Annotated in this window: 220 protein-coding genes, 4 tRNA genes and 1 riboswitch (1 of these 225 only partly in view); of the genes, 109 read left to right on the top strand and 115 right to left on the bottom strand. The window is 60.4% G+C overall.

Annotated elements, in window-relative coordinates:
* The 4 genes in view from MWU54_RS07525 to MWU54_RS07510 are tightly spaced (at most 53 nt apart) and all read left to right on the top strand, a layout consistent with a single transcriptional unit that may run on beyond the window.
* Window positions 1–1,115, top strand: the 3' portion of a protein-coding gene (locus MWU54_RS07525) for a toxic anion resistance protein (protein WP_247081843.1). The gene continues 85 nt to the left of window position 1, outside the view; 1,115 of the gene's 1,200 nt are visible here — the last part of the coding sequence; its start codon lies beyond the left edge, outside the window; the stop codon is at window positions 1,113–1,115.
* Between the two features lie 3 nt (window positions 1,116–1,118).
* Window positions 1,119–2,090, top strand: a complete 972-nt coding sequence (locus tag MWU54_RS07520; RefSeq protein WP_247081841.1) for a DUF2927 domain-containing protein — start codon at window positions 1,119–1,121, stop codon at window positions 2,088–2,090.
* Between the two features lie 17 nt (window positions 2,091–2,107).
* The gene (locus MWU54_RS07515; RefSeq protein WP_247081839.1) at window positions 2,108–3,235 is read left to right on the top strand and encodes an SPFH domain-containing protein; all 1,128 of its coding nucleotides are present in this window, start codon (window positions 2,108–2,110) and stop codon (window positions 3,233–3,235) included.
* Window positions 3,236–3,288: 53 nt separating this feature from the next.
* On the top strand, window positions 3,289–4,401 hold the full coding sequence (locus MWU54_RS07510) for a TFIIB-type zinc finger domain-containing protein (protein WP_247081837.1): 1,113 nt from the start codon (window positions 3,289–3,291) through the stop codon (window positions 4,399–4,401).
* 1 nt (window position 4,402) lies between these two features.
* Here the strand turns inward: MWU54_RS07510 and MWU54_RS07505 are convergent, their stop codons facing one another.
* Window positions 4,403–5,149: a transcriptional regulator FnrL gene (locus tag MWU54_RS07505; protein ID WP_247081835.1), complete on the bottom strand. Its 747-nt coding sequence runs from the start codon at window positions 5,147–5,149 to the stop codon at window positions 4,403–4,405.
* 60 nt (window positions 5,150–5,209) lie between these two features.
* Between MWU54_RS07505 and hemN the strand changes: the two genes are divergently transcribed.
* Window positions 5,210–6,565, top strand: coding sequence for an oxygen-independent coproporphyrinogen III oxidase (gene hemN / locus MWU54_RS07500; RefSeq protein WP_247081833.1), 1,356 nt, complete (start codon window positions 5,210–5,212; stop codon window positions 6,563–6,565).
* Here the strand turns inward: hemN and MWU54_RS07495 are convergent.
* From MWU54_RS07495 to MWU54_RS07475, 5 genes are all read right to left on the bottom strand, one after another.
* On the bottom strand, window positions 6,562–8,154 hold the full coding sequence (locus MWU54_RS07495; protein WP_247081831.1) for an ABC transporter ATP-binding protein: 1,593 nt from the start codon (window positions 8,152–8,154) through the stop codon (window positions 6,562–6,564). The two genes, hemN and MWU54_RS07495, sit on opposite strands and share 4 nt — an antisense overlap.
* Window positions 8,151–9,332 carry an ABC transporter permease gene (locus MWU54_RS07490; protein WP_247081830.1) on the bottom strand — a complete coding sequence of 394 codons (1,182 nt, stop codon included), beginning with the start codon at window positions 9,330–9,332 and terminating at the stop codon, window positions 8,151–8,153. The genes MWU54_RS07495 and MWU54_RS07490 overlap by 4 nt, the downstream gene beginning before the upstream one ends.
* A gap of 1 nt (window position 9,333) precedes the next feature.
* A complete protein-coding gene (locus MWU54_RS07485; protein WP_247081829.1) occupies window positions 9,334–10,494 on the bottom strand; it encodes an ABC transporter permease subunit in 1,161 nt (386 codons plus the stop codon).
* Between the two features lie 7 nt (window positions 10,495–10,501).
* Window positions 10,502–12,457: an extracellular solute-binding protein gene (locus tag MWU54_RS07480; RefSeq protein WP_247081828.1), complete on the bottom strand. Its 1,956-nt coding sequence runs from the start codon at window positions 12,455–12,457 to the stop codon at window positions 10,502–10,504.
* 193 nt (window positions 12,458–12,650) lie between these two features.
* A complete protein-coding gene (locus tag MWU54_RS07475; protein WP_247081827.1) occupies window positions 12,651–13,166 on the bottom strand; it encodes a cytochrome c family protein in 516 nt (171 codons plus the stop codon).
* Between the two features lie 124 nt (window positions 13,167–13,290).
* Here MWU54_RS07475 and MWU54_RS07470 point away from each other — a divergent pair, with 124 nt between their 5' ends.
* The gene (locus MWU54_RS07470) at window positions 13,291–14,124 is read left to right on the top strand and encodes a prephenate dehydratase (protein ID WP_247081826.1); all 834 of its coding nucleotides are present in this window, start codon (window positions 13,291–13,293) and stop codon (window positions 14,122–14,124) included.
* Between the two features lie 89 nt (window positions 14,125–14,213).
* On the opposite strand, the gene glyA is transcribed toward MWU54_RS07470, so the two are convergent.
* From glyA to MWU54_RS07440, 6 genes are read right to left on the bottom strand one after another with little or no spacing between them, the layout of a single operon-like run.
* Complete coding sequence (gene glyA, locus MWU54_RS07465) at window positions 14,214–15,500, bottom strand: serine hydroxymethyltransferase (protein WP_247082207.1); 1,287 nt, start codon at window positions 15,498–15,500, stop codon at window positions 14,214–14,216.
* A 26-nt stretch (window positions 15,501–15,526) separates the two neighbouring features.
* Window positions 15,527–18,166 (bottom strand): phosphoenolpyruvate carboxylase, encoded by a 2,640-nt coding sequence (locus MWU54_RS07460; RefSeq protein WP_247081825.1) that lies wholly within the window; start codon window positions 18,164–18,166, stop codon window positions 15,527–15,529.
* Window positions 18,166–19,137, bottom strand: a complete 972-nt coding sequence (locus MWU54_RS07455; RefSeq protein ID WP_247081823.1) for a D-glycerate dehydrogenase — start codon at window positions 19,135–19,137, stop codon at window positions 18,166–18,168. Before MWU54_RS07455 ends, MWU54_RS07460 begins: the two co-directional genes overlap by 1 nt.
* 10 nt (window positions 19,138–19,147) lie before the next feature.
* Entirely contained in the window at window positions 19,148–20,026 is an 879-nt protein-coding gene (gene sucD / locus MWU54_RS07450; RefSeq protein ID WP_247081821.1) for a succinate--CoA ligase subunit alpha, read from the bottom strand.
* The gene (locus MWU54_RS07445; RefSeq protein WP_247081819.1) at window positions 20,023–21,219 is read right to left on the bottom strand and encodes a malate--CoA ligase subunit beta; all 1,197 of its coding nucleotides are present in this window, start codon (window positions 21,217–21,219) and stop codon (window positions 20,023–20,025) included. Before MWU54_RS07445 ends, sucD begins: the two co-directional genes overlap by 4 nt.
* Window positions 21,220–21,228: 9 nt before the next feature.
* Window positions 21,229–22,473, bottom strand: coding sequence for an aminotransferase class V-fold PLP-dependent enzyme (locus MWU54_RS07440; protein ID WP_247081818.1), 1,245 nt, complete (start codon window positions 22,471–22,473; stop codon window positions 21,229–21,231).
* 195 nt (window positions 22,474–22,668) lie between these two features.
* Between MWU54_RS07440 and MWU54_RS07435 the strand changes: the two genes are divergently transcribed.
* A complete protein-coding gene (locus tag MWU54_RS07435; protein ID WP_247081817.1) occupies window positions 22,669–23,319 on the top strand; it encodes a response regulator transcription factor in 651 nt (216 codons plus the stop codon).
* Between the two features lie 105 nt (window positions 23,320–23,424).
* Window positions 23,425–24,402 carry a CoA ester lyase gene (locus tag MWU54_RS07430; RefSeq protein ID WP_247081816.1) on the top strand — a complete coding sequence of 326 codons (978 nt, stop codon included), beginning with the start codon at window positions 23,425–23,427 and terminating at the stop codon, window positions 24,400–24,402.
* A 338-nt stretch (window positions 24,403–24,740) separates the two neighbouring features.
* On the opposite strand, the gene MWU54_RS07425 is transcribed toward MWU54_RS07430, so the two are convergent.
* From MWU54_RS07425 to ileS, 3 genes are read right to left on the bottom strand one after another with little or no spacing between them, the layout of a single operon-like run.
* Window positions 24,741–25,151, bottom strand: coding sequence for a methylated-DNA--[protein]-cysteine S-methyltransferase (locus MWU54_RS07425; protein WP_247082204.1), 411 nt, complete (start codon window positions 25,149–25,151; stop codon window positions 24,741–24,743).
* 44 nt (window positions 25,152–25,195) lie between these two features.
* Window positions 25,196–25,432 (bottom strand): DUF3253 domain-containing protein, encoded by a 237-nt coding sequence (locus tag MWU54_RS07420; protein ID WP_247081815.1) that lies wholly within the window; start codon window positions 25,430–25,432, stop codon window positions 25,196–25,198.
* Window positions 25,416–28,322 carry an isoleucine--tRNA ligase gene (gene ileS / locus MWU54_RS07415; protein ID WP_247081814.1) on the bottom strand — a complete coding sequence of 969 codons (2,907 nt, stop codon included), beginning with the start codon at window positions 28,320–28,322 and terminating at the stop codon, window positions 25,416–25,418. The genes MWU54_RS07420 and ileS overlap by 17 nt, the downstream gene beginning before the upstream one ends.
* 410 nt (window positions 28,323–28,732) lie before the next feature.
* On the opposite strand from ileS, the gene MWU54_RS07410 reads away from it, so the two are divergent.
* Entirely contained in the window at window positions 28,733–29,020 is a 288-nt protein-coding gene (locus MWU54_RS07410) for a hypothetical protein (RefSeq protein ID WP_247081813.1), read from the top strand.
* 71 nt (window positions 29,021–29,091) lie between these two features.
* Here the strand turns inward: MWU54_RS07410 and MWU54_RS07405 are convergent, their stop codons facing one another.
* The 4 genes from MWU54_RS07405 to MWU54_RS07390 form a co-directional block, all read right to left on the bottom strand.
* Entirely contained in the window at window positions 29,092–29,814 is a 723-nt protein-coding gene (locus MWU54_RS07405) for a VIT1/CCC1 transporter family protein (RefSeq protein WP_247081811.1), read from the bottom strand.
* A gap of 75 nt (window positions 29,815–29,889) precedes the next feature.
* Window positions 29,890–30,894, bottom strand: a complete 1,005-nt coding sequence (locus MWU54_RS07400; RefSeq protein ID WP_247081808.1) for a TIGR01620 family protein — start codon at window positions 30,892–30,894, stop codon at window positions 29,890–29,892.
* Entirely contained in the window at window positions 30,891–31,328 is a 438-nt protein-coding gene (locus MWU54_RS07395) for a GNAT family N-acetyltransferase (protein ID WP_247081806.1), read from the bottom strand. The genes MWU54_RS07400 and MWU54_RS07395 overlap by 4 nt, the downstream gene beginning before the upstream one ends.
* Complete coding sequence (locus tag MWU54_RS07390; RefSeq protein ID WP_247081804.1) at window positions 31,325–32,740, bottom strand: YcjX family protein; 1,416 nt, start codon at window positions 32,738–32,740, stop codon at window positions 31,325–31,327. The genes MWU54_RS07395 and MWU54_RS07390 overlap by 4 nt, the downstream gene beginning before the upstream one ends.
* Window positions 32,741–32,853: 113 nt before the next feature.
* Between MWU54_RS07390 and truA the strand changes: the two genes are divergently transcribed.
* The 3 genes from truA (at window position 32,854) to argF (ending at window position 36,006) form a co-directional block, all read left to right on the top strand.
* Window positions 32,854–33,621, top strand: coding sequence for a tRNA pseudouridine(38-40) synthase TruA (gene truA / locus MWU54_RS07385; protein ID WP_247081803.1), 768 nt, complete (start codon window positions 32,854–32,856; stop codon window positions 33,619–33,621).
* Between the two features lie 266 nt (window positions 33,622–33,887).
* The gene (locus tag MWU54_RS07380; protein ID WP_247081802.1) at window positions 33,888–35,069 is read left to right on the top strand and encodes an aspartate aminotransferase family protein; all 1,182 of its coding nucleotides are present in this window, start codon (window positions 33,888–33,890) and stop codon (window positions 35,067–35,069) included.
* A 10-nt stretch (window positions 35,070–35,079) separates the two neighbouring features.
* Window positions 35,080–36,006, top strand: a complete 927-nt coding sequence (gene argF / locus MWU54_RS07375) for an ornithine carbamoyltransferase (protein ID WP_247081801.1) — start codon at window positions 35,080–35,082, stop codon at window positions 36,004–36,006.
* On the opposite strand, the gene MWU54_RS07370 is transcribed toward argF, so the two are convergent.
* The 5 genes from MWU54_RS07370 to rpmH all read right to left on the bottom strand — a co-directional run bounded on the left by MWU54_RS07370 (window position 36,003) and on the right by rpmH (window position 38,039).
* Entirely contained in the window at window positions 36,003–36,635 is a 633-nt protein-coding gene (locus tag MWU54_RS07370) for a ferric reductase-like transmembrane domain-containing protein (RefSeq protein WP_247081800.1), read from the bottom strand. The genes argF and MWU54_RS07370 overlap by 4 nt on opposite strands.
* A 5-nt stretch (window positions 36,636–36,640) precedes the next feature.
* Window positions 36,641–37,129 (bottom strand): twin-arginine translocation pathway signal, encoded by a 489-nt coding sequence (locus MWU54_RS07365; protein WP_247081799.1) that lies wholly within the window; start codon window positions 37,127–37,129, stop codon window positions 36,641–36,643.
* Between the two features lie 128 nt (window positions 37,130–37,257).
* Window positions 37,258–37,476 (bottom strand): membrane protein insertion efficiency factor YidD, encoded by a 219-nt coding sequence (yidD, locus tag MWU54_RS07360; RefSeq protein ID WP_247081798.1) that lies wholly within the window; start codon window positions 37,474–37,476, stop codon window positions 37,258–37,260.
* Window positions 37,473–37,877: a ribonuclease P protein component gene (rnpA, locus tag MWU54_RS07355; protein WP_247081797.1), complete on the bottom strand. Its 405-nt coding sequence runs from the start codon at window positions 37,875–37,877 to the stop codon at window positions 37,473–37,475. The genes yidD and rnpA overlap by 4 nt, the downstream gene beginning before the upstream one ends.
* Window positions 37,878–37,904: 27 nt before the next feature.
* The gene (gene rpmH / locus MWU54_RS07350; RefSeq protein ID WP_072775959.1) at window positions 37,905–38,039 is read right to left on the bottom strand and encodes a 50S ribosomal protein L34; all 135 of its coding nucleotides are present in this window, start codon (window positions 38,037–38,039) and stop codon (window positions 37,905–37,907) included.
* A 467-nt stretch (window positions 38,040–38,506) separates the two neighbouring features.
* On the opposite strand from rpmH, the gene MWU54_RS07345 reads away from it, so the two are divergent.
* The 4 genes from MWU54_RS07345 to MWU54_RS07330 all read left to right on the top strand — a co-directional run bounded on the left by MWU54_RS07345 (window position 38,507) and on the right by MWU54_RS07330 (window position 42,223).
* Window positions 38,507–39,241, top strand: a complete 735-nt coding sequence (locus MWU54_RS07345) for a TVP38/TMEM64 family protein (RefSeq protein WP_247081795.1) — start codon at window positions 38,507–38,509, stop codon at window positions 39,239–39,241.
* Window positions 39,242–39,243: 2 nt separating this feature from the next.
* Window positions 39,244–40,662 carry an FAD-dependent oxidoreductase gene (locus MWU54_RS07340; protein ID WP_247081793.1) on the top strand — a complete coding sequence of 473 codons (1,419 nt, stop codon included), beginning with the start codon at window positions 39,244–39,246 and terminating at the stop codon, window positions 40,660–40,662.
* A gap of 24 nt (window positions 40,663–40,686) precedes the next feature.
* The gene (locus MWU54_RS07335; RefSeq protein WP_247081791.1) at window positions 40,687–42,069 is read left to right on the top strand and encodes a HAMP domain-containing sensor histidine kinase; all 1,383 of its coding nucleotides are present in this window, start codon (window positions 40,687–40,689) and stop codon (window positions 42,067–42,069) included.
* Between the two features lie 77 nt (window positions 42,070–42,146).
* Window positions 42,147–42,223, top strand: a tRNA-Arg gene (locus MWU54_RS07330).
* Window positions 42,224–42,327: 104 nt separating this feature from the next.
* Here the strand turns inward: MWU54_RS07330 and MWU54_RS07325 are convergent.
* The 4 genes from MWU54_RS07325 to MWU54_RS07310 all read right to left on the bottom strand — a co-directional run bounded on the left by MWU54_RS07325 (window position 42,328) and on the right by MWU54_RS07310 (window position 47,478).
* Window positions 42,328–43,476, bottom strand: a complete 1,149-nt coding sequence (locus MWU54_RS07325) for a CaiB/BaiF CoA-transferase family protein (protein ID WP_247081789.1) — start codon at window positions 43,474–43,476, stop codon at window positions 42,328–42,330.
* Window positions 43,476–44,690, bottom strand: coding sequence for an acyl-CoA dehydrogenase (locus MWU54_RS07320; protein ID WP_247081787.1), 1,215 nt, complete (start codon window positions 44,688–44,690; stop codon window positions 43,476–43,478). Before MWU54_RS07320 ends, MWU54_RS07325 begins: the two co-directional genes overlap by 1 nt.
* A gap of 181 nt (window positions 44,691–44,871) precedes the next feature.
* Entirely contained in the window at window positions 44,872–46,521 is a 1,650-nt protein-coding gene (locus tag MWU54_RS07315; protein ID WP_247081785.1) for a thiamine pyrophosphate-dependent enzyme, read from the bottom strand.
* Between the two features lie 75 nt (window positions 46,522–46,596).
* The gene (locus tag MWU54_RS07310; protein ID WP_247081783.1) at window positions 46,597–47,478 is read right to left on the bottom strand and encodes a LysR family transcriptional regulator; all 882 of its coding nucleotides are present in this window, start codon (window positions 47,476–47,478) and stop codon (window positions 46,597–46,599) included.
* Between the two features lie 102 nt (window positions 47,479–47,580).
* Here MWU54_RS07310 and MWU54_RS07305 point away from each other — a divergent pair, with 102 nt between their 5' ends.
* The 7 genes from MWU54_RS07305 (at window position 47,581) to MWU54_RS07275 (ending at window position 54,877) form a co-directional block, all read left to right on the top strand.
* Window positions 47,581–48,180: an amino acid synthesis family protein gene (locus tag MWU54_RS07305; protein WP_247081781.1), complete on the top strand. Its 600-nt coding sequence runs from the start codon at window positions 47,581–47,583 to the stop codon at window positions 48,178–48,180.
* A complete protein-coding gene (locus MWU54_RS07300; protein ID WP_247081779.1) occupies window positions 48,152–48,949 on the top strand; it encodes an alpha/beta fold hydrolase in 798 nt (265 codons plus the stop codon). Before MWU54_RS07305 ends, MWU54_RS07300 begins: the two co-directional genes overlap by 29 nt.
* Before the next feature lie 30 nt (window positions 48,950–48,979).
* Window positions 48,980–50,014 carry an LLM class flavin-dependent oxidoreductase gene (locus tag MWU54_RS07295; protein ID WP_247081777.1) on the top strand — a complete coding sequence of 345 codons (1,035 nt, stop codon included), beginning with the start codon at window positions 48,980–48,982 and terminating at the stop codon, window positions 50,012–50,014.
* Between the two features lie 10 nt (window positions 50,015–50,024).
* Window positions 50,025–51,503, top strand: a complete 1,479-nt coding sequence (locus MWU54_RS07290; protein ID WP_247081775.1) for an aldehyde dehydrogenase — start codon at window positions 50,025–50,027, stop codon at window positions 51,501–51,503.
* A gap of 109 nt (window positions 51,504–51,612) precedes the next feature.
* Window positions 51,613–52,587 carry a membrane dipeptidase gene (locus MWU54_RS07285; protein ID WP_247082202.1) on the top strand — a complete coding sequence of 325 codons (975 nt, stop codon included), beginning with the start codon at window positions 51,613–51,615 and terminating at the stop codon, window positions 52,585–52,587.
* The gene (locus MWU54_RS07280) at window positions 52,584–54,269 is read left to right on the top strand and encodes a hypothetical protein (RefSeq protein ID WP_247081773.1); all 1,686 of its coding nucleotides are present in this window, start codon (window positions 52,584–52,586) and stop codon (window positions 54,267–54,269) included. Before MWU54_RS07285 ends, MWU54_RS07280 begins: the two co-directional genes overlap by 4 nt.
* Window positions 54,266–54,877 (top strand): DUF3726 domain-containing protein, encoded by a 612-nt coding sequence (locus tag MWU54_RS07275; RefSeq protein WP_247081771.1) that lies wholly within the window; start codon window positions 54,266–54,268, stop codon window positions 54,875–54,877. The genes MWU54_RS07280 and MWU54_RS07275 overlap by 4 nt, the downstream gene beginning before the upstream one ends.
* Window positions 54,878–54,879: 2 nt before the next feature.
* On the opposite strand, the gene iolG is transcribed toward MWU54_RS07275, so the two are convergent.
* From iolG to iolD, 5 genes are read right to left on the bottom strand one after another with little or no spacing between them, the layout of a single operon-like run.
* Window positions 54,880–55,866 (bottom strand): inositol 2-dehydrogenase, encoded by a 987-nt coding sequence (gene iolG, locus MWU54_RS07270; RefSeq protein ID WP_247081768.1) that lies wholly within the window; start codon window positions 55,864–55,866, stop codon window positions 54,880–54,882.
* Complete coding sequence (locus MWU54_RS07265) at window positions 55,859–56,698, bottom strand: class II fructose-bisphosphate aldolase (protein WP_247081766.1); 840 nt, start codon at window positions 56,696–56,698, stop codon at window positions 55,859–55,861. The genes iolG and MWU54_RS07265 overlap by 8 nt, the downstream gene beginning before the upstream one ends.
* A complete protein-coding gene (locus tag MWU54_RS07260) occupies window positions 56,695–57,537 on the bottom strand; it encodes a 5-deoxy-glucuronate isomerase (protein WP_247081764.1) in 843 nt (280 codons plus the stop codon). The genes MWU54_RS07265 and MWU54_RS07260 overlap by 4 nt, the downstream gene beginning before the upstream one ends.
* A 13-nt stretch (window positions 57,538–57,550) precedes the next feature.
* Entirely contained in the window at window positions 57,551–58,528 is a 978-nt protein-coding gene (gene iolC, locus MWU54_RS07255) for a 5-dehydro-2-deoxygluconokinase (RefSeq protein WP_247081762.1), read from the bottom strand.
* Window positions 58,528–60,396 carry a 3D-(3,5/4)-trihydroxycyclohexane-1,2-dione acylhydrolase (decyclizing) gene (gene iolD, locus MWU54_RS07250; RefSeq protein WP_247081760.1) on the bottom strand — a complete coding sequence of 623 codons (1,869 nt, stop codon included), beginning with the start codon at window positions 60,394–60,396 and terminating at the stop codon, window positions 58,528–58,530. The genes iolC and iolD overlap by 1 nt, the downstream gene beginning before the upstream one ends.
* A 127-nt stretch (window positions 60,397–60,523) precedes the next feature.
* On the opposite strand from iolD, the gene MWU54_RS07245 reads away from it, so the two are divergent.
* From MWU54_RS07245 to MWU54_RS07235, 3 genes are read left to right on the top strand one after another with little or no spacing between them, the layout of a single operon-like run.
* Entirely contained in the window at window positions 60,524–61,627 is a 1,104-nt protein-coding gene (locus tag MWU54_RS07245; RefSeq protein WP_247081757.1) for a Gfo/Idh/MocA family oxidoreductase, read from the top strand.
* A 17-nt stretch (window positions 61,628–61,644) separates the two neighbouring features.
* Window positions 61,645–62,538 (top strand): TIM barrel protein, encoded by an 894-nt coding sequence (locus tag MWU54_RS07240; RefSeq protein WP_247081755.1) that lies wholly within the window; start codon window positions 61,645–61,647, stop codon window positions 62,536–62,538.
* 13 nt (window positions 62,539–62,551) lie between these two features.
* Entirely contained in the window at window positions 62,552–63,685 is a 1,134-nt protein-coding gene (locus MWU54_RS07235) for a Gfo/Idh/MocA family oxidoreductase (RefSeq protein WP_247081754.1), read from the top strand.
* On the opposite strand, the gene MWU54_RS07230 is transcribed toward MWU54_RS07235, so the two are convergent.
* A complete protein-coding gene (locus tag MWU54_RS07230) occupies window positions 63,686–64,684 on the bottom strand; it encodes a LacI family DNA-binding transcriptional regulator (protein WP_247081752.1) in 999 nt (332 codons plus the stop codon). It lies immediately after the preceding gene.
* A 186-nt stretch (window positions 64,685–64,870) separates the two neighbouring features.
* Between MWU54_RS07230 and MWU54_RS07225 the strand changes: the two genes are divergently transcribed.
* From MWU54_RS07225 to MWU54_RS07200, 6 genes are all read left to right on the top strand, one after another.
* A complete protein-coding gene (locus tag MWU54_RS07225) occupies window positions 64,871–65,821 on the top strand; it encodes a sugar ABC transporter substrate-binding protein (RefSeq protein ID WP_247081750.1) in 951 nt (316 codons plus the stop codon).
* A 99-nt stretch (window positions 65,822–65,920) separates the two neighbouring features.
* A complete protein-coding gene (locus tag MWU54_RS07220) occupies window positions 65,921–67,030 on the top strand; it encodes an ABC transporter permease (protein ID WP_247081748.1) in 1,110 nt (369 codons plus the stop codon).
* A 1-nt stretch (window position 67,031) separates the two neighbouring features.
* A complete protein-coding gene (locus tag MWU54_RS07215; protein WP_247081746.1) occupies window positions 67,032–67,811 on the top strand; it encodes an ATP-binding cassette domain-containing protein in 780 nt (259 codons plus the stop codon).
* Window positions 67,812–67,929: 118 nt separating this feature from the next.
* Window positions 67,930–69,651, top strand: coding sequence for an AMP-binding protein (locus MWU54_RS07210; protein ID WP_247081744.1), 1,722 nt, complete (start codon window positions 67,930–67,932; stop codon window positions 69,649–69,651).
* A gap of 271 nt (window positions 69,652–69,922) precedes the next feature.
* The gene (locus MWU54_RS07205; protein WP_247081742.1) at window positions 69,923–70,804 is read left to right on the top strand and encodes a bile acid:sodium symporter; all 882 of its coding nucleotides are present in this window, start codon (window positions 69,923–69,925) and stop codon (window positions 70,802–70,804) included.
* A gap of 174 nt (window positions 70,805–70,978) precedes the next feature.
* Window positions 70,979–71,932 carry a carbohydrate kinase gene (locus MWU54_RS07200; RefSeq protein WP_247081740.1) on the top strand — a complete coding sequence of 318 codons (954 nt, stop codon included), beginning with the start codon at window positions 70,979–70,981 and terminating at the stop codon, window positions 71,930–71,932.
* Here the strand turns inward: MWU54_RS07200 and MWU54_RS07195 are convergent.
* From MWU54_RS07195 to MWU54_RS07180, 4 genes are all read right to left on the bottom strand, one after another.
* On the bottom strand, window positions 71,929–72,231 hold the full coding sequence (locus MWU54_RS07195; RefSeq protein WP_247081738.1) for a hypothetical protein: 303 nt from the start codon (window positions 72,229–72,231) through the stop codon (window positions 71,929–71,931). The two genes, MWU54_RS07200 and MWU54_RS07195, sit on opposite strands and share 4 nt — an antisense overlap.
* Window positions 72,232–72,327: 96 nt before the next feature.
* A riboswitch (cobalamin riboswitch) is annotated at window positions 72,328–72,522 on the bottom strand.
* A gap of 244 nt (window positions 72,523–72,766) precedes the next feature.
* Complete coding sequence (locus tag MWU54_RS07190; protein WP_247081736.1) at window positions 72,767–76,411, bottom strand: DUF4214 domain-containing protein; 3,645 nt, start codon at window positions 76,409–76,411, stop codon at window positions 72,767–72,769.
* A 242-nt stretch (window positions 76,412–76,653) separates the two neighbouring features.
* The gene (locus MWU54_RS07185; RefSeq protein WP_247081734.1) at window positions 76,654–76,890 is read right to left on the bottom strand and encodes an EamA family transporter; all 237 of its coding nucleotides are present in this window, start codon (window positions 76,888–76,890) and stop codon (window positions 76,654–76,656) included.
* Window positions 76,891–77,018: 128 nt separating this feature from the next.
* Window positions 77,019–78,500, bottom strand: coding sequence for a UbiA family prenyltransferase (locus MWU54_RS07180; RefSeq protein WP_247081732.1), 1,482 nt, complete (start codon window positions 78,498–78,500; stop codon window positions 77,019–77,021).
* Between the two features lie 197 nt (window positions 78,501–78,697).
* Between MWU54_RS07180 and MWU54_RS07175 the strand changes: the two genes are divergently transcribed.
* Window positions 78,698–80,365 (top strand): glycosyltransferase family 39 protein, encoded by a 1,668-nt coding sequence (locus tag MWU54_RS07175; RefSeq protein ID WP_247081730.1) that lies wholly within the window; start codon window positions 78,698–78,700, stop codon window positions 80,363–80,365.
* 14 nt (window positions 80,366–80,379) lie between these two features.
* Here the strand turns inward: MWU54_RS07175 and irrA are convergent, their stop codons facing one another.
* Window positions 80,380–80,796 (bottom strand): iron response transcriptional regulator IrrA, encoded by a 417-nt coding sequence (irrA, locus tag MWU54_RS07170; protein WP_247081728.1) that lies wholly within the window; start codon window positions 80,794–80,796, stop codon window positions 80,380–80,382.
* 182 nt (window positions 80,797–80,978) lie between these two features.
* Between irrA and fabA the strand changes: the two genes are divergently transcribed.
* On the top strand, window positions 80,979–81,488 hold the full coding sequence (gene fabA, locus MWU54_RS07165; RefSeq protein WP_247081726.1) for a bifunctional 3-hydroxydecanoyl-ACP dehydratase/trans-2-decenoyl-ACP isomerase: 510 nt from the start codon (window positions 80,979–80,981) through the stop codon (window positions 81,486–81,488).
* Between the two features lie 164 nt (window positions 81,489–81,652).
* Complete coding sequence (locus MWU54_RS07160; protein ID WP_247081725.1) at window positions 81,653–83,251, top strand: choline dehydrogenase; 1,599 nt, start codon at window positions 81,653–81,655, stop codon at window positions 83,249–83,251.
* A gap of 16 nt (window positions 83,252–83,267) precedes the next feature.
* On the opposite strand, the gene MWU54_RS07155 is transcribed toward MWU54_RS07160, so the two are convergent.
* From MWU54_RS07155 to MWU54_RS07145, 3 genes are all read right to left on the bottom strand, one after another.
* A complete protein-coding gene (locus MWU54_RS07155; RefSeq protein ID WP_247081723.1) occupies window positions 83,268–84,146 on the bottom strand; it encodes an inositol monophosphatase in 879 nt (292 codons plus the stop codon).
* Window positions 84,147–84,210: 64 nt separating this feature from the next.
* Window positions 84,211–86,739 carry an FtsX-like permease family protein gene (locus tag MWU54_RS07150; RefSeq protein ID WP_247081721.1) on the bottom strand — a complete coding sequence of 843 codons (2,529 nt, stop codon included), beginning with the start codon at window positions 86,737–86,739 and terminating at the stop codon, window positions 84,211–84,213.
* Window positions 86,736–87,431, bottom strand: coding sequence for an ABC transporter ATP-binding protein (locus tag MWU54_RS07145; RefSeq protein WP_247081719.1), 696 nt, complete (start codon window positions 87,429–87,431; stop codon window positions 86,736–86,738). The genes MWU54_RS07150 and MWU54_RS07145 overlap by 4 nt, the downstream gene beginning before the upstream one ends.
* 29 nt (window positions 87,432–87,460) lie before the next feature.
* Between MWU54_RS07145 and MWU54_RS07140 the strand changes: the two genes are divergently transcribed.
* Window positions 87,461–88,123: an arylesterase gene (locus tag MWU54_RS07140; RefSeq protein WP_247081717.1), complete on the top strand. Its 663-nt coding sequence runs from the start codon at window positions 87,461–87,463 to the stop codon at window positions 88,121–88,123.
* A complete protein-coding gene (locus MWU54_RS07135) occupies window positions 88,123–88,734 on the top strand; it encodes an SOS response-associated peptidase (protein ID WP_247081715.1) in 612 nt (203 codons plus the stop codon). Before MWU54_RS07140 ends, MWU54_RS07135 begins: the two co-directional genes overlap by 1 nt.
* Window positions 88,735–88,739: 5 nt before the next feature.
* Here MWU54_RS07135 and MWU54_RS07130 read toward each other — a convergent pair whose 3' ends face one another.
* Window positions 88,740–88,946, bottom strand: coding sequence for a cold-shock protein (locus tag MWU54_RS07130; RefSeq protein WP_247081713.1), 207 nt, complete (start codon window positions 88,944–88,946; stop codon window positions 88,740–88,742).
* 249 nt (window positions 88,947–89,195) lie between these two features.
* Here MWU54_RS07130 and MWU54_RS07125 point away from each other — a divergent pair, with 249 nt between their 5' ends.
* On the top strand, window positions 89,196–89,459 hold the full coding sequence (locus MWU54_RS07125; protein ID WP_247081711.1) for a hypothetical protein: 264 nt from the start codon (window positions 89,196–89,198) through the stop codon (window positions 89,457–89,459).
* 57 nt (window positions 89,460–89,516) lie between these two features.
* On the opposite strand, the gene MWU54_RS07120 is transcribed toward MWU54_RS07125, so the two are convergent.
* Both MWU54_RS07120 and MWU54_RS07115 read right to left on the bottom strand, forming a co-directional pair.
* Window positions 89,517–89,690, bottom strand: a complete 174-nt coding sequence (locus tag MWU54_RS07120; protein ID WP_247081709.1) for a hypothetical protein — start codon at window positions 89,688–89,690, stop codon at window positions 89,517–89,519.
* Between the two features lie 130 nt (window positions 89,691–89,820).
* Complete coding sequence (locus MWU54_RS07115) at window positions 89,821–90,381, bottom strand: L,D-transpeptidase (RefSeq protein WP_247081707.1); 561 nt, start codon at window positions 90,379–90,381, stop codon at window positions 89,821–89,823.
* A gap of 237 nt (window positions 90,382–90,618) precedes the next feature.
* Between MWU54_RS07115 and MWU54_RS07110 the strand changes: the two genes are divergently transcribed.
* Window positions 90,619–90,822 (top strand): dodecin family protein, encoded by a 204-nt coding sequence (locus MWU54_RS07110; protein WP_247081705.1) that lies wholly within the window; start codon window positions 90,619–90,621, stop codon window positions 90,820–90,822.
* 62 nt (window positions 90,823–90,884) lie between these two features.
* On the opposite strand, the gene MWU54_RS07105 is transcribed toward MWU54_RS07110, so the two are convergent.
* The gene (locus MWU54_RS07105) at window positions 90,885–91,091 is read right to left on the bottom strand and encodes a cold-shock protein (protein WP_247081703.1); all 207 of its coding nucleotides are present in this window, start codon (window positions 91,089–91,091) and stop codon (window positions 90,885–90,887) included.
* A gap of 250 nt (window positions 91,092–91,341) precedes the next feature.
* Here MWU54_RS07105 and trxC point away from each other — a divergent pair, with 250 nt between their 5' ends.
* Together trxC and MWU54_RS07095 are read left to right on the top strand one after the other, a co-directional pair.
* On the top strand, window positions 91,342–91,764 hold the full coding sequence (gene trxC, locus MWU54_RS07100) for a thioredoxin TrxC (RefSeq protein ID WP_247081702.1): 423 nt from the start codon (window positions 91,342–91,344) through the stop codon (window positions 91,762–91,764).
* A gap of 216 nt (window positions 91,765–91,980) precedes the next feature.
* Complete coding sequence (locus MWU54_RS07095) at window positions 91,981–92,424, top strand: hypothetical protein (RefSeq protein WP_348647617.1); 444 nt, start codon at window positions 91,981–91,983, stop codon at window positions 92,422–92,424.
* Between the two features lie 53 nt (window positions 92,425–92,477).
* Here the strand turns inward: MWU54_RS07095 and ettA are convergent, their stop codons facing one another.
* Window positions 92,478–94,133, bottom strand: coding sequence for an energy-dependent translational throttle protein EttA (gene ettA, locus MWU54_RS07090; protein WP_247081700.1), 1,656 nt, complete (start codon window positions 94,131–94,133; stop codon window positions 92,478–92,480).
* 241 nt (window positions 94,134–94,374) lie between these two features.
* Here ettA and MWU54_RS07085 point away from each other — a divergent pair, with 241 nt between their 5' ends.
* Window positions 94,375–95,910, top strand: a complete 1,536-nt coding sequence (locus MWU54_RS07085; protein ID WP_247081699.1) for an ankyrin repeat domain-containing protein — start codon at window positions 94,375–94,377, stop codon at window positions 95,908–95,910.
* 28 nt (window positions 95,911–95,938) lie between these two features.
* Here MWU54_RS07085 and MWU54_RS07080 read toward each other — a convergent pair whose 3' ends face one another.
* Genes MWU54_RS07080 through putA form a run of 3 tightly spaced genes read right to left on the bottom strand, consistent with a single transcriptional unit; the run spans window position 95,939 to window position 100,501 of the window.
* Window positions 95,939–96,307 carry a GFA family protein gene (locus MWU54_RS07080; RefSeq protein ID WP_247081698.1) on the bottom strand — a complete coding sequence of 123 codons (369 nt, stop codon included), beginning with the start codon at window positions 96,305–96,307 and terminating at the stop codon, window positions 95,939–95,941.
* Window positions 96,304–97,047, bottom strand: a complete 744-nt coding sequence (locus tag MWU54_RS07075) for a rhomboid family intramembrane serine protease (protein WP_247081697.1) — start codon at window positions 97,045–97,047, stop codon at window positions 96,304–96,306. Before MWU54_RS07075 ends, MWU54_RS07080 begins: the two co-directional genes overlap by 4 nt.
* A gap of 31 nt (window positions 97,048–97,078) precedes the next feature.
* Entirely contained in the window at window positions 97,079–100,501 is a 3,423-nt protein-coding gene (gene putA, locus MWU54_RS07070) for a bifunctional proline dehydrogenase/L-glutamate gamma-semialdehyde dehydrogenase PutA (RefSeq protein ID WP_247081696.1), read from the bottom strand.
* Between the two features lie 112 nt (window positions 100,502–100,613).
* Here putA and MWU54_RS07065 point away from each other — a divergent pair, with 112 nt between their 5' ends.
* The 3 genes from MWU54_RS07065 to MWU54_RS07055 all read left to right on the top strand — a co-directional run bounded on the left by MWU54_RS07065 (window position 100,614) and on the right by MWU54_RS07055 (window position 101,842).
* Window positions 100,614–101,084 carry an Lrp/AsnC ligand binding domain-containing protein gene (locus MWU54_RS07065; RefSeq protein WP_247081695.1) on the top strand — a complete coding sequence of 157 codons (471 nt, stop codon included), beginning with the start codon at window positions 100,614–100,616 and terminating at the stop codon, window positions 101,082–101,084.
* 31 nt (window positions 101,085–101,115) lie between these two features.
* Window positions 101,116–101,661, top strand: a complete 546-nt coding sequence (locus MWU54_RS07060) for a tetratricopeptide repeat protein (protein ID WP_247081693.1) — start codon at window positions 101,116–101,118, stop codon at window positions 101,659–101,661.
* Window positions 101,662–101,756: 95 nt separating this feature from the next.
* Window positions 101,757–101,842: transfer RNA gene (locus tag MWU54_RS07055), tRNA-Leu, on the top strand.
* A gap of 128 nt (window positions 101,843–101,970) precedes the next feature.
* Here the strand turns inward: MWU54_RS07055 and MWU54_RS07050 are convergent.
* Window positions 101,971–103,227: a hypothetical protein gene (locus MWU54_RS07050; RefSeq protein ID WP_247081691.1), complete on the bottom strand. Its 1,257-nt coding sequence runs from the start codon at window positions 103,225–103,227 to the stop codon at window positions 101,971–101,973.
* Window positions 103,228–103,569: 342 nt separating this feature from the next.
* Window positions 103,570–104,346: a transporter substrate-binding domain-containing protein gene (locus tag MWU54_RS07045; RefSeq protein ID WP_247081689.1), complete on the bottom strand. Its 777-nt coding sequence runs from the start codon at window positions 104,344–104,346 to the stop codon at window positions 103,570–103,572.
* 128 nt (window positions 104,347–104,474) lie between these two features.
* Between MWU54_RS07045 and MWU54_RS07040 the strand changes: the two genes are divergently transcribed.
* The 3 genes from MWU54_RS07040 to MWU54_RS07030 are packed head-to-tail and all read left to right on the top strand — an operon-like array spanning window position 104,475 to window position 106,376.
* A complete protein-coding gene (locus MWU54_RS07040; protein ID WP_247081687.1) occupies window positions 104,475–105,215 on the top strand; it encodes an amino acid ABC transporter ATP-binding protein in 741 nt (246 codons plus the stop codon).
* 9 nt (window positions 105,216–105,224) lie between these two features.
* The gene (locus MWU54_RS07035) at window positions 105,225–105,998 is read left to right on the top strand and encodes an amino acid ABC transporter permease (RefSeq protein ID WP_247081685.1); all 774 of its coding nucleotides are present in this window, start codon (window positions 105,225–105,227) and stop codon (window positions 105,996–105,998) included.
* Window positions 105,999–106,019: 21 nt separating this feature from the next.
* Complete coding sequence (locus MWU54_RS07030; protein WP_247081683.1) at window positions 106,020–106,376, top strand: carboxymuconolactone decarboxylase family protein; 357 nt, start codon at window positions 106,020–106,022, stop codon at window positions 106,374–106,376.
* Window positions 106,377–106,392: 16 nt separating this feature from the next.
* On the opposite strand, the gene MWU54_RS07025 is transcribed toward MWU54_RS07030, so the two are convergent.
* On the bottom strand, window positions 106,393–106,977 hold the full coding sequence (locus MWU54_RS07025; RefSeq protein ID WP_247081682.1) for a TetR/AcrR family transcriptional regulator: 585 nt from the start codon (window positions 106,975–106,977) through the stop codon (window positions 106,393–106,395).
* A gap of 66 nt (window positions 106,978–107,043) precedes the next feature.
* Between MWU54_RS07025 and MWU54_RS07020 the strand changes: the two genes are divergently transcribed.
* From MWU54_RS07020 to MWU54_RS06950, 15 genes are all read left to right on the top strand, one after another.
* Window positions 107,044–107,355 carry a hypothetical protein gene (locus MWU54_RS07020; RefSeq protein ID WP_247081681.1) on the top strand — a complete coding sequence of 104 codons (312 nt, stop codon included), beginning with the start codon at window positions 107,044–107,046 and terminating at the stop codon, window positions 107,353–107,355.
* 77 nt (window positions 107,356–107,432) lie between these two features.
* On the top strand, window positions 107,433–108,719 hold the full coding sequence (locus MWU54_RS07015; protein WP_247081680.1) for a homoserine dehydrogenase: 1,287 nt from the start codon (window positions 107,433–107,435) through the stop codon (window positions 108,717–108,719).
* A gap of 85 nt (window positions 108,720–108,804) precedes the next feature.
* Complete coding sequence (glpX, locus tag MWU54_RS07010; RefSeq protein ID WP_247081679.1) at window positions 108,805–109,773, top strand: class II fructose-bisphosphatase; 969 nt, start codon at window positions 108,805–108,807, stop codon at window positions 109,771–109,773.
* Between the two features lie 7 nt (window positions 109,774–109,780).
* Complete coding sequence (gene recJ, locus MWU54_RS07005) at window positions 109,781–111,532, top strand: single-stranded-DNA-specific exonuclease RecJ (protein ID WP_247081678.1); 1,752 nt, start codon at window positions 109,781–109,783, stop codon at window positions 111,530–111,532.
* A gap of 139 nt (window positions 111,533–111,671) precedes the next feature.
* A tRNA-Glu gene (locus MWU54_RS07000) sits at window positions 111,672–111,746 on the top strand.
* Between the two features lie 57 nt (window positions 111,747–111,803).
* A complete protein-coding gene (locus MWU54_RS06995; RefSeq protein WP_247081677.1) occupies window positions 111,804–113,198 on the top strand; it encodes a trypsin-like peptidase domain-containing protein in 1,395 nt (464 codons plus the stop codon).
* Between the two features lie 2 nt (window positions 113,199–113,200).
* On the top strand, window positions 113,201–114,505 hold the full coding sequence (locus tag MWU54_RS06990) for a replication-associated recombination protein A (protein ID WP_247081676.1): 1,305 nt from the start codon (window positions 113,201–113,203) through the stop codon (window positions 114,503–114,505).
* A 31-nt stretch (window positions 114,506–114,536) separates the two neighbouring features.
* Window positions 114,537–114,917 (top strand): fluoride efflux transporter CrcB, encoded by a 381-nt coding sequence (gene crcB / locus MWU54_RS06985; protein ID WP_247081675.1) that lies wholly within the window; start codon window positions 114,537–114,539, stop codon window positions 114,915–114,917.
* Window positions 114,914–115,957, top strand: coding sequence for an RluA family pseudouridine synthase (locus MWU54_RS06980; RefSeq protein ID WP_247081674.1), 1,044 nt, complete (start codon window positions 114,914–114,916; stop codon window positions 115,955–115,957). The genes crcB and MWU54_RS06980 overlap by 4 nt, the downstream gene beginning before the upstream one ends.
* Complete coding sequence (locus tag MWU54_RS06975; RefSeq protein ID WP_247081673.1) at window positions 115,954–116,637, top strand: HAD-IA family hydrolase; 684 nt, start codon at window positions 115,954–115,956, stop codon at window positions 116,635–116,637. Before MWU54_RS06980 ends, MWU54_RS06975 begins: the two co-directional genes overlap by 4 nt.
* Window positions 116,634–117,344 (top strand): ATP12 family protein, encoded by a 711-nt coding sequence (locus MWU54_RS06970; RefSeq protein WP_247081672.1) that lies wholly within the window; start codon window positions 116,634–116,636, stop codon window positions 117,342–117,344. Before MWU54_RS06975 ends, MWU54_RS06970 begins: the two co-directional genes overlap by 4 nt.
* Window positions 117,345–117,535: 191 nt before the next feature.
* The gene (locus tag MWU54_RS06965) at window positions 117,536–118,555 is read left to right on the top strand and encodes an amino acid ABC transporter substrate-binding protein (protein ID WP_247081671.1); all 1,020 of its coding nucleotides are present in this window, start codon (window positions 117,536–117,538) and stop codon (window positions 118,553–118,555) included.
* A gap of 127 nt (window positions 118,556–118,682) precedes the next feature.
* Window positions 118,683–119,897, top strand: coding sequence for an ABC transporter permease subunit (locus tag MWU54_RS06960; RefSeq protein WP_247081670.1), 1,215 nt, complete (start codon window positions 118,683–118,685; stop codon window positions 119,895–119,897).
* Between the two features lies 1 nt (window position 119,898).
* Window positions 119,899–121,197 carry an amino acid ABC transporter permease gene (locus tag MWU54_RS06955; RefSeq protein ID WP_247081669.1) on the top strand — a complete coding sequence of 433 codons (1,299 nt, stop codon included), beginning with the start codon at window positions 119,899–119,901 and terminating at the stop codon, window positions 121,195–121,197.
* Between the two features lie 13 nt (window positions 121,198–121,210).
* The gene (locus tag MWU54_RS06950; protein WP_247081668.1) at window positions 121,211–121,981 is read left to right on the top strand and encodes an amino acid ABC transporter ATP-binding protein; all 771 of its coding nucleotides are present in this window, start codon (window positions 121,211–121,213) and stop codon (window positions 121,979–121,981) included.
* A 75-nt stretch (window positions 121,982–122,056) separates the two neighbouring features.
* Here the strand turns inward: MWU54_RS06950 and MWU54_RS06945 are convergent, their stop codons facing one another.
* The 11 genes from MWU54_RS06945 to MWU54_RS06895 form a co-directional block, all read right to left on the bottom strand.
* On the bottom strand, window positions 122,057–122,551 hold the full coding sequence (locus tag MWU54_RS06945; RefSeq protein WP_247081667.1) for a histidine phosphatase family protein: 495 nt from the start codon (window positions 122,549–122,551) through the stop codon (window positions 122,057–122,059).
* 27 nt (window positions 122,552–122,578) lie between these two features.
* Window positions 122,579–123,232 (bottom strand): ferredoxin, encoded by a 654-nt coding sequence (locus MWU54_RS06940; protein WP_247081666.1) that lies wholly within the window; start codon window positions 123,230–123,232, stop codon window positions 122,579–122,581.
* A complete protein-coding gene (gene argB, locus MWU54_RS06935) occupies window positions 123,229–124,098 on the bottom strand; it encodes an acetylglutamate kinase (protein WP_247081665.1) in 870 nt (289 codons plus the stop codon). Before argB ends, MWU54_RS06940 begins: the two co-directional genes overlap by 4 nt.
* 91 nt (window positions 124,099–124,189) lie before the next feature.
* A complete protein-coding gene (yihA, locus tag MWU54_RS06930; protein WP_247082200.1) occupies window positions 124,190–124,840 on the bottom strand; it encodes a ribosome biogenesis GTP-binding protein YihA/YsxC in 651 nt (216 codons plus the stop codon).
* Between the two features lies 1 nt (window position 124,841).
* Window positions 124,842–125,588, bottom strand: a complete 747-nt coding sequence (locus MWU54_RS06925; protein ID WP_247081664.1) for an MOSC N-terminal beta barrel domain-containing protein — start codon at window positions 125,586–125,588, stop codon at window positions 124,842–124,844.
* Window positions 125,585–127,399: a membrane protein insertase YidC gene (yidC, locus tag MWU54_RS06920; RefSeq protein WP_247081663.1), complete on the bottom strand. Its 1,815-nt coding sequence runs from the start codon at window positions 127,397–127,399 to the stop codon at window positions 125,585–125,587. The genes MWU54_RS06925 and yidC overlap by 4 nt, the downstream gene beginning before the upstream one ends.
* 139 nt (window positions 127,400–127,538) lie before the next feature.
* Window positions 127,539–129,068, bottom strand: coding sequence for a GGDEF domain-containing phosphodiesterase (locus tag MWU54_RS06915; protein ID WP_247081662.1), 1,530 nt, complete (start codon window positions 129,066–129,068; stop codon window positions 127,539–127,541).
* A 59-nt stretch (window positions 129,069–129,127) separates the two neighbouring features.
* Complete coding sequence (ttcA, locus tag MWU54_RS06910; RefSeq protein WP_247081661.1) at window positions 129,128–130,009, bottom strand: tRNA 2-thiocytidine(32) synthetase TtcA; 882 nt, start codon at window positions 130,007–130,009, stop codon at window positions 129,128–129,130.
* Window positions 130,010–130,070: 61 nt separating this feature from the next.
* On the bottom strand, window positions 130,071–132,521 hold the full coding sequence (gene hrpB, locus MWU54_RS06905; protein WP_247081660.1) for an ATP-dependent helicase HrpB: 2,451 nt from the start codon (window positions 132,519–132,521) through the stop codon (window positions 130,071–130,073).
* 45 nt (window positions 132,522–132,566) lie between these two features.
* Entirely contained in the window at window positions 132,567–132,944 is a 378-nt protein-coding gene (locus tag MWU54_RS06900) for an excinuclease ABC subunit B (RefSeq protein WP_247081659.1), read from the bottom strand.
* A gap of 86 nt (window positions 132,945–133,030) precedes the next feature.
* Window positions 133,031–133,477, bottom strand: a complete 447-nt coding sequence (locus tag MWU54_RS06895; protein WP_247081658.1) for an excinuclease ABC subunit B — start codon at window positions 133,475–133,477, stop codon at window positions 133,031–133,033.
* A gap of 134 nt (window positions 133,478–133,611) precedes the next feature.
* On the opposite strand from MWU54_RS06895, the gene MWU54_RS06890 reads away from it, so the two are divergent.
* Window positions 133,612–133,878 carry a zf-TFIIB domain-containing protein gene (locus MWU54_RS06890; protein WP_247081657.1) on the top strand — a complete coding sequence of 89 codons (267 nt, stop codon included), beginning with the start codon at window positions 133,612–133,614 and terminating at the stop codon, window positions 133,876–133,878.
* A 173-nt stretch (window positions 133,879–134,051) separates the two neighbouring features.
* Here MWU54_RS06890 and uvrB read toward each other — a convergent pair whose 3' ends face one another.
* Window positions 134,052–136,235, bottom strand: a complete 2,184-nt coding sequence (gene uvrB / locus MWU54_RS06885) for an excinuclease ABC subunit UvrB (RefSeq protein WP_281496000.1) — start codon at window positions 136,233–136,235, stop codon at window positions 134,052–134,054.
* A 419-nt stretch (window positions 136,236–136,654) separates the two neighbouring features.
* Between uvrB and MWU54_RS06880 the strand changes: the two genes are divergently transcribed.
* The 3 genes from MWU54_RS06880 to MWU54_RS06870 all read left to right on the top strand — a co-directional run bounded on the left by MWU54_RS06880 (window position 136,655) and on the right by MWU54_RS06870 (window position 137,551).
* Complete coding sequence (locus tag MWU54_RS06880; protein ID WP_247081656.1) at window positions 136,655–136,966, top strand: ETC complex I subunit; 312 nt, start codon at window positions 136,655–136,657, stop codon at window positions 136,964–136,966.
* Window positions 136,967–137,041: 75 nt separating this feature from the next.
* Window positions 137,042–137,428, top strand: coding sequence for a GNAT family N-acetyltransferase (locus tag MWU54_RS06875; protein WP_247081655.1), 387 nt, complete (start codon window positions 137,042–137,044; stop codon window positions 137,426–137,428).
* Between the two features lie 46 nt (window positions 137,429–137,474).
* A tRNA-Arg gene (locus tag MWU54_RS06870) sits at window positions 137,475–137,551 on the top strand.
* A 29-nt stretch (window positions 137,552–137,580) separates the two neighbouring features.
* Here the strand turns inward: MWU54_RS06870 and MWU54_RS06865 are convergent.
* The gene (locus MWU54_RS06865; protein ID WP_247081654.1) at window positions 137,581–138,279 is read right to left on the bottom strand and encodes an aspartate/glutamate racemase family protein; all 699 of its coding nucleotides are present in this window, start codon (window positions 138,277–138,279) and stop codon (window positions 137,581–137,583) included.
* 120 nt (window positions 138,280–138,399) lie between these two features.
* Between MWU54_RS06865 and MWU54_RS06860 the strand changes: the two genes are divergently transcribed.
* From MWU54_RS06860 to MWU54_RS06845, 4 genes are all read left to right on the top strand, one after another.
* Window positions 138,400–139,683, top strand: coding sequence for an FAD-binding oxidoreductase (locus MWU54_RS06860; RefSeq protein WP_348647616.1), 1,284 nt, complete (start codon window positions 138,400–138,402; stop codon window positions 139,681–139,683).
* A gap of 44 nt (window positions 139,684–139,727) precedes the next feature.
* On the top strand, window positions 139,728–140,714 hold the full coding sequence (locus MWU54_RS06855) for a TRAP transporter substrate-binding protein (protein ID WP_247081652.1): 987 nt from the start codon (window positions 139,728–139,730) through the stop codon (window positions 140,712–140,714).
* A gap of 66 nt (window positions 140,715–140,780) precedes the next feature.
* The gene (locus tag MWU54_RS06850) at window positions 140,781–141,302 is read left to right on the top strand and encodes a TRAP transporter small permease subunit (protein WP_247081651.1); all 522 of its coding nucleotides are present in this window, start codon (window positions 140,781–140,783) and stop codon (window positions 141,300–141,302) included.
* Between the two features lie 4 nt (window positions 141,303–141,306).
* Complete coding sequence (locus MWU54_RS06845; RefSeq protein ID WP_247081650.1) at window positions 141,307–142,614, top strand: TRAP transporter large permease subunit; 1,308 nt, start codon at window positions 141,307–141,309, stop codon at window positions 142,612–142,614.
* 18 nt (window positions 142,615–142,632) lie between these two features.
* On the opposite strand, the gene MWU54_RS06840 is transcribed toward MWU54_RS06845, so the two are convergent.
* Window positions 142,633–143,046, bottom strand: a complete 414-nt coding sequence (locus MWU54_RS06840) for a MarR family transcriptional regulator (protein WP_247081649.1) — start codon at window positions 143,044–143,046, stop codon at window positions 142,633–142,635.
* A gap of 112 nt (window positions 143,047–143,158) precedes the next feature.
* Here MWU54_RS06840 and MWU54_RS18725 point away from each other — a divergent pair, with 112 nt between their 5' ends.
* From MWU54_RS18725 to MWU54_RS06815, 6 genes are all read left to right on the top strand, one after another.
* Window positions 143,159–143,293 (top strand): hypothetical protein, encoded by a 135-nt coding sequence (locus MWU54_RS18725; RefSeq protein ID WP_281495999.1) that lies wholly within the window; start codon window positions 143,159–143,161, stop codon window positions 143,291–143,293.
* Between the two features lie 111 nt (window positions 143,294–143,404).
* Window positions 143,405–144,355, top strand: coding sequence for an MBL fold metallo-hydrolase (locus tag MWU54_RS06835; RefSeq protein WP_247081648.1), 951 nt, complete (start codon window positions 143,405–143,407; stop codon window positions 144,353–144,355).
* A 6-nt stretch (window positions 144,356–144,361) separates the two neighbouring features.
* Window positions 144,362–145,981 (top strand): FAD-dependent oxidoreductase, encoded by a 1,620-nt coding sequence (locus tag MWU54_RS06830; RefSeq protein ID WP_247081647.1) that lies wholly within the window; start codon window positions 144,362–144,364, stop codon window positions 145,979–145,981.
* Complete coding sequence (locus MWU54_RS06825; RefSeq protein ID WP_247081646.1) at window positions 145,981–146,175, top strand: DUF2783 domain-containing protein; 195 nt, start codon at window positions 145,981–145,983, stop codon at window positions 146,173–146,175. The genes MWU54_RS06830 and MWU54_RS06825 overlap by 1 nt, the downstream gene beginning before the upstream one ends.
* Before the next feature lie 115 nt (window positions 146,176–146,290).
* Window positions 146,291–147,496 (top strand): pyridoxal phosphate-dependent aminotransferase, encoded by a 1,206-nt coding sequence (locus MWU54_RS06820; protein ID WP_247081645.1) that lies wholly within the window; start codon window positions 146,291–146,293, stop codon window positions 147,494–147,496.
* Window positions 147,493–148,296, top strand: a complete 804-nt coding sequence (locus MWU54_RS06815; protein WP_247081644.1) for an aspartate dehydrogenase — start codon at window positions 147,493–147,495, stop codon at window positions 148,294–148,296. Before MWU54_RS06820 ends, MWU54_RS06815 begins: the two co-directional genes overlap by 4 nt.
* Before the next feature lie 128 nt (window positions 148,297–148,424).
* On the opposite strand, the gene MWU54_RS06810 is transcribed toward MWU54_RS06815, so the two are convergent.
* A complete protein-coding gene (locus MWU54_RS06810) occupies window positions 148,425–149,729 on the bottom strand; it encodes a c-type cytochrome (protein ID WP_247081643.1) in 1,305 nt (434 codons plus the stop codon).
* A gap of 1 nt (window position 149,730) precedes the next feature.
* Entirely contained in the window at window positions 149,731–150,921 is a 1,191-nt protein-coding gene (locus MWU54_RS06805; RefSeq protein ID WP_247081642.1) for a formate dehydrogenase subunit gamma, read from the bottom strand.
* 287 nt (window positions 150,922–151,208) lie between these two features.
* On the opposite strand from MWU54_RS06805, the gene MWU54_RS06800 reads away from it, so the two are divergent.
* Complete coding sequence (locus MWU54_RS06800; protein ID WP_247081641.1) at window positions 151,209–151,898, top strand: endonuclease/exonuclease/phosphatase family protein; 690 nt, start codon at window positions 151,209–151,211, stop codon at window positions 151,896–151,898.
* Window positions 151,899–151,962: 64 nt separating this feature from the next.
* Here the strand turns inward: MWU54_RS06800 and fdh3B are convergent, their stop codons facing one another.
* The 6 genes from fdh3B to MWU54_RS06770 form a co-directional block, all read right to left on the bottom strand.
* Window positions 151,963–152,556 (bottom strand): formate dehydrogenase FDH3 subunit beta, encoded by a 594-nt coding sequence (gene fdh3B, locus MWU54_RS06795; protein ID WP_247081640.1) that lies wholly within the window; start codon window positions 152,554–152,556, stop codon window positions 151,963–151,965.
* Between the two features lie 14 nt (window positions 152,557–152,570).
* Complete coding sequence (locus MWU54_RS06790) at window positions 152,571–155,543, bottom strand: formate dehydrogenase subunit alpha (RefSeq protein WP_247081639.1); 2,973 nt, start codon at window positions 155,541–155,543, stop codon at window positions 152,571–152,573.
* Window positions 155,544–155,645: 102 nt separating this feature from the next.
* Window positions 155,646–155,837 carry a twin-arginine translocation signal domain-containing protein gene (locus MWU54_RS06785; protein WP_247081638.1) on the bottom strand — a complete coding sequence of 64 codons (192 nt, stop codon included), beginning with the start codon at window positions 155,835–155,837 and terminating at the stop codon, window positions 155,646–155,648.
* 76 nt (window positions 155,838–155,913) lie between these two features.
* On the bottom strand, window positions 155,914–156,528 hold the full coding sequence (locus MWU54_RS06780) for a molecular chaperone TorD family protein (protein WP_247081637.1): 615 nt from the start codon (window positions 156,526–156,528) through the stop codon (window positions 155,914–155,916).
* Window positions 156,525–157,199 (bottom strand): DUF3306 domain-containing protein, encoded by a 675-nt coding sequence (locus MWU54_RS06775; protein ID WP_247081636.1) that lies wholly within the window; start codon window positions 157,197–157,199, stop codon window positions 156,525–156,527. Before MWU54_RS06775 ends, MWU54_RS06780 begins: the two co-directional genes overlap by 4 nt.
* Window positions 157,196–157,762: a DUF3305 domain-containing protein gene (locus MWU54_RS06770; RefSeq protein WP_247081635.1), complete on the bottom strand. Its 567-nt coding sequence runs from the start codon at window positions 157,760–157,762 to the stop codon at window positions 157,196–157,198. Before MWU54_RS06770 ends, MWU54_RS06775 begins: the two co-directional genes overlap by 4 nt.
* 125 nt (window positions 157,763–157,887) lie before the next feature.
* Between MWU54_RS06770 and MWU54_RS06765 the strand changes: the two genes are divergently transcribed.
* Window positions 157,888–159,870 (top strand): 4Fe-4S binding protein, encoded by a 1,983-nt coding sequence (locus tag MWU54_RS06765; RefSeq protein WP_247081634.1) that lies wholly within the window; start codon window positions 157,888–157,890, stop codon window positions 159,868–159,870.
* A gap of 8 nt (window positions 159,871–159,878) precedes the next feature.
* Here the strand turns inward: MWU54_RS06765 and MWU54_RS06760 are convergent, their stop codons facing one another.
* Complete coding sequence (locus MWU54_RS06760; RefSeq protein WP_247081633.1) at window positions 159,879–160,634, bottom strand: hypothetical protein; 756 nt, start codon at window positions 160,632–160,634, stop codon at window positions 159,879–159,881.
* A 98-nt stretch (window positions 160,635–160,732) separates the two neighbouring features.
* On the opposite strand from MWU54_RS06760, the gene MWU54_RS06755 reads away from it, so the two are divergent.
* The 8 genes from MWU54_RS06755 to MWU54_RS06720 all read left to right on the top strand — a co-directional run bounded on the left by MWU54_RS06755 (window position 160,733) and on the right by MWU54_RS06720 (window position 165,445).
* Window positions 160,733–160,924 (top strand): DUF6494 family protein, encoded by a 192-nt coding sequence (locus tag MWU54_RS06755; RefSeq protein ID WP_247081632.1) that lies wholly within the window; start codon window positions 160,733–160,735, stop codon window positions 160,922–160,924.
* A gap of 1 nt (window position 160,925) precedes the next feature.
* Window positions 160,926–161,990, top strand: coding sequence for an Mrp/NBP35 family ATP-binding protein (locus MWU54_RS06750; protein WP_247081631.1), 1,065 nt, complete (start codon window positions 160,926–160,928; stop codon window positions 161,988–161,990).
* Complete coding sequence (locus MWU54_RS06745; protein ID WP_247081630.1) at window positions 161,987–162,694, top strand: biotin/lipoate--protein ligase family protein; 708 nt, start codon at window positions 161,987–161,989, stop codon at window positions 162,692–162,694. The genes MWU54_RS06750 and MWU54_RS06745 overlap by 4 nt, the downstream gene beginning before the upstream one ends.
* Entirely contained in the window at window positions 162,691–163,170 is a 480-nt protein-coding gene (locus MWU54_RS06740; RefSeq protein ID WP_247081629.1) for a DUF6505 family protein, read from the top strand. The genes MWU54_RS06745 and MWU54_RS06740 overlap by 4 nt, the downstream gene beginning before the upstream one ends.
* A gap of 105 nt (window positions 163,171–163,275) precedes the next feature.
* The gene (locus MWU54_RS06735) at window positions 163,276–164,280 is read left to right on the top strand and encodes an agmatine deiminase family protein (protein WP_247081628.1); all 1,005 of its coding nucleotides are present in this window, start codon (window positions 163,276–163,278) and stop codon (window positions 164,278–164,280) included.
* Window positions 164,277–164,726, top strand: a complete 450-nt coding sequence (locus MWU54_RS06730; protein ID WP_247081627.1) for a hypothetical protein — start codon at window positions 164,277–164,279, stop codon at window positions 164,724–164,726. The genes MWU54_RS06735 and MWU54_RS06730 overlap by 4 nt, the downstream gene beginning before the upstream one ends.
* 86 nt (window positions 164,727–164,812) lie before the next feature.
* Window positions 164,813–165,220 (top strand): cytochrome c, encoded by a 408-nt coding sequence (locus MWU54_RS06725; RefSeq protein ID WP_247081626.1) that lies wholly within the window; start codon window positions 164,813–164,815, stop codon window positions 165,218–165,220.
* Between the two features lie 75 nt (window positions 165,221–165,295).
* Window positions 165,296–165,445 (top strand): hypothetical protein, encoded by a 150-nt coding sequence (locus MWU54_RS06720; protein ID WP_247081625.1) that lies wholly within the window; start codon window positions 165,296–165,298, stop codon window positions 165,443–165,445.
* Window positions 165,446–165,549: 104 nt separating this feature from the next.
* On the opposite strand, the gene MWU54_RS06715 is transcribed toward MWU54_RS06720, so the two are convergent.
* The 13 genes from MWU54_RS06715 to MWU54_RS06655 form a co-directional block, all read right to left on the bottom strand.
* Window positions 165,550–166,650: a BMP family ABC transporter substrate-binding protein gene (locus MWU54_RS06715; protein WP_247081624.1), complete on the bottom strand. Its 1,101-nt coding sequence runs from the start codon at window positions 166,648–166,650 to the stop codon at window positions 165,550–165,552.
* A gap of 63 nt (window positions 166,651–166,713) precedes the next feature.
* Window positions 166,714–167,646: an ABC transporter permease gene (locus MWU54_RS06710; RefSeq protein WP_247081623.1), complete on the bottom strand. Its 933-nt coding sequence runs from the start codon at window positions 167,644–167,646 to the stop codon at window positions 166,714–166,716.
* A complete protein-coding gene (locus tag MWU54_RS06705) occupies window positions 167,637–167,942 on the bottom strand; it encodes a hypothetical protein (RefSeq protein ID WP_247081622.1) in 306 nt (101 codons plus the stop codon). The genes MWU54_RS06710 and MWU54_RS06705 overlap by 10 nt, the downstream gene beginning before the upstream one ends.
* Window positions 167,939–169,027, bottom strand: coding sequence for an ABC transporter permease (locus MWU54_RS06700; RefSeq protein ID WP_247081621.1), 1,089 nt, complete (start codon window positions 169,025–169,027; stop codon window positions 167,939–167,941). The genes MWU54_RS06705 and MWU54_RS06700 overlap by 4 nt, the downstream gene beginning before the upstream one ends.
* 93 nt (window positions 169,028–169,120) lie before the next feature.
* On the bottom strand, window positions 169,121–170,644 hold the full coding sequence (locus MWU54_RS06695; RefSeq protein WP_247081620.1) for an ABC transporter ATP-binding protein: 1,524 nt from the start codon (window positions 170,642–170,644) through the stop codon (window positions 169,121–169,123).
* Entirely contained in the window at window positions 170,611–171,552 is a 942-nt protein-coding gene (gene xdhC / locus MWU54_RS06690) for a xanthine dehydrogenase accessory protein XdhC (protein ID WP_247081619.1), read from the bottom strand. Before xdhC ends, MWU54_RS06695 begins: the two co-directional genes overlap by 34 nt.
* Window positions 171,542–173,956 carry a xanthine dehydrogenase molybdopterin binding subunit gene (gene xdhB, locus MWU54_RS06685; protein ID WP_247081618.1) on the bottom strand — a complete coding sequence of 805 codons (2,415 nt, stop codon included), beginning with the start codon at window positions 173,954–173,956 and terminating at the stop codon, window positions 171,542–171,544. The genes xdhC and xdhB overlap by 11 nt, the downstream gene beginning before the upstream one ends.
* Window positions 173,953–175,299 carry an FAD binding domain-containing protein gene (locus tag MWU54_RS06680; RefSeq protein ID WP_247081617.1) on the bottom strand — a complete coding sequence of 449 codons (1,347 nt, stop codon included), beginning with the start codon at window positions 175,297–175,299 and terminating at the stop codon, window positions 173,953–173,955. Before MWU54_RS06680 ends, xdhB begins: the two co-directional genes overlap by 4 nt.
* Before the next feature lie 178 nt (window positions 175,300–175,477).
* Window positions 175,478–175,795 carry a hypothetical protein gene (locus MWU54_RS06675; RefSeq protein ID WP_247081616.1) on the bottom strand — a complete coding sequence of 106 codons (318 nt, stop codon included), beginning with the start codon at window positions 175,793–175,795 and terminating at the stop codon, window positions 175,478–175,480.
* Between the two features lie 95 nt (window positions 175,796–175,890).
* Window positions 175,891–176,358, bottom strand: a complete 468-nt coding sequence (locus MWU54_RS06670) for an SRPBCC domain-containing protein (RefSeq protein ID WP_247081615.1) — start codon at window positions 176,356–176,358, stop codon at window positions 175,891–175,893.
* Window positions 176,355–176,816, bottom strand: coding sequence for an SRPBCC domain-containing protein (locus MWU54_RS06665; protein ID WP_247081614.1), 462 nt, complete (start codon window positions 176,814–176,816; stop codon window positions 176,355–176,357). Before MWU54_RS06665 ends, MWU54_RS06670 begins: the two co-directional genes overlap by 4 nt.
* Window positions 176,813–177,142 carry a metalloregulator ArsR/SmtB family transcription factor gene (locus MWU54_RS06660; RefSeq protein ID WP_281495998.1) on the bottom strand — a complete coding sequence of 110 codons (330 nt, stop codon included), beginning with the start codon at window positions 177,140–177,142 and terminating at the stop codon, window positions 176,813–176,815. Before MWU54_RS06660 ends, MWU54_RS06665 begins: the two co-directional genes overlap by 4 nt.
* A 101-nt stretch (window positions 177,143–177,243) precedes the next feature.
* On the bottom strand, window positions 177,244–178,167 hold the full coding sequence (locus MWU54_RS06655; protein WP_247081612.1) for a glutaminase: 924 nt from the start codon (window positions 178,165–178,167) through the stop codon (window positions 177,244–177,246).
* A gap of 48 nt (window positions 178,168–178,215) precedes the next feature.
* On the opposite strand from MWU54_RS06655, the gene dnaE reads away from it, so the two are divergent.
* Window positions 178,216–181,740: a DNA polymerase III subunit alpha gene (gene dnaE / locus MWU54_RS06650; RefSeq protein ID WP_247081611.1), complete on the top strand. Its 3,525-nt coding sequence runs from the start codon at window positions 178,216–178,218 to the stop codon at window positions 181,738–181,740.
* A gap of 86 nt (window positions 181,741–181,826) precedes the next feature.
* On the top strand, window positions 181,827–182,792 hold the full coding sequence (locus MWU54_RS06645) for a hypothetical protein (RefSeq protein ID WP_247081610.1): 966 nt from the start codon (window positions 181,827–181,829) through the stop codon (window positions 182,790–182,792).
* Window positions 182,793–182,804: 12 nt separating this feature from the next.
* Here the strand turns inward: MWU54_RS06645 and MWU54_RS06640 are convergent, their stop codons facing one another.
* The gene (locus tag MWU54_RS06640; RefSeq protein WP_247082196.1) at window positions 182,805–182,999 is read right to left on the bottom strand and encodes a SlyX family protein; all 195 of its coding nucleotides are present in this window, start codon (window positions 182,997–182,999) and stop codon (window positions 182,805–182,807) included.
* 209 nt (window positions 183,000–183,208) lie between these two features.
* Here MWU54_RS06640 and hisS point away from each other — a divergent pair, with 209 nt between their 5' ends.
* The 3 genes from hisS to hisG are packed head-to-tail and all read left to right on the top strand — an operon-like array spanning window position 183,209 to window position 186,464.
* Window positions 183,209–184,681, top strand: a complete 1,473-nt coding sequence (gene hisS / locus MWU54_RS06635) for a histidine--tRNA ligase (RefSeq protein WP_247081609.1) — start codon at window positions 183,209–183,211, stop codon at window positions 184,679–184,681.
* Window positions 184,681–185,775, top strand: coding sequence for an ATP phosphoribosyltransferase regulatory subunit (locus MWU54_RS06630; protein WP_247081608.1), 1,095 nt, complete (start codon window positions 184,681–184,683; stop codon window positions 185,773–185,775). Before hisS ends, MWU54_RS06630 begins: the two co-directional genes overlap by 1 nt.
* Entirely contained in the window at window positions 185,772–186,464 is a 693-nt protein-coding gene (gene hisG, locus MWU54_RS06625) for an ATP phosphoribosyltransferase (protein WP_247081607.1), read from the top strand. The genes MWU54_RS06630 and hisG overlap by 4 nt, the downstream gene beginning before the upstream one ends.
* A gap of 22 nt (window positions 186,465–186,486) precedes the next feature.
* On the opposite strand, the gene MWU54_RS06620 is transcribed toward hisG, so the two are convergent.
* The 3 genes from MWU54_RS06620 to MWU54_RS06610 all read right to left on the bottom strand — a co-directional run bounded on the left by MWU54_RS06620 (window position 186,487) and on the right by MWU54_RS06610 (window position 189,316).
* Window positions 186,487–187,797 carry an AarF/ABC1/UbiB kinase family protein gene (locus tag MWU54_RS06620; RefSeq protein WP_348647615.1) on the bottom strand — a complete coding sequence of 437 codons (1,311 nt, stop codon included), beginning with the start codon at window positions 187,795–187,797 and terminating at the stop codon, window positions 186,487–186,489.
* A gap of 117 nt (window positions 187,798–187,914) precedes the next feature.
* Entirely contained in the window at window positions 187,915–188,781 is an 867-nt protein-coding gene (gene yghU, locus MWU54_RS06615; protein ID WP_247081605.1) for a glutathione-dependent disulfide-bond oxidoreductase, read from the bottom strand.
* Window positions 188,782–188,884: 103 nt separating this feature from the next.
* Window positions 188,885–189,316, bottom strand: coding sequence for a DUF1489 domain-containing protein (locus tag MWU54_RS06610; RefSeq protein ID WP_247081604.1), 432 nt, complete (start codon window positions 189,314–189,316; stop codon window positions 188,885–188,887).
* A 204-nt stretch (window positions 189,317–189,520) separates the two neighbouring features.
* Between MWU54_RS06610 and MWU54_RS06605 the strand changes: the two genes are divergently transcribed.
* From MWU54_RS06605 to MWU54_RS06560, 11 genes are all read left to right on the top strand, one after another.
* Entirely contained in the window at window positions 189,521–191,812 is a 2,292-nt protein-coding gene (locus MWU54_RS06605; RefSeq protein WP_247081603.1) for an adenosylcobalamin-dependent ribonucleoside-diphosphate reductase, read from the top strand.
* A gap of 201 nt (window positions 191,813–192,013) precedes the next feature.
* Entirely contained in the window at window positions 192,014–192,139 is a 126-nt protein-coding gene (locus MWU54_RS18720; protein ID WP_281495994.1) for a hypothetical protein, read from the top strand.
* Between the two features lie 47 nt (window positions 192,140–192,186).
* The gene (locus tag MWU54_RS06600; protein WP_247081602.1) at window positions 192,187–192,969 is read left to right on the top strand and encodes an ABC transporter substrate-binding protein; all 783 of its coding nucleotides are present in this window, start codon (window positions 192,187–192,189) and stop codon (window positions 192,967–192,969) included.
* Window positions 192,970–193,002: 33 nt separating this feature from the next.
* Window positions 193,003–193,713 (top strand): ABC transporter permease, encoded by a 711-nt coding sequence (locus MWU54_RS06595; protein ID WP_247081601.1) that lies wholly within the window; start codon window positions 193,003–193,005, stop codon window positions 193,711–193,713.
* Window positions 193,713–194,447 carry an ABC transporter permease gene (locus MWU54_RS06590; RefSeq protein WP_247081600.1) on the top strand — a complete coding sequence of 245 codons (735 nt, stop codon included), beginning with the start codon at window positions 193,713–193,715 and terminating at the stop codon, window positions 194,445–194,447. The genes MWU54_RS06595 and MWU54_RS06590 overlap by 1 nt, the downstream gene beginning before the upstream one ends.
* Window positions 194,444–195,202 (top strand): ATP-binding cassette domain-containing protein, encoded by a 759-nt coding sequence (locus MWU54_RS06585; protein ID WP_247081599.1) that lies wholly within the window; start codon window positions 194,444–194,446, stop codon window positions 195,200–195,202. The genes MWU54_RS06590 and MWU54_RS06585 overlap by 4 nt, the downstream gene beginning before the upstream one ends.
* 24 nt (window positions 195,203–195,226) lie before the next feature.
* On the top strand, window positions 195,227–196,363 hold the full coding sequence (menC, locus tag MWU54_RS06580) for an o-succinylbenzoate synthase (RefSeq protein ID WP_247081598.1): 1,137 nt from the start codon (window positions 195,227–195,229) through the stop codon (window positions 196,361–196,363).
* Complete coding sequence (locus MWU54_RS06575) at window positions 196,360–197,091, top strand: GNAT family N-acetyltransferase (RefSeq protein WP_247081597.1); 732 nt, start codon at window positions 196,360–196,362, stop codon at window positions 197,089–197,091. The genes menC and MWU54_RS06575 overlap by 4 nt, the downstream gene beginning before the upstream one ends.
* 275 nt (window positions 197,092–197,366) lie before the next feature.
* On the top strand, window positions 197,367–197,648 hold the full coding sequence (gene ihfB, locus MWU54_RS06570) for an integration host factor subunit beta (RefSeq protein ID WP_247081596.1): 282 nt from the start codon (window positions 197,367–197,369) through the stop codon (window positions 197,646–197,648).
* Window positions 197,649–197,655: 7 nt separating this feature from the next.
* Window positions 197,656–198,006 carry a LapA family protein gene (locus MWU54_RS06565; RefSeq protein WP_247081595.1) on the top strand — a complete coding sequence of 117 codons (351 nt, stop codon included), beginning with the start codon at window positions 197,656–197,658 and terminating at the stop codon, window positions 198,004–198,006.
* Between the two features lie 9 nt (window positions 198,007–198,015).
* The gene (locus MWU54_RS06560; RefSeq protein ID WP_247081594.1) at window positions 198,016–198,672 is read left to right on the top strand and encodes a phosphoribosylanthranilate isomerase; all 657 of its coding nucleotides are present in this window, start codon (window positions 198,016–198,018) and stop codon (window positions 198,670–198,672) included.
* Window positions 198,673–198,768: 96 nt separating this feature from the next.
* Here the strand turns inward: MWU54_RS06560 and MWU54_RS06555 are convergent, their stop codons facing one another.
* Together MWU54_RS06555 and MWU54_RS06550 are read right to left on the bottom strand one after the other, a co-directional pair.
* Window positions 198,769–199,815 (bottom strand): quinone-dependent dihydroorotate dehydrogenase, encoded by a 1,047-nt coding sequence (locus MWU54_RS06555; protein ID WP_247081593.1) that lies wholly within the window; start codon window positions 199,813–199,815, stop codon window positions 198,769–198,771.
* Window positions 199,812–200,150: a DUF952 domain-containing protein gene (locus tag MWU54_RS06550; protein ID WP_247081592.1), complete on the bottom strand. Its 339-nt coding sequence runs from the start codon at window positions 200,148–200,150 to the stop codon at window positions 199,812–199,814. The genes MWU54_RS06555 and MWU54_RS06550 overlap by 4 nt, the downstream gene beginning before the upstream one ends.
* A gap of 177 nt (window positions 200,151–200,327) precedes the next feature.
* Between MWU54_RS06550 and MWU54_RS06545 the strand changes: the two genes are divergently transcribed.
* Genes MWU54_RS06545 through MWU54_RS06535 form a run of 3 tightly spaced genes read left to right on the top strand, consistent with a single transcriptional unit; the run spans window position 200,328 to window position 204,043 of the window.
* Complete coding sequence (locus MWU54_RS06545) at window positions 200,328–201,887, top strand: bifunctional metallophosphatase/5'-nucleotidase (protein WP_247081591.1); 1,560 nt, start codon at window positions 200,328–200,330, stop codon at window positions 201,885–201,887.
* Window positions 201,888–201,931: 44 nt separating this feature from the next.
* Window positions 201,932–202,597 (top strand): SOS response-associated peptidase, encoded by a 666-nt coding sequence (locus MWU54_RS06540; RefSeq protein WP_247081590.1) that lies wholly within the window; start codon window positions 201,932–201,934, stop codon window positions 202,595–202,597.
* A 60-nt stretch (window positions 202,598–202,657) separates the two neighbouring features.
* Window positions 202,658–204,043, top strand: coding sequence for an FAD-linked oxidase C-terminal domain-containing protein (locus tag MWU54_RS06535; RefSeq protein WP_247081589.1), 1,386 nt, complete (start codon window positions 202,658–202,660; stop codon window positions 204,041–204,043).
* Window positions 204,044–204,111: 68 nt separating this feature from the next.
* Here the strand turns inward: MWU54_RS06535 and MWU54_RS06530 are convergent, their stop codons facing one another.
* From MWU54_RS06530 to ugpC, 6 genes are all read right to left on the bottom strand, one after another.
* A complete protein-coding gene (locus MWU54_RS06530; RefSeq protein ID WP_247081588.1) occupies window positions 204,112–205,095 on the bottom strand; it encodes an ester cyclase in 984 nt (327 codons plus the stop codon).
* Window positions 205,082–206,098, bottom strand: a complete 1,017-nt coding sequence (locus MWU54_RS06525; RefSeq protein ID WP_247081587.1) for an ester cyclase — start codon at window positions 206,096–206,098, stop codon at window positions 205,082–205,084. The genes MWU54_RS06530 and MWU54_RS06525 overlap by 14 nt, the downstream gene beginning before the upstream one ends.
* A 171-nt stretch (window positions 206,099–206,269) precedes the next feature.
* Window positions 206,270–207,151, bottom strand: coding sequence for a carbohydrate ABC transporter permease (locus MWU54_RS06520; RefSeq protein ID WP_247081586.1), 882 nt, complete (start codon window positions 207,149–207,151; stop codon window positions 206,270–206,272).
* A 13-nt stretch (window positions 207,152–207,164) separates the two neighbouring features.
* Window positions 207,165–208,187, bottom strand: coding sequence for a sugar ABC transporter permease (locus MWU54_RS06515; protein ID WP_247081585.1), 1,023 nt, complete (start codon window positions 208,185–208,187; stop codon window positions 207,165–207,167).
* Between the two features lie 75 nt (window positions 208,188–208,262).
* Window positions 208,263–209,504 (bottom strand): extracellular solute-binding protein, encoded by a 1,242-nt coding sequence (locus tag MWU54_RS06510; RefSeq protein WP_247081584.1) that lies wholly within the window; start codon window positions 209,502–209,504, stop codon window positions 208,263–208,265.
* A gap of 81 nt (window positions 209,505–209,585) precedes the next feature.
* The gene (ugpC, locus tag MWU54_RS06505) at window positions 209,586–210,638 is read right to left on the bottom strand and encodes a sn-glycerol-3-phosphate ABC transporter ATP-binding protein UgpC (RefSeq protein WP_247081583.1); all 1,053 of its coding nucleotides are present in this window, start codon (window positions 210,636–210,638) and stop codon (window positions 209,586–209,588) included.
* A 301-nt stretch (window positions 210,639–210,939) separates the two neighbouring features.
* Here ugpC and MWU54_RS06500 point away from each other — a divergent pair, with 301 nt between their 5' ends.
* Entirely contained in the window at window positions 210,940–212,820 is a 1,881-nt protein-coding gene (locus MWU54_RS06500; protein ID WP_247081582.1) for an acyl-CoA synthetase, read from the top strand.
* A gap of 68 nt (window positions 212,821–212,888) precedes the next feature.
* Complete coding sequence (locus MWU54_RS06495; protein ID WP_247081581.1) at window positions 212,889–213,332, top strand: DUF1801 domain-containing protein; 444 nt, start codon at window positions 212,889–212,891, stop codon at window positions 213,330–213,332.
* Here the strand turns inward: MWU54_RS06495 and MWU54_RS06490 are convergent.
* The 13 genes from MWU54_RS06490 to MWU54_RS06430 form a co-directional block, all read right to left on the bottom strand.
* Window positions 213,307–214,725, bottom strand: a complete 1,419-nt coding sequence (locus MWU54_RS06490) for an amidase family protein (RefSeq protein ID WP_247081580.1) — start codon at window positions 214,723–214,725, stop codon at window positions 213,307–213,309. The two genes, MWU54_RS06495 and MWU54_RS06490, sit on opposite strands and share 26 nt — an antisense overlap.
* 70 nt (window positions 214,726–214,795) lie before the next feature.
* Window positions 214,796–215,116, bottom strand: coding sequence for a metalloregulator ArsR/SmtB family transcription factor (locus tag MWU54_RS06485; protein ID WP_247081579.1), 321 nt, complete (start codon window positions 215,114–215,116; stop codon window positions 214,796–214,798).
* Between the two features lie 75 nt (window positions 215,117–215,191).
* Window positions 215,192–216,424 (bottom strand): mandelate racemase/muconate lactonizing enzyme family protein, encoded by a 1,233-nt coding sequence (locus tag MWU54_RS06480; protein WP_247081578.1) that lies wholly within the window; start codon window positions 216,422–216,424, stop codon window positions 215,192–215,194.
* Window positions 216,425–216,481: 57 nt separating this feature from the next.
* Window positions 216,482–217,561, bottom strand: a complete 1,080-nt coding sequence (locus MWU54_RS06475) for an alcohol dehydrogenase catalytic domain-containing protein (protein ID WP_247081577.1) — start codon at window positions 217,559–217,561, stop codon at window positions 216,482–216,484.
* 73 nt (window positions 217,562–217,634) lie between these two features.
* Window positions 217,635–218,840 carry a TCR/Tet family MFS transporter gene (locus MWU54_RS06470; protein WP_247081576.1) on the bottom strand — a complete coding sequence of 402 codons (1,206 nt, stop codon included), beginning with the start codon at window positions 218,838–218,840 and terminating at the stop codon, window positions 217,635–217,637.
* Between the two features lie 65 nt (window positions 218,841–218,905).
* Window positions 218,906–219,694, bottom strand: a complete 789-nt coding sequence (gene pcaD, locus MWU54_RS06465; protein WP_247081575.1) for a 3-oxoadipate enol-lactonase — start codon at window positions 219,692–219,694, stop codon at window positions 218,906–218,908.
* 31 nt (window positions 219,695–219,725) lie between these two features.
* Window positions 219,726–220,925: an endonuclease/exonuclease/phosphatase family protein gene (locus tag MWU54_RS06460; RefSeq protein ID WP_247081574.1), complete on the bottom strand. Its 1,200-nt coding sequence runs from the start codon at window positions 220,923–220,925 to the stop codon at window positions 219,726–219,728.
* On the bottom strand, window positions 220,926–221,903 hold the full coding sequence (locus MWU54_RS06455) for a threonine/serine dehydratase (RefSeq protein WP_247081573.1): 978 nt from the start codon (window positions 221,901–221,903) through the stop codon (window positions 220,926–220,928).
* Entirely contained in the window at window positions 221,903–222,727 is an 825-nt protein-coding gene (locus tag MWU54_RS06450; RefSeq protein ID WP_247081572.1) for an alpha/beta hydrolase, read from the bottom strand. Before MWU54_RS06450 ends, MWU54_RS06455 begins: the two co-directional genes overlap by 1 nt.
* The gene (locus MWU54_RS06445; protein ID WP_247081571.1) at window positions 222,727–223,401 is read right to left on the bottom strand and encodes a haloacid dehalogenase type II; all 675 of its coding nucleotides are present in this window, start codon (window positions 223,399–223,401) and stop codon (window positions 222,727–222,729) included. The genes MWU54_RS06450 and MWU54_RS06445 overlap by 1 nt, the downstream gene beginning before the upstream one ends.
* Before the next feature lie 82 nt (window positions 223,402–223,483).
* On the bottom strand, window positions 223,484–224,062 hold the full coding sequence (locus MWU54_RS06440; RefSeq protein ID WP_247081570.1) for a hypothetical protein: 579 nt from the start codon (window positions 224,060–224,062) through the stop codon (window positions 223,484–223,486).
* A 231-nt stretch (window positions 224,063–224,293) separates the two neighbouring features.
* Complete coding sequence (gene rpsU, locus MWU54_RS06435; RefSeq protein WP_036556662.1) at window positions 224,294–224,500, bottom strand: 30S ribosomal protein S21; 207 nt, start codon at window positions 224,498–224,500, stop codon at window positions 224,294–224,296.
* A gap of 118 nt (window positions 224,501–224,618) precedes the next feature.
* Window positions 224,619–225,278, bottom strand: coding sequence for a hypothetical protein (locus tag MWU54_RS06430; RefSeq protein WP_247081569.1), 660 nt, complete (start codon window positions 225,276–225,278; stop codon window positions 224,619–224,621).
* 245 nt (window positions 225,279–225,523) lie between these two features.
* On the opposite strand from MWU54_RS06430, the gene MWU54_RS06425 reads away from it, so the two are divergent.
* Entirely contained in the window at window positions 225,524–226,216 is a 693-nt protein-coding gene (locus MWU54_RS06425; protein WP_247081568.1) for a COQ9 family protein, read from the top strand.
* 18 nt (window positions 226,217–226,234) lie between these two features.
* On the opposite strand, the gene MWU54_RS06420 is transcribed toward MWU54_RS06425, so the two are convergent.
* Window positions 226,235–226,873 carry a ribonuclease T2 gene (locus MWU54_RS06420; protein WP_247081567.1) on the bottom strand — a complete coding sequence of 213 codons (639 nt, stop codon included), beginning with the start codon at window positions 226,871–226,873 and terminating at the stop codon, window positions 226,235–226,237.
* Between the last annotated feature and the right edge of the window lie 41 nt (window positions 226,874–226,914).

The following is a 226,914-nucleotide window of genomic DNA, read 5'->3' as shown; positions in this document are numbered from 1 at the left end:
CAGCCGAAGAGGTTGTTCCCCTGGCCAACGCCGATCCGGCACTGAGCGAGGAAATCCGGTCCCGCATGGCCGAGATTGACATGGAAGACACCCAGTCCATCGTGTCCTTCGGGTCCAATGCGCAGGCCGAATTGCAGGAAATCTCGCAATCCATGCTGGCCGATGTGCGCAACAAGGATGTTGGTCCCGCAGGCGATAGCCTGCGCGGCATTGTCAGCACCATCCGCGGGTTCTCTGTGTCAGAACTCGATGTGCGCCGCGAACGGTCATGGTGGGAAAAACTGCTTGGCCGAGCGGCACCGTTTGCCAAGTTCACCGCGAAATTCGAACAGGTGCAGGGCCAGATCGACCGGATCACCGATGATCTTCTCAAGCACGAGCATACGCTGCTCAAGGACATCAAGTCGCTCGACTTGCTTTATGACAAGACGCTGCAGTTCTACGATGAACTGGCGCTTTATATTGCTGCGGGCGAAGAAAAGCTGCGCGTGCTGGACGACGTCGACATCCCCGCGAAAGAGGCCGAGGTGCAGGCCGCGCCCGAAAACGATCAGGTGATGAAAGCCCAGGAACTGCGTGACCTGCGCGCGGCGCGCGATGATCTGGAACGCCGGGTTCATGACCTGAAACTGACCCGTCAGGTGACGATGCAGTCGCTGCCGTCCATCCGACTGGTGCAGGAAAACGACAAGTCGCTGGTCACAAAGATCAATTCGACATTGGTGAACACCGTGCCGCTTTGGGAAACGCAACTGGCGCAGGCCGTCACCATTCAACGCTCGGCCGAAGCGGCCGCTGCGGTGCGCGATGCCAATGACCTGACCAATGAACTCCTGACATCGAACGCCAAGAACCTGCGCGACAGCAACAAGCTGATCCGCGAGGAAATGGAGCGGGGTGTGTTCGATATCGAAGCGGTCAAGCAAGCCAATGCCGACCTGATCGGCACCATTCAGGAAAGCCTGCAGATCGCAGACGAAGGCAAAGCCAAGCGCGCGGCAGCCGAAGCGGAGCTGAAGAAAATGGAAGCCGAACTGCGGGACACTCTGGCCTCGGCCAAGGCGCGCCGGGACGGTGTGGGCGATACAACTTCCGCCTCCATGCCCGACGAATAACCGGTGACGCGGCGCTGGTCTCATATCCTTTGGTCCTGCGCCGCTGTTGCGGCCCTGTCGGCATGCGATCCGTTGGGGCAAGACGGACCGCCCGACACCAAACCGCAGGCCCGCCCTGACCGTCCAACGGCAGCGGCTGCGCCACCACCGGCGGACACACCGTCCGATGCCACGTTGGAATTGCAGCGCTATTATGCGCGGGTGCAGCAGGATTTGCTGACCCGTGGCCTGTTGCGCGACGACGGTGGCGGCGTGGATACGCCGTTTACGGACGTGATGCTGGCGCGCAATTTCGAACGGATCGCCTTGGCCGAGGAATACGCGCGGGGTGCCGGATTGCAGCCGTCCAGCGGTGCCTTGGGGGCCATCAAGAAATGGACAAGCCCGGTGCGCATCGGCGTCACCTTCGGTGCAACTGTACCCGATGATGCGCGCAGCACGGATCTGCAGGTTCTGACCTCTTACACCCGCCGCCTTGCCCGCGTGACCGGGCATCCGATCTCATTCGTGTCCGGGCAGCCCAATTTCCACGTGCTGGTGATGGGCGAAGACGACAAAGATCAGCTGCGGCAGGTTCTGGATCGGATTGCCCCGGGAATGGAGCCGTCCAGCCGCGCGATTTTAACCAATCTGCCGCGCTCGATCCACTGTCTTGTGGTGGCATTTGCGGATACCGCGTCCGACAATGCCTACAGGCAGGCCATCGCGCTTGTGCGCAGTGAACACCCCGATTTCACCCGCCGCGCCTGTTTCCATGAAGAACTTGCGCAGGGGCTTGGCCTTGCCAATGACGATCAAAACGCGCGCCCGTCGATCTTTAACGATGACGAGGAATTCGCGCTTCTGACAACGCATGACGAAATGCTGCTCAGAATCCTTTACAACCCGCGCCTGACCCCCGGGATGACGGCGTCACAGGCACGTCCCATCGTGCGATCCATTGCTCAGGAGCTGATGGGCGGCGGCCCCAGCTGAATTAACGGAGACCAACCATGCCCATTTTCGATTTTCTGAGTGGCCAGTTCATTGATGTCATCCACTGGACCGACAACACCCGCGACACGATGGTGTGGCGGTTCGAACGCGAAGGCCACGAGATCAAATATGGGGCCAAGCTGACCGTGCGCGAAGGGCAGGCGGCGGTGTTTGTCCACGAAGGCCAACTGGCCGATGTGTTCACGCCGGGGCTGTACATGCTCGAAACCAACAACATGCCCATTATGACCACGCTGCAGCATTGGGACCATGGCTTCCGGTCGCCGTTCAAATCGGAAATCTATTTCGTCAACACAACCCGGTTCCAGAACCTGAAATGGGGCACGAAGAACCCGATCATGTGCCGTGACCCGGAATTCGGGCCCGTTAGGTTGCGCGCCTTCGGCACGTATTCGGTGCGCATCACGGATCCGGCGCGGTTCCTTGTTGAAATCGTTGGCACCGATGGCGAATTCACGATGGACGAGATCAGCTACCAGATTCGCAACATCATCGTGCAGGAGTTTTCCCGCACGATTGCCCGTGCGTCGATCCCGGTGCTGGACATGGCGGCCAACACCCGCGAACTGGGCCAGTTGCTGGCCAAGGAGATCGCACCGAGCCTTGCAGAATACGGGCTGGAACTGCCCGAGCTTTATATCGAAAACATCTCGCTACCGCCTGCCGTGGAAGCGGTGATGGACAAGCGGTCGTCGATGGGCGTGATCGGCGATCTGAACCACTACATGCAATTCCAGGCGGCCGAAGCGCTGGGCAAAGACGGGGCCGGGGCTGCGGCCATCCAGACCGGTCTTGGCGCGGGCCTCGGCATGCAAATGGGGCAGGCGGCTGCGGCACAATCCGGCCCATGGGGTGCCGCGCCCCAGGTCCAGGGTGCCGCCCCGGTCGCCCGGCAGGTCGCCCCCCCGCCACCGCCGGTCGAACATGTCTGGCATGTGGCCGAGAACGGCGAAACCAAGGGTCCGTATTCCAAGGCGGCTTTGGGGCGTATGGCGGTCGACGGTGCGTTGACCCGCGAAAGCTATGTCTGGACCCCGGGCCAGGACGGTTGGATGCGCGCCGAGGACGTCACGGAACTTGCGCAGCTCTTTACCGTTCTTCCTCCACCCCCACCGGGGGCCTGACACACGTGTCAGCCAAGTGCGACGGGGTTACAGAATAGCAGGGGACGGGGTCTTTGTCTGAGGACACGCTGACGGTACCAGCCGAGGAATATCGGTTCCCGTGCGACAATTGCGGCGCGGATTTTCGGTACGACCCGGCCGCGGGTGTACTGACCTGCGACCATTGCGGGAACACCAGCGGGATCACCGGGGCCGGCCCGTGGGGCGGTGACGCGATCCGCGAGATTGATTTCCAGACCGCCATTGCGGACCGTCTCCCGGCGCAGGAAATGGAAGAAACCCGCGTGTCGCAATGCCCGAATTGTGCGGCGCAGGTGGAATTCGATCCCGGCATACATGCGGCGGAATGCCCGTTTTGCGCAACACCCGTTGTCGCGGATACGGGGCGCAACCGGCATATCAAGCCAAAGGGGCTTTTGCCGTTCGCGTTTGATGAGAAACGCGCACGCGCAGCCATGACCGATTGGCTGGGGGGGCTTTGGTTCGCGCCCAACGGTTTGCAGGATTATGCCCGCAAGGGCCGCAAGATGACCGGGATCTACGTGCCGTACTGGACCTTCGATGCCGACACGGCATCGTCCTACCGTGGTGAACATGGCACCGTGTATTATGAAACGCGTCGCGTGCAGCGCAATGGCAAGACCGAAACCGTCCGCGTCGCCAAAGTCCGCTGGAGGCCCGCGTCGGGCCGGGTTGCGCGGTTCTTTGACGATGTCCTGGTGCTGGCATCACGATCCTTGCCGAAACGGTACACCGACGCGTTGGAGCCGTGGGATCTGTCGGCGATGGAGCCGTATCGTCCCGAGTATCTCGCCGGGTTCCGTGCCGAGGCGTATTCTGTTGAATTGACAGACGGGTTTGTCGAGGCGCGTGCCTATATGGACCGGGTGATCACGCGCGACGTCAAGTTTGACATCGGCGGTGACCGTCAGCGTATCCACAACATCGACACGCGCATTTCGGACGTGACTTTCAAACACGTTTTGCTGCCGGTCTGGCTTGCCGCTTACAAGTATCGCGGCAAAAGCTATCGTTTTGTGGTGAACGGACGCACCGGCGCGGTTCAAGGCGAACGCCCGTGGTCCGCCTGGAAAATCGCGTTTGCCGTCGTGATCGGGCTTCTTCTGGCCGCCGGAGTTGGCTACGTCGCGGCGCTGAACCAGTAAGCTAGACCAGCAACCCGCCGTCGGTATCGTCGCCCGCTTCCTCCAGAAGCACGCTCATATCCGGCACCGTGATATGGCGCTTGCCCTCAAGCGTGATCACACCATCCTTGCGCAGCGCCGACACCTGCCGCGACACGGTTTCCAGCGTCAGGCCCAGATAGTCTGCCATCGCTTCGCGGGTCAGGGGCAGATCAAAGGTCACCGGACCATCAAGCACACCCATGTTCAGCGTGGCGTCACGACGGGCGATGATCGACAGCAGCGACGCGATCTTTTCCCGTGCCGTCTTGCGGCCCAGAACCAGCATCCATTCGCGCGCCGCATCCAGTTCGTCCAGCGTCATCTCAAGCAAACGCTGTGCGATATGCGGCGTTTTCTGCAACAGGTCCTCGAACGGGGCTTTGCGGAAACAACACATCACCATATCGGTCGTTGCAACCACATCATAGGCAGCGGAATTGCGGCCCGGACGCCCGACGAAATCGCTTGGCAGCAAGAGACCCACCATCTGCGTGCGACCGTCTTCCATCGTCTGTGTCAGGGTCGCGATGCCCGATACCACAGAGCCGACAAAATCCATGCGGTCGCCAGACCAGATCACTGTCTGACCGGCTTCGAACCGGCGATAGTACTTGATGTCTTCAAGCCGATCCAATTCATCGCCTTCACACCGCGCACATACCGCGCGGTGGCGGATCGGGCAGTCTTGGCATTCCTGAGTGACGGCTAGGCTGTTCTGGTTCAACATGAGTTCCGGTCTTGATCTGTGTCAATGTTGCTCCCCAACATCGTGTCTAATGCTATGCGCATGGCAACGCGAACACAACTTTCCCGGTTGGGACTATTCGACGCGAAAGTACCTCGTTACACGAGTTACCCGACGTCTCCGCATTTCTCGGACTCTGTACAGCCGGGGCATTTTACCCATTGGATCGAATCGATCCCCGAAGGCTCACAGATTTCGCTGTATTTGCATGTTCCGTTCTGTCGCCGACTGTGCTGGTTCTGCGCCTGCCGCACCCAGGGCACCGCCAGCGGTGGTCCTGTTACGGCCTATGTTGAAACGCTCAAGGACGAATTGACGCTGCTCAAGCGGCATTTGCCCAAAGGTGTCACCTTGTCCCGCCTGCACTGGGGCGGCGGCACACCGACGCTGTTGTCACCCGATCACATGCGCGATCTGTCTGCCGCGATTCGTGAAGTTGCCGACTTTGCGCAAGGCTATGAATTCTCGGTCGAAATCGACCCGAACGAAATTGATGCACCGCGACTTGAAGCGTTGTTCGAGGCGGGGATGAACCGTGCCTCTATCGGGGTGCAGGATTTCGATCCGCATATCCAGAAAACGATTGGGCGCGAACAAAGCTTTGAAACCACCAAGCGCGCGGTCGACATGATCCGCGAACGCGGCATCCAAAGCCTGAACGCCGATATCCTGTACGGCTTGCCCGACCAGACACGCGCGCGCATCGTGGATTCGGTGCAGAAACTGCTGTCGCTGTCCCCGGATCGCGTCGCGCTTTACGGATATGCGCATGTGCCGTGGATGGCCAAGCGCCAGCAGATGATCCCGTCGGACGCCCTGCCGCGTCCGGATGAACGCCTCGATCTGTTTGAAACCGCTGGCAAGCTGTTCGTCTGGGACAACTATGACGAGATCGGCATTGACCACTTTGCGACGAAAGAGGACGGCCTGTCGGTTGCCGCGCGCAACGGCACCCTGCGCCGGAACTTCCAAGGCTACACCGACGACACGTCCGACGTCCTGGTCGGATTGGGTGCGTCGTCCATTTCCAAGTTCCCGCAGGGCTATGCCCAGAACGCGCCGGCAACATCAAGCTATACCAAGGCCATCCGGGCCAACACATTTTCCACCGTCAAGGGGCACAGCTTTTCCGAGCAGGACAAGCTGCGCGCGCGGATGATCGAAATGCTGATGTGCGACTTCCGCGTCAGAACCGATGAGCTGGTCCAGAACTTCGACACCACCAAAGCCGAGGTGCAGGCGATCTTGAACCAAACAAACGCGGAGTTTGAAAACCTGCTCAAAGTAGATGACACAGGAATGTTCGTGCCGAAAGACGCCCGTCCTCTGACCCGCATGGTGGCACGCAGTTTCGACGCGTATGACCTGTCGTCAGCCGGGCACAGTTCGGCGATTTAACTGGCGAGATCGAACGCCGCGGCCATCAGCGTTTTTGTGTACTCCGATTGCGGATTGTCAAAGATGTCCGCGGCGCTGCCATATTCAACGACATCGCCGGTCCGCATGACAATCACCTTATGCGACATGGCCCGCACGACTTTCAGGTCGTGACTGATGAAGAGATACGCCAGATCGTATTTCTTCTGCAGGTCACGCAGCAAATTTACGATCTGGACCTGCACGGTCATGTCCAAAGCAGACGTCGGCTCGTCGAGCACCACCAGCTTGGGCCGCAGCACCATCGCCCGCGCAATCGCAATTCGCTGCCGTTGACCCCCTGAAAACTCGTGGGGGTAGCGATGCATCGTCATCGGGTCGAGCCCGACTTCGATCATCACTTCGGTTACCATCTCCCGATGGGACCGCCCCTTCGGCGCGCCATGTACACCCAGACCTTCGGCGATGATCTGTTCGCAGGTCATGCGCGGGCTGAGCGACCCGTACGGGTCCTGAAACACGATCTGCATCTCGCTCCGCAACCTGCGCAATTCGCGTGTCGACCAATCCCGCACGTTCTGACCGCGATAGGTGATGCCGCCTTCGGACTGGATCAACCGCATGATGGCCAGCGCCAGCGTGGTTTTGCCCGAGCCGGATTCACCAACGATCCCAACCGTCTCACCGGCGCGCACCGCGATGGACGCGTCATTGACCGCTTTCACATAGCCAACCGTCCGCTTCAGGAACCCGCGTTGGATGGGAAACCAGATCTTGAGGTTGTCCGTCCGGGCGATCTCTTCTGCATCTGGTTTCACAGGGTCCGGCGATCCTGTCGACTCGGCACTCAGCAACATCTGTGTGTAGGGGTGCCGGGGGTTGGAAAAAATCTCGGCCGTTGGTCCGGTTTCAACGATTTCCCCGTTCTGCATCACGCAAACCCGGTCGGCGATCTTGCGCACGATCCCAAGGTCATGGGTGATGAACAACAGGCTCATGTCTTCGGCCTGTTTCAGGTCGGCCAGCAGTTCAAGGATCTGCGCCTGAATGGTCACGTCCAGCGCCGTTGTCGGTTCATCCGCGATCAAAAGCTCCGGCCCGTTTGCCAGCGCCATCGCGATCATCACGCGTTGCCGCTGCCCGCCGGACAGCTGGTGCGGATAGGCCCCAAGCCGCGTTTCCGGATCGCGGATCCCGACCTTGACCAGCAGCTCCAGAACCCGCGCTCGCGCGGCATCTCCGGTCAGGCCCTGGTGCAACTCAAGCGACTCGATCAATTGCCGCTCCAGCGTGTGCAGCGGATTGAGCGAGGTCATGGGCTCCTGAAAGATAAAGCTGATGTCATTGCCGCGCACTTTGCGCAGCAGCGTATCCGACGCGCCGACCATCTCTTCGTTATTGTAGGTCACCGACCCTTCAACGATCGCCGAGTCGCCCAGCAACGACACCGTGCTAAGCGCGGTCACCGATTTGCCGGAGCCGGATTCCCCGACAAGAGCGACTGTCTCCCCCTTGGCGATTGAGAAGGACACGCCCTTGACCGCCGGGAAGACCTGACCGTCCTGCCGGAAACTGACCCGCAGATCGTTCACCTCAAGGATATTGCTCATGAGAACGTCTTTCGTGGATCGAACGCGTCGCGCACGCCTTCAAAGATAAAGACCAGCAGCGACAGCATCAGCGCGAAGACAAAGAACGCGGTAAAGCCCAGCCACGGCGCCTGCAGGTTCTGTTTGGCCTGCAGCGTCAATTCCCCCAGCGACGGGGCAGAGGACGGAAGACCGAACCCAAGAAAATCCAGACCCGCCAACGTGGAAATCGTGCCGGTCACGATAAACGGCAGCATGGTCAGCGTCGCCACCATCGCGTTGGGCAGCATGTGCCGGAACATGATCGTCGCGTTTGACACACCCAGGGCTTTTGCTGCCCGCACGTATTCTAGGTTCCGGGCGCGCAGGAATTCAGCACGCACCACACCTACCAGCGCGGTCCAGCCGAACAGCACTGTGAGAAACACAAGGAGCCAGAAACTGCGCCCCAATATCGCGAATAGGATGATGATGATGTAAAGCGACGGCGTCGAGGACCATATCTCGATGATCCGCTGGAAAATCAGGTCCAGCCAGCCGCCGAAGTACCCCTGCAACGCGCCCGCCACGATCCCGACAACGCTGGCCAAAACCGTGACAATCAAAGTGAACAGGATCGACAATCGGAACCCGTAAATCACCCGCGCCATCACATCGCGTTTGGTGTCATCGGTTCCCAGCCAGTTCTGATCGCTGGGGGGCAGGGGGGCCGCACCGGGGCGGTCAACGGGGGTCTGGTAGTCATAGGGGATCACGGGCCAGACGGCCCAACCCTTGTGGAAATCCCCATCCAGAATGACGCCCTGATCCACCTGTTCGATCAAGCCTTCGGGATCGTCAAAACACTCTTCCAGCCCGCCGGTGCGGATTAGGCATTGGACCTCTGGATCGCGATAGGCGGCTTCGGTGCGGAAATCGCCTCCGAATTCGGTCTCGGCGTAGAAGTTGAAGATCGGCGTGTAATACTCACCGCGATACTGCACGAGGATGGGTTTGTCGTTTGCGATGAATTCCGCAAAAAGCGACAGACCGAACAGCACGCAAAAGATGATCAAGGACCAGAACGCACGGCGATTGCGTTTGAAGTTGTTCCAGCGTCGCTGGTTCAGCGGCGACAAGGTGAACAAACCCGTCTTGGGCTCTGGTGGAACCACCCGCTGGGGATCCGTGATCGGGGTGGGTTCGGGGTGCGCAACCATGCTAGCCCTCCCGCCGCTCAAAGTCGATCCGTGGATCCACCAGCACGTACATCAGATCCGACAGGATCCCGACGATCAACCCGATCAGACCGAACACAAAGAGCGTGCCAAAGATCACCGGGTAATCCCGCGCGACCGCCGCTTCAAACCCCAGACGCCCCAAACCATCGAGTGAGAAGATCGTCTCGATGATCAACGATCCCGAGAAGAAAACCCCGATGAACACCGCCGGAAAACCGGCAATCACGATCAGCATCGCGTTGCGGAACACGTGCCCGTACAGCACCTTGCGCTCCGGCAGGCCCTTGGCCCGCGCGGTGATCACGTATTGCTTCTTGATCTCGTCAAGAAAGCTGTTCTTGGTCAGCAAGGTCAGCGTTGCAAAGGCCGAAATCGTCGATGCCAGCACCGGCAGGAAGATATGCCAGGCGTAATCCGCGATTTTCGCAAAGAACGAAAGATCATCGAAATTGTCAGAGGTCAGCCCGCGTAACGGGAAGATCTGCAAATACGACCCGCCCGCAAACAGAACCAACAGCAAGATCGCAAACAGAAACCCCGGGATCGCATAGGCCACGATAATCGCGCCCGAGGTCCAGGTATCAAACGGCGTGCCGTCCCTGACCGCTTTGCGGATGCCCAACGGGATCGACACGATATAGGCAATCAGCGTCGACCAAAGCCCAAGGGAAATCGACACTGGCATCTTTTCCAGCACCAGTTCCATCACCCCGATAGAGCGGAAATAGCTTTCCCCGAAATCCAGCCGGATATAGTTCCACATCATGATGCCGAACCGTTCGACCGCGCCGATTTCTTCCTTGCTACAGGCCGGATCATCGAGATCAGGTTCGCCGGTAAAGCCTTCGTCACACACGATCCGGGCAAAGCCGAATTCGACCTCCAGCGTTTCGATGAATTCCTTGGGCAGCCCGCGCGCGCCGATATAGTCGCTGTCTGACCCAAAGGTCTCCTCGACCGGCTGATTGCCGCCGCCATCCCCGGAAAAACTGCTGAAGACATCGCCTTCGCCCTGAATACGCGCCAGCGTCTGCTCAATCGGTCCGCCCGGAACGAATTGAGTCAGGAAAAAGTTGATCAGCATGATCCCGAGAAGTGTCGGAATGATCAGCAACAATCGTCTTAGGATGTAGGCTCCCAAGGGTCAGTTACCTCAGCGCGCCAGAGGCTTTGAGCGCCTCGTATTTGTCCTGATTGAACCACCAGAAATCCAGCACACCCATTGCAAGCTGTGGCAATTGCTCTGGCCGTTCGAACATGTCGTAATAGGCGACCCAGTAATCGGGCACATACCCGGCATGAACAATAATGCGTTCATAGCGCAACGCGCGGTCAAGCGCGGTCAGCGCCGTGATTTCTTCTTCGCGGGATTGCGCCGCCAGGGCACGTTCGATGATGGCATCCACAATCGGGCTGCGCAGCGCCCCGGGATTCCAGGACGACACCTCTGCCGTCTCGGAGCCGAAAAGCTGGCGCAGTCCGGTGCCCGGGACGGAGAAGCTCTGGTAGCGCATCCAGATTAGGTCATAGTCCTTGTCCAGAAAGCGTCGCTGGCCCTGCGCGCTGTCGACCGCATCCGCGTTGACCTCGATGCCCCAACTCCGCAGCGTTTGGGTATAGATTTCGATGGTCGCTTTGCGCGTGTCGTCCCAACTGGTCAACACAAGGAAATCCAGGCTCATCTGTTCGCCCGCTTCGTTCACCATCTGGCCCTGATCGTTGACCGTCCAGCCAACACTTGCCAGCAACCGCATCGCGCGCCGCTGGTTGCGGCGGTCGGCGTCTCTGGAGGGGTCCGACGTATGCGGCAAGACCACCTCTTCGGTCAGCAGCTCTTCGGGCACAACGTCCCCAAGGGATTCCAGAAACGCCAGTTCCGCGCCCTCTGGCACACCCTTGGCTTCCCATTCCTGACCTTCGGCAAAGGATTTGCGCTGTGTCGTCAGACCCGATTCCAGCGAATCCCGCGTCCATTCATAGTTGAACGCCAGCGACAACGCGTGCCGCACGGTCCGGTCATCGACCGGAGAGCGCAGCGTGTTGAAGATAATCCCCTGATTGACCGGGGCATTCTGGTTCTCAATCTCTTCGGTGATGACATCGCCGCGCTGCACGGCCGGGAAATCATATCCTGTCGACCAGCGCTTGCTCGATCCTTCAGACCGGAAGGTGTAGACACCCGCCTTGAACGCTTCGAATTCCGCCGTGGCATCCGCAAAATACTCGATACGGATACGATCAAAGTTGTACCGGCCAACATTCGCCGGATGATCCCAGCCCCAGTAATTCGGGTTCCGTTCGTAAATGACGTACCGGTTCAGCTCGTAATCGCCAACCTGGTAGGGGCCAGACCCCATCGGCGACACAACCGACCCTTCGTCAAGCCGTTCCCCGGTTTCCTTGTACCAGTCTTCGGACAAGATCGGCGTCCCGCCCACCTGGCTCACCAGCGACCGGCGCGAAATGTCGTCGGCAAAGGTATAGCGCAGCGTCAGATCGTCGATCACCTCGACACCGGTTACACGCTCGCTGACCGCCCGGGCATAGGACCGGATGCCCTGCTCAAGCCAAAGGTTATGCGAAAATGCTGCATCTTTCGCGCGCAAGGGGGCACCGTTCCGGAACACCACATCATCGCGCATGTGGAACACGCACCATGTCTTGTTCTTGGGGTATTCGACCTCTCTTGCGATAAAGCAGTATTGATCTGTCAAGCTGTCGGCAGGCACTGGCGTGCCCCACGCACCCGACGCAAACATGCTTTCGCCCACCAAACTGGAATAGCTTTCGGGATTGCCCGATTTCCAGGCCCAGCGATTGAACCCGTCAAATGTGCCGCGCGCGCTGAGAACAATCTCACCACCTTTCGGCGCATCCGGGTTCACGTAGTCGAAATGCGTGAAGCCTGCCGGGTATTTCAGATCCCCGAAAAAGGAGTAGCCATGCGACCGGATGATCTCGTCGCCGTCTGCGCTGTGGCTTTCCGCGAAACCCGGCAGACCGGCAAACCCTGCGGCTGTGCCAATCGCGGTCCCCCCAAGCAGGTTCAACGTGTCGCGTCGGCTCAGGCCCTCAGCATTTGGTCTGATGAGTTTCTTGGACATTGACGGTCTCTCCCTTTACCGCGGTCACGGTGATCATCTTGTGATGAATGTAAGGTAATGGGCGGGTTTGCCCACATTCAAGTTGAGAATGCGTGAAGTGACTGCAATTGAACGTTTGCCAACGAAATTGTGACAAAAGAAAAAGCCGCTGCCCGGGTGGGCAACGGCCTGGAATTTCTAAGGTTTCTTCAACTTATTCGCTGAAGGTCGCCAGGTACGCAATCAGGTTTGCGCGATCTTCCGATTTGTTCAGCCCGGCAAAGCCCATCGATGTGCCCGGTGCCCAGCCACGCGGGTCCTCAAGGAAGTAGTACAGGTTCTCAACGGTCCAGACATCAGCCACTTCGTTCAAAGCACCCGAATAGTTGAACCCGTCCGCCACGCCGACATCCCGGCCAACAACGTTATAAAGGTATGGTCCGGCTGCGTTTTCACCCGCTTCCAGCTTGTGACAAGCGCGGCACTTGCCATAGACGCGCTCGCCTTTTCCGGCGTCTGCGGTTTCCAGCAGCGTGTCGAAATTCACTTCCGCGACCACTTCTTCCTCGGCCTCGCCGCCTTCCACTTCGATCACGTACACCGCGACTTCTTCGCCGTGCTTGCCGCCGACATGGTAAAGTGTCTCTGCTGCCCACTTGCCAAGAAGAAAGATCAAAAGCGCGCCGCACAAGCTGCCAACGATCTTTGTGAATGTCATTGTGTCGAACATTATCTGGGTACCCGTCGCTAGAGTTTCCTGCGTATCGCGCGGGTATCTATTGCTTCCCCTTGATCAAGGCAAGGTGTAGAAGCCGCGACCAAACGCCCGTTGGGCAGATTTCTCGGAGTCCCGCATGTCACAGAAGATCGCATTCCAAGGAGAGCTTGGGGCGTATTCCCACGAAGCGTGCCGCGATGCGCGCCCGGATATGGAGGCTTTCCCCTGCCGGACCTTCGAAGACGTGATCGAAGCGGTGCAATCCGGTCAGGCCGATCTGGCGATGTTACCGGTAGAAAACACCATTTACGGCCGGGTCGCGGACATTCACCGCCTTCTGCCCAAAAGTGGTCTCAAGATCATCGACGAGGCCTTTGTGCGCGTTCACATCAACCTCCTGGGGGTTCCGGGCGCGCAACTCGAAGACGTCACCGAGGCGCATTCGCATGTTGTCCTGCTTCCGCAATGCGCGCAATTCCTGGCCGACCATGGCATCCGGGGGCGCGTCAATGCGGACAACGCCCGTGCCGCGCGGGAAATTTCCGAACGGGGTGACAAGCACGCGGCGGCTCTGGCCAGCGAACTGGCGGGCGAAATCTATGGCCTGAACGTCTTGGCCCGTCACATCGAAGACACCGACAGCAACACCACCCGCTTCCTTCTGATGTCGCGGGATGGCGATCAGACCCGCCGCGGCGAACACGGCATGATGACCACCTTCGTCTTTCAGGTGCGCAACATCCCGGCGGCCCTTTATAAGGCCATGGGCGGCTTCGCGACCAACGGCGTGAACATGACCAAGCTCGAATCCTACATGTTCGATGGCTCATTCACGGCAACGCAGTTCTATGCGGATATCGAAGGCCATCCAGATGACGCCGATGTTGCCCGCGCATTGGAAGAACTCGATTACTTCACCGACATGCTTGATATCCTTGGCACCTATCCACGGGATCCAAGACGGGATTAAGCGCCGGACGCACCTGAAAACAGTGACCAAAAACGCGAACAGGTCACAGCGTTTGCTGTGACCTGCCTCGCATCATCTGGAACCGGGGTTTACGAATAGATCGGGAATTTCTTGCAAAGCGCGACAACCTCTTTCGCGACCTTTGCTTCCACTTCGGAATTTCCCTCGGTTCCGTTGGCCGCAAGCCCGTCGACCACTTCGACAATCCAATCTGCGATCTGGCGGAACTCGGTCTCGGTGAACCCGCGCGTGGTGCCTGCGGGCGTTCCCAGCCGAACGCCGGATGTCACGGTGGGCTTTTCCGGATCAAACGGGATTCCGTTCTTGTTTGTTGTGATATGCGCCCGACCCAGCGCCGCGTCGGTGATGTTGCCGGTGACGCCTTTGGGGCGCAGGTCGACCAGCATCACATGGGTGTCTGTGCCACCGGTCACGATGTCCAGCCCGCCCTTGATCAACTGATCCGCCAGCGCATCGGCATTGGCGCGCACGGCGCGCATATAGGTTTTGAACTCCGGCCGCAGCGCTTCGCCAAACGCCACCGCCTTGGCGGCGATTACATGCATCAACGGACCGCCCTGAATGCCGGGGAAGATGGCAGAGTTGAACTTCTTCGCCAGTGCTTCGTCATTGGTCAGGATCAAGCCACCGCGCGGGCCACGCAAAGTCTTGTGCGTGGTGGTGGTGGCCACATGAGCGTGCGGGAAAGGTGACGGGTGTTCGCCCGCCGCAACCAGACCCGCGAAATGCGCCATGTCGACATGCAGATAGGCACCCACGCTGTCGGCAATCTCGCGCATCTTGGCAAAATCAATGACGCGCGGGATCGCCGATCCACCGGCAATGATCATCTTGGGCTGATGTTCCGTGGCCAGCGCCTGCACCGCGTCATAGTCGATCAGATTGTCTTCCTTGCGCACACCATATTGTACCGCATTGAACCATTTGCCGGACTGGTTCGGTGCCGCCCCGTGGGTCAAATGCCCCCCTGAGGCGAGGTTCATGCCAAGAATGGTGTCGCCGGGCTGAAGCAGGGCCTGAAACACGCCTTGGTTTGCCTGCGAGCCGGAATTGGGCTGCACATTGGCAAAGTCACATCCGAACAATTGCTTGGCGCGGTCGATGGCAAGGTTTTCGGCCACATCCACATACTGGCAACCGCCATAGTAGCGCCGGCCCGGATAGCCTTCGGCATATTTGTTGGTCATGACCGAGCCTTGCGCTTCCATCACCGCGCGCGACACGATGTTTTCAGACGCAATCAATTCGATCTCGTCACGCTGGCGGCCAAGTTCGCTTTGGATCGCGCCAAAGATCTCGGGATCGCGGCTTTCCAGCGGTTCTCCGAAAAACGAGGTGATGGGATTGGGTGTCATAAGCATAGGATTGTCCTTGTCGTCGGTTAACCGGTCCAGCCAAGACCTGCAGAGATACAATTCATGGATTGCAGCAGGGGGCCGGTATCGGTGTGTTCAGATGTGTCGCGCAGCGCGCGAAGCTGTGTGATCTGGATGGAATGGATGGTCGCCAGATATGCGCGGTTTTCTTCGAACCGTTCGGCGAAAACCGGAAAGCGGGCGGCAAGGGAAGGTTGCCGCGTGATCGTGCGGATCGCCTCGACCGAGGCGTCGTATTCCGCCTGGACCTTGTCAAAGATCGCAGGGCCGTTCTCGGGATCGGTCGACAAGTCCGCGTATCTGGCCGCGATGGCCATATCTGCCTGGAACAATGTCTTCTCGACCTCATCGACCATGAGTTGAAACAGCTGCGATGTGGCGAACATGTCGCGCAGCATCTTCCACCCCACGGCCCCGCGCACCTTGGCAAAAGACTGACAGGCGGTGCCGAACCCGTACCATCCGGTCAGCAAATGCCGGTTCTGCGACCAGGCAAAGACCCAAGGGATAGCGCGCAGATCGGCAAGGCTCGACGCCCCGAACCGTCGCGCGGGGCGGGACCCGATCTTGAGCATGGCAAGCTCTTCGACGGGGCTTGCCTCTTGGAAGTACTGCACAAATCCGGGCGTGTTCAGCAGATCGCAATAGGCGGCCTGCGACATGCCGGACAAGGCCTGCAACGCGTCGTCGTATTCCGGGTTGTTCGGCGGCGCGCTGTGCGACAAGGCCGTGTGCAGCAACGCCGACGACGCCAGTTGTTCCAGTTCTTTCAACGCCGTGCCGCGATTGGCATATTTGGCCGAAACAACTTCGCCCTGTTCGGTCAGGCGCATCGCGCCATTCAGCGTTCCGGTTGGCTGGGCCGCAATCGCGCGTCCGGTTGGCGCGCCGCCCCGGCTGACCGACCCGCCGCGCCCATGAAAAAACGCCGGCACAAAGCCATGCGCCGCCAGCGCCCGCGTGATCTTGCGCTGTGCCTGATCCAGTTCCCAGGTCGAACAGATAAACCCGCCATCCTTGTTGCTGTCGGAATACCCCAACATGATTTCGACCCGGTCCCCTTGCCGTTTCAGGCTGCGCCGGGCGGTTGGCACCTTGATCAGATCGGTTAGAATGCCGGGTGCATTGCGCAAGTCGTCGATGGTTTCGAACAGCGGGATCACTGGCACATCCAGCGCTTCGCCCGATGCACCCGCGTACCGGGCCAACAGATACACCCCAAGCAGATCGTCGGTCGAGCGCGTCATTGACAGGACAAACCCGCCAACCGCATCAGGATCATCGCTTTCGCGGACCTTAATAATGGTGTGCAACAGGCTCAAAAGCTCCCGCGCCTGATCACTCATGTCCGTGAGGTCAATCTTTGGCAGGCTGTCAGCCGCAAGTTCGCGGTGCAGCCGGTCGGTCCACACGGCGCTGCCATAAGTGTCATCGCTGCCCCAGATCTCGGCCAGAACCGCCGTGGTCACGGTTGAGTTCTGCCGGATATCCAACGCGGTTGTGCGAAAGCCAAACACCTCGACACGCCAGCGGACCGGACGGATATACTTGTGGGCCAGATGCTCTGTCCCGATGGACGCCAGCGCGTCTTCGATCCCCTGCAGATCCGCGATCAACGCATCCACATGTTCATAGCGCGGACGTTCCGACAGACGTTCGATCACCGCGCTGATGGCCTGACGGAACACTTCACCGGGATTGCGCTGCGCGATGGCGTCGGCTGCATCGGCACGCGCAATGATGGTCTCCAGCGCCTCAAGATGCGGGCTCTGCAAATGCGCGATATCGCGGCTGACGCTGATCTCGCGCGCCGCACGGGTCAGGTCGGCGATGTGTTTGTCAATCGCCGCACGACGTCCGCGCGCCATGGCAGATTTGGTCGCTGCGACGGTGACGTTCGGATTGCCGTCACGGTCGCCCCCGATCCAGGAATGAAACTTCAGACAAGGGCGCACTACCGTGTCTTGCTCGGGAAATGCCGTTTCCTTGGCGGCGATAAACTGTTCGAATAGCTGCGGCGTTGCATCGAACAGGCTGTCACGAAAAAACTGCAACCCCCACTCGATCTCGTCAGACAGGCTGGGCCGTTCCAGCCGAAGCTCGCCCGACAGCCACAACAGGTCGATCTCACCGCGCAGTTCGTCGATCTTGGCGGCCCGCTCGCGCGGCGTCCAGCGCTGCGTTTCCAGGCTCACCAGCAGCCGGTAGATGCGGCGGTGGATCTCAAGAATGGTCACCCGCTTTGCTTCGGTGGGATGCGCGGTCAGCGTCGGGCCAACCGACAGACTGTCCACCGCGCTTTCAAACGCCTCGGGCGCAGTTTCGGCGATTTGGCCCATTGCCTGGGCAAAACTGCCGTCGACACAAGCCGCCCCGTCGGTGGCCTCAATCTGACGTCGCTCACGGACAGCAGCATTTTCGTCGGCGATTTTCCGAAGCTGAAACCAGATGTTGATCGCCTGCAGGAAATCGGTGGTGTGTTCCGGCCCAAGCGGGGCCACCTGCGTTGGCGTCTTCATCAACTCCGCAACGGCGGGCGCGCGGTGGGAGACCGTCTGGTACAGCTGATCCCACAACAGTTTCCGCAGCGACCGGGCGTAGGTGTCGCCGTCCAATTCGGGCGTAAGCTCGACAACCGCAGCCATCAGTTCACGCGATCCGGCGGCGTTTGCCCGTCAAAAAATGCCCGCAGGTTCTGCATCGCGCGGAACCCCATTTCCTCGCGGGCCTCGGCGGTGGCACTGCCCAGATGGGGCAGCATCACCAGGCGATCGCTGTCGAGCAGGGTCTGCGCGATATTGGGTTCACCGTCGAACACGTCCAGCGCCGCACCGCCAATGGTTTCAAAGGTCAGCGCCTGCACAAGGTCATGTTCATTGATGACCTCGCCACGCGCCGTGTTGATCAGGAACGCGCCGGGGCGCATCAGGTCCAACCTGCGGGAATTGATCAGGTGCCGGTTCTCGGCCCCGCCCGGGCAATGCAATGACACGAAATCACAGCGCGGCAGCAGATCGTCCAGATCCTCCGCCTGAACCGCGTTATACTGTGCCAGAATTTCGGGGGCGACCCGGCTGCGGTTGTGCACGATGATATCCATGCCAAAGCCATGATGCGCGCGCCGGGCCATTTCCTGACCGATGCGGCCAAACCCGACGATGCCCAGTGTCTTGCCGGAGACCTTGGTGCCAACAAGATGTGTCGGCCGCCAGCCGGTCCACCGGCCTTCGCGCACCTCGCGCTCACCTTCCCCGGCACGCCGCGCGGCCATCAGCATCAGCGTCATGGCCAGATCAGCGGTACATTCGGACAGGACGTCCGGCGTGTTGGTGACGATCATCCCATGCGCATTGGCGCTGGGCAGGTCGATATGGGTGAAGCCAACACCGTAATTGGCCAGCAACTTGGTCCGAGGCTTAGACAGCTCCATCGCCTCCGCGCCGATCTTGTCGGTGACGGTGGGCAGCACCGCGTCAAACTCCTTGAACGCTTGCCGAAACTCACAGGGCTTCATCGCCACGTCTCGTTTGGACAGCACAACATCGAATTCATCGGCAAGCCGCGCTTCGACAGCGGCGGGCCAACGACGGGTAACAAGGACTTTGGGCTTCACCATGGCTTTTCCCTCACATCACGCTTGCGATCGTTTCACCGATGACCGCCGGGTTTTCGGCCACGGTCACACCGGCGGCAGACAGGATTTCCACCTTTTCCGAGGCGCTTTCGCCAAAGGCCGAAATGATCGCACCGGCATGGCCCATGGTCCGGCCTTTCGGCGCTGTCAGGCCGGCGACATAGGCCACTACCGGTTTGGTCACATGATCCTGAATATAGGCCGCGGCCTCGGCCTCCTGTGGGCCGCCGATCTCGCCGATCATCGCGATCACATGGGTGTCGTCATCCTCTTCAAACCGCTCAAGAATATCGCGGAACGACGATCCGTTGATAGGATCACCACCGATCCCGACGCTGGTCGACACGCCGATCCCGCGTTCCTTCAGCTGTGCCGCCGCTTCATAGCCAAGGGTGCCCGAACGCCCCACGATCCCGACATTGCCGGGCAGGAAGATGTGCCCCGGCATGATCCCCAGCATCGCTTTGCCCGGTGAAATCGTGCCCGCACAGTTCGGCCCGGTCAGCACCATGCGCCGTTCCTTGGGATAGCGCATCATGTAGCGCTTCACCTGAATCATGTCCTGCGCCGGGATCCCGTCGGTGATGCACACGCAATAGCGGATGCCAGCGTCTGCGGCCTCCATAATACTGTCGGCGGCAAAGGGCGGCGGGACAAAAACAAGGCTTGCGTCAGCGTGGGTCGCCTCGACCGCTTCCTTGACGGTGTCAAACACCGGCACGCCGTGCACCGTTTCACCACCTTTGCCGGGAACCACGCCCCCCACAACATTGGTGCCATAGTCCAACATGTCCTTGGTGTGGAATTGCGCCATCCGCCCGGTGATGCCCTGAACGATGACCCGGGTGTCGCGATCTAGATAAATGCTCATGACGATACCGCCTTCAGGTTGGGAGAGGTGTCACTTTTCCACGCCGCCACGGACCTTTCCGCAGCCTCCATCAATGTGGTCGCGCGAATGATGGGCAGGCCGCTTTTGGCAAGGATCTTCTGACCCTCTTCCACGTTGGTGCCCGCAAGCCGTACGATCACGGGTACATCGACCTGCACTTCCCTGAGGGCCTGCACAACGCCCTCTGCCACCCAGTCACAGCGGTTGATGCCCGCAAAGATGTTGACCAGAACGGCCTGTACATTCTTGTCCGACATCACCAGCCGGAACGCCTTGGCCACCCGTTCGGGCGTGGCACCGCCGCCGATATCCAGGAAATTCGCAGGCTCGCCACCGGCCAGCTTGATCGTGTCCATCGTCGCCATGGCAAGTCCCGCGCCGTTGACGATGCAGCCGATATTGCCGTCGAGACCGACATAGGACAGACCCCGGTCCGCCGCACGGCTTTCGCGGGGGTCTTCCTGGCTCTTGTCGCGCAATTCGCTGATCTGCGGATGGCGGAACAGGGCGTTGTCGTCAAAGGTCATCTTTGCGTCCAGCGCCAGCACACGATTGTCGCTGGTAATGACCAGCGGATTTATCTCGACCATCGTCGCGTCCAGTTCGCGGAACGCGCTGTAGCATCCCTGCAATGTGCGCACCATTGCCTGCGTCAGGCTCGGCTCGATCCCCAGCTTGAACGCGATCTCCCGCGCCTGAAAATCGCGCAGTCCTACCGCAGGTTCCACGGTCGACCGCACAATGCTCTCGGGTTTGCTTTCCGAGATCTCCTCGATCTCCATGCCACCCTCGGCAGATGCCACGATCATCACCCGCTGCGATGTGCGGTCGAGCACAAAGCCAAGATAGATCTCGCGGTCGATCGGTACGGCCGCTTCGACATAGACCCGGTAGATCCCCTTGCCCATCGGACCGGTTTGATGCGTGACAAGCTTCTTGCCGAACATGTCCTCGCAGGCCGCCTGAATCTCGTGATCCGTATCGCAAAGCTTTACGCCGCCCGCCTTGCCGCGCCCCCCGGCATGGACCTGCGCTTTGACGATCCATTTCTCGCCGCCCATCTCGCGGGCGCGATACGCCGCTTGTTCCGGGCTGTAGGCCAGCGCTCCGGTGGGAATTTCCACGCCGAAATTGCTCAGGATTTCTTTGGCTTGGTACTCGTGGATGTCCATCGGACCCTCCTATGCCGCGATGCGCGACTGGTAATGTGTGTCCAGCTGGTCTGCGATTGCGTCGATGTCGACATCAGCCCCAAGCGCGTTCAGCGCCTGTGCAAACTTCGTCACGATCTCTGTAATCGCCGCTTGTGACAGCAGGTTCAGGATGCCGATGCGCACCTGCACCGGGGCAGACAATGTCGGCCAGATGCCAAAGCCCTCGGCACGGCAGTTCTGCACCAGCTCCATCTCGCGGCCCGCAAAGTCAGGGGGCAGGTTCAGCACAACGAGGCTCGTCATGTTCGACGTGACCTCACAGCCCATCGTCGTCACCGCATCGCGCAGCGCCTGTTCGTGGAAGGCATAATCCTGTGCGCGCTGCGCCAGACCGTCGGCCAGGTTGATCCGCAGCGCCTCGTGAAAGGCACAGACCGCATAGGCAGAATGCGTCCGGTGATAGACACCTTTCTCAACGTCCTTGCCGTCAATGATCCCCCAGTGCCGCGCTTCCATGATCGGATGGTTGGCATAGGTATAGGCCCCGTTCGCACGCAGCGTCTCGATATAGCGATCCGAAAAGCTCACCGGCGCGTAGGTCAGGGGCAGGCACAGCAGGCCCTTCTGCGGGCAGGACGCCCATCCGACAACACCGGGGTAATCATCAATCGCGAAATTCGCGACGCCGAGGGAGGACACGGCGTCAACGAGGCCCATCGCATCATGCTTTACACATGCGTCCGAAAAGCCCTTGATATCATTGATCCGGCCAGAGCCGGTTTCCCAATGGGCCATGAACGCCCATTTCGGTTTGTGTTCGGCCAGCGCGGCCTCGACAATCTCTGCCGTGACAGACTGGCCATGCGGCACTTCGATCACGGTCACGCTGGCGGGCTGCGGGTCAAGGCTGTTCGCGGCCAGCTCTTCGCGTGTCGCGGCCTTCATCCGAAGCGTCAGCGCGTCGATCCCCGAAAATGTCCCGTTCGAAAACGCGACAACCGTGTCGCCGGGCATCACGGCGGACATCATGCAGTCCAGACCGCTCCAGCCGGTGCCGGCCACGCCAAAAGTGTAGACGTTGGTCGTTCCCATGAAGCTGCGCAGCATGTGCTTGCACTCGATCATCCCACGCAGAACGTCCGGGTGCATGTGATCGGCAATGCCAGAACCGGCATACGCGGCCAGAACACGCGCATCGGTATTGCCGGGGCCGGGGCCAGCGGCCAGAGTGTTCGGGATCACAAGTTGCGGGAACGAAGAAACGTTGGTCATGCGATTGCCTATCTCGTTGGTGTCTGAAGCTGGCAGCGATCAAACCGTTGATTGCGAAATGCCGCAACGTCAGTTACTCCTGCTTTTGGGTATCTATTTGGGTAGGTATTAAACTACCCGAAAAGGTGGAGATACGATGGTATACCGAAATCCGACCTACCAAGACGGGTAGGTTTTTGGCAGAAAGGTTTAATCTTGCAAGGCGTTAAGGACAGTTCAGCCCCGATCACCGTGGCCTTGGCCGATCGCAATATGCTGGTTTTGTCGGCCATGTCCGAGATCTTTGACCGCGACCCGCGATTCTCGCTCGTGGCCACGGCCTCCACGGCCGAGGATTTCCTCGGAACCGTGATGCGGGTGCCGGTGCAGATCGGGATCATCGACTGGAATTTGCCTGCGCTGGGAGGGCAAAAGTTGATCGAGGTGCTGCGCGATCAGGCCAATGCGCCGCGCGTCGTGGTCTACGGCGAAGACACCGGCGATCTGCCCCGCCAGGCGCTTGCGGCTGGTGCAGCGGGGTTCGCGCCGCGCAACGGCCCGGTGGAAGGCTTGCTCGACACCGGGGCCTCGGTTGCGACCGGGCAAATGGTGTTTCCCTTCCTCGACGTTCGGGAGCTTCAGAACGATCCGATCCACCAGCTCACCAAGCGCGAAAAAGCCCTGCTTGAAGCGCTGTCGCGGGGGCTGTCAAACCGGCAGCTTGCGGCCGAGTTCGAGATCTCCGCAAACACGGTCAAATTCCACCTCTCGAACCTCTACGAAAAGCTCTCCGTGACCAGCCGAACGCAGGCCGTCGCATTTTTCTTTGCGGCCAAGATCGGCCCCTCGGATTCCGGGAGGTCGTGACTTGAGCGCGCAGGAATCTTTCAAAAAATAGCCCCTTGACATAATAAAATTTTTCAAACTTGTGTTGCGCCCACTTTCGTTTTGCAACCACAAGGACCAATCGCCATGAGTTTCCATCCCATCGAACAGGCCCCCGCGCGCCTCAATCGATCCGAGCTTGCCGTTCCCGGAAGCCAGCCGCAAATGTTTGAAAAGGCAGCAAAATCTGATGTCGATGTCATCTTCCTCGATCTTGAGGATGCGGTCGCGCCCGACGAGAAAGAACAGGCCCGCAAGAACATCATTCAAGGTCTGAACGACATCGACTGGGGCACCAAATCAATGTCGGTCCGGATCAACGGATTGGACACGCATTACATGTATCGCGACGTTGTTGACGTCGTCGAACAGGCTGGCGAGCGGCTCGATCTGATCATGATTCCGAAGGTTGGAACGGCGGCGGATGTCTACGCGGTCGACATGATGGTGACGCAAATCGAAGACGCCATGGGCTACAAAAAACGCATCGGTTTCGAGCACATCATCGAGACCGCTTTGGGCATGCAAAACGTCAACGAAATTGCCGCGGCATCCAAGCGAAATGAAAGCCTCCATTTCGGGGTGGCAGACTACGCCGCCAGCATGCGCGCGCGGACCACGGTGATCGGGGGGGTGAACCCGCATTATTCGGTCCTGACGGACCCGGATGACGACGGCGGTCGGCAGGTCCATTGGGGCGATATGTGGCATTCCGCCATCGCCAATATGGTGGTCGCCGCCCGCGCCAATGGCCTGCGTCCGGTGGATGGTCCGTTCGGTGATTTCTCGGATCCCGACGGCTACAAGGCCGCCGCCTACCGCGCCGCGGTTTTGGGATGCGAAGGCAAATGGGCGATCCATCCCAGCCAGATCGCCCTGGCCAACGAGGTCATGAGCCCGTCCGAAGCCGAGATCACCAAGGCAAACCGCATTCTCGAAGCCATGGCCGAAGCCGAAGCCGCCGGCAAAGGCGCGGTGTCCCTTGACGGTCGGCTAATCGACTACGCATCGATCCGACAAGCCGAGGTATTGGTGCAGAAGGCCAAGCAAATCGCCGGGGGCTAAACCTTAAGTCCTTGAAATTGCTGGTCCGGACCCTGTTTTGCACGCGGTTCGGGCCGCTTTCCTAAGCTGACTTCAGACCCGCAATAGCGGCGCATCCGCACGCTCCGATTGTCCTGCATGCAACGCGGCTGCACGCGGGCATTTACCATTCCGAAAGGGTTTGCAAAGCCTAACGCGCTATTAACCGGGTTTGCAAAGTTAGGTCCGCTTCGGCCCTAATGTTTCGCACGCGAAACAGTTCGAACCGGTTTCGCCTGAGGCGAACAAACTGTCCGGCGGACAGTTTGAGGTGAGAACGGGCGGAGCCCTTGTCCGTAGGGTGTGCTTGCACGCACCGCTCAAATCAGCAACCCCGCCGCCCCCTCATGCCGCAAGAGCCAAACCTTGGTCTCGATCCCACCATCGCCGGAATAGCCACCCAGCCCATTGGTCCCCAACACCCGGTGGCAGGGGATGATGATCGGCACCGGATTGCCCCCGCACGCCTGCCCAATCGCCTGCGCCGGGACGCCCAGCTGATCCGCCAGATCACCGTAGCTGCGCGTCTCGCCAAACGGGATCGCGGTCATCGCGGCGCACACGGTTTGCTGAAACTCGGAACAGCGCAATCGGATCGGCACGGTGAAATCCCGAAGGTCCCCGGCAAAATACGCCTCAAGCTGCGCGATCGCGCGGCGCAGGATCGGTGTGTCATCCATCCGCCCGGTGCGCCATTCCAGCGCGGTGATCCCACTTGTACCCGCCAGCACGGTCAGGTCCCCAACAGGCGACGGCAGGGATCGTTCGAACGCGCTCACTCGGGCAATCCCAACCGGATTGGTCCCTTGGCGGTCAGGGGATCAACCGTCTTCCCCTTCTGCGTCGCCCGCAGCGCAACATCCGCCGCCACACGCCGCACAGCGGGCATCAAAGGCCGCCAGTTGTCGGACAACCGCCGTGCCGCTTCGGAGGGGCAAAAGGTTTTCCCGACCCCGCGCTGGTGCGCGAGGTCAAGCAGAACATCCGCGATCTCTTTATCCGAGGGCGTCATTGCAGCGCCCGCAGACGCCCGCGTGCTTATGCTGGCCCACATCCGGCAGGATCTTCCAGCAGCGCTGGCATTTCTCGCCCTCAGCTTTTTCGAATACCACGCCGACACCGTCCACTTCTGGCAAGCGGAACGCTTCGGCAGGGGCGGGATCGCCCGTCAGGCTGATGGAAGATGTGATGCAGATATCGTCGAAATTGACCGATTTCAGTGCCTCCAGCACCTCGTCATCGTCGATATGCACCACGGGCGCGGCTTCAAGCGACGCACCGATCACCTTGTCGGTCCGCTGCACTTCCAGGGCGGCGGTCACAGCCCGACGGGCGCGGCGCACCTTGGCCCATTTCGCAGCGAGCGCATCGTCGCGCCATGCGGCAGGCGTTTCCGGGATGTCCTGCAAATGCACCGACGACTCCTCACCGGGGAAGCGGTCAAGCCAGACGTCTTCCATCGTGAACACCAGCACCGGAGCCAGCCATGTGGTGAGACGGTGGAACAGGATGTCCATCACCGTCCGCGCGGCACGGCGGCGCTCTGTGTCGCCGTCGCAGTAGAGCGCGTCTTTGCGGATGTCGAAATAGAAGGCGCTGAGTTCCACGGTGCAGAAGTTGAACAACTGCTGGAACACGCCCTGGAAGTCGTAGGCGTCGTAGCCGTTGCGCACGACCTCGTCCAATTCCGCCAGACGGTGCAGGACATAGCGTTCCAGTTCCGGCATGTCGGCTGGGTCTACCCGATCCGCCTCGCTGAAATGGCTCAACGCCCCCAGCATATAGCGCATCGTGTTGCGCAGGCGGCGGTAGCTGTCAGCGACGCCTTTGAGGATCTCCGGCCCAATGCGCAGGTCGGCGGTGTAGTCGGCCTGAGCGACCCAGAGGCGCAGGATGTCCGCACCGTATTGCTTGGTCACGTCCTCGGGGGCGACGGTGTTGCCCAGCGACTTGGACATCTTGTTGCCCTTCTCGTCGAGCGTGAACCCGTGGGTCAGCACCCCGCGATAGGGCGCGCGGCCTTGGGTGCCGCAGGATTGCAGCATCGAGGAATGGAACCACCCTCGGTGCTGGTCGGTGCCTTCGAGATAGAGGTCGGCCAGGCCGTCTTCGGACCCATCCTCCCGGTCGCGCAGGACGAAGGCGTGGGTGGAGCCGGAGTCGAACCAGACGTCGAGAATGTCGAACACCTGTTCCCAGTCGTCCGGGTTGTAGTCATTGCCGAGGAACCGCTCTTTCGCGTCGGGCTTGTACCACGCATCCGCGCCTTCGGCTTCGAATGCCTCTAGCACGCGGGCGTTGACTGTTTCGTCGCGCAACAGGAAATCGTCGTCGGTCGGCAACGCGCCTTTCTTGACGAAACACGTCAAAGGCACCCCCCACGCGCGCTGGCGCGACAGCACCCAGTCGGGGCGCGCTTCGATCATCGAATAAAGACGGTTGCGCCCGGTCTGTGGCGTCCATTTGACCAGCTGGTCGATGGAGGTCAGCGCCCGGTCGCGGATGGTTTTGCCGTAGGTGTCCTGACCGTCGCCCACTTCCTTGTCGATCGCAGCGAACCATTGCGGCGTGTTGCGGTAGATCACCGGGGCCTTGGAGCGCCACGAATGCGGGTAGCTGTGCGTCATGCGTCCGCGCGCGAGCAAACCGCCCACTTCGACCAGCTTGTCGATCACGGCGGTGTTGGCTTTGCCTTCCTTGCCCTTGTGGTCAAGCACCTTGAGGCCCGCGAAGAAAGGGACATGCGGCAGGAATTCGGATTCTTCGCCTACGTTGTGCGTCATCCGGTCCATCCAGTTGCGCGCAACGAAGGCGTCGTAGTCTTCCTGACCGTGGCTTGGCGCGGTGTGCACAAACCCAGTGCCCGCGTCGTCGGTCACATGGTCGCCGTCGATCATCGGCACGTCGTAGTCCCAGAAGCCGTCCGCGCCGTCCATCCCGCGCAGGGGGTGTGCCAGGGTCAGCGCGCCCAATTCATCGGGAGACACGTCGCGCAAACGACGCCACATGGTTGGCTCAAGCCGGGCCTTGGTCAGCACCTCTTCTGCCAGAGTGTCGGCCAGCAAGTACCTGTCGCCGATGCGCGCCCAACATTCTTCGGGGCGGCCTGTGACTTCGTACAAACCGTACGCTATTCCCGTACCGTAGGCGACGGCCTTGTTGGACGGGATCGTCCAAGGCGTGGTTGTCCAGATGACGACCTTGACGCCCTGCAAATCACCCGTTCCGTTGGTCGCCTTGAACGGCACCCAGATCGTATGGCTTTTGTGGTCGTGGTACTCAATCTCGGCCTCGGCCAGCGCGGTTTTTTCCACGGGCGACCACATCACAGGCTTGGACCCCTGATAGAGCGTCCCGTTCATCAGGAACTTCTGGAATTCCTCCGCAATGATGCGCTCGGCGCGGTAATCCATTGTTAAGTAGGGTTTGTCCCACGTGCCGGTGATGCCAAGGCGCTTGAACTCATCACGTTGGATGTCGATCCAGCCTTCGGCGAATTCGCGGCATTCCTGGCGGAACTCGACAACGTCCACGTCATCCTTGTTCTTGCCTTTGGAGCGATACTTTTCCTCGATCTTCCATTCGATGGGCAGGCCGTGACAGTCCCAACCGGGGATGTAGCGCGCGTCGCGGCCCATCATCTGTTGGGAGCGGACCACCATATCCTTGAGGATCTTGTTCAGCGCGTGGCCGATATGCAAGTGGCCGTTGGCGTAGGGAGGGCCATCGTGCAGGGTGAACGGCGTGCGACCATTGGCTTTCTCGCGCAGGCGGTCATAGACGCCGATCTTGGCCCATTTCTCCAACCATTCGGGTTCGCGCTTGGGCAGGCCCGCGCGCATCGGGAAATCGGTTTTCGGCAGGTTCAGCGTGTCTTTGTAGTCAGGTGTTTCGGCGCACATTTGGGGCGTCCTCGGGTGTTCGTATCAGGGGAATGTGAGAGGATCGGCGCGGGTGTCCATACGCCTTGTCCCGGCGGCTCGAAGGGTCAGAGCGCCGGGCACGTAATTCGAATAATGATCGCATGTGCGTACATCATGGCCGGGCTTATACGGTTGCGCGCGGCGTACGTCCAGAGGGCGGTTCCCGGCCAATTCCCGCCGAAATTGCCGCATGCCCATGCGTGGATTTCTGCCACCTGCAGGCGGGACCGTGAAAGCCGCCAAAACATGCCGAAGCGGATGGGCCATTCCAGCCGGAATTGGCCGGAATCGGAGGGCGGTTTTCTTGGCAGTCGCTCTGTTTCGGATGCTGGTTCTAGGCTGGGCCCTGCGGCGCGCTGCGCCATCGTAACCCAGAGAAAGGACATGTCATGTCATATGAGACGGACTACCAGTATCGCCAGCAGGCCGACAAACGCGCGGGGCAGACGGGGCGACAGCATCCGATGGATCTTCCCCAGGATGGGGGCGCGTCAAAGGGGCTGTTGATCTTTGCGGCCGTGATCGTGGGGTTCATTGTGTTTGTCGTGATCGTCTCGCTTGGGTCGTCGCCCGAGTCCACGGCACCTGCGGTTGAAAACAGCATGATCCAGACGGCGCCAGAGGCAGGGGCCGGAGCAGAGAGCGCGCCCACAGTGGCCCCGGCCCAAGGGGAGTGACCTTGCGACGAAAAGGACGGTCCCGCCGCCCGGTTGCTTGTGGCCGGGCGGGCCTTGCCGCGTGATCGGGGTCAGACGTCGAACAGAGTTCCGACGAAATACGCGATCAGCGCGGCTGTGCCGCCGATGGCCAGAGTTTCCAGACCTGACCGCCACCACGGGCTAAGCGACCATTTGGCCTTGTACGCGCCGATGCCGAAAAAGGTGAGCAAGGTTGCGATGGTCGACAGTTGGAACGCGTTGGGCAGCGACAACAAGAAGGGCAGGAGCGGGATCATGCCCGCGACAAGGAAAGCCAGAAACGTGGCCCAGGCCGCTTTGACCGGGTGCGGGTCAACACCGGCAAGGCCATATTCGCCCTCGAGCATGAGCTGAACCCATTGGTCGTGATTCTGGCTGATCTGGTCGACCGCGCTTTCAAGCGGCTCTCCGGACAGCCCTTTGAGGCGCAGGATTTCGCGCAGCTCGCGGCGTTCGCCTTCGGGATTGACCTTGATGTGGCGCTCCTCCACCCGGCGGAGGCGTTTGGCATCGTCCAGTTCGGCCTTGGTGCCGGAATAGTTGCCAGCGGCCATGGAGAACCCGTCGGCCAGCACGTTGGCAATGCCCAAGGCAATGATGACCCATGTGGACAGGCCTGCGCCCGCAACACCCGCCACGATGGCAAAGGTGGTCACGGACCCGTCGATCCCGCCATAGACGATATCGCGCAGATAGCCGCGCCCTGCGGGCTGGTTAATGCGGGCTTCGACTTCGGCTTGCGAATGACCGTGTTCGCTGGCTGGGGTGTTCATGGCCTCACCCTGCCCGAGAATCGGACGGGCGACCTTGGCCTGGATCAAATGGTCACCGGTTTGTGCGTGCGTGGCTTAGCCTTTTGATCCGACCAGCCCGGTCAGGGCGGATTTGATCACCGACCGGACCGACGGGCGCGCACCCTTGGCAAAGGGCAGGGGGCGGCAGACCTCCATCGCGGCGACGCCGACACGGGCGGTCAGGGCACCGTTGACCAGACCTTCGCCAAAGCGGCGCGACAGTTTGCCGAGAATCGAGCCGCCAAGGATTGGTTCCAGAAGATCATCGCCAACGGCAACCGCGCCCGTGGCGACAAGGTGGGACAGCACAGCGCGGGTCAGACGCCAGCTGCCCAGAGTGCCGGAGCGCCCGCCATAGATTTCCGCGATCCGGCGAATCATGCGGATATTGGAGCCAAGGGCGGCCACCACATCGGCAAGCGCCAGCGGCACAAGCGCCGTGACCGTGGCCACCTGACGCGCGGCGGCCTCAACCTCGCGCTGGGCGGCGGTGTCGAGCGGGGCCAACACTTCGCGGTCAGCCAGCGCGATCAGGGCAGAGGCGTCGAACATATCGGCCTCCCGGTCCTTGAGCCGGTCGCGGCCCCATTTGGTGTCATCGCGGCTGCGGTAGAGGGTGGTCAGATCCCGGATCACCGCGCGGGCGGCGGTCAGGTCTTCAGCGGCGAGCGCGGTTTCGGCGTCGTGCTGGATCTTGTCGATGCGTGCGAGGCGGGCAAAGGCGGACAGTTCCTTGACCACGATCATCAGGACCACGGCGATGAACAGCGCAAAGAGCGCTGCGACGCCATAGCCCAGATAGATGTTCTGGCTGACCAGACCCGTCACGAAGTTCCACGCGGCAACGGACGCAACAGTGGTGATCAGCAGCACCAGCAAAGACCAGAACCACCGCGCAAGCCGCGAAGTCGGGCGTGCGGCAAGGGCCGCCACCGTGGTCATCGCCTGGCCCTGGGGGGCAGGGCTGGCCATGTCGGGCACGGGCGGGGCCTCAGCCGGGGTGGGCGCGGGTGCGTCATCGTCAAGATCGAACAGGACGGGGCCTTTGGCGTTGGTCATGCGGGTGTCCTTTGCCAGTGGTAGCGAATGTCGGGCAGGCCTTCGTCATTGCCTGCGCCATCTGTATGTTCCACGGGTTCAAAGCCGTGTCGTTCGTAAAAGGTCTGCGCGCGGGTGTTGGCTTGAAATGTCCATAGCGTCAGGCGGTCTTCGTGCTGCATGGCGTCGGTCAGCAGGCGCGCGCCGTGGCCCTTCCCGCGGACAGAGGCGTCGATATAGAGCGCGTGGATGTCATCGCCATCGCGGGCGATGAACCCGGTGATGTCCGGTGCCGCCGCCACCGTGACCCACCCCCGGTCGACCATCATTGCGGCATGCGCGATGTCTTCGGCCCGGGTGTGAATGCGCGGCATCCATGGGGTTTCGTCGATCCATCCCGATAGAATGGCCCCCACGCGGCCTGCATCCAAAGGGGTTGCCGGGCGCAGGATCACAGGCGGTCGCCAATCAGGAATTGCGCCGCGCGGTCCAGCCGGATGTGAGGCGGGCCTTCGCCGGGTTTCAGCGTCAGTTTCGCCGGGGCAAAGCGCATGATCTGGTAATCCTGATCAAGCCATTTTTCCGCGCCTTCGCGGGCCGGACCCAGCAGATGCGTCGGGTCCTCGGGCAGGTCACCGGGGTAGAACGCCGCCTGCTTGCCACTGTCGAGCAGGGTGCCGCGCACGCAGTCCAGCGCGGTGCCGTTGTGCTGGCGGGTTTCCTCGACCGTGGCGCGCAGGCTGGCGATGGACATGGCATTGGTCTCAGCGCCGGCAAACTGCGCCCGGTCGCGGGCATCACGGGTCAGCGCCTGCATGATGCCCGTCAGGCGCGGGTGTTGCGTGTGATGCAGGTGGTCGGCCTTGGTGGCGGCGAACAGGATCTTTTCGACGCGTTTGCCCATGAGAAGCTGGCTAAGAAAGGCATTGCGACCCGGACGGAACGATCCAAGGATGTCGGTCATGGCCTGCCGCATGTCTTCGACCGCTTGCGGGCCGGAATGGATCGCGCCAAGCGCATCAACCAGAACGACCTGTCGGTCGATCCTGGCGAAATGATCGCGGAAGAAGGGTTTGACGACCTGCGCCTTGTAGGCCTCGTAGCGCCGCTCCATTTCGCGCCAGAGCGATTTTCGCGGCGGGCTGGCCTGCGCAGGCAAGGGGGCAAAGGTCAGGACCGGACTGCCGGCCAGATCGCCGGGCAGAAGAAAGCGGCCCGGGGTGCAGTCGGAAAAGCCCGCGATCCGCGCCTGTTTGAGATAGTCGGTGAAACTGGCGGCAAGGGCCTGCGCCGTGGGTTCATCGAGCGGTTGGGTGCTGTCGGCGGCCGCAATGCGGGTCAGATAGGCCTGTGCGCTGTCCCGATCCGCGATGCGTTTAAGCGTTTCTTCAGACCATTGGGTGTAGGATTTGTCGAGAAGACCCAAATCCAGAAGCCACTCACCGGGATAATCCACAATGTCGAGATGTATGGTCCGCGGACCCTGAAGGCCGGACAACAGCCCGGCGGGGCGCACCTTGAGGGACAGGCGCAACTCGCTGACGGTGCGCGTGCTGTCGGGCCATGTGGGCGTTTGCGAGGTCAGCGCGCCAAGATGGGTTTCGTAGTCAAACCGTGGCAGCGTGTCGTCCGGCTGCGGCTGAAGATAGGCGGACAGGATGCGCCCTTCGCTATGGGCCAGTAACCCGGGCATGCGCCCGCGATCCATCAGGTTGGCCACCAGCGAGGTGATGAACACGGTTTTGCCAGACCGCGCAAGACCGGTGACGCCCAATCGGATCACAGGTTCGAAAAACGTTTCGGACACGGTGCCCGTGACGTTTTCGATGCCTCGGGTCAGGGTGTCGGCAATGGCGGAAATGACCAAGTCTGCGGCCTCGTTTGTCTGCGGTGACCTCACAGATAGAGATCACAGGCGTCACATACCAGTGGGCAGAGAGGGGGATTGTTTGCCGTAAATCGTCAGGCTATGCGGGGACCATGCCCAGATATGCCTTGAAAGTCGAATATAATGGCGCGCCGTTTGCCGGATGGCAGCGGCAGGCGGACCAGCCGTCTGTCCAGGGCGCGATCGAGGCTGCGCTGGCGAAATTAGAACCAGCCGAGCACACCATTGCCGCCGCAGGTCGCACAGATGCGGGTGTGCATGCGCGCGGGCAGGTGTGCCATTGCGATCTGACCCGAGACTGGACCCCGTTTCGGCTGTCCGAGGCGCTGAACCATCATCTGAAGCCGCTGCCGGTTGCCATCGTCGATGCGGCGGTTGTGGCCGAGGATTGGCACGCCCGGTTTTCCGCGCTGGAGCGGCGGTACTTGTTTCGGTTGGTGACCCGCCGCGCGCCGATGTCGCTGGAAGCGGGGCAGGTGTGGCAGGTCAAGCACGATCTGGACCTTGCGCCCATGCAGACCGCCGCCCGGTATCTGATCGGCAAGCATGATTTCACGACGTTTCGGTCAACGATGTGTCAGGCGGCGTCGCCGGTGAAAACGCTGGATGCGTTGGAGATCGCGCAGATCGACACCGACTGGGGGGTGGAGTTCCGGTTCCAGTTGCGGGCGCGGTCGTTCCTGCACAACCAGGTGCGCAGTTTCGTCGGAACGCTTGAACGCGTCGGGGCCGGGGCGTGGGACCCTAAGGATGTGCGCGATGCCTTGGCGGCCTGTGACCGCGCCGCCTGCGGGCCGGTGTCGCCGCCGCACGGGCTGTACCTGATGGGCGTCGAATATCCTGACGATCCGTTTGAATGACGTGCGCAGATGCGAGCACGCATCTGTTGTTTTCCGTTGACGGAAAACCGCCCGGTTCACAACTTTTTGCTTGAACGGACGATGTTTTTGACCGATGAGCAGCGCCATGACAAAGCTGACCGATATCCGACGAGACACCTGATCTTTGAATCCGCGCCCCGTTCTGTGGGCGTTCCGTCACCTTTTGTCTGAATTCACCATCCTTTTCGTTGACTTGGCCCGCGCCGCTTGGCACGGCTTGGGCTTCCTGAAATGAGGTTTGACCCATGATCCCCTCTGTTTTGCCGACATATTCCCGCGCGCCTTTGCATTTTGTGAAAGGCGACGGCACCTGGCTGATCGAGGCGGACGGGCGACGTTTTCTTGATCTTGGGGCCGGGATCGCCGTGAATGCCCTGGGGCATGCGCATCCGGCGCTTGTCAAAGCACTGACCGATCAGGCGCAGGCGCTGTGGCATGTCTCCAATCTGTATGAAATCCCGCAGCAACAGGCGCTTGCCGACAGGCTGGTGGCTGCCACCTTTGCCGATACGGTGTTTTTCACCAATTCGGGCACGGAATCCTGTGAGCTGGCCGTCAAGATGGCGCGCAAGTACTGGTATGACAAAGGCCATCCGGACAAGACCACGATAATCACGTTCAGCGGGTCGTTCCATGGACGGTCCTCGGCCGGTATCGCCGCCGCGGGGTCCGAGAAGATGGTCAAGGGCTTTGGTCCGCTGCTGCCCGGCTTCAAACATCTGCAATGGGGCGACCACGATGCGCTGACCGCAGCGATTGATGACACGGTTGGGGCGATTTTGGTGGAGCCGGTTCAGGGCGAGGGCGGCATTCGCCCGCTGCCTGATCAATGTCTCAAGGGGTTGCGCCAACTGTGTGACGACAAGGGGCTGCTTTTGATCCTGGACGAGGTGCAGTGCGGCGTTGGTCGGACCGGGCGGTTGTTTGCGCATGAATGGGCGGGGATTGCCCCCGACATCATGATGGTCGCCAAGGGCATTGGCGGAGGTTTTCCGTTGGGGGCGGTTCTGGCCACCGAAGAGGCGGCGTCGGGTATGACGGCGGGCACGCATGGATCGACCTATGGTGGCAATCCGCTGGCCTGTGCCGTGGGCTGCGCGGTGATGGATATCGTGGCCGACCCGGCATTTCTTGAGAAGGTCAATGCGCGCGCCGGGTTTCTTCGGCAGAAGCTGGAGGCCTTGGTGGCGGCGCATCCGAATGTGTTTGAATCCGTGCGCGGGTCGGGTCTGATGATTGGCCTGAAATGCAAGGTCACGCCGATCGACGTGGTCACGGCGGGGTATGAATGCGGTGTGATCACCGTGCCTGCGGCCGACAACGTGGTCCGGCTGTTGCCGCCGCTGACCATTTCCGAAGACGAGATATCCGAAGCGGTCAACCGGTTGGATTTTGCAGCGGATGCTGTCAGCGAAACATTGGCCTGAGGATCACGACATGAAGCATTTCCTGGATATTCACAAAACCGATGCCTCGGACCTGAGATCGGTGATCGACAGTGCCATCGCGATGAAGGGCAAGCGCAAGGGGCGCCCAAAGGGGGCACCGGATGATGAGCTTCCGCTGGCCGGACACATGGTGGCGTTGATCTTTGAAAAGCCGTCGACCCGGACGCGGGTGTCGTTTGATGTCGGTGTGCGGCAGATGGGGGGCGAGACGATGGTGCTGTCCGGTTCTGACATGCAGTTGGGGCATGGAGAGACCATCGCAGATACCGCCCGGGTGATGAGCCGCTACGTGGACCTGATCATGATCCGCACCTTCGACGAGGCGGTGCTGGAAGAAATGGCGGAATATGCTGACGTGCCGGTGATCAACGGCCTGACCGACCGCACCCATCCGTGCCAGATCATGGCGGATGTGATGACGTTCGAGGAACATCGCGGCCCGATCAAAGGCAAGAAAGTGGTGTGGTGTGGCGACGGCAACAATGTGTGCGCGTCCTTCCTGCATGCTGCTGCGCAGTTCCAGTTTGATTTTACCTTCACCGGGCCGGTGCAGCTTGATCCCGAGATGGAGTTTGTCGGTCTCGCGCGCAATGCCGGTGTGTCGGTCACGATCGAGCGCGATCCGGCCAAGGCGGTGCAGAATGCCGATCTGGTGGTGGCGGACACATGGGTGTCCATGCACGACGCGCAATCGGCAAAAGAGCGGCGTCACAACATGCTGCGCCCTTACCAGGTGAATGACGAATTGATGCGTCATGCCAATGCGGACGCGTTGTTCATGCATTGCCTGCCCGCGCATCGCGGTGAGGAAGTCACGTCCGAAGTGATGGACGGCCCGCAATCGGTGATCTTTGACGAGGCCGAGAATCGTCTGCATGCCCAGAAGGCGATCATGCGGCATTGCCTGGGGGTCTAGGCAGACCTTTTTGAGGAACGGCTGCGCTTCCAGACACGGAGGCGCAGCAGCGCATAGGCCAGCGCTGCCAGTGCCATGGCGGACAGAACTGTGCGTGACAGTGTTTCCATCGTGCCTTCGATCAGCGCCGCATGGACCACCGTTCCGATGACGATCACGCAGGCGAGCATCGAATGCGCCATGCGCCACGCACGCAGGTTCTGACGAAAGCGCGTTCGGGTGGCCGCCAAGGCGGCGGTGGCGAACAGGGCCCACATGCCAAACACACCCCAGGCGGAGAATGGGGTCGGAGACCGAAAGAGAAGCGCGTCCAGCACATCAGGTGGGCTGGTGATCCAGAGACCTATCACATGGGTCAGGACGCTTAGGACGAGCCCGGCTCCGATCCATCGATGGATCTGGCGGCTGTGGATTTGTGAAAGTCCGGGCAACCCGCCCAGAGCCAGAAGCGGTTGGAACAGGATCAGCGCAAAGCCGATGATCCCCGCGAAGCCCGCGACGATGTAGATCGGGTCGCGCCACGCGAGGTACGGGCTTGTCGCGGCCAGCGCGATGGGGGCCACAGCGACGCCCAACAACCCCGCCCAAACCGCAAGCGCGCGGGTCCGGGAGCCTGTGTTCGTCGCCAAGACGGTCAGGCCGGTTGCAGGACGAAATGGGCCTCAAGCGTTGTGTCTTTGGGGCTTTTCATCAAGGGGCGCAGAAAGACCGTTTCGAAGTCATCGCTGTCATAGGCAAGGTGGCCGTGGGCCTGCCCGAAGGCCGGAACAATCTGCGGCATTTCGAGCCGGAACACACCGTTTGCGTCTGTCAGGGTTGCGCCGTGGCTCTGCGGATCCCGTTCATGGCCTTCGGTCGTGTGCGCCCAGATCTGGATGCGTTGACCCGCAAGCGGAGCGCCATCACCCGCGCGCCGCACGGTTCCGGTCATCCAAAAGCCGCCGCCGCCGATCCGATCAACGATAGGGGCACCCGGGCGGTAGTTGTTGGCACCGCCGCGCATGGTGGGTGTCGGGGCAATGCCTTTGGCGCGGGCCGGGCTGAGCGTGCCTGCCGCGCCCGTTGCCAGAAGCGCGCCGCTTGCCGCGATCAGGGTCCGGCGCGTGATCAAGGGTTTGCTCATGTCTCGTCTCCTGTGTTGCGCGGGGCTTTAATGGTCATGTCAGAATGTAGGGCATCTGAGGCCCGGTCCAAAAACACTGCTTTGTGACTGGGCAAACGACCGCTGGTCGGCGTGCGAGGGCCTCCGGGTCAGGGGACGTTGTCGATCCCGGATTTGCCCCACGGGTGGCAACGCGCGATGCGTTTGGCGGCCAGCCAGCCGCCTTTGAGCCCGCCATGTTTTTGCAGGGCTTCCAGCGCATAGGCAGAGCAGGTGGGGTGATAGCGGCAGTTGGCCCCGACCCAGGGGCTGAGGATCAGGCGATAGGCTTTGACCGGCAGCGACAAGATCCAGGCAAGGGGGGTCATGGTGACGGGTGAATCTTGCGCAAGGCGTAGCGCAGATCGTCTTTGAGTGCGTCGAAGGGGCGGCCGATGGTTACGCCGGGGCGGCCCACGAGAACATAATCCCAGCCGGGTTTGGCCTTGGTCGACAAAACCGCATCGGCCACGGCGCGCAGACGGCGCTTGGCGCGGTTGCGGGCGACCGCATTGCCGATCTTCTTGGAGCAGGTAAAGCCGATACGGATGGTGGGATCGTCATCGCGCCGGTCGCGGGCCTGTACCAGCATGCCCTCCGTGCCGCGCCGCAGGGCACGGGCGGCGCGCAAAAAATCAGCGCGGTGGCGCAGGGTGGTGACGTCAGCACATGACAACACCGCCAGGGGCGTGGTTCCCCTTGTGTCCAAGGAGGCCTCCGGCGGTGTCATGTCAGTCTTGCGATGTCGCGGGACGCTTTACGCGCTCAGCGACTTGCGACCGCGTGCGCGGCGTGCGTTCAGGATCTTGCGCCCGGCTTTGGTGGCCATGCGCGAACGGAACCCATGACGCCGCTTGCGTACGAGGTTCGAAGGTTGAAAGGTGCGTTTCATCGCGTCCTACTCCGTCTTGTCGGTCCGGGGGCGCGGATTCGTCCGCCGGGGGTGTTCGAAGCCCGTGCTATAGGCAGGTGGCTTTGGCTTGTCAAACGGTCTGGGGGGTGTTTTTTCAGGTTTTGCGCCGCGCTGCGCGGCGTCGCCACAGGGGGGCTCTGCCCCCCGTCGCTGCGCTCCTCCCCCCGAGGTATTTGTGAAACAGAGATATCATCAGTGTCTGAAGAGGCAGCGTTTTGAAATATTCCCGCACGCGGCCGTGTTCGGGTGACATATACTGCAACAATGCTGCGGGGTCATCTGGTGGTTTGTTTCAGTCCCGGCGCAGAATGGCGGGATTCTCACGGGTTTTGTCACCGGTTTTCAAGCGGGCGTGAGGCGACTGTTGCTGAGGCGGCGCAGGGGTCATGTTTTGGGCAACCGAAACACGAATTTCACAAAGGTGGCCCGCCCCGGCCTGTAATGACATGACTGATATGACAGACACCCCTACTCCCCCGGCCTGGAAACGATACGCCCCGATTGCCGGAATCGGTGTGATTGCCCTGATTGGTGCCTTTACCCTGAAGGATTACCTGAGCTTTGAGGCGCTGGCCGCCAACCGCGAGGCGCTGACGGCCTTTCGGGATGCCAATTACGCGCTGACGGCGGGGTTGTTCATTCTGGCCTACGTGATCATCGTCGGGTTCTCTCTGCCGGGGGCGACCATCGCGACGCTGACGGGTGGGTTCCTTTTTGCCACGTTCCCGGGGGCATTGTTCAACGTGTTGGGCGCGACGATCGGTGCCACGGTGATCTTCCTTGCTGCGCGTTACGGGCTTGGGGAAAAGCTGGCGGCGAAGATGGATGCGGGTGACGGTGCGGTGAAAAAGATCAAGGATGGGATTGATGAGAATCAATGGTCGATGTTGTTCCTGATCCGCCTTGTGCCAGCTGTGCCGTTCTTTGTGGCCAACCTTGTGCCTGCGCTTGTGGGGGTACCGCTTCATCGGTTCTTCGTGTCGACCTTCCTGGGCATCATTCCGGGTGCGGTTGTCTACACCTCTGTAGGTGCGGGTCTTGGTGAAGTGTTCGAACGCGGTGAGACGCCGAACCTTGGTATAATCTTTGAACCGCACATCCTTCTTCCGATCCTTGGCCTGTGTGTCCTTGCCGCCCTTCCCATCGCTTTGAAAGCCCTGCGCGGCAAGAAAGGTCTGTGACCATGGAAAATATTAAAACAGATGTATTGGTCATCGGCGCAGGCTCTGGTGGTTTGTCGGTGGCAGCGGGGGCTTCGCAAATGGGGGCCTCGGTGGTCTTGCTCGAAGCGCACAAGATGGGCGGTGATTGCCTGAACTACGGGTGTGTGCCCTCGAAGGCGATCCTTGCCTCGGGCAAAGTGGCCCACAGCATGCGCCACGCGTCCAAGTACGGGATCGCGGATGTGACACCTTCGGTGGACTACGCAGCCGCAAAGGATCACGTTGCCGATGTCATCGCGCAAATTGAACCCATGGATAGTGTTGAGCGCTTCGAAGGCTTCGGCGTGCGGGTCATTCAGGAAAAGGGCGCATTCATCTCTCCGACCGAAGTGCAGGCAGGCGATCACGTGATCACCGCGCGGCGGATTGTGATTGCCACAGGCTCGTCCCCCTTTGTGCCACCCATCCCCGGCCTGGACACGGTGCCTTACATCACCAACGAGTCGCTGTGGGAGTTGCGCGAACAACCCGAGCATTTGCTGATCGTCGGCGGTGGCCCCATTGGCATGGAAATGGCGCAGGCGCATCGGCGGTTGGGATCAAAGGTGACCGTGATCGAAGGCATGAAGGCGCTGGGCAAGGACGACCCGGAAATGGCCGAGATCGTGCTGGAGAACCTGCGCGAAGAAGGCATCGAAATCGCCGAAGACGCGCTCGCCAAAGAGGTGCGCGGCACAGCCGGCGCGATTGAGATCGAAGCCGAGGATGGGCGCATTTTCAAAGGCACGCATCTGCTGATGGCCGTGGGTCGCAAAGCCAATATGGACGGGCTGGGCCTCGAAACCGCCGGGATCAAGACGCACCGCATGGGGATCGAGGTGGATGACAGCCTGCGTACGACCAACAAAAAGGTCTACGCGATTGGCGACGTCGCGGGTGGCCTGCAATTCACCCATGTCGCGGGCTACCATGCGGGCGTGATCATCCGGTCGATGCTGTTCGGTTTACCCTCCAAAGCCACGACGCGGCACATCCCCTGGGCGACCTACACGCAGCCCGAACTGGCGCAGGTCGGCCGGACCGAAGCGCAGGCCAAGAAAGAGCACGGTAGCAACCTTGAAGTCGTACGATTTCACTTCAACCACAACGACCGCGCTATTGCCGAACGCAAGACACGTGGACTGATCAAGGTCATGGTTGTCAAAGGCCGCCCTGTTGGTGCGTCGATTGCCGGTGAACAGGCGGGTGAGTTGATCAACCTCTGGGCGCTCGTCATCGCCAACAAGATGAAGATGTCGCAGGTCGCCGCGATGGTTGCGCCATACCCGACGATTGGAGAGCTTAACAAACGGGCGGCGGGGGCTTACTTCTCACCCCGACTGTTTGAGAGTGACATGGTGAAGAAAGTGGTCGGATTTGTTCAGAAGTGGCTTCCCTAAGGTGATCGGTCTGGGAGCACAGGCATGATCAATTCGCTGTCCGGTCGGTTTCTGATTCTCACGGTCATCTTCGTGATGATTGCCGAGGTTTTGATCTTTGTTCCGTCGGTTGCGCGCTACCGCGAAGATTTTCTGCTGAACCGGCTTGAGCGGGCGCAGATCGCGTCGCTGACCTTGTTGGCTGACGATATGATCGACAGCGCACTGGAACAGGAACTGCTGCAAAGCGCCGGGGTTTTCAACGTGGTGCTGCGGCGCGATGAGTTGCGCCAGCTTGTGCTGTCATCGCCGATGCCGGGTGAGGTTGTCGCGACATTTGATTTGCGGGATGCCACAGCGGTCACCCTGATCCGCGACGCGATGATGCGGTTGCTGACCCCCGAACCGCAGATGATCCGGGTGATTGGCAATCCGTTTCAGGATGGCGGGCTGCTGATCGAAATCACGATTGAATCGACGGAATTGCGCGCCGCGATCATTGATTACGGGATCCGCATCCTGATCCTGTCGGCGGTGATCTCCATTGTGACGGCGGGGTTGTTGTTCCTTGCCGTGCGGGTGCTGCTGGTCAAACCGATCAAGGGCGTGGTCGGGCATATGCAAAGCTACGCAAAGGCCCCAGAAGATGCCCGTCGGGTGATCCAGCCCTCTGCAAGCGTCACCGAATTGCGCGAAGCCGAAGAGGCGTTGCAGTCGCTGCAAACCCAACTGACGCAGGCGTTGAAGCAAAAGGAACGTCTGGCCCAATTGGGCGGTGCCGTGGCCCGGGTCAGCCATGATTTGCGCAATATCCTGACCTCGGCACAGCTTTTCACCGACCGGATCGAGATGAGCGAAGATCCCACCGTTAAACGCATGGCCCCGAAGCTGGTCAATTCCATCACGCGGGCGGTGTCGCTGTGCGAAAGCACGCTGGCATTTGGCCGCGCCGAAGAACCGGCCCCGACGCTCACCTTGTTCAACCTGGCGGAACTGGTCAGCGATGTGATCGACAGTGAACGGCTGGCCATCGGTGAATTTGATCTGAGCTTTGCCGAAGATGTGCCCGGAAACCTCATGATCCGGGCGGATCCCGAACAGATGTACCGCGTGATCTCGAACCTTGTGCGCAACGCGCGGCAGGCCATCATCGGCACGGGCCACCCCGGAGAGATCAGCGTATCCGCGCGAACCAGCGACGAGTCGTGGTGCATCGATGTGACCGACACCGGACCGGGTCTGCCCAAGAAGGCGCTGGAGCATCTGTTCCAGCCGTTCCAAGGCGGCGCGCGCAAGGGCGGCTCAGGCCTTGGACTGGCAATTGCCGAAGAACTGGTGCGCGGTCACGGCGGGACCTTACGCCTGTTAAAATCGGACGAAACCGGCACCGCATTCCGCATCGACCTGCCGATGGGAGACGTTGGATAAATGAACCGACGCAAGTTACGGATTTCTTGGAATTTGCGCTTGCATCGGTCCGGCACTGCGTCTATCTCACGCCCCGTGGACCGATAGCTCAGCTGGATAGAGTACTTGACTACGAATCAAGGGGTCGGGGGTTCGAATCCTCCTCGGTCCGCCACATTCCTACCCTAAGATACAAACGGGCATCATCGCGACTTGGACGCGACGTTAGCAGGTATCGTGCGACGTGGCGGTTGCGGGCATCGCCTAACGAGAAGCCGTTCAGACGGGCCAACCTGATTTGCGGACCTGATCCGTGTGTTGCCCAAGACGGGGTGCGGTTTTTTCAGTGGCGAGTTGCAGCTCACTGAAGGTGATCGGTGTGCGCACGCCGGGGATGGCGTCGGGACCGATTTCCATGCCGCGATGGCGGATTTGGGGGTCTTCGAAGACCTCTTGCACCGTGTTGATCGGAGAGGCGGGGACTTTTTGCTGTTTGAGCGCGTCCAGGAGGTCTGACTTGCGCCAATTGGCGGTTGCGGCCTTCAGGGCCGGGGCCAGCACACTGCGGTGTTCGACGCGGCCGGAATTTGTCTGGTAGCGGGGATCCTCGGCGATCTCTGGCAGGGTCAGGACCGCACAAAGGCGTTGGAACTGGCCGTCATTGCCTGCCGCGATGATGATGTCGCCGTCGGCCACGGGGAAGACCTCGTAGGGGACGATGTTGGGATGCTGGTTGCCCATCCGTTTCGGAGAGGTGCCGGTGGACAGGTAGTTCATCGATTGGTTGGCCAGCGCGGCCGTGCCCGCGTCGAGCAGGCTCATGTCGATATGCTGACCCTTGCCCGTCTTGCTGCGTGCCGCGAGCGCGGCCTGGATCGCGATGACAGAATAGAGCCCGGTGTAGATGTCAGTGACGGCCACGCCGACCTTCTGTGGCTCTCCTTCGGGGTCGCCGGTGATCGACATCAGGCCGGACATGCCCTGGATCAGGTAGTCATAGCCTGCGCGTTCGGCATAGGGGCCGGTCTGGCCGAAGCCGGTGATCGAACAATACACAAGTGCCGGGTTGATGGTGGACAGCGCGTCGTAGTCCAGCCCGTATTTGGTCAGGCCACCCACTTTGAAGTTTTCAATCACGACATCTGCGTCGCGGGCGAGCTCCTGCACAAAGGCGCGGCCTTCGTCCGTGGCCAGATCGGCTGTGACCGAATATTTCCCGCGATTGCAGCTGTAAAAATAGGCGGCGGACGGTGTGTCTTCGTCCGGGCGTTCAATGAACGGCGGGCCCCAAGTGCGGGTGTCGTCGCCATTCGGGCTTTCGACCTTGACCACAGTTGCGCCAAGGTCGGCCAGAGTTTGACCGACCAACGGGCCCGCAAGAATGCGGGCCAGTTCAAGGACCTTCAGGCCGTCCAGTGGTGCTGTCATCAGAAGAACGCCTGAAGCCCTGTCTGTGCCCGGCCAAGGATCAGCGCATGGACGTCATGCGTGCCTTCATAGGTGTTCACGGTCTCAAGGTTCTGCGAATGCCGGATCACATGGTATTCCGCCATGATGCCGTTGCCGCCATGCATGTCCCGTGCGTGCCGCGCGATGTCGAGCGCCTTGCCGCAATTGTTGCGCTTGATCAGGCTGATCGCTTCGGGGGCGGCGGTGCCGGCATCCAGCATGCGACCGACCTGCAAGGCGGCGTGCAGGCCCAGGGTGATCTCTGTCTGCATATCGGCGAGCTTTTTCTGGAACAGCTGTGTCTGCGCCAGCGGGCGTCCGAATTGCGTGCGGTCCAGACCGTATTGACGTGCGCGGTGCCAGCAATCCTCGGCCGCGCCCATCACACCCCAGGCGATGCCATAGCGGGCGCGATTCAGACAGCCAAACGGCCCTTTGAGTCCTTCAACACCCGGCAGCAGCGCGTCTTCACCGACTTCGACATTGTCGAGCACGATTTCACCGGTGATCGAAGCGCGCAGCGACAGCTTACCTTCAATCTTTGGAGCGGACAGGCCTTTCATGCCTTTCTCAAGCACGAAGCCCCGGATCTTGCCGCCATGGGCTTCGGATTTGGCCCAGATCACGAAGACATCGGCAATCGGGCTGTTGGAAATCCACATCTTCGCGCCGTTGAGCACGTAGCCGCCCTCGGTTTTCTTGGCCACGGTTTTCATTCCGGCGGGATCGGACCCCGCGTCGGGTTCGGTCAGGCCAAAACAGCCGATCAACGTGCCTGCCGCCAGACCGGGCAGGTATTTCTGGCGCTGTTCGTCGGTGCCGTAGGCGTGGATCGGGTACATCACCAAAGAGCTTTGCACGCTCATCATCGACCGATAGCCGCTGTCGACGCGTTCAACCTCGCGCGCAACAAGGCCGTAGCTGACATAGCCCGCGCCCAAGCCGCCGTATTCTTCCGGGATGGTGATGCCCAACAGCCCCATTTCGCCCATCTCGGCGAAAATCTCGGGCGCAACGCCCTCATTGAGGTACATGTCCGAGACCCGTGGCATCAGCTTGTCCGACGCATAGGCGGCGGCACTGTCGGCCACCATACGCTCGTCCTCGGTCAGCGCGCCGCGCAGTCCAAGAGGGTCTTCCCAGTCGAATTTAGAAAGAGAGGGTCCGTGACCCGCGTTCGACGCATCAAGCATGTCCAAGTTCCTCGTTTATCTCGCGTACCGCACACCGCCCTGCGATACCTTCAAGCGCGGTTGCGGACAAGTGTCTGTCACCCGACAAATAGCCGATATCGCCCGGTGCCGAAACCCCAACAGGCGCTGCGCCTGCGACAGACGGACATCGCGTCCCGTCCCCCCTACCGCGCAGGATGCGCTATTCCAGCGTCTTGCCGGGCGCGAGGTAATTGGGGTCGGCTTTGACCTCGATCAGGCTGACCCCTTGTGTGGATCGGGCCTCGGCCAGCGCGGTGACAAAAGACGTGCAATCCGTCGCCTGCACCGCATGTGCGCCAAAGGATCGCGCAAAGGCGCAGAAGTCGGGGTTGCCCAAATCGGTTCCCGACACCCGGCCGGGGTATTCGCGCTCCTGATGCACACGAATGGTGCCATAGCGCCCGTTGTCGATGATGATCACGGTCAGGTTCAGGTCGTAATGCACGGCAGTGGCCATTTCCTGACAGGTCATCATGAAACAGCCGTCCCCGGCGATGGCCACAACCTGGCGGTCCGGTGCGCAGATCGCGGCACCGATGGCGGCAGGGAAGCCATAGCCCATGGAGCCCGAGGTTGGCGCAAGCTGCGATCCGGGGCTGCGATAGCGGTAGAACCGGTGCAGCCACCCGGCATAGTTCCCCGCGCCGTTACAGACGATCGCCGTTTCGGGCAGTACTTCGGCAAGGTGGGCAAAACACGGGGCCAGCGGATCCCCTTGCACTGATGCGGGTGTGTTGAAGTCTTCGAACTGCGCCCGCAGGGTTGCGGTGCGCTGCGCAACGCCTTCGGCTGCGATGGGGGACCAGCTGGCCGCCTCCACGCAGAAACTTTCGGTGTCAGACACCAGCGCGATGTCGGGCTCGAACACCCGGCCCAACTCTTCCGGCTCGGGAAACACATGGATCAGCGCATGCTGCGGTACGGGGGCGGTCAACAGGGAATAGCCCTTGGTTGTCATCTCCCCCAGCCGTGGACCGATGGCGAGCAGAAGATCGGTTTCGGCCATCAACGCTTCAAGATAGGGCGGGGTGCCAACACTGTAATGGCCGACATAGTTGGGATGATCATTGTTGATCAGCCCCTGACAGCGAAGTGAGACCGCGACCGGCAGCCCTTGCGTTTCGGCAAACCGTTCAAGCGCGGCAATGCCCTTGGGTGTCCAGCCACCGCCGCCTGCCATGATCAGCGGCGCCTTGGCCGCGGCCAGCCGCGTTTTCACCGCTTCCATCGTGTCGCGCACCGGCGCGTAGCGCGGCGCCTCAATTCGTGCAGGCGGCGTCGGCACGGCAATTTCGTCGTAAAGCATGTCCTCGGGCAGGGCGAGCACCACCGGGCCGGGGCGTCCGGACATGGCCGTCCGGAACGCGCGGCTGATATATTCCTGCAGCCGCGATGCATCGTCGATCTGGGCCACCCATTTGGCCATCTGGCCGAACATCCGGCGGTAATCGATTTCCTGAAACGCTTCACGATCCACCATGTCGCGCGCGACCTGCCCCAGAAACAGGATCATCGGTGTCGAATCCTGATAGGCGACATGCACACCCGCGCTGGCATTGGTTGCGCCCGGACCGCGTGTGGCAAAACAGATCCCCGGTCTGCCGGTCAGCTTGCCATAGGCCTCGGCTGCCATCGCCGCGCCGCCTTCCTGTCGGCAGGTGACAAACCGGATGTCGGCCTCGCGCCCGTAGAACGCGTCCAGAACCGGAAGATAGCTTTCACCGGGCACACCAAAGACAGCCCGGACGCCTTGCGCCTGCAACTGGTCGACAAGGTGGTCCGCTGCTCGGAGTGTGTTCTTGAGGGTCATGGGAGGTCTCGGCAATTGCGATGGTTTGCCAGACGCTAATCGCGTTCGCGGGGCAGGGCAATTCGGTTCCCGGTGTCAGCGCGCAAGAAGCAGTGTCAGCCAGTTCATGAACTGCGCCTGATGGTCGGGCAGGGCCGTGGACTTCCGCGCGATGTAATAGCCCTCTTTCGCTTCGAACGGTCGAAAGGGCAATTCGGCGATTTTGCCTTGCAGGATAGCCTCTTTCGAAATCAACCCATGGCACAGCGCGATCCCTGCACCACCGATGGCCAGGTCCACCGCCATGCCGTGCGTGTCGACCAGAAGGCTGTGATCCAGCGGCTGTCTGGATTTGAGCCGTGTGCCGATATCGGACCACCCCAACGACAGCCCAACCGGCTGGATCAGCGGATACTCCGCCAGACGCGGGACAGCGTCGGGGCCTTCAAAGCGCGCTGCAATGTCAGGCACAGCCACCGCGTGCAGGAATGACGGCTCCAACCGTTTGGCATCGCGCCCGACAACGCTGGGTGGGCCAAAACGGATTTCGATATCGGCGTTTGTGGATACGAAATCATCCGGCCAGATGGTTGTGACCAACTGGATCGCGATCTCGGGGTGGCGAAGGTGAAACGCCGCAAGATGCGGGGCCAGCACCCAATGCGCGATGCTGGCCGAGGTGGCGATGGTGAGCGTCGGTTTGGCCTGATCCGGCAGGAACCGCTGCGTGGCGCTTGTCAGCGTGGCCATCGCCGCCGCCACGTCCGGCAGCAGCAACCTCCCCGCATCGGTCAGGGCAAGGCTCCGGTTGCCCCGCACAAAGAGCTGCGTGCCCAACCGGTCTTCCAACGCGCGCACATGCTGGCTGATCGCGGATTGCGTAAAGCCAAGCTCGTCTGCGGCGAGGGTGAAGCTCAGGTGACGGGCGGCGGCATCGAATGCGCGGAACCAGGTGAGAGGGGGGAGGGATTTCGCCATATAATGACATAAGCATATCTAATGCACTCATGTCATTTTCTTTTGTTTGTTCGGCCCGCGCGCGGTGGCGTAACCTGCGCCGATCCTAGGGGGGAGCCAAATATGCAGCCGGACATCCGCAAAATCGTCAACTTTCAGGAAGACGTGCTTGTCGAAGGCTTCAAACCTGCCGACCCGCCGTGGTCGATGTTTGCCGTCGCGGCGGTCATCACGAACCCCTGGGCGGGTCGCTATGTCGATGACCTGAAGCCCGTGATCCAATCCTTCGGGCCCGTTCTCGGCGCGCTGCTCACCGAACGCATCACCGCGATGACCGGTGGGGGCGACAAGATCGAAGCGTTTGGCAAGGCGGCGATTGTGGGCCTTGATGGCGAAATCGAACATGCCTCCGGCCTGATCCATACGCTGCGGTTCGGCAATTTCTTCCGTGAGGCCGTTGGCGCCAAATCCTACCTCGCCTTCACCAACATTCGCGGCGCGGCCAATGCGCCGCTGCAGATCCCGCTGATGGACAAGAACGATGTTGGCCGTCGGTCGCACTACCTGACGGTGCATTTCGCCATTCCAGACGCACCGCGCGCGGATGAACTGGTGATCGCGCTGGGCGCGGCCACCTCGGGCCGTCCGCACCACCGAATCGGCGACCGCTATCAGGACCTCAAGGATTTGGGACATGACGTGGACAACCCGGCCGCGGTCTGAGGGCGCGGGGAAGATCAGCTTTTGGCGCGCGGGGCAGGGGGCACCGCTTGTCCTGATCCATGGTGTAGGCCTTCGCGCCGAAGCCTGGGCGGCCATTGGTCCAATGCTGGATAAGGACTTTACGGTCTATGCGGTCGACATGCCGGGCCACGGTGGATCGCCCTTGAACAACGCCGTTACGTTGCAGGAATACGTCACGCGGATCTGCGATTTCGTGCAAGCGCTTGATGCACCTGTCTGCATCGCGGGTCATTCCATGGGGGCGATGATCGCGCTGGAACTGGCGGGGCAAATGCCGGATCGTGTCTTGGGCGTCGCCGCCCTCAACGCCATCTACCGCCGCACACCAGACGCGGCGCGGGCGGTGCAAGCCCGTGCAAACGCGTTGAACCCGGCGGACCCGTCCTCCCCCGATGCAACCCTCGAACGGTGGTTCGGCGCGCACCCGCAAGGGGCATTGGCCGATTCCGCTGAAGCCTGCCGCGACTGGCTGACGCGTGTCGATCCGCAAGGCTATGCCGCCGCCTACCGGGTGTTCGCGCATCATGACGGGCCGGACAATGCGGTGCTGCGGGGCCTTCCCATGCCGGCACTGTTCCAGACCGGTCCGGGTGATCTGAACTCTACACCGGACATGTCCCGCAGCATGGCCGCTCTTGTACCGCAAGGGCGCGCAGAGATCGTGCCGGATGCGGCGCATATGATGCCGATGACCCATCCCGATGCGGTGGCACAGGCGCTCTTGCAGACCTTTGGCCAAACCAAATGACCCAACCCCAGCAATCAGAAAGGTGATCCCATGGAGTTTTCGCTCTTTGCCCATATGGAGCGCCTGACCGCCGATCAGGACCACCAGACGCTTTATGACGAATTCATCGGTCTGTGCCAGATGGCCGATAACGGCGGCATGCGCGCGATCTGGACGGGGGAACATCACGGGATGGAGTTCACCATCGCGCCCAACCCGTTCACCACGCTGGTTGACCTGAGCCACCGGACCAAGAATGTCCGTCTGGGCACTGGTACGGTTATCGTCCCGTTCTGGCACCCGATCAAACTTGCCGGAGAGGCCGCGATGGCAGATGTGATCACCGGCGGGCGCATCGAAATCGGGGCCGCGCGCGGGGCTTATTCCTATGAATATGAGCGCATGTCGCCGGGTTTGGACGCTTGGGAAGCCGGGCAACGCATGCGGGAAACCCTGCCCCTGATGCGCCCGTTGTGGGAGGGCGATTGTGCGCATGACGGCACCTATCACAGCTTCCCTGCAACCACCTCGGCCCCGAAACCCGTGCAGGAAAACGGCCCGCCCATCTGGGTCGCGGCGCGGGATCCCAACAGCCATGAATTTGCGGTTCACAATGGGTTCAACGTTCAGGTGACGCCGCTTTGGCAAGGCGATGAAGAGATCGACAGTTTGATGGACCGGTTCAACGCCGCCTGTGAAACCCATGACGGCCCCCGCCCCAAGATCATGCTCCTGCACCACACGTATGTTGCGTCAGACGCTGATGATGCGCAACTCGGTGCGCAGGAACTCAGCCGGTTCTACAACTATTTCGGTGCGTGGTTTCAGAACAAGCGCCCGGTGCAGCAAGGCCTGATCGAACGCATCAGCGACGAAGACATGGCGGGCAACAGGATGATGGCCCCGGACATCATGCGCCGGGACCTGACCATCGGCACAGCGCAAGAAGTGATTGACCGCATCAAGCGATACGAAGACCTTGGCTATGATGAATTTTCGTTCTGGATCGACAGCGGGATGAGCACCGAGCGCAAGCGCGCCTCGCTTGCGCGGTTCATCGACGATGTGATGCCCGCCTTTACCTGAAGGACCTCAAATGGCCGACACACAGCACTTCCCGCTCTACATCGCGGGCGCATTTAAGGCCGGGTCCTTAGGTCAGGTGATGGAGAGCATCAACCCCGCCACCGGCCACGTCTGGGCGACATTCGACTGCGCCTCGCCTGATGACGTGAACACCGCCATCGCCGCCGCCCGCGCCGCGTTGGACCTGCCGGACTGGCGCGACATGACGCAGACTGCGCGTGGCAAACTGCTCTATCGTCTTGCCGATCTGGTCGCCGAAAACGCCGAAGCGCTTGGTCGGATCGAGACGACCGACAGCGGCAAGCTTGCGTCCGAGACGATGGCGCAGACGGGCTATGTGGCCGACTACTATCGCTACTATGCGGGCCTTGCCGACAAGATCGAAGGCGCGGTTCTTCCCATCGACAAACCCGACATGCACGTCTTTACCCAAAGAATGCCCATCGGAGTTGTTGTTGGCATCGTGCCGTGGAACGCGCAGATGTTTCTGGCCGCAACCAAACTTGCCCCGGCCTTGGCGGCAGGCTGTACCGTGGTGCTCAAGGCGTCGGAAATCGCCCCTGCGCCGATGCTTGAGTTTGCAAAGCTGATTGATCAGGCAGGCTTTCCGCCCGGTGTTGTGTCGATTCTCACGGGGGACGCGAAAAACTGTGCGGTCCCGCTCACGCGCCACCCCGATGTGGATCGCATCGCTTTTACAGGCGGGCCGGAAACAGCGCGCCATGTGGTGCGCAATTCGGCTGAAAACTTCGCGGTGACAACGCTCGAACTTGGCGGCAAATCCCCGATCCTCGTGTTCGACGATGCCGATCTGGATGCCGCCGCAAACGGCCTGATTGCGGGCAATTTCGGCGCGTCCGGTCAATCCTGCGTCGCGGGAACACGCGGGTTGATCCACAGGCCTGTGCTGGAGGCGCTGATCGCCAAAATCACCGAGAAATGCCGCGACTTGAAAGTCGGCGATCCGCATGATCCCGCGACCCATCTTGGCCCGCTTTGCACCGTCGCGCAGGTGGAAAAGATCGAAGCGACGCTGTCCAAAGCGACGTCCCAGGGCGCAACCATCGCGTTTGGCGGCAAACGCGCCGACGCGGGTGCGCATTACGTCCAACCGACGCTTGTTCTGGCCAACAGCCCCGACACCGAGACCCTCAAGGTCGAGATGTTCGGCCCTGTGATGACTCTCCTCCCGTTCGACACCGAAGACGAGGCCATCGCACTGGCCAATGACAGCGATTTCGGCCTCGGCTCGGGTGTCTTCACCCAGAACGTCGCCCGCGCGCATCGCGTGTCGAAACGCATCCGGTCCGGCATCACATGGGTCAACACCTACCGCGCGATTTCCCCCATCGCGCCGTTTGGAGGTCTCAACCAGTCGGGGTATGGCCGCGAGGCGGGACAGGAGGCGATTCTGGATTACACCCGTGTCAAAACCACGTGGATCAACACCTCGGATCAGCCGATGGCAAACCCGTTTGTGATGCGATGATCCGTCCTGTCAAAGCGCCTGTGGCGCCGTCGTTTGATCGTCTGTTTGGGTCGTCAACGGATTGCCTCATCGGAAACAACTCTGCCAGATTGGAAACATGACACAACAAATGCGCATCGACGGTCTGCAATACGCCAACTGGTCCGAAACCATCTTTCGCCAAATGCGCGAAGGCGGCGTGGACGCGGTGCATGTGACCATCGCCTACCACGAGACGTTCCGCGAGACGGTGCTGAATTTTGAACGCTGGAACCGCTGGTTTGAACAGTATCCCGACCTGATCCTGAAAGGCCTGACCGCTGCCGATATCGACGTCGCGCGCGAGACGGGGCGGACGGCGATCTTCTTTGGTTTTCAGAATCCCAGCCCCATCGAAGACGATATCGGGCTGGTCGAAATCCTTCACACGCTGGGCGCGCGGTTCATGCAGTTGACCTACAACAACCAATCGCTTCTGGCGACGGGCTGTTACGAGGACGAAGACACCGGCATCACCCGCATGGGGCGGCAGGTCATCAAGGAAATGAACCGGGTTGGTCTGGTGGTTGACATGAGCCATTCGGCGGATCGGTCAACCATTGAGGCCGCCGATATCTCGGAGCGGCCGATTGCGATCACCCATGCCAACCCACATGCGTGGCAACCCGCGCTGCGCAACAAGACCGACGAGGTGATCCGCGCGGTGACGCAAAACGGCGGGATGTTCGGGTTTTCGTTGTATCCGCACCACCTGAAAAACAAATCCGACTGCACGCTGCAGGACTTCTGCGAGATGATCGCGCGGACAGCGGATCAGTTCGGGGTTGATCATCTTGGGATCGGATCAGACCTGTGTCAGGACCAGCCCGACAGCATCGTTGAATGGATGCGCACCGGGCGCTGGACGAAAGAGATCGATTACGGCGAAGGCTCGGCCGCAGCCCCCGGTTTCCCGGCCATGCCCACGTGGTTTCAGGACAACCGCGATTTCGGGAATATCGAACAGGGCTTGCTGGATGTCGGGATGTCTGCTGACGAAGTGGCTGGCGTCATGGGCGGGAACTGGTACCGTTTCTTTGCAGAGAATTTTGGGGGACAGGAATGACACCCGAACCGGCACCCATTCATCGACGTGACCCGGCCCACGTGATGCGGCTGAAGCGGCTGGGATCGTTTCATCAATGTCGGTTGAGCTTTATGCGCGTGCTGACCCGGCGCATGGCGGCGGACAACTGGAGCTTTACGCGCAGGACGTTCGATGTGGATGACCGGGGTGTGGGCCATGCGGTCTATACCGCGCAAGGCCCCGATCGCAGCTATTCGCTGGTGGCGTTTGCCCATGATCTGCCGCCGGAAAAGCGGTCAGACCGGGTGATTGCCGACGCATGGGATGCGACCTTTGCGTTGTTTGATGGCGATCCGACCCCCGACGACATTCAGCGGTTGTCCCGGAATGTTCCGGTGCAGGAGGCTGGTCGCATCTCATCGTCCGAACTGACCCTGTCACGGGCCAACCGGTCGGTGCGGTTGTGGAGCCATGTCGTGGAGGCGCTGGCCTCTGGGCAGCAGCCCGACACCGACCAGATTGATGCGGTGGGATACCTCATGCGCACCACGGCGGTCTACGGGTCTGGCAAGTTTGGTGCCGCTGACCGGGAAACCATCGCGGATCGTGAAGAGCTCGCCGTGCCGTTTCAGGCCGAAATGCTGACCGTCTACCTGATCCGCACATTTGTTCGCGATCTGGTGGAACATATGGCGCGAGTGCAGGGGGGCGCGGATGCGGTTGCGCTGGACCCAAAGATCGCGCGGAGCCTTGGCATCGGCAATTCCACGGGGCTGGGTATGGCCCCGTTTCTGGTCAATCATCCGGTGTTGTTCAACAACTGGATCATGGCGCGCGAAGAGGCAGTTGCGCGGGTGCGCGCGGTTGAGACCGCAACAGCGGAAGACCGGGACATCTTCGCAGATGTTCTGGCACGCAGCAAAAGGTCGGTTGATCTTTGGACGTCGGAACATCCGGCACAAATCCGCAAACTGGACGCGCTGCGTGCGGATATGGACGCGCTTTGCAGGTATGTTGATCAACAGGATCCGGGTGCCCTGTTCCCGTGGGACCGGATCATAACCTGGAGCGAAAGCGCGCTGAGCGAGGAAGGGCAGGAACTGGTCGCGTCGCTGATCCTTGAACCCTATCCCGATCTGGTGGACGGTTTGTCCTGCTGCATGTCAGACACCAACAGCGATGCGTTTCGGATTGACGGGAAGATGCCTGTCGAAGAGGTGAAATCCCTGTTGCAGGCCGCATTTGGCTGGGCGTTTGATCTGGAATGGGACGCGCCCCGGAACTGTGCGCGGGCGTGGTACGTGTCCGAGGAAAAGCTGGAACCACGGTTGGGCGAACGCTTTGAAGAGCCGATTTCGGAGTATGAGCAACCGCTGGCCCCGGCGCGGGACGCGACGCTGGCGTATCAGTCGTTGACGGAATGGCAGGACGACGAGCGGATTGCGGAGTTCCTGTTAAAGCACCCCGAACACCGGCACACGGTGCGTCGCGCGCAGATGTCGTTGGTCGCGCCCTATGGCGAAATCCGCGACAACACCATTTGTCAGACTGTACTGCCCATCGACATGCTGCGCGCCAAACTGTCGTTTTTCGGGGCCACGCATTTTGACCCGCGCTCGGATCGGTGGGTGCGCATCTGCATGTATGCAGGCGCGCCCTATCCCGAGGAATTGACCGGCGATAATGCCGACCGCTGGGTGTATCCGGACATCCCCGGGTGACCTATTCGCTGAACGAAATTGATGCCACAGCCAAGAAGGCGGCGCGTGGAGCGGGGTATTCCTGGGGTGTGGCCGAAGACACGGGCAAAGCGCTGCGGTTTCTGTGCCAGAACGGATTGGACGGATGCGGCGCGCTTGCCGCCTTTCTGGTCGCAACCGATGGCATCGACAAAAGCCAGCTTGCGCCAGAGCGCGACGGAGATATGTGGCGCGCGCAGGGGTCGCGCCTGTGCCCGATCACATTGGGGATCACCGCTGCAGACCGCGCGTATCAGATCGACGATACGCCTTTTCAGGCGGCCGACACGCGGTATCCAGTGCTGATCCTGCCGTTTGCCGCCCTTGTGGCCCGGTCGCTTGGACGCTGTGTTGTGGTGGATTGCGATACGTCACGCATGGCGACAGATGGACGATTGGTCTCGGTTTCGCGGTCCGTTCCAGAAACAGCGGCCAGCGTCACGCTGTCTTGCGGGGACAGGTTGGGACAGCCCAACCCGCAGTTTTCCCGCGCTGTGCCAAAGGACACAGACTGGGCCACGCTCAATGCATTTGCGCACCGCACCTATGCCCCGGCGACCGAAGAAAGCCGCCTGAAAGGCGCGGGTTAAGGTCAGAGCGTGACCGGCTGCCCGGTTTTGCACGACAGGGTTGCTGCATCCGCCAGTTGCTGTGCTTTTAGACCGTCGGTGATGGACGGCGTCATTGGGGTGCTGGAGGTCAGGCAGTCCACGAAATGGGCCAGTTCGGCACGGTAGGCGCTTTCATAGCGTTCCAGAAAGAAATGCATCACGGGTGCTGTCTTGAAACCGCTTTGCGTTGCCGCCTCGACCGTATTTTCATGCACATTCGCCGCGCGCAGCATCCCCTTGGATCCGTGCACTTCGATCCGTTGATCGTACCCATAGGCCGCGCGCCGCGAATTGCTGATCTGGCAGATCTTGCCGCTGGCGGTCGTCAGCGTCACCGCCGCCGTATCCACGTCACCCGCCGCGCCGATGTCGGGATCGACAAGCGCGCTTCCAACGGCAAACACGCTGACCGGGTCTTCGCCCAGCAGGAACCGCGCCATATCAAGATCATGGATCATCATGTCCCGGAAAATACCGCCAGAGCTTTTGATATAGCTGATCGGGGGCGGGGCAGGGTCGCGGGACAGGATTGTGACCAGTTCGGTATCGCCGATCTCGCCGCCGCCCAGCCGCTTTTGCAGGTTGGCAAAACTGGGGTCAAAGCGCCGGTTGAAGGCGGTCATGAACGGCACGCCAGCACCCTCGACCGCTTTGATACAGTCGCGGATGCGATCCGCCGACATATCAATGGGCTTTTCGCAAAAGATTGCCTTGCCTGCCGCAGCGGCTGCATGGATCAAATCGTAATGCGTGTCGGTGGGGGTGCCGATGACAACCGCGTCCACGTCCTTGCTGTTGATGAGCGCGTCGCTGTCCAGCACCTGCGCGCCGGTTTTGGCGGCCAAAGCGTTGGCCGGATCGTCAAACGCGTCGGACACGGCGGTCACGCGCGCGGTGTCGATCTGGCTGGCGGACCGTGCGTGCACAACGCCAATCCGCCCGCATCCCAACAATCCCAGATTAAGCATGTGATGCCCCCTTGAACCCTGTCAGCACGCGCCGTGCGGCGGCGACCATTGGATCATGTGTGTCTTTCAAAATCGCGACGCGGTCAAACCGGGCAGGATCGCTGTTTACAGCAGCGCGCATCGCGTCGCCAAAGGCCATCCGCAATTCCGTTCCGATATTGAATTTGCAGATCGCAGAGCCCTGCGCCAAGCGTCTGCGCTGCTCGACCGGAACGCCCGATCCGCCGTGGATCACCAGTGGCACGGTTGTGACCGCCTCAATCGCACGAATGCGGGGTTCGTCCAGCCCGCCGTCCTTGTCTTCCTGCAGGTGCACGTTGCCCACCGAAATCGCCATCGCATCGACATTGGTTTCAACAGCGAATTGTGCGGCTTCCTTCGGGTCCGTTCCGGCAGATTGTTCGCCGCCGGAATAGCCGACAAACCCGATCTCGCCTTCGCACGAGATGCCAGCCGCATGCGCCATTTCGGCAATGGTGGCGGTTTCGGCGATGTTCTGCGCCAACGGCTTGCGCGACCCGTCAAACATCAGCGATGTGAACCCGCTGTCCAGCGCCTCTTTGCATTCGTCCATCGTATAGCCGTGATCCAGATGCGCCACGACCGGGACAGACGCGTGTTCGGCCAGATGGCGGAACATCTTGCCCAGAATCGGCAGGGGCGTGTGCGCCCGGCAGGACGGTCCGGCCTGCAGGATCACAGGCACGTTTTCCGCCTCGGCTGCCGCCACATAGGCGCGCATGTCTTCCCATCCCAGCGTGACCAACCCGGCCACGGCGTGTCCCTGCTTCAGCGCGGGCTGAAGCACCTCTGCCAGTGTCGCCAGCGTCATTTGAACTTGGCAATCATGTCTTTGATGCCCGGGATCGTTTCGATCTGATAGGCATGTGTCGGTTGGAAATACTGCACAAGGCTGCGCTGGCTCAGGCCGCCAAGAATAGTGAAATAGTACATTTCATAACCCGGCAGAACGGCGCAGGGGTGATACCCCTTGTCGATGCAGATCGTGGAGCCATCCATGATGTGATAGGCATCGCCGGGTTCATTGTCGGCGCGCTGCAGCATCTGAAGGCCGGAGCCGTGTTTCGGACGGAACCGGAAGTTATAGGTCTCGTCGTGCCGCGACTCGTCCGGCAGGCGGTCCGTGTCATGCTTGTGTGACGGGAACCCGGACCAGCCACCTTGCCCAACGGTATAAAGTTCAGACACCAGCAAACGGCCGACCTTGTTGTGCTGTTTCTGCCCTAGGATGTGTTTGATCTTGCGATGCGTTTTGGTGTCGTCCGACCCGTATTGCACAAGGTCCAATTCGGCCACGCGCACATCGAAAGGATCAAGTACCTTGTCGTATTTCGCGCCAGCCACAAACACCTCGGTGTCGTCCGACGTGCAGACCATGCTGACCTTGGCCCCAACCGGCACATAAACGCCCTCGGGCTCCCCATCCCACACGTCTTCGCCCCGGTTTCCCAGCGAGGCAAAGCTCACGCCTTCGACATCGACATCCACGGTTCCGGTCGCGGGAACGACACAGGTCTCATAGCCCGGCACCTGATAGTCAAAGCTTTGCCCCTTCGTCAGCTTGACAATGTTGAAATAGTTCAGCGGAACGGTGGGATCATCTGTATCGACGATGGGCACGTTCTTGTTGTCGTGAGGTGCGATATGCATGGGGTCGTCCTCTTTAGGCCTCGGTCGGGCCGGGATGCGTCTTCAGGAATTCTTCAAGCTGCGCGGCATTCGGCATCGCCGGGGCGCAACCCGGTTTGGACACCACAATCGACGCGCAGGCCGATCCGCGCAGGATGGCGTCTTTGAGCGGGCGGCCTTCGGACAGGCCTGCCAGAAATCCCGCCATGAAACTGTCGCCCGCGCCGGTGGGTTTGACGGCCTCAACCGGGTAAATCCCGGTCTTGATTTCAGCGCCGTCCGCAAAGGTGATCGCACCGAGAGGACCCATCTTGTAGACAACGATCTGCGCGCTGTTCTGGGCAAGGTCGCGGGCTTTGCCCAACCCCTTGTCGGCGTCACCTGCCATAAAGCCAAACTCTTCGTCATTGCCGACAATGATATCCGACATCGCGCCGGCGCGGCTCAGGACATCTGCGGCCACGTCGGGCGACGGCCAGCTATAGGGGCGATAATCCACGTCAAAGATAATTGGCAGTCCCGCCGCCTTGGCCAGTTCAAACGCGCGGAACGTGGCGCTGCGCGACGGTTCGGCGGCAAACACCGTGCCCGCGGTGATCAATGCGCCGAAAGCGCTGTAATCCACCGCTTCGACATCTTCGAGTGACATCTGAAAATCGGCCGCGTTGTTGCGGTAGATGACGGATTGATGGTCGTCGACGCGGGTTTCGTAGACGGCCAAAGAGGTGCGGTATTCGCCCCGCACCCGTTTCACGTAACGCCGGTCAACGCCGTATTGGTCAAGTTGCGTTTCGCAATACCAGCCAATGGCGTCGTCAGACACGCAGGTCACAAGCGACGCGTCACATCCGAACTTGTACAGCCCCGCCGCAATGTTCGCGGATGACCCGCCCATCGCCACCATCATCGTCTCCGCATCGCGGGTGCGGGTGTTGGCAGGGTCGGGCGACAGGTCCATCCCAACGCGACCGATCACCAGGAATTTCCGTTTGGCCAGCGCCTCTTGCAGCATCAGACGCCCTTCCTTTGGCGGGAGCGGCTGCTTTCCCAATCCAGATGGGCATCGCGCACCTTTTGGGACGTGGTGACATGCGGTGTGCCGACCTCCCACCAGGCGTGGCCTTCGGTTGTCCAGCCGTCATAGGCGTCAACGTTCATGACAATCACGGATGTCTTGTCCGCCGCCTGAGCCCGTTTGAACGCCTCGGCCAGCTCTGCCGGGTTTGACACCGTTTCGGCATTGGCCCCCATCGATGCGGCGTGGGCCTCGAAATCGACGGTAAAGGGGGCGGGAACTGTGGGGCAATCGGCGATCAGGTTGTTGAAGCTTTCATTGCCGGTGTTGTTCTGCAGCTTGTTGATCACTGCAAACCCGCCATTGTCCAACACAAGGATGATCAGCTTTTTGCCCGTCAGTACCGACGAATAGATGTCGGAGTTGAGCATCAGGTAAGACCCGTCGCCGCAGAACGAAATGGTGTCGCGATCCGGTTCGCGTTCGGATTGCGCAATCCGCGCGCCCCAGGCCCCGGCGATTTCGTAGCCCATGCAGGAAAAGCCGAATTCCACGTCCACCGTGCCAGTGTCCAGGGTGCGCCAGTTGGCGGTGACTTCGGCAGGCAAGCCGCCCGCCGCCGCAACAATGCGGTCGCGTTTGTCGCAAAGCGCGTTCACCACCCCGATGGCCTGCGCATAGGAATTGGGGCGATTGTCCGCGTAAGCCACGTTGTCAGCGACATAGGCCACCCATTTTTTGCGCTCGTCCTGTGCTGTCGCCACCCAAGCGTCGGGCGCGCGGTAGTCTTTCAGTGCGGACGTCATCTCGATCAGGCTCAGCTTGGCATCCCCAACCACCGGCAAGGACCGATGCTTGGCCGCATCATGACGCGCGGCATTGATCGAAATGAACTGCGCGTCCTGGGCAAAGGCTGTCCATGACCCGGTTGTGAAATCCTGCAGGCGCGTGCCGACTGCAACGATCACGTCGGCCTGTTCGGCAATGGCATTGGCGCTGTCGGATCCTGTCACACCAATCGGCCCGATGTTCAGCGGATGAGTGTCCAGCAGATTGGCGCGGCCCGCGATGGTTTCGACCACCGGGATCTGGTGTGCCTCGGCGAACGTGGTCAGTTCGGCCACCGCGCGCGAATACTGAACACCGCCGCCCGCGATGATCATCGGGCGTTTTGCGGCTTTCAGGCAGGCCACAGCGTCTGCGATCTCGCCTGCATCCGGGGATTGCCGACGAATGCGATGCACCGTCTTTTCAAAGAACACGGCCGGATAATCATAGGTCCAGCCCTGCACATCCTGCGGCAGACCCAGAAAAGCTGGCCCGCAATCGGCCGGGTCCAGCATGGTTGCCAACGCGGCGGGCAGGGATTGGATCACCTGCGCCGGATGGGTGATCCGATCCCAGTAGCGCGTCGCCGGTTTGAAGGCGTCGTTCACGCCAAAGGTGGGGTCGTTGAAATTCTCCATCTGCTGCAAGACCGGGTCGGGCAGTCGGGTCAGGAAGGTATCCCCACACAGCAGCAACATCGGCAGACGGTTCGCATGGGCCAGCGCAGCAGCTGTCAAAAGGTTCGACGTGCCGGGACCCGCAGATGCGGTGCAGAACATGAAGCGCTGACGCAACCATTGCTTGGCATATCCGGCAGCGGCAAAGCCCATGCTTTGTTCATTCTGACCCCGATACAACGGCAGCGCGTCGCGCGTATCATACAGCGCTTCGCCAAGGCACGTCACGTTGCCGTGGCCGAAAATGCCAAATCCACCCCCGCAAACGCGCAGCACCTCGCCGTCCACGTCAATATACTGGTTTTCCAGCCACTTTATGATGGCTTGGGCTGTTGTGAGGGTCAGAGTTTCGGTGGTCATTGGCAGTCACGTCCCTTTACGATTCTTGTCCGGCGGTCATTTCCCGTCTTGAACAGAATGGAATCGCACGATACTAATTTTGCAACCGGTTGCAAACGGAATTTCAAAAAAGACGGGGGCACGCCGCATGGCGGAATTGGGCGTCGGAATAGTGGGCGGTGGATACATGGGCAAGGCGCACGCCGTTGCCATGTCGGCTGTTGGGGCGGTCTTCAACACCACGCTGCGCCCGCGGCTTGAGATGATCTGCGCGTCCAGTGCAGACAGCGCAGAACGGTATCGTGCCGCCTACGGGTTCAGCCGCTGTACCGCGGATTGGCAGGAGCTGGTGAATGACCCCAGGGTTGACGCCGTTGTCATCGCCAGCCCGCAGGAATTTCACCGCGCGATTGCCGAAGCGGCCTTTGCGCTGGGCAAGCCGGTGTTTTGCGAAAAACCCTTGGGCGCGTCGATAGAGGACAGCCGCGCGATGGTGGCGGCTGCAGAGGCGTCGGGTGTGGCAAACATGGTCGGGTTCAACTACATTCGCACCCCCGCCAGCCAATACGCCCGGCGGCTGATTTCCGAGGGTGTGATCGGAGACATCACCTGGTTTCGCGGCGAACATACCGAGGATTTCCTGAGCGACCCGCAGACGCCCGCCAACTGGCGCACCAGCGGCGATGCCAACGGCACGATGGGGGATCTGGCCCCGCATATGATCAATGCCGCGCTGGCGCTGCTGGGGCCGATAGACCGGCTGATCGCGGAGGTCGAAACCGTACATTCCAACCGTCCAAATGGGACGGTGACCAACGACGATCACGGCCAGATGATGTGCCGGTTTGCCCGTGGCGCGATGGGGCAGTTGTACTTCTCGCGCATCGCGACGGGCCGCAAGATGGGCTATGCCTACGAGGTCACGGGCACCAAGGGGGCGATCCGGTTTGATCAGGAAGACCAGAACGCGCTGTGGCTCTATATCGCGGACGGGCCAGAGGCGACCCGGGGCTTCACCAAGATCCTCACCGGCCCGGCGCATCCCGATTACCTGCCGTTCTGCCAGGGGCCGGGACATGGCACGGGCTATCAGGATCAGATCATCATAGAAGCCCGCGATTTTTTGCAGGCCATTGAAACCGGTCAGCCGATTTGGCCCACATTCCATGACGGGATGCTGGTCAACCAGGTGATCGCGGCGGCGATGGCGTCGTCACGTGACAAAACATGGAAAGACGTCAGCGCTTTCTGATTTGGGAAAGGACCCCGATGACACTTCGTATTGGCAATGCGCCCTGTTCCTGGGGCGTGGAATTTGCGGATGATGCCCGCAACCCGAAATGGCAAACCGTGCTGCAAGAATGCGCAGATGCCGGGTATACCGGGATCGAGCTTGGCCCCGTCGGATATATGCCCGAAGACCCGGCTATTCTGGCAGATGCTTTGGCGCAGCATGATCTGGACCTGATTGGCGGCGTGGTGTTCCGTCCCTTCCACGATCCCGCCGCGTGGGACGACGTGATGGACGGCGCGGTGCGGACCTGCAAAGCGCTGGTGGCGCATGGCGCGCAGCACCTGGTGTTGATCGACTCCATTTCAGAACGCCGCGCCCCGACCGCCGGGCGCGCCTCTGAGGCCGAGCAAATGGTCGACGCGGAATGGGGCGCGTTTCGGGATCGGATTGCAACGGTCGCCAAGATGGGGGCCGAAGAGTACGGCCTGACCGTTGGCATTCACGCGCACGCCGCAGGCTTTATGGATTTTGAGCCTGAACTGGAGCGTTTGCTGGATGAAGTGGATGAAAGCATCCTCAAGATCTGTTTTGACACCGGGCACCATTCCTATGCCGGGTTCGATCCTGTTGCGTTCATGAAGCGGCACATGGACCGCATTTCCTACATGCATTTCAAGGACATTGATCCGGTGGTCAAAGCCGATGTGATCGCAAAGCGGACCGGTTTCTACGATGCCTGCGGACAGGGCATTTTCTGCAACCTTGGGCAAGGGGATGTGGACTTCCCCGCAGTGCGGCAACTGTTGCTGGATCATGGATTCGAAGGCTGGTGTACGGTCGAACAGGATTGCGATCCGCTGCTGAACCCCGACACGTTGGGGGATGCGCGGGTGAACCGCGAATACCTTGAATCCATTGGGTTTAACTAAGGGGGGCGGGATCATGGCGAAACTGAATTGGGGCATGATCGGCGGCGGCGAAGGCAGCCAGATCGGACCAGCCCACCGCCTTGGCGCGCAAGCCGATGGCAATTTCGTTCTGGCGGCCGGGGCGCTGGATGTGGATGCGGAAAAGGGCCGCGCCTACGCGCAGTCCCTAGGGGTCGCAGCGGATCGGGCCTATGCCAACTGGCAAGAGATGTTGGACGGCGAAACGGGGCGGGCGGACAGAGTTGATCTTGTCACCGTGGCCACGCCGAACTCCACACATTTCGAGATCACCAAGGCCTTCCTGGAAGCCGGGTTCAACGTGCTGTGCGAAAAGCCGATGACGATGACCGTGGAAGAGGGCGAGGAGATTGTGCGCGTGGCCAAGGCCAGCGGCAAAATCTGCGCGGTCAACTACTGCTATTCGGCCTATCCGATGGTGCGGGAAATGCGGCACATGGTACGGACGGGGCAGATCGGCAAGGTGCGGTTGATCGTTGCGAATTTCAGCCATGGCCATCATGGCGACGCCACCGATGCCGACAATCCACGCGTCCGCTGGCGCTATGACCCGGCAATGGCCGGGGTGTCCGGGCAGTTTGCGGATTGCGGAATCCACGCGATGCATATGGCGAGCTTTATTGCCGATGATCAGGTGCGCAGCCTGTCGGCAGATTTCGCCTCGACGATCCCAAGCCGGGAGCTGGAAGACGACGCGATGGTGAATTTCCGGATGGAGGGCGGCACGGTCGGGCGGCTTTGGACATCGTCCGTCGCCATCGGGCGTCAACACGGGTTCGACATTCAGGTGTTTGGCGAAACCGGCGGCATGCGTTGGGCGTCCGAGCAACCCAATCAAGTGTTCTACACACCTGTGGGCGGGCGCACGCAGATCATGGAAAAAGGCGAAGGCGGGCTGTCCGATGAGGCCACACGTCTGTCGCGCGTGGCGATTGCGCATCCCGAAGGGTTTCCGCTTGCGGTGGCCAATATCTATGTCGATCTGGCCGCCGCAATCAAAGGCGAACGCCGCGATGGGTTGCCGACGGCCGAGGATGGATTGCGGTCGATGGCGGCCGTGTATGCGTCGGTTGGGTCTGCCAAGGACAACGGCGCGTGGGTGGATGCTCGCCCACCCATGTTCCAGTGATCAGGGCAGGGGGCGCAACGTGCCCCTTTCCACGACCGAACAGGCAAAGATACGCGACTCGGGTTGGCGATCCGGGTCATCCAGCAGCGTGACCATGGATTCGATCGAAGACTGCACGATCTGCTGGATTGGTTGGTGAATCGTGGTCAGATCAATGTTCTGCCAACGCGCCATTTCCATATCGTTCAGACCAATGATTCCAATGTCGTCCGGAACCGACAGGCCCGAGTCCTTGATCGCCGACAGCGCGCCAATCGACAGCACGTCATCGCCGCAGAAATAGGCTTCGGCGGGTGGCGCTTGCAGCAACCGCAACATCTCGGCGCGGCCGGCGTCGAATGAATAGGCGTCGGCAAAGGAATGGGTCACTGTAATGTCGGGAACACCGGACAGTTGCTGCATGAAACCCGCGAACCGGTCTTGCGTTGAGGTCGCGCTTTCCGGCCCCCCCAGGAATGCGATGGTCTTGTATCCGCGCGCCAGAAGCGTCCGCGCTGCCATGCGACCGCACTCGACATTGTCGATCCCGATGACATGCACCTGGGGCGAGCTGGAAAAGCGCCCGAAACTGTGGACCACTGGCACGCCCGCATCCCGAAACGCCTTGGCAAAGTTTGGTGGCAGCGTTGATGATGCAACCACCGCGCCGTCCACCGAATACTGCCGCAACATCCGCACCGAGGCGGCGGCGTCGGTTTCGTTTGTCAAGTTGACCAAAAGCGGTCTGAGCCCGCGATCCTGCAATCCGCGCGTGAAAAGGTCAAAGACTTCCAGGAAGATCGGGTTGTGAAAGTTGTTCGACACCAGCCCGATCAGCTTGGTCCGGCCCGTGGTCAGCGACGAGGCCAGCGCATTTGGGCTGTAGCCAAGCTCTGACGCAGCCTTTTCCACCTTGCGGCGCATCTTGCTGGAAACAGATGCACCATCGGTGAACGTTCGTGAAACTGCCGAACGGGAGACACCCGCGCGTTCTGCAACCTCTTTTAACGTAATGGCCATCCTTGATCTGTCCGCATTTTTCCCAACGCGACGCTTCTAACTGATCTGCGTCACCGGAAACAGTGAAATAGAAATTCGAATATTGCAACCGGTTGCAAAAATATTGACCCTGTGCTTTAGTTGAGTCGGAGAAGCGGTGAATGCCGCTCTTACGCCGAGAGAACGGTGAATCCTTGGGAGGAAAGAATGAACTCAGTGATCAAGAAACTGGCGCTTGCGACGGCGATTGTTGCGGCACCGTTTATGGCGGCGCAGCCCGCGGCCGCAGAGGGCGAAACCTATATTCTGGTGAGCCACGCACCCGATAGCGACAGTTGGTGGAACACCATCAAGAACGGTATCGCGCTTGCCGGTGAGCAGATGAATGTCAGCGTTGAATACCGCAACCCGCCCACCGGTGACCTTGCCGATATGGCGCGCATCATTGAACAGGCGGCAGCCTCTGGTCCAAACGGCATCATCACCACACTGTCCGATTATGACGTGCTCAAGGGACCGATCATGGATGCGGTTGCAAGCGGTATCGACGTGATCATCATGAATTCGGGCACACCCGAACAGGCCCGCGAAGTTGGCGCCCTGATGTATGTCGGTCAGCCTGAATATGACGCAGGCTACGCCGCAGGTCTGCGCGCCAAAGGCGATGGCGTCGGATCCTTCCTGTGTGTGAACCACTACATTTCCTCACCATCCTCAACAGAGCGGTGCCAGGGTTTCGCAGATGGGCTTGGCATTGATCTGGGCAACCAGATGATCGATTCCGGTCAGGACCCGGCCGAAATCAAGAACCGCGTATTGGCCTATCTTTCGGCCAACCCGGACACGGACGCCGTTCTGACGCTTGGCCCAACCTCTGCTGACCCGACGCTGCTGGCGCTGGACGAAAACGGTATGGCCGGTGACATCTATTTTGGTACGTTCGACCTTGGCGAAAACATCGTTCAGGGCATCAAGGACGGCATCATCAACTGGGGCATCGACCAGCAGCCCTTCCTTCAGGCGTACCTGCCGGTTGTCGTGATGACCAACTACCACCGCTACGGCGTTCTGCCGGGCAACAACATCAACTCTGGTCCGGGCTTTGTGACAGCTGACGGTCTTGAGAAAGTCGAAGAGTTCGCGGGCGAATTCCGCTGATTTCCAAAACGACACGACAGGGCGACCGGCCACGCGCGTGGTCGCCCTGAACCCCCGGGGTTGTCCCAGTTTCCCAAAATCATAGCGAGGAGTGTCCGGATGTCTGATGCGTCTGGTGATGAGAGAGTCAAGGAACTCTCTGCCTTCCGCAAAGCCCTGATCCGCCCTGAACTGGGTGGCATGGTCGGCACCGTTGCGGTTTTTACCTTTTTTCTTTTGTTCGCATTCGACAGTGGCATGTTCAACGCCCAGGGCGTGCTGAACTGGAGCGTTGTGTCCGCGCAATTCATGATCATCGCGGTGGGGGCGTGCCTGCTTATGATCTCGGGAGAGTTTGACTTGTCTGTTGGCTCCATGATCGGCTTTGCCGGCATGATGATCGCCATTTTTGGTGTCACCCTCGGTTGGCCGATGTGGATGGCGATCCTCGTCACCTTTGTGATCTGTGTCGCGTTCGGGGCGTTGAATGGCTACATCGTGGTGCGCACGGGTCTGCCCAGCTTTATCGTGACGTTGGCTACCCTGTTTATCCTGCGCGGGTTCACGATTTTTATTCCTCAGACAGTCGAGCGGAAAACCATCATTGGTGGAATTCGCGAAGCGGCAGAAGGGGATTGGCTGGCCGTTCTCTTTGGCGGCAAGATCCTAACCGGTTTTTTCCAGTGGATGGGCGACGCGGGGATCATCGCTGTGTTTGAGCGCGGCAGCCGCGCGGGGCAGCCGGTTGTGGACGGCATTCCCATGCTGATCATCTGGGCGCTTGTCCTGATTGTCTTTGCGCATATCCTTCTGACGCGCACACGCTTTGGCAACTGGATCTTTGCCGCGGGCGGGGATGCTGATGCCGCGCGCAATTCGGGTGTTCCGGTCAATCAGGTCAAGATCCTGATGTTCATGTTCACCGCCTTCTGCGCAACCGTGTTTGCCACCTGCCAGGTGATGGAGTTCGGCTCTGCCGGGGCGGATCGTGGATTGCTCAAGGAATTTGAGGCGATCATTGCCGTGGTCATCGGCGGTGCGTTGCTGACCGGTGGCTACGGGTCGGTGATTGGTGCCGCACTGGGCGCGTTGATCTTCGGTGTGGTGCAGCAGGGGCTGTTCTTTGCCGGGGTCGAAAGCTCTTTGTTCCGGGTGTTCCTGGGGGTGATCCTGCTCTTTGCGGTGATCCTGAACACCTATATCCGCCGCATCATCACAGGAGAGCGTTGATATGACCGATCCCATCATCCGTATGCAGAATATCGAAAAGCACTTTGGGTCGGTCATCGCGTTGGCGGGCGTGTCTGTCGACGTCTTCGGCGGTGAATGCCACTGCCTGCTGGGCGACAACGGTGCGGGCAAATCGACCTTTATCAAAACGATGTCTGGCGTGCACAAGCCAACCAGCGGCGAGATTATCTTTGAAGGCAAACCGCTTGATTTCGCCGATCCGCGCGATGCGATTGCCGCCGGGATCGCCACGGTGCACCAGCACCTTGCGATGATCCCGTTGATGTCGGTCAGCCGGAATTTCTTTATGGGCAACGAGCCGATCAAGAAGGTCGCGGGTATCCCGTTCTTTGATCATGACTATGCCAACAGGGTCACGATGGAGGAGATGCGCAAGATGGGCATCAACCTGCGCGGCCCGGATCAGGCGGTCGGCACGCTGTCAGGCGGGGAACGCCAAACCGTTGCGATTGCGCGTGCGGTGCATTTTGGCGCAAAAGTTCTGATCCTGGATGAACCCACATCGGCGCTGGGCGTGCGGCAAACGTCAAACGTGCTGGCCACCATCGACAAGGTCCGCAAGCAGGGCATTGCGGTTGTGTTCATCACCCACAACGTCCGTCACGCGATGGCCGTGGGCGACCGGTTCACAGTACTCAATCGCGGCAAGACGCTGGGCACCGCAGAACGCGGTGAAATCACACCGGAAGAACTGCAGGACCTTATGGCGGGCGGGCAGGAGCTTGCCACGCTCGAAGGCAGTCTGGGCGGCACGGTGTAACGCCATAGACAACCCGTGAAGTCAGGCGGAGAGGGTTTTCCCAAACGTCACAATCGACAAGCCCTTGAATATGCGTAGTGTCACAGGTCACACGTGCACGCGATCTTGGGAGGGATTGATGACACTTGAGGACCGGCCCTGGACGGCCTTTTACGGCCCTGATGTGCGGCCCGAGATCGAAACGGCGTCATATCGCACAATCGGCGATCTGATCCGGTCCGTTGCCGACACGTTCGGATCCGCTCCGGCCTTCACCACCTGCCTGCCCAATGGCATGAACGGCACGTTGAGTTTTGATCAGGTCAACGAGATGTCGGATGCCTTTGCGGTCTATCTGCGCGAAGTGGCGGGGCTGACCCAAGGCGACCGCGTGGCGCTTCAGATGCCCAATTGCCTGAGCTTTCCGGTCGCGGCGTTTGGTATCCTCAAGGCAGGCTGTGTGCTGGTCAACGTGAACCCGCTGTATACCGCCGACGAGATGGCAAAACAGTTTTCCGATGCCGAACCGCATGCGTTGGTGATCGTCGATATGTTTGCCGACAAGATCCCCGAAGCGACACGCGGCCATCCGATCCCGAATATCATCGTGACGCGGGTGGCGGAATTCCTGCCGGTTCTGCCGCGCGGGATTGTCGGATTGGTGCAAAAATACTGGGACAAGTCGATCAAACCCATCGGTGTTGCCCATATCCGCCTGCCGGATGCGCTTGAGGCCGGGCGCGCGAAGAAAGCGTCGCGCAAGGTCGAGGTGGATGCCTATCATCAGTCGGTTGAACCAGATGACGTGGCCTGCCTGCAGTATACGGGCGGCACCACCGGGGTGGCCAAGGGCGCGATGCTGACCCATGCCAATCTGATCCTGAACATGGAACAGACGATGGAGTTGATCGCGGGGGTGAAGAAGGGGGAAGAGGTCGCCCTGACCGCTTTGCCGATGTACCACATCTTTGCGTTTACGGTGAACCTGCTGGGCTTTTACTGGCTGGGCGCGCGCAACATCCTGATCCCGAACCCGCGCCCTTTGTCGAACCTCAAACGCGCGTTCGAGAACTACAAGATCACCTGGATGAGCGGTGTGAACACGCTCTTCAACGGGTTGTGCAACGAGATTTGGTTCAACGACAGCCCGCCCAAACATCTGAAATTTGCGAGTGCCGGGGGTATGGCGTTGCAGGCGGCGGTGGCTGAAAAGTGGGAGACGGTGACAGGCAAGCCTGTGTTGCAGGGCTATGGTCTGACGGAAACCTCGCCCGTGCTGACCTTCAACCCGCTGGGCAAGACGCGGGATGGGTCGATTGGCGTGCCTGTGCCGTCTACGCTTGTCACCTGTCTGGACGATGACGGCACCCCCGTGCAGATCGGCCAAAGCGGCGAGATTGCCGCCAAAGGCCCGCAGATCATGGCAGGCTATTGGAACAAGCCCGAGGAAACCGCGAATGTCATGAAAGACGGCTGGTTCCTGACCGGAGACATCGGCGTGATGGACCCGGACGGCTATTTCCGCATCGTGGACCGCAAGAAGGACATGGTTGTTGTGTCCGGGTTCAACGTCTACCCGAACGAGGTTGAGGATTGTCTGGCGACCCATCCCGGCATCCTTGAAGCGGCCGTGATCGGCGTGCCGGATGATGCGACGGGTGAGGCGGTCAAGGCGTTCATCGTGAAGCGTGACGAGAGCCTGACGGAACAGGACATCCGCGCGCACTGCAAGGCGCATTTGACGGCCTACAAAGTGCCAAAGCGGGTTGAGTTCCGCGACGATCTGCCGAAATCGAATGTCGGCAAAATCCTTAGAAAAGACCTGCGCGCCGAAGAGCTTGCGCAAGTGGCGGCGGAGTAGAAGGGCCTCCATATGGTTGGGACACGCTCTCGGTTTCAGTCCAAAATCCGGCTGCGCAAGGCACGGCCGTGTAGACAGGTTGGGCACCTTTTAAGCGGACGTAACGCAGCGAAGCCGGATTTTGGCGAAATCGCATGCGACGCGGCGGATTTTGTTTCTGCCCGCGTCACTTCGCGCTTCCGATCACCCAGATCGCTTCGCACGAAGTTTCTAGCCAGTAACAAAATCCGACACGCGCCGAGTGTGTGTCCCAACCATATCGAGGCCCTCAATGGTCACTGAGTTTACACAGACCCTTCTGGGGATCATGGTTGCTGTCATCATGCTGGGCATGGGCGCGTCCCTGACGCCGCGCGATTTCTATCTGGCGCTGCGGCGGCCCTACGGGTTGGCGATTGGTGTGATCAGCCAGTACGGGATCATGCCGCTTCTGGGCTTTGCCTTTGCGCTGTTTCTGGCGGTGCCGGAAACGATTGCCATCGGTATCCTGATCATGGCCTGTATGCCGGGCGGGACGACATCAAACATTTTTACCTATTTTTCCAAGGGCAATCTGGCGCTGTCTGTTCTGATGACGGTGACATCCACTGTCACAGGCGTGATCCTGATCCCGCTGATCCTGCTACTCTACGCCTCTGCGCTTGATCTTGAGATCCCGCGCGAAGACATCATCGCGGTGCTTCTGGTGCTGCTGGTTCCGGTCGCTATCGGCATGACCCTGCGCAAGCTAAGCGCCAATGTCGGTGCGGTGCTGGAATTTGGCGGGTCGATCCTCGCGCTGTTCTTTATCGTGTTCATCATGGTGACGTGGATTCCGCAGAATTGGCAGTTCCTGCTGAATACAACGGCGGCGACTTATACGGCGTCGATTGGTCTGGGGCTGGTGGGTATCACCGTGGGCTATTTCTTTGCCAAAACGCTCAAACTGCACCCGCGCAATGCGCGCACGGTGGCGCTTGAGACGGGCATCCAGAACGGGCCGCTGGCGATTGCGATTATCGTATTCACCTTCCCGCCCGATCAGCAGCAGGCGGTGATGGCGGTGCCGGTGCTCTATTCTCTGTTCATCGTGATCGTGTCGACCTTCGTGACGCTGTTCTTCCGTCGCGCGAACACGGCTGCGGAACAGAAGATGCCCGACAGCCTCCTTTAGTGGTCGCGGTGCCGTCAGAGAATGGCGTCCCGGCAATAGCCGCTTTGGACGGGGCTGCACGCGGTCCCGCGCCGCGAATGGATTGATTGGCCTCTGCTCGGAAACTGACCCTTGATACCATATGTGATATCGGCTTAGTCACCACGGGACTTTATCCAGACGGGACCGCACAGCATGGCACAGTCTTCTATTATCGGCGTCGGCGGGGAGAACCTGATAGATCATGTGACCCGAGACGGCACCGTCTCGACGCTGGCAGGCGGATCACCGTTCAACGTGGCAATGGCGCTGGGCCGTCAGTCTGCAAACGTCCATTACCTGACGCCGATTTCCAACGACGACTGGGGCACACTTCTGGCCGATACGCTGACCGCGTCACACGTGGTGCTGAGTGGCGGACGCGTGGACGCGCCAACCACCATCGCACGGGTGACGGTGACGGATGGCATCCCGTCTTACACATTCGAACGCGACGGAACAGCCGAACGGCAGGTGACGGCAACGTCCCTGCAAGACGTCATACCAGACGGTCTGGCGGCGCTGCATACCGGATCCATGGCCGTGACCGAAGGTGCGGATGCGGATGCGTGGGAAGCCACCTGTGACTCGGCCTTTACATCCGGCCAGTTGGTGTCGCTTGATCCCAATGTTCGGTTGTCCGTGATCACCGACCCCGACCAGTACCGTGCGCGCATCTTTCGCATGATGGGCAAGACCAATTTGCTGAAGCTCAGCGATGAAGACCTCGAAGGGCTATGCCCGGCGCAATCCTTGGCCGATGCGCTGCGCGTCGTGCGGGACAAAGCATCCGCCCCCCTCCTGGTGATGACCAAGGGCCCTGACGGTGCAACCGCGTTGATTGGGGACGCACAGGTCGACATCCCGGCCCCTCCGGTTCCGGGGCTGGTCGATACAGTGGGTGCCGGGGACACCTTTATGGCGACCTTGCTGGCGGGGTTGGACCGCATCGACGCGCTGTCGCCGGACGCGTTGTCCAAGCTGTCGCGCGATGATGTTGAGGCCTTGCTGCGCCGCGCGGGTATGGCTGCGGCCATCAATTGCAGCCGGGCAGGGTGCAACCCGCCGTCACTGGACGAACTTGAAGCGGCGTTGCGCGCGGCTGGCTAAAGCGACAAGCGCCGCTCTTTTGCGCCGCCGCGCCGCTTTGGTTTGGGCAGGGCAAGGTCAAGCGGTTGCAGCGGGGTCTTCAGGGACGCCCGCAGCAATCCGCAAAAGACTTCAACTGCCGGATCGGTCTCTTTGAACGGCATCGCGGCGATATAGGCGCAGGCCGCCTCTGTCTGATAACAGGCCCCGGCGGGCAGGCCGCCCAACCATTGCATATATCCCAATTGTCCCATTTCTTTTGCCCGCTCCGGCGAAGCAGGTTTGACCTGAAGCTGTGTCAGGGTCCGAGCAATCAACATAAAGCGCCCTCCGCGCTATGGCGACGTGCAAGAGGTCCAAAACTGATCAAGGCAGGCTGCCAATATCGCGTTCGACCTCCGGTGCACCCCGCCCGGGTTCAGTTTTCGTGCAATGGCAGGTCTCCTGACTTGCGGGTCACGATGCGCTGAACACCTTCCCAGGCGGGTCGCCCAGTGGCTTTCGTACAGTACACTCGCCGCTTACAGTTGCGGGGGCAGTCACGGAATTTCACCGTATTCCCTATTAGACCGCTGTTTTTGGCAGCGGTCACCATCGTGGGCAAAGTGTTCCAGAAGCGTTCGCTGAAATCAAGAGGAACGCGGAAAACTCTTCCGGATCGCTGCGCGGCTAAGGTGTTCTTAACGGATCAGCGCGTAAATAGGGCGCAAATCGGGCCAAGGCTGGCCGTATCAAGCAGGGAACACGCGCTCCGACATGTCAGACTTTCTCAGTATCCTGCAGCTTTACTGGTTCCTGCTCAGACGGGTCAGCGCGGCCATACGTTCGTGGGCCGCGCCAGTGTCATGGATGCTGCTACAGGGTGAACGGATCGTCACTCAGCCCGACAAGTTGCATCAGGAAACCATCCGTCGTCCCATCCAGAATGTCGGAATACAGCGCATCGGTCGCCGCAATACCTTGCTGCACAGCCGTGCTGGTTCCGTCGAAACCCAGCATCACTGCGCTCGCGTCCTCCACATCGGACATGCCGCGCGTGACCGCGTAATGCGTGCCAACCAGAACTTTGTTGGCCAGGTAGGCTGCGTCCTGCGGCGCACCTGTGTCAGCCTTGGCACCCGCAATAATCGCCTGAATGAACGTCGCTGGCGTGGTTCCAGAGCCGCTCTCCAGAACATCCATCCAAAATGCCATACCACCGCTGTCCGGGCTACGCCCCAGCACATTCTGGTACACGGCGGTGACAAACGCGTCTGTATCGGTCAGATCCCCGTACACCGCGCGCGTTTCCGGCTGATCGAAGAACTGTTCCGCGATGTTGGTCAAAGATCGACCGTTCGCAAGCTGATTGCCCCAGAAAAACAGTCCAACCGCGTCGGGAGCACGATTGAAATACGCGATGTAAAGCTCGGTCAGGGCCGCAACGGCAGCGGCGTCAAGGCTGGCCATCCCGTCGAACAAGTCCAAATCCACCCCGCGCGCGTCGAAGGGCGCAGTCTCTTGCCCGAAATCCAGCCATTCCATGTTCTGCAACGCGACCGGCAGCTCGTCTGGATCGGATCGGTTTTCAACGACAATCGTATCGTCCAGGAAGCGGACGGAATAGTTCGCCTGGTTTCCAGCCAGAACAAGAGTGTCTTCGCCCCCCCGGCCATCGACCGCGGTGTTGCCGGTTTGCAGAACAATCCGGTCGTCCCCGTTCTGCCCAATGATCCCGTCAGAGCTTGTGGTGATGACAGGTGTTTCGATCGCGTTGGAACCCACGTCTGACTCCCCGGCACTCAAATCCTCTGACCGGTCGCTGAAGGGTGCGACCAGAGGTTCTGGCAAGCCAGTGCCCCCTGCCTCGGCCAGCCAATTGACAATGTCGTTGAAATTGTCGCGCACAGCAGGGTGAACGGTGTTGGGCACCGCGAAATTGCTCGGCGGTGCAGAGCCATAAATCGCGGAGTAGTGGACAAGCGACGCCAGGAAATAAAGCGTCGGTGTCCCGTGTGGCGCGTCATCCTGATAAAGATCTTGCACCGTCATCCCCGTGAGACCCAGCGATGGATCGTCCAGCATTGCCGCGATCTGCGGACCGACGCTGATCAATCGCACGTCGAGGTCCGGTCTTTGCCGGTTGATGGTTTCCGACAGCGAAACCCACCAGTCGTGCCAGTCTCCCAACATGTAGTTCTGCCATGCGGCGAACTCCGCCTCTGTCGGTGGAAAACTTGCGGCGAAACCTTCCATTTCGGGCCACGTCTCGAAGATGTTGATCGTCGCGCCGGGCGCACGGTCCGACGCCCAGTTGATCACGCGCATCGCGGCCTCGGCAGGCGAGGTGTCGGACGATCCCCAATACGGCTCGTCCGGTGCCTGATATTGCACGAAATTCGATGCAGAGATGGTGATCTGGGTGAAACCGACATCCGCAAAGCTTTGGTCACCGTCCGGGTCCAAGGCCTCGGTGACCGTGCTCATGTTGATATGAGGCCGCGCGGGCAGATCGTCGTGATCGCTCAACATGCCGGTTTGCATCGCCGCCGCATAGCTCGATCCTGCCGAAGCCGCCATTTGTGCCGTCCAATGCGTGACGGACAGTTCCGGGTCTCCCACGGCCCAGGCAATGAGACTGTTGCCAAAAATGTATTCGCGCACGTCCGCCACCGGATCGGTTGGGGCCACAGGCGGTGTCGGATCGGGATCGGGATCAGGAAACGGTTCCGGATCTGGTGTTGGCTCTGGCGTGGGGGTCGGATCGGGCTCGGGGTCCGGCTGCGGGTCCGGATCAGGGCTCGGAACCGGGGCGAAATCCTGCGGGACCGAATTCCAGAGTCCATCTTTCATGTGATCAGGTGCGGGGTGCCGGTCGATGAAATCGTCGATTGCTCTGTGCCGACCGGTATCGTCCTCAAGGTGTCGCAGGGATCCCCAACTGCCCCATTGCGACGGCCGCGCCACATCGACAAAGGCGTTGAACAACGTCCCGCCAGCCGCTTCCCATCCGGCCAGCAGTTCCTCGTAGAGATGGCCCATCTCATCCGAGTAATTCAAATGCAGGAAGAAATCGGTCAGCGTGTCATTGTCCACCCACGGGCCAACGCCGACGATATGTGTCCCGCCTTCGTACATCACCAGATCAAGTCCGTGCGCATCTGCCACGGATTTGTGATAGCGGAACAGTTCGAACAGACCCTGTAGCGAATCCTCGGCATCGCCGGTCACGGACCCGTCCCGCAGTTCCCGGATCGCAAGGTCAACCGCCGCATCGTAGCGGTGGTCGGCGACATATGCATCGGCCGCCGCACCGCTAAGGCCCTGCGCCGCGGCGTCCTGTCGGGCTTGGCTTTCGCTTTGTGCCACCCATTGCAACACCGCGTTTGCCTTGGCGTCGGTGCCAAAGCTGTTCCCGAAATACCCGGTGATCGCATAGGTGTCGAACGACAAAAACGGCGCATCATTGCCAGCGTTTTGGGCCTGCCAAGCCGGGGCTTCAAGGATCGCCGTTTCCAGGCCGGGCCAGAAGGTATGGGTTGCAATCGCTTTGACCAGAAGGTGTTCCTGACCCGCGTAAACCTGATCCAGGATCGCGGCCATTTCCGCTGACCGCGCTCCGTATTCCTGAACCCAACCGTCGCCGAGTTCCTGCCCGAACCGTTGCTGTGCGGCTTGCGACGCATCCTGCGCCTGTTCGAACATCCAGTTCCAGACCTCGTTGGACATCTCGAAATGAGCGCGCAGGTCAGGGTCGAGATTGTCGCGGACGTAAGTTGAAAACTCCCGAATGAAGGTTTCGTCCGCATGCCAGGGGATGTTGAACCAGGGTTCGGTGCCGGTTGCATTGGCCAGATCGACCATCACCTCGACCGGGACACCGCCGAAATACGTGTATTTCGCTTCGTGCGGACGCTCGGACCAGCTTTGCAGGGTGGAGTCGTTGGTCTCCATCCAGTCCATGAACCGCAGCGAATGCGCATTATCGATCACGTCCAACCACAGCGGATTGAAGACCTGACCTGCTTCGAAGGCGGGGATGTGCTCCTGTTTGACGACGGAGATATTGCGAAGATAGTTGGCTGGGTCGGTGGCGTCGACGGTGATCCAGACCATGCCAGAGCCGGTTGGTTGGTAGTCGAACCAGATTTCGCCGTCGGTTTGCGAGACAATCTCTGCCCCGGAGACCGAAATCGAGCCGTTTCCGTCATAACTCAAACGGTAAAGACCCGCTGTATAGGTCGCGTCTTGCGGCAATTCCGTGAGGATCACTGTCTGGATACGATCCACATCGGACGGTATATCCATGATCCAGCCATCGGCGTCGAGCGCGCCCATGGAGGCGAGCTGTTCCGGAGAATAGGCCCCCCATTGGTCCTCGGTATGGATCATCCACGGACGCGCTGTTTTGAACACATCCAGAAACGGCTGTTGAACACTCCAATCGGTGACGCCGTTCAAGCCAAATCCCATTGCAGCCGCAGACGTCTGCGTTCCGAACACATCGGTTACGGGTTCCATGCCCCACTCCACTCATTAAAACCCCCGCTCGGAGGGTTAGGGGGTGGAATATGAAGAGGGCCTTAAAGCACGGATTTGAATGAAATTGCCGGCGTCCGGAAGGGGGATGAATCGCGACGGCGAAATGTTGGCTGAACCAATCAAAGCCATTGATATTTCAAGTGAGTGCACGGTGTCGTGTGTCCAACGCGCGCGCGGGCACCGTGTCGGATCGCGTCTGCAAAGAATGCTTTGAGTTTTAGCTACCCGCCACGCGCCATGACCAGTAGGCCAAGAATGATGAGCCCGATTCCAATCAGACGGGATGTCTGAACCGGTTCGCCCAGAAACAGCATGCCGGACCCGGCGACCATGACAAAGCTCATCGCGACAAATGGATACGCCAGCGACAGATCCAGTTGCTTGAGCGCAAACAGCCAAAACACGGTGCCGATCCCGTAAAGCGCGAGCCCGAGCAACACCATGGGGGAAAAAAGCATGCCCATGATTTTCAGGACCAATCCGGCATCCGCAGCAGCGTTGGTTTGCCCGACCCCTACCTTGAATGCCGTCTGCCCAAGTGCCGATAGGCTCACACTTGCAAAAATCAGTGCAAATGCGCCCCAGGTCACAGCAGTCCCCCGGGCTGCGGCAAGACTCGGGCGGCAATGATGATCAGCAAAACAATCCCCACGCAGATCCGGCTTATCCGGTCTTTTAGCGCAAAGACCACAGGGTCATCGCCAATCTTGCCGCGGCTGGCCCAGGTCCAGGTGCGGTAGATCCAGAACATCATGACCGGAACGATCAGCCATAGCAGGAAGGGCATGCTGTAGAATTGTTCCACCGATGTCGAATTGACGTATTGCGCGAGGGTCAGCACCGACAGCGCCCCGTTGGCGATGCCGAAGGTCAGAACCAGTTGCACCTCGGACGCGTAGTAGTTCCGCGACGGTAGTTTTTCATCTTCGTCCGCCGTCTTCATGGCGTCGATTTCGATGTAACGCTTCATGTAGGCGAGGCTGAGGAAGAAAAAGAGCGAATAGCTGAGCAACCACGGGCTTGGCGCCAATGCGGTTGCAGCTGATCCTGCAAGGATGCGCCATGTGTAAAGCAGCGAAAGCGCGACCACGTCCACCGTCGAATAGCGCTTCAGGCAGAAGGTATAGGCGGTTGTCAGCACCGCATAGCTGGCAAGGACCAGCCCGAAGAGGACGTTCACAAAGGCAAACGCGGCCAGCACAGAGCCGCCCAGCAACGCGCCTGCGGCGAGCAATCCGCGCCGGATCGACAGGTGACCCGCCGCAAACGGGCGTTTGTGTTTGGTCGCGTGTTTGCGATCGGCTTCGATATCAATGATATCGTTCACCAGGTAGACACCAGAGGCGCAGAGGCTGAAGCACACAAACGCCATCAGCCCGGCCAACAACACGCCGGGATCGACATATTCGTGGGCAAAGAGGATTGGCACAAAGACCAGGACGTTCTTCGCCCATTGGTGCGGGCGCATCGCTTTCATCAAGGCTTTGCCTTGCGAAATCGAGGGTTCGATATGCAGCGACACTGACCCGGGATCGCGCTTCATTTCATGACGGGCTTGTGCGCTTGGCGCGACGAAACCGGATCGTTCGGCCGCTTGCCAGATCGGAACGTCGGCCGCGCTGTCGCCAAGATACTCGAAAGGGCCCGCCGCCATGTCCTGAATCGCGTGCAGTTTCGCCTCACCCTTCATGTTGCGTCCGGGCTCCGACGCAATCACGGCGTCAAACAGCCCAAGGTGATCCGCGACCGCAACAGCGATCTGCTTGTCCGCCGCCGTTGCCAGAACCACGCGCCGCCCGGCAGCCCGCGCACCGCGGATGTAGTCCAGCACATCTTCACGAAACGGCAGGTTTGTCACATCCGGCGGCATTGACGTCGCCAGAGAGCGTTTCAGTCCAGACAGGCCCCCGGCGGAATAGGATTGCGCCGCCGCAACAAAGGCCCGCCAGTTGCGTGCCGTGCGGGCAAGCGATTCTTCTGCAATATCCCCGGCGATCAACGTTCCGTCGAGATCGACAAACAGATCAAGGCCCGTCGAGAGCGTGGATTTGGAAACGATCGGAGGCATGGCGTTCATTTAAACTGGCTTTCGCAACAAATCGTCAAAAAATGTTGAAAAAGAACGGGATTCCCCGTCTCTTTCACGGAAATTCGGATTTTGTGGGTACTCATCAAGGTCGGGTCACTGGTTTTGTACGTTGGATAGGTTAGGCGGTAATGGTTAATTTCGGCCAAAAAGCGGCGCAGGTAGGACTATGCTGCCTTTTGTTTGCAATTGCGTTGTTCCTGCGCACCTACGGGGCGGATTACGGGTTCTTTCACGGGGATGAGCGGATCAACGACGCCGCCCGCGTTCTGACCGGGCAATTGGTGCCGGGTCAGCATTTTTACCCGCCCTTTTTCAACTACCTGAACGCGGTGGCGATTGGCGGGTTGTTCGGATTTGGCCTATTGACGGATATGTGGTCCGGTACGGCTGAGTTCCGGCAGGCCTATTTCACCGATCCGACGCCGTTCTACCTTGCTGCCCGGTACCTGACGGGCTTTCTTGGTGCGCTTGCCGCACCACTCTTCTACATGTCCGCGCGTCGCGTTGGCCTTGGCGTGATGCATGCCGGGATTGTTGGTGCGTTTGCCGTCGTCTTTCCGCTGGGTGTCTTTATGGCCCATACAGCCAAGGGCGATACCGCGCTTGCCGTGGCTTGCTTTGCGGTGATCTGGGCGTTTTTGATGCGTCTAGATACTGACCACAAACAGCGTTGGAACGTGATCATCGGGATCATGGTCGCGCTTGCGTTCGGGTTTAAACAATCCGCGCTATTGCTTCTTGGTCCGGTGGCGTTGGCGATGATCTTTGTATTGGCCCGTCGGGAAGGAATGTCATCTGCGCTGAAATCCTTTGGCGTGTCGCTGATTGTCCTGTTGGTTCTGTGGCCAATCATGAACATTGGCATTTTGCTGGACATTGATGGCTTCCTTGCCTTCCAGAAAATCCAAACCGTGATGTCGGTGCGCGAGGAAGACGGGTTTGGCGCGGGTCTTCCGGTGACCGTTCGACTGTTCGGTGACACGTTGTTGGGGCTGAACCCGGTGTTGCTTGCAATCGGCTTGGTCAGCCCAATCTGGTTTCTATCGAAATCCTGCGGCCTTGCCATGCGCGATGCGTTGGTTGCGATCTGGCTCGCCAATGGCGTGTCGACCATCGCGATTTCATTGCTGGTGGGCACGCGTCAGCCCGAACATCTCTTCCTGCCCAATCTGCTGCTGTTTGTGTTTCTGGCGGCGGTTGTCTTGATGGATATTCTGCGCAGTTACGCCGGATGGCCAAAAATCGTGGTGGCCATCACGTCCTGCTTCGGCTTCGGGTTGATGGTCGGGGCCACTGCAATGGTGGTCAAACAGGCAACCGCTACACCGATCGCTGTCGATTTGGCGGACTACCTCGCCGAAACCTACCCGAATAGCAGGATCCAGTCCGGTTTGGCTTTGCCGGTGCCACATACGATGGAGGCCCAGCAGCACGAGTTTGACAGACTGGATGGTGTGGCGGCGCGCTACGGGATCGAAATGCCCGTTGTCGCGCCCGAACGGATCATCACCGAAAACACCGAGGATGCGCTTTTCTGGGTCGACACCCCGTTCCCGATGTCCGGACTAGACGGGGATGACGCGCTGACAGCCGACTTCCCTGTTCAGCCCCACGCGTGGCCTGCACAAGAGGATGAATGGCAGCTCGACTATTGGCTTGAAGACGGGTTCGATATCTTCATCGTCAACCATCTGGACTATCTGAAAAACAAGAGCCGTTCGACCCTTGTGCGCAACTTCCATGCAGAACTGGTGGAGCGGTGTGTGCTCGACCGCGTTTACGACGCGCGCAAACCCTTGTTCCTTGAATGGGAAATCACTGTATTTGACTGCCGGTCCGCCTGATCCGAGCGTCGGGGTCAGGTCTTGCGCAGTTTGATCACGACATTGACACTGGAAATCTCGGCCCCGTCCGGGGGCGACGGGATACGCGCGATCTCAAGCTGATCGGCAGGCGCGTCTGTCAGGCGTCCCTCATCTTCCCAAAAGAAATGCGGATGGTCATGGGTGTTGGTGTCGAAATAGCTCCGGGCCCCATCAACCGTGACCTCTTGCATCAGGCCCGCGTCGCAGAACGTGCGCAATGTGTTATAGACCGTCGCCAAGGACACTTGTTCGCCGGTGTCTTTCACAGCCGCAAACAGGCTTTCCGCGGTCACGTGGCGGTTTTTACCATCGCCAACCAGAAGTGAGGCAAGCGCAACACGCTGCCGCGTCGGGCGGACACCGCCTGACGACAACCAACTGGTCCCGCGTTCTATCTCAATTGAAGGCATAGCTTTCCCGCATGTTTCCTTAGGGTACAATATAGGGTGCGAATGCTTCGCAATTCAAATAAAAACCTTGCAACAACTTGTCTCACTCAGACGACACCGATCTGCACGGTCCCTTGCAGCTTGATCCGGCGCGGTGTTAGACATTTCGGGATTTCGCCTATCAGCTTTGGAGCCGAGCAAATATGTCTGACTTTCCGCGCAGCTTTGACCGAGACGACCTACTGAAATGCGCGCGGGGAGAGCTGTTTGGCCCGGGCAATGCGCAGCTTCCGGAACCGCCGATGCTGATGATGGACCGGATCACGGACATTTCGGGTGACGAAGGCGAACATGGCAAAGGCCATGTTGTGGCAGAGTTCGACATCAAACCCGATCTTTGGTTCTTCGACTGTCATTTCCCCGGCAACCCGATCATGCCCGGCTGTCTTGGTCTGGACGGCCTGTGGCAGTTGACCGGTTTCAACCTGGGCTGGCGCGGCTGGCAAGGGCGCGGATATGCGTTGGGCGTGGGAGAGGTCAAGCTGACGGGCATGGTGCGCCCGGATCGTAAAAAGCTGACCTATTTCGTCGATTTCACAAAGGCGATCCAGACACGTCGTTTGACAATGGGCGTGGCCGATGGCCGGGTCGAGGCGGATGGCGAGACCATTTACCAGGTCAAGGATATGAAGGTCGCCCTGTCGGAAAACTGATCTCGCGTCAGGGATCGCGCATGGGTCGCCTTCGAATGGCAGTGATGCGTACTTCGCGGGATGCGGTGCAGAAAACCGGACCATTGATGGCAAGACAGGCTGCGCTTTTGACAGTGGCATCGCCTGTGCGTTTTCCGTAGGCTCCACGCCGGGGGGCAGCTCAGGTGCGCGCAGACTATATCATTATCGGTGCGGGCTCTGCCGGATGTGTTCTGGCCAACCGGCTCAGTGCCGACCCCAAGAACACCGTTGTTGTTCTGGAGGCGGGGGGTAAAGACAGCAACCCGTGGATTCATATCCCGGTTGGCTATTTCAAAACCATCCACAATCCCAAGGTGGATTGGTGTTACAAAACCGATCCTGATCCGGGATTGAACAGACGTTCTATCGAATGGCCGCGTGGCAAGGTGCTGGGCGGATCGTCCTCGCTCAACGGGTTGCTCTATGTCCGTGGGCAACCACAGGATTACGACCGCTGGCGGCAGATGGGCAACCAAGGTTGGGGGTGGGACGATGTCCTGCCACTGTTCAAACGCTCTGAAAACAACGAACGCGGGGCCGATGCGTTTCACGGGGATGCTGGTCCTTTGTCGGTGTCGGACATGCGCATTCAGCGGCCGATCACCGATGCCTGGGTCGAAGCGGCGCAGGCGGCAGGGTATCCGTTCAACCCGGACTATAATGGTGCTCAGCAAGAGGGCGTCGGGTTCTTTCAGTTGACCGCCCGCAACGGGCGGCGCTGTTCTGCGGCGGTGGCCTATCTGAACCCGGTAAAATCCCGCAAAAACCTGCGGATCGTCACGCATGCACAGGTCGACAGGATCGTGACAACTGGCACACGCGCAACAGCCGTCACCTACACGGATCGCGCTGGCCAACGCGTCTCAATCACAGCCAACCGCGAAATCATCTTGTGTGGCGGGGCCATCAACTCCCCGCAGCTTTTGATGCTTTCAGGGATCGGAGAGGCCGCACATCTCGCGGCGCACGGGATCGATGTTGTGAAAGACCTGCCCGGCGTCGGAAAGAACCTGCAGGACCACCTTCAGGCGCGCCTTGTCTACAAATGCACCGAACCCACGCTGAATGATGAGGTGGGCACCTTGTTGGGGCAGGCCAGGATCGGCCTGAAATACCTGGTCTCCCGCTCCGGGCCGATGGCAATGGCGGCAAGCCTTGCAACGGGATTTCTGAAAACCCGCCCCGACGTGGCGACCCCGGATATTCAGTTTCACGTCCAACCTCTATCGGCTGAAAATCCCGGCAAGGGTGCTGACAGGTTTTCGGCGTTTACGATGTCGGTCTGTCAGTTGCGTCCTGAATCCAGAGGCGAGATCCAGCTTGCCAGTCGCGACGGACGCTCCCATCCCAGGATCATCCCGCGATACCTGTCAACCGAAACCGATTGCCGCACCATCGTCGCGGGCGTCAACATCGCGCGCAGAATTGCGCGCCATGCGCCATTGACGTCAATGATTTCGGAAGAGTATCGCCCAAAAGCCGATTTGCCGATGGAAAATTACGAGGCCACTTTGGGCTGGGTCCGCAACAACACCGCCTCGATCTATCACCCGGTTGGCACCTGCAAGATGGGGCAGGACCCCCGGGCGGTGGTGGATGACCGCCTGCGGGTACACGGGATTGCCGGGCTGCGTGTGGCCGATTGTTCGATCATGCCCGAAATCGTCAGCGGCAACACCAATGCACCGGCCATAATGATCGGCGAAAAGGCCAGCGATATGATACTGGCCGACACCTTATAACGCCGCGCCGAAACACTTATGCTGGCGCGTCTGAAGCTGGCTCCAGAAGAAAGGCAAAGCTGTCGCGCACTCGGCCCCACGTCGCCGCGTCCGACGCACAAAGCAGATAGCCCGACCGCATGTCCGCGCGATACTCTGAGCCATCCAGACAGGCCACGTGCCCCCCGGCGCGTTTGACCAGAAGCGCGCCAGCGGCGTGGTCCCACGGTGTCAGGTTTGCACACAGCACAAAATCGGTATGGCCCTGCGCCACCATGCGGAACTCATGCGCCGCACAGCGCAGCATGTAGAGATAGCGGAACCGCGTCATCAGCGCCGCCATGGTCGCACGTTTGTCTTCGGGCAGGCTGTACAGCGAGACAAACCCGCTTAGCGCCTCAATCGGCCCGCCCTTGGACACGTGGACGACGCGGGCAGGGCGACGCGGTGCCAGGACCTGCGCAGGGTCGGTTTCATCGGCAACCAGAACCTCGTCGGTGATGGGATCGTAAATCAACCCGAACACCGGTGTCCCAAACCGCGTCATCGACAGGATCACGCCAAACGTTGCAAGCCCGTGGGCAAAGTTCCAGGTGCCATCCACCGGGTCGATGGTGAAACCCATCTCGGCATCCGCCAGACCGGCGATCTTTTCTTCGGTGGCGGTTTCTTCGCCGACGATGTGGGCATTCGGGAAAAGCTGCAGCAACCCGCGGACGATCATCTTTTCGGCCTCGCGGTCGGCGGCTGTCACCACGTCCATCGGTCCGGTTTTCTGATCAATGTCGGCCTGTCCCAAAGTGCGGAACCGGGGCAGGATTTCCGCACGGGCGGTGCGACGGATCAGGTTGATGATCTGCGTGCGCTGCGCCGGGGTCAGCTGTGCGGGAATGGGCATGGGCAGGCTATCGGACATGAGGCGACTCTCCTTGCAGGGACTGCCCGTGGTTTGGCAACCCGCGCGACCTAACGCAAGGCGACTATTCGCGCGCCCGCAACACCTGCGCAGGCCGCGCTGCCAAGGGACGCCATGCAAAGACCAACCCGGCCAGCAGTGTGGCCAGAACGCCCCCGATCACGATGCCAAGCGCGGATGGCCAGACGATGGCAAAGCTGCTGTCCATCACAAAGGTCATCACGGCCCAACTGCCCAAAATCCCGGCGGCAAGCGCCACCAGTCCCGCGCTGCCGCCCAGAAGCGCAGATCGCAGCGCAAAGCTTTGCAGGATCCGCGCGCGACTTGCGCCAAGCGTTTTCAGAACGGCGGCCTCGTAGGTGCGTGCGCCTTCGCCGGCGGCGGCTGCCCCGATCAGGACCAGAAACCCGGTCAGCAAGGTCGCGGCCGCGCCCCAGCGGATGGCCGCGCCGATACCTTCCAGCAAAACGCTCACGCGGTCGATTGCATCGCGCACGCTGATCGCCGTGATGTTGGGAAAGGCGGATGCCAGCTCTCGCAGGATGCGGGCCTCGTCTTTCTGATCTGCATAGACAGTCGAAATAAACGTATGCGGCGCGCCTTGCAGGGCATTGGGCGTCAGGGTCATGACAAACCCCATCCCGGCGGTGGAAAAGTCGACATCCCGAAAGCTGGTGATCGTGGCGGTGATGTCCCGGCCCAGGATATTCACGGTCAGTTCATCCCCAAGGGACAGCCCCATTTCCTCGGCTTCCTCGATGGCAAAGCTGACCTCGGGTGGTCCATCGTGATCCGGCTCCCACCATTCGCCAGCCACAACGCGGGTGTTTTCATCCGGCGCGGCGGCATAGGTCAGACCGCGATCCCCTGTGACGACCCAATGGTCACCCGCCACTTCAGAGGCCGGAACACCATTGATCCGGCTCAGCACGCCTCGCAGCATCGGCGCGCTGTCGATCCGCGCGACCGCGTCGTCGTTTTCCAGCATTTCAAGGTATCGCGGCATTTGATCCGGCTGAATGTCGACAAAGAAATAAGCCGGGGCGACCTCGGGCAAATCGCGGTCAATTGCGGTGCGCAAATTGCCGTCGATCTGCCCAATGGCAGCAAGCACAGACAGGCCAAGACCCAGCGACAGCACCACCGGGGCCGCTGCATCACGCGGCCCCCCGATTGAAGCCAGCGCCCACCGCCAGACGGGCTTGCCACGCACCGCCTTGGTGCTGCGTTTGGCCAGCCAGCGGATACCGATAGAGGCAAAGACCAGCACGATCAGCGCGCCAATCAACCCTCCGGCGGTCCACAGGGTCAGAAACGGGCTGCCCGAGAAAAACGACGCAACCGCCACCAGCAGCGCCAGCAAAGCAACCGTGCCAAACACGTAGCGCCATGCGGGTAGCGCATCCGCCCCGTCCAGCGCGTCCCGGAACAGCATGGCCGGGCGGATATCTTCGGTACGGGCAAGCGGCCAAAGCGTGAAGACAAGCGCGGTCAGGATCCCGTACAGCGCCGCCTCGGCCAGCGGGGCAGGGTGCACAGTAAAGATCGCAGGCACAGGCAGGGAGGCGCTGATCAGCGGTCCAAACAGGATTGGCACCAGCGCACCCAGCATCAGCCCCATGGCAATCCCCAGCAGGCTCAATGCGCCGATTTGCAGGAAATAGGTCTGAAAGATCGTCGCGCGTGTGGCACCCAGGGTGCGCAACGTCGCAATCACAGAGGTCTTGCGCGCGAGATACGCGCGCACGGCGGCGGAAACGCCGATCCCGCCAACGGCAAGCCCCGACAACCCGACCAGAACCAGAAACGCGCCCAGCCGGTCGACAAACTCTGCCACCCCCGGCGCGCCATTGCGGGCATCGCGCCAGCGCAGACCACTATTTGGAAACTGGTCCCGTGCCTGCGTTTCCAGCGCGTCGAGATCGGCATCCGGCGGCAACAGCAGGCGGTATTCGGTTTCATACAGCGTGCCGGGCTGCAGCAGCCCCGCCGCGCGCAGATCTTCGGTGCGCACCAAGGTGCGCGGACCCAGCGAAAACCCGGCCGCTGCGCTGTCCGGCTCATTGGTCAAAATCGCGGTCAAAGCGAAATCGGATGTTCCCAGTCGGAAACTGTCACCGGGTGCCAGCCCAAGCCGGTCGGCCAGCAGCGGAGCCATCACCGCGCCGGGCAGCCCGTCCAGTCCATCCAGAGCGTCTGACAGAGGCATCTCTGGATCCAGCGTGACCTCACCGGTCAAAGGGTAGGCCGCGTCGACGGATTTCACTTGGGTCAGCGCGCGTTCCGCGTCGCCGGTGGGATCTTTCGTGACCATGGATCGGAAATCGGTGATCTCGGACACCTCAAGCGCGATGCCGTCCAGCCACGCGCGCTCGGACTCTTCGGCGAACCGGTAGGTGAACCGCACGGACGCATCGCCGCCCAACAGGACAGCGCCCTGTTCAGACAAACCGGACTGGATCGCGGATCGCACCGATCCGACACCGGCAATCGCCGCCACGCCAAGCGCCAGGCAAGCCAGGAAAATCCGGAACCCCTTTAAACCGCCCCGCAGTTCGCGGCGGGCAAAACGTGCTGCTGTGCGGAAACTCATTCTGCGGCTTTCAACGATGAATCATTTGCAATCTTGCCATCGGTCAACCGAATGACGCGGTCGCACTTGGAGGCCAGTTCGCGGCTATGCGTCACCAGAACCAGTGTTGCCCCGTGCCGATCGCGCAATCCGAACAACATGTCGATGATGGCCTGGCCATTGGCCCCGTCCAGGTTTCCGGTCGGCTCATCCGCCAGCAGAATCTCGGGCCGTGTGACCGACGCGCGGGCCAAGGCGACGCGTTGTTGTTCCCCCCCGGACATCTGCGCCGGGTAGTGGTCGGCGCGGTGGCCCAGTCCAACAGCCTCCAGTTCCGCTTCGGCGCGGGAATAGGCGTCTTTTTCCCCGGCCAGTTCCAAAGGAGTGGCGACGTTTTCAAGCGCCGTCATGGTCGGGATCAGGTGGAAGGACTGAAACACCACCCCCATGTGATCCCGCCGAAACCGCGCCATCGCGTCTTCGTCCATCGCGGTCAGGTCCTGGCCCAAGGCCTTGACCGATCCCGAAGTTGCCGTCTCAAGCCCGCCCATCACCATCAAGAGCGAAGATTTCCCCGACCCGGACGGCCCGATCAGGCCCAAGGTCTCGCCCTTGTGAACAGAAAGGTCGATCCCGTGCAGGATCTCAACCATTCCGGCATTGCCCTTGAGGCTGAGCGTGACATCTTTGAGGTCGAGAACTGGCTGGGACATGTATACGGAGCTTTATGATGTTGCGTTGGATGAGATATGGGGCTGCGCGGTATATGAACAAGGCGGCATTGGCCGGGATTGTGATGTGTAGTGCTGTCGCTGCCAAGGCCGAACCGGTGGAAGTGCTGGCTTTGGGGGACAGTCTGACCGCCGGATACGGGTTGATGGACGCGGATGGTTTTGTGCCCAAAATGCAGGCCTGGCTGGACGATCAGGGGCTTGATGTGCGCCTCGTCAATGCCGGTGTGTCGGGGGATACCACGGCAGGCGGGCTGTCGCGGGTTGCCTGGTCTCTGAATCCCGGCACCGATGCGATTATGGTTGCACTTGGCGGAAACGACCTGCTGCGCGGGCTGGACCCGTCGGTCTCTCGGGCGAACCTGGACGGCATCTTGCAGATCGCGCAGGAGAACGATCTTGAGGTTCTTGTGGTCGGCATGGAAGCGCCGGGCAATTACGGCCCCGAATACAAGGCCGAATTTGACGCCATGTATTCCGAACTGGCCGCAGAGTACGACGCGCTCTATTTCCCGCGTTTCTTCGAAGGGCTCATGAGCGTCGGCGAAACACCGGCGGAATTGCGCAGCGTCATGCAGATGGACGGCATTCACCCCAACACGGAAGGCGTTGAGCTTATTGTCGAGGCCCTGGGGCCGGCCCTTGCCGAACTGGTCGCGCGCGCCTCGGACTGATGCCGGGGCGGCTTTTTCTGACGCGGCCGGTTGAAGAGCTGGCACAGAAGATCGGCGTCGCCGCCCCACCGAACGAGCCGCCGCGGCGCAATATTCAGCCGGGCCAGACCGTTTTGTGCCTGACCCCCAGCGGGTTTGACCACATGCGCTGGGGCATGATCCCGTCCGGGCGCAAAAACGCCCGTGGGCGTCCGGTGATGGACACCATCGTCAACGCGCGGTCGGAAACTCTTTTCGACAAATCCGCCTTTTCCAACATGCAGCGCGCCATTGTGCCGGCGGATGGCTGGTACGAATGGACCGGTGAGGCGCGGCGCAAGACCGCCTGGGAAATCCGGTCAAAGACAGATGACCTTCTGTGGTTTGCCGCGATCTATGACACGTGGCATGGGCCGAACGATGTCACGCTGTCCCAACTCGCAACAGTGACAGGCCCACCGAACCAAGACCTGCGGGACATCCATGACCGCATGGGGGTTCTGCTGGAAATCGACGATATCCCGAAATGGATGACGGGCGACGAAACAGCCGCCCGGTCGGTGTTTCGGCCCTGGCCTGACGGTCGTCTGACCGTCATACAGGCCAAGGATGTGGATTGGTCGCAGCCGTAGCGCTGTTATTGCAGCGACAGATTGACCGCCGCTTCGCGCCCGTCGCGGCCCGCTTCCAGATCGAACGACACTTTCTGATTGTCAGCCAATCCGGTCAGGCCCGAGCGTTCGACCGCAGAGATGTGAACAAAAACGTCCTTGCCACCGCCATCGGGGGCAATGAATCCATAGCCTTTTGTTGTGTTGAACCATTTAACGGTGCCTGTGGCCATCCGTCTGTCTCCTGTCTGTCTTGAGTTCCGCCGGGCAAGAGGGCCCAACGGGCGCGGTCAGTCATATTCGCGTAACTGAGCCGGGTCGGAGCAGTGTGGTCGAAAATGGTAACTTTGCGATATAAGTTTTCGACGAAATCCCATCTCAGGCAAGAAAAAAGCTATCCGTTCGCAGGGATGTGAGAAAAGCTTGCCTTGTGCCGCACGCGGCCCATGTTGTTATCCTGATAAGACGTAGGGAGTGTGGCCATGTCAGGTGTCGAAGCGCGGATCGCAGCAAAGGCTGAACAAGACCAGCTGGATGCAAGATACGCGAAAGCGCGTGCCGAAATTGAACGCAACCGTCTGATTGAAAACGGACAATCCGGTGCGCTGATGTTTGCCGCCCTGGCGTATGGAGATACGCTGGAGAACAATTCGTTGTTTCGGACGGCGTCCCATGCGGCCAAGCTGTTCTGCATTGCCGCCGCGTTTGTCATTCCCAACCTGCTGGTGATCAGCGTCCTGCTGTAATCCAAGCCCCCATCGGCGGATATCTGCGCGCCGTGCTGCGCGGAATGATCGCGCGACTTACGTGTTTGTCTGAATGCGCAGGCTGGCGACATAAAGCGTTGTTGCCGCAAACCCGAGGCTGGTTGTCAGAAAGACGATCAGGGCGGTCGACGCAAGTGCGCCGGTCAGCAAAGCTGCGGCGGCACAAAGCCATCCCAGAACGCTTCCTGCAATGAGTGAAATTGCTGCCACGACAGAGCCCCTTTTTTCCAGTCTGCGCAAATTCCGTTAACGACCCATTAAGGGCAGGAAAGTTTGAAAGGGTTATGGCAGCAGATTGACCAGACAAAGGCCGCGCAGAAGCGGCCTTTGTCCGAAGGAATTAAAGAACGGTGACCTTCGTGCCGATTGGCACGCGATCGTACAGATCCTCGACATGCGCGTTCAGCATCCGGATACACCCGTTGGACACCGACTGCCCGATCGTGCGCGGGGCGGTTGTGCCGTGGATACGGAAGAACGTGTCGCGCCCGTTCTGGAACAGGTAAAGCGCGCGCGCGCCCAGCGGGTTCCCCGGCCCGCCCGGCTGCACGTAGTCATTGTCGATGAACTTTTTATACAGATGCGGCTCGCGTTCGATCATCTCGTTGGTTGGACGCCATGTCGGCCATTCCTTCTTCACTGCGATCTCGGCGGTTCCGGTGAATTCCAGACCGGCGCGTCCGACACCAACGCCGTACCGACGGGCGACGCCGGGTTCGGTGACGTAGTACACAAAATGCGCCCGTGGCAGCACAAGGATCTGTCCCGGCGCGATGTCGGGCTTCATCCGGACGTTCTGCGGACGGAACACCGGATCAATCTGGAACGCCTGCGCGGTGACGACGCTGGGCGCGGCGAGGCCCGCAGCGGCGGTTGCAATGAAATGGCGTCGGGAAATCATGGGCAGCACTCTTTCTGTGAACACGTGGTCTTTGGATTGAAGTGGTCGGAATTTGCCATCGCTTTGGGCGGAATCAAACACACTTGCCCGCCCATCGCTGCAGCGGATCGAAAAACTGCGGCCCAAAGGACACGGTTCATGCCATGTCTGGCGCAAATGTGAACGGTGGCCACCGCGATTGGCAAGCCGCCCTCTCGTCGCTAGGCTGTGATGGTATGTCGTCAGGGAGGACACATCATGTCAGTCGCACGCGTTACGGAAATCATCTCGTCATCAAAAAAGAGCTTCGAAGATGCCATCGAAAACGGCGTCGATCGTGCCTGCAAAACGCTCAAGAACGTGCAGGGCGCTTGGGTGCAGGATCAAAAGGTTGTCGTCGAAGACGGCAAAATCACCGAATACCGCGCGGTGCTCAAGGTCACCTTCATATTGGAAGACTGACGATCAGGCACAAAAAAAAGCGGGCTGAACGGCCCGCTTCCTTCAATCTCGTAAAAGTTGGCTTACGCCAGAGCGAGGTTGATCGCGCTCTCACGGCCGTCACGACCGTTTTCGATGTCGAAAGTCACTTTCTGATCATCGCTGAGGCCTGTGAGGCCGGACCGCTCAACAGCGGAGATGTGGACGAAGACGTCCTTGGAGCCGCCATCAGGTGCGATAAAGCCGTAGCCTTTGGTGGTGTTGAACCATTTCACTGTGCCAGAAGCCATGTGAATATTCCTTCAAATTGTCCGTTGCCCGCATGAGTGCGGCAACCCGGCGAAGTCACATCGTTGTCGAGACTGCGTGCCGAGGTCGGAAAACAGAAGGTCGAGTAGAAGATCGTTAGCAAGGGTCGTATCGCAGGGTGGTGCGTGTTTGGCAAGGGAAATCGCGGGTCGCGCGCATGTTCGGCGGAGGCTTGCCCAAAGGGCGGTCGATACATATCTCGAAGATCGAATGTGAATAAAGGAACGTATGATGTCTGGCAAGAAACTCAGCTGCCTTGAATGTGGTCAAACCAACCGCGTGCCCGGTGACCGGCTCGACTCCGCTCCAAAATGCGGCACCTGTGGCGCGGCGTTGATGCCCGGAAAGGCGATAGATGTGGATTGGAACACGCTGCAAAAGGCGGCGCGCACCGACGACGTGCCGCTGGTGGTCGATTTCTGGGCGCCGTGGTGTGGGCCGTGCAAGATGATGGGGCCAGAGTTCTCCAAGGCGGCAGGCACGCTCAAAGGACGTGCGCGGCTGGTCAAACTCAATACCGAAGATTTTCCACAATCCGGCCAACGCTTTGGCATTCGCGGTATCCCAACGATGATCAAGTTTGAAAAAGGCCGCGAAGCCGCCCGCCAGTCCGGCGCGATGCGGGCAGATCAGATTGTGGGGTGGGTGGGGTAACTTAACACGTCGTTTACTTTGGGTCGGCATATGTGGGCTATGTCCGTCTATCTGCGCCCCAAACGTCCCGGCGTGCCAGTCTTCTTTACCGTATGTCTGGCCCATCGCGGGTCGCATATGCTTGTTGAAGAAATTGATATTCTTCGCGAAGCCGTCCGCGTTACGCGTGCAAGACGCCCTTTTGCCGTCGATGCCTGGGTTGTTCTTCCTGATCATATGCATGCGATCTGGACGTTGCCCGAAGACGATCCCAACTATTCTGATCGCTGGGGGGCCATCAAGGCGCGGTTTTCCAAACACGTCAGATTGAAATCTGCCGCCGGAGCCGGGCGTAGGCCGGGCTTCAGCCCGGCACCCGCTTTGCCAAACGAACTCCCCGTGGTCCAATCCGGGCGCTACGCCGGGCTGAAGCCCGGCCTACGCAAAGACAAACGCGAATGCGCGATTTGGCAACGACGGTTCTGGGAACACCACATCCGCGACGAAGCGGACTATGCGGCACATATGCGGTACTGCTGGACCAATCCGGTGAAGCATGGATTGGTGTCTCAGCCGATGGATTGGCCGTATTCGTCGATCCATCGCGATGTTCGGCTTGGCCATGTGGATGCAGCGTTTTCTGCGAATTCATTCGAAGGCCAGTTCGGCGAAATCGCATAGGACTGGGTGAGCATCTAAAAAGCCGGGCCGAGGCCCGGCCTACGAGATATGCTTCACCGCACAAACTTCTTGAACTTCACCCGCTTCGGCTCCAACGCATCCGCGCCCAAACGGCGCTTCTTATCTTCTTCGTAATCTTCGAAGTTGCCCTCGAACCATTCCACATGCGCGTCACCCTCGAAGGCGAGGATGTGCGTACACAAGCGGTCAAGGAAGAAGCGGTCGTGGCTGATCACCACGGCGCAGCCCGCGAACGTCTCAATGGCGTCTTCCAGCGCACGCAGGGTTTCGACGTCCAAATCGTTGGTCGGTTCGTCGAGCAGCAGCACGTTACCGCCTTCTTTCAACAGCCGCGCCATGTGGACGCGATTGCGTTCACCGCCCGACAGAAGCCCGACCTTTTTCTGCTGGTCGCCCCCTTTGAAGTTGAAGGCCGAGCAATAGGCGCGGGAGTTCATCTGAGCGTCACCCAGTTCGATGATCTCGGCCCCGCCGGAGATGCTTTCCCAGACGGTTGCGTCTTTTTCCAGATCGTCGCGCGACTGGTCGACATAGGCGAGCTGTACGGTATCACCGTACGAAACGGACCCTTCGTCCGGTTGTTCCTGCCCGGTCAGCATCTTGAACAGCGTCGATTTACCCGCACCGTTGGGGCCGATCACGCCCACAATCCCACCCGGAGGCAGGCTGAACGACAGATCCTCGATAAGGAGTTTATCCCCCATCGCCTTCTTAAGTCCTTCAACCTCAATGACTTTCGACCCAAGCCGTGGCCCGTTCGGGATAATGATCTGCGCACGCCCGATCTGTTCCCGCTCGGACTGTCCCGCCATTTCTTCATAGGCCTGAATACGCGCCTTGGACTTCGCCTGCCGCGCCTTCTGGCCCTGCCGCATCCAGTCCAGTTCGCGCTGCAGCGTTTTCTGCTTGGCCTTGTCTTCCTTGGCCTCGTGTTCCAGCCGTTTGGCCTTCTGTTCCAGCCAGCTTGAGTAGTTGCCTTCGTAGGGAATGCCGCGTCCGCGATCCAGCTCAAGGATCCACCCGGTGATATCATCAAGGAAGTACCGGTCGTGGGTTACAACCAGAATTGTGCCTTTGTATTCAATGAGATGGTTCTGAAGCCACGCGATGGTCTCGGCGTCCAGATGGTTGGTCGGTTCGTCCAGAAGCAGCATATCCGGCGCTTCAAGCAGCAGCTTGCACAGCGCGACCCGGCGTTTTTCGCCGCCCGACAAGGTGCTGACATCCGCCTCGTCCGGCGGACAGCGCAGAGCCTCCATCGCAACATCAATCTGGCTGTCCAGATCCCACAGGTTATTGGCGTCGATATCATCCTGCAGTGCTGCCATCTCATCGGCGGTTTCGTCGCTGTAGTTCATCGCCAGTTCGTTAAAGCGGTCCAGCTTGGCCTTTTTCTCGGCCACGCCCAGCATCACGTTTTCGCGCACGTTGAGCGTCTCGTCGAGTTGTGGCTCCTGTGGCAGGTAGCCGACCTTCGCACCTTCCGCGGCCCAGGCTTCGCCGGAAAAATCCGTATCGATCCCGGCCATGATCTTCATCAGCGTCGATTTACCGGCACCGTTGACCCCGACAACACCGATTTTCACCCCCGGCAAGAAGCTGAGGCGGATGTTTTCAAAGCATTTTTTGCCACCGGGATACGTCTTGGAGACCCCGTCCATGTGGTAAACATATTGATAGGCAGCCATTAAGTTCTTCCTCGGGACAAACGCAGTTTGGCGGGTTGGATACACGGCGCGCGCGGGGCGTGCAATGCAGGGTGGTTGCCATGATCCCGTCTGTTTGGCATGCTTGGTCCAAGGCCAGTGCAGGTGGCCTCCCGTCCGCGGAAAGCGCGAGCCCCTGTGACAGACGACCCCGACTTCATATCGCGGTTTTCTTCCAGCCCTGAGGCAGCGGACATCTGGGTGCTTTGACGGAGGGACCGGGATGTCGATGGACACGATTCCCAATGATCTAGACGCGCTGCGGCGCGAAGCGAAACGCTTGCAAAAGGCGTATGACACCGGCGACAGCGCGGCGCGCGAACGTCTGCGCCAGTTGGCCCCGCGCCGGGATGGCGCAAACCCCAAACGGGCGGATTTTCTGCATCTGCTGGCGCGCGAGCAGGGCTATGCAAGCTGGCCACGATTAAAGGCGGCGGCAGAGGCGGTTGGGCTGGATGTGGCGATCTTGCGCCACCGGTTGGGAAATGCCCTGTTCCACGGTGCGTTTGGCCGGGCGGATGAGATCCTGACAATGCGACCGGACGTTATCGATGGCTCCATCGGGTTAAATTCTGCCCTTTACCGGTGGGACGCTGTGGCCGAGATGCTGTCGGGTGATCCGCAACTGGCCACCGCCGAAAGCGGGGCGCGACGACCGATTGTGCATTTGGCGTTTTCGCGCTGGATCAAACATCACCCCGACCTGACGGACGACATGCTGCGCGTGGCAGAGCTGTTGTTGGAGCACGGCGCCGATGTGAATGATGGTCTGGCACATGGGGCGGATCACAGTTTGTCGGTGCTCTACGGCGCCATCGGGCACGGCAACAACATGGCCTTGGGGCAGTGGTTGCTGGATCATGGGGCCAACCCGAATGACGGGGAATCGCTCTACCACGCAACCGAACTTGGGCATCACAACGGGTTGCGCATGTTGTTGGCGGCCGGGGCCAATCCCGAAGGCACGAACGCGCTGTTGCGTGCGATGGACTTTCACGATCTGGAGGCGGTGACCCTGTTGCTGGCGCACGGCGCGCGGGCGGATGATTTCAATCCCGACGAGGTTGGGGGAGAAGAGCCGTGGACCGCACCTGCACTGCATCAGGCGGCGCGTCGGGGATCAAACGAGGCGATGGTTCAAGTCCTGCTCGACCATGGCGCGCGGGCGGATGTGGTCTACAAGGGGGCCAACGCCTATGCCTACGCGCGTGTCTTTGGCAATTCGGTTGTGGCGCATGCCATAGAAGAGCGGGGTCCGGTTCCGCCACTGACAGACATGGAACAGGTCCTGGCGCAAATCGCAGACGGGAAAACGCCGAAAGACGTTTGGATTGATCCCGACAAGCTGCCGGCCGCATATCGCGGGATGATCCGAGACATCCTGCATCTGCCGAGCAAGCTTGACCATGTCAAACGTCTGGTTGCCGTCGGATTGGAATATGACCGACCTGACAGCGAAGGGCTGACACCGGTGCAGGTTGCCGGGTGGGAGGGTCTGCCCGAGGTGTTGGACTACTTCGTTCGGTTGAAGCCTGACTTGGGCCACGTCAATAGCTATGGCGGCACGTTGCTCAGCACGATTTTGCACGGTGCCGAGAACAATCCAAACCGCGAAGGGCGGGATTATATTGCCTGTCTGGACATTGCGCTGACAGAAGGTGTCGCACTGCCGCGTCAGGCGATAAATGTCATCGGGCGGCCCGAAATTGCACGGTTCCTGACGGACTGGGCTGCGGCGCATCCCGGGCAGGTGGTTTGAACCAACCGGGTGTCCTTGTGCCCAGGCCCTATTGATCCGAAGGGTGATTGACCCCGTCGTGCCAGCCAATCGGTTCGTGCTCGGCGGGGTTCACCCCTTCGATGCCACCCATGTTGACGCCGTATTCATCGGGGTTCGACCGCCGTTGATGGTGCGTGTAGATCCCACAGGTCTTGCAGAAATAGTGTTTCGCGGTGTTCGTGCCCCACGCGTACAGCGTCAGGTTGTCCGCGCCCTTGATGATCCGCAGACCGGACCGTGGAACCGAAACTGCCGGGCTGCCGCGGCGTCGGCAGAACGAACAATCACAGCGCCGGGCGGTGGCAAGCCCGTCGCTCAGATACGCTTCGAGCTCAACCGCGCCGCAATGGCAGGTCACTGTCACAGGCGCGTTCATTTGCGCTTCACCGCAGGGATGCGGGACCGGGTCAGATTGTACTTGGCTTCCGGATGTGGCGGATGCCCGTCTGTTCTGTCCCAAAAGTCCGTTGCGCCAAGCCGCATCCACAGGGGAAGGGTTAACCCCAAACCGATCACAAAGCCCCCAACATGCGCCCAATATGCAACGCCGCCTTCATCGGCGGCAGACCCGAAACCGCCAAAGACCTGCATCGCAAACCACAGGCCAAGCATGATCCAGGCGGGGATTGGAAAGATCTTAAAGAAAATCACGATGATGATCAGGATATCGACCTTGGCCTTCGGGAAGAGCAGCAGATAACCGCCCATCACGCCCGCAATGGCACCCGATGCGCCAACCGTCGGCACCGGCGACCAAGGGGCCGCGATATAATGGATCAGCCCCGCCCCGACACCGGCGGCCAGATAGAACAGTGCAAATCCAAAATGGCCCATTTCGTCTTCCATGTTGTCGCCAAAAATGAACAGGAACAACATGTTGCCCAACAGATGCATCCATCCGCCATGCAAAAACATCGACGTAAAAAACCCACCCCAGCCACGGCCCTCGCTGACAAGGGCCGGGACCAGCGCCCAGTCGAAATAGAAGCGCATGATCGCCTGATCATCCTGCATCAGCGTCCAGTAGCTGAGGAAAATGCCGACATTTGCGGCAATCAGGATGTAGGTCACATAGGGCGTACGGCCGGACGGATTGTGATCGCGAATTGGAAACATGCAGCGACAGTTGTTCCGTTTGAGGGGCGCGTCAAGCCGCGCCACCCAGAAGCTGTGCGTTTCCGCCCGATGCCGTGGTATCGACGCAGACATGACGTTCCCGGCAAACATGCCCTTTGTCCGGGCGCGTGGTGATCAACGGCAGGATCGGCCCCGACCGCTGCGCCAGCGCGCGTCGGTAAGACCGCGCTCTGTCGGCGTCGCCCCACCAGAGCGCCCCGTCAATGGGCAGATCGACCAACCACTCCGCCGCAACCTGTCCGTCGGCACAAACTGCCACGCCACCCATTGCCTGAACCGCCGCCGCCTGCGCCTCGGCAACCGGTTTGCCCGGCCCAAGACACAAGATCGGGCCACGTGGCAGGGTTTCCAGAACGTTGGATTCCCCCGTGGGTCCCGGCAAACTCTGCGTGTGTGCCTTTGGAGCAGTAGGCAGCTTCGTCACAGCCGCAACCAACCGTTTCAGGCTGTCGTCGCCAGACCAGACCTGCGCGTCGAGGGACGCGGGGATTTTCCGGAAGCGGTGCAGATACAGCGGCCCACCCGCCTTGGGGCCGGTGCCCGAAAGCCCTTCGCCGCCAAAGGGCTGGCTGCCGACAATCGCCCCGATCTGGTTGCGATTGACATAAACGTTGCCCGCCTCGATCCGGTCCGAGATGTGCTGGACACGGTCATCAATGCGGGTTTGCAGGCCAAAGGTCAGGCCGTACCCGGTGGCGTTGATGTCGTCGATCACCGTGTCGATGTCGCGCGATGCGAAAGTTGCGATGTGCAGCACGGGGCCAAAAATCTCGCGCGTCATCTCCGCTATGCCGTTCACCTTGATCAAGGTTGGCGGGACAAAGGTGCCGCCCGCCGGGAGGGACCGACGATGCACCACGCGGCCTTCGGCCTCGGCGGCATCAACGTAAGCCATGATCGCGTCGCGCGCGTCCGTATCGATCACCGGCCCGACATCGGTGCCATAGATCCAGGGGTCGCCGATCACCAAGGCGTCCATCGCACCTGTCAGCATCTCGACAAACCCGTCGACGATATCGTCCTGCACATACAGGCACCGAAGCGCCGAGCATCTTTGCCCGGCGGATTGGAATGCGGATTCCACGATGGCCTGAACGGCCTGTTCAGGCAGGGCGGTGCTGTCCACGATCATCGCGTTCAACCCACCGGTTTCGGCAATAAACGGCGTTCCGGGATCCAGATTGTCGGCAATGCTGCGATGAATGATCTGCGCAGTTTCGGTCGAGCCGGTAAACGCCACCCCTTTCACAGCCGGGTTGGCGGTCAATGCCGCACCAACGTCGCCCGCGCCGGGAAGCAGTTGCAGCCCGGAGGCCGGAACGCCCGCCTCGTGCAGCAATTGCACGGCGCGATGCGCGATCAGGGGCGTTTGCTCTGCCGGTTTGGCCAGAACAGCATTGCCGGCGGCAAGCGCTGCGGAAATCTGGCCGGTGAAGATCGCCAACGGAAAGTTCCACGGGCTGATGCAGGCAAAGACCCCATGTGGGGCTGTGTCGTTTGTCCGCGCCGCGTAGTAGCGTAGGAAATCCACGGCTTCCCGAAGCTCTGCAATGGCGTCCAGAAGGGTTTTGCCCGCTTCCCGTGCAAGCAGGGCAAACAGTTCGCCGTAGTGCTGCTCGTATAAGTCTGCAGCGCGGTTCAGCACCGCCGTCCGGTCTTGCGGCGATGCGCTCCACGGCGCAGCGGCAGAGCAGGCGGCATCGACAACCTGCGCATCGGCCAAGACCACCTCACCAACCGTGTCACCGGGTCGGGCCGGGTTGATCACCGGGTGATGCGCTCCCGGCGCAAGGTCGACAGCGACAATCGGCTGTGCGGTCCAGCGGTGCTGTGCAAAGGGCTTGCGCGCGGCCTCAATCGCGGTACGGGTTGGGCGATCCGCCAGATCCCACCCCTTCGAGTTCGGTCGCTCTGGGCGGAACAGCTCGGGGCCGGTTGGCAAGGCCTGCGCGGGCTGGGCGTCGAACGGATCAGACGCAACATCTTCGGCTGGGACGTCGGTATCGACTATCTGGTTCACAAAAGAACTGTTTGCCCCGTTTTCCAGAAGGCGGCGCACAAGATAGGCAAGCAGGTCACGATGCGCGCCGACCGGGGCGTAGATCCGGCATCGCGTGCTTTCCCCGGACGTCACGATATCGTGCAAGGCTTCGCCCATCCCGTGCAGACGCTGAAATTCGAACGCGCTGCGATCCTCGGCCATGTGCAGGATCGCGGCGACCGTGTGGGCGTTATGCGTAGCGAATTGTGGATAAATCCGGTCGGTCATGCCAAGCAGTTTGCGGGCATTCGCGATGTAGCTGATATCGGTATGGTGTTTCGCGGTGAACACGGGGAACCCGGGAAGCCCGGCAACCTGCGCCCGTTTAATCTCCGTATCCCAATAGGCCCCTTTGACCAGACGCACCATGATTTTGCGATCCAGCCGTTCCGACAGATCATAGAGCCAGTCAATGACATGCCCGGCGCGCTGTCCGTAAGCCTGCACAACCACGCCGAACCCGTCCCATCCCTTGAGCGACGGTTCCGACAACACCGCTTCGATCACATCCAGCGAGATCGACAGACGGTCTGCTTCTTCGGCGTCCACATTCAGACCGATCCCGGCAGAGCGCGCCAGCTGCGCCAAGGTGCGCAAGCGTGGCACCACCTCTTCCATGACGGTGTGGTGCTGCATGTCTTCATAGCGGGGGTGCAAGGCCGACAGCTTGACAGAGATACCGGGGTTTTCCCGGATGTCCTTCGAGGTGGCGGCTTCGGCAATGGCACTGATCGCGCGGGAATAGGACAGGTGATACCGCCGCGCATCGGCCTCGGTGCGTGCCGCTTCGCCCAGCATGTCATAGGAATAGGTGTAGCCCTTGGCTTCCATATCCGATGCGCGCCGCATCGCCGACGAGATCGTCTCGCCCAGAACGAACTGCGCGCCCATTTCCTTCATCGCACGCCCGACCGCCGTTCGGATCACCGGCTCTCCCAACCGCTTGATCGCGCCCCGCAGGTGGCCCACGGGTCCGGGCGTGTCCTCCTGCAACACCTTTCCGGTCAGCATCAGCGCCCAGGTCGAGGCATTGACCAGCGGCGAGGTGCTTTCGCCAAGGTGCTTGGCCCAATTAGACGGCGCGATCTTGTCTTCGATCAACGCATCAATCGTGGCGGCATCCGGCACGCGCAGCAGCGCTTCGGCCAGGCACATCAAGGCAATGCCCTCGTCGGTGGACAGCCCATATTCGCTTAAGAACACTTCCATCAAACCGGGCCGTGCGTCATCGCGAATGGTCTTCACCAACTGCGTGGCCTGTGCCTTGATCGCGGTGCGATCCGCATCCGAAAGGGCCGCAGCGCGCGACAGCTGCGCAATCGTTTCGCCTTCATCGGCATAGGTTGCGGCATCGATACGCGCGCGCAGATCGTGTGACGTGTCCCGTGGCATGACATCCTCCAGTCAGATACCCCTCATTATATCCAAATTTGCAGGACATGTGACGGATTATCGGCTATTGGTTATGCAAATGACCTGAATACTACGAGGCTTGGCGGGCAAAATGGACATCTCAGAGCTCGACGCGTTTGACCGCGCGATTCTACAGGTGATGGGGCAGGATGGCCGCATCTCGATCACCGAGCTGTCCAAGCGGATTGGATTGTCAAAATCCCCTACGCAGGCGCGGCTAAGGCGCTTGGAACAGCTTGGTGCGATCCAGGGCTATCGCGCATTACTAGACCCGATCAAACTGGGCCTTGATCACATCGCCTTTGTCGAGGTGAAGCTGACCCAAACGCGCGAAGCCGCGCTGGCCGCGTTCAACGGCGCCGTCGCCAAAATCCCCGAAATCGAGCAGGCGCATCTGATAGCGGGCAATTTCGATTACTTGCTCAAGGTGCGGACCGCCAATATGCGCGATTACCGCCGGGTGTTGGCCGAAAAGATATCGACCCTTCCGCATGTCGCGGCCACCTCCACCTATGTCGCCATGCAAGCCGTGAAAGAGAACGCTTTCGGGACTGTGACTTGACCCTGCGGTATTGCCGTGTCCGAATGCACGGATGAGATATGCAGTTTTGATCCCCGCCGTCTTCAGCGCGCAGTTGGCCGCTGCCGACGGATGCCCGGTCGCGCCAGATCACACAGACGCCATGGACAGGCTTTACGAGCAAACCCAGGCGGCGCCAGACGCCATGGTCGCGCGGGGCTACTCGAACCAGATGTGGGAATTGTGGCTGCAAGCCCCGGATGAGCCGTCACAGATGATGCTGGATGAAGGATTGCGGGCGCTGCGGATCGGGGATTTCCTGCGCGCGCAGGATCGTTTGAATGCCCTAGTGTCCTACTGTCCGCTTTTTGCCGAAGGCTACAACCAGCGTGCCTTTCTCAACTACCTGCGCAATGACTATGACGCCGCCTTGCCCGATCTGAACCAGGCGCTGGACCTGAACCCGCGCCATATGGGTGCGCTGACCGGCAAGGCCCTGACGCTGATCGCGCTGCAACGCAACGATGAGGCGCAAGAGGTGCTCAAATCCGCCGTTGCCCTCAACCCCTGGATTTCCGAGCGCGCATTGATCACCGAACCGGAAGGCGACGATCTTTGAGCTTTTGTACCTCTATCGCTTCCGGAGCGTTACAGGAAAAAAGCCGCATCACGTGGATTGTTTTCAGATTTATCGCCCGCTAGGGATAGGCCCGTGCGGGCGTGATGGAATGGTAGACATATCGGACTTAAAATCCGAAGGCCTTAGCGCCGTGTGGGTTCGAGTCCCACCGCCCGCACCATATAGTCCTAAATAATCTTTTATATTGAGGCTTTTAACTGATAACCCTTCCGCTGGGGCCACCCTCTGGGCCACCCACTAAGCCGTTCTTCTGCCCTTGGCGACCAGACGGCGGGGTTTAGTCGCAAGTCACTGCAGACCCAAGTTCACGACCTCTATGTAATTGGTCCCGGTCGAACAGTAGCTGTCTTGGGGAATTCTGCCGTTCGCTTTCCAGTTTGAAAGAACTGGGTCTACCTCATCAGGCTTAAGTGTTCCCACAGAAATCGCAATCCAGCCATTCCTACCGAGAAAGGCATTGAGGAAACGACGGTCGCGTATGTTGGTGAGGACGTATTCTCTTGCCTCTTCAACCGTCCGCCTTGAAGCAACAATCAAAGCACATTGACCGGGCGGAATGCGCTGCGCAACGCTTGCAGCCAAATTCACTTGTGGAGAAATCGCAGTGAAACTGGTCTCGTCAACACTTAACACAACGGACTGATAACTGCCGTCCTCATCGTACCATCGGACGCCGCTTTGAGTGACCAGAGGCCTTCGACACGCGTAGTTCTGGTTTGGTGCAAGCTGAAAACAAACTTCGGTCTCAGTTAGGTAATAGCGGCCCTCGGAGCGCTGACCGCTCGAAAACTGAAAAGTCGTGCTCCCGTCAGCATTAAGAGATGCGTACCACTTTTTACCGCTCGAAACTAAAGCTCCAGTGATGACCTTGCCACGCCATGTTTTTGGATTGCTCAGGTCCACCTCGGACGAAGGTTCATTTGAATTGGTAGCAGCAGTTTGAGGCTCGTTGAGAAAGCCGTATCGACGATTTTCCAGCGGGCTAAAAACATACATGTCGCCGGGCGGTGTTCTCAACATCAATCCGATGACTTCCGATGAAACATCATACTCGTTTAGCGCGTCAATTACGTCAGCCAACGCGAATTGCCCACCGACCATATTTCCTTGATTATCGGGGGAACTTATTTGATGCACTCCCAACTCTCCCCATGCCAGACGTTCGGCCCCAGCAAAGAAAATCAACGCACATGCGGACATGCACTCGTGTTCTTCGAAGATAACGGTAGTCATTCCAAGGTTACGCACACGAGCAGCTATAGATAGAGCGCTATGTACGGCACCACCTGGGCTGTTTAGCATCAACATGGAAGCATTGGGAACTTCCGACAGAGTTCTTTCAAATGCCAGTGGCGTTCGGAAGTCGATTTCATCCACAATCGCGATTATACCTTCTGCCTTGTCCAGTGCCAAAACCGGATAGTTCGGATACTCCGCTGTTTGCGCGGTAGCTGAAACGGGGAAAATGCATGCATGCGCCACGCCCACAGCGAGCAAAACAAACGTACCAACTTTGCTTATGAAGGCCCTGAGCGAGCTATGCATTTGGAACTACCTCAGTGCGACCCAAGTCATCTTATGGAAAGCTAGCGTGTCACCGTTCTTAGGTCCATCGGCTGAAATGACTTCGCCAAGGCTTCAGGCATGAGTATGGTTCGAACAAGCGATTGCGAGGGCGGAAAATTGTTCAGTCCCCGAGTCGCTGAAGCGGCGAAACGAACTGTCTTATTTGGTGTCGTTCACATGACCTCAGACCTTGAGTCCTAGAAGGGTGTCGTTTACCCGCATGATGCCGACCGCCCGCACCACCAAGGTGACTACCAATTGAAACGAAAAAACCGGCCGAATGGCCGGTTTTTTGAGTGTTTCGAGAGCAACTGATCCGGCTCACAGGCCCCATTTCGCGGCGGTGTCTTCGAAAAAGCCCTGGGCTTTCTTGAGTTCGATCCAGCTGTTCACGTAGTTGATCCAGACCTGATCGTTTTGCGGAAGCAGCATCGCGATGGGCGTTGGCGCCCGGGGGCCGTCGGTTTCGATCTGGCGCAGGTTCGGGAACTTTGTCAGCAATGTCGACCCTTCGATGTTCGATGTCACAAAGACATCGGACCGGCCCGAGAGCACTTCCTGAAAGCCGCGGGCGGGGGCTTCGACCACGTTGATTTCGGAGTCGGGGAACCAGTCGCGCACCATTTTTTCAAAGCTGGTACCGAGGGTGGTGGCCACTTTGACGTCGCCCTGGTTGATCGAGTCCCAGCCCGAGAAGCGGTCGATCTTGTCGTCGGTGGTGAACGGAAAGATCTCAACGGCGATGTAGCTGTCTGAATACCCGGCTGCCTTGAGGCGGGCAGGGCTGATCGATGCAGAGCCGGTCATGTGATAGTTTCCGGCAACCACACCGTTCACCAGTGTTTTCCAGTCGGTGGCGACAAATTCCAGCTCAACCCCTAGATCTGTTGCCAATTGGGTCATGACGTCAATGTCGTACCCCTTGTAGCTGTTGGTAGCAGGGTCGCGGACCGACATCGGGTTCCAATCGCCCGTCGTCCCGACCTTGAGCACGCCGCCGCTGAGAATATCTTGCAATGCGGATTGCGCCGAGGCAGGAGCGCCGAGAAACGAGACGGCAACCGCGGCTGCCAGTCCGAGTGATTTCAGAAAACGCATGGTATTTTCCTTTTCGTAAGTGTCATGTCTGGTTTACATAGGCGGAATGCCCTGGCGCATGTCGCGGCGCAGATCCTTGGATGTGCGCGGGTGGCCATGGCGGGCAAGTCGAAGGATCGGAGATCTGTATGAGCGCGGAACGCGTCATAGAAATAAGCTCATTGAACAAATCCTTCGGTGATTTCCAGGTTCTGACTGACGTCAATCTGACGGTCAGCCTGGGCGAGCGTATCGTCGTTTGTGGGCCGTCGGGATCGGGCAAGTCAACCTTAATCCGGTGTGTCAATGGGTTGGAACAGTTCGATTCGGGGCGGATCGTGGTTGACGGGATTTCGTTGGCCGAGCCCGGTGGCGTGGACCGGGTGCGGGCCGAGGTTGGGATGGTATTCCAGCAATTCAATCTCTTTCCGCATCTGACCGTTCTTGAAAACCTGACGCTTGGCCCGATGAAATCCCGTGGTCTTTCCCGGACTGACGCCAACGCATTGGCGATGATGTATCTCGAACGGGTCCGTATTCCAGAGCAGGCCGAAAAACGACCCAGAGAACTTTCCGGCGGGCAGCAGCAGCGCGTTGCGATTGCGCGGTCCTTGTGCATGAAGCCCAAGATCATGTTGTTCGATGAACCGACCTCGGCGCTTGATCCGGAGATGATTTCCGAGGTGCTTGATGTGATGGTTGAGCTTGCAGAAGAGGGCATGACGATGCTGGTTGTGACCCACGAGATGGGCTTTGCGCGCAAGGTGGCGGATCGGATGGTGTTCATGGACGGCGGCGAGATTGTTGAGACAGGCACGCCCGCGACCGTGTTCGAGGCCCCGAAATCCGAACGGTTCCGTGCGTTCCTTGATAAAATTCTTCAGCATTAAGGCGGCGGTATGACTCGATCCATTTCACCCTGGATGCTCTTGTGTTGCCTGCTGTTGTTGGCCGGGTGCGGTTCGTCAGCTGGCACCTGGGGGTGGTATGTCATCAACCCGTCCACCGCGCAGGGACAGTCGAATATTCGGTTCCTGATCGGTGGGTTCGGCGCAACGATCCTGCTGTCGTTGATTGCGGCAGGATTATCCATGCTGATCGGATTGCTGGTGGCGCTTCCGGGCATGTCGTCGAACAAATGGATCCGCTTGCCGTCGCGCATCTATATCGAATTTGTCCGCGCGATTCCGCTGCTTCCGATGCTGTTTTGGGTTTTCTACGGTTTGCCGGTTGTGATGCGGTCGTTTGGCATGCCGGTCACAATTGACGCGTTCTGGGGGGCGATCATCACGCTAGCCATTTCGGATTCGGCCTTCACCGCCGAGATCTACCGCGCGGGCATTCAATCCATTCCGAAGGGGCAAACCGAAGCGGCGCGGACGGTCGGGCTCAGCTATACCCAGACGATGCGCTACGTGGTTTTGCCGCAAGCGATCCGTCGCATCCTGCCGCCGCTGGCCAACCAATTTATCTATATCGTGAAGATGTCGGCCTTTGCTTCGGTGATTGGCATGCAGGAACTGACCCGCCGGGCCAATGAACTGGTGGTGACGGAATACCGGCCGCTGGAAATCTACACGCTCTTGATCCTCGAATACCTTGTTCTGGTCCTCATCATCAGTTTCTTCGTCCGGTGGCTGGAGCGAAAAATGGATGCGGATGAAAGCCGCTGACCCCACACGCAGGAGATATCTATGAGCTGGTCTGAATTCATGAACGACACCGTGTCCCGAATTGGCGCGTTGCAGAAGGAAGCGCCCGACACGATGGCCGGGTTCAATACGATGGGCAAAGCCGCCAAGACCAATGGCGCGTTGCCCGAAAAGACCAAGGAACTGATCGCACTGGGCATTGCGATTTCGACGCGCTGCGACAGTTGCATCGCGTTTCATGTCAAATCGCTGGTGCGGCTCAAGACGACGCGCGAGGAATTCTGCGAAGCGTTGTCGATGATTGCTTACATGGGTGGTGGTCCATCCGTTGCCTTCAGCGCAAAGGCGCTTGAGGCTTATGACGAATTTACCGGCGGAGCGACCGGGAAGGCCGTTTAGCCCGACGCGTGCCGCGTCACGTGACGGCCTTGCGTACCATGTCCCAGTAAATCGTCTCGACCTCGTGCTGAGACAGTCGCCCGCCGCTGCGGTACCAGGTGTTGACACCTGTCAACATTGCGATGATCGCAAGAGTTGTGATCTTCGTGTCCGGCACCTGAAACACACCTGTGTCGCGCCCGGTTTGCAGGATCGCTTCCAGCGCGCTTTCGTAGCGGCGGCGCAGGTCTTCGATGACAGCAAAATTGTCCGGCGTGAGATTGCGCAGTTCCATGTACGAGATGAACACCGCCTCGGGGCGTTCCAGGTGAAACGCAATGTGAAACCGGGTGAAATGCTCCAGTTGCGCTTCGGGATCGGGTGGCCATGACACGGCCTGCCGGGCGGTCAGGAGGTCATCCATATGGCCCTTGAGAAGATCAAACAAAAGCGACTGTTTGTCGGGCGTATAGTTGTATAGCGCCCCGGCCTGAACACCGACTTCCTTGGCAATCTGGCGCATCGACACGGCGGCAAAGCCATGTTGCGCAAACAGGCGTAGCGCCGCCTCGCGGACCCGTGGGCCGGTGATGCCGGAATGAGACCCTGCTGTACGTGCCATGGATCGAGCGTAACTGAACACCTGTTCAAATCAAGCCCAAGGTTGCACGTCGCAGGTTGCTGCGGCATGACGGGGGTGTCGGTGGGAGCAGTGTCGATGTGGCGTCTCGGGATCATTGTAGGACTAGGGCTGAGCGCATGCGCACAGTTCCCCGAGGTGGACGCGGCCCTGAACGCCGATAATCCCAATCCGGACTATCCCAAACTTGTCCCTTTCGAAGAGCTGCTGACGGCCGACGATCCGCGAATTTCCGAGACCGATGACGACGCGTTGCGCGCGCGCGCCGAGGACTTGCGGCGACGGGCAAACGGTTTGCGACCACCGGTGATTGATCGTGACACGCGCGACCGAATGGACGCCGGGGTCACACAACCCTGACGCGCCCCGTTGCAGGTGCTCCTGCAAGACGTTATTGCCACCCGAACAACGCCTGAATTCAAGAAGGAACGCCACCGATGACTAAACCTTTGCGTCTTGGAATTGCGGGTCTGGGCACTGTTGGCGCGGGTGTCGTCAAGATCGTCCGTCAAAAGGCTGCGCTGCTGGAAGCGCGCGGCGGTCGCCCGATCGAAATCTCGGCCGTCTGCGCCCGCAGTCGCGGCAAGGACCGGGGTGTGCCGCTTGACAGCTATGGCTGGGAAGATGACCCGGTGGCACTGGCGACGCGTGATGATGTTGACGTCTTTGTGGAATTGATGGGCGGCAGCGATGGCCCGGCCAAGGCGGCAACTGAAGCCGCGTTGAAAGCGGGCAAAGACGTTGTGTCGGCCAACAAGGCGCTGTTGGCGTATCACGGTCAGGCGCTTGCCGAAGCGGCAGAGGCGTCGGATGCCGTCTTGCGGTTCGAAGCGGCGGTTGCGGGCGGGATCCCTGTTGTCAAGGCCTTGACCGAAGGGCTTGCCGGCAATGACATCGAGCGCGTGATGGGCGTCATGAACGGCACCTGCAACTATATCCTGACGCGCATGGAATCCGCAGGGCTAACATATGACGAAGCCTTCGCCGAAGCCGATGGTCTTGGTTATCTCGAAGCCGATCCCAACTTGGATGTTGGCGGTATTGATGCCGGTCACAAGCTGGCGCTGCTGGCATCCATCGCTTTTGGCACGCAGGTGGCGTTCGATGCGGTCGAACTTGAAGGCATCGGTCGGGTGTCCATCGAAGATATCCGTCAGGCCGCCGATATGGGCTACAAGGTCAAGCTTCTGGGCGTGTGCCAAATGACCGGTCGCGGGCTTGAACAGCGCATGTCGCCATGCCTTGTGCCCGCGACATCGCCGCTGGGACAGCTTGAAGGTGGCACGAACATGGTCGTCATCGAAGGCGATCAGGTGGGTCAGATCGTCCTGCGCGGTGCCGGGGCCGGTGAAGGGCCAACCGCCAGTGCTGTCATGGGCGATGTGCTTGATATTGCCCGTGGTACGCGCGTGTCGACGTTTGGCCAGCCCTCCGGCCATCTGGTCAAGGCAGAAGCTGCGACAACATCGACCCCGGCCCCTTATTACCTGCGTCTGGTTCTTCTGGACAAACCCGGCGCGCTGGCCAAGGTGGCCGCCGTTTTGGGGGAAGCGGGTGTGTCGATCAACAGGATGCGCCAGCGCAGCCATGATCAGGACACGGCACCGGTGCTGATCGTAACCCATAAAACGACCCGCGCGGCGCTGGATGCGGCCTTGCAAGCCATGGTTGGCACCAGCGTTGTTGAAGGCGAACCTGTGGCCCTGCGGATCGAGCAGCTCTGAGCACGGTAGCGCAACCATCCTTGTCAGCCTGTGGCCTCGCGCTTAACAGGCTAACGAGATGACCAAATACTGACTGGAGACGTCTATGACCTCGCGCTCTGATTTTAACGACCGGATGCTGTCACTCGGTCTGGCGCGAGTCGCCGAACAGGCCGCTATCGCGACCGTCGACCTGATCGGTCGCGGTGACGAAAAAGCCGCTGACCAGGCCGCCGTGAACGCCATGCGCGAGCAGCTTAACCTGCTTGATATCTCGGGTGTCGTGGTGATTGGCGAAGGCGAACGCGACGAAGCGCCAATGCTGTATATCGGCGAAGAAGTCGGCAGCGGCAACGGACCGGGTGTGGACATCGCCCTGGACCCGCTGGAAGGCACGACCCTGACGGCAAAAGACATGCCAAACGCGCTGACCGTGATTGCGATGGGGCCGCGCGGGTCAATGCTGCACGCCCCTGACGTCTATATGGAAAAGCTGGCGATCGGGCCGGGCTTTCCGGCCGGACTCGTCACGCTTGATATGCCGGTCACGACACGGATTTCCGCACTGGCAACGGAAAAAGGCTGCGCGCCGCGTGACATCACCGTTTGCGTTCTCGAACGTCCGCGCCACGAAGACATGATTGCCGAAATCCGGTCAACCGGTGCTGCGATCCGTCTGATCACAGACGGCGATGTGGCCGGTGTCATGCATTGCGCCGAACCGTCGCAAACTGGCATCGACATGTATATGGGCATCGGTGGCGCGCCCGAAGGCGTTTTGGCCGCCGCTGCGCTCAAATGTATGGGCGGACAGATCCAGGGTCGGTTGTTGTTCCGCAATGACGACGAAAAAGGCCGGGCTGCCAAAGCGGGGATCACCGATCTGGACCGCATCTATTCGCGGGATGACATGGTCACCGAAGATGTGATCTTTGCCGCAACCGGCGTGACCAGCGGATCGCTGTTGTCGGGCATTAAGCGCGAGATCGGGTTCAACACCACGGAAACGCTGCTGATGCGCTCCAAAACCGGTTCGGTCCGGCGCATGACCTATCGCAATCCAACCCAGGGATGAGGTGCGCATGACGGGATATCTGGGCGTCGACCGGTCTGTGACGGGTCGGCGGTGGATCGGACCGTCAGACGAGGTGTCCCGGCAGGCAGAGGCGCTTGTTCAGAACACCGGCCTGCCGCAAGCGCTGTGCCAGACCCTTGCGCGACTTGGGGTTCCGACCGAGGACGCGCAGTCCTATCTTGAGCCGACATTGCGCGACCTGTTGCCGGACCCGCGTGGCCTGCGTGACATGCAGAAAGCGGCGACGCGTCTTCTGGATGCGGTGGCCAAACGCGAACGCATTGCAATCTTCGCCGATTACGATGTGGATGGCGGATCGTCGGCCGCGTTGCTGATCGACTGGCTGCGGTCTATGGGGCGACAAGCCACGCTCTATGTTCCGGACCGGATTGACGAAGGTTACGGGCCGAACATCCCTGCGATGCAGGCCCTGGCCCAGGACCATGATCTGGTGATCTGCGTTGATTGCGGAACCTTGTCGCATGATCCGATTGCCGCTGCGGTGGGGGCGGATGTGATCGTTCTTGATCACCATTTGGGGGGCGAAACGCTTCCTGCTGCTTTTGCCGTGGTGAACCCCAACCGTCAGGATGAAAGCGGCGATCTCAGCCATCTGTGCGCAGCCGGGGTGGTCTTTCTGACACTGGTCGAAGCCGGGCGGCAACTGCGCGAGGCCGGGACACAAGGCCCGGACCTGATGCAGATGCTCGACCTTGTGGCGCTGGCAACCGTGGCGGATGTGGCCCCGCTTCGGGGGGTGAACCGTGCGCTGGTGCGGCAGGGGCTGAAAGTCATGGCGCGCCGCGCACGGCCGGGGCTGGTTGCCTTGTCAGATGTCGGCAGGCTCGAATCCGCACCGAAATCGTATCACCTTGGATTTGTCCTTGGCCCGCGCGTGAATGCGGGGGGGCGGATTGGCAAGGCGGATCTGGGCGCGCGGCTGCTGTCCTGCACCGATCCGCATGAAGCCAGATCCATTGCCGAACGGTTGGACGCGCTCAACACGGAGCGGCGCGAGATCGAAGAGGCGGTCCGCGCGCAAGCGCTGGAACAGGCCGAGGCGCGCGGTCTGGATGCGCCTTTGGTCTGGGCGGCGGGTGACGGTTGGCATCCTGGCGTTGTCGGCATTGTTGCGTCGCGCCTGAAAGAGCTGTCCAACCGACCGTCCATTGTGATCGGGTTTGACGGTGAGGATGGCAAAGGGTCGGGCCGGTCGGTCAGCGGAATCGATCTGGGCGCGTCAATCCAGAAACTGGCGGCCGAAGGGCATCTTCAAAAAGGTGGTGGGCATAAGATGGCTGCGGGGCTGTCGCTGTCGCGGGATCAATTGGAACCGGCGATGGCGCGGTTGTCCGAATTATTGGTTAAACAGGGGGCGGATAGCCTTGGTGCATCCGACCTGCGCCTTGATGGGCCGTTGATGCCCGGTGCAGCAACGCCGGAACTGATCGAACAACTGGAAGCGGCCGGACCATTCGGGGCAGGGGCGGCGGCACCGCGATTTGTGTTCCCGGATGTCCAGATCGCGTTCGCCAAGCGGGTCGGGCAATCCCATCTGAAAGTCAGTTTCGGCGATGGCATCGGCGCACGGCTGGATGCGATCTGCTTTGGCGCCTTCGATGGACCGATTGGCCCCGCCCTTGAGAACCATGGCGGCGCGCGATTCCATCTGGCCGGGCGACTTGAGATCAACGAGTGGGGCGGGCGGCGATCTGTGCAATTGCGGCTGGAAGACGCGGCGCAGGCCGCCACTGGCTGAAAGGGCAAGTCCCTGATTAGTGGGCTATTTTCAATGAAATCCGCCGCGATTTGGCCGGTTGAAAAAAACCGCACATTCGGGTGAATTTCCGCTTGCAAGGTCACGCCGGTTTGCCTAGATACACCCCACGCCAGCGCATGGCCCGTTCGTCTATCGGTTAGGACGCCAGGTTTTCAACCTGGAAAGAGGGGTTCGATTCCCCTACGGGCTGCCACTTCCTCCCCATCATCAACCACTTGCAAATGCCCATGTCGCTCGACATATCCGAGGCATGAAGACTGTGCAGATGATTTTTTCCGTTGTGGTGGCGGTTGGTCTGTGGACCCAGGCCGCTTCGGCGCAAACCCAGCCGCGCGTTCCGACATCGCAGGCCGAGATCAGCTTGTCTTTTGCGCCGCTGGTCAAGGAGGCGGCACCGGCTGTTGTGAATATCTATGCCCGCCAGATCGTGCAATCGCGAAGCCCGTTCGAGGGCGATCCGTTCTTTGGCAACCTGTTCCGCGATTTCGGCGCGTCGCGTCCGCGTGTGCAGAATTCGCTTGGGTCCGGGGTCATCGTCTCTGCGGATGGGTTCGTGGTGTCGAACTATCACGTCATCGGGCAGGCGGATCAAATCCGAGTGGTTCTGAATGATCGCCGCGAATACGAAGCGCGGGTGTTGATCGGGGACGAGGAAAGCGATCTGGTCATTCTGAAGATTGATGCCGAAGACATGCCGCACCTGTCCCTGCGCGACAGCGATACCGTTGAGGTTGGTGAGCTTGCCCTGGCGATTGGCAACCCGTTTGGTGTTGGGCAAACCGTGTCCTCCGGGATCGTCTCGGGGCTGGCGCGGTCGGGTGCAGTCACGGGTAATGCGCGGGGCTATTTCCTGCAGACGGATGCGCCGATCAATCCCGGCAATTCCGGCGGTGCCCTGATCGACGTGTCGGGGCAGCTGATCGGGATCAACACGTCGATCCTGACACGCTCGGGCGGGTCAAACGGCATCGGCTTTGCTATTCCGACGGCCCTCGTGGAGCAGTTCCTGGAACAGGCGCGGGCTGGCAAAACCACCTTTGAACGGCCCTGGGCCGGGGCCACCGGGCAACCGGTGGATGCGGGGCTGTCGGATGGGTTGGGCTTGTCCCGGCCCGAAGGTGTTGTGTTGACAGCGCTGCATCGCGCCAGCCCCTTGGCGGCAGCAGGCCTGCGCGTTGGTGACGTGGTTGTGTCCGTCGCCGGGCACCCGGTGCACTCGCCTGCCGAGATGCTGTTCCGCATGTCGGTGCAAGGGATTGGTCGGGATGTCGACATGACGTTTCTGCGGGATGGCGCGCTGCGCGATGTGCGGGTGTCTTTGATGCGCCCACCGGACGACCCGCCGCGCGACACGTATGTGTTGTCCGAGCGCGAGGTTCTGGCGGGGCTGGAAGTGGCGCGGGCGAACCCGGCGGTTCTTGACGAATTGGGGCTTCCTTTGACGGTGGACGGGATCGTGGTTGTTGATCCCGGCCCGCTTGGTCGGCGGGTTGGCTTGCGAACCGGCGATGTGCTGCGCCGGATTGATCGCGCGCTGATCACCGCGCCGCGTGACGTTGGCCCGGCGCTGCGCCGCGCTGCGCCGGGAATTGCCATTGAAGCGGAACGCGGTGGGCAACGCCTGCTTCTGCGGTTTCGGACATAGCTGTGGCAGACCTGTTTGACACTGACGCCGCTGCGGATACCGCGCACCGCCCGTTGGCTGATCGGCTGCGCCCCAAGGCGCTGTCGGACGTGATTGGCCAAAGCCAGGTGATTGGCCCGGATGCGCCACTGACCGTGATGCTTGAAGCGGGAAGCCTGGGCTCTGTCATTTTCTGGGGGCCGCCGGGGGTTGGCAAAACCACGCTTGCGCGGTTGCTGGCGGACGAAACTGATCTGCATTTTGTTCAGATCAGCGCGATTTTCTCGGGTGTGCCGGAACTTCGGAAAGTCTTCGACGCGGCCAAGCTGCGGCGCAAGACCGGGCAGGGGACATTGCTGTTTGTTGACGAAATCCATCGCTTCAACAAAGCCCAGCAGGATGGGTTTCTGCCGCATATGGAGGACGGTACGATCCTTCTGGTCGGCGCTACAACTGAAAACCCGTCGTTTGAATTGAATGCCGCCTTGCTCAGCCGTGCGCAGGTGCTGGTGCTGGAACGGCTTGCGCTGAGTGATCTGGAACGGTTGGCCCAAAGGGCGGAAGTGGAGCTGGATCGCACCTTGCCGCTGGACGGGTATGCCCGCGAAACCCTTTTGGAGATGGCCGATGGGGATGGGCGGGCGCTGCTGAACCTGATCGAACAGGTGATGGCGTGGAAAGTGGACGGAACGCTGGACAGTGCCGCGCTTGGCCAGCGGCTGATGAAGCGCGCGGCGCAATACGACAAGTCCGGAGACGCGCATTACAACCTGATTTCCGCCCTGCACAAATCGGTGCGCGGGTCTGATCCGGATGCTGCGCTGTACTGGTTTGCGCGCATGCTGGATGCCGGGGAAGACCCGCGTTACCTGGCGCGGCGGATCACCCGGATGGCGGTTGAGGACATTGGTCTGGCGGACCCGCAGGCGCAGGCGGTGTGTTTGCAAAGCTGGGAAACCTTCGAGCGGCTGGGCAGCCCGGAAGGCGAATTGGCGATTGCCCAAGCGCTGGTTTATCTTGCCCTCGCACCCAAATCGAACGCGGTGTACGTGGCCTACAAGGCCGCCCGCAAATCGGCGAAACGGACCGGGTCGCTGGCCCCACCCAAGCATATCCTGAACGCCCCGACGCAATTGATGAAGGATCAGGGCTACGGGTCGGATTATGCCTATGACCACGACGCGGAAGACGGGTTTTCCGGTCAGGATTATTTCCCCGACGGCATCGACCGGGATGCATTTTACACCCCGGTGGAGCGCGGGTTCGAGCGCGATCTGAAGAAGCGTGTCGAGTATTTCGCAAAGCTGCGGGCGAAGCGTCAAACTTGACTCTTTATGCTGTGCGCGCGACAGACCGCGCATGTTGACAACCCTCTCTCTTGTTGCGCTTGGCGGTGCGATCGGTGCCAGCCTTCGGTTTCTGACCGGGGTCGGGATCCTGCGCATTTTCGGGCACGGAGATTTCCCGATAGCGATCATGACGGTGAACATTCTTGGATCGTTTCTGATGGGGGTGTTTGTCGTGGCTGCCGCGCAGCGGGGGCTGACCCACATGTCGCCGTTTGTGATGACCGGACTTCTGGGGGGCTTCACGACCTTTTCGGCATTTTCCCTTGAAACAATGACGCTGATCGAACGCGGGCAACTTGGGTCGGCATCGCTTTACGTGGTGCTGTCGGTTGCACTTTCGGTCGGAGGACTGGCGCTGGGCCTGTTGGCAGCGCGGAGTATTTTTGCATGAGTCGCGTTCAAAACATCACCGTCGGACCCGGCGACGCGGACCAAAGGCTGGACCGCTGGCTGAAACGGTTGTTCCCGCATCTGGGGCAGGGGCGGATCGAAAAGATGTGCCGCAAAGGCGAGCTGCGCGTGGATGGCGGCCGGGTGAAGGCCAATACCCGTTTGGTGACCGGGCAGGATGTGCGCATTCCGCCGCTGCCGGAACCCGGAGAGGTGCAATCGCGTCCCAAGCCCGGGGTGTCTGACAAAGATGCAGAGATGATGAAGGCGTTGGTTCTGTACCGCGACGATCACATCATTGCGCTGAACAAGCCACCCGGATTACCGACGCAGGGCGGCAGCAAACAGACACGCCATGTGGACGGATTGGCCGAATCGCTGACATTTGGGTATGATGAGAAACCGCGTCTGGTACACCGGTTGGACAAGGACACCTCTGGCGTTCTGCTGCTGGCCCGCACTCGCAAGATCGCCGGGGCGCTGACCGAGGCGTTCCGCGCACGTGAGACCCGCAAGATCTATTGGGCGGCGGTGGCCGGTGTGCCGCATCCACGGATGGGGACAATCAAGTTTGGCCTGGTCAAAGCGCCGGGTCATGGGGCGAGTGGGGAAAACGAAAAGATGCGCGCGGTGCATCCGCGTGATGTGGCCCATACCGAAGGCGCAAAACACGCGACCACGGATTATGCGGTGCTAAGCGCATTGGGCCAGCGAACGGCATGGGTGGCCATGGTTCCGATCACGGGACGCACACACCAGTTGCGCGCCCATATGGCCGAGCTTGGACATCCGATCATCGGGGATGGCAAATATGGCGGGTCGGGTCAGGAAAACCTGGGCGACGGCTGGGGCGCCATGCTGGGTGGGGCGGTCAGCCGGAAACTGCACCTGCACGCGCGGTCGATCTCGATCACGCATCCTGTGACGGGGGCAAAACTCACCATCACGGCCCCGCTTCCGGAACACATGGAGCGGACCTGGGAGTTCGTGCAGTGGGATCCGCGCGATGTGCCGGCCGATCCGTTCGAGGATGTCGAATGAGCGAACCGCTTCGGTTGGTTGTGTTTGATGTCGACGGCACCCTGGTGGACAGTCGCACGCATATTCTGGCCTCCATGCGCCAGAGCTTTCAGGATCTTGGTCTCGCCGTGCCCTCCGAGGATGCTATCCTGCATGGGGTCGGATTGTCCCTGCCGGAACTCATGGCGCAGCTTGTGCCGGACGCGCCGCCCGAGACGCATGACCGGCTTGCCGCGCGCTACAAGGACCTGTCGTTGTTGCGCCATGTGACGGCCGGGCAGGATGCCGAGTCGCCCTTTTTCCCGGGAATGCGCGACGTGTTGGACAGCCTTCGCGCACAGGATTTCACGTTGCTTGCAACCGCAACCGGAAAGTCCCGCCGCGGGCTGGATCGGATGATCGCGCATCACGGCTTGCAGGGCTATTTCCAAACCACGCAGGTGGCTGACAACCACCCTTCGAAACCGCATCCGTCCATGGTGGTCACGGCGTTGTCGGAAACCGGCGTAGAACCGCAAAACGCGGTGATGATCGGGGACACGAGTTATGACATCGCGATGGGTCGCGCCGCCGGAGTGGCAACGATCGGGGTCAGCTGGGGCTATCAGGCAAAAATAGCCTTGTCCGAGGCGGATGGTATTGTAGACACCGCCTCTGATCTGTTTGACAGTTTGAATTCTTGGATGGAACGCCTGACATGAGTGAATGGGCCCCGAAACGGTTTTGGACCACTGCCGACACCACTGAGACGGATGAGGGTTTTGGCGTGCTGCTGGATGGCAGGCCGGTGCGCACCCCGGCCAAGGCGCTCCTTGAGGTGCCAAGCAAGGCGCTGGCTGACCGCATCGCGTCCGAGTTTGACGCGCAGGTCGGAAAGATCGATCCGACCACCATGCCATTTACGCGCACCGCGAATGCTGCGGTCGACAAGGTCAGGAGTCAGAAATCCGAAGTGGCCGATATGTTGGCCGACTACGGCGACAGTGATCTGCTGTGCTATCGCGCGGCAGAACCTGCAGGACTGGTCGCCCGGCAGGCCGAGCAGTGGGATCCGTACCTGAATTGGGCAGCTGATGCGCTGGGTGCGCGGCTGGAGCCCCGGACCGGCGTGATCCACGCTCCGCAATGCCCCGAGGCGCTGGGCACGCTGCGCAAACGAGTACATACCATGAACGTTTTCGAACTCGCAGCGTTTCACGATCTTGTGTCGATCAGCGGATCGCTGATCCTTGGGTTTGCGGCTCAATTGGGCCATCGTCCGCCCGAAGAGATCTGGAGCGTTTCCAGACTCGACGAGATTTGGCAACAAGAACAATGGGGCGTGGATGACGAAGCGCAGGAAATGGCCGACCACAAGAAAGCCGCGTTTCTGCACGCAAACGCGTTCATGCGATTGATCCAGCCGTAATCGGGGGCGTGACGTTAAGGCAACCGCGGTTTTTTGGTTGGAAATTAGGCCATTCGGCTTGACCTCTGGAATTGAATCCCCACAAAATCGCGATCACTGATTGTAGGGGTTTCCCTACTTAAGTCGTATGGGCGTGAATACGCTTGTTAGAAACCGTGCCTGATGGTGCGGACCAACAGGAAGAGGTAAAAATGAAAAAAATTGCAATTCTTGGCGCGATGACCGTGGCTGGCCTTTCGGCTGGTGCCGTGTCCGCCTCCACACTTGAAGATGTGAAGGCGCGTGGCAAGCTGAACTGCGGTGTGACCACTGGTCTCGTCGGGTTTGCGGCGCCAAACGCGAATGGCGAATGGGAAGGCTTCGATGTCGGCGTCTGCCGCGCCGTTGCAGCTGCCGTTCTGGGCGATCCAACCGCCGTCGAATTCGTGCCGACAACTGGTAAGACACGCTTTACCGCGCTGGCTTCTGGTGAGATCGACCTTCTGGCACGGAACACCACCTGGACGTTCTCTCGTGACGTCGACCTGAAGTTCGAATTCGTCGGTATCAACTACTATGACGGTCAGGGCTTCATGGTTCCCAAGGAACTGGGTGTTTCCTCGGCCAAGGAACTTGATGGCGCAACCGTCTGCATCCAGACCGGCACCACAACCGAGCTGAACCTCGCGGATTTCTTCCGTGCCAACAACATCAGCTACGAGCCGGTTCCGATCGAAACAAACGCTGAAGCGCAGCCGCTGTACCTGGAAGGCGCATGTGACGTCTATACAACAGACGCCTCCGGCCTTGCCGCGACACGTGCCGCGTTTGAAAACCCGGGCGACCACGTTGTTCTGCCAGAGATTATTTCCAAAGAGCCACTCGGTCCGCTTGTTCGCCACGGCGACAACGACTGGGCTGACATCAACCGTTGGGTTCTCAACGCGCTGATCGCAGCAGAAGAACTGGGTGTCACATCTGCAAACGTTGCAGAGATGTCCGCATCTGCAGGAAACAACCCTGAAATCAACCGCCTGCTGGGAACAGAAGGCACGTTGGGCGAAATGCTTGGGTTGGAAGCTGACTGGGCCAAGAACGCCATCATGGCGGGTGGCAACTACGGTGAGCTGTTCGAAAAGAACATTGGTGAAAACACACCAATCGGTCTGGCGCGCGGCCTGAACGCGCAGTGGACCGAGGGTGGGCTGCTCTACTCGCCGCCCTTCCGCTAAATCCTGACGAACGGAAAAGGGCGCAGTGCAAACTGCGCCCTTTTTCGATATACAGACAATGCCTTAGGTCAGGCACCAGAGCGAGACAATCGCCGCCAATAGGGCCAGGGAACACAGGGATAAACACATGTCGACGCTATCCGATCCACCGTCAGGATCGTTTCAGCTCTCTATGCTGATCAACGATACACGGTATCGATCCTACACATTTCAATTTGTCGCTTTGGTTCTGCTGGTCGCGGCGATGGCCTATTTGGGCTGGAACCTTGTCCAGAACCTGACTGCGGCTGGTCTCAACATCTCGTACCAGTTTCTTGGTGAACCTGCCGGGTATGACATCAACCAGACACTGATTTCATACACCAGCCAATCCACGCATTGGCGGGCATCGCTTGTCGGGGTTCTCAATACGCTGCTGGTTGCGTTTCTTGGCTGCATCATGGCCACGATCATCGGGGTCGTTGTCGGCGTGCTGCGCCTGAGCAACAACTGGATCGTGCGCAAGCTGACCTCGTTCTACGTCGAAATTTTCCGCAATGTGCCTGTGCTGATCTGGATTCTGATCATCATGGCCGTGTTCGTGGCCGTATTGCCGCAACCGCGCGACTTCCGGGGGGACAACCCAGAGGCCAGCATGGTTCTTGACGCGTTTGCGTTTACCGGACGAGGTTTTTATTCGCCTGCGCCGATCTTCGGACCGGGGTCTGGCGTTGTCATTGCGGTGTTCCTGGCGTCGATCGTCGGAATTTTTGCGTTTCGCAAACATGCGCGCAAAGCCCTGTTCGAACGCGGACAACTGATCCCGACCTTCTGGCCGTCCGTTGCCCTGTTCTTCATTCCGGCAATTCTGGCGTTCTTTATCATGGGGCGTCCGATTGGATTGGATTATCCCGAATTGAAGGGCTTCAACTTCCAGGGCGGCATCTTCATGCGGAACTCGCTGATTGCCCTGTGGTTCGCGCTGTCGATCTACACCGCTGCGTTTATCGCGGAAAACGTCCGCGCCGGGATCCTTGCTGTCAGCAAGGGACAGACCGAGGCCGCCGCGTCTTTGGGTCTGCGTCCGAACCGGATCATGAACCTCGTAGTGCTTCCGCAGGCGCTGCGTGTGATCATTCCGCCGTTGATTTCGCACTACCTGAACCTGACCAAGAACTCGTCGCTTGCGATTGCGGTGGGCTACATGGATCTGACGGGGACCCTTGGGGGCATCACGCTGAACCAGACAGGCCGCGCGATTGAATGCGTTGTGCTGTTGATGTTGTTCTACCTGACGATTTCCTTGAGCATTTCGGCCCTGATGAACGTCTACAACAATTCCGTTAAGCTGCAGGAGCGCTGAGATGTCAGATACACATGCTCAAACCGTTGCCTTCGTGCGTCAGGAAATGTTGCCAGAACAGCCGCCCCCCGCGTCCGAGCAAGGGGTGATCAAATGGATGCGACAGAACCTGTTTGACGGCTGGTTGAACACGCTCCTGACGGTGCTGTCGCTCTATTTCATCTATAAGATCGTCGCGGGTGCATGGCCGTGGTTTGCCAACGGCATCTGGACCACCTCTTCGCTTGCGGAATGTCGCGAGCTTCTGGAAGGTGGCGTCGGCGCGTGTTTCTCGGTTCTGACCGAGCGCTGGAACCAGCTTCTGTTCGGGTTCAAATATCCGCCCGATCAGTACTGGCGCCCAACACTGGCGTTTGTGCTGTTGCTGATCGCCATGGCACCGGTTCTGTTTTCCAAGAAGTTCCCGCGCCAGATGTTCATCTTCACCGGGCTGTTTCCGTTCATAGCGTTCTGGCTGATCTGGGGCGGATCGCTGCTGACGCCGCTGGTTGCGCTCTTGGGGTTCGTTGCGGGCTATGTCGCCTTCAAGAAGTTCGAATACCAGAGCTTCGCCATGGGGATGATTGCCGGGCTGCTTGCCACGGTGATCGTATGGTGGCTCGGTGGATTTATCACCGGTGCAGCCCCGGGCTTTATGGCGCTGGAGGCTGTTCCATCGCGGGACCTGGGTGGGTTCATGCTGAACATCATCTTGGGCACCGTCTGTGTGTCGCTGTCGCTGCCCATCGGGATCCTGCTGGCGCTGGGCCGTCAGTCGGACATGATCATCATCAAATGGATTTGCGTGGTCTTCATCGAATTCATTCGGGGTGTGCCGCTGATCACGTTGCTGTTCGTTGCCAACGTGGTGCTGGCGTATTTCCTGCCACCGGGCACGAATTTTGACCTTGTCCTGCGCGTGATCATCATGATCACCATGTTCTCGTCGGCCTATATTGCCGAGGTGATCCGGGGCGGTCTGGCAGCGTTGCCACGGGGCCAGTACGAGGCGGCCGACAGCCTTGGCCTTGACTATGCGCAATCCACACGCCTGATCATCATGCCGCAAGCGCTCAAAATCTCTATTCCGGGGATCGTGAACGTGGCGGTTGGCTTGTTCAAAGATACAGTGCTGGTGTCGGTGATCTCGATGTTTGACCTCGTGGGCATGATCCGCGGGCCGATCCTCGCGTCGACCGAATGGAATGGCGTCTACTGGGAACTGTGGGGCTTTGCCGTCCTTCTGTTCTTCGTCGTCTGCTACGGCATTTCACAATATTCGCAGTGGCTTGAGCGTGAGCTTGCCACCGATCATCGATAAGGAGGCCAACGATATGGCTGAAACTCAAACACAGATGTCCATCTCGGATGAGGTGGCGATCCAGATCGAAAACATGAACAAGTGGTACGGGACGTTCCACGTTCTGCGCGACATTGATCTGACCGTGTATCGTGGCGAACGGATCGTGATTGCGGGGCCGTCAGGCTCTGGCAAATCCACATTGATCCGCTGCATCAATGCGTTGGAAGAGCACCAGAAAGGGTCGATCACCGTGGACGGCACGTTGCTGTCCTCGGATCTCAAGAATATCGACCGGATCCGATCCGAAGTCGGGATGGTGTTCCAGCACTTCAACCTGTTCCCGCATCTGACGATCCTTGAGAACTGCACGCTGGCTCCGATCTGGGTGCGCAAGACGCCCAAGAAAGAAGCCGAAGAAACCGCGATGCATTTCCTGGAGAAGGTGAAAATCCCGGAACAGGCTGACAAATACCCCGGTCAGCTTTCGGGTGGTCAGCAGCAGCGTGTGGCGATTGCCCGGTCGCTGTGCATGCGTCCGCGCATCATGCTGTTCGATGAACCCACATCGGCGCTCGATCCCGAGATGATCAAAGAGGTGCTCGACACCATGGTCAGCCTTGCCGAAGAGGGTATGACGATGCTGTGTGTGACCCACGAAATGGGGTTTGCCCGACAGGTCGCCAACCGCGTGATCTTTATGGATGCGGGACAGATCGTCGAACAGAATGAGCCCGAAGAGTTCTTTAACAATCCGCAGAACGAACGGACCAAGCTGTTCCTGAGCCAGATCCTCGGCCACTGACGCAGGTGAAAACCAGATTGAAAAGCCCGCGTCAGACCCGGGCTTTTTTCGTTAGCAGTGGCGGTTTCCCAGTGCTTAACCGGTCATGAGTTCGCGTGGAATTGCGAAGTCTGCACAGGTCCCCAGACCCGGAGCAATGTCGCCCCAGCTGTCGACCGCGAACGTGATCAAGGCTGTTGCGCAGGTAGGATAATCCATGAATCGCGGATTGGCAGGCCAGTCGGCGACCAGTTGATGTGCGCAGTCCGCGATGCCGTGATTGTGCCCCACCATCAAGACCGTGTCGGCGCTCGCGGTTTGCAAACATGCGATCATGTCGCGGGCGTCGGCCAGGTACAACCCTCGTTCAAAGCGTGTGGGCAAGCCGTCGAATCCCAACAGATCGAGCGTTTGCCGCGTTCGTGTTGCCGTTGAGCACAACGCTTCCTGCGGTATCCAGCCCTGCGCTCTGAGCCATTCCCCCATAGCGGGCGCGCTCTGGGTGCCGCGTTTGTTCAGGGGGCGGCCGTGATCGTCCTCACCGGCGGACCAATCCGATTTCGCATGCCGCATGAGGATCAACCGTTTCACAAGCTTGCACCTTTGTGTTGCGTGCGGTCAGTCTCCCAAAAACGCGCGCATGTGGAAAGCTGATTGTTCCTCGACGCGTCCGAACCGTTGAGACACAGGGCAGGCGCGCCGCACCAGGCAGCCATTTCTGCACGCTGCGCCCGCTGGGCTGTGGACATGCGCCACGCAGGCAGGCACGTCATAGGCCTGCCCGGGGGCCAAAGCGCCAACCGGGCAGGCGAATGCGCAGGGTTGATCGGCGCAGGTCAGGCACGGTGACGTGCCCGGTTCAGGAAGGTCCAATCGGTCCGGCAAGGCCAGAACTGACCGGAAACTTATAAAGAGCCCGGCGGTTTCGTGGACCAGTAATCCCACCGGCGACGGCCAGTTCGCCCCGCTTTTTTCAGCCCATCTGAGAAAGGGCGCGTAGGGCGGACCGTCATAAGGAAAAATGGCCGTGGCCTGACGCTCCTGCGCCAGCATATGCGTGATGCGTTTGGACCACCGATCCAGCGGGTGTGGGGCACCGTCGGCAAACTCGGGTGACGCTTTGAAGATGGTCCAGAACTGCGGCTCATTTGGACCCAACAGGACCAGCGTCCGAGTGCCGTCCGGGGACAGATCATCAGCCGCTGGATGAAACGCCCCGCGCACGGCCAGACCCAGTTGGCGCGCCTCGGCATCCAGTTGATCCAGCGTCACCGTTCAGGCCGGATCAGCGAACCTGCGCCATGTTCCGTGAACAATTCCAGAAGGCATGCGTTTGGCACACGCCCATCCAGAATGACGACGGCGCGCACGCCGTCTTCGATGGCTTTCAACGCGGTTTCTGTCTTGGGGATCATGCCTCCCGCGATGGTGCCGTCCGCAATCATGGCGGTAACGTCTTCCGGCGTCATCGCTGTGACAACCGTGCCGCTGGTGTCTTTGACGCCGCTGACATCGGTCAACAACAGCAACCGATCCGCCCGCAACGCGCCGGCGATTGCACCGGCCGCGGTATCCCCGTTGACGTTGAACGTCTCGTTGGGCTGCGTACCCGTCGCAACCGGGGCGACCACCGGGATGATCCCGGCATCAAACAGATCGCGCAACACCTGCGCGTTCATGCGGACCGGACGCCCGACAAAGCCAAGCTCCGGATCGTCCGGCTCGCAGACCATCAGATCGTCGTCTTTTCCCGAAAGGCCCACGGCGCGGCCGCCCTGATCCATGATCGCCTGAACGATACGCTTGTTCACCAGCCCGGTGAGCACCATTTCGACAACTTCGATTGTCGCCTTGTCGGTCACGCGTTTGCCACGCACGAACTCTGACACGATCCCAAGCCGGTTCAGCATGTCGTTGATCATCGGACCGCCGCCATGGACCACAACCGGATTAATCCCGACCTGTCGCATCAGGACGATGTCGCGGGCGAACTCCGCCATCGCGTCATCGTCGCCCATGGCATTGCCACCAAATTTGACCACGACCACCGCGCCCGCATAGCGTTGCATATAGGGAAGCGCCTCGGACAGGGTGCGGGCAGTTGCGATCCAATCGTGGTTCATATCTCGGGATTTCATCTGTCTTGGTATCCTTGCCAGAACGCGGCCTGACGTTGACCCTGTGTGCGACATGCCCGGACCCGTGGCAAGCCGTTTTGCGTTCCCGGCTTCAGGCGATCCCGGCGATAATGCTGCGCAAGGTTGCGATCCCGTCACCCTTTTCGCTGCTGGTCAGCACCAATTCCGGATAGGCGGCGGGATGCTTGGCCAGTCGGCTGCGCACCTGCTCCAACAGCGTGTCATGCTGGGACGGTTTGATCTTGTCCGCCTTGGTCAGCACCACCTGAAAGGTCACCGCGCTTTTGTCGAGCAGGGTCATGATCTCTTCGTCGACGGGTTTGATGCCGTGACGGCTGTCGACCAGCACGAAGGCCCGTCTGAGGCTGGCGCGCCCCGACAGGTATTGCTTGAGCAAGGCTTGCCATTTTGCAACCACCTGGACCGGTGCATTGGCAAAGCCATAACCCGGCAGGTCGACAAGATACCGTTGGTCGCCCACCGTGAAATAGTTGATTTCCTGTGTGCGCCCCGGCGTGTTCGATGCGCGGGCCAGCGCCTTGCGCCCGGTGACCGCGTTGATCAAAGACGATTTCCCGACATTCGAACGTCCGGCAAAACAAACCTCAATCCGATCATCGGGCGGAAGCCCGTCCATGGCGACAACGCCTTTGAGGAACTCCACCTCTCCAGCAAACAGTTTGCGGCCGACCTCACGCATTGCTGCATCAGGGTCTTCGGCCAGGGGGAAGGGCATACGCATTTCAGACACGGGCCACCTCGTCGCCTATTGCAATTGATCCGCCTTCGATCACTTCGGCCCGGACCGAGAAATCGCGGTGCCCCCATGTGTCGAGCGCGGGCAGAACCTCGGCATCGCGGCGGCCAGTGTCGGGATTGGTATGGGTCGACATGCATCTGTCCGTTCGTTCTTTGACCCTCAGAAGCGCGTCACCGATGCGGATGTCGCGTCCATCCCAGTCAAACTCTTCCCACGGGGCCAGCCCATCAATCCAGATATTTCCGCGCCAGCGCTGGCGGGACAGCGGCTGTCCGACCCGTTGTTCCACGGCGCGATGCGAAGACAGGTTGCACAAAGTGATGCTTGGGAAATCGCTGTCGGTAAAGGCGTCGGTGGCGGCTTTGACGATGCGCGTGGGCTGCAATGCCGCATCATCTGAGAACCCGTGCACCCAGGCAAAGAAGGTATCGGCCTCGGTATCGGGGTTGAAACACACGTCTTGCGCGCGGTCGGGATGGCGCAATGTGATCTGGCCCGTCGCTTCATCGAACGATGAACTGATCGCCATCAGGGCCGGAATTTTCGCCACCCGACAGAAATGGCCGCAGCTCACCCATTTGGACCCATCTGCATCTGACCGTTCGTGGGCAATCGCCCAATGGCGGTCAAACGGAAGCGCCTTGCCCGGGGTCAGCGAGACGGCGTCAAGCGGCTCCCGGCCATGGCTCTTGATCGGATGACGCCAGATTTCGGCGATGCGCCCGGTCATTTCTGATCGGGCTTCGGGCCGCGCTTTATGCCGGATTTGATATTGCCAAACACGTCAGGCTTATACCCCTGTGACCGCATGATCAGGTACTGCTGCGTGAAGGTGATCGTGTTGTTCGCGATCCAGTACACCACCAGGCCACTGGCAAAACCGCCGAGCATGAACATGAACACCCATGGCAGCCAGGCAAAGATCATCGCCTGCGTCGGGTCCGTGGGGGCCGGGTTCAGCTTTTGCTGCAGCCACATGGAAATGCCCAGAAGCATCGGCAGAATGCCGATAAACACCAGAGCCAGCAAGGAGCCAGGCGTCGGCGCCGCCCATGGGAACAGGCCGAAGAAGTTGAAAATCGAGGTCGGGTCGGGTGCCGACAGATCCTGAAACGGGCCAAGCCAGGGGGCGTGACGCAGTTCAAGCGTGACAAAAATCACCTTGTAGAGCGAGAAGAAGATCGGGATCTGCAGCAGGATCGGCAAACATCCAGAGGCGGGGTTCACCTTTTCCTTCTTGTACATCTCCATCATTTCCTGCTGGAGCTTTTGACGGTCATCGCCGGCGCGTTCTTTGATCTTTTCCATCTCGGGCTGAAGCTCTTTCATCTTCGCCATCGAGACGTAGGATTTATACGCCAGCGGGAAGAGCAACGCCTTGATCGTCAGTGTCAGGCCGATGATCGCCCAACCCATGTTGCCGATCAGCAGGTTCAAGTGGTGCAGCAGCCAGAAAATCGGCTTGGTCAGGAAAAAGAACCAACCCCAGTCGATCGAGTCGATGAAACGGTCGACGCCTGCGTCCTGATAGTCACGAATGGTTTCCCATTCCTTTGCGCCGGCAAACAGCTGTGTGGTCACGCTCTGTGACTGACCCGGAGCAATTGTAACGGTCGGCTGAACGGCCTCCGTCTGGTAGATGTTGCTGGCTTCATTGTACTTGGCAACCTGGCGGAAAGGCGTGCCGTTTTCGGGGATGACCGTGGTCATCCAGTAGTGGTCGGTGAACCCGATCCAGCCGCTTTCCGTGACCTGCACCACTTCGGCGCGCGCGCCTTGCGAGGGCATCATGGCGAAATCTGGCATTTCATCGTAGTCGATTTCCGCGAGCGTGCCGTCCGCCATGGCAACAACACCTTCATGCAGGATGAAGAAGTTCTTGAGATCGGTCGGTTCCCCGTGCCGCGCAATCAGGCCATAGGGCGCGATCGTCATGGCTTGCGATCCGGAGTTTTCGACCGACTGGGTCACGCTGAACATGTAGTCTTCGTCGACTTCGATGGTGCGCCGGAAAATGGCACCTGTGGGGCTATCCCAGCGCAGGACAATCGGCGCATCTGAGGTCAGGGTGTCGCCGGATTCAAGCGACCATTCGGTGACGATGCTTGGCACGTCGTCGAGTGTCAAACCACCCCCGGGGGCCCAACCGAAGACCGCGTAATGCGGGCTTTCCGATCCTACCGGGTTCAACAGGTGGACAACATCTGCGCCGTCTTCCAAAGACACGCGATAGTCCTTCAAAGACAGGTCGTCGATCCGGCCACCGGCAAGCGAGATTGACCCGACAAGACGTTCGGTTTCAATTGGAACGCGCGGCGCATCCGCGACCGTCGGGGCAGCCGATTGCGTCGCGCCTGTTGCGGCACCTGGGGCCGCTTCTGGCGTGGCTGCAATTGCCGGTGCGGCTGAATCGGCAGCAGGCGGCAGGGCCGTTTCCGGGTCCACTGTGGGTTCCGGGGGCGGAAACAAAACAAACCATCCCAGAATGACCGCAAAGCTGAGTGCTGTTGCAATAAGAAGGTTCTTATTCTGATCGTCCATCGGGGACCGCCACCTGTACTTTTGGATTACCGCAGCGTTCAACAGGCCCTGTGGCTGAAGGTCAAGCGGAATCACCGGAAACACAGGTCAGTGCGGCATTTGATCAAGCGGTTTTGAACGCGCACGTGTGGCAGCCATATTACATGATCAGACGGATATTGCCGTCCTTGCCCTGTTCCTGACCTGCGTGATGATGTTGCAGCCATGCCGCTATGTCGGTGGGTGACTGCGGTTCGGCATAAAGAAACCCCTGCGCGTACGGGATTTCCAGGTCTTGCAACACGCCATGTTCGCCATGCGTTTCGACCCCTTCGGCCAAGGTGGCGATATTTAGGTGGTCTGCCATGCTCTGGATTGCACAGAGCAACTGTTTCTTGTCCGCTTTGGTATCTGCGTCGCGCAGAAACGCTTGGTCGATCTTGAGACGATCAATGGGAAATTGACGAAGCGTCGTGATCGAGGCATGGCCGGTTCCGTAGTCATCCAGATCAATCGCGCATCCCATATCTGCCAGGCTGTGGAGGTTGCGGCGCAGAATATCGTCGGTTTCGTTTGAAACCGTGGTTTCCAGAACCTCGATCACAAGTCTTTGCGGCGTCAGGCCAAATTTGCGCAACTCGCTTGAAATGTGTTCCGGCAGATTGGGATTGCGCAGCTCGATCTCAGAGAAATTCACGCTCACACTGGGAACATCAAGGTTGGCCTTGTCCCATTGAAACAGGTTCTGCAGCGCTTGGGACAGGATTACCTTGCCCAAACGGTCCATGCAGCCACTGTCCTTCAAGGCCTGCAAAAACGATGCCGGGGCCAAGATGCCGTGTACGGGATGATCCCAACGTGCCAGTGCCTCCATCCCGGACACGAGACCGGTTCTTACGCTGACCTGTGGTTGGAAATAGGCTTGGATCTGTCCTTTCTCAAACGCGATTGCCAGGTCTTCCCGCATCACGGTTCGGGTTTGGCATTGCCGGGACAGCTTGTCGGACCAGACGCGTGTTGCAGACGGGCCGCTCAGGCAGGCTTCGTTCAAGGCTTGCGTGGCGGATGCCAACCAGTTTTCACCGGTGGCGTTCCGTCCGAAATTGAGCGAGGACGCCACCCCGATCGCGGCAGATAAGTGCCGCGCAGTCCCGCCGAGTGACAGCGGGTCTTCTACCGATGCGCGCATACGCTTTGCCACGTCCAAAAGGCTGTCCAATTTCAACCGATACCCGGGTGAGATCAAAACGGTGAAGCGCGCGTCGCCTGTTGGGAAGACGTGATCCGTGTCGCGCAGCGACGACTTGAAGCGGGCGATCAATTGCTGGCGGGCATCGTCTGCGGCCGCATCGTCAAGCGTGCGTGCTATTTCAGAAAGATCTGATATTTCCACCTGAAAACAGGCGGTTGTCTGCCCTGTATGCTGCGCGGTTTCCAGAAACTGCTGTGCCACCTCGACCGGATCTGGTTGTTGGTGCCCGCCGGAAACATCGGCATCCGCCATGCGACCAAACCCACCGGTCAAGGCATATGCCAACGGTGTGAGCAAGGCGCAAAGCACAAGAAGGATTTCGCCACCGCCCCAATATGCCGCAAGACACAGCGCCGGAAGAAAGGCCAGCATCTGCGGGCCCTGCAACCCACGTCGCAGTCCTAGTTTCACGCTATCGATGTCTGGTTTCAGGGTCATCCTGCCGCCGCCGCATACTTCGTTTGCGCGACAGTCGCCCCGAACCGGTAAGGATAGGTTTAATCCAGCTTGGGAATATCCATCGGATTAGAGCTAAACTCGGCGGACTTAATCTCTAACCCTTTGAAATCGAACAATGCACTGTCCAATAGATGCGATGGTCGTGCGTTTGTCAGGGCGCGAAACATGACCTGTCGGCGTCCGGGACTGTTCTTTTCCCAACCGTCCAGAATCGCTTTGACCTGCTGACGTTGCAATCCGTCCTGGCTGCCACAGAGGTCGCACGGGATGATCGGGTATTGCATCGCGGTGGCAAATTTTTCGCAATCGGCTTCGGCAACATGGGCGAGGGGACGATACAGGAACAGGTCGCCTTCCTCGTTGACCAGTTTTGGCGGCATGGTCGCAAGGCGTCCGCCGTGAAACAGGTTCATAAAGAAAGTCTCAAGAATGTCGTCGCGGTGATGACCAAGCACCACGGCAGAGCACCCTTCCTCGCGTGCAATGCGGTAGAGGTTCCCCCGGCGCAGGCGTGAACACAGCGCGCAATATGTGCGCCCCTGGGGTACCTTGTCGACGACGATAGAGTAGGTGTCCTGATACTCGATCCGATGCGGCACGCCCATCTTTTCAAGAAACGCTGGCAATACGGTGGCAGGAAAACCCGGCTGCCCCTGATCAAGGTTACAGGCCAAAAGATCCACCGGAAGCAGCCCGCGCCATTTCAATTCGTACAAGACGGCTAGCAGGGTGTAGCTGTCCTTGCCGCCGGACAAGCACACAAGCCATTTCGGCGTCTCGGACGCCTCGCGGTCCACCATCCCGTATTGTTCCACCGCTTCGCGTACATTTTGAATGATACGCTTGCGCAGTTTCTTGAATTCGGTGGTCTTGGGCGCGCCGTAGAACAGCGGGTGAATATCGTCGGCATCATCAAGCATGCCGTGCGATGTACGGTTTTCTGAACACACCAGCAAGACCCGTCACATAACCGGCGTTCAATCAGCGTTTGCGTTGCTTGGCGCGCAGGGTTGGATCGGCTTCGGTTGGGTCTTCGGGCCAGGGGTGTTTGGGGTAGGCGGCGCGCATGTCCTTGCGCACATCGGCGTAGGAACCGGCCCAGAACCCGGGCAAATCCATGGTGGTTTGTACCGGGCGTTGCGCAGGCGACAGCAGAGTCACCTTGAGTGGCGTCTTGCCCACCGTCGGGTGTGTTTTCTGTCCAAACATCTCTTGCAAGCGAAGCGAGATTTCGGGGTGATCGCCAGAGTAATCAATCGGTATGCTGCGCCCCAACGGGGTCGTGAAACTGCCCGGCACCGCACGGTCCAGCGCCTGCATCTGCGACCAGTCCAACATGGCCCGCAAGGCTGGCAGCAGATCAAAGCGTTTCCACATCTCGGCGGTGCGCACATCACCCAGATGTGGCAGTAACCACGTCTCAAGATCACTCAGCAAGGCCTCCTCGGACATGTCTGGCATGTCATGCCCCGCTGTACGGGCGATTGACACACGGGCGATGAACCGCCGCGCGGTATCCGTCATGGCAAGCTGCAGGCCAAGGTCACGCACACCGTCCAACATGGCGGTCGCGCTTCTGTCTGCCGGGGCGTCTTTCCAAACCCTGTCGTCCAGCGCAATCGCCCCCAGTTTTTCCTGCTGGCGTGATACAACCCGGCGGTCGCGTTTGGACCAGGCACATAGGCTTTCCCATGTGATCTGATCGTGAAACAGGGCACGGACGGCGCTTTCCGGGATTTGGATCGCTTGGCGAATCCGGGCCTCGCGCGGGTTGCCATCCAGGTCCGTTGCCACGATCAGGCGCGCCCCGGCCAATGGATCGCTGTCCTCCATGACGGCCCCTTTCCCACCTGATAACTGGAACCGGGCCGCATCTCCCTTGCGGCGCAATCCGATACGATCAGGGTAGGCCAGGGCGGCCATCTCGGCAGTAGTCAATCGTTCCGACCGTCCTTTAGTCACAAGTTTCTTTAGCCGTGCCGCGTCGGTCCGGATGCGGTCTATGCCGTTTCGGTTCACAGTGGCCCGTCGGGTGTTCAGAAACGTCTTGGGGTCGCGCAACGCGTCCATCCGCAGGTGCAGATCGACCCCGCATCCCTGAACCGGATCCCTGTCGGCCAGCAAAGCAGCCAACGACGCGGCATCGGGTCCGGCGATGCTCAGCATATGAGCAAGTCGCGGATGTAAGGGCAGTCGGGCCAGTTGGCGACCGTGATCAGTGATCCGGTGATCCCTGTCCAGCGCGCCCAGCATCACCAGCAAAGCGTGCGCTTCGGATAAGGCCCGATCTGGCGGCGGCGTCAGAAACGGCAATTCGCTTGACCGTGCACCCCAGAGCGCAAGTTCCAAAGCCAATCCCGCAAGGTCGGCGGCCTCGATCTCGGCTGGCGGAAAAGCGGAAAGCGCGCCGTCTTCGCCTTTGCTCCACAACTTGTAGGCAACGCCCTCTGCGACACGGCCCGCGCGCCCGGCCCGTTGCGTTGCTTCTGCCTTGGTCACCTTCTCGGTCACCAGACGCGACATTCCGGAGCCCGGATCAAACCGGGCGCGGCGGGCGCGTCCGCCATCGACGACAACGCGGATGTCTTCGATGGTCAGGGATGTCTCCGCGATCGAGGTGGCCAGAACGATCTTGCGTCCTTGGCTTGCGGGTTTGATCGCGTCCTGCTGGGCTTTGAAGGGCATGGCCCCGAACAGCGGGCGTATCTGCACCCCGTTCGGAACCCGGCCCTCCAAGGCGGCTTGAACCCGCCGGATTTCGCCTTCTCCGGGCAAGAATGCCAGGATTCCGCCTTCGGTGTCCCGTGCTGCGTTGAGGACGAGATCCGCCATCGCCATCTCAAAGCGCACACCTTTGGCCAAAGGTCTGTCCAGCCAGCGGGTCTCGACCGGGAAACTACGTCCTTCCGAGGTGACGATCGGGGCGGACATGAGGTCGGCGACCGGGCCGGCGTCCAGCGTGGCGGACATGGCCAGCAAGATCAGGTCATCGCGCAGCGCGTCGGCTATTTCCAAAGTCAGGGCAAGCCCCAGATCGGCATTCAGCGAGCGTTCGTGAAATTCGTCAAAGATCACCGCGCCGATCCCGGTCAATTCGGGATCACTTTGGATCATCCGGGTCAGGATGCCTTCGGTCACCACCTCGATCCGCGTGTCGCGGGACACTTTGCTGTCGCCGCGCACCCGGTATCCCACCTGCCGCCCGACAGAGTCGCCCAATGTCTGTGCCATCCGGTCTGCCGCGGCCCGGGCCGCCAAGCGGCGCGGTTCCAGCATGACGATCTTCTGGTTCGTCAGGCCCGCGTCAAGCATCGCAAGCGGTACACGTGTGGTTTTGCCCGCGCCCGGAGGGGCTTGCAGCACGGCGCGGCCCGTGCGGCGCAGATGTGCCACAAGGTCGGGAAGAACGTCATCAATCGGGAGTCTGTGCATGCCGCCCTTAAAGCGCGATGCGGGTTTGCGAACAAGACGGCGTGGTCAGGGCGCGGTTTTGGCAAACGCCTGAGCGCACGCATAAGCACCGCGTTCGGCCGCTCGTTGCAGGTTGGGCAGATCCCGCGCCAGTTGCGCATCCCGCGCGCGCAGAGCATCGGCATCAACCGCGATCCGCTTTGTGACCGGAACCGTTTCGCGGTCCCAGCAGGGCACAAACGTATCGGGTCCGATGCGGGAGCGGCTGAAGACCCGACGCGTTTCATATTCGGTTTTGTACGTGAATCCCCGCGCCAGTGTCTCTGCGATTTTGGCCCGTTCCTTGAGCGCCGACCGGTAGGGCGCAGCGGCGTCATTGATGCAGCGCTCTTGCGGGGTGGCACACGCGACGAGGAGAAGCATCAAGGGAATGTAGCGGAGCATGCGATCAGACTATGCGGCACCACCGCGTACCGCAACTGCGCTGCATTTTCGTCGACCTTCCGCAGTCCCTTGTGGTGTCGAGGCCTTCAGCTTGGCAGTGCGATATTTGCCGAAGGCCGTGGCCCGACTGCCATCTGGTCCGTCGGGCAAGTACGGAACGCGTCAACCGCCGGGGCCGCGCCGTCGAGCGAGACCGGTACTTCGACGTCACCCAAGACCGCCACCGCCCGCGCGTTGAACTTGATCCCGTTCAACACGTTTCCAAATCCGCGATCCGTCACCGTCAGCGTTCGGGTGTCCGCTTGGTTAATTACATGTCGGTTGGTCGAAATCGTTAATCGGCGTGCGCCTTCGAACCGGATCTGGAACACGTCGGCATCCGGCCACCCTGCCTCGCGCGACAGGTTGATCGCGTATTCCGAATTGCTGGGATCAAAGGTCACGGAGACCGACATCTCTTCGCCCTGATGGAACAGGGTGCAAATTGGCGATGGCGTGAAATCCCACGCCTGCGCCGCGCTGGCGCTGAACAACAAAGGTAATAGAAAAGCTCTCATAGAATAAAAGTAGGGGGTTCCGGTGCGAAGACCAACGATCATTTCACGTTAGGGGGGTGTAAACGCACATTTCGAACTTATCTTTGACGGGATCAATCGAGGAGACCCCCATGAAATGCCCCATTGACGGAACTGCGCTTGTGATTGCCGAACGCTCTGGCGTCGAAATTGACTACTGCCCGCAATGCCGTGGCGTGTGGCTTGACCGGGGTGAGTTAGACAAGATCATCGAACGCAGTGGGGCCTATACACCGCCCCCGCCGCCGCCCCAGCCCGAACCGTCCCGCGGCTATGAGGAGGGGCGGTACCGGTCTGACAGCAGTTACCACAAAAAGAAAAAGCGCGGCGGGTTTCTGGAAGACCTGTTCGACTTCTGATCGGGCGTCAGATAGGTCCGGGAAAAGACCGGACCCAAGGATATCACTATGCGCGTGTGGATTTCACTTTTCGCCCTGCTCACCCTAAGCGCATGCGGCGTGCCGTTTGTGCCGTTCATCTAAGGCCGTGTCCGCAGGGCAAACTTTCCTGCGGACCTTTCTCCCCGCACAATTTACCGTTTTTTACGCCGCTTCACATTCCCGCCGCGTTGCCCTGGACGTCCTGCCGTAGACCGGCCGGATGATTTGACTGCCGCGTCGGCTGCGGCGTCTACTGCTGACTGACGGGCAAGTGGATCATCCGCGATAGCCAGATCCACCGCCTCCAGCCGTTTGACTTCGTCTCGCAGGCGTGCGGCCTCTTCAAATTCAAGATTTTCTGCGGCCTTGCGCATGTCAGCGCGCAACCCGTCCAGAACCGCTTGCAGGTTCGATCCCTGCAATTTGTCATCGACCTTGGCTGTGACGCGGTTCATGTCCACGTCGCCTTTATACAGCCCCGCCAGAATATCCTCGACGTTTTTCTTCACCGTCTCGGGGGTGATGCCGTGTTCTTCGTTATAGGCAATCTGCTTGGCGCGACGCCGGTTCGTTTCGTTCAAAGCGCGTTCCATCGATCCGGTGATGCGATCCGCGTACATGATCACGCGGCCATCCGCATTTCGCGCGGCGCGGCCGATGGTTTGCACAAGTGACGTTTCGGACCGCAGAAAGCCCTCCTTGTCCGCGTCCAGAATAGCAACAAGCCCGCATTCCGGGATATCGAGACCCTCGCGCAGCAGGTTGATCCCGATCAGCACATCAAACGCGCCCAATCGCAGATCCCGCAGGATTTCGATCCGCTCGATCGTGTCGATGTCCGAATGCATGTAGCGCACCTTGATGCCCTGCTCGTGCATGTATTCGGTCAGGTCTTCGGCCATGCGTTTGGTCAAGGTGGTGACCAATGTCCGGTAACCGTCCGCCGTGACGCGCCGGACTTCGTCCAAAAGGTCATCGACCTGCATCTCGACAGGGCGGATTTCGACTTCGGGGTCCAACAAACCCGTCGGGCGGATCACCTGTTCGACAAACACACCGCCCGTCTGTTCGATTTCCCACTTTGCCGGGGTTGCCGAGACAAACACCGATTGCGGGCGCATCGCGTCCCATTCCTCGAACTTCAAGGGGCGGTTGTCCATGCAGGACGGCAGGCGGAACCCATGTTCAGCCAACGTCATCTTGCGGCGGAAGTCGCCCTTGTACATGCCGCCGATTTGCGGGACCGACACGTGGCTTTCATCGGCGAAGACAATCGCGTGGTCTGGGATGAATTCGAACAGGGTGGGGGGCGGTTCCCCCGGCGCGCGGCCCGTGAGGTAACGCGAATAGTTCTCGATCCCGTTGCAGACGCCAGTGGCCTCAAGCATCTCCAGATCGAAATTCGTCCGCTGCTCCAACCGCTGCGCTTCCAGCAGTTTGCCCTCGCCAACCAATTGGTCGAGCCTGTGTCGCAGCTCTTTCTTGATGCCGATCATGGCTTGCTGCATCGTCGGTTTCGGCGTGACGTAATGCGAATTGGCGTAGACGCGAATGCGCTCGAATGTGTCGGTCTTCTCTCCGGTGAGCGGGTCGAACTCCGTGATGCTTTCCAGTTCCTCGCCGAAGAACGACAGTTTCCACGCACGATCTTCCAGGTGAGCCGGGAAGATCTCAAGGCTGTCGCCGCGCACCCGGAACGATCCGCGTTGGAAGGCCTGGTCATTGCGGCGGTATTGCTGGGCCACCAGATCGGCCATGACCTTGCGCTGGTCGTACTCCTTGCCGACATGCAAATCCTGCGTCATCGCGCCGTAGGTTTCGACAGACCCGATACCGTAGATGCACGACACCGAGGCGACGATGATCACGTCGTCGCGTTCCAGCAGGGCGCGTGTCGCCGAGTGGCGCATACGGTCGATCTGTTCGTTAATCTGCGATTCTTTTTCGATATAGGTGTCGGACCGCGGCACGTAGGCTTCGGGCTGGTAGTAATCGTAGTAGCTCACGAAGTATTCGACCGCGTTGTCCGGGAAGAATCCCTTGAATTCTCCGTAAAGCTGGGCTGCCAAGGTCTTGTTCGGCGCAAGGATAATGGCAGGCCGCTGCGTTTCCTCGATCACCTTGGCCATGGTGAAGGTCTTGCCGGTTCCGGTCGCACCCAGCAGAACCTGGTCGCGCTCACCGTCTATCACCCCGGCTGAAAGCTCTTTGATTGCAGTCGGTTGATCCCCAGCCGGTTCAAAATCGGTCGCCATCCGAAAGCGAATGCCCCCTTCGAGCTTTTCGCGGCCGCGCACATCCGGCGCCGGGGAATGGAGGATTTGGATATCGGACATACATCACCGCACAGAATCGAGAGGGGAACAACGGATTACACACACAGGAAGGAGGCCAAAAATGATGTGTATTGGCGGTAATTGCAACCGCTTGTCTGATCCAAGAAACCCGGCGGGAAACGCGCATTGAAACAGCAGGTTACGCCCCGAAAGGTGCGACCAATCTGCCATGAGCCGGGCAAGGCCCGTTTTTTCATTTCCAAAGCTGCATTTACCGGGTACCTTTAATTTGCAAGCAGTTGGTGCCAGGGATTTTCGGGTCGCACACACCCACCCCTCGCTCCCCGCGACTCGTAGGGACGTGGCACCCTGCTTGTACGAATTCCTTTCGATGCTGCGACAATTCAAAGCCGTTGTAACGCTTGCGCAGCCGGGTGTTTTTCCGCATATCTGCGGCAACTGATTTACGGGTGAAGATCATGCGCGCACGAATTTACCAACCGTCGAAAACCGCCATGTCGTCTGGTACGGCAAAGACGAAACACTGGGTGCTTGAATTTGCGCCGAAATCCGCGCGCGAAATTGATCCGCTGATGGGCTGGACGTCGTCGTCGGACACGCAAAGCCAGGTCCGGTTGAAATTCGACACGCTGGACGCGGCCAAAGCTTATGCCAAGGAACACGGCATCGAGGTGGTTCAGTTTGCGCCAAACAAGCGCAAGCCCAATATCCGGGCGCGCGGTTATGCGGAAAACTTTGCGGTCGACCGCAAGGGTGCCTGGACGCATTAAATGTCGTTTCAGATTGAGCGGGTTAACACGCCGGGACCAGATGTACTGGATTTGGTCACGCGTCATTTGCAGGCCATGAGTTCCCAGTCACCGGCGGAAAGCTGTCACGCGATGGGGGCAGACGATCTGTTTGCGGCCGGCGCAGCCGTGTTCGTGCTGAAAGAGGGGGCGGACACCTTGGGTATGGGGGCCATCAAGCCGCTTGATGACACCCACGGTGAATTGAAATCCATGCACACCAAGTCAGAAATGCGCGGAAAAGGCATCGGCTCTGCACTGGTGCTGAAGTTGCTCGACGAAGCCCGCACGCTGGGCTTGCGGCAGGTCAGCCTTGAAACCGGGTCCGAAGATGTCTTTGCCCCGGCTCGGCGCTTGTACGAACGGCATGGCTTTTCCTACTGCCCGCCGTTCGGGGACTACGTCGAAGACCCGTACAGCGTTTTTATGACAAGATCGCTTTGAGGGTACCTTGCCCTGCGGTGCGAAAGTCTGCAAAACCAAGGACAGCGGTCCCTTAGCTCAACTGGATAGAGCAGCTGACTTCTAATCAGCAGGTTGAGGGTTCGAGTCCTTCAGGGATCGCCATTCCAATTTTTAAGGCCGAAAATGCAACATTACTCTGACCCGGCGTATCGCGCGGGCTGCAGGCCGTTGTGGAACCAGTTGAGGTAGCTCAGGATCGAATACACCGGGCGGCCAGTGGCGCGCGCGATGTCGGCGGCGTAAGGCGGCATGTTGGTACATTCCAGAACAATGGCCGCCACGTACGGGTGATCGTGGCACAGGCGTTTCGCGGCGGTGATCATCTCGTCTCGGGCGCGTGCGATATCAAGGTCGGGGGCGTTGCGCAGGATCGTTGTGGCGAAATGGCTGCCGTCCATTCCCTCGATCGGCACCCCTTGGGGGACTTGCGCGGCCGCCAGATGCGCGCCCGTTAGCGACGCGCGCGAGATCGTGAGGATGCCGACCGTGCGATCCTGCGGCAAGAGCGTGGCAAGCAAGGGGATCTGTTCCAGCGAGGACGAGGCCACCGGGACACCGCAGGCGGTTGCAATATCGGACCGGACAAGGGTCAGGAACCCGCAGGTTGTGGCCAGACCCGTACATCCCGATTGCACCAACGCGGTGCCTTCGCGAATAAACGCGTCAATCCAGCGCCGGCTGTCGCCTTCCACAACGGCTTCAGGCGTTGCGCCGGGCACGCGGCGATAGGTCACCGGAAAGTCAAAGCTGTCCGGGTTTCCGACATCACCGGGGATACGCGGAAACGAAGTATCAAGCATCAGAATGCCAAGGCGCGGATGATCCGTCATGGGTTCAGCTAGACCTGAAACCCCATTGCATTCAAGTGGTCATGGCAGGGACGACGCATTGCGATTCCCTGTTGCACACCGCACCTCTTCCCGTGCAACGTGCCGCCGTGCGTGGGTGCGATGACGCCCTGCGTCAACAGGACAACAGGTTTCAGGAGGCAGGCATTGCCGCAACATGTGGTTGTGATCGGTGGTGGGATCGTGGGTGTCAGCACCGGCATCTGGCTGCGCCGACAGGGGATCGCTGTTACGGTGATTGATCGTCTGGGATGGGGCAAGGGCACGTCGCATGGCAATGGCGGTGTGCTTGCAGCCTGCGCGATGGTGCCGGTGACCGGACCGGGATTGCTGACCAAGGCACCGGGAATGTTGCTGAACCTGGACTATCCGCTGTTCCTGAAATGGGGGTACTTGCCTAAGCTGACACCGTGGCTGTTGAAATACCTCGGAAATGCCAATGATGCAGACATGCAGCGCATTGCGGATGGGGTGGCCCCGATTGTGACCGATGCCGTGGACCAGCATCTAAGCCTTTCAAAGAACACACGCGCCACATCATGGGTGGTCGAAAGCCTGTACAGCTATGCATACGCGTCACGTGCCGCGTTCGATGCAGATGCCTATAGCTGGGCCATTCGCGTGCGGCACGGGTTTGAACCCACCTTGCGCGAAGGGGACGAGGCCCGGGCGTTTGAGCCGAATTTCGGACCGGAGGTGGGGTTCTTTGCCACGATGGGCAATCATGGGTACATCACGGATCCTGGCGGTTACGTCGCCGCCCTTGGCGCGGAGTTCGAGGCGCTGGGCGGCACAACTGTCGTCGCTGACGTCAAGGATGTCGTGCTGACCGACGGCGCGGTCAGCGCTGTTGATACGGATCAGGGGCGGTTTGCGTGCACGGAACTGGTGTTGGCCACCGGGGCATGGTCGAAACCGCTGATGAAAAAGCTGGGTATCGACGTGCCGCTTGAAACAGAGCGTGGCTATCACATCGTCTTCAAAAATGCGCAGGGCGGGCCGTCTCATCCGGTGATGATCGCGTCGGGCAAGTTTGTCGCGACACCGATGGCCGAAGGGCTACGCTGTGCCGGGATCGTAGAGTTCGGGGGGCTGGACGCCGCGCCGTCCAAAGCGCCGTTCGACCTGTTGCGCAGACAGACCAAAGCAGCATTTCCAAACCTGACATGGGACGATGAAATCGAATGGCAGGGCCACCGTCCTGCGCCGTCCGACAGTTTGCCACTAATCGGGCAAATCAGAAACACGGGCGTCTATGCCGGGTTCGGTCATCATCACATCGGCCTGACCGGAGGACCCAAGACGGGACGCATACTGGCGCAGCTTATTTCGGGACAAAGGCCAAACCTTGACTTGACTCCATATGCCCCAACGCGTTTCGCTTGAGCCACAAAAAAACCAAAAAAGTCCAACATCTAAGGGAGACACTCATGACATCATTGAAAAACACGGTCGCCACCGGCGTCATTGCCGGGGCCGTCGCGCTGACCGCCCTGCCTGCGGTTGCTGCGGAAAAGTGGGATATGCCGATGGCGTATTCCGGGTCCAATTTCCATTCGGTCACCGGTGCAGAATTTGCTCAATGCGTGACCACCGGCACTGGCGGCGAGATCGAGATCACGACCCATCCCGGCGGGTCCCTGTTTGCGGGTGCCGATATCAAGCGCGCCATTCAGACGGGGCAAGTCCCGATTGGTGAGCGTCTGCTGTCTGGTCACCAGAATGAAAGCGCGATTTTCGGGTGGGATTCCGTCCCTTTCCTCGTGTCGTCCTTTGACGAGCATGACAAGCTGTATGAAGCGGCAAAACCTGCAGTGGAAGAGGTGCTGGCCGAACAGAACCTGACGCTGCTTTATTCCGTACCGTGGCCGCCGCAGGGGCTGTACTTCCGGGACGAGGTTAACTCGGTCGCCGATATGGAAGGGCTCAAATTCCGCGCCTATAACAACGCCACGTCGCGCATGGCTGAACTGACGGGCATGTTGCCGGTCACGATCGAGGCCGCCGAGATCAGTCAGGCCTTTGCCACCGGTGTCGCGGATTCGATGATTTCGTCAGGGGCCACCGGATATGACCGCAAGGTCTGGGAAAGCCTGAACTATTTCTACGAAGTCGATGCCTGGCTGCCGCGCAACTATATCATGGTCAATTCGGACACATGGGCAGGCGTGTCGGACGCCAACAAGAACGTCATCAACGCCTGCGCGCGGATGGCGGAATATGCGGGCACATGGCGGGCCAAGGAATACACAGGCTTTACCATGGCCGGGCTGGCCGCTGGCGGTATGAGCGTTGGCCGCGCATCGGATCAGTTGATGGACGAGCTTAAGGCTGTTGGCGAGACGATGAGCGCCGAATGGCTTGAAGCCGCGGGGGATGCCGGTCAGGCCATCCTCGACGCGTATAACGCGGAGTAAGGTCAAGCGGGGCGGTCCACTCGGGTGGGCTGCCCTTTTTGCATGTCTATACAAAAGGCGAATCCCATGAGCGCCCTGCGCAAGACACTCGACTTTCTTTACGCGCTGAGCGGGGTTCTGGCAGCGCTGTGCCTCATTTCCATCCTGTCGCTGATCGTGCTGCAGATGTTGGCCCGCTGGACCGGCGAGGTCTTTCCCGGAGCGCCCAATTATGCCGGATACGCGATGGCTGCGGCGTCGTTCTTTGCGTTTGCCAATGCGCTGGGGCGGGGCGCGCATATTCGTGTGTCGATCCTGCTCAATGCGGTTCCCAAACGGGCGAAATGGGTGCTTGAGGTCTGGTGTTTCGGGCTTGCGGCCGCGATTGCGGCGTATTTCACCTATTACGCTTATTATTTTGTCTATTGGTCCTGGAAATTTAACGATGTGAGCCAGGGGCAGGACGCAGCCCCGCTCTGGATTCCGCAATCCGTGATGGTGGCCGGCGGGGCGTTGCTGACGATCGCACTCCTCGACAACCTTGTGCACCTGTTCCTGCGCGGGGAGCACCGCATCGTGCGCGATACCGTCGAAAGCCACGGGGAGTGATCCGGTGACAGAACTCTATGCCATCATCATCTTCCTGTTCGTTCTGTTTCTCCTGCTTGGCACGGGGGTCTGGGTCGGCCTTGCGCTGATGGGGGTTGCGTGGGTCGGGATGGAATTGTTCACCACCCGTCCCGTGGGCGACGCGATGATCACGACGATCTGGGCGTCGTCCTCAAGCTGGACGCTGACCGCGCTGCCGATGTTCATCTGGATGGGAGAGATCCTGTACCGCACGCGGCTGTCCGAAGACATGTTCAAAGGCCTGTCGCCATGGCTGGCCCGTCTGCCCGGTGGGCTGGTGCACACCAATATCGTGGCCTGTACGGTGTTCGCGGCTGTGTCCGGGTCTTCGGCGGCCACGCTGACCACCGTTGGCAAGATGTCGATCCCGGAACTGCGCGCGCGCAAATACCCCGAGAAGATGGTGATTGGCACCCTGGCGGGGGCGGCTACGCTGGGCCTGATGATCCCTCCATCGCTTGCGCTGATCGTCTATGGCGTCACCGTCAACGAAAGCATCACCAAGCTGTTCTTTGCAGGGGTGTTCCCGGGCCTGATCCTTGCGGGAATGTTCATGGCCTATGTGGCGATCACATCCGTCACGTCAAAGGATTGGAACCCGGACATGGAACGCGGGATGAGCTTTGCCGACAAGGTGCGCAATTCGCGATTCCTGATCCCGGTCTTCTGCCTGATCTTCGTTGTGATCGGATCCATGTATCTGGGCTATGCCACGGCAACCGAGGCGTCCGCCATCGGTGTCATCGGGGCGCTGCTGTTGGCGGCGTCTCAGGGCAGCCTGTCCTGGGACAGTTTCCGCACCTCTTTGATGGGGGCGGTGCGCACATCGGCGATGATTGCGTTGATCTTGGCAGGGGCCGCCTTCCTCAAGCTGTCGATGGGCTTCACCGGCTTGCCGCGCGCTTTGGCGGACGGGATCGCGGCGTGGGAGCTGTCACGGTTCGAACTGCTGATGGCGCTACTGGTGTTCTACATTGTGCTTGGCATGTTTCTTGATGGCATTTCCTCGGTCGTGCTGACCATGGCGGTGGTCGAACCGATGGTCCGCGACGCCGGGATCGACCTGATCTGGTTTGGTATCTTCGTCGTTGTCGTGGTCGAGATGGCGCAGATCACGCCGCCCATCGGGTTCAACCTGTTTGTGTTGCAAGGCATGACCCATCACGAAATGGGCTACATCACCAAGGCCGCCTTGCCGATGTTCCTGATCATGGTCCTGATGGTGTTTGTGCTGATCTGGTTCCCCGAAATTGCCACGTGGCTTCCGGACAATATCCGACAATCGGGATAGCGGAGTGGGACCTTCGCACTACGGCTGCACAGTCTCCATCGCGGTGATCTGCAACAGGATCCGACGCACAGTTTCGGCATCTTCAGCGCTGAAATTCTGCATCAGGCGTGTGTTGTAACGCGCAGCCTCGGCGACAAGATCGTCAAACGCGTTTTCCCCCGCGCGGGTTAGTGTCAGCACTTCCTGACGTCGATCCTGTTCCATCCGATTGCGCTGGATGAACCGCCGGGTTTCCAGCGCGGCCACCGCACGACTGACCTTGGTTTTGTGAAGCCCGGCGCGGTCGCAAATTGCTTTGGCGGTCAGCGCGCCATAGCGCCCCAGATGAAACAGCACGCGCCATTCGGTGCGCAGCATGCCGTATTTGAGACGGTAATATTTCTGGAACTCCAGGCTGGTTTTTTCGGCCGCCTGATTCAACAGATACGGCATGAAGTCTTCAAGTTCGAAGGGTGATTTTTCTTTCATGTCTCCAAAATAAACCATTGATAGTTACAAACACAACTAATACCCAGCGCCTACGCGACCTCGGGGGAGAGATGCAATGAACAAAATCACGCAATCAGGCGCGTTGATCCGCGCAGTCAGCCCGGCACGGTCTGGGGCAACCGGGTACATTGCCACCAACCGGGACTGGCGGCAGAAAACCCTGAATTCTGAACGGATGAGAACCATTTAAGCCCCGCAGGATGCAAGACCCGTGGGTTCTTTCCCGAGGGCACGCTGTATGCGAAACTCGATCCGGGCAATGAACGATCCTCGGGACCAATTCAAAGAAAGACGAACTGACATGAGCAAGGCCTTCGCGTCCCAAGGGGACATGACCGAAAAGACCATCACCTTTGACGAAATCGGCGACGGGCTCTGGGCCTTTACCGCCGAAGGCGACCCCAATTCTGGTGTCATCATCGGCGATGACAGCGTGATGATTGTCGAAGCGCAGGCCACGCCACGCCTTGCCAACAAGGTGATCGAAAAAGTGCGCGAAGTGACCGACAAGCCGATTTCGCACGTGGTTCTGACGCATTATCACGCGGTGCGGGTTCTGGGTGCGTCGGCCTTTGGGGCCAGCCAGATCATCATGTCTGACACTGCCCGCGCGATGGTGGCAGAGCGCGGTCAGGAGGATTGGGACAGCGAATTCCAACGCTTCCCGCGCCTGTTCGAAGGCCACGAAAGCATCCCCGGTCTGACATGGCCGACCACGACCTTCTCGGACAGCATGACGGTGTATCTGGGCAATCGGCGCGTTGACATCAAACAGATCGGTCGTGCGCATACTGCGGGTGATGCGGTGATCCATGTGCCGGACCAAAACGTGATGTTCACCGGCGATATCGTGGAAGACCATTCCGCCTGTTATTGCGGTGACGGGTATTTTGGCGATTGGGGCACCACGCTCGACGCGATCAAGGCGTATGATGTGGACGCCATCGCTCCGGGTCGTGGCGCAGCACTGGTCGGCAAGGATGCGGTTGAACGCGCGATTGAAAGCACCCGCGATTTCGTCAACAGCACGTACCAGCCCGCGGCCAAGGTCGCCGTAAAGGGCGGGTCGCTCAAAGACGCCTGGGATGCGGTGCGCGAGGTCTGCGATCCGAAGTTTAAGGATTTTGCGATCTACGAACACTGCCTACCGTTCAACGTGTCCCGCGCCTATGACGAAGCGCGCGGCATCTGGCACCCCCGCATCTGGACCGACAAGCGCGATCTTGAAATGTGGGAACAGTTGCAGGGGTAAGAAACGATGGTTGCTGTCAGATACCAAACGGCCTTCCGGCTTTATCCGTACGAAAAGGTCGCCGAACAGGACGCTTCGGTCCCGGTGCGTCATCCGGTTGTCATCGTCGGCGGGGGACCGATTGGCATGGCGCTGGCGCTTGATCTCGGGCAGCGCGGGATTTCCTGCGTTGTTCTGGATGACCATGACGGTGTTGGCATGGGCAGCCGGGCCATCTGCTTTGCCAAGCGAACGCTGGAAATCTGCGACAGGCTGGGCTGCGCCGATCCGATGGTCGACAAGGGTGTGGTGTGGAATCTTGGTCGCGTCTTCCGGGACGAGGACGAGGTCTATTCCTTCAACCTGCTGCCCGAGGACGGCCACAAGCAACCCGCCTTCATCAACCTGCAACAGCCCTATTTCGAACAGTTCATTGTCGAGGAAATCCGCCGCCAACAGGCCAAGGGCGCGCCGATCGACATTCGCGGGCAGAACTGCGTAACCGCGCTTGAACGGCATGACGACCATGTTGTTCTGGACGTCGATACGCCAGACGGCCCGTATCAGATCGAAGCCGAATACCTTGTTGCCTGCGATGGTGCGAATTCCCCGATCCGGGGCATGATGGGGCTCGATTTCGAAGGCCGCGTGTTCGAGGACAACTTCCTGATCGCTGACATCAAGATGGAAGCCGAATTTCCCGTCGAACGCCGGTTCTGGTTTGATCCTCCCTTCAACCGGGGCGAAACGGCCTTGATGCACAAACAGCCGGATGATGTCTGGCGGCTGGATTTCCAGCTAGGCTGGGACATCGACCGCAAGGCGGAACTTGATCCCGACAAGATCAAAACCCGTGTGCGGGCGATGATTGGCGAAGACATTGATTTCGAACTGGTCTGGACCTCGATCTACACATTTCGCTGCTGCACGATGAAAGACTACCGCCATGGGCGTGTTTTCTTTGCAGGCGACGCCGCGCATCAGGTCAGCCCGTTTGGCGCGCGCGGTGCCAATGGCGGAATTCAGGATGTCGATAACCTAGGCTGGAAACTGGCAGCGGTGTTGGACGGGCAGGCGACCGATGCGTTGCTCGATACGTATCATACCGAACGCAAACATGGCGCGCTTGAGAACATCAAGAACTCCAGCCGGTCGGCCGATTTCCTGACGCCGCGCAATCCGGCACATGCGCTGTTCCGTGATGCGGTGCTGGATCTGGTCAAGGACCATGCATTTGCGCGTCCGATGGTCAATTCGGGTCGTTTGTCGCTGCCCTGCACATATGATCAGTCCGCCCTGAACGGCGAAGATGCGTTGCCCAACGGTCCGTCCCGAACGCAACCGGGAAGCCCGTGTTGCGATGCGCCGGTAGATGGCGGGTTCCTGTTGCAGCACCTGACCGGCAAGTTTGCGCTGTTGGTGATCAATGCCACGGCCCCGGACACGGTGGTGGTGGACGGGATGTCTGTCCCCGTTGTCTCGGTCACCGCACAGCCGGACGGGGCTTTGGCCGAGCGATATCTGGGGGCGAACCCGTCTGCCGTTTACCTGATCCGACCGGACCAACATGTCGCCGCCCGCTGGCCGTCGTTTGATCCGGGTGCAATCGAAGCCGCGTATCGTCGCGCACTGGCAAAGGACACGTGATGTCTGGTTTGAACCTCGACCCGAATTTCGACAATGCCGACGACTTTTATGCGGCGCTGCTGGCGGCGCATGATGGGTTGGACGAATCCGACATGCATGCGTTGAACGCGCGTCTTATCCTGATCCTCGCCAACCACATTGGGGACAATGCCATTCTGGAAGACGCATTGCGCGCAGCCCGAGGCACGTCGTAAGCCAGTTGCATTGTTTGCCCCGACAGGGCGTCCGATTTCCCTTTGATGCTGGCCATGTCTGGCGCAGCGTGCTGTCGCGGCGTAGAAACGTGCCAGCACAAAGGGGACGTGGATCATGAGCAAGCTTGATGCGAAATTTGCCGAACTTGGCGCGGACAATGCCCCGGGGCAGGAGGTGCGCCAGAATGCCGACAGCCTGGCATCGGTCATGCGCGGCGATCCTCTGTCCGGCACGCCGGTTGATTTTTCCCATGGCGATGTTGATGCCTTTGAACCCACACCCGGTGCGCGCGCGGCGTGGGAAGAGGGGTTCGAAACCGGTGGGGCGCAGGCCTATACCGAATACCGCGGCGCGGCCTCGATCCGTGATGACGTCGCGGCAAGTCTGGCCACCTTCACCGGCGCGCCGGTGGACCCGGTTGATGAGCTGATCATCACACCCGGCACGCAGGGCGCGCTGTTCCTTGCCTTGGGGGCGGTGGTCGAACAGGGAACGAAAGTTGTGGTTATGGAGCCGGACTACTTTGCCAACCGCAAGCTGGTCACCTTTTTCGGGGGCACCATATTGCCCGTCACGCTGCATTACCTCGACGCGGCCGGGCCGGACCTGACGGCCCTTGAAGCCGCGTTTGCGGCCGGTGCCGAGGTTCTGGTGTTTTCGACACCGAACAATCCGACCGGTCAGGTTTATTCCGAAGACGCGATCACGCAGATCGCGGCTTTGGCCAAGGCGCATAATGTCACCGTGATCGTGGATCAGCTCTATTCCCGCCTGCGCTACAGCGGGGAGACCTACACCCATCTGCGGGCCTGCGCCGAACGACCGGAAAACCTTGTCACGATCATGGGGCCGTCGAAGACTGAATCCCTCAGTGGCTTCCGCTTGGGTGTCGCCTTTGGCACCGCGTCTCTGATCGACCGGATGGAGAAGTTGCAGGCCATCGTATCGCTGCGGGCAGCCGGGTATTCGCAGGCGGCGCTTCGGACGTGGTTTCGGGAACCTGACGGGTGGTTGCGCGACCGCATCGCGCAGCACGAAGCCATCCGCGACGACCTGCTGGCCGTGTTCCGCGCCGCTGGGTTCCCGACTGCGGCACCGCAGGCAGGAAGTTACCTCTTCCCGCAATTGCCCGAACTTGTCGTCTCACCGGAAGATTTCGTGCGGTTGTTGCGCGTTCAAGCGGGGGTGACCGTGACACCGGGGTCCGAATTCGCGCCACACACCGCGTCGAGCATTCGGTTGAATTTCTCGCAGGATCACGCGGCATCGGTGGCGGCGGCGCACCGGATTGTCGAAATGGTCGAAAGGTACCGCGCATGAAAATCGGTATCGCCGGAATGGGGGCCATCGGCACGCGCGTTGCGCAGGAATTGGACCGCGGCGGCATTCCGGGGTGTACGCTGGCCGGGATCGCGGTGCGCAACGCAGAGCGGGCTGCGGATGCCAATGCGCGCCTGACGCAGCCGGTCCCGAACCATTCCCTACAAGAGATCGCGCAGCAATGCGATGTGATCGTCGAATGCCTGCCGCCACAGCTGTTCCTCGATCTGGCACGCCCGGTTGTTCAGGCCGGGAAGACACTAATTGTCCTGTCCGCCAGCCAGCTTTTGGGACAGCAGGCCTTGCTGGATGAAGCCGCGCAAACCGGCGCACGGATCGTGATCCCGTCCGGTGCGATGTTGGGTCTTGATGCAATCAAGGCGGTGGCGGTTGGTGACATTCAGTCCGTCGTGATCGAAACGCGCAAGCCGGTCGCCGGATTGATCAACGCGCCCTATGTGAAAGATCAGAACCTGAAGCTGGATGGATTGACCGAACCCTATCAAATCATCGAAGGCGCGGTCAGCGATATTGCCAAGGTCTTTCCCGCAAACGTCAACGTGGCCGCCGCCGTCAGCCTTGCCGGCATCGGTCCGGACAGAACCCGCATGGAAGTCTGGGCGGACCCATCGTTGGAGCGCAACCTGCACACCGTGCGGGTGATCTCGGACAGTTCCGACTTTACGATGTCGATCCAGAACCGCCCCAGCATGGAAAACCCGGCGACCGGCAAAATCACCGCGCTGAGCGTGATTGCCCTGCTACGTCAGTACAGCGCTGTTTTGCAGGTCGGCACCTGAAGGTCAGTCAAGACGGACATTGCTGGAGGAGGACCCCTGTTCTTCGGCGCTCCATCCCATCTGGTCCAGAATGATGTCTCCGCTCACAGCAATTACAGCGATGGCGGCGAACCCTAGCAACATGGCTTTCACTTCGTGCCCTCCTCTGGCGCGGTTTCCCGACGCAGAAAGCTCACAAGGTCGGCGCGGTCCTGCGCGCCCGTGATCCGCTGCATCGGCATCTTGGTTCCGGGAATGTAGTCTTCCGGGCCGATATCGAAAAGGGCATCAATGGTCGTTTCGTCCCAGACAATGGTCGAACCGGTCAGGGCGCGAGAATAGCTGTAGTCCGACACGGTTCCTGCCTGACGTCCGAACAGGTTGAACAGGCTTGGCCCGGCCCGCCGCGCGCTGCCCGGTGTCAACGTGTGGCAGATCGAGCATTTGCGCATGAATTGCCGCTCGCCATTGGGCATGGTGGCCGCATCTTTGAGAAATCCGGGATTGCCCGTCGCCATCGGATCCATTTGAGCCATGGCGGCAACCGGCCAGGAATACATCCGGGGATCAAGCCCACCGGCATGAATGTTCGCGCCATCGCGCGAAAAGGCGAGCGCCCAGACCGGGCCGCGCTCTGTCGCGCGGAAATCGCGGTCAATGCGCCAGTCTGTTGTGTCGACAACCATGATGTAGCCTTCACCATCCCCAACAGCCAACTGCCGCCCGGCAGGATCTTGGGTCATGGCGAGGATGGGCCGGCGCTCTAGCGTCAGATCGGCCAGGATATCGCCAGTGGCCAGATCAACCGCGCGGGTGCCGCCATCAACCGCCCCATAGGCAAGCCAGCCCGCCGTTTCATTCAATTCGATCTCGTTCACGCCGAACCCGTGTTCAACCAAGCGCTGGGTTTCCTGCGCCTGTGATACGTCCCACGCCCGGATTGTCCCGTCCGAAGAGGCCGAATAAAGCTGCTGTCCATCTTGCGTGAATGCGATGTCGTTGACCGGACCGCTATGCCCTGCCAGCATCGTCGGCGCGCCGCCCTGAGTGGGCCAAAGCCCAACTGTCCCGTCCCAGCTTGCCGAAGCAAGCCATGCACCATCAGGGGAAAGCGCCAGCGAAACGATTTTGCCTTTGTGCCCGGTCAGTGTGGCCACCGCCTCACCGTCCGGTGACCACGTTCGAATGACGAAATCATCGCCCGCCGAATAAATCGCGCCATCCGGGCCAAACACAACCGCATTCACGGCGGCTTCGTGCCCGTCAAGCCAGAGCGGGGATCCGTTGGACCAAAGCCCGACCGCGTTGTCGAAACTGACGGTTGCGATCTGGTCGCTGTCGGACACAGCGATCCCCATGACCGGACCGCCGTGCCCCTTAAGCGTGAAGAACTCGTCCGCACCCACCGGTGCGGCGGCCAGAGCCACTGCACAGATGGCTGCGATTCTGCGCATCTTATTCAGCGGGTGTGGCACTTTTCGGGGCTTCACCTTCGCGTTTCTTGACCTCTTCGACCCACAGGCTGTGGTGTTCCTTGGCCCATTGCTCTTCCACCATCCCGGTGCCCATCGCGTCAAAAGCGCCTTCCATGCCAACAGACCCGATATAGATATGCGCCATGATGATCGCCATCAGAACAAAGCTGACGATGGCGTGCCAGAGCTGGGCATATTGCATCTCTTCATGCGGGGTCAGCACCTCGGGCAGCACGCCAAAGCCCATCAATTCCGGCAATCCGGTAACGTTAAGCAGTGCAAAGGTTTTGGCGAACAGCGGCAGTTCAAACGGGAACAGCAGCGACACACCAGACACGGCAATCGATCCACCAAGCACGATGGTCGACCAGAAAATCAGCTTCTGACCGGCATTGAATTTCTTGGCCGGGGGATGTTCACCGCCAAACAATCCACCTCCCTTGGCCAGCCAACGAATGTCGCTGCGATCCGGGAAGTTGTGCACGATCCACATAAACAGGATCATGACCAGTGCGATGATAAAGGCCCACGAAACGTTGTTGTGAATCCATTTCGAATAGCCCGCGATCAAGGCATAGGGTTCGTGTCCAAACGCCGGGATCAGGAACTTGCGGCCCATCAGCGAAACAAGCCCGGTCAGCCCAAGCAGGATGAACGACCCGGCCAGAAGCCAATGACCGAAGCGTTCGAAATTCTTGAACCGTTCGATGCGTCGTCCGGTCTTTTCACCGTCAATCATCACGCGCCCGCGCAGGACAAAGAACAACAGCAGCGCGCCAAGCGTGCCCAGCAACAGGTAACCGCCATAGGTCAGCAACGGACCTTCGCGGAACTGAAGCCACCACATGCCCCGGTCCTGGATCAGCACGTCCGCTGCAGGACCGCGCACCTGCGTTGTGATATCCGCCGCGTTGAACCGCATGCCGCGCCACAGATCCGGATCAGACGCGCCGCCCAATGTGCCAAGCTGATCGCTGATACCCGCAGCGGCAGCCGGATCGCCGATGTTCTGGGCCCGATGGGTATTGTCGACCGCAAGCCCCTGTTGGCGGCGCATGATGTCTTCAAGCGTTGTGGCCCCGCCAGTGGCAGAGCGATCGGCCACTGGCGGGGCTTCAACTGCGTCTTGCTCCTGCGCCGATGCGGGGTTAGGCCCAAGCGCTGTCAGCATGACGGCACACAAAAAAGCACTCAGCGCGCTTCGCCAAATCGTCAGTCGAACGTTTCGCATGAAAGTCTGCCCTTTCCATTTGAAGGTGTGCCCGAACGGATCAGTGATCTGCGCGTCCGCTCCAACCGCGTTCGGACATCCTACCTTGGTCTTGGTGCGGCTCCTAGGGGCCGTGCTTGCGACTTTAGAACGATATCCTGCATCACACCTTCATTTTTCGCGGAAAAACGCCAGATAATGCAATATGCCCTTGAACCTGTTTAACGCCGTTTTGCCAAGTCTGCCCGATGCGCATTGTCAGTTATAACATCCGCAAGGCCGTCGGGCTGGACTGGCGCCGCGATCCGTTGCGGATCATCCGCGTTCTGGAAGCGCTTGATGCGGACGTTGTGGCGCTTCAGGAAGCCGACAAACGTCTGGGCGCGCGCCCTGCGGTTTTGCCGGAAGATGCGCTGCACGACCACACAGGTCTGCGGGCTTTGCAGATTGATGACGGGCCAAGTTCGGGCTGGCATGGGAACGCGATCCTTGTGCGGGATGGCTGGTCGGTGCGCCAAACCGAACGCTTCAGCCTGCCGGGCATTGAACCAAGGGGCGCGCTTCGGGCGGACCTGAGCGGACCAGACGGCGCGTTCACCATTGTCGGCACCCATCTTGGCCTGCGCCGCCCGTGTCGCCAGCTTCAGCTGTCGCATCTGATGACGTCCATTGGGGATGACGCGCCAAGAACCATCCTGGCGGGCGATATGAACGAATGGTCGCCGCGGATCGGATTTGGAATACTGGACGGTGTGTTCGACGTGGTGAAGCCAGGGCGGAGTTTCCACACAACCCGCCCTGTCGCATCGTTGGATCGGTTCGCCCTTGGCCGAGAGCTGACTTACAAGGACAGCGGCGTCTACCGGGAAGGCGAGGCCAAACGGGCGTCGGATCACCTGCCGGTCTGGATTGATCTCGACATCTCTGCACCCGCCTAGCCCAAAAGCAAAACGCCCCGGACAGTGCCGGGGCGTTTCGTATACATGTGTGCTGACAGCGGGATCAGCCGCCCTTCTGATCGTAGGCTGTGCCCCAACCCCAAGCGCCGGAGCCAAACCCACGCGCGACAACACGTTCGCGGTAGATGGAGGCTACGATGTCACCATCGCCGGCAAGCAGCGCCTTGGTGGCGCACATTTCCGCACAGATCGGCAGTTTGCCTTCGTCGATGCGGTTGCGGCCGTACTTGGCAAACTCGGCGGTGGAGTGGTTTTCTTCCGGGCCACCGGCGCAGAAGGTACACTTGTCCATTTTGCCGCGTGAGCCGAAGTTTCCGGCTTGCGGGTATTGCGGCGCACCGAACGGGCAGGCGTAGAAGCAGTAGCCGCAGCCAATGCAGAGGTCCTTTGAGTGCAGGACCACACCTTCTTCGTTCTGGTAGAAGCAATCCACCGGGCAGACGGCCATGCACGGCGCGTCTGAACAGTGCATGCAGGCCACCGAGATCGACCGTTCGCCGGGATTACCGTCATTGATCGTTACGACCTTGCGACGGTTGATGCCCCACGGAACTTCGTGCTCGTTCTTACAGGCTGTGACGCAGGCGTTGCATTCGATGCAGCGTTCGGCGTCGACGAGAAATTTAGCGCGTGCCATGTTTCAGGTCCTCCTTATGCCGCGACGATTTTGCAAAGCGTCGACTTGGTTTCCTGCATTTGGGTCACCGAGTCGTAGCCATAGGTCTGTGCCGTGTTGGTTGATTCACCCAGCACATAGGGGTCTGCTCCGGACGGGTACTTGGACCGCTGGTCCTCGCCCTGGAAGTGTCCGCCAAAGTGGAACGGCATGAAGGCCACGCCCGGCGCAACCCGGTTGGTCAGCATTGCCATCACCTTGACCTTGCCGCCCTCGGGCCCCTCAACCCAGACCTGCGCGCCGTCCCGCACACCAAGGTTGTTGGCGTCACGCGGGTTGATCTCGACGAACATGTCCTGCTGAAGTTCCGCCAGCCACGGATTTGACCGGGTTTCGTCCCCGCCGCCCTCGTATTCGACCAGTCGGCCGGATGTGAGGATGATCGGATAGTCACCCGAGAAGTCCTTGGCCTGGATCGACTTGTAGAGCGTCGGCAGGCGGTAGAACTTCTTGTCCTCGTAGGTCGGATAATCCGCCACCAGATCGTAACGCGGCGTGTAGAGCGGTTCGCGGTGCAGCGGCACCGGATCCGGGAAGGTCCAGACAACGGCACGAGCCTTGGCGTTGCCAAACGGCGCACATTCATGCGCAATCGCAACCCGCTGGATGCCGCCCGAAAGGTCGGTTTTCCAGTTCACCTTCGCGACCTTTTCGTCGAAATCGGACGGGAAGGGCGACATGCCCGCTTCACCGACTTCCTTGGTATAGTCCTGGAACCCGTCCACGCCTGCCGCTTTCGCGATAAAGGCGCGTTCCTCATTGGTCAGGTCCGTGTGCCAGCCAAGATCCTTGAGCATTTGATAGGTGAATTCCGGATAGCCATCCTGAATCTCCGAGCCTTGGCTATAGACACCTTCGGCCAGCAGGTTGTCGCCGTCCCGCTCCACGCCAAAGCGTGCACGGAAGGTCAGACCGCCTTTGGACACCGGCTTGGACATATCATACAGGTTCGGCGTGCCCGGGTGCTTCATCTCGGCGGTGCCCCAGCACGGCCAAGGCATACCGTAGTAATCGCCATCAGCCGGGCCACCAATCGCTTGCAGCGTTGTGCGGTCGAACGTATGCTGGTTCGCCATGTGCAGCTTGATCCGCTCCGGCGATTGACCTGTATACCCAACCGTCCACATGCCGCGGTTGAATTCGCGGGTCACGCTTTCGACGTTTGGCGTGTTCTCGTCTTCCATCTCGATATTGCGGAAGAAGCGATCTGCAAAGCCGAACTTGTTGGCGAACAGGCCAATGATCTCGTGATCGGTCTTGGCCTCGAACAAAGGTGCCATGATCTGATCACGCCACTGAAGTGACCGGTTCGACGCTGTGACAGAGCCACGTGTTTCGAACTGTGTCGCCGCCGGAAGCAGGTACACCCCATCCGTCCGGTCATGCAGCACGGCCGAAACAGTCGGGAATGGATCAACAACAACCAATGTGTCGAGTTGTTCCATCGCTGTCTTCATCTCGGTCATGCGGGTCTGCGAGTTGGGCGCGTGGCCCCACAGAACCATGACCTTGACGTTGTCGGGCTGGTCGATGTTTTCCGGGTCTTCCAGAACACCGTCGATCCAGCGCGAAACAGGGATACCGGTCGCATTCATCAGGTTCTTGGCATCATCGCCGGTCCCTTCGGAATGGAACTGCCCTTTCAGCCAGTCAAGGTCTTCGCCCCAGACACGGGCCCAGTGCGCCCAAGCCCCTGCGGACAGGCCGTAATAGCCGGGCAGGGTGTGGCTGAGAACACCAAGGTCTGTCGCGCCCTGCACGTTGTCGTGGCCACGGAAGATGTTGGTGCCGCCGCCGGAGGTGCCCATGTTGCCAAGCGCCAACTGTAGCACACAGTAGGCCCGTGTGTTGTTGTTGCCGTTGGTGTGCTGGGTGCCACCCATGCACCAGATCACGGTGCCGGGACGGTTATTGGCCAGCGTGCGTGCGACGCGCTCAAGCTGCGACCCGGGTGTGCCGGTGACGCGTTCGACTTCCTCGGGGTTCCACTTGGCCACTTCTTCCTTGATCTGGTCCATGCCCCAGACACGGGTGCGGATAAATTCCTTATCCTCCCAACCGTTTTCAAAGATGTGCCACAGGATGCCCCAAACCAGCGCCACGTCGGTGCCGGGACGGAAGCGGACGTATTCATCCGCATGCGCGGCTGTGCGCGTGAAGCGGGGGTCACAGACGATAACCGGCGCGTTGTTCTGCTCTTTCGCTTTGAGCAGGTGCAGCAGCGACACCGGGTGCGCTTCGGCGGGGTTGCCGCCGATCACAAAGATCGCGCGGGAATTGTGGATGTCGTTGTAGCTGTTGGTCATGGCGCCGTAGCCCCATGTGTTCGCTACGCCCGCAACCGTGGTCGAGTGACAAATCCGCGCCTGGTGATCGACGTTGTTGGTGCCCCAATAGGCTGCGAACTTACGGAACAGATACGCCTGTTCGTTGTTGTGCTTCGCAGAGCCAAGCCAGTAGACCGAGTCCGGGCCATGCGCATCGCGGCTGGCCAGCATCTTGTCACCAACTTCGTTGATGGCCTGCTCCCAGGAGATGCGCTTCCACTCTCCACCCTCTTTCTTCATCGGGTACTTGAGACGGCGTTCGCCGTGGGCGTGCTCACGAACAGCAGCGCCTTTGGCGCAATGTGCGCCAAGGTTGAACGGGCTGTCCCAGCCGGGCTCTTGCCCGATCCAGACGCCGTTCGACACTTCGGCGACAACGGTACAGCCGACCGAACAGTGTGTGCAGACGGATTTGACCGTCTCGACTGCGCCACGCACAGCGCCTGCGGCGCTGGCTTGTGTGACAGTGCCGCCTGTTGCGCTGATCGCGGCAAGACCACCGATGGCCAGGCCGGAGCCGCGCAGGAATGAGCGTCTGTCGACGGATTTGTTTGAAATGTCCGAGATCAGGCCGGTTCGCGCAGCGCGCCGTGTGACCCCTCCGGTTTTCTTTCTAAGCATGGTGTCCCTCTTGAGCTACCTTGAGCACTTGGGCTCGAAAGCTGGGTTGCGTCCTGCGGCGGGTGTTATTGTGGGCCGACAGGCGGGGTGAGGCGTGCTGCGCTAGAAACGCGTGCTGGCCAGATAGGCGCGGGTGTGCGCAGTGTCCTGCATTTTCCCGTCTGCGACCGGAGCCTCGTCAGCTGCGGCTTGGGTGCCGGTGACGGCCACTGCCGCAACAGCAGCGGGCGCGGCGGTACCGGCCAGCTTTAGAAAATCACGACGACTGGATGCCGTTTCCGTTTTCTCTGTCATGGAAGTCTCCTTCCTTTCTTCCAAATGCGCGGCGGGAGGCCGCAGGATGACGGTTTCCCGCCGGTGAGGTCCCGGCTTATGCCGGGGTTAGTCTGAACGCTTCGCGTTCAATCTCGATAAAGGCTTTTCCGACCGATCCGACCGCGCTGTAGAGCATCGCGGAATTTGATGTTTCCAGGTCGGAGAAGAAATGGCCTGCCCAGGGGGCGATGTGACGGTTGAAGAACACTTTCTGATCGTCGAGCGTTGCCGGATCACTAAACCGTCCAACGATCAATCCGCCCATGACCTCCATCAAAGTGGCGATATTGTCTTCCGGCTCGTAGACATTCGGCGCGCGTTCGATCCGGCGCGCGGCCAGATCATTGCGCAACACCGCCAGAGGCTTTTCGTGCAGGAACCCGGTCAGATAGAAACTGGCGTAGGGCAGGAGCTCACCACGCCCAAGGCCGATGAACAGCGCGTTGAATTCTTTTTCGGCCTGCTTGGGTTTCGTGGTCTTGGCGCATTCGGCCAACCGGCTGATGCCGTTTCCAAGTTCGGTATCATCACCGGACAATCCCGCTGTTTGCGACAGCAGGAAGGCGTCGGGCGGACCGGACAAGATGAGACCAAGAAAATTGTAGAGATCCGCGCGCAGACGGTCCTCGTCTGACACTGAAGGTGTTGCTTGAGCTGTGCTCATGCTCATCCTGTCTCGCTCTCTATTTTGAATTGCATCCGACGCGGACGCACAGGTTCCGCTGCCACTGTATCCAATGGTGTGCCATCCGGATATTCTGCGACCTCTTGGACAATGGTCGTAGATGCGGGTGCGGCATCTACATAATCCTGCATAATTTCCGGATTTGATGCGATTTCGACCTCTGATGGCCCGGTGGTCGCGTCAGTGGCTATTTCCGATAGATTCTCTGGGGTATCGGTGTCTTCCGCATCATCCTCGCCGCGTTTCTTGGCCTCGGCTGCCTCGAGCGCTTCGATGTGTTTGAGAAGCCCTTTGCCAACGCGGTAGGCTGTTGCCACCCCCGGTGCATCCGTCGCCGCATTGGTAAAATCGTCGTTGTAGTCACACAGCCCGTCCAGATTGGCGAGCGCCGGGTTCAGCTTCCACAACTGCCGCAAGGCGCGTTGGCGCAACCGTTCGGGAACCGCCTTTTGCATGAACCCGGAAATATCCTGTCCGGGCTCCAGCGCGTCCGGGTCGGGCAGCCCCAGTTCGTCCAGAATCTCTGCATCGGGCTTTTCTTCAAGCTCAGCCTGTTGCGCCTTGATCTCGGCGTCTTCGACCTGACGCTGTTCCTCGTCCGCCTCGGCTTCGACAGCGTGTTTGCGGCGTGACCAGAAATCGGTTCCCCGGCTCATGATGATCCTCTTTTCCGGTCGCGGGACGGCGCGCGGTACACGTCGCTGACTTGCGCGATGCGCGGATCGCCTTTGCCGTCTTCAACCTTGTCCTCAAGGTACCGCTTGCGTTTGCGCTTTTTGAACGGTTCTTCAACAAAGTGCTGATCGGTCCAATCCTGCACCCAGGCGACCAGCGCGGGGGGCATTGGGACCTTTTCAACAAGGTCGTCACCACCTTCGGCATATTGCATCGCTTCATTGGGATTGGCGGTGATCAGCTTGAGCGCATAGGGCCAGTCCCCGTCCGAAGGTTGCAGCACCACGTATGCACAGACAACCGGCTCCGCGAGGTTTATGCGATACGCCTCGGCATCGGTGCGCCACAAGGTCAGTGGCAACGTTCCCACGTGGTACTCGGCCACGTCGCCTTCTTCGCGCAACAGTTTCCAATGGGCCTCACCGGCCCCCGGCAGCAACGCGGTTGGGGTCCATGTCCATTTCTGCCAGCGCGTGACGCCGGGTTTGCGCATCAGGGTCACGCCCACAGGCAGTTCGATGGAACGGCTGTCCGTTGTCGCCAAGCGCTATCCTCCCAGATCCGGTCCTATTGGCCCGGTTGACTTCTGGATAGCATACCCATTGGGTAGTGAAAAATGCCGACCTTCGGACAAGACGCCGCGCCAGCCTGCGCCGTGAAAGGGACGTGATGGGAACCAAACTGCTTCTTTGTGACTGTCTGGGCAGTCAAACCGTTGATGCCAAACGCATTGGGGACGCCACGGCGCTTGATCCGTCGCGTGTTTATACCAACCTGTGCGGAACCGAGGCCGACGCATCGGCAAAGGCCCTGACCGAGGGTGATGTCATCGTGGCCTGCGCACAGGAACGCGCGTTTTTCGAAATGCTTGCCGAAGAGCTGGGCGTCGATGCCCCCGGCTTTGTCGACCTGCGCGACCGGGCCGGGTGGAGCGATGAGGGCCAAACCGCAGGCGCAAAGCAGGCGGCATTGGCGGCAGAAGGGGCGCTGTCGATCCCGATGTCCAAATCCGTCGATGTCGTCAGTGAAGGCACCTGCCTGATCGTCGGCGCGGGCGATGCCGTCTTCGCAGCAGCCGAGCAACTTTGCGAGGCGCTGGCGGTGACGGTTCTGCAGACAGACACGACGGATGTGCCTCTGGATCGCCGCTTTGACGTTGTGCGCGGCACCGTCCGGTCACTGACGGGCGCTTTGGGCGGGTTCACCGTCAAGATCGACGCGTTTTCGCAACTGCAGCCCGGCGGGCGCGGGGCGTTTTCCTTCAGCGCACCGCAGAACGGTGCCGTGTCCGAATGCGACATCGTGCTCGACCTGACCGGCGACACCGCAATGGTGCCCGCACCGCACAAACGCGACGGGTACTTGCGCGCCGATCCACGCCAGCCCGGCGCGGTTGCGGCCCAGTTGTCAGACGCGGTGCAGATGGTCGGCACCTTTGAAAAGCCGCTTTATGTCGCCCTTGAACCCGCACTTTGCGCCCATAGCCGGGCCGAACAATCCGGCTGTTCAAAATGCCTGAATATCTGTCCAACAGGCGCAATCACATCGGCCGGGGATCACGTCGCCATCGACCCGATGATCTGCGCAGGCTGCGGGGCCTGTACAGCACTGTGCCCCTCGGGGGCCATTACCTATGACGCGCCTCCGGTCTCTGCCGTGTTCCGGCGGTTGGAAACTCTTGCCACGACATACCGCAAGGCGGGCGGGCAGGCGCCACGCCTATTGGTGCATGATGCGGATCACGGGATTGAAATGATCCAACTGGCCGCGCGGTTCGGTCGGGGCCTACCCGCTGACGTGATCCCGTTTGAGACAGACAGTCTTGCCGGGTTCGGTCATGCCGAAATGATGGCCGCCCTCAGTTGCGGCTTTGTCCATGTCGACATCCTGATGTCGCCGCGCACCGAACGCGACACGCCGGACCACGAAGCCGCGCTGGCCTGTGCCCTGGCGGGCGCGCCGCGTGTTCACATCCTTGATGTGGCGGACCCGGACGCGTTGAGCGATCATCTTTTCAATGCCAGCGTTGACGCGTTGTCCGCGACGCCAACCCTGCCTATCGGCACGCGCCGTCAGGTGGCACGGGTTTCTGCCAAGGCGCTTAACCCTGAAGCCGAAGTGATCGCGCTGCCGGACCATGCGCCTTACGGGGCGGTGTTGGTCAATACCGACGCCTGCACCCTGTGCCTGAGCTGCGTATCGCTCTGCCCGTCGGGCGCGCTGGGCGACAATCCGGACTTGCCGCAACTGCTGTTTCAGGAAGACGCCTGCCTGCAATGCGGTCTATGCGCCAACATCTGCCCCGAGGACGCAATCGCGCTGGAGCCGCGCATGAACCTCACGGAAACCGCCTTGTCACAGGTGGTGCTGAACGAAGAAGAACCCTTTGCCTGCATCGAATGCGGAGCGCTGTTCGGGGTGAAATCGACCATCGAAAAGATCAGCGAAAAGCTTGCCGGGAAGCATTCAATGTTTGCCACGAGCGACGCCGCAAAGATGATCAAGATGTGCGACAATTGCCGCATTCAGGCGCAGTACCATTCCGAGAACAACCCGTTCTCGCTCGGAGAACCGCGCATCCCGCGAACAACGCATGATTACCTCAAGGAGCGTGACGAGACCGATCCCTATTCCAAGCGTCGGGATCACTGACCGCGTGATCAGGGCTTCAGGGATTGCACCGGTTGACCAAGGTCTGCGGGTGCGATCCCCTGAACAAACGCCATGATGTTTTCCAGATCGTCCATCGTCATCTCCAGCGCGTGAATAGGAGAGGGGCGTGTCGGATCAAACGGATCGGTCACATCCGCGATCTGTGTAAAGGCCGGGTGCGGGTTCAGCACGTAAAACGCCTGAAACCGGTATTCCCAGTCCTGCAGCGTGCGCAGAACCGCAAATGACGGGGTCGAGCCAATTGAATTCATGCGGTTCTTTTCGTTGATGACGTGGCATCGCCCGCAATAGGACATCGATGCATCTTCCCCGCGCTTCACATCGCCGTCATAGGTCACCGCGACCACAACCTGTTTGACCTCGACCTCCGAGGTGAACACCTGCGCCCCGTCGATCTGATAGCTGTCCACCGTGTTTCGCCCGACATCGGACCGCAACCAATCGGCAAAGCGCTGCGCGTCCGGGTCGTCGCCCGCATCAAACCGCCAGACACGATCCAGCCCTTGAAACGCGACCAACCCATCGTCGCCGAACGCCGCGTCTGCCGTGGTGCCGGGGTCCGCCAGCGTGATCCGCGTTTGGGTCTTGAGTGAGAACCGGGGCAGGATGTATTTCAGCAATCCGCTTTCAATCAGCGCGTCCGGGGCCGCCAACGTGAAGGTTTTGTCCTGGGCAAAGGCCGGGACAGCGAAGATGGCGCAAAAAAGAGAGGAATAAGATATATCTTTTAGAAATCTGGACATCTTGGGCGTCCTCCTTGCTTGAAAGCCTAAAGGCGGTGGCTTACACCCGTCAACGCTCTAGCTTTTTTGCAAATGAGCGATGCATCAGGAGGGAACCGATGAGCGACGACTTCAACATGTCCATGCGCAAATTTCTCAAACAGGTCGGGGTGACGTCCCAGCAGGCCATCGAGGAGGCCATGCGCAACGCCGAAACCAGCGGGAAAACCTTTGATGCCAAAGTGGTTCTGACGGTGGACGGTCTGGACCTAGAGCATGTTGTGACCGGCAAAATCACGGGACAGGACTGACGTGGCACTTACACGGGACGCGGTGCTTGCCGCTTTGAAGGCTGTTGCCGATCCGGCAACAGGTCAGGACATCGTGTCGGCCGGGATCGTGCGTGCACTGAACGTGGATGGCGATGCGGTGCGCTTTGTCGTCGAGGTCGCGCAGGATCAGTCGCAAGCCTATATGCCGGTGCGGCAAGCCGCCGAAGACGCGGTCAAGGCGCTGGGTGCCAAAACGGTATCCGCTGTCATGACGGCGCATTCCGCACCCAAGCCGCCACCGGATCTCAAAGGCGCGGCCAAGCCGAAACCGGCAGGTCCTGAACGCGTTCCGGGTGTCGACCGGATACTTGCCATCGCGTCCGGCAAAGGTGGCGTGGGCAAATCCACTGTTTCGTCGAACCTTGCCTGCGCGCTTGCCGCAGAAGGCCGACGCGTCGGTATCCTTGATGCCGATGTCTATGGCCCGTCGCAGCCGCGCATGCTGGGTGTTTCGGGCCGTCCGGCCAGCCCGGACGGCAAGACAATCCTGCCGATGCGCAACTTCGGCGTGACGATGATGTCCATGGGCCTGATGGTCAACGAAGGTCAGGCCGTTGTCTGGCGCGGTCCGATGCTGATGGGCGCGTTGCAGCAGATGTTGATGCAGGTGCAATGGGGCGCTTTGGACGTGCTTCTGGTCGACCTGCCTCCGGGCACGGGCGACGTGCAGATGACCCTGTCGCAAAAAGCACACGTGGATGGGGCGGTCGTTGTGTCGACGCCGCAGGATGTGGCTTTGCTGGATGCGCGCAAGGGCATCGACATGTTCAACCAGATGAACGTGCCGATTGTCGGCCTGATCGAAAACATGTCGACGCATATCTGCTCGAATTGTGGTCACGAAGAACACATCTTCGGGCACGGCGGCGTTGCGGCCGAAGCGGAAAAGCTGGGTGTGCCGCTTTTGGCGGAAATCCCGCTGCATCTTGAAATTCGCAAAGCCGCGGATGGCGGTGCGCCGATTGTCGTGTCGCAGCCCGACAGCCCGCAAGCCGCCGCGTTCCGAACGCTTGCGCGCAAACTGATCGACGCTGGCAAGGCATGATCACCGGCCCGGTGTTTCCGCCGCTGATGCAAGGCATTCATGCGGCGGGCGCAGACCCGTTCGATGCCGCCTGCGCCGAGGCGCGCAGCGGATGCGACGCGGGGACCATCCTGTACGATGTTTCGCCTGAACTCTTGCGTGCTGCGATCGTGTTTGCGCCCGAAGTGCCGCTGTCAAAAGCGGCCGTCATGCTGCCTTTGACCGGAATAGCGGTGCAAAACGCGCTCGGCGCGCTTGGCCCGTCAGAGCTGCCCGTGCATCTGGAATGGGGCGGTGCCATTCGCGTCAACGGGGCGACATGCGGCCGGCTCAGAGCGGCGACAGAGGACAGCACACCGGACACAGAGCCGGGATGGCTGGTGACCGGGTTCGAACTGGTCTTCGCCCGTCCAACGGTCGAAGGCGGTGCAACCCCGGGGGAAACGGATCTGCAGAGCGAAGGCTGCGGCGGGCTTGAGCCGACCGACTTTCTTGAAAGCTGGTCGCGCCATCTGTTGAACTGGATCAACCGGTGGGAAGACGACGGCATGGGCCCGGTGCACCGCGAATGGGCCGGGTTGGCGCATGGCATGGGTGAAGACATCACGATCCTGGGGCGCACCGGCACATTCCTTGGTCTCGATGAAATGCTTGGCCTCTTGCTTCGGACCGATGACACGACCATGCTCCTGCCATTGACCGACTTGTTGGAGACCCGCCCATGAACCTCGCCCGCGCCATTCATTTCGACGAAAGCGACCAGCGCGTCTTCCATTCCCCGGCGCGCACGGGCGAATGGTGCATCTCGGGTGGGTTCGAGTTTTCCAACTGGTCCGAAGCCGACCTGACCGGCAAGGCCAAGCAAGCATTTTCGAACGGCTGGCTCGGGGCGGAAACCTTTGGTCGCGTGAGCTTTGTGGCGGTGACCCAGATTGAACCTGCCGAACACGAGGCGCTTGTGCTGTCCCTTGCGCAACATTTTGTTGATCTCTACGGCGCGCCATCGGTCGACGCCGCCAAAGGGGTCGCGGTTGAAGAGATCGCGCATATGGCCGAACTGTGTGATGAACATGCGCCCAACACCTTACTGACCGTGGCGCGTGAACTGACCGAAGCCGGGGTCAAGGAAAGCTTCCGCGTCATCGAGGCACAAGAGGCGGACATGGCGATGCTGGCGGTGCATGGATCGCTTGACGAGTGACGACATGGTCGGACCCACGTGCGAGAACAAAAACACGCTTACTACATGATGACGCGCCGGTCGCTCTTGGCCGGGGCAGGGGCGGTGCCGCTTCTAGGTGGCTCCATGGCCCTTGCCACTGAGATGTGGACGGTCCCGGCAGAAGAAGCCCCGCACGAGGCGACGTTCATGCAATGGCCGGTCAGCCGCGAGGTCCATCCCGAGTTGGATTTTCTGATCTGGACACAGGACACCATTGCCCGGATTGCCAACGCGATCTCCGAGTTTGAACCGGTGATCCTTCTTGCTGCAGCCGAGCATCACACCGCGGTGCGCCGGCTGGTGTCAGACAGGGTCACCCTTTGGGATATCCCGACCGATGACCTTTGGTGCCGCGATTCCGGGCCGATTGTCGCCAAAGACGGGCAGGGCAACCGCGCCGTGCAGCACATCCGCTTTAACGGCTGGGGCAACAAACAGACCCATGCCAATGACGGGCAGATCGCCGAACGCGTGGCGGCGCGTCTGGGTTTACCGCTCTTGCCGACCACGCTGCACGGAGAGGCGGGGGGCGTTGAACAGGATGGTCATGGCCTGCTCATGGCGCATGAAAGCTCTTGGGTGATCGACAACCGCAACCCGGGCATGTCGCGGGACGTGATCGAAGCGGAACTGTTGCGCGCGTATGGGGCGGATCGGATGATCTGGGCCGACGGTGTCTGGGATCAGGACATCACGGATTACCACATCGATTCACTTGCGCGCTTTACCGGACCGGGGCGGGTGTTGATGAACCTGCCTGACGACCCGGACATGTCTGACCCGTTTCACGTGGCCGCGCTCGACACACATGACGTGCTGAAAGCGGCGGGTTTGCACGTCGAGGTGATCCCGGAACCGGTACAGCGCCGTGTCGACAGCTTTGATTTCGTTGCGTCTTACGTGAATTACTATGTTTGCAACGGCGGGGTGGTCGCGCCGCACTTCGGCGATCCCGAGGCCGATGCAATCGCGCAGGACGCGTTGCAGCGTCATTATCCGGATCGTGACATCATCACAATGAACGCCGATGCGCTGGGCGAGGTGGGTGGCGGCATCCATTGCGCAACCCAGCAATTGCCAGCCGCATGAGGTGGGTGTCGCAACATGCGCCAGTGATCGAAGCGGTCGCTGCGCTGGTCACGGCTCTGGTGGCAGTCGCGGCGCTGGTCGGGGTTGTGATCCAGCTTCAGGCGGCGGATCAGCTGTCGCGCGAACAATCCGCGCGGGATGCCTACCGCAATCACCTTGCTCTTGCCGCAACACAGCCGGGATTTGCCCAGCCGCAGAATGCGTGCGCGCTTATGTCCGGACCAAATGCCAAATCCTATACCGCCTTTGTGGACCATCTGTTGTATTCCGCCGAACAAATGCTGGCCGTCGAAGAGGGCTGGGACACCACGTTCCTGAATGCACTGGATCCACATGCGGTGTATCTCTGTTCGGAACAAAGCCCGGACGGGGCCGACCCCAACCTGGCCGCACTTCTCTCGCGGTTCTGGGCCGAACGCTGTGACGCCACGCCAACCTGCGACTGACCACAGCGGTCAATTGATCCCGATCAACGCTGATTTGAAATCGCTGCGTTAAGGTGCACGCAATCCCAGACAGAAGGAGATATCCCATGCGACGATCCACTGCCTGCCTCGCCGTGTTTTGCATGTTCGCGGCCCCGCTTTTCGCGCAAGATGTCGATATGGGGCGCGCGCTATACCAAACCCATTGCGCAAGCTGCCATGGTGCGGATGCCGATGGCCAAGGACCGCTGGCTCCGGCTCTGTCGCTCCAGCCTATTGACCTGACCCAACTTAGCTCAAATGCGGGTGGAAGCTTCCCGCTCGAACGGGTGCTTAAACGCATCGACGGGACCGATCCTTTGGTCAGTCACGGTTCTCCGATGCCGGTCTATGGCCCGTATTTCGAAGGGGTGGCGAACACGCCGATGAAATTACCAAACGGACAACCTGTGCTTGTTCCGGAACCGATGGCCGATTTGGTGGCGTACTTGCTGTCCGTGCAGGGCGACCAGTAGCGGCACCGATCAATGCGCGGTTTCCTTCCTGACTGGGACCCTTTATGCACGCACGACCCGCGCAAAGGATAACCCGTGCCGAAATCCAAGAAACCCAGAACGAAACGCCCCGCCGCCAATCCGGTTCAGAAACCGGGCTGGTATCAATCCCTGAACGGGGCTGCAGGTCAGCACGCCGAGCGGCCCAAGAAGACCGGGAAGAAGGCCAAGAACAAGCAGGCCTAAAGAGGCACCGGGGGCTTGCCCCTGCATGCACACCCTGACCAGGACGCAAAAAGCCCCGCGCAATGGCGGGGCTTTCGTGTGTCTGGGTCTGCTGCAATCGCAGATCAGTTCGGAATGTCGCCGGTGATGCCTTCGATGTAGAAGTTCATGCCCAGCAGGGTGCCATCATCAGAGACCTCGCCTTCCGCCAACCAGGCAGAGCCGTCCTGCTTGTTCATCGGGCCGGTGAACGGGTGGTACTCGCCCGACGTGATCGCGTCGATCATGGCCTGCGCTTCGGCGCGCACGTCGGCTGGGATCGCGTCGGTCATTTCACCGATCACAACTTCGCCTTCGGGCATGCCGGCCCAGCTGTCGACCTGCTCGTAGGTGCCGTCCATCAACTGGCCCACGCGCTTGACATAGTAGGGGGACCATTCGTCGATGATCGAGGCCACGCGCGGACCCGGCGTGCCATCGTCATTGGTCATGAAGGCCGCCATGTCAGACGCCTGACCAAAGCCCCAGGCGCTGCCGCCTTCCTTGCCGATTTCGGCCAATGGTGCCGTGGAGTCGGTGTGCGCGGTGATCACGTCCACCCCCTGATCCAGCATCGCGCGCGCGGCGTCGGCTTCTTTCGCGGGGTCGAACCATGTGTAGGCCCAGGTCACCACCAGCTCGACATCCGGGTTCGCCAGCTTGGCGTGGTGGAAGTAGCTGTTGATGCCCATGATCACTTCGGGGATCGGGAAGGACGCGATGTAACCGATCTTGTTGGTTTGGGTCATCTTGCCCGCGATATGGCCGACAACCGCGCGGCCTTCATAGAAGCGCGCGTTATAGGTCGACACGTTCGGATGCTCGCGCTTGTAGCCGGTGGCATGTTCAAACTTCACATTCGGGAACTTGGCGGCAACGGCGTTGGTCGCATCCATGTAGCCAAAGGATGTGGTGAAGATGATGTCACAGCCCGAAATAGCCATCTGGGTGATCACCCGCTCGGCATCGGCGCCTTCCGGTACGCTTTCCTGCCAGCGGATGTTGACCTTGTCGCCATACGCTTCTTTTACGGCCAGTGCGCCTTCGTGGTGCTGGAACGTCCAGCCGCCATCGCCGATGGGTCCGACATAGACAAAACACGCCTCGGTCGGGTCTTGGGCCATCGCGGGGGCGGCGCCCAGCGTCAGCGCGGCGGCCGCCGTCGCAAGCAGATTTCTACGGATCATATGAGTGGTCTCCCGGTTGGTGGGGCGGCAGAGGCCCCGTTTGGTATGATGCGCCCGGTTGTATCACCGGGTCGCGTGGAACGTCTGTCCTAGGTTTGCAGGGGCGTTGTGGCTGCCCTTTTTACGGTTGGACGAGATCAAAACAAGCACGAGGATCGTTATCACATACGGGGACATCGACAAGTACTGCACGCCCCAGGTCATGCCGGCGGCCTGCAAATTCAGTTGCAACACGGTGATCCCGCCAAAAAGATAAGCACCGACAAGGACGCGCCCGGCGCGCCAGCTTGCAAAGACGACAATCGCCAGCGCGATCCAGCCCGCACCGGCGGTCATGCCTTCGGTCCATTGCGGCACGCGCACAAGGCTCAGATAGGCACCACCCAGCCCGGCACAGGCCCCGCCAAACATGATCGCGGCCATCCGCACACGGATCACCTTGTAGCCAAGCGCATGGGCACTGTCGTGGCTTTCCCCCACTGCCCGCAGGATCAGGCCAAACCGCGTGTATTTCAGGAACGCCCAGACCGCCAACACCAGCAGCAGGCTCAGATACACCATGATGTCGTGGCTAAAGAGCATTTGCCCGACCACCGGCAGATCGCCCAAAATCGGAATGTCGAGCTTGGGCAAGGTCTCGGTTTTCATGCCTTCGTAGGGTTTGCCGATCAGCGATGACAGCCCCAGCCCGACAAGCGTCAGGCCCAGTCCGGTGGCCACTTGATTGGACAGGAAGATCTGGGTCAGGACACCAAAGCTTAACGAGATCACCGCCCCGGCCACCGCCGCGATGGCAAACCCGAACACCGGTGACCCGGTGTTGATCGCCACCACGAACCCGATCACCGCGCCGGTGATCATCATCCCCTCGACCCCGAGGTTCAGAACCCCGGATTTCTCCACCACCATCTCGCCAATCGCGGCCAGCAAGATCGGCGTGGCCGAAATCATGATCGACGCCACCAGCAGGATGGGATTGATATTGCTCAGGTCCATGGCGGGCCTCCGTGAATGACGTGGATCACCATCGCCGTGCCAAGCGCGACCGCAAGCATCACGCCTGCATGCCGGAGCGACGGTCGATGCAATCGGATGCGCCGCAGCGCAGGCCAGCGCCGATGCAGCCCAAACGCCGCAGCCAGCGCGCCAAGGCCGACAACAGCCACATGCGCGAGGATGAAGATCGCGCCCGGCATCCCGCCATCCCCTGTCAGCGCCCCATGCAACATCCACATGCCCATCGCGCCCATCATCAGCCCCATGCCAAGGGGCAGCATATCACCCAGCCTCATGCCGCCACCTCGGCTTTGCCAACTCTGATACGGAAATTCGTCAACACATCCACGCCCAAAAGGAAGAACAAAAGCATGCCCTGAAACAACTGGATCGACGCCCCCGGCACACCCAGCATCAGCTGTGCAAGTTCTCCACCGATATAGGTCAGCGCCATCAACAACCCGGCCAGCAGAATGCCCACCGGGTGCAACCGGCCCAGAAACGCAACGATGATCGCGGTGAACCCATAGCCCGATCCGAAATCAATGGTGATCTGGCCCGCAGGCCCGGTGACTTCAAACAATCCCGCCATCCCGGCCAGTACTCCGGCCAAGCCCAGACAGAACAAAACCGTGCGCGCAGGGGAGACCCCGGCAAAGCGCGCGGCGCGGGGGGCCTCGCCGGTCAGACGGATATTGTACCCCTGAATGTGTCGCGTCAGCAGCACATAGGCCAGGATCACCGCGATGAAGGCTGTCAAAACCCCCAGATGCATGCCCGAACCCGCGAACAGTTCCAGGTTCTGAGACGAGGACCACTGCGCAAGGTTGCGCGATCCCGGAAAGCCCATACCCTCGGGGTTGCGCAACACTCCCGAGGAGACCGACGCAAGAATGTTCTCCGCCACGTAGACCAGCATCAGGGACACCAGAATTTCGTTGGTCCCGAATTTCACCTTCAGGATTGCCGGGATCATTGCCCAGGCCCAGCCCCCCAGCGCCCCTGCGATGATCATCAGCGGCAGGATCAGCGCCGACTCCATCGGGTAGAGGGCAAGCCCCACCCCCGCGCCGCAAATGGCCCCGATGATGTATTGCCCCTCGGCCCCGATATTCCAGATCCCGGCCCGGAACCCGATGGACAACCCGATGGCGATCAGGATCAGAGGCCCTGCCTTCACCAAAAGCTGAGGCCGGGAAAACGCGGCAAACTGCGGATGGAACAACGGGTCCCAAAAGATCGTGCGGATCGCCTCGATCGGGGACGTGCCGATCACCATGAACATGATCCCGCCGAAGAGCATGGTCAGCAGCACCGCCAGGACCGGGGTCATGTAGATCCACATCTTCGACGGCTGCGGGCGTTTTTCAAGGCGGATCATCGGTGCCCCTCCTGATGGTTCGTTCTGGGGCCGGGCGTCGGTTCTTCACAAAGCGTCATGCTGACAGGCCGCAATCGAAGCATCCCACACGGATCATTCCGCGACATGGGCCACCTCCATGTCATGCGCACCGCCCATCATCAGACCGATTTCTTCCAGATCAAGATCCTTGACCGGTTTGAGCGCCGACAGGCGTCCTTCGTTCAAGGCCCCGAACCGATCCGCAATTTCCATCAGCTCATCCAGATCCTGACTGACAACAAGGATCGCCGCGCCTTTCTCGGCCAGATCCAGAAGCGCCTGCCGAATGGCGGCTGCCGCCGCGGCATCCACACCCCATGTGGGTTGGTTCACAACCAGAACGTCCGGATTTTGCGCCACCTCGCGGCCAATCACGAACTTCTGCAGGTTGCCGCCCGACAACGCCCGTGCGGCCACATGGGTGCCCGGTGTGCGCACGTCGAACCGTTTGATCACATCTGCGGCAAACTGATCTGCCCGACCCCAGTTGATAAAGCCGTTGTTCACCAAATTCTCGCGCCGCCCGGCCGTGAGGATAACGTTTTCGGTCAGGCTCATATTGGGCGCTGCCGCATGGCCCAACCGTTCTTCGGGCGCTGTCAGGCACCCGGCGGCCCGGCGCGCCGTTGGACCGTCGCGGCTGACATCCGCGCCCTTGACCCAAATTGTGCCTTTCTCGGCCAACCGCTCACCGGACAGCGCCAGCAACAACTCGTCCTGCCCGTTTCCGGCCACGCCGCCAAAACCCAGCACCTCTCCGGCGCGCAGCTCAAAACTGATGCTGCGCAGCGGTGTGCCGAACGATCCCGGCGCGGGCATGGTCAGATTGTCGACCCGCAACAGAACGTCCCCCGGCGTGGTGGCCTTGGCGGCGGGTGTGGCAAAGGTCGACCCGATCATCATCTCCGCCATCGCCCGCGCGGTGGTTTCCGACGGGGTACAGGTGCCGACATTCTTGCCCAACCGCAGCACCGTGGCGTGGTCACACAAGCTTCGGATTTCTTCCAGCTTGTGCGAAATATACAGGATCGCCGTGCCCTCGGACTTCAGCTTGCGCAGGGTCTCGAACAGGATCTCCACCTCTTGCGGTGTCAGCACCGAGGTCGGCTCATCCATGATCAACAGCTTTGGATCCTGCAGAAGACAGCGAATGATCTCCACGCGTTGCCGCTCGCCTGCCGACAAGGTGCCCACCGTGCGGGAGGGGTCCAGCGGCAGACCGTAAGTCTCGGACACCTCGCGGATCTGCTGCGCCAGATCGCGGGCAGGGGGCGGGTTCTCCATGCCCAGTGCGACGTTCTCCGCCACGTCCAGCGCGTCAAACAACGAAAAATGCTGGAACACCATCGCCACGCCCGACGCCCTTGCGGCGCGGGGTTCGGCGGGTGCGTAAGGCGCGCCGCGAAACACCATCGCGCCTTTGTCGGGTTTCACCAAGCCATAGATCATCTTGACCAAGGTTGATTTCCCGGCCCCGTTTTCACCCAGTAGCGCGTGGATTTCGCCCTCCCGGATGTCAAACGACACGTCGTCATTGGCAACAACGCCGGGATAGGCTTTGGTCAAGCCCGAAAGGCTGAGGAGCGTGTCTGCCACGGGGCACCTGCTTTGGTCATGGGGAGGTCAAGAAGTTGGCTCGCGACGCCCACGGCAATGGCCTGAGGATGTTTGCCAAGCGATTTCTGCCCGATGGGGCAGTGAATGCGTGCGATCTGGGCGTCGGTATGGCCCATCTGGCGCAGCCGCGATGCAAAGCGCGCTTTTTTCGTGTCGGATCCGATCAACCCGGCAAAACTGAACCCATGCCGCAACAGCGCGTCGCACAAGGCCAGATCCAGCGCGTGGGAATAGGTGACGATGATATGCATCGCGTCATCCGGCGCATGCGGGATCACCCGCAGCGGATCGCTGGCTGGCAACACGTTCACACCGTCCCGAGGCGTTTCCGGAAAGCGGGCAGGGGCGGTATCGACCCAGGTGATGTCCATTTCGGGCAACGGCAACAGAACGTTGACCAAGGCCCGACCGACATGCCCGGCACCCCAGATCCAGACCGGACGGGTCTGTGTCGCCATCGGTTCCACAAACCAGCCCTGCACCATGCGGGGCCGCAATTCGACACCCTGATTGCGCGCGCAGGTCAGCATCCGTTGCACCGCCAGCGGCATCTCACCGGGACCGCGCGCATACACGGCACGCCCCTCAAGCGCGGCAACGGAGGCCGCATCGAACTGTTCGGTCAACAGGGTGACGACGCCACCACAGCACTGGCCCAGATCCGGGCCCAGCGGATGTTTCGTGACGCCCTCGCGCGCAAAGGCGTGTTCTGCCGCCTGATATTCCAGCGCGCCGCCACCGATGGTGCCCGATTGACCGCCCTCCCAGACCAGCATGGACGCGCCGACCTCGCGCGGGGAGGAACCGGCGACCTCGGCGATCACGATCCGGGCCACCCGTCCGTGTGTCGCCACCGCCGCTTTGAGTGTCGCCAGATCAAACGCCATCGCGCACCCGATCAATGGCGGCCAGCACGCGTTCGGGCGTGGCGGGGGCGTCAAGCGCCGGATAGGCCGTGCCACAGGACGCAATCGCATCCGACAGCGCCAGGAACACCGACATGCCCAGCATGAATGGCGGCTCCCCCACCGCCTTGGAGCGGTAAATCGTATCCTCGCGGTTGCGCCCGTCCCACAGGTCAACATTGAACACGCCAGGCCGGTCCGAACAGGCCGGGATCTTGTAGGTCGATGGTGCGTGGGTGCGCAATCGCCCGCTGTCGTCCCAAACCAGTTCCTCGGTGGTGAGCCAGCCCGCGCCCTGGACAAAGCCGCCTTCGACCTGTCCGATATCCAGCGCCGGGTTCAGCGACGCTCCCGCGTCATGCAGAAGATCCGTGCGCAGAATGCGGTATTCGCCGGTCAGCGTGTCCACCACCACTTCGCTCACCGCAGCGCCATAGGCAAAGTAAAAGAACGGCCGCCCATGCCCCTTGATCCGGTCCCAGCTCAGCTTTGGTGTCCGGTAAAACCCGGTTGCCGACAGGCTGACCCGCGCTTCATAGGCCATCTGCGCCACCTGCGCGAAACTGTAGCGTTCCTCACCAACCGTCACATGCCCATCGGCAAAACGGACCTTGTCCCGGTCTGTCTGGTGCAGGGCGGCAAGGTGATTGGCCATTCGGTCCCGGATCGTGTCGCAGGCGGCCTTGACCGCCATCCCGTTCAGGTCCGACCCCGATGAAGCCGCAGTGGCCGATGTATTGGGCACCTTGCCGGTATCGGTGGCGGTGATCTTGACCATCTCCAGCGGCACGCCAAAGCGGTCGGCTGCGACCTGCGCCACCTTCTGGAACAACCCTTGTCCCATCTCGGTGCCGCCATGGTTCATGTGGATAGAGCCGTCCTGATAGACATGCACCAACGCACCCGCCTGGTTCAGATGGGTCAGCGTAAAGGAAATCCCGAACTTCACCGGCGAAAAGGCGATCCCTTTCTTCAACACGGGATGTTCCGCGTTCCACGCCGCCACCTCCGCGCGCCGGGCGCCATAGTTGGCCGACGCCAGCAACCGGTCGGTCAGGGCATCCAGTTCGAAATCCTCGACCACCTGCCCATACGGCGTCGTCTGGACCGCAGCAGCGGGTTGCGCCCCGGTCTCTTCGACCAGACCGGTCGATCCCCGCGACGCCAGGTCGGCATCCGTTGTCTCTGTTTCCAAAATACCTCGGGGGGGCGCCGCAGGCGCGGGGGGCTGGCCCCCCTCCACATGGGACGCATAGTAATTCGCGCGCCGCACCTCGACCGGGTCCAGCCCAAGGTCATGCGCGATGTGATCCATCACCCGTTCGATGCCCAGCATCCCCTGCGGCCCGCCGAACCCGCGAAACGCGGTCGCGCTTTGGGTATTGGTCCGCAACCGGTGGCTTTCGATTCGCACATGGGGCAGATGATACGCGTTGTCGGCATGCAGCATCGCCCGGTCCGCCACCGGGATCGACAAATCCTGCGCCCAGCCGCAGCGCGTGTATTGTTCAAACTCGACGCCCGTCACCTTGCCTGCCGCGTCAAAACCGACGCGATAGGCAATACGGAAATCGTGACGCTTGCCGGTGATCATGAAGTCATCATCGCGGTCATAGCGCATCTTGGCTGGCTTGCCGGTCGCCGCCGCAACGACAGCACAGGCAATCGCCAGGGCGTTCCCCTGGCTTTCCTTGCCTCCAAACCCACCGCCCATGCGCCGGGTCTCAACCCGCACCGCATGCATCGGGATGTTCAGCGCATGGGCAACCTTGTGCTGAATTTCCGTCGGGTGCTGGGTCGAGGACTGCACCACCATGTCGCCGCCTTCCTGCGGCAGCGCCATGGCGGACTGGCCTTCAAGGTAAAAATGCTCCTGCCCGCCCATTTCGATCACACCGCTGACCTGATGCGGCGCGGTGTCAATTGCTTCGCCGGGATCGCCCTTTTCCCAGATCCGCGGGCCATCCTCGAACCGCGCGTCTGCCGCCAGCGCGTCTTCAATCGTCAGGATTGCATCGCGTTCGGCATAGGTGATCTGCGCCAGTCGGGCGGCTTTGCGCGCTGCCAGATGGCTGGTCGCGGCCACAAGGAACACCGGCTGTCCCAGATAATGGATCGTTGCCCCCGACAGCATGGGTTCGTCATGGGCAGAGGGCGAACAATCGCACTCCGACGGCAGGTCTTTGGCCTCCCACACGCCAACCACACCGGCGGCGGCGCGAACGGCCTCAAGATCAATCGCGGTGATGCGTCCGGCGGCGATGCTGCTCTGACCAAAGGCCAGATGCAGCGTGCCGCGCGGCGTCGGGATGTCATCGACATAGCGCGCCGCACCGGTGACGTGCAGGCGGGCGGCATCATGGGGCAGGGGTTTCTGCACGCTCATGCCGACACCTCCAGCACGTTTGACGCGATGCCCTGATCTTCGTTCCAGACCCGCAGCAGCATGTTCTGCGCGGTTTTCAGGCGGTACTCCGCGCTGGCGCGCATATCCGACAGCGGGGTGAAATCCGCCTCCAGGCGGTCCATCACCGCGCGTACGGTGTCCTCGGTCCAGCGCGCGCCGATAAGGTCGGCCTCGACCGATGTTGCGCGTTTCGGAACGCCTGCCATGCCGCCAAAGGCGATCCGCGCCGCGGCGACGGTGCCGTCCTCGATCCGAAGATTGAACGCCCCGCACACCGCCGAGATGTCCTGATCGAACCGTTTGGACAGCTTGTAAACCCGCAAGCGGTCCTGCTGCACCGGGATCGACACCCCGGTGACCAGTTCCCCGGGGTGGCGGTCCTGCTTGCCGTAATCGACAAAGAAATCTTCGAGCGGCAGATCCCGCGTCTCATCCCCCCGGCGCAGATGCAATACCGCCCCCAACGCGATCAGCGCAGGCGGGTTGTCCCCGATGGGGGAGCCGTTGGCGATGTTGCCGCCAATCGTGGCCGCTGCGCGCACTTGGGCGGACCCGTAGCGACGGATCATTTCCGCGTAAGAGGGATGGCGGTCGGCCATGATCTCCATCACGCGATCCATCGTCACCCCCGCGCCAAAGCGAACGGTGTCATCGGTGATCGCGATGTCCTGCAAGTCCGGGCACCGGTTCAGAAAGATCACGTCGTCCAGCGCGACAAGCGACTTTGTCACCCAAAGCCCCACATCGGTTGCCCCGGCGATCAGGGTGGCGTCGGGCCGCGCAAGGTAGTCAGCCGCCAGATCATCGAGGCTGATCGGGTCGGGTCCCTGAACTTGGGGTTCCATCATCCAGTCGGGCACGGGCGCATCAGCGGCTGCTTCGGCGGCCCGGATAATGGGCGCATAGCCTGTACAGCGGCACAGGTTCCCGGCCAGCGCATCATCATGCGCATGGTCGCCGTTGCGATGGGCAACCGCCATCTGGACGACGAAACCCGGCGTGCAGAACCCGCATTGCGATCCGTGATGTGTGACCATGGCGTCCTGCACCGGGTGGAACGTGCCGTCGGGTCCGCTGATCCCTTCAACCGTGCGCACGGCGCAGCCGTCGAGTTGCGGCAGGAAGAGGATGCACGCGTTCAGCCCCCGCGCCCCGCGCGCATCGGTGACCATCACCGTGCATGCGCCGCAATCGCCTTCGTTGCAGCCTTCCTTGGTCCCCGTCAGCCCGCGGTCTTCGCGCAGCCAGTCCAGCAGCGTCACGGTCGGTGACACATCGCGCAGTTCCACGCTCTCTCCATTCAGAAGAAAGGTGACATCCATGTGAAATTACCCGCCGCCTTACCAATCACCCGTTTATAGCGCGCCCTCGATGCGGCGTAGAAAGCGCGCGGGTTTTCCCTGTTTCAGCGATCAGGCTAGGCAGGCGGGCAGGGGTTTGGCAAGCAAAAACGGCGCAAATCTGCGCCGTTTGGTGCGGGGTGCCGCAGTTTTCTCGATATTAGAACGGCACAAAGCCGTCTGTCAGTTCGTAAGACTTCACAGCCAAGAGCGGTTGCTCACCATTGTAGGAAAAGACGAACACATGCGCGAGGTCGGAGGCGAGCGTCATTCTGCAAAACATCACCTCCGTGTCGAATTCCGCCGGGCACCCTTCAAGGTCGACATGTTCGACGGAGGCCTCGAAGACCTCATAGGAGAATGCGCCGTTTTGCAGATGGTTTGTTTCGCCATGGTCCGTTGATCCCGATCCAGATGCGCTTGCCGCACCGGCAACAAAAACCAGCGCAGGAAGCGCATTTTTGACTGAAATTTTCATTTCTGATTCCTTTTGTCAGGTATTGCACTTAATTACTGACAAAAATAGTCGGAAATAACAATTCCTAATTTTGGTAGCGTTGAAACGGGATGGGTTCACAGGGTTCGCGCCAATTGATCCAGCAGGCCAAAGGTGGTCCCCCACCCGTCGTGAAATCCCATCTTTTCATGCTCGACCTTCTTGGCGGCATCGCTGTGCATCACGTGGGCGGTGTAGAGCGTGCCACCGTCCTGCGGGATCAACCGCACATCTGCCGTCATGAACGCCGGTGTCGGTGCCGGGCGAAACCCTTTCAGGCAACCATCGGTAAAGACCAACCGACGGCAGGGCTCTGCCAGCAGAAAACAACCATCGTTTTCCATCAGCGTCCCGTCGGGCAGTTTCATCACGTTGAACGCCCGCCCGCCGGAACGCAGATCGTTGTCGACCTCGGTCACTTCCACGGGTGGGGGCACGAACCATTGCTTGAACAGGTCCGGCTCTTCCCAGCAGCGCCAGATCGCTTCCGGGCTTGCCCGCATCACCCGCTCGATCTGCAGGTCGGTTTCGGGATTGAACGTCATGCGAAAGCGTCCTCTTTGATGAACCGCTCCAGCCGGTCCAACCCGCTGTTCCAGCCCTGCTGGAAGTCGTCGCGCATGTCGCCATCCGTCAGCGGTGCGAGGCCCACATCAACGGTCAGTGTCGTGCCATCGCCTGCAGCGACCAACGCATAAGTCACCAGAGTGACCGCAAACCGGGTGCCGCCCGCGCTGATGGTTTCGGTGAAACAGGCCAGATCAGGGGCGGAAAGATGATACCAGTGTGTGTCCACCACAAATTCCGGATTATCCGCAGGTCCGCACCGGTGCCGCTCCTGGCCACCTTCGCGCAGGTCGGCTTTTTCGAGCACAAGAGTCGCCTTGTCCGAAGGGGCGCCCCAAAGCTCTCGCGCCTTGGGTTCGGTCAGCAACGACCAAAGGCGCTCCGGTGGGGCGGCGATTGAGCGGGTCAGTTGAAAATGGGCTCCGGGTTGGGTCATTGCGGTTTCCTTTCAAGAGCTTCTGCAAGGGTTTGCAGCCGGTCCAGCCGTCCCTCCCAGAGTTTGCGTTGCCGGCTTAACCAATCCTCCGCCGCCCGCATGGGTGCGGCCTCGATGTGGATCATCCGGGTGCGCCCGGTTTTCTGCGAGGTCACAAGCCCTGCATCCTCCAGCTTGCGAATGTGCTTGAGGAACGACGGCATCGCCATCGCGTGCGGCGCATGCAGGTCCGACACCGAGGCCGGACCTTTCAAAAGCGTTTCAATGACCGCCCGGCGGGTTGGGTCTGCCATTGCCGAAAAAACAGAATCAAGTTGGTTAGCCATATGGCTAAGTAATCAGTCGTCCACAATAGAATCAATTAAAACTTAGCCAAATGGCTAATGAATGCCGCGAAGCTGGTCTTTCTAACCGTCTGACGCTTTGGTCAGCCGAACACCGACCAGCCCGTGAACCGCGCCAGCCGCTCGGCCGCCTCGGTCCCGACCATCGAATTCCCCCAGGCGTTCAACCCCGGTGACCAGATGCCCACCGATGCCCGCCCCGGCACCACCAGCAGGATGCCGCCGCCAACGCCCGACTTGCCGGGAAGCCCGGTGCGAAAAGCGAAGTCGCCCGATCCGTCGTAATGCCCACAGGTCATCATCAGCGCCGCAATCCGGCGGCGTCGCACCTCGGACAGCAGCATCGGTGCATCAGGCAGACCGGCAAGGCACCGACCCGACAGCGCCAGTTGTTCGGTGGTCATTTCGATGGCGCATTGGTGAAAATAGGTGCCCAGCACACGATCCGGTGTTTCGCGCAGGTTGTCGAAACTGCGCAGATAATTGGCCAGCGCCACGTTGCGGAACCCGGTGGCTTTTTCCGATGCGGCGACACTCGCATCGATATGGATGTCGTCATCCCCGGCACCATCGCGGATAAATTGCAGGATTTCCGACAGCGCTTCTTTCGGCGCGCGCCCGGCCAAAAGCACATCCGTTGTGACAAGGGCACCCGCATTGATGAACGGATTGCGCGGGCGCCCGTGTTCCTGTTCCAAAAGCAGGATGGAATCAAAACGATCCCCCGACGGTTCCCGGCCCACGCGGTTCCACAGGCTGTCACCAAAGCGCGACAAGACGCAGGCCAGTGCATAGACCTTGGAAATCGACTGGATCGAGAACCGGGTCCGGGACTGGCCCGCGCTGATCAGACGGCCATCGGCCAAAGCCACGGAAATCGCAAACTGCGCCGGATCGACGCGCGCCAGTTCGGGGATGTAATCGGCCACCTTGCCCCATTCGCCACGCGACATCACGTCAGCGGCCAGCGCGTTGAGGAAGTCAGGAAGGTCATCCAGCCGGGTCATGCACAGATGCTACTTCAAAACCCCGAAAGGTCCACCTACGGTGCGCCCATGTCTGATCCCCGATTCATCCACCTGCGCGTCCATTCCGAATATTCGCTGCTTGAAGGCGCGATGCGGCTCAAGAAACTGCCCGGCCTGTGTGTCGACAAGGGCATGCCCGCGGTGGCGCTGACCGACACCAACAACCTGTTCGCGGCCCTCGAATTCTCGGTCGCGGCAGCAGGGGCGGGCATTCAGCCCATCATCGGCTGTCAGGTCGATCTGCGCGTGTCCGATCCTGCGCCGGGGGAACGGGCAAAACCACCCGCACCGCTGGTGTTGCTGGCCCAGAGCGAAGCGGGCTACGAAAACCTGATGAAGCTCAATTCCTGCCTCTACCTGCGCCGGGACGGAGAGCTTCCCCATGTCACGCTTGACGAATTGCAGACCCACGCGGACGGCGTGATCTGCCTCAGCGGCGGGCCGGACGGGGCCATCGGGCGCGTTCTGCAACAGGGCAACCGCGCCCTTGCCGAAACGCTGATGCAGCGCCTTGCCACCACCTTTGGCGACCGGCTTTACGTCGAATTGCAACGCCATCCCGGCGACAGCGGGTTACCGGACAGCGAACGGCTCACCGAACGGCATTTCGTTGAAATGGCCTATGCGATGAACCTGCCGCTGGTGGCCACCAATGATGTCTACTTTCCGAAGTCCGACATGTACGAGGCCCACGACGCCCTGATCTGCATCGCCGATGGCGCTTATGTCGACCAACAGGAAGACCGCCGTCGCCTGACGCCGCAACACTATTTCAAATCGCCGCGTGAAATGGCGTCGTTGTTCGCGGATCTGCCCGAAGCGATTGAAAACACCGTCGAGATCGCCCAGCGCTGCGCCTTCATGGCCTACCGCCGGGATCCGATTCTGCCGAAATTTGCCGATGACGAGGTCGAGGAACTCAAGCGACAGGCGCGCGCGGGCCTCAAAGACCGGCTGGCCGTGATCCCGCATGCCGCATCGGTCGAAGACTATGAAAAGCGGCTCGAATTCGAACTCGACATCATCGAAGGCATGGGCTTTCCGGGCTATTTCCTGATCGTTGCCGACTTTATCAAGTGGGCCAAGGATCAAGATATCCCCGTGGGGCCGGGTCGTGGCTCCGGTGCGGGCTCTCTGGTTGCCTACGCGCTCACCATTACCGACCTAGACCCGCTGCGCTATCAGCTTCTTTTTGAGCGGTTCCTGAATCCCGAACGTGTGTCAATGCCCGACTTCGACATCGACTTCTGCATGGACCGCCGCGAAGAGGTGATCCGCTACGTGCAGGATAAGTACGGCGCTGACAAAGTGGGGCAAATCATCACCTTCGGCGCGCTGCTGTCCAAGGCCGCCGTGCGCGATGTGGGTCGCGTTTTGCAGATGCCTTACGGCCAGGTGGACCGCCTGTCCAAGATGATCCCGGTCGAGGGTGTGAAACCGGTGAGCATCGAAAAGGCGCTCAAGGACGAACCGCGCCTGCGCGAGGCCGCGCGCGAGGAAGAGGTGGTGGACCGGTTGCTGACTTACGGCCAGCAGGTCGAGGGACTGTTGCGCAACGCCTCCACCCACGCTGCCGGTGTGGTGATCGGGGACCGCCCGCTGGACGAGCTTGTGCCGCTCTATCAAGACCCGCGCTCGGACATGCCGGCGACGCAGTTCAACATGAAATGGGTGGAACAGGCGGGGCTGGTCAAGTTCGACTTCCTTGGCCTCAAGACGTTGACCGTCATTCAATACGCGCTCGACATGATCGCCAAGGCGGGACGTCCCCTGCACATCGCCGCGGACGGGACCGAACTCTATCAGCCCGCCGAGGGTGCCGAGAACGACATCGGCCATATCCCGCTGGATGACGAAAAGAGCTACAAACTCTACGCTGCCGCCAAAACTGTCGCCGTATTCCAAGTGGAAAGCTCGGGCATGATGGATGCGCTCAAGCGCATGAAGCCCACCTGTATCGAAGACATCGTGGCCCTTGTGGCGCTCTACCGTCCCGGCCCGATGGAGAACATCCCGACCTATTGCGAGGTCAAGAACGGGTTGCGTGAACGCGAATCCGTGCACCCGCTGATCGACCATATTCTTGAAGAAACTCAGGGCATTATCGTCTATCAGGAACAGGTGATGCAAATCGCGCAGGTCATGGCGGGTTACAGCCTTGGCGGCGCGGACCTGCTGCGCCGCGCGATGGGCAAAAAGATCAAGGAAGCGATGGATGCCGAACGCCCCAAATTCGAAAAGGGCGCGGCGGAAAACGGGGTTGATGCCAAGAAGGCAAGCGAAGTTTTCGACCTGCTGGAAAAATTCGCCAATTACGGCTTCAACAAATCCCACGCCGCTGCCTATGCCGTGGTCAGCTACCAGACCGCGTGGCTGAAAGCGAACCACCCGGTCGAGTTCATGGCCGGGGTGATGAATTGCGATATCCACCTGACGGACAAGCTGGGCGTCTTCTTCGAAGAGGTTAAGAAAGGGTTAAGCCTGCCCTGGGTGCCGCCCTGCGTGAACCGCTCTCAGGCGATGTTCGACGTGCAGGATGGCGCACTGGTTTACGCGCTGGGCGCGTTGAAAAATGTCGGGGTCGACGCCATGAAACTGGTGGTCGAAGGCCGTCGCGTGGACGGACCGCAAGGGCCGCAAGACAAGCCGTTTGCCACCCTGTTCGACTTTGCCCGCCGCGTTGACCTGAAACGGGTTGGCAAGCGACCCCTGGAGATGCTCGCCCGGTCGGGATCGTTCGATCAGCTTGATCCCAACCGCCGCCGTGTCTTCGAAAGCCTTGATGCGCTCGTGGCCTATTCCGCAGCGATCCATGACCAGCGCGCCTCTGCGCAGGTGTCGCTCTTTGGCGAAGCGGGGGACGACCTGCCCGAACCGCGCCTGTCGCCGGTCACCGATTGGTTGCCTGCTGAACGGCTGTCGGAAGAATTCAAAGCGGTGGGGTTCTACCTGTCCGGGCACCCGCTGGATGACTACATGACCGCGCTCAAACGCAAGGGCGCGATGACGCTGGATGATGTGCTGGAAAAGGCGCAAGGCGGCCCTTGCGTGGTCAAGATGGCGGGCGTCGTTGCCGGGCGGCAGGAACGCAAGTCGGCCCGTGGCAACCGGTTTGCCTTTGCGCAACTGAGCGACCCGACCGGCGCCTACGAGGTCACGCTGTTCTCGGACACGCTCGAAGCCGCCCGCGATCATCTGGAAACCGGCAGCAAGGTGATGGTGACGGCCGAAGCGACGCTTGAAGCCGACCAGCTCAAGCTCTTGGGCCGGTCTGTGGCCCCGGTTGACGTGGCCGTTGCCGACGCGGTGAGCATGGGGTTGCGGATCTTTGTCGATGAAGCGGCAGCCGTGCCGCATGTGGCGTCGGTGCTGGCGCGGGCAGCGGACCAGATGCCAAAGGCCGGGCGCGGACCAATCCGGATTTGTTGCCTCAACGCACCGGGGTTGCCCGGCGAAGTGGATGTCGCGCTCGCCAAGGAATTCCCGGTCACGCCGGAAATCAAGGGCGCGATCAAATCGCTTGGCGGTGTCTTGATGGTCGAGGAACTGTGACGCGCCGACACAGCGAAACGCCGCTTGAGCTTCTGGACGCCGGAGTGAAGCAACGCTAACCTGTCGCCGACCGGTTGGGGGGTATCATGAAACGTTTCGCTGCGATGCTATGCGCTGCAGGTCTTCTGGCTGGCTGCGCCTCTGATCCCTTGCAGGGTGTGCCGCGTCTGTCCGAAGCGGATGTGAGCGAACAGGAAATCCAGTCGGCCCTGCGCGGGGACGCGGAGACCACCGAACCAGTCGTCACCACCGAACCCGAGCGCCGGACCGGGTTCTTTGGTCGCTTGTTGGGCGGACCCGCGCCGTCGTTCGCGGAACCAGCCGAAACAGCCATACCAACACAGACATCGGAGCCTGAGCCGGTGGCCACAGCAGAGGCCACACCGCCACCGTATCAACCCCAGGGCGGACTGCTTGGCTTCCTGAGCCGCGCCGCCAATTCCGCGCGCGCGGCCGAGGACACCGATCCGGTCGAGCTGGCCGCTGCGCCGCCGCAAACGGCCACAGACGCCACCCCGAACCGGCGCTCCTCGCGGCGCGGGCCGAAACCGGGGGCACCGGATTACCAGGTTGTCGAGATGGGAACGGTCTTGCCCTACGGTGTTCTGGCACGGGTGTGTAACGTGCGAAACAGCCAGCTGGGCAAGCGTGTCGAACAATACCCCGAACGCCGCAGCGCCTATGCAATCTACGATTCCAACCCCGGCAACACCGCGCCGCACACCTTTTACGTGACCGGCTTTGACGATGGCTGCGTGCGCCAGTTCACCGCAGCGCTTGCAATGTTCGGGTCGCCGCAAACGCATGAACAATTGCGCTATGGCTTGCCGTCGCAGGTGCAGCCCTATTCGCAAACGGACGCCGCATATGAACGTCTGAAATCACGGGTGTGCCGGGTGGGGCGGGGCAAGCCGTGCGGGTCGGCGATGACGCGTTTGGCGCGAAACACCGTGTTTGTCAGCGTGTATGAACGGTTCGGGTCCAATCCCGTTTGGAAGACGATCCTGCTGCATGATGGCGAAGTGGTGGAAACCGATATTCGCAGCAATTGACGGGGGCGGGTTTTAGTAATGCGGTGGGCGTTCATCGCCCAGCACAATTCCGCCCGTCCCTTCCGCCTCGCGCTCGGCTTCACGCATCATCAGCATTGTGACGCGCGCCGTCAGGCGGTCGATCTCCTTGGCCTGCGCGGCCACGGTGTCAGACAGGTCTTCGGTCAGGCGCGTCAAATGCGCGATGCGTTCTTCGAGGGCGGTGATATCCATGCCGCAGAGATGCGCACGGGCGGGCGCAAAGGCAAGTGAAGAATAGGTCAGGATATGCGCCTTTTTGTTTCGCACGCGAAACATTGGGTCCGGATCGGACCCTTTAACCGTTTGTTAACGATGATCCCCCGCGCCGCATTGCTTGCCCCCAAGGGTGCAAATGGATAGAGGAAGCGCGACACTTTCCCATCCGGACGTAAAGCATGGCCAAGCAGAAAAAAGCTCCACGCCCCAAGGCGCAAACGCCGAAGGGGTTTCGTGACTATTTCGGCACCGAAGTGACAGAGCGCGCCGAGATGCTGAACAAGATCGCCGAAGTGTATCACCGCTACGGGTTTGACGCGCTCGAAAGCGCCGCCGTGGAAACGGTTGAAGCGCTCGGGAAATTTCTGCCCGATGTGGACCGGCCCAACGAAGGGGTGTTCGCCTGGCAGGAAGAGGACAACGACTGGCTGGCGCTGCGCTATGACCTGACGGCGCCGCTGGCGCGGGTGTATGCGCAGCACCGCAACGATCTTCCGTTGCCCTATCGGCGCTATGCGATGGGCCCGGTCTGGCGCAATGAAAAGCCGGGGCCGGGGCGCTATCGCCAGTTTTATCAATGTGATGCGGATACCGTCGGGTCGGGGTCCGTTGCGGCGGATGCCGAGATCTGTGCGATGCTGGCCGATTGTCTGGAAACCGTGGGAATCCCGCGTGGTGATTACGTGGTGCGGGTGAACAACCGCAAGGTTCTGAACGGTGTGCTTGAGACCATGGGGCTGAACGAAGATGCGCAGCGGGACGCCGTGCTGCGGACCATCGACAAGTTCGACAAGGTCGGCGAGGCCGGTGTGCGCGACTTGCTGGGCAAGGGGCGGCTGGATGCCTCGGGGGCCTATATCGACGGTGTGGGGCTGACCGATGATCAGGCCGGACCCGTTATCGCGTTCTTAACCTCCAAGGGCGACACTGCCGCGCAAACGATTAAGAATCTGAAGGCAGCGGTCGGTGACAGTGCGATTGGCGCAGAAGGTGTGGCAGAGCTTGAGCAGATCGCTGATCTGCTGGATGCTGGCGGGTATGGCCCTGACCGGATCGAAATTGACCCTTCGGTGGTGCGCGGCCTTGGCTATTATACCGGACCTGTGTTCGAGGCTGAACTTACCTTTGAAATCCTTGACGAAAAAGGTCGCAAGCGGCAGTTCGGGTCGGTGGCAGGCGGTGGACGCTATGACGATCTGGTCAAACGTTTCACCGGTCAGCCGGTCCCCGCCACGGGCGTCAGCATCGGTGTAGATCGCCTGCTGGCAGCGCTCCGCGAAAAGGGCCGGATTGGCAGCGACAGCCACGGCCCCGTGGTGGTGACGGTGATGGACCGCGACCGGATGGGGGATTACCAGGCCATGGTCGCTGAGTTGCGCGCGGCTGGCATCCGGGCCGAGGTGTATCTGGGCAATCCGAAGAATTTCGGCAACCAGTTGAAATACGCGGACAAGCGCAATGCCCCGGTTGCGGTGATTGAAGGCGGTGACGAAAAAGCAAGTGGCGTGGTCCAGATCAAGGATCTGATCCTTGGGGCCAAGATCGCCGAAAGCGCATCGCTCGAGGAATGGCAGGACCGGCCCAACCAGTTCGAAGTGCCGCGTTCGGAGTTGGTGTCGAAGGTGCGCGAGATCCTCGAAAGCTATCGCTGATGTCGAACACGCCTGACAAACGCCAGGTTCGGTCCGAAGCCGAACGCCTGAGTGCTGCTTTCGCCGCCCGGGGTGCCGACCGGTTCGAGGCCGACATTCTGTTTCCGGCGGAGGTTCTGCTTGACCTCTATGGCGAGGATATCCGCGCCCGCGCCTATGTCACGTCGGACCCGGCACAGGGCGAAATGATGATGCGCCCGGATTTCACGGTGCCGGTGGTGCAGTATCACATGGCCGGGGATGGCAGCCCGGCCTGTTACACCTATGCCGGAGAGGTGTTCCGGAAACAGGAGGACCACCCGGACCGCCCCAGTGAATACATGCAGGTGGGGTACGAGCTATTTGGCGGTGCAGATGCGGCAGCTGCGGATGCGGACGTATTCGCGGTCTTTGTTGAAGAGCTTGAGCCGTTGAACCTGCGCGCGGCGACCGGGGATATCGGCATCCTGATCGCGATGGTGTCGCATTTGCAGGTATCGGCAGAGCGGCGCGCCGCTCTGATGCGGCATATCTGGCGTCCGGCGCGCTTTAATGCGTTGGTCAAACGGTTTGCCGGGATCACGCCGGTGCCCGCGTCGCGCGTGTCCTTGCTGGAACAGGCCGATCCGATGGCGCAGGCCGGTCCGATGATCGGGTTGCGTGGCGAGCACGAGATCGCGACGCGGATCGCTGCGTTGCGGGCGGATGCGGATGAGCCGAAGATGTCGTCTGAAGAGGTCGCGCTGATCGCGGCGGTACTGTCGGTGTCCGAGACATGCCCGAATGCGTTGGCGCGGTTGCATGATATCGGCGTGGATATGCCGGGCATTCTGCCTGCGCTGGAGCGGTTCGAAGCGCGGTGCGCAGCGCTGGCGCGCCGGGGTGTCGATGTGGATCGCTTGCGGTTCGAGGCCTCCTATGGACGGACCTCGATGGAGTATTACGACGGGTTTGTGTTTGGCTTTTACGCCGAGGCCCGGCCGGATTTGCCCCCGGTCGTGACGGGCGGGCGCTATGATGCGCTGACGCACCGGCTGGGCAACGGTCACGAAATCCCGGCGGTGGGTGGCGTTGTGCGCCCTGATCTGACCCTGATCCTTGGGGGTGCGGCATGAGCATCAAACTGGGGGTGCCGTCCAAGGGACGGCTGATGGAAAAAACCTTTAACTGGTTCGGATCGCACGGCGTGACGCTCAGCCGGACCGGGTCCGACCGTGAATACGCCGGGGCCGTCGACGGGATTGACGGTGTGGAACTGGTGCTGCTGTCTGCCGGAGAAATCCCGCGCGAACTGGCGGCAGGCCGGATTCATCTGGGTGTGACCGGCAATGACCTGATCGAGGAAAAGCTGGTGCAATGGGACCAGAAGGTCGCTCCGCTGGCCGGGTTGGGGTTCGGGCACGCCACGTTGATCGTTGCTGTGCCGCAATGCTGGGTGGATGTGGACACGCTGGACGATCTGGACGGTGCTGCGGCGGCATTCCGCGCGCGGCACGGGTTCCGCATGCGGATTGCAACCAAGTATCACCGCTTGGTGCGGGATTACCTGCGGCGCGGCGGGGTGGCGGATTACCAACTGGTCGACAGCCAGGGCGCCACGGAAGGCACGGTGAAGAACCTCACCGCAGAAGCGATTGCGGATATCACTTCGACGGGCGAGACGCTGCGCGCCAACCACCTCAAGATCCTTGAAGAGCCGCCGGTTCTGGAAAGTCAGGCGACCTTGTTCCGCAGCCGGGTTGCGCAAAAAACCGAAGCGGAGCGGGAAACGCTGCGCAATCTGGAGCGATTGCTCGGCGTCTAGGCCCGGCGCGCGCAGAAGCGGTTCAGGCGGCGTGTTCGAACAGCTGGCGCAGGTTGACCCGCGCGCGCAGGCGTGTCGCCAGAAGAAACAGACCGGCCGCTTTGCGTTGCAGGAACAGAACCTCGGTCGGGGGAATATGCTGGATCGCGCGATTGCGCCCCAAAGCCATGCCCCGGTCGCGCAGGGATGCGACAAGATCGGTGTTGCCGAAATCGAAACCAGAGGCCTGTAGCATCGGGCCGTTGGCGAGGGCGACCATATCCATGATCTCGCGCCGGACCTCTTTGGGGAGGGCGTCGGACAAGAGGCCAAGATCGGTCAGCGCCTGTGCGATTCCGTCCAGATCGTTGTCGAGCGCGGGGGACACGATCGCCCGTGACCGGGCCACCAAGGGTGCCGGAATGGCGCGCGTGGCGCCGAAATCGAGCAGGACAATCTTGCCGCTGCCGGGCTGCCAGCGGAAATTGGCGAAATTCGGATCGGTTTGCACCAGTTGGAACGCGAAGACTTCGCGCATGAACAGACGGATCAGCGCATCGGCGACGTGATCGCGGCGATCCTGCGGAGCATCTTCCAGCGTGTCGAGCGGTTCGGACGGGACAAACTCCATCGCAAGGATGTCTTTGGTGCTGAGATCGGCATGCCAGTCCGGCACGATGAAATCCGGATCGTCCCTGAGTAAAACGCCAAACCGTTGCAGGTTGCGGGCTTCCTGCGCGTAATCGGCTTCGTCGTGCAATTGCTGACGCGCGTCTTCGAGGAACAGCGCAAGATCCATGTCTTTTGGCATCATGCCGGACAGTTTCATCAGGCTTGCAAGATTGCGCAGGTCGCTGTCGATGCTGTCGCGGATGCCCGGGTATTGAACCTTGATCGCGAGGTCTCGGCCATCGCGGGTTTGCGCGCGATGCACTTGCCCGATCGACGCGGCTGCGATGGGGCGCACATCGAAGCGCTTGAATTGCTTCATGAAATTGCGGCCCCACGCGGCGGTGAGCACCGTTTTCAGTTGCGACGGTGGCATGACATGCGCCTGGGATTGCAGGGGGCGTAGAACGGCGGCCAATTCGGGTGTGAGCAGATCACCCGCTTCGAGCGACAACAATTGGCCCATCTTCATCGCCGCACCGCGCATCTGGGACAGCTGATGGGTCAGGCGCTGGGCGTTGGACGGGGTCAGCAACAAATCGCGTGGCGACGGGCGCTGACCGCGCAGCAGATGTTTGGCTCCGGTCATCGCGGCGGATCCGAGAAGGCCGCTGGCCAGACCTCCCATGCGCACCGCGCGGGCGGTGCGTCCGGTTGGGACGGCTTTGGCCTTGGGGTCGGGCATGTCGCTCATGACCGCTGAGGTAAGGCGTTGTGCGGGCAGAGCAACCGTCCCGGTGTCATAATCCGGTAGGGCAGGTGGGCCTCCCGCGCGGTAAAAGGGTCGCGCGGGATGCGGTGTTTAGCTGGCAGCGTCGATCTTGTCCTGCGTCCTGGTGTCGAAATCGGAGGCATCATGGCGTTCGCGCAATTGCTCGCTTGGATCCCCAAACGCTCTGTTCACCATCCGACCCCGGCGCACCGGGTCGCGGGCGTCGATCAGTTTCGCCCAGCGCATCACATGGGTGTAGCTCTCCACATCCAGGAATTCCGCAGCGTCATAGAGGCGACCCAGGACCAGCCCGCCATACCACGGCCAGATGGCCATATCGGCGATCGTGTAGTCGTCTCCGCTGATATAGGTGGTGTTGGCCAATTGCCGGTCGAGCACGTCCAGCTGGCGCTTGGTTTCCATCGCGAAGCGGTTGATCGGGTATTCCATCGGCTCGGGCGCATAGGCGTAGAAATGGCCGAACCCGCCACCCAGATACGGCGCGCTGCCCATTTGCCAGAACAGCCAGCTGAGCATTTCGGGGCGGTTTTCCTTGGGGCCAAGGAAGGCGTCGAACTTTTCAGCCAGATGCATCAGGATCGCAGCGGATTCGAACACGCGGACCGGTTTTGGGCCTGAACGGTCCATCAGGGCAGGGATCTTGGAGTTCGGATTGATGTCGACAAACCCTGATCCGAATTGATCGCCATCCCCGATATTGATCAGCCACGCGTCATATTCTGCACCTGTGTGCCCGGCGGCCAGCAGTTCTTCGAACATGATGTTGACCTTCACACCGTTCGGTGTGGCAAGGCTATAAAGCTGGAACGGGTGTTTGCCGACCGGAAGCTCTTTGTCATGGGTGGGTCCGGCGATGGGACGGTTGGTGCTGGCGAACTTGCCGCCGTTTTCCTGATCCCATGTCCAGATTTTGGGCGGCGTGTAGCTGTCGGTCATTTGGTGATCCTGATCGGTGATTGCTTGGACCTAACCTAGGGACTGCGTGCCAAACTACCAGTGCGGGGATGCAGATCGGCTGTGCGGACCGGTTAAGCCGGGATCACAGCACGCCGATTTCGGCCAGCGCCCCGGCCAGTTCGGGCGGCAGTGTGTCGTCGTTTTCGCGGGCCTGCCCAAGATCGGGCGGGGCGTCTTCGGGTTTGAGGTAGCGCCAGCCCTGGAACGGGCGTTTGGGCGCGGTGGCGGTGCGGATCAGCGCGGGGTCGAGCAGGATCGCACAGCGCCGGATACCATCGTCTCCGATCATTTCCTCAAGTCCGATGATGCGTTGACGGGCCTGCAGAAAGCCTTTGACCACCCAGTAGATCGAGCCGCCGTTGATCAGCTCTTTTTCCCGTTTGGGCCACATGCGGGTCAGGTGATAGTACTGGCCGTTCAACCGCTGCTTTGAGCGGTTCTTTTGCCAGTCTTCGATCTGTTCCACGCTTTCCGACCCAACCGAAAGCTTGATGAGATGGATTGTGCCTGCCATGGGATGCCCCCTTTTGTGCAAAGCTTAGCTGTGACGCGACGGGGTTCAAGGCATCGTCGGCACATGGGCCTTATTCCGCGGGTTATCCACAGAGTCTTCCCCAGATGGCACCGAATGTGGTACGGTGGATGCCCGCAAAACCTAATTGTTGTTTTTCCAGTTCACGCTATTCTTGCTGTCTGCCCCGCCAAAGGAGTCGCTGTCATGACCCGTTTCACCGCGCCGATCGCTGAACAGATCTGGGATATGAAATACCGTCTGAAAGAGGCGAACGGGACCGTCGTTGATGGCACGGTCGAGGACACCTGGCGGAGGATCGCGCGGGCGCTGGCGTCGGTCGAGGCGGAGCCGCAGGTGTGGGAAGACCGGTTCTACACGGCGCTGGACGATTTCAAATACCTGCCCGCGGGCCGGATCACCGCCGGGGCAGGCACGGCGCGGTCTGTGACACTGTTCAATTGCTTCGTCATGGGCACGATCCCGGACAGCATGGGCGGCATTTTCGAGATGCTGAAAGAGGCCGCGCTGACCATGCAGCAGGGCGGCGGGATCGGGTATGATTTCAGCACCATCCGCCCCAAGGGCGCGGATGTGAAAGGGGTGGCGGCGGATGCCTCTGGTCCGTTGTCGTTCATGGATGTGTGGGACGCGATGTGTCGCACGATCATGTCTGCCGGGTCGCGTCGGGGCGCGATGATGGCGACGATGCGTTGCGATCATCCGGATATCGAGGATTTCATCGGGGCCAAATCGGACGCCGCGCGATTGCGGATGTTCAACCTGTCGGTGCTGGTGACGGATGATTTCATGGACGCGGTCAAGGCGGATGGGTCGTGGGATCTTGTGTTTGACGACAAGGTCTACCGCACCGTGCAGGCGCGGGATCTGTGGAACCGGATCATGAAGGCGACGTATGATTACGCCGAGCCTGGGGTGATCTTTATCGACCGGATCAACCAGTCCAACAATCTGAACTACTGCGAAACGATTGCCGCGACCAACCCGTGTGGTGAACAACCCCTGCCGCCCTATGGCGCGTGTTTGCTGGGGTCGATCAACCTTGCGCGGTTGGTGTCTGACCCGTTCGAAGACGCGGCAGCGCTGGATGAAGACGCGCTGCGGGAACTGGTCGCCACCGCCGTGCGGATGATGGACAACGTGGTCGATGCATCGAACTTTCCGTTGGAGGCGCAGCGCGCAGAGGCGCAGGCCAAGCGTCGGATCGGTTTGGGCGTGACCGGGCTGGCGGATGCTTTGCTCATGCTGGGCTTGCGCTATGGGTCGGACGAGGCGGCGCGACAGACCGAGCGCTGGTTGCACAGCATCGCCCGCGCCGCGTATCTGGCGTCGGTCGATCTGGCAAAGGAGAAAGGCGCCTTTCCGCTGTTTGACGCGGACGCGTTCTTGGCCAGTGGCGCGATGCAAGCGATGGATGATGATGTGCGCGCTGCCATTCGGGAGCACGGCATTCGCAACGCGTTGCTCACCTCGATTGCGCCGACCGGGACGATTTCCTTGTACGCGGGCAACGTTTCGTCGGGGATCGAGCCTGTGTTTGCCTATGCCTACACCCGCAAGGTGTTGCAGAAGGACGGGACGCGGACCGAGGAAGAGGTGGTCGATTACGCGGTTCAGATGTGGCGCGAGAAATTCGGCGACCGGGAGTTGCCCGACTATTTCGTCAACGCCCAGACACTGGCCCCGCTGGAGCATGTGAAGATGCAGGCGGCGGCGCAGAAATGGGTGGATTCGTCGATATCAAAGACGATCAACTGCCCGGAGGACATTTCCTTTGAGGCGTTCAAGGACGTCTACATGGAGGCCTTCGAGACGGGTTGTAAGGGCTGCACGACCTACCGACCGAACGATGTGACAGGGTCGGTTTTGAGCGTGGCGGAGGAGAAGAAGGAGGAAGCGCCCGAGGTTGTTACCACTTCTGAAGAAGAACCGCAGCAGCCGCATGGCGATGTGATCTACATGTCCGAACCGCTCGACCGGCCTCAGGCGCTGGAAGGGCAGACCTACAAGCTGAAATGGCCCGACAGTGAGCATGCGATTTACCTGACCATCAACGACATCATCGTTGGCGGGCACCGGCGTCCGTTCGAGGTGTTCATCAACTCCAAGAACATGGAGCATTTTGCCTGGACCGTGGCTCTGACGCGGATGATTTCGGCGGTGTTCCGGCGCGGTGGGGACGTGTCGTTCGTGGTTGAAGAACTCAAGGCGGTGTTTGATCCGCGCGGCGGCGCTTGGGTGAACGGGAAATATATCCCGTCGATCCTGGCGGCCATTGGTGGGGTGATCGAGCAGCACCTGATTGCCATCGGGTTCCTTGAGGGCGAGGGGATGGGGCTCAAATCCGACCCCAAGGCGCAGGTGATCAATCTTGATACACCGCGTGGCCCGGCCTGTCCGTCTTGTGGCCAGTATGACATGCACATGCAGGAAGGCTGTATGACCTGCGCCTCCTGCGGGCACAGCAAGTGCGGCTGATCCACGACACCTGACAATCGGTATGAAAGAGGATCGCAGGGCGGGCAACGTGCAGATGCGCGTGCGTCGGATCGGGGCAGGTGCATTGTCATTCCTGAAGCGCACCGGTATTTCCGCGGGGCTATGATGTTGCGGCAGGAGGCGCATGCGAGGGGGGCCGTGATCCTGATCACCAATCCGATCAGGAATTGCACAGCCCTGATGACATATCTTTCTCATCGGCTCATTCATTCCGTGTTCAAGACGCTTGGCCCCGAGGTTGATCTCGGGCTAGACCTATCGCGGAGTTGTATGGGCGTTTCACAGGCCACGTTGGCGATCCGCTGACGGTGACCGCAACCTGACCATCGACTTTTACCAATTGGGAGCAAAACATGACACTTCGGAACACAGTAACCGCAACGGCGACGGCGCTTGTCGTCGGATCCTTTGCCATCGGCGCATCGGCTGAAAGCCTGCGTCTGGGCACGGAAGGCGCGTACCCTCCGTTCAACTTCATCGAATCTGATGGCACCATCACCGGGTTCGACGTGGAGATCGGCCTTGAGCTTTGCGCGCGCATCGGCGCGGAATGCGAAGTTGTGGCGCAGGATTGGGACGGAATCATCCCCGGTCTGCTGGCCAACAAGTACGACTTTATCATCGCGTCGATGTTCATCACCGAAGAACGCAAGAAGCAGGTGGATTTCTCGGAACCCTATTACCTTGCCGCGATGACCCATGTGGTGCCCAAAGGATCGGACATCACCGAGTTTTCGAATGACGCGCTGGCCGACAAGGTGATCGGGGCGCAGGCGGGCACCACGCAGGCGGATTTCATCGAAGCGATGTACCCGGATGCGGATATCCGTCTGTATCCGACGCAGGACGAAGTGAACCTTGATATGGCCAGCGGCCGGATCGACATGCAGGTTGGCGACTTCCTTCCGATGCTGGACTGGACCAAGAAATCCGACGATGGCGCGTGCTGTGAACTGTCGGGTGAGCCGATCACCGATCCGGCCTTTGTGGGCGAAGGTGTCGGCATCGCGTTGCGTCAGGAAGATGATGACCTGCGCGAGCGTCTGAACGCGGCTCTCAAGGAAATCCGCGCCGATGGGACCTACAAGACCATCAACGACAAGTATTTCGACGTTGACGTCTACACGATGAAATGATGACGGTCATGCCTCCAGCCAGACTGCAAGCCGATGCTTGACCTTTTCGCATACGGAGATGCGGGCTGGGGGGATGAAATCCTTCAGGGGCTCGCGATCACGATCCAGCTTGCGATCGCGACGCTTCCTGTGGGGCTTGTGCTTGGGTTCATGGCCGCCTTCGCGTCGCTATCGCGACTCTGGCCGCTGCGGGCGCTGGGGTTTGGCTATACGACCGTGATGCGGGGCCTGCCCGAAATCCTGACCTTGTTTGTTGTGTATAACGGGGCAGGGCTGTTGTTGAACATGGCGGTGAAGTGGTGGAATCCAGAGGCCTCCGGCACGGATTTCAGCCCGTTTGCAGCCGGTGTTATCGCGCTTGGTCTGGTGTTCGGGGCCTATGCGGGAGAGGTGCTGCGCGGGGCGTTCCAATCGCTGGACAACGGGCAGGTCGAGGCTGGTCGCGCGATCGGGATGTCAAAATCGCAGATTTTCCGGCGCATCCAACTGCCACAGGTGTGGCGGTTTGCGCTGCCGGGGCTTGGCAATTTGTGGATCAACATGCTTAAGGACACGGCGCTTGTTTCGGTGATCGCGCTGGATGACCTGATGCGCATGACCAAGGTTGCGGTGGGGGTCACCAAGCAACCGTTTACGTTTTATCTGGTGGCGTGCCTTTTGTACTGGGCGATGTGTGTGCTGTCCGAGGTGGTGCTGGCCCGGATGGAGCGTCGGGCCAACCGCGGCGTGCGGAGGGCGGCCTGATGAACCCGATCGAGGTTATCACCGAATACTGGCCGCGCCTTTTGGACGGCACGATCATGACGATCAAGCTGACCTTTCTGGGGGCGTTTATTGCCGCGCTGGTGTCACCGGGTCTGGCGCTGGTGCGGGCCTATTCGAACAGCTTTGCGCAGGCGCCGCTGCGGCTTTACATTTCGTTCATGCGCGGCACGCCGATCCTCGCGCAGCTGTTTCTGATCTACTATGGGTCAGGCCAGTTTCGCCCCATCCTGCAGGAATGGGGTCTTTGGACGTTCTTTCGGGATCCGTTCAACTGCGCGCTGCTGGCGTTTGCGTTGAATTCAACCGCTTACCAGACCGAGATCCTACGCGGTGGTATCATGGGCGTGGCACAGGGGGAGGTCGAAGCGGCGCGCGCCATTGGCATGTCGCGGATCAAGACCCTGAGACGGGTTGTGTTTCCCCATGCCTACAGGATCGCCTGGCCCGCGTTGGGCAATGAAATCATCCTGTTGATGAAGGCCAGCGCCTTGGCCAGTGTTGTTACTGTCTTTGACATCATGGGTCGCACCCGACAGGTGTTTTCCCGCACGTTCGATTTTTCGATCTACCTGTGGGCGGCGATCATCTACCTGTGTATCACGGCGATGTTCGTCATCCTCTGGCGGCAGGCGGAACTTCGGCTTAGCCCGCATATCGAACCGCGCCCGCGCCCCCGAACCGCGATGCAGCCAGCCAAGGAGCCACGGGCATGACCCAGTCGGATATCATTCTCAAGGCCGAGAACATCTGCAAATCCTTTGGCACGGTAGAGGTGCTCAAAGGCATTTCGCTGGATGCGCGCAACCATGATGTGATTTCGATCCTTGGATCGTCCGGGTCGGGCAAATCGACCTTTTTGCGCTGCCTGAACTTTCTGGAAACCCCGACATCGGGCACCGTCACCATACAGGGGGAAGAGGTGTTGGTGCGCGATGGCAAGCCGCAGAACCCGCGCCAGATCGAAAAGATCCGCGCCCGGCTTGGGATGGTGTTTCAGCAGTTCAACCTGTGGACCCATCGCACGGTACTGGAAAACGTGATGGAAGGGCCGGTTCAGGTCAAAGGTGTGAGCAAGGCCGAAGCGCGCGACAAGGCGGACGCGTTGCTGCGGCGCGTCGGGTTGCAGGATCGAATGGAGATGTATCCGTCGCAATTGTCCGGAGGCCAGCAACAGCGCGTCGCGATTGCGCGCGCTTTGGCGATGGATCCCGACGTGATCCTGTTTGATGAGCCGACATCGGCGCTGGATCCCGAACTTGTGGGTGATGTGCTGAAGGTGATGCAGGATTTGGCGGCCGAAGGGCGGACAATGATCGTGGTCACACATGAAATGGGGTTTGCCCGCGAAGTGTCGTCAGAGGTTGTGTTCCTGCATGAAGGCCGCATCGCCGAGCAAGGGCCGCCAGATCAGATGTTCAACTCGCCCCAGACGGATGTATTCAAAAAGTTTATTGCCACGGTGAAATGATGTCCCGTGTATGAAAGACCGCCCATGACGCCCCCTTCCGACCCCCGATCCGGCATCCTGATCGACGCCGCAGAGCTTCGCATCGTCAGCCTTCCGTTGCTGACGCCCTTTGTCATTTCGACCGGCACGATGACGGGAAAGACCTTTCCGTTGCTGGTGTTGAAAGGCGACGGTCTGGAAGGGATTGCCGAAGGCGTCATGGATCCGGCACCGGATTACCTGGAAGAAACCGTGCCGGGGGCGATCGCGTTCTTGCGCGATGTGCTGTTGCCTCAGATCGTGGGCAAACGATTTGCGTCGCCGTACGAACTGGCCGCGATTCTTGATCCTTGGCGCGGCAATCGCATGGCCAAGGCCGTGGTCGAAATGGCGTTCTGGGATCTTTGGGCGAAAAGCCTGAACATCCCTCTCAAATCCGCCTTCGGAGGAGTGCGCGATGCCGTGGATGTGGGCGTCAGCCTTGGCATCGCCCCCATCGAGAAAACGCTGGAGCGTGTCGCAGAGGCGGTGGAGCAGGGCTACAAACGCACCAAGCTGAAGATCGCGCAAGGGCATGATGTGGCGCTTGTGCGCGCCGTGCGCGAGACGTTTCCCGACATCAAGCTGACCGTGGACGCCAACACGGATTATGGTCTTGTTGACCTGCCAACGCTGCGCGATCTGGATGCGTTCGGGCTGGATTACATCGAACAACCGCTGGCCTTTGATGACATTCACGATCACGCACAAGTGCAGGCCGCTTTGAAAACAGCCGTCTGTCTTGATGAAAGCATTCGGACGCCTGTGGATGCGCGCAAGGCATTGGAGGCCCGCGCGACCCGTGTGATCAACATCAAGGTTGGCCGCGTCGGTGGCTTTGCGGCGGCGCGGTCGATCCATGATATCAGCGCGGCCTTTGGCGCGCCGGTCTGGTGCGGCGGGATGCTGGAATCGGGGATTGGACGTGCCCATAATATCCATCTGGCGACGCTCGCGAATTTCACCAAGCCGGGGGATACCTCCAGCTCCAGCCGGTATTTTCAGCGCGATATCGTCAACGAACCGCTGGAGGCGACAAACGGTGAGATGCGGGTCCCGACGCATGGGCCGGGGATCGGGGTCACCCTTGACCGTGATTACCTTGAAACCGTGACGCTCCAGACCGAAGAGGTGCGCGCATGAGGGATCCGCAAGAACCTCCGGTCCTGCGTGAACTGGCGGGTGTCAGCGAATTGAAATATGCCGAAGCCTTCCAGCGGCAGGTCTGGGGCGAGGATGATCCGCCCGACAATTCCGATATCCTGCTGGCCATCCAGCACGAAGGCGGACTTGTGGCCGGGGCCTTTGTCGGCGACCGGATGCTGGGGTTCATTTTCGGATTTCCGACAAGCGATCCAGCGGCGCAGCACTCGCATCGTCTGGCCGTCCATCCCGATAGTCGCGGCATGGGCCTTGGCATCAAGCTCAAGTGGTTTCAGCGCGATTGGTGTCTTGCGCGCGGGATCACCCGCGTGCGGTGGACCTATGACCCGCTGCGCCGCATCAATGCGGGCCTGAACATTGCGCGCCTAGGGGCGGAGTGCAGCACTTATCTGGAAGATTACTACGGTCAGATGGAGGGCATCAACGCGGGTGTTCCGTCCGACAGGCTGATGGCAGACTGGCACCTGACCGCGCCCGGCGTCGTTGCGCGCGCTGAAGGGGCGACGCCGCGCGCGCCTGCCATGGACGGCGGTCAGGTTTTGCGCGTGCGGATTCCGGATGATTTCGAAGCCATGCTGAGCAACGATCTGGCCTGCGCAATTTCCGAACGATTGCGGGTGCGCGATGAGCTTGGCACCGGCTTTGCAGATGGCTATCGCGTGACAGGATTTGACACAGACAGCAACGAATACCTGCTGACGCGCTAGCGGACACCGGATGCGAGCAGGTGCAACCCTGGAACTCAGGCTAAGGCGCAGATGCCCGTCGGCAGGCCGAATCGGACAGCAACTGACATGCCGTGCACGCGGCTTAACGCAGCCAAGCGCCGGAAATGCTGGCGCGAATTCGCCGAGAACTGCTTCATTTGCCTGAACTTTCTGCCAATCACGCTCACGCGACGGTTTCCGTGTGCATCGGTCCTGCGTATACTTGATCGCAGAACACATCAGACCGTCGTGTTCGACCAAGGGGATGCGAGACTATGATACGCTCGGAATTGATCCAGAAGATTGCCGATGACAATCCGCATTTGTATCAACGCGATGTAGAGCGCATCGTGAATACAATCTTCGAAGAAATCATCAATGCGATGGCGCGCGGAGATCGGGTGGAGTTGCGCGGCTTCGGCGCGTTTTCGGTAAAGAAACGGGATGCGCGCGTGGGGCGCAACCCACGCACAGGTGAAGCGGTTGAGGTTGAAGAAAAACACGTGCCGTTCTTTAAGACCGGTAAGCTGCTTCGAGACAGATTGAACGGAAAGTAAAAGATTGATGCGATACATTCGCTATGCGTTTCTTGCGGTGCTGGCCATCGCATTGGTGTCGGTGGCCCTGGCCAATCGGGGTATGGTGACACTCAAACTGTTGCCCTCGGGGCTGTCGGACATGGTCGGGATGAACCGGTCGATTGAACTTCCCATGTTCATCGTGATCTTTGGCGGCATCATTGCCGGTTTGCTGATCGGTTTTGTCTGGGAATGGCTGCGCGAGCACAAGCACCGGGCCGAGGCCGCGCAGAAGCGCGCTGAGGTCAAGAAGCTTGAGCGGGAACTGCGCCGCACGAAAGCAGAGCGAGACAAGGACAAGGACGAGGTTCTTGCGCTTTTGGACGAGGCCAGCTGAGCCGGTCTGATGACATCTGGAGTACGCACCAAGATTTGCGGGCTGACCCGGCCCGAAGACGTCTCTGCTGTGGCCGAGGCCGGGGCCGCGTATTGCGGGTTCGTGTTCTTTCCCAAAAGCCCGCGCAATGTGTCGATTGAAACCGCGCGGGATCTGGCGATTGACGTGCCGGTCGGGATTGCCAAGGTCGCCTTGGTTGTGAACGCGGATGATGCGCTTTTGGATGCCATCACCGCTGCGGTGCCTTTGGACATGTTGCAATTGCACGGTTCCGAAAGCCCCGAACGCGTGTCGCAGGTGCGCGGGCGCTACGGGCTGCCGGTGATGAAAGCGGTGGGCGTCGCGGATGCAGAGGATGTGTCGGCGCTGGACGTTTACGCGGATGTGGCCGACCAACTTCTGGTAGATGCCAAACCGCCCAAGAATGCCACTTTGCCGGGGGGCAATGGCGTATCGTTTGACTGGCGGCTGATTTCAGCGCGGCGTTGGTCCGTGCCGTGGATGCTGGCGGGTGGATTGACGCCTGACAACGTAGCCGACGCGGTCGCGTTGACGGGCGCACGGCAAGTGGATGTGTCGTCCGGCGTGGAATCTGCGCCGGGGGTCAAGGATGCCGAGCTGATCCGGGATTTCGTACAGGCACTACAGGTGCCATCCCTGCGCTAGCGGACGCGTCACCGCGTCCGGCATATTCCGTTGGCGGAAAATGCGGGGGCGCTGCCCCCGGACACCCGAGGTATTTCCGGCAAGAGGAAGATGTCGTCAGGTGTCAATGCCGACCGCGTCGGCGACGGACGCATACCCGTCCCGTTCAAGCAGCGTATCGAGGCCGCGCGCGATCTCTGGCACGAGGCTCAGGCCGTGATAGGTCAGGGCCGAGTATAGCTGCACGGCAGATGCACCGGCGCGGATCTTGGCATAGGCGTCCTCGGCAGATGCGATCCCGCCAACGCCGATGATGGGAAGCTGCCCGCCGGTTTGTCTGTAAAGCAGGGCCAGAACGCGGTTAGATTTTTCGAACAGGGGCACGCCTGACAACCCGCCTTTTTCGTGGGCGTGTGCGGACGTCAATCCATGCCGATCCAGCGTCGTGTTGGTGGCAATGAGACCGTCAATTCCCGAGGCGATTGCAACATCGGCCACATCTGCGATTTCAGCATCGGATAGGTCGGGCGCGATCTTGAGGAACACCGGGAGGGGTGTTCCTAGCGCTGCGCGCGCGTCCATCACGCCGGCCAGCAGCGCCGACAGGGCCTCTTTGCCCTGAAGGTCGCGCAGTTTTTCGGTGTTCGGAGAGCTAACATTGACGGTGGCAAAGTCGATATGCGGACCGCAGGTTGTCAGAACCGTTGCGAAATCGGCAGCGCGGTTGTCGCTGTCTTTGTTTGCGCCAAGGTTCAACCCGATTACGGCGTCGCGTGGCCGGTCCTGAAGTCGGGCGGCAATGCTGTCCATGCCATCATTGTTGAAGCCAAACCGGTTGATCACGGCCCGGTCTTCGGTCAGGCGAAACAGGCGCGGTTTGGGGTTGCCCGGTTGGGGGCGGGGGGTGGCGGCACCGACTTCGAGAAACCCGAACCCCGCCCGCGACAGGGGGCGCAGGGCGATGGCGTTCTTGTCGAACCCGGCGGCCAAACCCACCGGATTGGCCAGCGTCAGCCCCGCGATGTCGGTGCGCAGCCGCGCGCCGGTCACGGTGCCAGCGGTTGGTGCCAGGCCAAGCTGCAAGGCCCGCAAGGCCAGGCCATGTGCCGTTTCGGGATCAAGCCGGTGCAGCAGGCCCAGCCCGGCGCGTTCCAGCGCGCTCATGCCATGTCGTCCGGGAAAACGTGGCCGGATGCGCCCAGCGGCAGCGGTTTCGCCCAGATCATATCCGCGAAGCGCAGCGGTGCGTAGAGGTGCGGAAACAGCGCGCCGCCGCGTGATGGCTCCCAGCGCAGGTCACCGGTGATCGTCGCATCGTCATAGGCCAGCAGCATCAGATCCTCTTCGCCTGCAAAGTGCTTGGTCGCGGTTTCGCGCACCTGCTCTGCGGTGGAGAAATGGATATAGCCGTCAGCCACATCAATCGGCGCGCCCGTGGTTTCGCCCTGGGTTTGCAGCGCAGCCCATTCATCGGCACGAAGGAGTTTGTATATGATCATGCCTGTCCTGTTGCCGCGTTGAAGGGATGGGGTCAAGTCGCCAACATGCTGCATCAACCCGGCTTTGCAGAGCGCCTTTGTGCGATGCGTGGTGCAGGTGACGCAACTGTGCCTTTGACTCTCTGCAACAGAGGGACCACGATCATCCCATAAAAACCGACCGACAGAGAGGGTTCCATGACATATAAACTACTCACAAGTGCTGCTGCATTGGCGTTGAGCGCGGGCGTGGCGCAGGCTGATTATTCGCTCACGATCCTGCACACCAACGATTTCCACGCGCGGTTCGAGCCGATCAGCAAGTATGATTCCGGCTGTTCCGCCGAAGACAACACCGCAGGCGAGTGCTTTGGCGGCTCTGCGCGTTTGATGACGGCGATCAGCGATGCCAAGGCGCGGACCAACAACCACATCCTCGTGGATGGGGGCGACCAGTTCCAGGGCACGCTGTTTTACACCTACTACAAGGGCAAGCTGGCTGCCGAGATGATGAACCAGATGGGCTATACGGCGATGACCGTGGGCAACCACGAATTCGACGATGGCCCCGAAGTTCTGCGCGGGTTTGTCGATTCCGTCGAGTTTCCGGTTCTGATGTCGAACGCCGATATTTCCGGCGAGCCGCTGCTGAGTGACGCGATCCAGAAATCGGTCGTGATCGAACAGGGGGGTGAGAAGATCGGTCTGATTGGCCTGACGCCTCAGGACACCGATGAATTGGCGTCGCCTGGTCCGAACGTGATCTTTACCGATCCTGTTGAGGCGGTGCAGGGCGAGGTGGACCGCCTGACCGCGGAAGGCGTGAACAAGATCGTGGTGCTGAGCCACTCTGGCTACAACACGGATATCCGGGTTGCCGAGAACACGACCGGTGTAGACGTCATTGTCGGCGGGCATTCGAACACGTTGCTGGGCGACATGGAGCGCGCGGTGGGTCCGTACCCGACGATGGTGGGCAACACGGCGATCGTGCAGGCCTATGCCTATGGCAAGTTCCTTGGTGAATTGAACGTCACATTTGACGATGAGGGCAACCTGACCGAAGCGGTAGGCGCACCGATCATCATGGATGCGGCGGTGGCCGAGGATGCGGGTGTCAAGGCGCGGATCACCGAAGCGGCTGCCCCGCTTGAGGAGATCCGCAATCGCGTTGTCGCCTCCGCCGCAGAAGCGATCGAGGGGGACCGGTCGGTCTGTCGCGCGATGGAATGCGCGATGGGCAATCTTGTGGCTGATGCCATGCTGGCGCGTGTCGCTGATCAAGGGGTCGAGGTGGCGATTGCCAATAGCGGTGGTTTGCGCGCCTCGATTGACGCCGGTGATGTGACCATGGGCGAAGTCCTGACCGTTTTGCCGTTCCAGAACACCTTGTCGACCTTTCAGGTGACCGGGGCGCAGCTTGTCGAAGCGTTGGAAAACGGGGTCAGCCAGGTCGAGGATGGTGCCGGGCGTTTCCCGCAGGTTGCGGGCATGACCTTTACCGCTGATCTGACGCAAGAGCCGGGAAGCCGGATTTCGGATGTCATGATCGGTGGCGCAGCTGTCGAAATGGACCGGGTCTATGGCGCGGTCTCGAACAACTACGTGCGCAATGGTGGCGACGGCTACAAGATGTTCCGCGACGCGATGAACGCCTATGACTTTGGCCCGGACCTGGCGGATGTCACGGCCGAATACCTGGCCGAGAATGCGCCCTACCAGCCATATACCGATGGCCGGATCACGTTGAAGAAGTAAACAACCGGCAGGTCGGGCCTTTTGGTCCGACCTGCATACTGTCTATGTGTGGACGTTTTGCCCTGACATTGCCGCATGACGCCATGGCGCAGCTGTTCGCCGCCGCGCCGTCAAACGCTTTGCCGGACATCCCCAATTACAACATCTGCCCGACCAATCAGGTGCATGCGGTGCATGTGATCGACGGGCAACGCCGCTTGGTGGCGATGCGCTGGGGGTTCCTGCCGCATTGGTACAAGGCCGAAAACGGCGGGCCGCTTTTGATCAATGCGCGGGCCGAGACGATTGCCGAAAAGCCTGCCTTCAAAGCGGCGTGCCGCGCGCGGCGGTGTCTGATCCCGGCAACGGGATTTTACGAATGGACAAAGGATCCCGAAGGCAAGCGCTTGCCGTGGTATATCCATCCAACGCGCGGTTCTTTGTTGGCGTTCGCCGGGGTTTGGCAGGATTGGGAGCGCGATGGCGTGACCCACCGGACCTGCGCCATCGTGACGACGCAAGCCAATCCTAAGATGTCAGCGATCCATCACCGCCAGCCCGTGACATTAAATGAAGACCAGTGGGCGCTTTGGCTGGGGGAGGCCGGACATGGCGCAGCGACGCTGATGACGGCGGCAGACGAAGATGCAATGGCCTTTTACCGTGTGAATCCAAAGGTCAATTCGAACCGCGCGGCGGGACCGGACCTGATTGAACCGCTGGAGCCATGACATGGGTTTCGCGGTGCGAAACTTCGGTCTAAACCCTGTGCAACAACCGGGAGGATCGACATGCCATCTGCCAATATCGAAGCCACAGTGATCGCGCTGCGCGACCTTTTGGGAGAGCGCCTGTCCACAAGCCTTCCGATCCGCGATCAGCACAGCCAGGACGAGGCCTACACAACGCCCGCACGCCCGGATGCGGTGGCCTTTCCCGAAACAACCGAAGAGGTTTCGGCCATTCTGCGCTTGTGCTCGCAGCACAAATGCCCGGTTGTGCCCTATGGGATCGGGTCGTCCTTGGAGGGCCATATCGTTCCGGTGCACGGCGGTATTACGATTGATACCAGCCGCATGAACAAGGTTCTGGACATACATGAAAGCGATCTGGATGCGGTTGTGGAGCCGGGTGTGACCCGCACGCAGTTGAATACGGCATTGCGATCAACCGGGTTGATGTTCACGGTCGATCCCGGTGCGGACGCCACGCTGGGCGGCATGGCGGCGACCCGGGCGTCGGGGACGAACACCGTGCGCTATGGGACAATGGCGGACAATGTTCTGGCGCTGGAGGTCGTGTTGCCCGATGGGCAGATCATTCAAACCGGCAATCGCGCGCGGAAATCGGCGTCGGGATATGATCTGACCCATCTGTTCGTCGGCTCTGAAGGTACGTTGGGGATCATCACCAAACTGACGGTGAAACTGCATGGCCAGCCTGAACATATCGCGGCGGCGACCTGTGCCTTTCCCGATATCGCGTCTGCTGTCGACACGGTGATCCTGGCGATCCAGATGGGTCTTCCGATGGCGCGGATTGAGTTGCTGGACGAAATGCAGATGAAAGGGATGAACATCTACAACCCCGATATGGTGATGCCGGAAACACCACATCTGTTTCTTGAATTTCACGGCACGGAAGCCGGTGTTGCGGAACAGGTCGAGAGTTTCTCGGCGCTGGTGTCGGAAAACGGGGGATCGGATTTCGCCTGGGCCAGCAAGACCGAGGATCGCAACCGCCTGTGGAAAGCACGGCACGAGGCGTATTACGCTGGCAAGGCGTTGCGCAAAGGAGCCGAAGGGGTTGTGACCGATTGCTGCGTGCCGATTTCTGCGCTGGCAGAGTGCATTTCCAAAACCAAGGAGATCGTGGCCGCATCTGGCCTGCTGGCCCCGCTGGTCGGGCATGTTGGAGACGGGAATTTCCATCTTTTGTTGCTGGTCGATCCCAAGAGCGACGACGATATGACCCGGGCAAAGCAGGTGTCTGAGCAGGTGAACATGCTGGCGCTTGAATTTGGCGGCACGGTGAGCGGCGAGCACGGCATCGGGTTGGGCAAGCGCAAATACCTGTCGCAGGAGCATGGCGCGGCGTACGGGCTGATGAGCACGCTGAAACGCGCGGTGGACCCGGACAACATCATGAACCCGGGCAAATTGGTGACGTTGAACTGATTGGGCGGTGGCCCGATGCGATGACGCATCGGGTCGTTTCCGTCAACGGAAACGGTCGCAGTCCGGCATCAGCCGGTGTGCAGCAATATCTGCTTCCAGACCGCGACCTCGTCATAGAGCACGAATTCCCGCCGGATCCGTGGGTCCGAGGCAACCAGCGCGCCGTATTCGGCGTGGGCCATCCCCATAACATAGACATCCGCCCCGGTTGGCGCGCCAAACGCGCCCCATCCGTCGTGCCGTCCGTGCAGGCTCCAGCGGAGCGCGGCGCGGGGCGGCATGGAGGGATCCTCGCGGCCGATCATATGGTCGATCCGGAAGGTCGCGTTCGGGAACGCCGCGCGCAGGCCCAGCCAGAACGCGTCCACCTCGGCCCAGCCACGCACGGATGTCAGGCCGGGGTATTCGGCGGCGATGGCGCGGTCATAGGTCTCTGGGATCACGGTGAAATCGGCCGCCATGATCCGCGACAGGGTTTCGGCATAGTGTTCGCCCCAGTCTGATGTATTGCCGCGCCCGTTATAGGGGCCGTCGATGTTTTGTGCCGGGGTGAACGGGCGGGACGCGCGCTCCTGTCCGCCCTCCTGTGCGATCAGGCGGGCCGCGGCATCGCGGGGCGACCATCCCATCTGGCGCACCACGCCGCCATAGTCGCGCACCAGCCATTCATCCGAGATCGTGTTGTCCTTGGCGTAGCAATCCGCAATGGCGCGAAACGTGATGCGTTTGCCGGTGGGATCACCGAAGGGGCCGGGGCCCAGATGGGTGCCCGTGGTATAAACCCGGTGCGACGACAGCATCCCGTCTTCGGGTGTCCCGCTCCAGATCACGTCTTCGCCCAGAAGTTCGCGATCTGGAAATTCGACCAATGTGCCCATGGTTTTGGCAATCACACCCGCATTGCCGCGATAGATCCCAAGCGGCATGCGCAGCACGATGTCGTCGGCGTAATATTGGTGCAGCGTGTGCAGCCCGCGATCTTCCCAGATGTCCTTGGTGCATCCAAGAATGAAATCCGGGAAATCACGAAACCGTGGATCAAATCCCTTCATGGCCAAGCTCCGCAAAAAGATCCCGCCCCATCTGCAAAAGCACATGCGGGATGTCGACAAAGACCCAGTTCTCGGTCAGCAGATCGTCTTCCCGACGCCACCAGTCACAGACACGCATGAACAGGCGTTGCCACTCGGGAGGTTGGCCCAGAAACGGTTTGACCTGCACACAGTTCAAGGACGGCCAACCGCCGGAGCAGACGTAGTCGCCATCTCCGAAACGGGTGAAGTGCTTTGTCATGCTGCCCGGTTTCGATCCGCCGATCCATTCCGAGAATGCCCCCTCGAAGGTGACCTGAAAACCCGCGAAGTTTTCAATGCCGACAAAGCTGCCAAACGCCGCCGGGCCGTACCACATCATGTGTTGGTGCCAATACGGTCGCCAGGCCTCGTCTTCGGTGGCCAGCTTGCCAAGCATCTCCGTGACCAACTGGTACGAGCTTTGCGACCGTGCCGGGTCTGTTTCGTGCCAGATCAAACCGTCTGGTCGGGCGGGGCCGGGCAGGTAACCCGTGTATCCCCGGTCGCGTCCGGGGGTGTCGGTGATCGGCCACTGGTTGGCCGCAATCATCAGTTCGGGAATGTCGAGGAAGATGTAGCTTTCAACGGCCTTGCCGTTTTCCATCCGGTGAAACTCTCCGAAACGTAGATAGGCCAGCGCGTTTGTTGGCTGAATGCCAAGCCACGGACGGGCAAAATGGCCGGTATAGTAACCGGTGCAGGTGACCCAGTCGGTCCCCTCGTAGGCACCGCCAAACGCGATGTAGTCGGTGCGATATAGGTGCTCGAACGCGTCATGGAGCGAGTCGAGAAAGCGATCCACATAAGCCTGTGTGCCGGTGATTTCGTTAAACGGATGCACGATGTTGATCTTGGCGTCTTCGGCGTAATAGCCGTGCACTGCATCGGCAAAGCGCGTGGCCTCGGGATGCCGATACGCATCGCAATAGCGTTTGAGCGCGGCTTTGTTGGCGCGCAGGGTCGGGTGTTGGGTCTGAGACATCATGGCCTCCGGTCAAAGTGCAAGGGACAGGGAGATCAGCCCTTGCTTGGACCGGCCCGCGTGACAGCAAACGGAATGCGCCCCGGACGACGTGCGCGGCTGGCGCTGAGGCGCAGGCGATTGGTCAACGCCTTTGCCTTGAGAGCCGCCGCACATATCCGCCCCATGCGTCTAGCCTTTCACCGCGCCTGCGGTCAGGCCGGACACGATCTGGCGCTGGAAGAACATGATCAGCAAGAACAGTGGCGCGGTTGTCGAGACAACGGCCGCGACCGCGAACATCACGTTGCCCTTGGTCTGCGTTGTGCCAAGGAAGGATGCGATCTTGGGCACCATGGTCTGGTTCTGTTTGTCGAGGATCATCGCCGTCACGGCAAAATCGTTATAGGCCAGCAGGAAGCTGAAGAGACCTGTGGTGATCACACCGGGCCACATGACCGGGATGATCACGTGACGGAATGCCTGAAAGCGCGTGCAGCCGTCCACCATCGCGGATTCGTCCAACTCGGACGGGATGTTCTTGAAGAACGAATGCAACATCCACAGCGTGAAGGGCTGATTGATCGCCACGAGCACGATGATCGCGGTTGGCAGATACCCCCAGATGTTCAGATCGAAAAACACCGGTAGGTAGCCTGACACCAGCGTGATTGGCGGCAGCGCCCGGAAGATCAGCGCGATGAGCAGGAACCAGAACGCGTAGCGATAGGTGGAGCGGGCGAGGGCGTAGCCCCCCAGCGTGCCCAGTGTCAAAGAGACCGACACCACAAAGAGGCAGACCAGCGTGGAATTCCACGCCGCGCGCCAGAACTCTTCCTGTACCCAGGCACCGTAATAGCCCTGACCGGTGAACGCATCCCCGGTTTCGGCAATCGTGCGTTCGCCGGTCAGAGAGTTGGTCCAGTTCGTGAGCGAGAAGAAATCCGCCTCAACTTTGAACGAGCCCCAGAGCGTCCAGAAGAACGGGAAGGCGGCGGCGATCATCCAAATGACCAGCGTCGCGATCAGAACGATCTGAAGGGCGAGGGGACGTTTTTGTGCTTTGCTTGCCATGTATCTCGTCCCCTTAAGCTTTGCCGTAGCTGCGATAGGTCCGCACAAGGACCGGTGACAAAAGAATGGCCACGCCAATCACCGTCAGCACCGAGGTGGCCGCTGCCGATGACAATTGCTGTGTCTCCCCTCCCAAGTCGTTGAAGATGGCCCAACTGAGCGAGGTTGCGTGCGCTTGCGCGTTGAAACTGATGATCGGTTCGAAGACCCGGAAGTTGTCCATCAACTGGATCAGCGCAATGAACGTGGTCAAAGGCAGCAGATGCGGGATCACCACGTGCCGGATCTGTTGCCAGCGGGTCGCCCCGTCGATGCGGGCGGCTTCCAGCGTGTCCTGGCTGACCGTTTGCAGGCCTGCGTAGTAGACGATGAAGGCAAACGGGGCGGAGGACCACACACCGTACACCATCAGCATGCTCCACATCAGGCCGGTGTCGGCCTTGACCGACAGGCCGGGATCATCCGCCAGCCATCTGAGCGCCGTGCCAATCACGCCGCGCGCGTCGACCATCCAGAACAGGATCAGGCCACCGATGAGGGGTGTCACGATGTTCGGCAGCAGCGTGAAAAAGATCAGAGGTCCGCGCAGCGTCCGCGCGGCGCTGTTCACCGCGACGGCGATGATAAAACCGAACACAATCGTAAGGGGCGTGACGATAAACGTGTAGGTGAGCGTAAATCCAAGCGCCTTGTAGAACGGCAGGTTCATCAGATCGCTGACAAAGCCGCCCAGGCTTTCCCGGTCCGCCCAGAGTTGGGCAAATTCGTTCACCGCCAAGTGGTTGCGGTCTTTGTAAACGTCGAGCCCGGCAAACTGCCCCAAAGGTTCCGCTTCGCGCAGTTCGGCGGTCGCTTCCTGGTCAATGGCGGTGGCGGTTGTACAGCCGAACGGGCCGCAGTTTTCGACCTCGATGATCACCTGTTCATGCGCAACGTGGAACGATTGAACGATGATGGACACGGTTGGAAAGAAAATGAACAAAAGCATCGCGGCGGCGGACGGAAGCGTAAACCAGAAGAAAGCGGTGTGTTTCATGGGATCACCTGCGAGCTTGCAAAAAACGGATCAAAACAAACAGGGGCGGCCCGTGCCGCCCCTGTTCCTGTCGGCTTAGTTCACGAAGCCTTTTTCCTTGGCAGCAGCGATGTAGGCCGCTTCGATGTCTGCCAATGTCTGTTCCGCGCTTTCCTTGCCCTGCAGGAAATCCGCGATGTTGTCGCCAAGCGCTGTGTGCAGAAGGCCGTGCTGGGGCAGCATCGGGTAGGGCGTGGTGCCCATCGAGATCGCTGCAAACACGCCGTCATTTACGGCAGCGGGTGTGTAGCCTTCGATCATCCAGACCGCCTGGCCCATCGTCTCGTCATTCAGGATCGCAGGGCTGATGGCATGAGACATGGCCTTGAACGTGGCTTCCGCGTCTTCGTCACTGATGTTCTTGGCGATGGTCCAGCCATCCCACCACAGTGTCGATGCCGGTTTGTCGCCACCGCCGACGGTCAGTGGCGCGCCAACCATCGTGTTTTCGTAGACTTGCGGCGTGGAGCCTTCGGCGTCCATGAGACGACCCGAGCGGGACCCCCACATGTGCATCAGCGCAACATTGCCCGCTTCCCATTCCGCGCTTGTCGCGTTGGAATCGTGGGTGAGGTAGTCAGGGTTCATGTATTCCGACAGCGCCTTGAGCATCTCAAGCGTTGCGACACCCTGTTCGTTGTTGATCGAAACATTGGCTGTTCCGGGCTCGTAGAACGACCCGCCATGCCCAAGATACATGTTGGTGAATTCCTGCGCGAGGTTCCATCCCGCCGCGTAGGGCCCGCCCAGCGGGTTTGCGAGGATCCCCTGCTCGCGGATCATCTTGGCCGCTGCCAGCATGTCCTCGTAGGACTTGGGTGGCTCTATGCCGATCTGGTCCAGAATGTCCTTGCGATAGAGCAGATGCTGCGCGTTCGCCATAAACGCCACCGCCATCACGTTGCCGTTGATGGTGATCAGCTGGTTTTTCGGAATGTTCTGACCGTGCGCCGCAATAAGATCATCCAGCGGGCGGATGACGTCTTCGTTGATCAGCGCCACGATGGACGAGTTCGCCACGATCGCCGTTGTGTATTCCGCCGGATCGCCCTGCATCCCCGCCAGATTGATCTTCTGGTGGTCCGCAGTCAGGTTTGCTTTGGCCTCCGTCAGACCATCGCAAGACTGCGCCGCGGCCCCCACGGTCTGGATCGCCGGGAATTCGTTGCCGACAATGCTGAGACGGCCTTCCGAGATGCCGCAATCGGCTGCCATCGCGGTCGTTGCACTCGCCGTGACGAGGAACGAGCCCGCCATCAAAATTTTTTTGAGGTTCATTATTTTGGTCTCCCTGTGTGTTCGGGTGCGTCTTGCAAGCCCGCACCGCTGTATCCCGGTTGTCCGGGAATTTCTGTGTGGTCAGTCGTCGATCCGCGCGCCTGTTTTCGTGTCGAACACGTGGCAGATGTCAGCGGGGACGTGGATGGACACCATGTCTCCGATTTCGGCGCGGAAGGTTTTGTCGGCCTTGACGGCCACCAAGGCTTGACCGATCCGCACGGAAATCATTGTGGCGTCCCCCAGAAGTTCAAGCGTGTAGATAGGGGCGGTGATCTGGCCCTGTCCGTCTTCGGCAAGCGATGCGTCCTCGGCCCGGAAGCCAAGCGTCACCGCTCCATCCGGGGCCGACAGGCCCGGGACTGACGTTTTGTCGGTTTCGAAAGTGCCGCCGCGGATCTGCCCGTCGATCAGGTTCATCGCCGGGTTGCCGATGAAGCTGGCGACAAAGGCATTGGCCGGGCGGTCGTAGATTTCGGTCGGGCTGCCGACCTGTTGCACCACACCCTTCTGCATCACCACAACGCGGTCCGCGAGGGTCATCGCCTCGATCTGGTCATGCGTCACGTAGATCGTGGTGACGGCCAGTTCGTGGCTCAGGTTCTTGATCTGTGCCCGGGTCGACACGCGCAGTTTGGCGTCGAGGTTCGACAGCGGTTCGTCCATCAGGAACACGTTGGGTTCGCGCACGATGGCACGGGCAAGGGCCACGCGCTGGCGTTGTCCACCAGAGAGTTCCGCAGGTTTGCGGTGCAGGAATTCGTCCAGTTCCACCATGCGGCTGGCCCGGCGCACGCGTTCATCATGGGTCGCGCTGTCGATCCCGCGCACCCGCAGCGGGAAACGGATGTTCTCGTAGACGTTCATGTTCGGGTAAAGGGCGTAGGATTGGAACACCATCGCAACGTCGCGATCCTTGGGATCAAGGTTGTTGACGACTTTGCCGTCAATCGCAATCTCGCCATCCGTGATATCTTCCAGACCCGCGATCATCCGCATCGTCGTGGTCTTGCCACAGCCAGATGGTCCCAGCAGGACAAGGAACTCTTTGTCGGCGATGGTCAGGTTAAAATTGTCCACCCCAACAAACGAACCCCAGCGTTTGTTGACGTTCCTGAGCTGGATCTCGGCCATCCTGTCCCCCTGCGCAGCGCGCGTCTTTTGCGTTAGACTTGGTCAGCAAGCCACAGCGGTTTCCGTTTGGCAAGAATTCTTTGCAAACGTGTGCAAAAATAATTTTCGAGGCTTTGCAAAGCGGATTTTGCGGATTGGGCCGGGGCGGCGCGGCGGACCGGTGCGTCAAAAAACGGTCGATCGACGCTGCGTCATTGAGGAGTGTCGTAGCGTCGTACTGGTCTGTTAAGCTGAATTGTCGGCTAAACACTGCAGCCAGGGACGGAAAACGCAGGGAATGCGTGACATTGGGAGGACAGCCATGACCTTTGCGAGCTTTGAAGATCGCGACGCCATCGAAAACGAAATGCCGTGGGAAGACCGCGATGTGCCAGCCACGTTGTACGGTCAACTGAACAAAACAGCCACGGCGTTCCCGGATCGTCCAGCGGTCAGTTATCAATTGCTGTCGGGACCCACCGACAAGGCTGAAACGCTGTCGTGGTCCGAGTTGCTGTCCAAAACCGTGCAGGCGGCGAATCTCTTTCGCAGTCTGGGAATCGGCGAAAATGACGTTGTCGCCTATGTTCTGCCGAACACGAACGAAACCACGCTGACATTATTGGGCGGGGCCATTGCGGGCATCGTGAACCCGATCAATCCATTGCTGGAGCCCGAACAGATCGCCGCCATCCTGCGCGAGACCGAGGCCAAGGTGGTGGTGACGCTGAAAGCCTTTCCCAAGACAGACGTGCCGCAGAAGGTTGCCGAAGCCTGTCGTCATGCGCCCAAGGTGCAAACCGTGCTGGAGGTTGACCTCAACCGGTATCTGACACCGCCGAAATCCTGGATTGTTCCGCTGGTCCGCCCGAAGAACCCCGGTGGCCATCATGCAGATGTTCTTAGCTTTGCCGCGGAACTGAAAAAGCAGAACACGACGCTTGATTTCCCCGACAGCACCGGCGACCGCGTGGCGGCTTATTTCCACACCGGTGGCACGACTGGCATGCCAAAGGTTGCGCAGCACCGCTATTCCGGGCTGATTTACAATGGCTGGCTTGGCCATCGTTTGCTGTTCAACGAACAAGACAGCATCATGTGCCCCTTGCCATTGTTCCATGTTTTTGCCTGCCACGTCATACTTATGGCGTCGGTGGTGTCCGGCGCGCATACGGTGTTCCCGACGCCGCAGGGGTACCGGGGCGATGGGGTTTTCGACAATTTCTGGAAGCTCTGCGAGCGCTGGAAAACCACCTTTGTCATCACCGTGCCAACAGCCATGTCTGCGCTGATGCAACGTCCGGTGGATGCGGATATTTCCTCGATCAAAACCGCGTTTTCCGGATCCTCGCCTTTGCCGCTGGAATTGTTCAACCGGTTTGAAACCGCCTGTGGTGTGCGCGTTGTCGAAGGGTATGGCCTGACCGAAGCCACCTGCCTTGTATCTTGCAACCCGCCCGACGGGTTGAAGAAAGTCGGGTCAGTGGGCATTCCGTTTCCGTATACGGATGTGAAAATTCTGTCCTCCAAGGACGGCACAGTCACCGAATGCGCGGTGGATGAAATCGGCGAGATTTGCGTGTCCAACCCCGGGGTTTATGCCGGCCACACCTATACCGAGGCTGCCAAGAACGTGGATTTATTCCACTACGGCACCCATTTGCGGACCGGCGATCTGGGGCGCGTGGATGCGGATGGGTATCTTTGGATCACCGGCCGGGCGAAAGACCTGATCATTCGCGGTGGGCACAACATTGACCCCGCCGAGATCGAGGAGGCGTTGCAGGGACACCCTGCCGTGGCTTTCGCGGGGGCGATTGGCCAGCCGGACGCGCATGCGGGCGAACTGCCCTGCGCATTCGTGGAACTGGTCGAGGGCGCATCGGTGACCGAGCAGGAACTGCTGGACCATTGCAAGGTGCATGTCCATGAACGCGCTGCGCTGCCCAAGCATATGACCATTCTGGATGAGCTGCCAAAGACCGCCGTTGGTAAAGTGTTCAAGCCGGACCTGCGCAAACATGCCATCACGCGGGTCTTCAATGACGCGCTTGAGAAAGATGGCCTGCCGGCCCGCGTTGTGAGCGTCATCGACGACAAGACACGCGGACTGGTGGCGCAGGTGGATTTGCAGGGGGCGCAAACCGACGACGTGGCCAAAGTACTTGGCAACTTCGCAAACCGGTGGGAAGAGGCGGCCTGATCCAACCGAGGGGATTGTTGAGAACCTGAGACGAGTTGGCGGGCGTTAGGGCTTGACCTGTTACGGTCATGTCTGTGACGCTGATCTGTATGTCCCAGGTTTCGACCCCACCGCCAGATGTCGAGGCCGCTTTGGCGGCCCATCCGGAGGATGTGCAAGGCGCGCTCAGGGCGCTGCGCGAAATGATCCTTGATGTAGCGGCGAACACAGACGGTGTCGGGCCGATCACCGAGACGTTGAAATGGGGCCAGCCATCGTTCGAGGCGATGTCGCCGAAAACCGGAACACCCTTGCGCATCGGCGTGCCCAAGACCGGCGGCGTAGCACTTTACACGCATTGCCAGACCACTGTCATGTCGCAGGCCCGCGATGTCTTTTCGGACAGTTTCGATTTCGACGGCAACCGCGCCGTGTTGTTGCCGACGGATGGCGCATGGCCCGACGCGGCGCTGCGCCAGATCATGCGATCCGCCTTGACCTACCGGATCAAACCGGCGGGCGCGGGTCGATAACGGTCACCGGCAGATTGAGCGCTTGTTCCAGATGATGCGCGACTTGCAACAAACGGCCTTCTCCCCGTGGTGGGCCGATCAACTGGATGCCAACGGGCATGCCGCTTGGCGTGAACCCAACCGGCAAGGACAGCGCGGGCAGGCCGGTCACCGAGGCCAGGAACGCAAAATGCAGCCACTCGATATAGTCGGTCATCTTGCGGCCTGCAACTTCGGTTGGGTACTCGATTTCAACGGGCAGGGGGGCAAGGCCGTTGACCGGGCAGGCCAAGACATCGAACGTATCAAAGAACCCGAGCATGGAATTATAAAGCGCCGAGCGATCCCGTTCTGATTGCACGTAATCTGCAAAGGTCATCGCTTCGGCATCCGCGACATTGCCCATGATCGTGGGTTTGTAATGCTGTGCGATTTCGGGTGGGGTGATCTGGTAGCTGCCAAGGAAGGACATGCACCGGATTGCGCGGAACGCTTCGTTCAGGCGCGGCAGGTCGGGGCAGGTTTCCTCGACCGTGACATTGGGCAGGCGCAGGCTGTCCATCGCGTCCCGCAGGACACCTTCGATCTCGGGTGTGATTGCGCCAAAGCCGTTGAGGTCGGTCGAAAACCCGATCCGGACCTCTCCTGCATCGCGTTGTGCCGTCTCGAAATACGGCACATCGGGCGCGGGGAAGGAAATCGGCCATCTGCGGTCGTACCCCGCCATCGCATCCAGAAACAGCGCGCAATCCAGAACGTCGCGTGCCATCGGGCCATCGACACCGCCCGTGAGAAAGCCAAGATGCGCCGAACTGCCCCCCGCGATGCCGGGCGACGGGCGCAATCCCACGATACCGCAGTAATTCGCGGGGCTGCGCAGGCTGCCGCCAAAGTCCGACCCGTGGCTGAGCCACAGCTCTCCGGTCGCCAGCGAGACGGCTGCGCCCCCGGACGATCCGGCGGCGTTCAGCGCGGTGTTCCACGGGTTCCGCGTTGCGCCGAAAACCGCATTAAACGTGTTGGCCCCCGCGCCCAGTTCCGGCGTGTTGGTCTTGCCCAGCACCACGCCGCCCCGGTCTTCCAGCCGGGTCACCAACGGGTCAGAGGCATCCGGGATGTGGTTGGCATGCCCCTTGGTGCCAAAGGTCGTGCGCACGCCTTCGACCGGGTTAAGATCCTTGATGCCGATGGGAAGACCGGCCAATTGCGTGTCAGGTGATGGTTTGGCAGCGCTTGCCCGGTCCGGGCACCGCGTGACCACCGCGTTCACGTCAGGTTCCACCTGATCCATGCGCGCAAGGCTCGCGTCGATCAACTCTGCGGTTGAAACGTCCCCTTTGCGCAAAAGCGCGATCACCTCACGCGCGGATTTTTGGCAAAGCTCGGGGCCGGAAAACACTGTGTCTGGGCGCATGTCTCACCTCGTCTATTTGAGGCTGCGACCATGGCCAAAGGCAGGGCCAAGTGCAAATGCAATGTGACGGTCAGGTTTGGCAGAACATGTCATGCAGAAGGGTGATCATCCGTTCGGTATCGCGGTCGCTCAGGCTGTAATAGATCGTTTTGCCTTCGCGCCGTGTTTTGACAAGCTTTTCGTCCCGCAGGCGCGACAACATCTGACTGACCGCCGCCTGACGGATGCCAAGAAGTGCTTCAAGCTCTCCAACGGAGCGTTCGCCGGAACACAGATGGCACAGGATCATCAAGCGCCCTTCATGCGCCAAAGTCTTGAGATATGCCGCCGCGTTTTCGGCGTTTTTGACCATCGCGTAAGTGGTCGCAGGCGCAAGCGCGGTTTCAGACATCAAGGTACCCTCGTTACACAGCGGGTCCTATAGCATTGATCCACTCTGCTTTTCAAAGGTTTAGCGCAATCGTGATCAAGCGTCTTCGGGTGGGGCGCCGCCGGTGAAGGTGTTGCCGTCCTGATAATTGCAGGGGCTGGCCTGCATCTCGAGATGAAGTCCGGTCCCGGTGTAGGGATGCGCGCGGGCAAGATCTTCGTTCACGTCAATGCCTAGGCCGGGCGCATCCGACAGCGTGACAAAGCCGTTCTCCACGCGAATGGATGCGCCGATGAGGTCGCGGTGGAACGGCGTGTCGATGGTTTCCGCAATGAGAAGATTGGGGATCGAGGTGGCAAGATGCAGGTTCGCGGCCCACTCAACAGGGCCTGCATAGAGGTGCGGGGCCATTTCGGCATTGAACGCCTCGGCCAGTCCCGCGAGTTTCTTCATCTCCCAGATGCCGCCCGCGCGGCCCAGGGCCGGTTGCAGGATCTTTGCGCCGCCGGTGCGCAGGACCGTCGCGAACTCCGCCTTGGTGGTCAGGCGTTCACCCGTCGCGATCGGGATGCGGACAGCGCGGGCAACCTCGGCAAATTCCAGCAGGTTGTCCGGTGGGATCGGCTCTTCGTACCAAAGGGGCAGGTAGGGCTCCAACGCCTGACCAAGGCGAATGGCCCCGGAGGTTGTGAATTGTCCGTGGGTGCCGAACAGCAGATCCGCGCGGTTGCCGACGGCGTCGCGGATGGCTTTGCACATCTCGACCGACAGCGCGATGTCCGTCAGTGCAGGCTGGTGGCCGCCGTGGATCGTATAGGGGCCCGCCGGATCAAATTTGACCGCTGTGTAGCCCTGTTTCACGTATTCCCTGGCAGCTTCGGCCTGTGCATCCGGGTCGGTCCAGAAACGGGTGACGTCATGATGGGGCAGGGGATAAAGATATGTGTAGGCGCGCACCTTGGGCGTCATTTGCCCGCCCAGTAAGGCATAGACCGGACGGTCCCGCGCCTTGCCCAGAATATCCCAGCAGGCGATTTCCAGCCCGGAAAACGCGCCCATCACGGTCAGATCCGGGCGCTGGGTGAAGCCTGAGGAATACACGCGCCGGAACATCAGCTCGATGTTTTCCGGCGATTCCCCCCTCATATGCCGGTCGAACACGTCTTCGATCACATGCCGCATCGCGTCCGGTCCAACCGACGACGCATAGCATTCGCCCCATCCGGTCAGGCCAGTGTCGGTCGTGACTTTGACAAGGATCCAGTATCGTCCACCCCAACCGGGGGAGGGCGGTGCGGTGATCAGGATGTCGAGACCGTCAAGTTTCATGGGGCGTCTCTTTCTGCCAATATGTGCGAAACCCTGCGCGGGACGGTCCGGTCTGTCTCAGAACAAGATGACATTGCGCTTCGAGCCACCGGACTTGGTGTCTGCAATCGCGTCATTGATCTGATCCAGCGTGAAGCGGCCGGACACCAGTTCATCAAGCTGCAGGCGGCCTTGCCGGTACAGATCGGCAAGCCACGGGATGTCGCGCTGGATCACCACGTCCCCCATTTTTGATCCGATCATGGCTTGGCCCATATAGGCCTGAACAACCGGTTCGTATTCGGCCATCGCGCCGGAATGGGGCATGCCGATCATGACCATGCGCCCACCCCAGCCAAGATATCGCAACGCATCATTATAGGCCGGAACCGCCCCAACCGTGACCGCAACAAGGTCTGCGCCGCGTCCAAGGAGTGCCATGACGTCTTTCCACGGCGCGTCTGCCGTGGCCAAAACGCCATCGGTCGCGCCAAAGGCCTTGGCGGTTTCCAGTTTGTCCGCGGTCATGTCCACGGCCACGATCCGCCGCGCGCCGGCAATGCGCGCACCCTGGATGGCGTTCAGGCCGACACCGCCCGCGCCGATCACCACCACGTCTTCGCCGGCCCGCAGCTTTCCGGCATTCACCACGGCACCAACGCCGGTGATCACGCCGCACGCCATAAGGGCCACGGCTTCGGGCGGCATGTCTTCGGGCAGGGGCACCACCTGGCTTTGGTCGACAACCACCCGTTCGGCAAATGCGCCGCAATTCATCGCCTGCGTGACTTCAGTGCCATCCGGGCGGGATATTGGTGACGCGGTATCCCCCGGGCTGTCGCAAATCGTAGGCTTTCCGCTGGCGCAGTTTGCACACGTCCCGCAGGCCTTGATCAGAGTGACGACAACCCGTTGTCCGGTGCGTAATCCTGTGACGCCCGCACCAATGGCCGACACCCGCCCGGAGGCTTCATGCCCATAAACTGCGGGAAGGTCTCCGCCCCATGCGCCTTCCGCGAAATGGATGTCGGAATGGCAGATCGCCACTGCGTCCAGCGTCACTTCGATCTCACCATCGTGCGGCGCGCGCAGTTCAAGCTCTTCGATGGCCAGCGGTTTGCCGAATTCTGTACATACGGCGGCTTTGATGCGGGTCATGACCCCTCCCTGATTTTCAGGCAGGGTGGTGCGGCCCGGAACAGAGCGCAAGTGCGAAGTCGACAGCAGCAGGTCAGGCAGCGACAGAGCGACGTGAGGGAAGCAAAAACACAATCAGCGCAATGGCGATCAGACCAAGCGACAGCAGGAACGGCGCACCGGGAAAAAACACGGGCGCGTCGGAGCGTGTGAATTCGGCAAAAACGAACGTCATGATCAGCGGCGACACGATCATCGCAATCGCGCCGACCGATGTCAGCGCGCCCTGCAGTTCGCCTTGCCGCTTGTCGCCCACTTTCTTCGACATGATGCCTTGCAGCGCAGGCGTGATCACGGCGCCAAGTGCGGCCAGCGGCGTCATGATCAGGGCCAGCGTGCCGGATGTGACAAAGGCAAGCGCCCCAAAGGCAACAACGTCGAACGCCAACCCGTAAATCACAGTCCCGCGTTCGCCGAGCCGGGACAGAATGATCCGGATCAGCCCGCCCTGAACGATGGCCATCATGATCCCGAACAGCCCCAGCGACAGCCCGATCATGCCCGCATTCCAACCAAACCGTGCCTGGCCGAAATAGGCCCAGACCGACGGATAGACAAAAAATGCCACCTGGTAGAGGAAGAACACCGCGAAAAGACGCCCCAAGCCGGGAAGCTGTTTCAGGGATTTGAACGCGCCAAACGGATTTGCGCGCCGCCAGTCAAACGGGCGACGGATCGCATCGGTAACGGTTTCGGTCAGCACGAAATACCCAAGGATGGCGTTTGCTCCGGCCAGAACTGCCGCGGCCCAGAACGGCGCCCGGGTGCCCCATTCCCCCAGCACACCGCCCAACAGCGGGCCGATCACAAAACCAAGACCGAACGCCGCCCCGACAAGGCCGAAATTCTGCGCTTTTTTATCGGGTTCGGAAATGTCCGCCATATAGGCTGTGGCGGTGGCCTGAGTTGCGGCGGTGATCCCGCCAACCAAGCGGCCCAGGAACAAAAGCCAGATACTGCCCGCCAGCGCCATCACCACGTAGTCTGCGGCCATCACAGCCAATGTGATCAGCAGGATCGGACGACGCCCGTACCTGTCGGACAGATTGCCCATGACCGGGCCAAACAGGAATTGCATCACCGCAAATACGGTGGTGAGTATGCCGCCCCACACAGCGGCATTGGCAAGATCTTCGCCGGTGATCTCGCGGATCAGGTCCGGCATCACCGGGATGATCAACCCGACACCCATCGCGTCGATCATGACGCTGACAAGGATAAAAACGACGGGCAGACGCATGTGCGGGCTTTCGGAAAACAGGCAGGTGCGCCGTTAAGTGTAAACTACACCTGACAGTTTTCGCGTCAATGCGCCTGTGCGGCAATGAACGTGGTCAAGATATCCGTATAGGTGTCCGGGTCTTCCACGCAGGGCAGATGCCCGGTTTTGCGGATCAGCTCAAAGTGCGATCCGGGAACAAGGTCCACGGTTTCGCGCACAAGGTCGGGGGGCGTCGACCCATCCTCGGACCCGGCAATCCCAAGTGTCGGCAGTCGCAGCGCGGCGGTTGTGGTGAAGAAATCCGTACCCGAAATGGCGTGCGAACACCCGGTGTACCCATCCGCCGGAGTGCGCGTCAGCATATTGCGCCAAGCGTGGAATTCGTCCGTCTCGCGGAACGCGTCCGAGAACCAGCGCTGCATGGTGGCATCCGCAATGGACGCGATGCCATCGCGCTCGACCGTTGCGATCCGGTCTGCCCAGATCTCGCGCGTGCCAATCCGTGCGCCGGTGTTCGACAGCACCATCGCCCGCACCAGATCAAGCCGCTTGGCCGCAAGCCCCTGCGCAATCATGCCGCCGATGGACAGGCCGACAAACACCGCGTCGCGGACGGACAGGTGATCCATCAATTGCTCCACGTCGCGCACCAGCGCGCCCATCGCGTAGGGTGGTTTGGGGCAATCTGACAGGCCGTGCCCGCGCTTGTCATAGCGGATATATTTGAGCCCGGTCTTCGGCATCCGGGCAATCACCTTGTCCCAAAGCCGCAGATCGGTTCCAAGCGAGTTGGAAAACACAACAGGTGCCCCATCCGGATCCCCGTCGATCCGGTAGTTCAGCCGGATATCCCCCAGATCAGCCACCCACATTGCAAACTCTCCCTTGTTCTTGATCCGTTGCCTAGCGCACCCGGACATGCGCCATGATTTGTCCGTGGTCGCTTGCCAGCTTGTTATACGGCGCTTCCGGATGGCTGCCATCTGTCAGATGATCATTCAGCACGCTGAAATACGTCATTTCACCGACCCGGCCTTCGAAATCAGGATCGAAATGGCGCGACAGCCAGATTTGGTCGATGCTTTCAAACACACCACCGAAGGCGGACGTGTAGACCATGTCTCGCAGGGATTTCCGCACAAACAGCTTTTCGGCGGACAGCAGGCGAACAGCCTCAACGGCTTCGGTGATCTGTTCGCTTTCTTCCTTGGTGTACCGGTCCGACCGGTGCTGTGCGTCATGCCGCAACATCCACGCGTAGTTCTTGAAGGGCCGTTCACCCGCGATGATCTCAGAGCTGACGGCATGTTCGCCATCATTGTAATCGCCCATGGCCATCACCGGATGACCGGCCCGCAATTCCGCAACGATGTGCTGGCGCAAGATCCATGCTTCGGCCATGCGCCGGGTGGCGGCGCGTAACGCCCCCATCGCGCGGCCCAGCGGATCGTATTCGGTCAGGTCCGCCTCGGGCGCATAGTCTGCGCCCGGTGGTTTGATATATTCGCCCAGTTTCGATTTCAGGTGGCAGTTAAACACCGTCACAGTTTGCGCGCCCATGCGGACCCGGACCTTGAGAATCGGGCGCGACAGCCGTCTGAGCGTGAAGTGTCCTGCATCGCCACTGTCGATACCCCTGAGCGGGGCAAATGGAATGACAAGCGGCGTCTCCAGATCCTGAATGATCTCGGGCTGCCCCACGAATCCAAGCCGCGACAGGATCGCCACACCCGGGCGTCGTTCGCCGGGAATGCCTTCGTCGGCGGTATTGGGGGCAAACGCCAAGGACGCGCCCTTGTAGCCACCGCTTTCCAGCCGACGAAAGATCGCTTTCTTGCGGTACTTCTTGCTGCGATCGGGTTGCGCGACATCGTTCAATTCGTCCGAACGGGCGGTGGTTTCGTCAATCACCGCTTGCAAACTGGCTTCGTCGAAAATCTCCTGAAACCCGACGACATCGGCATCCAGCGCCAGAAGCTGATCCGCAAGCCAGTCTTCTTTCCATGCGTATTCTTCGGGCGTGTATGTCTGGAATTTGTAGTATTCCTGATCCGCGCCGATCAGGTTCTTGACGTTGAAGCTCGCGACAGTGACGTCTTGCATTCAGTTTTCTCCAAAACGGTCCAGCGCTGCGGTAAAGACCGACTGATCCACATTTCCACCGGATAGCGTCACGATCACCGTATCATTGTTCAGCGCATCGCCATGATAAAGCGCTGCGGCAAGTGCCACAGCACCACCGGGTTCAACCACGAGTTTCAGGCGCGAAAACGCCTGTGCCATCGCCATCTGTGCTTCGTCATCCGTGACCACAAATCCGGGGCCGCACAAGCGGGCCATGATGGGAAAGGTCAGGTTTCCGGGCTGCGGCGTGACAATCGCATCGCACAATCCCCCCGCCGACCGCGCATTGCGTTCGATCCGGCCAGACGCCAGCGACCGCGCCACATCATCGAACCCTTCCGGTTCTGCCGTATGCACGCGCAGTCCCGGTGCCTTGGCTTCCAATGCCAAGGCAATGCCCGAGGTCAAACCACCGCCGCCGCAGCAAACGATGACGTCGGCATGGGTGATGCCGCGCTCTGCCGCCTGGGTCGCGATTTCGAGCCCGCACGTCCCTTGACCCGCGATGACCTCTGGGTCGTCAAAGGGTTTGATCAGGGTCAGGTTCCGGTCTTCGGACAGCCGCGCACCGATGGCGTCGCGATCTTCGGTGGCCCGGTCATAAAGCACGACCTCTGCCCCCAGGGCGCGGGTGTTGTCGATCTTCAGACGCGGCGCATCCGCTGGCATGATGATCACAGCGGTGATGCCGAACTGTCTGGCCGCCAAAGCGACACCCTGGGCATGATTGCCGGACGAAAACGCGATCACGCCGCCCGCGCGCTGGTCCTCGGGCAAGGCGGACACAGCCGACCGCGCGCCGCGATACTTGAAGCTGCCGGTGTGTTGCAGGCATTCCGCTTTGACCAGCACGCGTCGCCCGGCGATGTCGTCCAGAAACGGGGAGGACAAAAGAGGGGTGACCCGGGCATGGCCCTGCAGGCGCCGTGCAGCGGCTTCGATCCGCGCAATATCCATCAGGGTTTCAACATGTCGAGCCAGCGCCGCAAGGCGTCAAGGCTTTGGGGTTCATCGAGGAACGGGATATGCCCCCGGTCAGGGATTTCGACAGCGATCATGTCAGGTCGGCGGGCTTTCATCTCGGCAAAGGTCGAGGCCGCCAGCAGGTCGGAATTTGCACCCCGAAGGCAGGCCAGAGGCAACCCCGCAAAGGCGTCAAACAGCGGCCAGAGGTCAGGCGCGGGTTGCGCCCCGGCCTCCAGAACCGCATCGCGCAGTTTCGCATCATAGGTCAGGGTCAAGCCATCCTCGGTTTCGTGGAACAGCCGCTGCGCCTCTTCCAGCCATCGCGATTTCGGGACGTTTGCAAAGCCCGTCATTGTGGCCTCTCGTGCAGCGGCCACCTCGGCGTGACTGGACAGCGCGGGCGTGCGTCCAAGGTAATTCTTGATCACCTCAATGCCTTGCGGATCAATTTCCGGGCCGATGTCATTGAGCGCGACACCGTGCAATCGGGTCTTGGCCGTTGCCGCCAGAACCATCGCAACCAGCCCCCCGCGAGACGTGCCCAAGATGGCAACCTTGTCCAGATCGAGATGATCCATCAATTCCAACGCGTCACGGGCCTCGACCGGGATTTGGTACGTTTCGGCATCCGCCCAATCGGATTTGCCCCGACCACGGTAATCGAGGCGGATCAACCGCACGTCGCTCAGGTGCGGGGCCACGAAATCAAAATCGCGCCCATCCCGTGTGAGGCCTGCAAGGCAAAGCACGGGAAGCCCCTGGCCTTCATCGGTGTAGGACAGCGATATGCCGTCTGACGTGGTGAACCGTGGCATCAGGCAAGCTCCGGAATGGTCGAAAGGTCCGTCAGGATGTGGTGTGGCTGATGCGGAAGGCGATCAACCGGATCTCCGGCCCGATTGACCCAGGCCGTCTCGAACCCGTAGCCCGCGGCACCTGCCGCGTCCCAACCGTTGGAGGACACGAACAGCACCTCGTCTTTGGCGCATCCCAAGCGTGCTTCGACCATGTCGTACACAGCGGAAGAGGGTTTGAAGGTGCCGATGTCCTCAACCGACAGGACAGCGTCCAGGAATTCACCGATCCTGGCACTGTCGACGGCCCCCTCCAGCATGTCCTTGCTGCCGTTCGACAGGATCGCACATGTCTTTCCAGCGGCCTTGAGGTGGGCCAGCATCATCGGCACTTCTTTATACGCGGCAAGTTCCCAATACAGCGCCAGTAACCGTTCGCGCAGTTCAAGATCGTCCAGACCAACCTTCTCCATCGCCCAGTCCAGACCGTCTTTTGTGATCTCCCAGAACGGGGTGTAGTCATTCGTGATCACCCGCAACCACGTGTATTGAAGTTGCTTGAGTCGCCAGTGTTCGGCCAATTGCGGCCAAACGGCTTTCAACGCATCGCGCCCCGGTTCCTCTGCCGCCACCCGCGCAGCCGCCGCGACATCAAACAAGGTGCCGTAGGCATCAAAAACGTAAACCTGTGCCATGTATGGCGCGCCTCCCTATACATCTTCAGCAACCTGTCAGATCACGGGATGGCAGGAAAGGGGGCGTTCAGGAAAAGATGGATCAGTAGTCCGACCCGGTCCAAAGCACTTTGTCGCCGTTCAGTTTGAGAGGTAGGATAGGGCGGAAAATCTCGGTATATTTTTTCGGGCGGAAGTCACAAATCAGCGTGTCCGACGCGTCCTTGATGAAGCAATAAGCGCCGTTTGGGTGTTTCCACGCGACACCACCTTTACTTGCGATGGTCATTGCCGTGATACTGTTGTTCGCGGCCCAGAAGCCATAGTCGTCGGTGCCGTAAATGCCCCCGCGCACCTCCGCCAGTTCGTCTTGTCGCGCTTCTTCAACTAGACCGCCGATATAGTCGTCCATCCCGGCCTTGACCACGCCGGTTGCCATTGCGGGAATGGCGAGGATGGCCCCGGCAAACGCACCTGCAACGCCTGTTCCATAGATAAACGCGTCTGCCGCATCCGGGCCAGAGCCAGTCACAGCCCAGACAACGGGCTGTACCAAGAGACCCGCAGCACCACCTTTGGAAAGCGCGCCCCCTGCCATACTGATCTTGCCCTCCAAGGCATATTCAACCTGAAAGGCAGCGCAGGTGACCAAAATGTTAACTGTGGAGTTGTCGCCAGACATCTGCAGTATCCTCAAAATGAATTCCAAGATTTCCCGAAAACGAGCGCATTGCGAAAAACAAGGATGTAAAAAACTGAACCTAAGACAATAAAAGTCGTGTACGGGTGAGTATCCTGTCTTGATGCGGTTCGCGCAAGAAAAACTCGACGCCACCGGACTGCGAAAAGAAAAAACCCCCGGACGCCAAAGGCATCCGGGGGCTCAAAACACTAACAGTGCTGGAAAATCTGCTTAGAGCATACCTTCGCGCTGTGCCTTTTTACGCGCCAGTTTGCGCGCACGGCGGATCGCTTCGGCTTTCTCGCGGGCTTTTTTCTCCGATGGTTTTTCGAAGTGCTGACGCAGCTTCATTTCACGGAAAACGCCTTCACGTTGCAGCTTTTTCTTCAGAGCGCGGAGCGCCTGATCGACGTTGTTGTCACGAACACTAACCTGCATGTGGTTTTCACCACCTTTCTAAGTTGGATTTGCAAGGATTTGCAGGAGCCGCTCGGATAGCAAGCCTTGTGCGATTTGTCCAGTGGGATATCCGACACCAAGCCGCGGCCTGTTCCGACTACTCCGCCAGCGCGTCGCGGTTCTCCACCGGATTGGCCGGGTAGAGGAAGATCGCCATCGACAGAAGCGCAAAAATGCACTCGTACACCTCCCATCGCCGGGATTCGTTCAGAAGCGGGATGATCAAGGTCACGACCAGTGCAAAACCGGCATGCTGAAGGCGGGGAACCGGGATCATCATTCTTTGTGTCAGGGTTTGAACCCACGTCACACGCGGCCACAGCACCGGCAGGACAATCAGGTAGCTGAGAATAATGTATGACAGCACCGGCCCGAAGATGAGTTCGTCCAGCTTCACGCCACCAATCACCAGATTGTGGAAGGTGAATTCCTGCTGGTCATTGTTTTCCTGAAAATAGGCAGGGCTCTCGAACCCGATAATCCGCTGCCCCCACGAGATCTCCTCGCCGCCCGCCCAGATGTAAAGCAGACCGTACACCACCCCAAGCGCCAGCGCGCCGCGTGTCACGGCATGTCGCGCGTTGATTGCGCGGCGCAGCAGGATAAGCCCTGAAATGACAAGCGCCACGGCCGTGATGTTTTCAATCAACGAATCTTCGGCCCCGAAATAGGTGAAAAACAGCTGCTTTGACATCGCCGACGCAATAAACGCTGCGGCCAGCACAGCTGCGCCAAGGGACAGCAAAACGGTGTTCATGTGATGGTGCTGCACGACGCCTCTCGCTTTTTGATCAGTGCGGGGGACCGGTCTACCAACACCTGATGCGGGCTTCCAGATCAGATGCGCGGTGACCCGGCTAATTTTGTACGAATGCAGCGGTTCTGCCCGCGATCTGACCAGACGGCGCGTCATGCACCAATGTCATGCAATTGGTGGTCTTCGCGCTGGGATCGGCCTAGGTTACCTGTCGAAATGGGCCCGCGCCCTGCCGGAGGCATGACATGACCGAGACCGAAACAGATATCGCAACGCAACTGCTGGATGCGGCATTGCTGCATGTGCCGTTTGACGGATGGTCGGAAACGGCGTTCCGCGCGGCAATCGAGGATGTCGGCGTGGCACCCGCCCTGGCGCGCGGGCTCTACCCGCGTGGCGCGGTCGATTTGGCTGCTGCGTTTCACCGTCGCGGGGATGACGCGATGGCAGAGGCCTTCAAAGCGCAAGATCTGTCGGACATGCGGTTTCGGGACAAAGTGACTCTTGCGGTCCGTCTGCGCCTCGAAGCGGTTGACGACAAAGAGGCGGTGCGCCGTGGCGCCACGCTTTTCGCGTTGCCGATGCATGCAGCCGAGGGCGCGCGTTTGATCTGGGGCACGTCCGACCGGATCTGGACCGAGCTTGGCGACAGTTCACGCGATATCAACTGGTACACCAAACGCGCCACGCTGGCGGGCGTCTATTCATCGACGGTTCTGTATTGGCTGGGGGACGATTCGCTGGACCATCAGGCAACCTGGGCGTTTCTGGACCGGCGGATCGGCGACGTCATGCAGATCGAAAAGGTCAAGGCGCAGGTGCGCAAGGCACCCGGGCTTGGCCCATTGATGAAAGGGGCCGAAAAGCTGCTGTCCCGGGTGCAGCCACCGCAGCCAAAGCGGGACGATCTGCCCGGTGGGTGGACCGTGCCACGCTAAACCATCGCTGGCGCACACCTATCGAATGGGCGCGAACAAGGCGTCATCCATTTGGCAATCTCGCACCACATCCACGCCGCAGGGCACCGGGTCCAGCGTTTTGGACAGGCAAATCCGGGCCTCCTGAATGCGGCCGGATTTGCAGGTGATGGTGATCATGTCAGGCTCAAGCTGCGGATTGGCCTTGAGAAAGGCATCCTCGACGACCGACGCGGGCAATGTCACCGCGCGAGCCAGCTTGCGGAACACCTCGGGCCGGGTGATCCGGCTGAACGCATCGCGCGACGTGGCATAGTAGTCGGTCGCGGACAGCCCGGAACAGGCCCCGTGCTTGTTCCATTGATGCCAGGCCAGACCGGATGTGCCCATGATGTCGGCCATGTCCCGCGTCATTGCCCGTGACGGGTTGCGCTCGGTTGTGGGGCAGTAAGACGGCCAGCCGCGATGGTATTGCGGCCATAGCCCGTGCAGGACCCAGCCAAAATCCGCACTTGCATCACATTGCGGAGATTTGCGCCCGTCACCTTCCAGCGCGCACCAGGTCGGTGACCAGCTGAGCGACAGCACATAGTAATCAAAATCCCCAGATTTTTCCCCCTTGGCGGTTGCACCGGACGCGCAAATCACCGTCAAAAGACCCAGAAGCAATGGCCGCATTTTCTCTTTCCTCTTTGCCTTTGCGCGACTATAAGCGCGCC

It is taken from the genome of Marivita sp. S6314, assembly GCF_023015985.1.
In the GTDB taxonomy this organism is placed as follows: Bacteria; Pseudomonadota; Alphaproteobacteria; order Rhodobacterales; family Rhodobacteraceae; genus Marivita.
Note: the sequence above shows the minus strand (reverse complement) of the source record. Positions and strands in the feature narration are given on the sequence as shown.

Bases quoted from the DNA above. Each gene is read 5' to 3' on its own strand.
- MWU54_RS07515 (WP_247081839.1), top strand. From the start codon at position 2,108: ATGCCCATTTTCGATTTTCTGAGTGGCCAGTTCATTGATGTCATCCAC.
- MWU54_RS07505 (WP_247081835.1), bottom strand. From the start codon at position 5,149: ATGTTGAACCAGAACAGCCTAGCCGTCACTCAGGAATGCCAAGACTGC.
- hemN (WP_247081833.1), top strand. From the start codon at position 5,210: ATGGCAACGCGAACACAACTTTCCCGGTTGGGACTATTCGACGCGAAA.
- MWU54_RS07495 (WP_247081831.1), bottom strand. From the start codon at position 8,154: ATGAGCAATATCCTTGAGGTGAACGATCTGCGGGTCAGTTTCCGGCAG.
- MWU54_RS07490 (WP_247081830.1), bottom strand. From the start codon at position 9,332: ATGGTTGCGCACCCCGAACCCACCCCGATCACGGATCCCCAGCGGGTG.
- MWU54_RS07480 (WP_247081828.1), bottom strand. From the start codon at position 12,457: ATGTCCAAGAAACTCATCAGACCAAATGCTGAGGGCCTGAGCCGACGC.
- MWU54_RS07475 (WP_247081827.1), bottom strand. From the start codon at position 13,166: ATGTTCGACACAATGACATTCACAAAGATCGTTGGCAGCTTGTGCGGC.
- MWU54_RS07470 (WP_247081826.1), top strand. From the start codon at position 13,291: ATGTCACAGAAGATCGCATTCCAAGGAGAGCTTGGGGCGTATTCCCAC.
- glyA (WP_247082207.1), bottom strand. From the start codon at position 15,500: ATGACACCCAATCCCATCACCTCGTTTTTCGGAGAACCGCTGGAAAGC.
- MWU54_RS07460 (WP_247081825.1), bottom strand. From the start codon at position 18,166: ATGGCTGCGGTTGTCGAGCTTACGCCCGAATTGGACGGCGACACCTAC.
- MWU54_RS07455 (WP_247081823.1), bottom strand. From the start codon at position 19,137: ATGGTGAAGCCCAAAGTCCTTGTTACCCGTCGTTGGCCCGCCGCTGTC.
- sucD (WP_247081821.1), bottom strand. From the start codon at position 20,026: ATGAGCATTTATCTAGATCGCGACACCCGGGTCATCGTTCAGGGCATC.
- MWU54_RS07445 (WP_247081819.1), bottom strand. From the start codon at position 21,219: ATGGACATCCACGAGTACCAAGCCAAAGAAATCCTGAGCAATTTCGGC.
- MWU54_RS07440 (WP_247081818.1), bottom strand. From the start codon at position 22,473: ATGACCAACGTTTCTTCGTTCCCGCAACTTGTGATCCCGAACACTCTG.
- MWU54_RS07430 (WP_247081816.1), top strand. From the start codon at position 23,425: ATGAGTTTCCATCCCATCGAACAGGCCCCCGCGCGCCTCAATCGATCC.
- MWU54_RS07420 (WP_247081815.1), bottom strand. From the start codon at position 25,432: ATGACGCCCTCGGATAAAGAGATCGCGGATGTTCTGCTTGACCTCGCG.
- ileS (WP_247081814.1), bottom strand. From the start codon at position 28,322: ATGTGCGCCGAAACACCTGACTACAAAGACACGCTGAACCTGCCGAAA.
- MWU54_RS07410 (WP_247081813.1), top strand. From the start codon at position 28,733: ATGTCATATGAGACGGACTACCAGTATCGCCAGCAGGCCGACAAACGC.
- MWU54_RS07405 (WP_247081811.1), bottom strand. From the start codon at position 29,814: ATGAACACCCCAGCCAGCGAACACGGTCATTCGCAAGCCGAAGTCGAA.
- MWU54_RS07400 (WP_247081808.1), bottom strand. From the start codon at position 30,894: ATGACCAACGCCAAAGGCCCCGTCCTGTTCGATCTTGACGATGACGCA.
- truA (WP_247081803.1), top strand. From the start codon at position 32,854: ATGCCCAGATATGCCTTGAAAGTCGAATATAATGGCGCGCCGTTTGCC.
- MWU54_RS07380 (WP_247081802.1), top strand. From the start codon at position 33,888: ATGATCCCCTCTGTTTTGCCGACATATTCCCGCGCGCCTTTGCATTTT.
- argF (WP_247081801.1), top strand. From the start codon at position 35,080: ATGAAGCATTTCCTGGATATTCACAAAACCGATGCCTCGGACCTGAGA.
- MWU54_RS07365 (WP_247081799.1), bottom strand. From the start codon at position 37,129: ATGAGCAAACCCTTGATCACGCGCCGGACCCTGATCGCGGCAAGCGGC.
- yidD (WP_247081798.1), bottom strand. From the start codon at position 37,476: ATGACCCCCCTTGCCTGGATCTTGTCGCTGCCGGTCAAAGCCTATCGC.
- rnpA (WP_247081797.1), bottom strand. From the start codon at position 37,877: ATGACACCGCCGGAGGCCTCCTTGGACACAAGGGGAACCACGCCCCTG.
- rpmH (WP_072775959.1), bottom strand. From the start codon at position 38,039: ATGAAACGCACCTTTCAACCTTCGAACCTCGTACGCAAGCGGCGTCAT.
- MWU54_RS07345 (WP_247081795.1), top strand. From the start codon at position 38,507: ATGACTGATATGACAGACACCCCTACTCCCCCGGCCTGGAAACGATAC.
- MWU54_RS07340 (WP_247081793.1), top strand. From the start codon at position 39,244: ATGGAAAATATTAAAACAGATGTATTGGTCATCGGCGCAGGCTCTGGT.
- MWU54_RS07335 (WP_247081791.1), top strand. From the start codon at position 40,687: ATGATCAATTCGCTGTCCGGTCGGTTTCTGATTCTCACGGTCATCTTC.
- MWU54_RS07325 (WP_247081789.1), bottom strand. From the start codon at position 43,476: ATGACAGCACCACTGGACGGCCTGAAGGTCCTTGAACTGGCCCGCATT.
- MWU54_RS07320 (WP_247081787.1), bottom strand. From the start codon at position 44,690: ATGCTTGATGCGTCGAACGCGGGTCACGGACCCTCTCTTTCTAAATTC.
- MWU54_RS07315 (WP_247081785.1), bottom strand. From the start codon at position 46,521: ATGACCCTCAAGAACACACTCCGAGCAGCGGACCACCTTGTCGACCAG.
- MWU54_RS07310 (WP_247081783.1), bottom strand. From the start codon at position 47,478: ATGGCGAAATCCCTCCCCCCTCTCACCTGGTTCCGCGCATTCGATGCC.
- MWU54_RS07305 (WP_247081781.1), top strand. From the start codon at position 47,581: ATGCAGCCGGACATCCGCAAAATCGTCAACTTTCAGGAAGACGTGCTT.
- MWU54_RS07300 (WP_247081779.1), top strand. From the start codon at position 48,152: ATGACGTGGACAACCCGGCCGCGGTCTGAGGGCGCGGGGAAGATCAGC.
- MWU54_RS07295 (WP_247081777.1), top strand. From the start codon at position 48,980: ATGGAGTTTTCGCTCTTTGCCCATATGGAGCGCCTGACCGCCGATCAG.
- MWU54_RS07290 (WP_247081775.1), top strand. From the start codon at position 50,025: ATGGCCGACACACAGCACTTCCCGCTCTACATCGCGGGCGCATTTAAG.
- MWU54_RS07285 (WP_247082202.1), top strand. From the start codon at position 51,613: ATGCGCATCGACGGTCTGCAATACGCCAACTGGTCCGAAACCATCTTT.
- MWU54_RS07280 (WP_247081773.1), top strand. From the start codon at position 52,584: ATGACACCCGAACCGGCACCCATTCATCGACGTGACCCGGCCCACGTG.
- iolG (WP_247081768.1), bottom strand. From the start codon at position 55,866: ATGCTTAATCTGGGATTGTTGGGATGCGGGCGGATTGGCGTTGTGCAC.
- MWU54_RS07265 (WP_247081766.1), bottom strand. From the start codon at position 56,698: ATGACGCTGGCGACACTGGCAGAGGTGCTTCAGCCCGCGCTGAAGCAG.
- MWU54_RS07260 (WP_247081764.1), bottom strand. From the start codon at position 57,537: ATGCATATCGCACCTCACGACAACAAGAACGTGCCCATCGTCGATACA.
- iolC (WP_247081762.1), bottom strand. From the start codon at position 58,528: ATGCTGCAAGAGGCGCTGGCCAAACGGAAATTCCTGGTGATCGGTCGC.
- iolD (WP_247081760.1), bottom strand. From the start codon at position 60,396: ATGACCACCGAAACTCTGACCCTCACAACAGCCCAAGCCATCATAAAG.
- MWU54_RS07245 (WP_247081757.1), top strand. From the start codon at position 60,524: ATGGCGGAATTGGGCGTCGGAATAGTGGGCGGTGGATACATGGGCAAG.
- MWU54_RS07240 (WP_247081755.1), top strand. From the start codon at position 61,645: ATGACACTTCGTATTGGCAATGCGCCCTGTTCCTGGGGCGTGGAATTT.
- MWU54_RS07235 (WP_247081754.1), top strand. From the start codon at position 62,552: ATGGCGAAACTGAATTGGGGCATGATCGGCGGCGGCGAAGGCAGCCAG.
- MWU54_RS07230 (WP_247081752.1), bottom strand. From the start codon at position 64,684: ATGGCCATTACGTTAAAAGAGGTTGCAGAACGCGCGGGTGTCTCCCGT.
- MWU54_RS07225 (WP_247081750.1), top strand. From the start codon at position 64,871: ATGAACTCAGTGATCAAGAAACTGGCGCTTGCGACGGCGATTGTTGCG.
- MWU54_RS07220 (WP_247081748.1), top strand. From the start codon at position 65,921: ATGTCTGATGCGTCTGGTGATGAGAGAGTCAAGGAACTCTCTGCCTTC.
- MWU54_RS07215 (WP_247081746.1), top strand. From the start codon at position 67,032: ATGACCGATCCCATCATCCGTATGCAGAATATCGAAAAGCACTTTGGG.
- MWU54_RS07210 (WP_247081744.1), top strand. From the start codon at position 67,930: ATGACACTTGAGGACCGGCCCTGGACGGCCTTTTACGGCCCTGATGTG.
- MWU54_RS07205 (WP_247081742.1), top strand. From the start codon at position 69,923: ATGGTCACTGAGTTTACACAGACCCTTCTGGGGATCATGGTTGCTGTC.
- MWU54_RS07200 (WP_247081740.1), top strand. From the start codon at position 70,979: ATGGCACAGTCTTCTATTATCGGCGTCGGCGGGGAGAACCTGATAGAT.
- MWU54_RS07195 (WP_247081738.1), bottom strand. From the start codon at position 72,231: ATGTTGATTGCTCGGACCCTGACACAGCTTCAGGTCAAACCTGCTTCG.
- MWU54_RS07190 (WP_247081736.1), bottom strand. From the start codon at position 76,411: ATGGAACCCGTAACCGATGTGTTCGGAACGCAGACGTCTGCGGCTGCA.
- MWU54_RS07185 (WP_247081734.1), bottom strand. From the start codon at position 76,890: ATGCTTTTTTCCCCCATGGTGTTGCTCGGGCTCGCGCTTTACGGGATC.
- MWU54_RS07180 (WP_247081732.1), bottom strand. From the start codon at position 78,500: ATGCCTCCGATCGTTTCCAAATCCACGCTCTCGACGGGCCTTGATCTG.
- irrA (WP_247081728.1), bottom strand. From the start codon at position 80,796: ATGCCTTCAATTGAGATAGAACGCGGGACCAGTTGGTTGTCGTCAGGC.
- fabA (WP_247081726.1), top strand. From the start codon at position 80,979: ATGTCTGACTTTCCGCGCAGCTTTGACCGAGACGACCTACTGAAATGC.
- MWU54_RS07155 (WP_247081723.1), bottom strand. From the start codon at position 84,146: ATGTCCGATAGCCTGCCCATGCCCATTCCCGCACAGCTGACCCCGGCG.
- MWU54_RS07150 (WP_247081721.1), bottom strand. From the start codon at position 86,739: ATGAGTTTCCGCACAGCAGCACGTTTTGCCCGCCGCGAACTGCGGGGC.
- MWU54_RS07145 (WP_247081719.1), bottom strand. From the start codon at position 87,431: ATGTCCCAGCCAGTTCTCGACCTCAAAGATGTCACGCTCAGCCTCAAG.
- MWU54_RS07140 (WP_247081717.1), top strand. From the start codon at position 87,461: ATGAGATATGGGGCTGCGCGGTATATGAACAAGGCGGCATTGGCCGGG.
- MWU54_RS07135 (WP_247081715.1), top strand. From the start codon at position 88,123: ATGCCGGGGCGGCTTTTTCTGACGCGGCCGGTTGAAGAGCTGGCACAG.
- MWU54_RS07130 (WP_247081713.1), bottom strand. From the start codon at position 88,946: ATGGCCACAGGCACCGTTAAATGGTTCAACACAACAAAAGGCTATGGA.
- MWU54_RS07125 (WP_247081711.1), top strand. From the start codon at position 89,196: ATGTCAGGTGTCGAAGCGCGGATCGCAGCAAAGGCTGAACAAGACCAG.
- MWU54_RS07115 (WP_247081707.1), bottom strand. From the start codon at position 90,381: ATGATTTCCCGACGCCATTTCATTGCAACCGCCGCTGCGGGCCTCGCC.
- MWU54_RS07110 (WP_247081705.1), top strand. From the start codon at position 90,619: ATGTCAGTCGCACGCGTTACGGAAATCATCTCGTCATCAAAAAAGAGC.
- MWU54_RS07105 (WP_247081703.1), bottom strand. From the start codon at position 91,091: ATGGCTTCTGGCACAGTGAAATGGTTCAACACCACCAAAGGCTACGGC.
- trxC (WP_247081702.1), top strand. From the start codon at position 91,342: ATGTCTGGCAAGAAACTCAGCTGCCTTGAATGTGGTCAAACCAACCGC.
- MWU54_RS07095 (WP_348647617.1), top strand. From the start codon at position 91,981: ATGCATGCGATCTGGACGTTGCCCGAAGACGATCCCAACTATTCTGAT.
- ettA (WP_247081700.1), bottom strand. From the start codon at position 94,133: ATGGCTGCCTATCAATATGTTTACCACATGGACGGGGTCTCCAAGACG.
- MWU54_RS07085 (WP_247081699.1), top strand. From the start codon at position 94,375: ATGTCGATGGACACGATTCCCAATGATCTAGACGCGCTGCGGCGCGAA.
- MWU54_RS07080 (WP_247081698.1), bottom strand. From the start codon at position 96,307: ATGAACGCGCCTGTGACAGTGACCTGCCATTGCGGCGCGGTTGAGCTC.
- MWU54_RS07075 (WP_247081697.1), bottom strand. From the start codon at position 97,047: ATGTTTCCAATTCGCGATCACAATCCGTCCGGCCGTACGCCCTATGTG.
- putA (WP_247081696.1), bottom strand. From the start codon at position 100,501: ATGCCACGGGACACGTCACACGATCTGCGCGCGCGTATCGATGCCGCA.
- MWU54_RS07065 (WP_247081695.1), top strand. From the start codon at position 100,614: ATGGACATCTCAGAGCTCGACGCGTTTGACCGCGCGATTCTACAGGTG.
- MWU54_RS07060 (WP_247081693.1), top strand. From the start codon at position 101,116: ATGAGATATGCAGTTTTGATCCCCGCCGTCTTCAGCGCGCAGTTGGCC.
- MWU54_RS07050 (WP_247081691.1), bottom strand. From the start codon at position 103,227: ATGCATAGCTCGCTCAGGGCCTTCATAAGCAAAGTTGGTACGTTTGTT.
- MWU54_RS07045 (WP_247081689.1), bottom strand. From the start codon at position 104,346: ATGCGTTTTCTGAAATCACTCGGACTGGCAGCCGCGGTTGCCGTCTCG.
- MWU54_RS07040 (WP_247081687.1), top strand. From the start codon at position 104,475: ATGAGCGCGGAACGCGTCATAGAAATAAGCTCATTGAACAAATCCTTC.
- MWU54_RS07035 (WP_247081685.1), top strand. From the start codon at position 105,225: ATGACTCGATCCATTTCACCCTGGATGCTCTTGTGTTGCCTGCTGTTG.
- MWU54_RS07030 (WP_247081683.1), top strand. From the start codon at position 106,020: ATGAGCTGGTCTGAATTCATGAACGACACCGTGTCCCGAATTGGCGCG.
- MWU54_RS07025 (WP_247081682.1), bottom strand. From the start codon at position 106,977: ATGGCACGTACAGCAGGGTCTCATTCCGGCATCACCGGCCCACGGGTC.
- MWU54_RS07020 (WP_247081681.1), top strand. From the start codon at position 107,044: ATGACGGGGGTGTCGGTGGGAGCAGTGTCGATGTGGCGTCTCGGGATC.
- MWU54_RS07015 (WP_247081680.1), top strand. From the start codon at position 107,433: ATGACTAAACCTTTGCGTCTTGGAATTGCGGGTCTGGGCACTGTTGGC.
- glpX (WP_247081679.1), top strand. From the start codon at position 108,805: ATGACCTCGCGCTCTGATTTTAACGACCGGATGCTGTCACTCGGTCTG.
- recJ (WP_247081678.1), top strand. From the start codon at position 109,781: ATGACGGGATATCTGGGCGTCGACCGGTCTGTGACGGGTCGGCGGTGG.
- MWU54_RS06995 (WP_247081677.1), top strand. From the start codon at position 111,804: ATGAAGACTGTGCAGATGATTTTTTCCGTTGTGGTGGCGGTTGGTCTG.
- crcB (WP_247081675.1), top strand. From the start codon at position 114,537: ATGTTGACAACCCTCTCTCTTGTTGCGCTTGGCGGTGCGATCGGTGCC.
- MWU54_RS06980 (WP_247081674.1), top strand. From the start codon at position 114,914: ATGAGTCGCGTTCAAAACATCACCGTCGGACCCGGCGACGCGGACCAA.
- MWU54_RS06975 (WP_247081673.1), top strand. From the start codon at position 115,954: ATGAGCGAACCGCTTCGGTTGGTTGTGTTTGATGTCGACGGCACCCTG.
- MWU54_RS06970 (WP_247081672.1), top strand. From the start codon at position 116,634: ATGAGTGAATGGGCCCCGAAACGGTTTTGGACCACTGCCGACACCACT.
- MWU54_RS06965 (WP_247081671.1), top strand. From the start codon at position 117,536: ATGAAAAAAATTGCAATTCTTGGCGCGATGACCGTGGCTGGCCTTTCG.
- MWU54_RS06960 (WP_247081670.1), top strand. From the start codon at position 118,683: ATGTCGACGCTATCCGATCCACCGTCAGGATCGTTTCAGCTCTCTATG.
- MWU54_RS06955 (WP_247081669.1), top strand. From the start codon at position 119,899: ATGTCAGATACACATGCTCAAACCGTTGCCTTCGTGCGTCAGGAAATG.
- MWU54_RS06950 (WP_247081668.1), top strand. From the start codon at position 121,211: ATGGCTGAAACTCAAACACAGATGTCCATCTCGGATGAGGTGGCGATC.
- argB (WP_247081665.1), bottom strand. From the start codon at position 124,098: ATGAAATCCCGAGATATGAACCACGATTGGATCGCAACTGCCCGCACC.
- yihA (WP_247082200.1), bottom strand. From the start codon at position 124,840: ATGCGTATGCCCTTCCCCCTGGCCGAAGACCCTGATGCAGCAATGCGT.
- MWU54_RS06925 (WP_247081664.1), bottom strand. From the start codon at position 125,588: ATGACCGGGCGCATCGCCGAAATCTGGCGTCATCCGATCAAGAGCCAT.
- yidC (WP_247081663.1), bottom strand. From the start codon at position 127,399: ATGGACGATCAGAATAAGAACCTTCTTATTGCAACAGCACTCAGCTTT.
- MWU54_RS06915 (WP_247081662.1), bottom strand. From the start codon at position 129,068: ATGACCCTGAAACCAGACATCGATAGCGTGAAACTAGGACTGCGACGT.
- ttcA (WP_247081661.1), bottom strand. From the start codon at position 130,009: ATGCTTGATGATGCCGACGATATTCACCCGCTGTTCTACGGCGCGCCC.
- hrpB (WP_247081660.1), bottom strand. From the start codon at position 132,521: ATGCACAGACTCCCGATTGATGACGTTCTTCCCGACCTTGTGGCACAT.
- MWU54_RS06900 (WP_247081659.1), bottom strand. From the start codon at position 132,944: ATGCTCCGCTACATTCCCTTGATGCTTCTCCTCGTCGCGTGTGCCACC.
- MWU54_RS06890 (WP_247081657.1), top strand. From the start codon at position 133,612: ATGAAATGCCCCATTGACGGAACTGCGCTTGTGATTGCCGAACGCTCT.
- uvrB (WP_281496000.1), bottom strand. From the start codon at position 136,235: ATGTCCGATATCCAAATCCTCCATTCCCCGGCGCCGGATGTGCGCGGC.
- MWU54_RS06880 (WP_247081656.1), top strand. From the start codon at position 136,655: ATGCGCGCACGAATTTACCAACCGTCGAAAACCGCCATGTCGTCTGGT.
- MWU54_RS06875 (WP_247081655.1), top strand. From the start codon at position 137,042: ATGAGTTCCCAGTCACCGGCGGAAAGCTGTCACGCGATGGGGGCAGAC.
- MWU54_RS06865 (WP_247081654.1), bottom strand. From the start codon at position 138,279: ATGACGGATCATCCGCGCCTTGGCATTCTGATGCTTGATACTTCGTTT.
- MWU54_RS06860 (WP_348647616.1), top strand. From the start codon at position 138,400: ATGACGCCCTGCGTCAACAGGACAACAGGTTTCAGGAGGCAGGCATTG.
- MWU54_RS06855 (WP_247081652.1), top strand. From the start codon at position 139,728: ATGACATCATTGAAAAACACGGTCGCCACCGGCGTCATTGCCGGGGCC.
- MWU54_RS06850 (WP_247081651.1), top strand. From the start codon at position 140,781: ATGAGCGCCCTGCGCAAGACACTCGACTTTCTTTACGCGCTGAGCGGG.
- MWU54_RS06840 (WP_247081649.1), bottom strand. From the start codon at position 143,046: ATGCCGTATCTGTTGAATCAGGCGGCCGAAAAAACCAGCCTGGAGTTC.
- MWU54_RS18725 (WP_281495999.1), top strand. From the start codon at position 143,159: ATGAACAAAATCACGCAATCAGGCGCGTTGATCCGCGCAGTCAGCCCG.
- MWU54_RS06835 (WP_247081648.1), top strand. From the start codon at position 143,405: ATGAGCAAGGCCTTCGCGTCCCAAGGGGACATGACCGAAAAGACCATC.
- MWU54_RS06830 (WP_247081647.1), top strand. From the start codon at position 144,362: ATGGTTGCTGTCAGATACCAAACGGCCTTCCGGCTTTATCCGTACGAA.
- MWU54_RS06825 (WP_247081646.1), top strand. From the start codon at position 145,981: ATGTCTGGTTTGAACCTCGACCCGAATTTCGACAATGCCGACGACTTT.
- MWU54_RS06820 (WP_247081645.1), top strand. From the start codon at position 146,291: ATGAGCAAGCTTGATGCGAAATTTGCCGAACTTGGCGCGGACAATGCC.
- MWU54_RS06815 (WP_247081644.1), top strand. From the start codon at position 147,493: ATGAAAATCGGTATCGCCGGAATGGGGGCCATCGGCACGCGCGTTGCG.
- MWU54_RS06810 (WP_247081643.1), bottom strand. From the start codon at position 149,729: ATGCGCAGAATCGCAGCCATCTGTGCAGTGGCTCTGGCCGCCGCACCG.
- MWU54_RS06805 (WP_247081642.1), bottom strand. From the start codon at position 150,921: ATGCTGACAGCGCTTGGGCCTAACCCCGCATCGGCGCAGGAGCAAGAC.
- MWU54_RS06800 (WP_247081641.1), top strand. From the start codon at position 151,209: ATGCGCATTGTCAGTTATAACATCCGCAAGGCCGTCGGGCTGGACTGG.
- fdh3B (WP_247081640.1), bottom strand. From the start codon at position 152,556: ATGGCACGCGCTAAATTTCTCGTCGACGCCGAACGCTGCATCGAATGC.
- MWU54_RS06790 (WP_247081639.1), bottom strand. From the start codon at position 155,543: ATGCTTAGAAAGAAAACCGGAGGGGTCACACGGCGCGCTGCGCGAACC.
- MWU54_RS06785 (WP_247081638.1), bottom strand. From the start codon at position 155,837: ATGACAGAGAAAACGGAAACGGCATCCAGTCGTCGTGATTTTCTAAAG.
- MWU54_RS06780 (WP_247081637.1), bottom strand. From the start codon at position 156,528: ATGAGCATGAGCACAGCTCAAGCAACACCTTCAGTGTCAGACGAGGAC.
- MWU54_RS06775 (WP_247081636.1), bottom strand. From the start codon at position 157,199: ATGAGCCGGGGAACCGATTTCTGGTCACGCCGCAAACACGCTGTCGAA.
- MWU54_RS06765 (WP_247081634.1), top strand. From the start codon at position 157,888: ATGGGAACCAAACTGCTTCTTTGTGACTGTCTGGGCAGTCAAACCGTT.
- MWU54_RS06760 (WP_247081633.1), bottom strand. From the start codon at position 160,634: ATGTCCAGATTTCTAAAAGATATATCTTATTCCTCTCTTTTTTGCGCC.
- MWU54_RS06755 (WP_247081632.1), top strand. From the start codon at position 160,733: ATGAGCGACGACTTCAACATGTCCATGCGCAAATTTCTCAAACAGGTC.
- MWU54_RS06745 (WP_247081630.1), top strand. From the start codon at position 161,987: ATGATCACCGGCCCGGTGTTTCCGCCGCTGATGCAAGGCATTCATGCG.
- MWU54_RS06740 (WP_247081629.1), top strand. From the start codon at position 162,691: ATGAACCTCGCCCGCGCCATTCATTTCGACGAAAGCGACCAGCGCGTC.
- MWU54_RS06735 (WP_247081628.1), top strand. From the start codon at position 163,276: ATGGCCCTTGCCACTGAGATGTGGACGGTCCCGGCAGAAGAAGCCCCG.
- MWU54_RS06730 (WP_247081627.1), top strand. From the start codon at position 164,277: ATGAGGTGGGTGTCGCAACATGCGCCAGTGATCGAAGCGGTCGCTGCG.
- MWU54_RS06725 (WP_247081626.1), top strand. From the start codon at position 164,813: ATGCGACGATCCACTGCCTGCCTCGCCGTGTTTTGCATGTTCGCGGCC.
- MWU54_RS06715 (WP_247081624.1), bottom strand. From the start codon at position 166,650: ATGATCCGTAGAAATCTGCTTGCGACGGCGGCCGCCGCGCTGACGCTG.
- MWU54_RS06710 (WP_247081623.1), bottom strand. From the start codon at position 167,646: ATGGACCTGAGCAATATCAATCCCATCCTGCTGGTGGCGTCGATCATG.
- MWU54_RS06705 (WP_247081622.1), bottom strand. From the start codon at position 167,942: ATGAGGCTGGGTGATATGCTGCCCCTTGGCATGGGGCTGATGATGGGC.
- MWU54_RS06700 (WP_247081621.1), bottom strand. From the start codon at position 169,027: ATGATCCGCCTTGAAAAACGCCCGCAGCCGTCGAAGATGTGGATCTAC.
- xdhC (WP_247081619.1), bottom strand. From the start codon at position 171,552: ATGGCGTTTGATCTGGCGACACTCAAAGCGGCGGTGGCGACACACGGA.
- xdhB (WP_247081618.1), bottom strand. From the start codon at position 173,956: ATGAGCGTGCAGAAACCCCTGCCCCATGATGCCGCCCGCCTGCACGTC.
- MWU54_RS06680 (WP_247081617.1), bottom strand. From the start codon at position 175,299: ATGGATGTCACCTTTCTTCTGAATGGAGAGAGCGTGGAACTGCGCGAT.
- MWU54_RS06675 (WP_247081616.1), bottom strand. From the start codon at position 175,795: ATGAAAATTTCAGTCAAAAATGCGCTTCCTGCGCTGGTTTTTGTTGCC.
- MWU54_RS06670 (WP_247081615.1), bottom strand. From the start codon at position 176,358: ATGACGTTCAATCCCGAAACCGACCTGCAGATCGAGCGGGTGATGCGG.
- MWU54_RS06665 (WP_247081614.1), bottom strand. From the start codon at position 176,816: ATGACCCAACCCGGAGCCCATTTTCAACTGACCCGCTCAATCGCCGCC.
- MWU54_RS06660 (WP_281495998.1), bottom strand. From the start codon at position 177,142: ATGGCTAACCAACTTGATTCTGTTTTTTCGGCAATGGCAGACCCAACC.
- MWU54_RS06655 (WP_247081612.1), bottom strand. From the start codon at position 178,167: ATGACCCGGCTGGATGACCTTCCTGACTTCCTCAACGCGCTGGCCGCT.
- dnaE (WP_247081611.1), top strand. From the start codon at position 178,216: ATGTCTGATCCCCGATTCATCCACCTGCGCGTCCATTCCGAATATTCG.
- MWU54_RS06645 (WP_247081610.1), top strand. From the start codon at position 181,827: ATGAAACGTTTCGCTGCGATGCTATGCGCTGCAGGTCTTCTGGCTGGC.
- hisS (WP_247081609.1), top strand. From the start codon at position 183,209: ATGGCCAAGCAGAAAAAAGCTCCACGCCCCAAGGCGCAAACGCCGAAG.
- MWU54_RS06630 (WP_247081608.1), top strand. From the start codon at position 184,681: ATGTCGAACACGCCTGACAAACGCCAGGTTCGGTCCGAAGCCGAACGC.
- hisG (WP_247081607.1), top strand. From the start codon at position 185,772: ATGAGCATCAAACTGGGGGTGCCGTCCAAGGGACGGCTGATGGAAAAA.
- MWU54_RS06620 (WP_348647615.1), bottom strand. From the start codon at position 187,797: ATGCCCGACCCCAAGGCCAAAGCCGTCCCAACCGGACGCACCGCCCGC.
- yghU (WP_247081605.1), bottom strand. From the start codon at position 188,781: ATGACCGACAGCTACACGCCGCCCAAAATCTGGACATGGGATCAGGAA.
- MWU54_RS06610 (WP_247081604.1), bottom strand. From the start codon at position 189,316: ATGGCAGGCACAATCCATCTCATCAAGCTTTCGGTTGGGTCGGAAAGC.
- MWU54_RS06605 (WP_247081603.1), top strand. From the start codon at position 189,521: ATGACCCGTTTCACCGCGCCGATCGCTGAACAGATCTGGGATATGAAA.
- MWU54_RS18720 (WP_281495994.1), top strand. From the start codon at position 192,014: ATGACATATCTTTCTCATCGGCTCATTCATTCCGTGTTCAAGACGCTT.
- MWU54_RS06600 (WP_247081602.1), top strand. From the start codon at position 192,187: ATGACACTTCGGAACACAGTAACCGCAACGGCGACGGCGCTTGTCGTC.
- MWU54_RS06595 (WP_247081601.1), top strand. From the start codon at position 193,003: ATGCTTGACCTTTTCGCATACGGAGATGCGGGCTGGGGGGATGAAATC.
- MWU54_RS06590 (WP_247081600.1), top strand. From the start codon at position 193,713: ATGAACCCGATCGAGGTTATCACCGAATACTGGCCGCGCCTTTTGGAC.
- MWU54_RS06585 (WP_247081599.1), top strand. From the start codon at position 194,444: ATGACCCAGTCGGATATCATTCTCAAGGCCGAGAACATCTGCAAATCC.
- menC (WP_247081598.1), top strand. From the start codon at position 195,227: ATGACGCCCCCTTCCGACCCCCGATCCGGCATCCTGATCGACGCCGCA.
- MWU54_RS06575 (WP_247081597.1), top strand. From the start codon at position 196,360: ATGAGGGATCCGCAAGAACCTCCGGTCCTGCGTGAACTGGCGGGTGTC.
- ihfB (WP_247081596.1), top strand. From the start codon at position 197,367: ATGATACGCTCGGAATTGATCCAGAAGATTGCCGATGACAATCCGCAT.
- MWU54_RS06565 (WP_247081595.1), top strand. From the start codon at position 197,656: ATGCGATACATTCGCTATGCGTTTCTTGCGGTGCTGGCCATCGCATTG.
- MWU54_RS06560 (WP_247081594.1), top strand. From the start codon at position 198,016: ATGACATCTGGAGTACGCACCAAGATTTGCGGGCTGACCCGGCCCGAA.
- MWU54_RS06555 (WP_247081593.1), bottom strand. From the start codon at position 199,815: ATGAGCGCGCTGGAACGCGCCGGGCTGGGCCTGCTGCACCGGCTTGAT.
- MWU54_RS06550 (WP_247081592.1), bottom strand. From the start codon at position 200,150: ATGATCATATACAAACTCCTTCGTGCCGATGAATGGGCTGCGCTGCAA.
- MWU54_RS06545 (WP_247081591.1), top strand. From the start codon at position 200,328: ATGACATATAAACTACTCACAAGTGCTGCTGCATTGGCGTTGAGCGCG.
- MWU54_RS06540 (WP_247081590.1), top strand. From the start codon at position 201,932: ATGTGTGGACGTTTTGCCCTGACATTGCCGCATGACGCCATGGCGCAG.
- MWU54_RS06535 (WP_247081589.1), top strand. From the start codon at position 202,658: ATGCCATCTGCCAATATCGAAGCCACAGTGATCGCGCTGCGCGACCTT.
- MWU54_RS06530 (WP_247081588.1), bottom strand. From the start codon at position 205,095: ATGAAGGGATTTGATCCACGGTTTCGTGATTTCCCGGATTTCATTCTT.
- MWU54_RS06525 (WP_247081587.1), bottom strand. From the start codon at position 206,098: ATGTCTCAGACCCAACACCCGACCCTGCGCGCCAACAAAGCCGCGCTC.
- MWU54_RS06520 (WP_247081586.1), bottom strand. From the start codon at position 207,151: ATGGCAAGCAAAGCACAAAAACGTCCCCTCGCCCTTCAGATCGTTCTG.
- MWU54_RS06515 (WP_247081585.1), bottom strand. From the start codon at position 208,187: ATGAAACACACCGCTTTCTTCTGGTTTACGCTTCCGTCCGCCGCCGCG.
- MWU54_RS06510 (WP_247081584.1), bottom strand. From the start codon at position 209,504: ATGAACCTCAAAAAAATTTTGATGGCGGGCTCGTTCCTCGTCACGGCG.
- ugpC (WP_247081583.1), bottom strand. From the start codon at position 210,638: ATGGCCGAGATCCAGCTCAGGAACGTCAACAAACGCTGGGGTTCGTTT.
- MWU54_RS06500 (WP_247081582.1), top strand. From the start codon at position 210,940: ATGACCTTTGCGAGCTTTGAAGATCGCGACGCCATCGAAAACGAAATG.
- MWU54_RS06495 (WP_247081581.1), top strand. From the start codon at position 212,889: ATGTCTGTGACGCTGATCTGTATGTCCCAGGTTTCGACCCCACCGCCA.
- MWU54_RS06490 (WP_247081580.1), bottom strand. From the start codon at position 214,725: ATGCGCCCAGACACAGTGTTTTCCGGCCCCGAGCTTTGCCAAAAATCC.
- MWU54_RS06485 (WP_247081579.1), bottom strand. From the start codon at position 215,116: ATGTCTGAAACCGCGCTTGCGCCTGCGACCACTTACGCGATGGTCAAA.
- MWU54_RS06480 (WP_247081578.1), bottom strand. From the start codon at position 216,424: ATGAAACTTGACGGTCTCGACATCCTGATCACCGCACCGCCCTCCCCC.
- MWU54_RS06475 (WP_247081577.1), bottom strand. From the start codon at position 217,561: ATGACCCGCATCAAAGCCGCCGTATGTACAGAATTCGGCAAACCGCTG.
- MWU54_RS06470 (WP_247081576.1), bottom strand. From the start codon at position 218,840: ATGCGTCTGCCCGTCGTTTTTATCCTTGTCAGCGTCATGATCGACGCG.
- pcaD (WP_247081575.1), bottom strand. From the start codon at position 219,694: ATGTGGGTGGCTGATCTGGGGGATATCCGGCTGAACTACCGGATCGAC.
- MWU54_RS06460 (WP_247081574.1), bottom strand. From the start codon at position 220,925: ATGCAAGACGTCACTGTCGCGAGCTTCAACGTCAAGAACCTGATCGGC.
- MWU54_RS06455 (WP_247081573.1), bottom strand. From the start codon at position 221,903: ATGGATATTGCGCGGATCGAAGCCGCTGCACGGCGCCTGCAGGGCCAT.
- MWU54_RS06450 (WP_247081572.1), bottom strand. From the start codon at position 222,727: ATGCCACGGTTCACCACGTCAGACGGCATATCGCTGTCCTACACCGAT.
- MWU54_RS06445 (WP_247081571.1), bottom strand. From the start codon at position 223,401: ATGGCACAGGTTTACGTTTTTGATGCCTACGGCACCTTGTTTGATGTC.
- MWU54_RS06440 (WP_247081570.1), bottom strand. From the start codon at position 224,062: ATGTCTGGCGACAACTCCACAGTTAACATTTTGGTCACCTGCGCTGCC.
- rpsU (WP_036556662.1), bottom strand. From the start codon at position 224,500: ATGCAGGTTAGTGTTCGTGACAACAACGTCGATCAGGCGCTCCGCGCT.
- MWU54_RS06430 (WP_247081569.1), bottom strand. From the start codon at position 225,278: ATGAACACCGTTTTGCTGTCCCTTGGCGCAGCTGTGCTGGCCGCAGCG.
- MWU54_RS06425 (WP_247081568.1), top strand. From the start codon at position 225,524: ATGACCGAGACCGAAACAGATATCGCAACGCAACTGCTGGATGCGGCA.
- MWU54_RS06420 (WP_247081567.1), bottom strand. From the start codon at position 226,873: ATGCGGCCATTGCTTCTGGGTCTTTTGACGGTGATTTGCGCGTCCGGT.